Origin of the sequence: Saccharopolyspora mangrovi, from assembly GCF_035320975.1 — a bacterium.
Taxonomy (GTDB): domain Bacteria; phylum Actinomycetota; class Actinomycetes; order Mycobacteriales; family Pseudonocardiaceae; genus Saccharopolyspora; species Saccharopolyspora mangrovi.
On record NZ_JAWLNX010000004.1, the window covers coordinates 118,178 to 335,755 of the forward strand.

Here is a 217,578-nt window from a genome sequence, read left to right on the forward strand (position 1 = left end):
TACTGACCATGACCGCCGCGGAGTTCGACATCGGCCGCGGCTACCGGCTGAACCCGCAGGTCGCGTTGCGCCCCGAGCCCTTCGGGGCGCTCGCGTACCACTTCGGGAACCGGAAGCTGTCGTTCCTGAAAGTGCCCGAACTGGTGGAACTCGTCCGCGAACTCGGTGAGCACGCCAGCGTCGAAGACGCGCTGGCGAGCGTTCCCGAACAACGCCGCCCGCAGTTCCGCAAAGCACTGGCCTCCCTCGCAGACTCCGAGATGATCCTCCCCCAGAGTTGAAGAGGTCGATCACCTTGCTTGGCGGTGCCAGTGGCGGAACCTGAGGCGGTCCTCCTGCTCCGGGCGCGCCGACTCATGTATGCCAATACACCACGTCGACGCGTCCTCACAGGAGAACCACCTCAGAACCCGCGGCGGTGCCGGCTGAGTCCCACACCTGAGACGGCGGCTTCGCCGCGTTGAAGAGAACTTGCCATCCAATGCAGACGACGATGTCCCGTTGGAAGTGAGCCGAGATGACCACCACCGCACCGGTTCCCGCGTTGGTCGAGCAGTTCAAGGGCGGTCTGGACGCCCCGATCTGCCTGACCTGGGAATGGACCTACGCCTGCAACCTCGCCTGCGAGCACTGCCTGTCCTCTTCGGGCAGACGTGACCCGAACGAGCTGTCCACCGCCGAGATGAAGGCGGTCATCGACGAGCTGCAACGCATGCAGGTCTTCTACGTCAACGTCGGCGGCGGTGAACCCACCGTGCGCCCCGACTTCTGGGAACTCCTCGACTACGCCATCGACCACCAGGTCGGCGTGAAGTTCTCCACCAACGGTCTGCGCATCGATCCCGAACGCGCGCGCCGGCTGGCCGCCACCGACTACGTCGACGTGCAGATCTCCCTCGACGGCGCCACCCGCGAGGTCAACGACGCCGTGCGCGGGCCCGGCTCGTTCGACATGGCGATGCGCGCGCTGGAGAACCTCTCCGCGGCCGGCATGCGCGACTTCAAGATCTCGGTCGTGATGACCAGCCAGAACGTCGACCAGCTCGACGACTTCAAGGCCATCTCCGACCGCTTCGGCGCGCAGCTGCGCATCACCCGGCTGCGGCCCTCCGGGCGCGGCGCCGACGTGTGGGACGAGCTGCACCCCTCCGACGCGCAGCAGCGGCAGATCTACGACTGGCTGGTCGCCCACGGCGACCAAGTGCTCACCGGCGACTCGTTCTTCCACCTCAACGCGCTGGGGTCGACCCCGCTGCCGGGGCTGAACCTGTGCGGCGCGGGGCGGGTGGTGTGCCTGATCGACCCCGTCGGCGACGTCTACGCGTGCCCGTTCGCCATCCACGACGTGTTCAAGGGCGGGAACGTCCGCGACGAGGGCGGTTTCGCCCGCGTGTGGCGGGAGTCGGAGCTGTTCAACGACCTCCGGCAGCCGCAGTCGGCGGGCGCGTGCACCTCCTGCTCGCAGTACGACGCCTGCCAGGGCGGTTGCATGGCGGCGAAGTTCTTCACCGGGCTGCCGCTGGACGGGCCGGATCCCGAGTGCGTGAAGGGCCACGGCCGGTCCGCGCTGTCCATCGTGGACAAGAGTGAGCTGCCGAAGGCGACGCAGGACCACTCGCGGTCCTCGCGGCGCAAGGTGGGGCTGGGCATGCCGGCCGTCCCAGCGAAGCCGTGCGACTCGTCTCCGCTGGTGAGTGAGCTGTGAAGCTCGTCGACCCGGTCCGGCTCGGCCGGTCCTCAGCCCCTTCGCGGGTCCTGTTCGGACCGCACGAGACCAACCTCGGGCGTGAGCGGGACATCTCGGACCGGCACGTCGCCTACTACGCGGCCCGGGCCGCGGGTGGTGCCGGCGTGCTGGTCACCGAGATCGCGAGCGCGCACGACTCGGACTGGCCGTACGAGCGGGCCCCGCTGGCGTCGCGCTGCGGTCCCGGGTGGGCGGCCGTGGCCGAGGCCTGCCGTCCCCACGGGACGGTGGTGCTGGCCGGGCTCGGCCACTCGGGTTCGCAGGGCTCGTCGGCGTTCTCGCAGCGCGTGCTGTGGGCGCCCTCGCGGGTGGCCGACGTGGCCAGCCGCGAGATGCCGATGGAACTGGAGCAGGACGAGATCGACTCGCTGGTCGCCGGTTTCGCCGCCGCGTCGCGTGAGGCGGTGCGCAGCGGCCTGCACGGGGTGGAGCTCAACGCCGGGCAGTTCTCGCTGCTGCGGCAGTTCCTGTCCGGGCTGACCAACCAGCGCGGCGACGGCTACGGCACCGACCGCACCCGCCTGCTGCGCGAAGTCCTGGCCGCGGTGCGCGAAGCGGTCGGCGACGGCGTGCTCGGGCTGCGGCTGTCCTGCGACGAACTCGCCCCCTGGGCGGGGATCACGCCGGAGGCGGCGGCCGGGATCGTCGAGTCGATCCGCGAGGACGTCGACTACCTGGCCGTCGTGCGCGGGTCGGCGATGGGCACTTCCGCGACACGGCCCGACCTGCACACCGAACCCGGTTTCAACATCGACCTCTGCCGCGCGATCCGCGAGTCCGCCGCGGGTGCACCGGTCGTCCTCCAAGGCAGCGTCGTCGACCCGGGCCAGGCCCAACGGGCCCTCGACGACGGCGTCGCCGACCTCGTCGAGATGACCCGCGCGCAGATCGCCGACCCCGACGTCGTCGCCAAGACCCGCAGCGGCACCCCGGCCCGCCCCTGCGTGCTGTGCAACCAGAAGTGCCAGGTCCGAGACAACCGCAACCCCATCATCACCTGCATCGTCAACCCCTCCGCCGGTCACGAACCCGACGAGATCCCGATTTCAATGGAAGTTGGGAGTCGGATCTCAATGGAAATCGGGGACCTGAGTTCCATGGAAATCGGGTCCCGGGTTTCCACTGGAGTCGGGGACCCGAGTTCCGTGGGAGTCCGGTCTCGGAGCGGGGTTCGGGGTGGTTCGGAGCCGGTGTTGGTGGTGGGGGGTGGTCCTGCGGGGTTGGAGGCGGCTCGAGTTCTGGCTTCCCGGGGGCGGGCGGTGACCCTCGTCGAGCGGGAGGAACAGCTCGGGGGGATGGTTCGGCGGGCTGCCGAGGTCGCGGGCCGGGGGCGTGTGTGGCAGGCGATCGAGTGGCTGGAGGCGGAGGTCCGCCGGCTCGGAGTCGAGGTGCGGCTCGGGGTCGAGGCCGGGCCTGCGGAGCTGGCCGGGCGCGAGGTCGTGGTGGCCACCGGGTCGGTGCCCGGGCCGTGGGGGTTCAAGGTCGAGGGAGGTGCGGTGCTCGACGTCGTCGAGGCCTTGAGCGCTGACGTTTCCGCTGGTCCGGTGGTGGTGCACGACCCCGTCGGCGATCACGTCGGAGTCGGGGTGGCCGAGCTGCTGGCCGCGCGCGGCGTGGAGTCCGCGATCGTGACGCAAGATCAGGTCGTGGGCACCCAACTCGCGCTGACCGGCGACCTCGCCGACGCCAACGCACGGCTGCAGCGCGCCGGGGTGGCGCTGGAGAAGCGCTCGCTGCTGCGCGAAGTCCACCCCGACCACGTCGTGCTCGAAGACGTCCACACCGCCGAAACCCGCGAACGCCCCGCGGCCGTCGTCGTCCACTGCGGACACCGGCTGCCGGATGAGACCCTGGAGGGGACGCGGATCGGTGACTGCGTGGCACCGCGCACGATCCACGAGGCGATCCTGGAAGGCCGCCGGGCGGCAGGAGGTCTGCGATGAGCCGCTACCTGTTCTCCCCGCTGCGGCTGGGGCCGGTGACGGTGCGCAACCGCATCGTGTTCTCCGCGCACCTGACCAACTACGCGCGCGACGGTCACCCGACCGAGCAGCACGCCGCCTACTACGCGGCGCGCGCCGAGGGCGGCGCCGGGTTGGTCATCACCGAGGAGCACTCCACGCACCCGACCGACTGGCCCTACGAGAAGCTCATCCACGGCTTCGACCCGTCGGTGATCGCCGGCTACCGCCGCATCACCGAGGCCGTGCACGCCCACGGAACCCCGATCTTCGCGCAGCTCAACCACAACGGCGGACAGGCGTCCTCGATGTACTCGCGGCTGCCGGTGTGGGCGCCCTCGGCGGTGCCCGACCCGATGTTCCGCGAAGTGCCCAAGGCCATCGACACCCGCGAGATCGCCGAGGTCGTCGCCGGGTACGGCACCGTGGCCGCGCACTGCGCCGAAGGCGACTTCGACGGGGTGGAGCTGCAGTGCTCGCACTCGTCGATCGTGCGCGGGTTCCTGTCCCCGGCCACCAACAAGCGCACCGACGACTACGGCGGATCGCTGGCCGGACGGGCCCGCATCCTGCTGGAGATCATCGACGCGGTCCGCGAGTCCATCGGCCCGGACCGGGCGCTGGGCGTGCGGATCTGCGGCGACGAGCTCATCGAGGGCGGCACCACCATCGACGAGGCCGTCGAGGTCGCCAAGATGGTCGAGGCCACCGGGAAGGTCGACTACATCAACACATCGATCGGCGTGGCCACCTCGACGCTGTACATGATCGAGGCGTCGATGGCGATCCCGCCGGGCTACGCGCTGTTCATCTCCAACGCCATCCGCCAGGCGGTGGACCTGCCGGTCGTCGGCGTCGGCCGCATCAAGGACCCGCTGCAGGCCGAACGCGCCCTGGAGGAGGGCCACTGCGACCTGGTCGGCGTGGTGCGCGGGCAGATCGCCGACGCCGACTTCGCCGCCAAGGCCCGCTCCGGGCACGCCACCGACATCCGCACCTGCCTGTCCTGCAACCAGGAGTGCGTCGGCCGGATGGGCCTCAACCGCTGGCTCGGCTGCATCGAGAACCCGCGCACCGGGAGGGAATCCGTCGCGCTGCCGATGCCGCGCAGGCGCGGCCGGGTCTTGGTGGTCGGCGGCGGCCCGGCCGGTCTGCAGGCCGCTGCCACCGCCGCCGAGCGCGGCCACCACGTCACCCTCTTCGAGCGCGCACCCGAGACCGGTGGTCAGGTCGCGCAGGCCGCGAGCGTGCCGGGGCGGGCCGAGTTCCTCGACGTGGTCCGGAACCTGCGCGCCGAGTGCGAGCGCCACGGGGTCGACGTCAAGACCGGGATCGAGGCCACCGCGCAGCTGCTGCGCGAGGAGCACCCCGACGCCGTGGTGCTGGCCACCGGTGCCCGCCCGCAAGCGCCCTGGTGGGCCGGGGACCTGGAGCGCGTGGTCGACGTCCGCGACGTGCTCGCCGGGGACGCCGCCCCCGAGGGCGAGGTGCTGATCGTCGACGAGCTCGGCTTCCACCAGGCCGCCTCGGTCGCCGAACTGCTGGCCGACCGGGGGTGCCGGGTGCAGATCAGCACCCCGGGCATGGTCGTCTGCCAGGACCTCGGCGTCACGCTGGACATGGAGACCTTCAGCATCCGCGCCCACGCCAAGGGGATCGGGCAGCGCACCGACGAGGTCGTCATGGCCGCCTCCGCGGACGGCGAGCGCGTGTCGCTGCAGATCCTCAAGCACACCACCGGCGAGACCGGCGAGCACACCTTCGACTGGGTGGTGTGCGCGGTGCACCAGAGCCCGGTCGACGAGTTGTGGCACGAGCTGCGCGACGCGCCGTTCCCGGTGCACCGCGCGGGCGACTGCCTGGCACCGCGCCGCGCGCACGCGGCCGTGATCGAGGGACATCGAGTGGCGGTGGGACTTTGACTGTTCCCACGCCTAGAGGCGGGGTTTTCCCGTCCGGCTCGCGCCGGATGGTTCCTGCTTCGTAGCCGACTGCTGAAGGGAGGGCCCTTGCAGACTTACACCAGCTCCACAGGCTTCGCCGGGGTTGTCCCCGGCTACCGCTCGACCAGCGGCAAGGATGTTCTTCGCGGCGTTGATGTCCCGGTCGTGCCGGGTGCCGCATCCGGGGCATTTCCAGTGCCGGACGGAGAGCTTCAGTTCAGGCAGCAGGTGTCCGCAGTGGGAGCAGGTTTTCGACGAGGGGTACCAGCGGTCGATCACCACGACCCGCTTACCGGCGCGTTCGGCCTTGTACTCCAGCTGACGCCGGAACTCACCGAGCGCCGCATCCATCACGGCACGGTTGAGCCCGGCTTTGGCGCGCACGTTGCGACCCGGCTCATCCACGGTTCCGCGCGCCGAGGCGGCCATGCCTGCAACGTTGAGGTTTTCGATCGCGATCAGATCGTTTTCACGGACCAGGCAAGTGCTGGTGCGGTGCCGGAAGTCGGCACGAGCCGTGCGGATCTTGCGGTGTGCCCGCGCGACCTTGGCCTTGGCCTTGCGTCGGTTCGCCGAGCCGCGCTGCTTGCGCGCCATACGCCGTTGGTAGCGAGCAAGGTTGCGGGCTTTGCGATCCAGATGACGCGGGTTGGCGATCTTCTCGCCGGTGGACAGGGTGGCGAAGTCCTTCACCCCGAGGTCCACACCTACCGCGCGGCCGGTTGGTTCGGCGGGTTGGGGGTCGTCGGTGCCCACGGCGAAGGTCACGTACCAACGCCCGTCAGGATCACGCGACACGATGACCATCGTCGGGTTCAGCGTGGCCAGAATTTCGGTGTTCCAGGACCACAGGAATTCAAGCGGCGTGGTGTGCTTCGCCAGCGTCAACTTGCCCTCACGCAGCCGGAATGCGCTGCGCGTGTAGTGCGCCGACTGGCGACCGTTGCGGGACTTGAATCTCGGGTACTTCGCGCGCCCGGCGACGAAGTTCTGGTAAGCGGTGTGCTGGTGCCGAAGCGTCTGCTGCAACGGCACGCTCGACACCTCGGACAGGTCTTCTGTCTTCTTCCGGGCAGTCAGCGCAGCGTCGGTCTCCTTGTACGAGGTCTTGACGCCATGCGCGTGATAAGCGCGATGCCGCTGGTCAAGGGTCTTGCTCCATACCAGGCGCACACACCCGAACGTGCGGCCAGCTGGGCTGCCTGCTCGGTGGTCGGGTAGGCCCGCACCTTGTACGCCATCCTCACAACATCAAATTTACGCGATCACTCGTCACGAGTAAGGAAACGACTATGCAGGTAACCGCTGGGCGCGTCGACACCGAGGTAGCTGCGCTTCCTCCCCGTTCCGAAGGACGGGGCATCCACGCTACGGAGATCCGGTGAACGCACTGCCCGAGAGGCTCGCGATCGTCGTCGTCCGCGACGGCGCACTGCCCGCCGGTGCCGACGAGACCGCCGCCGAAGCCGGGGGAGCGGTGCTGCTCACCGGCACCGGCACGGCCCGCGCGGCCAAGGAGCTCACCGCCGCCCGCGCGACCTGGACCGTCGAATCCGCGCAGGTCACGCCGGGTTCGCTGGCTGCGACGCTGGCGCCGCTGCTCGACGACGTGCGGGTCGTGCTGCTGCCGGCCTCGCCCGACGGGCGCGACCTGGCGCCCCGCCTGGCGTTCGACACCGGCAGGCCGCTGCACGCGGGAGCCGTCCGCTGCGGAACCGACACCGCCGATCTGTCCAGAGTGGACGATGCCCTGGAGCTGCGGGTCCGCTTCACCGGGCCGGTGATCGTCACGCTGGCACCCGGTGTGCGCGGCGTCGGCCACCCGATCCCAGCGCCGGAACCCGCGGAACTCCGCGTCGCACCCGTCGAGGTGCTCGACGCCGAACAGGTCGAGGTCCGCGCCCCCGAACCGGAGACCGTCGAGCTCACCGAAGCCCGGCGCATCCTCGGCGGCGGCGCCGGACTCGTGCGGCCCGGCGAGGACGGTGCCGCCGTGCTGCGCACGCTCACCGAGGTCGCCGCTTGGCTCGGCGCCTCTGCCGGTGCCACCCGGGTGGTCACCGACGCGGGCTGGGCCGGGCACGACCGGCAGATCGGCACCACCGGCGTCGTCGTCGACCCCGACCTCTACGTCGCCTTCGGCATCTCCGGCGCCACCCAGCACACCGGTGGCCTGGGGCGACCGGAGCACGTGGTCAGCATCAACACCGACCCGCACTGCCCGATGACCGCGATGGCCGACCTCGGCATCATCGCCGACGCCCCCGAAGTCCTGCGCGAACTCGACCGCCGGAGACGAGATGCCTGAAGTCGACGCCGTGGTGGTCGGCGCCGGTCCCGCCGGATCGGCCGCCGCACTCGAACTCGCCCGCGCCGGGCGCAGCGTCATCCTGCTCGAACGCGGGCCGTTCCCCGGCGCCAAGAACGTCTACGGCGGAGTGGTCTACGCCCGGGTCCTGGACGAGGTGCTGCCCGAGTGGTGGCGCGAGGTGCCGGTGCAGCGCTGGGTGACCCGCCGCAGCACCATGATGCTCACCGAGAACCAAGCGCTCACCGTTGACTTCCGCACCGAGGACTGGGGCAGCGCCCCCTACAACGGCATGACCACCTTCCGCGCGGACTTCGACTCGTGGCTGGCGGGCAAGGCCGTCGACGCCGGTGCGCGGCTGGTCACCTCCACGGTGGCCACCGACGTGCTGCGGGAGGACGGCCGCGTCGTCGGGGTGCGCACCGACCGGCCCGACGGCGACATCCGGGCGCGCGTGGTCATCGCCGCCGACGGCGTCAACTCCTTCCTCGCCAAGCAGGCCGGGCTGCTGCCCACGACCGATCCCGAGCACCAGACGCTCGGGGTCAAGGAGACCCTGGCGCTGCCGCGCAAGACCATCGAGGAGCGCTTCCAGCTCAGCGGAGACCACGGCGCCGACTTCGAAATCCTCGGCTGCACGGGGGAAATCGCGGGCGGCGGGTTCCTCTACACCAACCGCGACACCGTCAGCGTCGGAGTCGTCCTGTCGCTGACCGGGCTCGCGAAGTCCGGGCGGCGGCCGGAGGACGTGGTCGCCGACCTCAAGGCCCATCCGGCGATCGCGCCCTACCTGCGGGGTGCCGAGCTCAAGGAGTACTCCGCGCACCTCATCCCGGAAGGCGGCTATCGCAGCATGCCACCGCTGTCCACCCCGGGCATGCTCGTCACCGGGGACGCGGCGGCGATGTGCCTGGCGGCCGGGATCTGGCTCGAAGGCGTCAACTTCGCCATCGGCTCCGGCCTCGCCGCGGGACGCACCGCCGCCGAAGCCGTCGAGAGCGGAGGCGGCCTCGACGGCTACCGGGAACGGCTGGAGGGCAACTTCGTGCTCACCGACCACAAGCGGCTGCAGCGCGCACCCGGGCTGGTGCTGTCCGAGCGGGTGCAGCAGCTGTACCCGAAGCTGCTGTGCGACTTCGCCCAGGGCGTGTTCACCGTCGGAAACCCGGCGCCGAAACCCGGACTGGGCGAGCTCTTCCGCGCCACCGCCGCCCGGCACGGAGTCCGGTTGCGGCAGTTGGCGGCGGACGCCTGGACCGGTCTGCGGACCTTCGGCTGAGGAGGCGGTCATGTACCGAGACATGTCGTTCGAGGACCGGATGGGCACGGTCGACTTCGACGTCGGCGAGCGGGCGCACATCACCGTCGACACCGAGGTCTGCCGCTCCTGCACCACCAAGGCGTGCGTGTCGGCGTGCCCGGCCAAGCTGTTCGTGCCCACCGGCGACGGCGGCATCCTGTTCAACTACGAGCAGTGCTTCGAATGCGGCACCTGCTACCAGATCTGCAACAACGAGGGCGCCATCAGCTGGACCTATCCCGACGGCGGTCACGGCGTCGTGTTCCGGAAGGGGTGAGGACGTGCGCATCGCAGTGGCGCTGAGCCGGTCCTGGCAGCGGGTCGAGGTCGACCCGCTCACCGGCGCGCTCAGCGGCGGGCACCGGGGTGAAACCCCTGCCGAGCACACCGCCCTGGAACACGCGCTGCGGCTGGCCGAGCGGACCGGTGGCGGCGTGCACGTCATCACCGCGGGACCGGCCGACGCCGAGGAAGGGCTGCGGGAAGCGCTCGCGGCCGGGGCGGACCGGGCGACCCGCATCGACCTCGACGCCCCGCTGGACCCGAACGCGTTGGCGCACAACGGATCCGCCGCAGCAGCACTGGCGGCCTCGGTCGCGGGCGCCGACCTGGTGCTGTGCGGCGACCGCTCCGGCGACGGCGGTACCGGCGCCACACCGGCCTTCCTCGCCGCCCACCTGCGCGCGGCCCAGGCGCTCGGCGTGGTGCACCTGGAGCTCGAGGGCGATCGGCTGCTGGCCCACCGCCGCCTCGACGGCGGCGCCCGCGAGGTCCTGCGGCTGCCCAGTCCGGCCGTGGTCTCCGTCGAGGGCGGCCTGCGGCTGCGCCGCGCCGCGCTCCCGGCGGTGCTGGCCGCGCAGGACGCCGAGATCGACGTGGTGCCGTGGACCCCGGGAGCCCCCGGCGACGTCGCCGGCGCCCGCGCCCGGCGCCCGCGAGCGCGCGAGTACCCGCCGCCCAGCGGTGAGAGCGCCCACCAGCGGGTGCTGGAGCTGACCGGTGCGCTGGTCGACCGCACACCGCCGACCGTCATCGGCCCGCTCGACGCCGCCGGAGCGGCCGACGAGCTGCTGGCCTACCTGCAACGCCACGGGTACCGGTCGTGAGCCGCGTCGCGATCGTCACCGGTGCCGCCAGGGGAGTGGGCGCCGCCGTCGTGCGGCAGCTGGCGAGCGAGAGCTGGAGCGTCGTCGCGCTGGACGTGTGCGCCGACCTGCCCGGCGTGCCCTACTCGCTCGGCACCCGCGACGAGCTGCGACAGCTCGCCGAAGAACATCCCGGTTCGGTGCGCGAGGTGGTCGCCGACGTCCGCGACACCGCCGCGATCGGCGAGGCCGTGCAGGTCGCCGAGGCCGAGTTCGGCGGGCTCGACGCCGCCGTCGGCGCGGCCGCGGTGATGGCCGGTGGGACACCGCTGTGGGAGACCACCGACGGCGAGCTCGACCTGCTCTTCGACATCGACGTCCGGGGTGTGGCCAACCTGGCCCGCGCCGCCGTCCCCGCGATGCTGCGCCGCCCGACGCCCCGCTCGGGCCGCTTCGTCGCGCTGGCCTCCGCCGCCGCGCACCGGGGCCTGTACCACCTCGCCGGCTACAACGCGGCCAAGCACGCCGTCGTGGGGCTGATCCGCGGGCTGGCCACCGACCTGCGCGGAACCGGCATCAACGCCACCGCCGTCTCGCCGGGATCGACCCGCACCGACATGCTCACCGCCACCGCCCGCTACTACGACCTCGACGACGTCGAGGAGTTCGCGAGCCACCAGGTCGTCGAGCGCCTGCTGGAACCCGAGGAGGTCGCGGCCGCCGTGTGCTGGCTGTGCGACGAGCGCGCCTCGGCGATCACCGGCACCGTCGTCCACGCGGACGGAGGTTTCACGGTTTGAAACTCGTGGCCGATCCGAGCCTGCAGCGCTGGGAGGACGGGCGGACCGTCGCCGGCGGCTCCCCGTACCGCATCGTGCGGCTCACCGCGCGCGGCGCCGAACTCCTCGACGACTGGCTCGCCGGAAAGCCCGTGACCAGCGGTCATTCGCTCGCGCAGCGGCTGGTGCGGACCGGGGTGGTGCACCCCGAGCACGAGACCGCGAGCCTGCGGCCCGAGGACGTCACGGTCGTCATCCCCGTCCACGGCGAACTCCCCGCCGAGCTGCTCGACGCGCTGGAGGGGCTGCGCGTCATCGTCGTCGACGACGGCTCCCCGGCACCGGTCCCGGGCGCCGCCGTCCGGCACGACACCGCGCGCGGCCCGGGCGCCGCCCGCAACTCCGGCTGGCGGCTCGCCGACACCCCGCTGGTGGCCTTCCTGGACGCCGACACCGTTCCGACTCCCGGCTGGCTGGACCCGCTCCTGCGGCACTTCGAGACCCCCGGCGTCGTCGCAGCGGCACCGAGAGTCCGCAGCAAGCGGGGAGAGTCGGCGCTGGAGCGCTACGAGCGGACCTGCTCGCCACTGGACCTCGGCCCGCAGGCCGGGCCGGTGCTGCCCGGCAGCCGCATCAGCTACGTGCCCACCGCCGCGCTGCTCATCCGCGCCGAAACACTCGCCGAACTGGGCGGTTTCGACGAGTCGATGCGCTTCGGCGAGGACGTCGACCTCATCTGGCGGCTCACCGCCGAGCACCAGGCCCGGTACGAACCGGCCGCGATCGTCGAACACGCCCCGCGCCCCAGCTGGCCCGCCCTGCTGCGGCAGCGCTACGGCTACGGCTGCTCCGCCGGACCGCTGGGCAGCCGCCACGGCGAGCACGTCGCACCGGTGCGGATCTCGCTGTGGAGCGCGCTCACCTGGCTGCTGATCGCCCTCGGCCGCCCCCGGCTCGCCCTGGCCGTCACCGGCGCCGCGACCGTCCTGCTCGTCCGCAAGCTCGGCGCCCTCGGCGTCCCCGCCCGCGAGTCGATCAACCTGGCCGTTCGCGGAAACATCGGCGCGGCAAGGCTCCTCGCGGAATCCGTCGGGCGGGCGTGGGCGCCGCTGGCGATCCCGCCGCTGCTGCTGAGCAAGCGCGGACGCCTCGTGCTCGCCTTCGTCGCCGCCCGCCACCTCACCGAGCAGCGCGAACTCGACCCGCTCCGGCACACCCTCGCCCGCGTCGCCGAGGACGCCGCCTACGGCTGCGGAGTGCTGCGCGGTGCCCTGCGGGAGCGCAGCACCACCGCCCTGCGGCCGGTGCTCACCGACCGGGGCGGGCGCAGCAGCGTCCCGGTCAACGGGGACCCGGCGTGAACCTCGGCGAAACGACCTGGCCCGAGCTGCGCGAGCCCCGGCTGCTCGCGGTCCCGGTCGGCGCCACCGAGCAGCACGGCCCGCACCTGCCGTGCACCGTGGACACCGACATCGCCGTCGCCCTGTGCGAGCGACTCGCCGAGCACCGTCCCGTCGTGATCGCGCCCGCAGTCGCCTACGGCTCCAGCGGCGAGCACGCCGCGTTCCCCGGAACCCTGTCCATCGGCCGGTCGGCGACCGAACTGCTGCTCACCGAACTCGGCCGTTCCGCCGACGCCTTCGCCGGGATCGTGCTCGTCTCCTGCCACGGCGGCAACGCGGTGCCGGTGCGCAACGCGGTGCGCACCCTGCGATCGGAAGGCCGCCGGGTGCTGGCCTGGTCCCCGACCGGCCCCGCCGACGACAGCCACGCCGGGCGCACCGAGACCTCGGTGATGCTCGCCCTGCGGCCGCACACCGTCCACCTCGACCGGGTCGAGCCCGGCAACACCGAACCGCTGCCCGCGCTCCTCGACCGGCTGCGCACCGGCGGCACCGCCGCCGTCAGCGACAACGGCGTCCTCGGTGATCCGCGCGGAGCCAGCGGAGCCGAAGGTCGCCGCGTCCTCGGCACCTGGACCGACGACCTGCTCACCACCGTCGACTCCTGGGGCTGAACGCCGCGCAGGTGCCCAGCGGAGATCTCCCGGCAAAAGCGGGAAAACGCCCCTCTATAGTCGATCACGCGGACCCGCCCACCGGTGCGCAGGGCGCGAGAACACTTGTCTGGAAGGACCCGTTGGGTTGAGCGTGACGAAAGACGTCGTCGAACAGGAGTTAGTCGAGACGACGCGTGGCATCCCCGCCGCTCGGTGGCGGGTGGACCGGATCGCCCTCTGGGCGGTTCCGCTGCTGGCGATGGTGGCCGGCCTGGGATTCGTGCTGGTGAACGTCCACTACAACGGCGGTCACTACATCCCGCCGCTGGACGACGCCTACATCCACGCCCAGTACGGCAAGCAGATCGGGCAGGGCGAGTTCCTGCAGTACAACGACGGCGACCCGATCAGCACCGGCGCCAGCAGCCTGCTCTACGTCCTGGTGCTGGGAGCGTTCTACTTCCTCGGCGTGCACGGCGGCCTGCTGTTGCCCGCCGCCGTCCTGTTCGGAGTCGTCTGCCACGCGCTCACCGCCGGTGGCGTAGTGCTGCTCGGCCGCCGCGTCGCCGGCCCCGTCGCGGGCGTCTGGGCGGGTGGGCTCGTCGCGCTCAGCGGGCCGCTGCTGTGGGGCGCCTCCAGCGGCATGGAGGTCTCGATCACCTCGTTGCTGCTGGTGGCGACGCTGCTGGCGCTGGTGCGCGAGGCGCCGCGCGGCGTCTTCAAGACCACCCCGGTGCTGGTCGCGCTCGCCGCGCTGTGCAGGCTGGAAGCGCTGGTGTTCCTGCTGCTCGTGCCACCGCTGATGATGCACGTCAGCCTGCGCCGCGCCCGGAACCTGCCCGCCAAGATCGGCTCGATGGCCTGGTCCGCGCTGCCGTTCGTCGTGATCGCCGCGCAACTACTGTTCTACCTGGTCACCACCGGCCACACCTCGCCGAACGGTTCGCAGGCCAAGTCGCACCTGAGCATGCCGAACCTGAGCCTGGGCGAGCTGGCGGGCAAGACCGCGGACAACTTCTCGGCGTTCATGGAGATCCTGGCCGGGCTCAACCGGCAGGACTTCGCCTTCCCCGGTGCGCTGGCGCTGGCCGCGCTCGGCGTGGCGGTGCTGGTGCGCGACGGCGGCCCGCGCCGCTGGGTCGGCTGGACGATCGGCGTCGGCACGCTGCTGGCGCTCGGCGCCATCTCCACGATGGGAACCGCGCTGTGGCAGCAGGTCCGCTACCTGCAGCCGTTCCTGCCGCTGTTCGTGCTCGCCGCGGTGATCGGCCTGGTCGAGGTCGGCAAGCGGCTGCGCTTGGGCGACAAGACCCCGGTGGCTCTGCTGGCGGTGGCCGCGCTGTTCACGGCCCTGTCGGTGCCGACCTGGGTGCACAACGCGGTGCAGGACTCCGGCGGCATCCGGGAGCGGGTCGTGGCCCTGGCCGCCTGGACCAAGGGCCACCTGCCGGAGGGCGCGCGGCTGGGCGTGCACGACGTCGGCGCCGCGGCCTACCTCGGCGGGCACCCGACGGTCGACCTCGTCGGGCTGACCACCAACGGTCTGGCCAAGCCCGCGCTGCACGGCATGGGCGCGCTGTACGAGGAGCTGCGGGCGATGTCGCCCGACGACCGCCCGGACTACATCGCCATCTACGACCGGATGCCCAACGGGGTGCAGCTGGAACACCTCGCCGACGCGGGAGTCCTCGGCGCGCCGGTCCTGTCGCTGCCGGTGATGACGGTCTACAAGGCCGACTGGAGCCTCATCGACACCGGTGACGTGCCGATCCGGCCGGTCAACGGCACCATCCGCGACCACGTCGACGTCGGGTCGATGACCTCCGAGGCCGAGCACGACCACGAGGTGCACACCGCCCGTGCCGGGTTCCAGCCGATGACGGAGGCCCGCACGCTCGAAACCGGTGGTCACGAGGTCGTCGACAGCGCCCGGCACATCGTCGGCGAGGAGGAGTTCACCCTGCACGGCCTGGTGCCGGGCCAGGAGGTCCGGCTGATCGCCCGGCACGACTCCTCGGGCCCCAAACCGGGCCTGTACACGGGAGCGCGGGACGTGCGGGTGTTCGCCGACGACACCGACCTGGGCAAGCACTGGCTCAAGCCGGACCAGAAGGGCTGGTCGGAGACCGTCATCACGATCCCCGCCCACCTGGTGACCGGCACCGAGCTGACCATCCGGTTGGCGGCGATGAACTCCTTCGGCCCCTCCCCGGACTACAAGGCGTTCGGCTACTGGGCCGTGCAGTGAGGCCGTGACCTGGGGCCGGGCGTGGTTGACACACCGCGCCCGGCCTCTGTGTACTCGGTGGCGATGGACGAGCGGATGGCGGTGGGGGCGCGGACCAGCCTGCCCGAGTGGCCTGATTCCGTGGCCGTTGACCCGAGCGGCGCGCGGTTCGCGATCATCGGGGTCGGGGACGCGGCCGCGGAGATCGCGCGGGGCTGGGCGAGCTCCCTCGATCGTCCTGTGTGGACGTTCCACGCCGACCGCGCAGCGGACGCCTTCGACGCGCTGGACGCGCAGGTGCGGCAGGCTCGGGTCGGGTGGCGGTTGATGCTGGCCGGGCCGGAGGCCGACGTGCTGGCGCTGCGGTCGCGGGCGATCTCGGGTGGCGCCGTGGACGAGGAGATCCGGTGCCAGGTCACCTCGCGGGAGCGAGTCGTGGTGCACTGCGCGCACTGCGCCGCCGAGACGGCGGTGACGGCGTCGGCGGGGGAGCGCGCCACGTGCTCGGGGTGCGGGCAGCCGTTGCACATCTACTCCCACGTGTCCCGGTATCGGGGCGCCTACCTGGGGTTCCGCGCCGATGTGGAGGCGTTCCGGTGAGCCTGCCCGAGCGGGTCCGGCGGTTCCCGTGGCCGCTGGAAGGCGACCACTACCGCTACGGCGTCAACGTCGAACCCGCGCCGCGCGCGCACCGGACGGCGGCCGGCGAGTGGGGCGGCACCGTCCTCGACTTCCCCTCCACCTACGAGGCCGAACTGGCCGAGCGCGCGGCGATCCTGGACCGCGACCCCGGCAGGCACGTCGAGCTCGGGCACATGCGGGTGGCGTCGTGGGACGCGCTGCTGCACCTGCTGACCGAGGCCGCGGCCACCGACCCGGCGATGACGCTGACCGGCTGCGGCGACCGCGAATTCCACTGGGAGAACACCAGGCTGGGTGTCACGCGGCGGTTCCGGTTCGGCGACGAGGAATCGCTGGGCGAGCCGCCGCTGCGGTTCGCCGCCTCGCAGGTGCAGGACGACATCGTGCTGCTCGACGAGCGCGAGGGGCGCCTGTTCGCCGACGCGGGGGTGGTGACCTTCGCGTCGAACTGGTCGATCCGGTTCGTGCTGGGCATGTCGTTCACCGAGCTGCACGGGCCGGTCCCGCGCGACTTCGCCGACGGTGCGATCCCGCGCGCCGAGCAGTTCCTGCTCGGCCTGCAGCCCGGCGACCGCTACCGGCGGCTGAACTGGAGCTCCACCGTCGGGCACCGGCTGGACGCCTCGCTGGAGACCTACGACGAGTGGGGAGCCGAGCGCGGCGGCATCGACGACATCGGCGAGACCCTGCACCTGCGGGTGGAGGTGCAGCACCTGATCCGGCTGCCGATGTCGGGCTCGATCATGTTCCTGATCCGCACCCACCTGCTGCCGATGCGGGAGCTGGTGCTGGTGGAGGCCTGGCGGGAGCAGTTCGCGGCCGTGCTGGCAGAACTCCCCGACGAGATGGCCGACTACAAGGGCTACGGCGAGATCCGGCCCGAGCTGCTCGACTGGTTGCGCCGATGAACCGGCTCACCGTCGCCGACACCCGCCTCATCGGCGATGACGTCCGGCGCATCCGGCTGGTCGGCGAGCTCCGCCCGTACGCGCCCGGCAGCCACGTCGAGGTGCTGTGCGGGCGCGACGGACGAGGACGGCCGCGCTGGAACTCCTACTCGCTCACCGGCGACGGGTTCCAGCCGGAGCACTACGAGATCTCCGTGCGCCTCGGCTCCGGCGGTTCGCGGTGGATGCACCGGCTGCGGCCCGGCGACGTCGTCGAAACCGGCCACCCCAGAAGCGGTTTCGCTCCGGTGCTCACCGCACGCCACCACCTGCTCGTCGCCGCGGGGATCGGTGTCACGCCGATCCTGTCGCACTTCAGGGCCGCCGAGCTCTGGCAGCGCTCGGTCGAGGTGCACTACGTCTCCCGCGACGGCGCCCACGCCGATGACCTGCGCGGCCACATCACCGGCTCGCGCGACGAGTTCTGGCGCGCGCTCGACCTCACCGACCAGCCGCTGGGCACGCACCTCTACCTCTGCGGCCCGAAGTCCTTCATGGACGAGGTCACCACCCGCGCCCGCGAAGCGGGCTGGCCCCGAACCCGGATCCACGCCGAGCACTTCGGCGCCGCCCCGGCCACCGGCGGCCCCTTCACCGCGCAGCTGCGCCGATCGGGCACGACGTTGGCGGTGCAGGAGGACGACACCCTCCTGGACGCGCTCGAAGCGGCGGGCGTGGAAGTCTCCAGCCGCTGCCGCAAGGGAGTCTGCGGCGAATGCGTCACCCCCATCACCGCAGGCGACCCGCTCCACCACGACCTCTACCTCTCCGAGGCCCAGCGCACCACCCACATCACCCCGTGCGTCTCCCGAGCCCGCGGCACCCTCGAACTCGACCTCTGAACCGCCCGCTCAGCCCCTCACCCACCCAGGTGGTCACCGCGATTTCGATGGAAATCAGAAACCCGATTTCCATTGAAATCGGAACTCCGACTTCCGTTGAAATCGGGTCACCCGGGGGGCGAGGTGGGGTCGTCAGCGGGTTTTCCAGGCGTTCTCGCGGAGGAGGCGCAGGCCGTTGAGGGCGACCAGGACGGTGGAGCCCTCGTGGCCCGCCACGCCGAGGGGGAGCGGCAGGTGCCCGACGAGGTCCCAGGTGGCCAGGACCGCGATGAAGGTGCCCGCGATGACGAGGTTGGCGGTGACGACGCGGCGGGCCCGGCGGGAGAGCTCGATGACGGCCGGGATCGCGTTGAGGTCGTCGCGGACGATGATCGCGTCCGCGGTCTGCAGGGTGAGGTCCGAGGCCGCGCCACCCATCGCGATGCCGGCGTGCGCGGTGGCCATCGCCGGAGCGTCGTTGATGCCGTCGCCGACGAACGCGACCCGGTGACCGCTGCTCCGCATCCCCTCGACCTCGTCGAGCTTGTGGTCCGGCAGCAGCCCGGCGCGGACGTCGGTGATGCCGACGTGCTCGGCGAGCCGCCCCGCCCCGGCGGCGGTGTCCCCGGTGAGCAGCACGGGATCGCTGGTCAGCGCCCGGGTGGCCGCGACGGCCTCGGCCGCCTCCGGGCGCGGCTGGTCGGTGATGGCCAGCAACCCGACCGGTTCGCCGTCGCGCCGGACCAGAACCGGTGTGCAGCCGGGCTGGACCTCGAACTCCGCGGGTGCGGCGCCGATGTCGACGCGGTGGCCGGCCACCTTCGCGGTGACGCCGCGGCCCGGCAACGCGGAGAAGTCGTCCACCGGCGGAAGCGACAGCTCCTCCCGCTCGGCCGCGCGGACCACCGCCGCGGCCAGCGGGTGCTCGCTGGGGCGCTCGGCCGCCGCTGCCAGCCGCAGCAGCTCCTCCCGCGACAGCGCCGGTTCCAGGACGCGGACCTCGGCGACCTCCGGGGTCCCGCGGGTGAGCGTGCCGGTCTTGTCGAAGGCGACCTTGGTGGTGGTGCCCAGCCGCTCCATCACCACGGCGGACTTGACCAGCACGCCGTGCCTGCCCGCGTTGGCGATCGCGGCCAGCAGCGGCGGCATCGTCGCCAGCACCACCGCGCACGGCGAGGCGACGATCATGAACGTCATCGCCCGCAGCAGCGATTCCCGCAGGTCGGCGCCGAACAGCAGCGGAATCGCGAACAGCGCCACCGTGGCGGCGACCATGCCGATCGAGTACCGCTGCTCCACCTTCTCGATGAACAGCTGGGTGCGGGCCTTGGTCCGCCCGGCCTCCTCGACCAGCGCCGCGATGCGCGCGACCACCGAGTCCTCCGCGCGCCGCCCGACCCACACGCGCAGCGACCCGGTGCCGTTGAGGGTGCCCGCGAACACCTCGGACCCGGCGGAGACGTCCACCGGCAGCGGCTCACCGGTGATGGTCGCCTGGTCCACGTCGCTGGCCCCGGACAGCACGGTGCCGTCGGCCGGGATCCGTTCGCCGGGCCGGATCAGCACCTCGTCGCCGACCTCCAGCTCGGCGGCGGGCCGCACCTGCTCGACGCCGTCGGAGGTGACGACCGTGGCGGTGTCGGGGGCGAGGTTGAGCAAGCCCCGCACCGAGTCCTCGGTGCGGGCGGTGGCCAGCGCCTCCAGCGCGCCGGAGGTCGCGAAGATGACGATGAGCAGCGCGCCGTCGGTGATCTCGCCGATGGAGGCCGCGCCGATCGCGGCCAGCACCATCAGCAGGTCCACGTCGAGGGTCTTCTCCCGCAGCGCCTGCAGCCCGGCCAGCGCCGGTTCCCAGCCGCCGGTGACGTAGCAGGCCAGGTAGAGCGCCCACCAGGACCACTCCGGGCCGCCCGCGAGCTGCAGGGCGAGGCCGGCCAGGAACAGCCCGAGCGCGGCGGCGGCCCACCGCATCTCGGGCAGCGCGAACAACCGGGTCCGCGCGGGCGGTGCGAGACGTGGGGGCGCGGTGGTGGACGTGGCCACGGGTGGAACCTCCGCAGAGCTGAGCTTGACCCGCACAGCAGAACACATGAACATGCTTTCATGCAAATGCGGGTCTAGACTGCAGCGCATGGGACACGGGGTTGACCGGGAGGCGACCAGGCTCGACGCGGAGTCGGCCGCGCACGTGGCGAACACGCTGCAGGCGCTGGCGACCCCGAGCCGGTTGCTCATCCTCACCGAGCTGCGGCAGGGGCCGCGCCCGGTCACCGAGCTCGCCGAAGCCGTCGGCATGGAGCAGTCCGCCGTGTCCCACCAGCTGCGGCTGCTGCGCAACCTCGGCCTGGTCGTCGGCGCCCGCTCGGGCCGCAGCATCGTCTACAGCCTCTACGACAACCACGTCGCCCAACTGCTCGACGAGGCCGTCTACCACAGCGAACACCTGCGGCTCGGCCTCGTCGACCGCTCCGGGACGGTCAGCTGACGCGCAGGCCCAGCGAGGCCAGCCGCATCCCGGCGAGCTGCGAGATGACCTCCGGTTCACCGCTGCGCCAGGCGGAGGCCGGTTCGGTGCCGATCCGCGCGAGCTGCTGGTGGGGGAGTTCGGTGAGCGCGCGCAGCGCCAGCAGGTCCGGTCCCTGGGCGCGCATCGCCACGGCCTCACCGGCCGCGTGGGCGTAGCGGAACCGCCGGGGTGACCACACCGCGAGCACTGGGATCAGCGAGACCGCCACGATCACGACGGCGACGCCGGTCGCGGCCAGCCCGATCACCTCCAGCAGGCGCGCGCCCGCGTCGACGAGCACGTCACCGGCCGAACCGCCGCGCACCAGCGCGCCCGCCAGGTCGTCGCCGACGAACGGGACGCCCGACGCGCTGTGCGCGGCGTCGGTGAAGGTGGTGCGGAGCCCGCCGCCCGCCTCGATCATCCGATGGCCGGGAGCACGCAGCTCCAGCACCGCGGACCGGGCCAGCTCGGCGAGCCAGGCGAACCCGGCGATCCAGGTGAGTGCGATGAGGTCGAACAACAGCTGTCCCGCCAGGCGGATCGGGCGTTCGGCGTAGAAGCGCATGCGCGCTTCCTACCAGAGGTGCGCAACCCCGTCGATCATCCGATGTGGACGAACAACATCCAGCCGCAGCAACGGGTTTCACCCGTGCGTCTTGCGCCACGCGGAGACGTGCTCGACGCTGCGTGTGGGAACCCTGGTGCGGGCGAAATCGACTGCGGTGACGCCGATCCGGTCGTGCCGGGCTTCGCCCACATGCGCGCCAGCCCCGCCTCGGACAGGTCGATGCCGTGCACCGGCACGCCGCGCTCGCTCAGCGGCAGCGCCACCCGTCCGGTGCCGGTGCCGAGCTCCAGCGCGGCACCGGCACCGGCGAGTCCGGCGAGGAACTCCCCCGCGGGCCCGAGAACCGCGGGGGAGTGCATGTCCGCTTCGGCGGAGTCGTACTCCGCCGCGACGCTCTCGCCGAAATGGTTCACAACCACGCGGAAACCATGACACCGCCGGACTGCGGGCCGCCACCGAATTTCTCGTCGGGAGCACCCGATCGGCCGCGTTGACATCACTGCGACGAGGGCGAAATGCCCCGTTCGGTCTTGTTGAATCAGTGCCTGAAATCAACATGAGGGGCGTTCGATGGCGTTGGATTTCGTGCTCACTCGGCGGCAGATGGTCGCGCTCGCGGCGGCCTACTCCACCGTCCAGACGGTGGAGCTGCTGCTCAACGGGCGTTCGCTGGGGGAGCGCAGCTTCGACCGCAAGATCACCACCGACGGCCGCGAGTACCTGGAGACCACCGAGCCGACCGGCGACGACAAGACCGTCACGGGCGGCCCGTTCCCCGGCAGCTACACCAGTCCCCACGGCAGCGCTGGCAAGCTGCACCTGACCTGGGAGGTGCCGTTCGAACCGGGTGAGCTGGTGGCGGTGGCCAAGCGGGGCGGCGCCGAGGTCGCCCGGGACGTGCTGCGCACCGCGGGCGAGGCGACCGAGGTGCGGTTGAGCCGGGAGGACGTCGGCGCGCTGTCGTTCGTCACCGCCGGGGTCGTCGACCCGGCCGGGGTCCCGGTGCCCTCCGCCGAGCACGAGCTGACCTTCACCGTCACCGGCGGCGACCTGCTCGGCACCGACAACGGGAAGCAGGACAGCGCCGAGAACTACCGGTCGGCGACGCGGAAGGCCTTCGGCGGCAAGGCGTTGGCGATCGTTCCCAGCGGAGCCGACGTGCGCGCGGCGATGGCGGCTCCGGCCCGGCCGAGCCAGACCACTGTGGACGCGAGCTACTCCGGTTCGGCGGAGGCCGTGCCCGCCAACATGATCGACGGCGATCCCGCGACGGCCTGGTCGAACCACTACGTCAAGGAGGCCACCGGGCTGCTGCCGGCGATCAGCGCCGCGCACGCGCGCGACTGGGTCTCGATCAGCTGGCCGGAGCCCCGCGCCGTCGAGGCGGTCGAGCTGACCTTCAGCGTCGACGCCGCGCACGCGGTGCCCGCCTCGATCGAGGTGAGCCGCTGGGACGGCACCCGCTTCGTCCCGGTGCGCGGCCAGCAGGGCGACCCCGCCGCCACGACCCGGATCACCTTCGAACCGGTCACCACCGACCGGCTTCGCATCGATGTGACCAGCGCTCAACCCGGTGCCGAGAACGGGTTCCTCGGCATCGGCGAGCTACGCGTCTAGTTCCGGCGGCTGCTCGGTGTGCCGGAGCGAGAGCCCGGTCCCCCAGCAGTTGGGGCACAACCGCTGAGCGGTGGTGAACTCGGGCAGGGAGGTCTCCCCGCCGCGCCGCACGTGCACGGCCGAGACCTCCCCCTGGCCACCGCAGTTCCGGCACCGCTCGCGCGGCAGCTGCTCGGCCGGCGCGGCCCGCACGTGCTCGACGACCTGCTGGCGCAGTGCGCGCAGCTGCGCGGGCTCCTCCTCGGGGTCCACGTGCCTGCCGAGCAGGTCGGTCTCGGCCAACGCCGCCTCGAAGGCGCGCAGCAGCTGTTCCACCTCGCCGCCGAGGGCGTCCTGCGCGCTCATCGCGCGCTCCGCCGGGGCGTCGTGGCGAGGCGTCGTCGTTGCGGTGTGGGTGTCATGGAGCCATCCGAATTCTTCCGCGGTGCCCCGGATTCGCGATCGTCCGGGACGGCGGGCAAGCATCGCAGAGCGTCCCGGCGTGAAATAGGATCGAATTCACATCGATGAATACGATTTGAGTACGCCCCAATCACGTGGGGATAACCTTGCGGGCCTGGTAAACGGGTAGTTGCGCTCGCTAAACGGTGCCGTGGCCAGGTCATGGACCTATCCGCATCGAATTCGCGTTATCCGAAGCGAGCACGTCCACATCGGACATTGAAACCCCTGGTAGACAGGTTGCGCGGGCTTGGATGAACGCCCTTAGGCGGATAGTTGAATTCCGCTTTCTGGTCCCGGAGTGGGGCTGGGCGGGACCCCTGGGGGGATTGGGGCCCGCCCAGCATTCAGCGAGGACCGACGAGGGGGAATGCCGGTGGCCTCGCAATGCAGCGGCGTCGGGGATTGGGGGCTGCGCCGCTACTAAGGATCATAGTAGATGTGAATCCCGTTGCCGGTCAACGGGCTTGCGAATGGCGGTCGGTCCTCAATGGATCCGAACACGTCGGCGAATCCGAAGTCCATTCACATAGAGCGCGCGACGTGCGGATCCGGACGTACGATGAGCCCCGGGGAGGAGGGGCCATGCGTTATCTGGGTGAGCTCGAAGCCGCGGTGATGCAGGTTTTGTGGGAAGCGGTGGAGCCGGTCAAGGTCCGAGAGGTGCTGGAGCAGCTCGACACCGGCCGTTCGCTGGCTTACACGACGGTGCTGACGGTGCTCGACAACCTGCACCGCAAGGGCTGGGTGCAGCGGGAGATGGACGGCCGGGCGTACCGGTACCGGCCGACGCGCACCCGGGAGGAAGCCGCGGCGCGGATGCTGCACCAGGTGCTCGACGTCTCGGGGGATCCGGAGGTGGTGCTGACGCACTTCGCCACCGCGATCAGCGACGCGCACGCGGAAGTTCTGCGCACGGCGTTGCGCGAGCGCGGCTGATCAGGGCTTGCGGGCGACGCCGCCGAGGATGAGGCGCTCCACCAGCGAGGTTTCGCGAATCCGGGGACCGTCCGGCCACCAGTCGTTGAGCTCGACGAGGCCAGGTTCGACGAGCTCCAGTCCCGCGAAGAACTCGGTGATCTCCTCGCGCGTGCGGTAGCGGCCGGAGCCCATCGAGGACTCGCGCCAGCGCTGTTCGAGCTCGCGAGCCATCCGGTGGCCCTCGGGCAGTTCCTCGCCGGGGTCCCACCAGTGCGAGATCGCCACGTACGAGCCGGGCGGCAGCGCGTCGACGTAGCGCTTCATGAACCGGGCGGGGTCGTCCTCGTCGTCGATGTGGTGCAGCGTCGCGCACTGGATCAGCACCAGCGGCCGCTGGAAGTCCAGCCGCGCCACCTGCGGCGCCGCCAGCAGCCCGGCCGGGTCGCGCAGGTCCGCGGTGGCGAAGTGGGTGCGGTCGTTCTCCTCCATCAGCGCCCGGCCGTAAGCGGCGACCGTCGCGTCGTTGTCGACGTAGACGACGGTGGAGTCGGGGTTGTGGCGCTGGGCGATCTCGTGGGTGTTCTCCGCGGTCGGCAATCCGGAACCGACGTCGAGGAACTGGTCGATGCCGACCTCGAAACCGGCGAGGTGCCGCACGACCCGGTTCAACCAGCGGCGGATCGACTTGGCGACCTCGTCGCCCTGGGGAGCCACGGCCTGGATCGTCTCGTAGACCTCGCGGTCGACCGCGAAGTTGTCCTTGCCGCCCAGGAACAGGTCGTACACGCGCGCGATGCTCGCCTTGCTGGTGTCAATGCCCGCCGCCGCCCCGACGTCGGCGGCCTCGGCTTCGAAATCCATCGTGCCGCGCTCCCCGTGGAGTTGATCACGTTTCGGGGGAGTGTAGCGGTGTTCATCCCATCGCGGGACCCGGATCGCCCAGCCGCTCCGCGCCGCCCGCTCAGGGAAGGCGCCGCAGGGCTTCCCGGGTGAGGTCGGAGAGGGCGGGGTAGCCGTCGACGGCCATGATGAGGTCCGCTTCGGCCAGGAGGCTGCGCAGGACGTGGACGACGCCGTCCACGCCGCCGAGGGCGAGGCCGTAGGCGTAGGGGCGGCCGATGCCGACCGCCGTGGCACCCAGCGCGAGCGCCTTGATGGCGTCGGCGCCGCTGCGCACGCCCGAGTCGAACAGCACCGGCATGCCCTCGGCCGCGTCGACCACCTCGGGCAGCACCTCCAGCGCGGGCAGCCCGCCGTCGGCCTGGCGCCCGCCGTGGGTGGAGCAGTAGATGCCGTCCACGCCGCCGTCCCTGGCGCGGCGCGCGTCGTCGGGGTGGCAGATGCCCTTGACGATCAGCGGCAGATCGGTCAGCGACCGCAACCACGGAAGATCGTTCCAGGTCAGCGGGTTTCCGAAGGTGGAGACCCAGCGCAGCACGGCGGCGCCCGGGTCCTCCTCGGGACTCTTGTCCAGGCCAGCGCGGAACACCGGGTCGGTGTAGTAGTTGCTCAGGCAGTGCCCGCGCAGCTGCGGGAAGTTCGAGGTCGCCAGGTCGCGCGGCCGCCAGCCGGGGATCCAGGTGTCGAGCGTGACGACGATGCCCTTGTAACCGGCCTTCTCGGCCCGCCGAACCAGGCTTTCGGCCAGATCGCGGTCTTTCGGCGTGTAGAGCTGGAAGAAGCCCGGCGTGTCGCCGAATTCGCCCGCCACGTCCTCCAGCGGGTCCGACGACAGCGTGGAGGCCACCATCGGCACCCCGCTGCGCGCCGCCGCGCGGGCGGTGGCCAGGTCGCCGTGCCCGTCCTGGCCGCAGATGCCGAGCACGCCGATCGGAGCCATGAACACCGGTGACGGCAGCGTCAACCCGAACAGGTCCACCTCGAGGTTTCGCTCGGTGGCGCCGACGAACATGCGCGGCACGAGCCCCCAGCGCTCGAACGCGGCGACGTTGGCGCGCTGCGTGCGCTCGGCACCCGCACCGCCGTGCACGTAGGACCAGACCGAGGGCGACATGGCCGCTTTCGCGCGTTCCTCCAGCTCCTCGAACTCCATCGGCAGGTCGGGCAGCACCCCGCTCAGGCCGTTGAGGTAGATCTCCAGCTGGTAGTCGCCGTACGCCATGCTCACCCTCCAGTGGGTCGGATCCGCCCGGAATCTAACCGACCGGAGCCCATCCGGCGAAGCGCTCGTCGACCTCTTCCGGCCGCAAGCCGAAGTCCGCCAGCGAATACCGGTGCGCGGGCTTGGCGTGACCTGCGGTGCTCTCGGCGAGCCCCCGCATCGCCGCGGCCGCGTCCTCGCTCAGCGGCAGGCCGAAGTGCTCGTAGATCCGCGCCACCACGCCGATCGGGTCGGCGACGAAGTCCTCGTAGCGCACGTCGAAGAACCGGTCCGGGTCGTGCCGGGCTCGCGCGGCGGTGAACTCCGCCAGCCCGCGCGACCACAGCTCCAGCTGGTCGCGGCCGATGGTCTCGCCGTGGAAGGTCTGCGACCACTCGTGGGTGGCGTGCGCGGCCAGGCTGCACACCGAGGCGATCGCGGTGCGCGGATCGCGATGGGTCTGGATCACCAGCGCGTCCGGGTAGGCCTCGAACAGCGCGTCCAGCGCGAACAGGTGGCTCGGGTTCTTCAGCACCCAGCGCCGGTCGCGGTCCGGCAGCCCGATCAGCTGCAGGTTGCGCTTGTGCCGGGCGTAGGCCGACGTCCAGTCCTGGCGGGCCAGCCAGCGCGAGTAGGTCGGCAGGTGCGCCAGGCACTCGTAGGAGATCGAGCGCATCGACTGCCGCAGCAGCTGCCAGCACTCCTCGACCTGCTCGGCGGACATGTAGTGCACGCCCATGAACTCCGGGTGCTCCACGTGGTGCTGGGTGTAGCCCTGCTGGATGCCCTGGAAGACCGGGTCGTCCTCCCACGTCGAGCGCGGCGGGCGCGGCTGCGGGACCTCGGTCAGCCACAGCTCCAGGCCCTGGTTGCCGGGGTCGGCGGTGAGCAGCCGGTGCAGCGCCGTGGTCCCGGTGCGCGGCAGCCCGGTGACGAAGATCGGTCGTTTGACGGCCACCTCGGCGTGCTGCGGGTGCTGCTTCCACGCGGCCTCGCTGAGCAGCCGCGCGGTCAGCGCGCCGCGCAGGAACGCGCGCTTGACCTTGTTGCCCAGCGGCGTCAGGCCCGCGTCCCGCTCGTAGGACTCCAGCAGCACCCCGAGACCGTCGGTGTAGTCGTCGGTCCCGAAGTCGTCGAGGCCGACCAGGCGGGTGGCCGAGGCGTGCAGGTCTCCGACGGTGCCGACGTTCTCGCGCCCGATGGTCATCAGCGGCTCCTCAGTGGTGGTATTCGCCTGCGTTGACGTCGAGGCACTGCCCGGTGACGATTCGCGACAGGTCGGAGATCAGGAACAGGCCGGCGTCGGCGATCTCGTCCGGTTCCGGGAGTTTCCGCAGGTCCGTGGTGGCGGCGGTCTCCTGGTAGACCTGGTCGCGGGTGACGCCGCGCTGCTCGGCGAGGTGTCCCAGGTACCACTTCAGCGAGTCCGCCCAGATGTAGCCGGGGGCGATGGAGTTGACCCGCACGCCCTGCGGTCCGAGTTCGCTGGCCAGGCTCTGGGCCAGCGACAGCAGGCTGGACTTGGCCATCTTGTAGGCGCCGTAGTTGCGGCGGGAGTGCCGCAGCACGGCCGAGTTCACCATCAGCACCGCGCCGCGGGTCTCGGCCAGCGCCGGGGTGAACAGCCGGGTCAGCCGCAGCGCGGCGATCGAGGTGGTCTCGAATCCCTGCCGGATCGCGTCCAGGTCGGTGTCGGCGAGGTCGGCCAGCGGCGGGATCGCGAAGGCGTTGTTGATCAGCGCGTCCACCCGGCCGAAGTGCTCGACCGACCGGTTCGCCAGCGCGGCGCAGTCGTCGGCGTCGGTGATGTCGGTGGGCACCACCAGGGCTCGGCGGCCCAGTTCGGTGACCTCCTCGGCGACCGCCTCGAGCCGCTTCTCGGTGCGCGAGGCCAGCACCACGTCGGCACCGGCCTGCGCGCTGCGCAGCGCCAGAGACCGGCCCAGACCGGGGCCGATCCCCGAGACGACGACGACCTTGTCCTGCAGCAGTCCGTCCAACATCGGCATCAACCCAACATCCGGTTGTGCACGGCGGCCTGCCGTGCGGCGACCCGTTCCCGCCACTGCTCGGCGGTGACGCGCGCCTGCTCGTGGTGCGGCAGGCGTTCCGGCAGCTCGTCGAAGGGCACGACCTCGACCTGCGGGCCGTCCTCGGGTCCCAGGTCGCGGGAGAGGCGCTGCCAGCGGATCTGCATGTAGCCGTGCTGGTGCCCGGTCAGCTCGATCCAGTTGGCCAGGCCCGGATCGCGCTCGGCGAGCACGAAGCGGATCTTGCCGTCGGGGTCGGTGTGCGCCTGCTCGGCGGTGAGGCTGGTCTGGTGGTTGGTGTAGTCGGTGGAGACGTACCAGGGGCTGCCGAGCTGAAAGCCCTGGTACGGGGCCTCGGACCGGGGCACGGTGATGATCATCGCCTGGTCCTCGGAGAGCTCGAAGTGCCCTGCCGAGGAGAACTGCGTGGCCAGGCCGCCCGGGGTCGATCGCGGCTCGTTCATCGTGTTCACCGGCTGGTTCAGGTAGAACCACTCCGGGAACGCCAGGAACGTCCGCAGCCGGCTCAGCAGGATCTTGCCCGCCACCCCGTAGCGCTTGGTCAGCAGGTCCATCGTGCGCGGCGGGGGAGCGGTGCCGGCGGTGTCGGCGCGCCGGATCCGGATCGTGCCGCGCCGCTCGGAGTCCCAGTCGCTGTAGACCTCGCGCACCACCAGCATCGCCGAACCCGGCGCGAGGGTGAAGTAGTTCGGCCCCGCAGGCCCCGGGCCGAAGCGCACCTCGAAGTCGCCGTTGTCGTCGACGTCGATCCGCCGGTCGTCGAAGGCGGCCAAGCTGTCCGGCACGTCCACCGGCGAGTAGTCGCCGTTGAGGACCTGGAAGCTCAGATCCGTCGTGCTGCCGCGCTTCCCGGTCACCACGTACTCGGCGTCGTCGCGGATGTAGGAGTGGAAGTACAGCGCGTCCGGGTTGTCCAGGCCCATCTTCGTGTAGGGGCCTGTGGACTGGACGAAGTACGGGTGGTCGCGCTCGTAGGCCCAGGCGAGCATCAGCGAGGCCTGGACGCTGCCGGCGAGGTAGTCGTAACCCTCGATCAGGTCTTGCTCGGTGCGGATGTGCTTGGCCTCCCGGATGACCTTCTCCGCTTCCACGACGGCGTCGGCGAAAGGTTGCGTGAGCACGGCTGCTCCTTCGTAGAACGCGTTCTATGACCAGCGGTTCGCGGTGAGCTTGAAGTGGGGGAGGTCGTCGAAGGTGTGCATCAGCTCGTAGGTGCGGGTGTAGCCGGTCCTGCTGATGCGCCACTGGCCGTCGGGCTCGCGCCGGTAGGTGTCCTCGTAGAAGGCCGCGCCCTTGATGAAGGTCTTGAACTCGGTGGCGATGACGGTGTCCTCGAAGCTCCAGATGCCGGTCGCCTCGTCGCCGTCGATCTCGATCTCGGGCTGGCCCGCGGTGTGGGTGGTGATGATGCTCGGGCCGAGGTTCTCCCGCATGAACTTCAGGATCTCCTCGCGGCCGGAGAGGTTCAGCTTCGAGCCGGTCGCCTCGGTGCCGTACTCGGCCACGGCGTCCTCGGTGAGCGCGTCGGCGAGCACGTGCCACAGCTTCAGGTCCACAGCGCGCAGGTAGCGGTACTTCACGCGCTTGATCTCCTCCAGTGCGACCAGGTCCATGACGCCTCCTTGGTTCTTCCGAGGTTGGCTTCGAAGGGGTGTGGCCCAGCTTTCCGCGCAGCTTGACCGAGCGCAAGAACTTGTTCTACTTTTCTGTGAAACTTGTTCTAGGTCCGATTCCGATCGGAAGGGCGGGTCCCGGTGACCACCACCTACGAGCTGACCCACCTGCGCGGCCTGGAAGCCGAGGCGGTGCACGTGTTCCGCGAGGTCGCGGCCACGTTCGAACGGCCGGCGCTGCTGTTCTCCGGCGGCAAGGACTCCGCGGTGATGCTGCACGTGGCCACCAAGGCGTTCTGGCCCGCACCGCTGCCGTTCCCGGTCCTGCACGTCGACACCGGCCACAACTTCGACGAAGTCATCGAATTCCGGGATCGCACCGTCCGCCGCCTCGGCCTGCGGCTGCTGGTCGGCAGCGTGCAGGACGACATCGACGCCGGACGTGCCGTCGAACGACCCGGCGCCGGCCGAAACCGGTTGCAGACAGGGACGTTGCTGCGCAGCATCGCCGAGCACCGCTTCGACGCCGTCTTCGGCGGCGCCCGCCGCGACGAGGAGAAGGCGCGCGCCAAGGAGCGGGTGTTCAGCTTCCGCGACGAGTTCGGCCAGTGGGACCCGCGCAACCAGCGGCCCGAGCTCTGGCACCTCTACAACGGCAGGCACCGCCAGGGCGAGCACATCCGGGTCTTCCCGCTGTCGGACTGGACCGAGCTCGACATCTGGCAGTACGTGCTCGACGAGGGCATCGAGCTCCCGCCGATCTACTACGCCCACCGCCGCACCGTCTTCGAGCGCGACGGCATGCTGTTGGCCACCAACCCGCACCTGAGCCCGAGCGAGGACGAGCAGCCCCACGAGGCCACCGTCCGGTTCCGCACGGTGGGCGATGCGACCTGCACCGGCTGCGTGCCCTCCACCGCGCGCACCGCCGCGGACGTCGTCGCCGAGGTCGCCGCCGCCCGAGTCACCGAACGCGGCGCCACCCGCGCCGACGACCGCATCTCGGAAGCGGGCATGGAAGACCGCAAGCGCGAGGGATACTTCTAGACCGAGGGGCTTCGATGACGCAGTTGCTTCGCCTGGCCACCGCCGGGAGCGTCGACGACGGCAAGTCGACGTTGATCGGCCGACTGCTCCACGACTCCAAGGCCGTCCTCAGCGACCAGCTCGAGGCCGTCGAACGCGCCAGCCGCGGCGAGGACGGGCCCGATCTCGCGCTGCTCACCGACGGGCTGCGGGCCGAGCGCGAGCAGGGCATCACCATCGACGTCGCGCACCGCTACTTCGCCACGCCCCGGCGCAAGTTCATCATCGCCGACACGCCCGGGCACATCCAGTACACCCGCAACATGGTCACCGGAGCCTCCACCGCCGACCTCGCGCTGGTGCTCATCGACGCGCGCAAGGGCGTGCTCGAGCAGTCCCGCAGGCACGCGTTCCTGGCCAGCCTGCTCGGCATCCCGCACCTGGTGCTGTGCGTGAACAAGATGGACCTGGTGGACCACTCGCAGCAGCGGTTCGACGAGATCCGCGCCGAGTTCTCCTCGTTCGCGATGAAGCTCGACGCACCCGACCTGACGTTCATCCCGGTCTCGGCGCTGCGCGGCGACAACATCGTGCACCGCAGCGAGAACATGCCCTGGTACGAGGGGACCTCGCTGCTGCACCACCTGGAAGAGGTGCACGTCGCCTCGGACCGCAACCTCATCGACGTGCGGCTGCCGGTGCAGTACGTCATCCGCGACGGCGACTTCCGCGGATACGCCGGGACCGTCGCCGGCGGCGTGCTCAAACCCGGGGACGACGTCGTGGTGCTGCCCTCCGGCTTCACCAGCGGCATCGAGGAGATCTGGGGCCCGGGCGGCGAACCCGAGGAGGAGGCCTTCACCCCGCAGGCGGTGACCGTGCGGCTCACCGACGACCTGGACGTCGCGCGCGGCGACCTGATCTGCCGCCCGCAGAACCGCCCGCACACCGGCCAGGACGTCGACGCCCTCGTCTGCTGGCTCACCGAGCAGTCCACGTTGGAACCGGGTGCCCGCTACGCGGTCCAGCACACCACGCGCAGCACGCGCGCCCAGGTGCGGCAGCTGGACTACCGGCTCGACATCAACACCCTGCACCGCGACACCGGGGCGAAGTCGTTGTCGCTCAACGAGATCGGCCGGATCAGGCTGCGCACCCAGCAGCCGCTGCTGTTCGACGCCTACCGGCGCAACCGCACCACCGGCAGCTTCATCCTCGTCGACGAGGACACCAACAACACCGTCGCGGCGGGCATGATCACCGGACCGGACGTGGCCGAGTCCGCCGTGACGTGGGTGTCGACCGCCGTGCGCCGGGAGCAGCGGCGCACCCGGGGTGCGACGGTGTGGTTCACCGGGCTGTCGGGGTCCGGGAAGTCCAGCGTGGCCGTCGAGCTGGAGCGCAGGCTGGTCGCCGCGGGCCGGCCCGCGTACCTGCTCGACGGCGACAACCTGCGGCACGGGCTCAACGCCGACCTGGGCTTCAGCGCTGCGGACCGGGCCGAGAACGTGCGCCGGGTCGGCGAGGTCGCGCGGCTGTTCGCCGACGCGGGGACGGTGTCGATCGCCTCGCTGATCAGTCCGTACCGCGCCGATCGCGAGCGGGTTCGGCAGGTGCACCGGGAGGCCGGGCTGACCTTCGTGGAGATCTTCGTCGACACCCCGCTCGAAACCTGCGAGGCACGAGACCCCAAGGGCCTCTACGCCCGGGCGCGGGCGGGCGAGATCACCGGGTTCACCGGGGTCGACGACGCCTACGAGGCGCCGCGGGACCCGGATCTGGTGCTGCGGCCGGACATGGGCGACCCCGGTCAGATGGCCGCGATGATCGTGGACCTGCTCGACTGACCCCGCGAGCCAGTCGCGATTAATCAGAAGTCGATCTGCTCGCGGTACTTCTTCGCCAGTTCCTGCAGGTAGGCCACGGTGTCGTGGCGTTCCAGGGCGGCGCCGCGAAGCCGGTCCCAGGCGTCGTTGAACAGGTTGAAGTCGTCCTCGTCGTCCAGGTAGAGCCCGCCGGCGACGTGCTCGACGAACACGAAGTCCTTGGTGCCGTCGGAGAACCGCATGATGGTGAAGTCGTTGGGCACGTACGGCAGCCGCACGTCGAACGGCAGGATGTGCACGTAGGCCTTCGGGTACCGCGACTGCAGGTCCAGTAGGTGCTCCACCTGGTCCAGCGCGACCGAGGGGTTCGGACCGCCCGGCATCCGGTGGAAGGCGGCCTCGCTGAGCACGAACCGGTAGTAGGGCGGGCGCGGCAGGTCGAAGACCTGTTTGCGGTCCAGGCGGTTGCGCACCAGCGCGGTCACGTCGGTGGCGCGGTCCTCGGAGAACTGGGTGAGCATGAAGTGCTCGGACTGCAGCGGGCCGGGGATGCGCTCGCCGTGCCAGCTGAGGATCTCGGTGGCGGCCGGTTCGAGGTCGGTGAAGGTGCGGAACCACTGCGGCACCGCCGAGCGGTACCCGGCCCACTGGCCGCGCTGCCCGGAGCTGGAGCGTGCCAGCTCCAGCATCAGCTCGGACTCGGCCTTGCCGGTGTTGAACGCCTCCAGCATCTTCTGCAGCTCGGTGTTCTTGACCGCGACCGCGCCCGTCTCGATCTTGTTGATCTTGCCCTGGCTGCATCCCAGCAGCTCGGCGACGTATTGCTGGGTCATGCCCGCGGCCTGCCGCGCGCGGCGAATCTCGTTCCCGAGCTGCCTGCGTCGCGAAGTTACCGTGCTCGGCACTGGATCTCCGCTCGTATGCTCTGCCGTCACCACGTCTGACAAGCGCAAACGCGTCTGTCAAGAACAACACTGTAATGCACTCGGACGTGGTTGCGCGGCAAACGGGTCGCCGCTGGTGTCGGAACACCAGTGGCGATTAATCAAGAAACGGCTGTGAGCTGCGGTGATCTAGCCGAGGTCGAAGTTCCCCTCCCTGGCGCGGTGGAGGAATTTGTTCCAGCTGGTCGCGTCGAAGTTGAGCAGGACGTCTCCGGTGAGGCGCTTGCTGTCGCGGACGCCGACGCGGCCGGGAACGGTCAAGTTCACCTCGACGCAGTTTCCCCCGTTCGGTCCGCAGGCGGACGCCGAACCCCAGCCGGTGGTGCCGAAGACCGGGCTTGCCGTCGGTTCCGGGTGAAGCATCGTGGTGCATCCCTTCCGAATCACTCGACTCCGTCGCTCGGATGTGCCTACGATTAATCGTAGACGATCCGGGGAGGGATCATGCCACTGGAGACAGCCGGGAGCACCCGGGGGGAGAGATCCGGTCGCTCCGGAAGGGAGCACGTCTGGGTCTTGCATACCGCCTCACGAGTGACATTGCGGCAAGCACACGCGATTTCGCAGGCGGATTGGCAGGAGGGAAACCCGCGTGCCGCGTGCGGGCTCCCCTTGGAGCATGAGACGATCGAGAATATTCCCTCAGATGGGGCCTCACCGTGCGGCCGATGCCTGGCAGCGACCGCAGGGATCGTAGGACTGGAATCCATCTGAGCGACTGATCACCCGGATTGGGTTGATTCCGGCGAGCAGCCGGGCGATCCGGACCGCATCAGGCAAGGCGCGACTTACAGTACGGCGTCGGGAAACGGCAGCGAAGGAGAGTGCGGATGCATCCGTTCCATTGGGTTCCGGCCCTAGGGGAGCGTCACGCGAGCACCGATCCCCGGCCTTCAGGGGGTTATCCGGCCGGCAGCACCATCACCACGCTCTGCGACCGCCAGATGCGAGCGGAAGTGGGGGAGATGGCCTGGCTCTGGACCACTTGCCCGGCCTGCAACGCAGAAGCGCACCGCATGGTCGGCGGAGTGCGTCAAACCGCCAACGTCTAGCTCAAGCTTGAGCTTCCTTGGAGGCCCCGCCTTCGAGGGCAACGAGAGCCGTCCGGTGACGCGGGATTCGATCCGCGACATCGGTGAGCGGCTGGTAGCGGGAGGTTCCCGCTCGGGTGGACTTGGCGCGGTACATGGCCTTGTCCGCCGCGGTGATCAGCTGGTGCATCCGGTGCACCGGTAACACCGCCATCCCCGCGCTGGCCGTGCAGCGGATCGGCATCTCCGCCATGACCTCGGCGGAAGCGATTCCGGAGCACAGCTCCTCGGCCAGCGCCTCGGCGTTCCCGGTGGCATCACCGCTGCTGGGTTCGGCGCCGAGCAGCACCACGAACTCGTCCCCACCCAGCCGGGCCGCGCACGCCGCGTGCCCGGCTGTTTCATGGATCCGCTGCGCCACGGCGACCAGGACGCTGTCGCCGAACTCGTGGCCGTACATGTCGTTGGTCTGCTTCAGCCCGTCCAGGTCCAGCAGGATCATCGCGACGTGATCGCCGGGGCGGGCGGAGAGGCGCTGGTGGTCGAGCGCGCGGTGCAGTCCCGCGCGGTTGGCCAGGCCGGTCAGCGGATCGGTGTGCGCGGCGCGGTCGGCGACCGCGAGCCGGCGCTCCAGGTCGCGCCGCTTGCGCCGGGCGGCGATCAACTGCACGGCCAGCACCGCGCAGAGGGCTAACGCGCCGACGGCCACCAGCCCGCTCATCGCGAATCCCGATCCTGGGTGGAAGCCGGGCGAATCGGATGCGCGCGGCGGATCTGCCCTCGCCGCGACAAGCGGATCATGCCCTCGGCCTCCTCCCACGCGCCCCGGGTCCGTTTGCCGGACACCGGGTTCCCGCTGACGGATCAAGATCGGCACTCGACCTGCTGCTGCTACTGTCCCGGACGGACCTTGCAGATGCAAGAACGTTTGCAAGAACACTTGCAAGCACGGACGCGATTTCGCCCGAATGTAGGAGGCACCCATGCCGGAGATCGTGGCGACCGAGGCTCCGCGGTGGGCCGACCTGAGCTGGCGGTCGGACCTGCGCTGGCGGAAGAGCGCGCACAGCAACCCGAGCGGCAACTGCGTCGAGGTCGCTGAGCTGGAGCGCGGCCGCATCGCGGTGCGCAACTCCCGCTACGTCGAGGGACCCGTGCTGGTGTACACGCGCGAAGAAATCGCCGCTTTTCTCGAAGGGGTTAAAGAAGGCGACTTCGATGATCTAATCTGCTGACTGGCTTTGGCGGCGATCGGACGCCGCATTGCTCCCGACGGGGGTATCGACATGATGGGCATCGAGCCGGAGAGACAGGGCAGATCCAGCGGCAAGCGCGATGCGCAGCAGGGCGGGACCGCAGCAGGGCCGACCGTGCTGCGCATCGCGCTCGGCGGTCAGCTGCGCCGCCTGCGCGAGGAGCGGGGGATCAGCCGCGAGGCCGCAGGTGATGCCATCCGCGGGTCCCACGCCAAGATCAGCAGGTTGGAACTGGGACGGGTCAGCTTCCGGGAGCGCGATCTCAACGACCTGCTGACCCTCTACGGCGTGCAGGAACCCGATGAGCGCGCCGCGTTCCTCTCGCTGGCGCGGCAGGCCAACGAGCCCGGCTGGTGGCATCAGTACGGTGACCTGCTGCCGTCGTGGTTCGAGACCTACCTCGGGCTGGAGCAGGCCGCCGAGATCATCCGCACCTACGAGGCGCAGTTCGTGCCGGGCCTGCTGCAGACCCCCGACTACGCGCGCGCGGTCATCCTGCTGGGGCACGGGCAGGAACCGGCAGGCGAGGTCGATCGCCGGGTCGCGCTGCGGATGCGCCGCCAGGACATCCTCACCCGTCAGGACCCGCCGACGTTGTGGGCGGTCATCGACGAGGCCGCGCTGCGCCGTCCGATCGGCGGGGAGCGGATCATGCGCGGGCAGATCGAGCACCTGATCCGCATCGCCGAACTCCCGAACGTGACCGTGCAGCTGCTGCCCTACAGCGTCGGCGGGCACGCCGCGGCGGGCGGTCCGTTCACCATCGTGCGCTTCCCCGAGTCGGACCTGCCCGACGTCGTCTACCTGGAGCAGCTCACCAGCGCCCTGTACCTGGACAAGCGCCACGACCTGGACCAGTACCAAGCGGTGATGAACATGCTCAGCGTGCAGGCGGCCACACCCGAGGACACCCCGCAGCTGCTGCGCGAGTTGATGGACGAGTACTGACCCGAGGAATGCGCATGGACCAGCAAGGCAGCAAGCTCCCGGTCGAGATCGACACCACCGTCGCGCACGAGGCGCGGGTCTACGACTACTGGCTGGGCGGCAAGGACAACTTCGCGGCCGATCGGGCGCTGGGCGATGCGATCGCCGAGCACATCCCGACCATCAAGACGATGGCGCGGGCGAACCGGGCGTTCGTCGGACGCGCCGTGCGCTACCTGGTGCAGGAGTGCGGGATCCGGCAGTTCCTCGACATCGGCACCGGGATTCCCACCAGCGGCAACGTCCACGAGGTCGCGCAGCGCGCCGAACCGAGCAGCCGCGTGGTCTACGTCGACAACGACCCGATCGTCCTCGCGCACGCGCGCGCGTTGATGACCAGCGGCGATGAGGGCGCCACCAAGTTCATCTTCGCCGACCTGCACGATCCGGACTCGATCCTGTCCGACCCGGCGCTGACCGGAACCCTCGACCTGAGGCAGCCGACCGCGGTGATGCTGGTGGCGGTGCTGATGTACTTCCGGGAGAACGCCGAGGTGCAGCAGGTCCTCGGCAAGCTGATGGAGGCGGTCCCCGCCGGCAGCTACCTGACGATCACGCACCCCACCGCCGACTTCGACCCCGAGGCGATGGCCGGCGTGGTGGCTTCCGCCGAGCAGTCCGGGATCCCGTTCCAGCCGCGCGACCAGGCCGAGGTCGCGGCGCTCTTCGACGGCATGGACCTGGTCGAGCCCGGTGTCGCCCCGGTGCTGGCCTGGCGTCCGGACCCGGAGCCCGCCGAGATCACCAAGCTCCACCCGGAGCGCCAGGTCGACCCGCGCAGCGCCTACTACTGGGCGGCGATGGGCCGCAAGCGCTAACTCGCCTCGCGGTAGGCGGTCGGGCCGAGCTCGCGCGGCGGTGCCGGTTCGTCGGGCAGGTCGGTGTCGATCGCCTCCTCGCCGGGCAGGGCTCCTCTTCCCGGGTCCGGTTCGCCGGCGCGGTGGTCGTGCCGGATGACCAGCAGCAGCACCAGCGCCGCCACCAGCGGCAGGTGCGAGACGAGGCGCCCTGCCGAGACGACGCCGGTGATCAGGTCCTGGACGCTGACGAAGGTGAGCACGGCCAGGAACGCGCCCAGCACCGGCAGCATCCCGGCACCCGCCCGGACCCGCCAGGCCGCCCAGCCGAACCCGGCTCCCAGCGCGAGGTTCCACGCGGTGCTCTCGTGGAACAGGTGCCCGGCCATCGCTTCGTGCCCGCCGGTGCCCAGCAGCTGCAGCGCTCCCAGCGCGATCTGCACGACGGCGATCGCAGCGAGCAGCACCCGCGGCCAGCGCCGGGTGGCCGGAGCGGGAAGCGCGCGCAGCACGGACGCGGTCAGGTCGGGCGTGATCGGCACCGCCCGCACCCGCAACTCCCTGCTCAGCGCGACGGCGCGACCCTCCCAGGCCCGGCACTCACCGCACTCGGCGAGGTGCCGCTCCACCTCGGCCGCCGCCACCGGCGACTCCTCGCCGTCCACCCGGGCCGACAAGGCCTCCCGGCACACAGAACACTCCACACCACTACTGTCGCGCCCCACCCCCGGAAAGTTCCCACCGGGTCACCCGGACCCGACCCCGCCACCAGGGCGGACGGAATACCGCGGTAATCAGGACACCGAATACCGCGGTAATCGGGGCTGCGAATACCGCAGTTCTCCGCGTTCGGGTGTCGTCTTGCCGGGGTGAGGCCGGTCAGCCGGTTTCTTCGTCGGGGTGGGATCGGGTGGTGACCAGTTGGTCGCGGGCTCTGGCGACTCGGGAGCGGATGGTGCCGATCGGGCAGCCGGTGATCTGGGCGGCTTCGGCGTAGGGGAGGCCGAGGACCTGGGTGAGGACGAGGGCTTCGCGGCGCTGCGGGTCCAGGTCCTGCAGCAGCAGGTTGAGCTCGACGACGTTCTCGAAACCGGTGTCCGGCGAGGTCGGCTCGGTGGCCGGGGTGGCGTGGGTCGTGCGCGGTCGGGAGCGCTCGTAGCGGATCTGGTCGACGACCACGCGACGGGCGATGGTCAGCAACCAGGTGCGGGCCGAGGAGCGGGCGTTGAACCGGCGGACGCTGCGGAAGGCGCGCAGGAACGTCTCCTGCGCCAGGTCGTCGGCGAGGTGCGGGCCCGCCAGGTGCGCGACGAAGCGCCAGACGTCGTGCTGGCTCTCCCGGATGAAGGCCTCCATCGCGTGCGGGTCACCGCGACGCGCGTGCAGCGCCAGCTCGGTCAGCCGCGCGTTCGCGTCCTCGGAACGACTCATAGCCGGGCAGGCTAGTCGGCCGCGAGCGCGTTGCGATCAGCTGATCGACTTAGCGTGATCGGACGCACCGCCCCGGTGCTGGGTTTTCCCGGTGTTCGGGAAGTTTTCGCCGTTCGCGGCTCAGCGGTGGGAACCGGCGCCGTGGGCGAACCCGGCGGAGTCGCGGCCCCGCGCGGGCGCGGTCTGCGCCTCCAACCTCGGCAGGGCGCGGCGCAGGTCGTCGAGCAGCAGGTCGGCCAGGTCGTGGCTGAAACCGTTGCGCACTACGATCCGCAGCACCGCCAGATCCGTGCGGTTCGCCGGGAACGCGTAGGCCGGAACCAGCCAGCCGCTGGCGCGCAGAGCTGCGGAAACATCGAAAACGGAATAATCCCGGACGTCGTCGCGGAGCTTGAAGGCGAAGGCCGGGATGTGGCTGCCGTCGGTGAGCAGCTCGAACGGCCCGAGCTCGGCGATCTCGCGGGCCAGCCGCATCGCCACGTCGCGGCACTCCTGCTGCACCCGGCGGAATCCGTCGAAACCCAGCCGCAGGAACGTGAAGTACTGCGCGGCCACCTGCGCGCCCGGCCGGGAGAAGTTCAGCGCGAAGGTCGGCATCTCGCCGCCGAGGTAGTTCACCCGGAACACCAGCTCGTCGGGCAGCGCCTCGGGCGTGCGCCACACGACCCAGCCGACACCCGGGTAGACCAGCCCGTACTTGTGCCCGGAGGTGTTGATCGAGGCCACCCGGGGCAACCGGAAGTCCCACACCAGCTTCGGATCCAGGAACGGCGCGATCATCGCCCCGGACGCCCCGTCGACGTGCACCGGGACGTCGGGACCGCCGCGCGCGGCCAGCTCGTCGAGCGCGCGGCAGACCTCGGCGACCGGTTCGTAGGAGCCGTCGAAGGTCGAGCCCATGATGGTCACGACGCCGATGGTGTTCTCGTCCACCCGCCGCAGTGCCTCCTCGGCCGAGAGCGTGAAGCGCTCGCCCTCCATCGGCACGTAGCGCGGTTCCACCTCGAAGAAGTTCGCGAACTTCTCCCAGCAGATCTGCACGTTGCTGCCGAGCACGATGTTCGGCGTGCCGGTGCCGCGCCAGCGGCGCTTGAGCGCGAGGCCGGCGAGCATGCACGCCTCGGAGGACCCGGTGGTGGAGCAGCCGACGACGTGGTGCGGGTCGGGCGCGTGCCACAGCCCGGCGAGCATCCGCACGCAGCGGTCCTCCAGCGCCGCGGTGCGCGGGTACTCGTCCTTGTCGATCATGTTCTTGTCGAAGCACTCCGACATCAGCCGGGCGGCCTGCGGTTCCATCCAGGTCGACACGAAGGTCGCCAGGTTCAGCCGCGCGTTGCCGTCGAGCATCAGCTCGTCGTGCACGACCTGGTAGGCGACCTCGGGATCGGTTCCGCGGGCCGGGAAGTCGTAGGTCGGCACGTGCACGGGTTCGCGGGTGAAGATCGGGTTCACCGCGAGTTCGCTGCGGTGCGGGCGCGGGGTGTTGTCCGGATGCGTCAGCGGCACCAGCCCAGGTTGCCCGCCGGGAGGCGTAGCAGCAGCGCCGAACGTAACTCGATCAGGTGGCTGCGTGGGCCCGGCGCGGGTTCGGGCGAATGGTCGTGGTGCGGCGCAGCTCAGCGGGGACGCCGCAGTCCGGCGGCGGGGTCAGCATCGCCAGCGGCGCGTCCGGCGAGCCGGGCTCGGGCAGCGCGAGCATCGCGCGGATCGTCCACTCGGCGGTCGCGTGGTAGTGCCAGGACACGGTTCCCGGGGCGAACAGGTCGGCGTTCGGCGGCAGCGGCATCCGGTAGGCCGTCGCGTCGTCCTCGGCGTGCAAGATCAGGACGTCCGCGCAGGTCTTGCGGCGGTAGGCCAGACCGACGGCGTGCGGGGCGTCGCGCGGCCCGAAGACGTAGGACTCCCAGCCGTGTTGCCGCATCTCGTCGAGCAGAGCGTCGACCTCGGATCCGCTCACCTGCACCGCCCCCTCGCGGCCGTGTGTGCAACGCCGGCTGTGTCATTACCCGTTAGTAACGTTGTAGCACACTTAGTCGGCCACTTGGCGCGATTAGTCGAGTTTTCGCCCCGTCGTGGGTCGGTGCCTCCGCGCGATTCCTCGCAGTAGTCGTTCGGCAGTGGTGTGTTCGAGTCGCGCACGTCCTGCGGGCCGGGTCCCGGTGGCGACCCGGCCCGCGACCGGCTCACACCAGCTCGGGGCCGCCGTCTTCGCTGACCAGCTGGGCGATGACGTCGAACTCGTTGAACAGCGACCACTCCTCGACGATGCGGCCGTGCATCACGTAGAGCTGCGACATGCCCCAGAGGTGGGCGCGCCTGCCGGTGGGCTTGCCGTAGAGGCCGAAACCGCGGTGCGTGCCGGCGCCCGACCAGCGCACCGAGATGCTGTAGCCGTCGGTGTCGTTGCCCATCCAGTAGACCTCGTCGACCTGCACGCCCAGGTCGGGGAAGGTCGCCAGCAGGCCGCGCGCCATCGCGCGCACGTCCGACCGGCCGTAGCCGGTGCGGTTGGTGGTGCCGTGCCAGCGGACGTTCTCGGCGTAGACGCGGTCGACCGCGCTCAGGTCGCGCCGGTTGTAGATGTTGTGCCACAGCGCCCGCACTGTGCCTTCCACGTCGAAACCGGCCCCGTTGTCCGGTTCGGGCAGCGCGACCGGCTTGCGGCCACCGACCAGTCGCAGCGCCTCCGAGGAGGGGCGCTCCGAGACCGGGACGAGGCCGCCTTCGCGGGCGTAGGTGCGCGCTGCCTCGGCCACGTCGATGCCGAGCTGCTGGAGCTTGGCGGCGGTGTTGTAGAGGACCCACTCCTCGTAGATCTCGTTCTGCCACACCACGCAGTTGGCCATCACCCAGGTTTCGAGCTTGCGCCCGGTGGGCGGGCCCCAGCGCCAGGGGCCGGTGTGGTGGCCGATGTTGATGGCCCGGTGCGAGGTGACGAAACCTTCGGTGTCACTGCCCGCCCAGATCACGTCGTCGGCGTAGTGGCGGCAGTCCGGGAAGGCGTTGATGCTCTGCGTCGTGCCGTCGATCAGGCGCTCCACCCCGAACTTCACGCCGCTGTCGTCGTAGAGGCGGCAGCCCGGCGCGTAGGTGTCGTAGATGTAGCCGATGTCCTGGTCTTCCCAGATGCGGTGGGTGATCCGGACGATGTAGTCGACGATGTCGGTGTAGGTGTCCTCGAACCCCTCCATCGACTGGCGCCGTTCGCCGCCGTAGTTCACCCCGCCCAGGGTGGCGCCCGCGCCGGGGCGCACGGCGATGCTGAAGTCGCTCGGCATCGTGCGCTCGCCGGACTTCATGGTGCCGCCGGGGGAACCTGCGGGCTGCTCGGAAACCTCGGTCATCGTTCATCCCCTTCCCGGAGGCGCTCCAGCCGCAGCGTCGCGGTGGCCTTGTGCGCCGCCATGCCCTCGTAGTCGGAAATGGTCTCCACGGCCTCGGCCAGCAGCGGCGTCGCCTCCGGCGAAACCCGCTGGTAGGTCAGCGGTTTCAGGAACCGCGAGACCGACAGGCCCGCGCTGTGCCGGGCGCCGCCCGCGGTCGGCAGCACGTGATTGGTGCCGGCCATGCCCTTGTCGGAGTAGGCGACGGTGCTCCACGTGCCCAGGAAGATCGAGCCGTAGTTGCGCAGCGCGTCGTGGTAGTACTCGTCGTCGGCGGTCTGGATCTCCAGGTGCTCGGGAGCCAGGTCGTCCATCAGCGCCACGGCCGTCTCGCGGTCCTGCGCCCAGGTCACCGAGCCGAAGTCGCGCCAGGCCGGGCCCGCGATCTCGGCGGTCGACAGCGACGCGAGCTGCTTCTCGGCCTCCTCCACGACCGCCTCGCCGATCTGCCGGGAGGTGGTGACCAGCGCGGCGGGGGAGTTGACGCCGTGCTCGGCCTGGCCGAGCAGGTCGGCGGCCACCAGCTCCGGATCGGCGGTCTCGTCGGCGATCACCGCCACCTCGGACGGCCCGGCCAGCAGGTCGATGGCCACCCGGCCGAACAGCTGCCGCTTGGCCTCGGCGACGAAGGCGTTGCCCGCGCCGACGATCATGTCCACGGGTGCTTCGCCGAGCAGCCCGAACGACATCGCGGCGAGCGCCTGCACCCCGCCCAGCACGAACACCCGGTCCACGCCCGACAGGTGCGCGGAGTACACCACCGCCGGGTCGGCCTTGCCGTCCTTGCCGGGCGGCAGGCAGGCGACCACGGTCGGAACCCCAGCGGCCTTGGCCACGCCGACGGTCATGAACGCGCCCGCGGTCAGCGGGAACCGGCCCGCGGGCAGGTAGGCGCCGACGCTCTGCACCGGCACGTAGCGATAGCCGGTGGTCAGGCCGGGGGCGAGCTCGACCTCGCCGTCGGAGAGCCCGGCCCGCTGCAGCTCGGCGAAGCGGCGGGTGCGCTCCGCGCCGAGCTCCAGGGCCGCGCGGTGCTCGGGCGTGAGGGCATCACCCGAGGCCCGCACGGCCTCCGGGGTGAGCTCGGCGTCGGGCCGGTCCCAGCCGTCCAGGTCGCGCGCGTAGCGCAGCACCGCGTCGAAGCCGTCGCGCTCGATCTCGCCGAGCATCTCCGAGACGCGTTGCGCCACAACCGGATCCTGCTGGGCCGCAGGGGTGTCCGAGGGCGCTTTGAGGTGTTCGAACCGCCCGGCCTTCTCGCCGAGCAGCCGTGGGCTGAATCGCATGAGGCGAACGCTAAGCGGGTCTGGACCACAGGACAAGAGTGGAGTTTCTTGTACCAAGCATAGGGCAACCCTATGCGATCACGGTGCGCTAATCCGTATGCACATCCGGTGGTGATCCGCCCTGGCCCTCGCGCATCCTGGATTCATCCGTATGCATGTGGGGCTTGACACACGATTCGGGCGCTGCAACTCTCTTGCGAATCCCGCCGACTCGTCCCATCGAGAAGCAGGCATGCGCGGGCCAAGGAGCCCGCCCCGATCTCGGAGCAGCGTTTGTCGACCTCAACTCCCGTGCCCGAAAAGCAGGCACAGTCCCCAGCGCCGATGCGCAAGGCCGTCACGGCCGGCGTGATCGGAAACTTCGTCGAGCAGTTCGACTTCGGCATCTACGGTTACCTCGCACCGGTCATGGCACCGGTGTTCTTCCCGTCGCAGAACCCGGTCGTCGGGGTGCTGAGCACCTACGCGATCCTCGCCATCGGCACCATCATCCGACCGCTGGGCGGCATGATCCTCGGCCGCTGGGGCGACCGCTTCGGCCGCCGGTCCGTCCTGCTGTGGACGATCGCGTTGATGGGTCTGTGCACCGCCCTGATCGGTGTGCTGCCCACCTACCAGCAGGTCGGCGTGCTCGCGCCGCTGCTGCTGTTGCTGATGCGGATGGTGCAGGCGCTGATCTCCGGTGGTGAGTACGTCGGCGCCATCGCGTTCGTCGTGGAGTGGGCCGAACCGAAGCGGCGCGCCTACTACACCTCGTTCGTCTCGATCAGCGTGTTCGTCGGAATCCTCGGCGGCGCCGGGACTTCCGCGCTGACCGCCGTCATTTTCGACGACGCCGCGCTGCAGAGCTACGGTTGGCGCATCCCGTTCCTGCTGGCGCTGCCGCTGAGCCTGATCGGCCTGTGGGTGCGCAACCGCGTCGGCGAGACCCCGGAGTTCGTCAAGGCCACCGCCGACGGCTCCGACGTCGTCAAGGCGCCGCTGACCGAGGCCTTCAAGTCGCAGTGGCGCGAGATGCTGGTGTTCTGCGGCTCGTCGATCACCCTGGCGATCGTCTCCTACACCTGGGTCACCTACCTGCCGGAGTTCCTGTCGTCCCACGTCGGCCTGTCGCGCGCGGAAGCGCTGGGCTCCAACGCGATCTCGGTCGCGGTGATCATCCCGCTGCTGCCGCTGGCGGGTGCTCTCTCGGACCGGATCGGCCGGCGCCCGATGCTCATCACCGGGTACCTGTCGGCGCTGGTGCTGGTGCCGGTGGCCTTCGCGGTCGCGCAGGTCGGCACGTTCACCTCGGCGGTGATCGCGCAGCTGATCTACGTGATCCCGGAGTTCTTCCTCACCGGCATCGTCACCGTCTGCGTCGCGGAGATGTTCGCGACCAGGACCCGCTTCAGCGCGGGCGGCGTCGCCTACAACTGCTCGTTCGCGGTGTTCTCCGGCATCACGCCGTTCGTCTCGGCCTTGCTGGTGAGCACCTTCGGCACGATCTACGCGGTCTGGGGCTACCTCGCGATCGCAGCGGTCATCTCCCTGGTGGTCGTGGTGAAGTGGATGGAGGAGAGCTACCGGCTAGACCTCACCACCGGAAAACCGATGGAATAGCACGAAGCGCCACTCAATTTGCGTAGCGGTGCGGGTAGCGGAACCTCAGCGGTTCTCTGGGTCCGGGCGCCACTCCTGATGTATGCCAATTACACGGCGTCGCGGCGTCCTCCCCAGAGAACCGCTGAGAACCCGCGGCGGTGCGAGTTGCGGGGGTGGTCTTCACATCTCGCGGCTGCGCCGCTTGCGCGCAAGTCCGAGGTGTCTTCCCAACGAAGTTCACGTGCTGGCCCAGGAAGTCCCGCTGCTGAGCAGGGTTTCCTGGGCCAGTCGGGCGAGTTCCCTCGTGGCGGGGGACAGCGTCCGGTTGCGGCGGTGGATCAGGGCGATGGTGTCGTGCAGCGGCTCGGCGAACGGTGCGGTGTGCAGCTCGGCCGGGAAGCGGCGGCTGTCGACCACGGCGCGGGAGGCGATCGTGTCGCCGATGCCCTGGGCGGCCAGCCGCAGCGCTGATTCCACGTGCTCGACCTCGATCCCGGCGTCGAGCGCGACCCCGGCCAGCTGGGCGCGCTCGGCCAGTTGGCGGCGGGTCGGATCGGCCCAGCCGTAGCGGGCGTCGTAGAGGATCAGGGGCGCGGTCGTCAGGTCCTCCACGGCGACCGGCCGCCTGGTTCGCTCGGGATCGGGGCTGACGTAGAGGACCTCGTCGCGGGCCAGCGGCGTCACCGACAGCGCTTCGTCATCGATCGGCAGCACGACCAGGCCCGCCTCCAGGTCGCCGTCGCGGACCGCGGCCGCGGTCTCGGCCGAGTTCTGGCCCACCAGGCGCACTTTGACGTCGGGGTAGCGGTCGAGGAACTGCCGCACCAGGTCCGACAGCAGGTAGTAGTCGGCGTTGCGCAGCAGGCCGAAGGTGGCCGTGCCGCCGCTGAGCGAGTTCAGCGCGCGCACCGCCGCGCCGCCGTGGTCCACGGCCGCCAGCGCCTGCTCGGCGAAGGGGAGCAGTGCGCGCCCGGCCTCGGACAGCGTCAGCTTGCGGCTGCCGCGCACGAACAGCACGGCCCCGAGCTCCTCCTCGAGCCGCCGGACGAGCTCGGACACCGAGGGCTGGGCCATGTCGAGCTCGGCCGCCACCGCCGTGAAGGTGCCGAGCCGGTGCGCCAGCAGGAACGCGCGCAGCTGGTTGAGGGTCACGGGCCGCACTCTACGACACCGGCAGACGGTTGCCGTGACGCTATTGACAGGGCTGCGGACAACGGCTTTTATCGATACATACGTATTCACTGGAGGTGCTGATGTCTCAGGTCGAGGTGACCCGGCAGGAACTGGAGCGGCGGACGATCCGGCGATCGGACTTCGTCTCGTGCAACCAGGCGTTCATCGACTGCCGCACACCGGGTTCCGACCGGAAGGAGAACTACTCGATGATCGGGCCGGGGGTGACCCAAAGCCCGAACCAGGTGGTCAACCTGCGCGAGGCGCACGGCTACAACATCGGTGCCGCGGCGATGCCGCACGGCATCGTCAACAACCTGCACCTGCACTTCACCGCCGAGGTGTTCATCTGCTTCCGGGGCGAGTTCCTGCTGCGCTGGGGAGCCGATGGGCAGGAGGGCGAGCTGGTGCTGCGGGAGGGCGACATCGCCTCCATCCCGACCTGGATCTTCCGGGGCTTCACCAACATCGGGCCCGACGACGGCTGGCTGTTCACCTGCCTCGGCCACGACGACACCGGCGGCATCATCTGGGGGCCCAGCGTGCTGCGCGAGGCCGAGGGGCACGGGCTGTTCCTGACCGAGGACAACCGGCTCGTCGACACCGTCGCCGGCGACGACAAGCCCGAGGGGGCTGAGCTCAAGCGGCCGATGAACGCGGAGGACATCGCCGAGCTGCCCGCCTACCCGGTGGAGAAGATGCGCAAGCGCGTCGCCACCGCCGAGGACCTGGAGTGGTCGGCCCGCGCGCTGCTCGGCTCCGCGCTGCCGGGCGGAGCGGTCGAGCTGGCGCAGGTCATCGGCTACGGCATGACCGAGGACCGGATGCAGGAGCCGGTCATCCACAACCCGCACGGCCACAACATCTCCTGGCTGCGCGCGGCGCCCGGCGAGGGCATGCCGACCCACCGGCACGCGGGCACTCAGGTGCTGATGGTCAAGGACGGACGGTGGGAGGTCACCCTCAACCGGCAGGAGGAGATCTCGGTGGAGCTGGGGCCGTGGGACATGCTCTCGGTGCCGGCCGGGGCCTGGCGCCAGGTCCGCAACGTCTCCGACGAGACCGCCAGCATGCTGGTGATCAACAGCGGTGATGGTCGGGTCCGCCTCGAGTGGGACGACGAGGTCGTCAAGGCCGCGGCCGACGCCGGGGTGGGCGTGGACCACAACGGTTACCTGGCCCCGTTCCACCTCATCCCGCGACCGGTGGGCAAGTGACGCCGGTCGTGCTGGTGCCCGGCATGCTCTGCGATGCCGACCTGTGGTCGGACCTGCCGGAGCTACCGGGCGAGGTGGTGCGCGCGGAGATCACCGAACCCAGCGTCGGCGGCATGGCGGAGCAGGTGCTGTCCGCGGTGGACGGTGAGTTCGCCCTGGTGGGGCTGAGCCTCGGGGCGATCGTGGGGTTCGAGGTGCTGCGGCGCGCGCCGGAGCGGGTGAGCGCGTTCGGCGCGTTGTCGACCAACGCCGGGGCACCTCGGCCCGAACAACTCCGGACGTGGCAGCGGCAGGCCGCGGCCGACTTCGACGAGGTCGTGGCGGAGATCCTGCCCGCGATGTTCGCCGAGCCCCGGAGTCCGCTGCGGGAGCGGTTCCTGGGCATGGCGAAGCGGATCGGCCCCGAGGTCTTCCGCGCGCAACTGGCCGCGCAGGCCACGCGCACCGAGGCGTTCGACGCCATCGCCGGGTACCGGGGTCCGGTGCGGGTGCTCTGCGGTGACCGAGACGCGCTGTGCCCGACCGGTTTTCACGAGGACATCGCCGAGAGCGCGCCGCGCGGGCGGCTGCACGTGCTCTCCGGAGCAGGGCACCTGCTGCCGCTGGAACGACCTGCCGTGGTGGGCGCGCTCATCCGGCGACTACTGGAACGAGGAGAAGGATGACCACACCGCTCGCCGGGCGAACCGCCCTGGTCACCGGTGGCGGCAACGGCCTGGGACGCGCCATGTCCCGGGCGTTGTCGTCGGCCGGGGCCCGGGTCGTCGCCGTGGGCCGCAAGCGCGACACCCTCGACGAGACCCTGGACGGTCTCGACGGGCGTGCCGCGACCTGCGACGTCTCCGACCCCGACTCGGTGTCGGCGCTGGCCGCGGAGCTGGCGGGGGAGGAGATCTCGATCTTGGTCAACAACGCCGGGGTCGCCGGACCCGTCAAACCGCTGCTGGAGGTCGAACCCGCCGAGTGGGACGAGGTCTTCGACGTCAACGTGCGCGGCGTCTACCTGATGTGCCGCGCGTTCCTGCCGCAGATGGTCGAGCGCGGCAGCGGTGACGTCGTCAACGTCGCCTCGGTGTCCGGGAAGCGGCCGCTGCTGCGCCGAACTCCGTACTGCGCTTCGAAGACCGCGGTGATCGGGCTGACCACGACGCTGGCCGGCGAGGTCGGGCCGCACGGGGTGACGGTGAACTCGCTGTCGCCGGGGCCGGTCGAAGGCCCGCGCATGGCCCGCAACTTCCGGCTCGAAGCCGAACGCACCGGCACCACCGAGGCCGCCGCCGAGCAGGAGTTCGTCTCCCGCGCGCTGCTGCGGCGGATGGTGACCGAGCAGGAGGTCGGCCAGGCGCTGGTGGCGATGCTGCAGATGCGCGGGATGTGCGGCGCCGACATCGACCTCTCGGCCGGGATGGTGGCGCGATGACCACGCTGAAGCAACGGGTGCACGCGGGTGAGCGGCTGCACGGCGCGCTGCTGCGGCTGCCGTCGGAAACCCTGCTGGAGATGGCCGCCGTGGCCGGGCTCGACTACGCGGTCATCGACTGCGAGCACGGGCCCGCTGACCTGCTGAGCCTGCAGCAGCACCTGCAGATCGCCGCCGCCCACGACCTCCCGGTGCTGGTCAGGGTCGGGGAGCGGGAACCGGCCCTGGTGCTGCGGGTGCTCGACCTCGGCGCGCAGGGCGTGATCGTCCCGCACGTCGACACCCCTGAGCAGGCGCGCGAGGTGGTCGCCGCCGCGCACTACCCGCCGCTGGGCGAGCGCGGTTTCGCGACCTACAGCCGAGCCGGCCGCTTCGGCACCAACACCATCGCCGAGCACCTGGCCGCCGCCGAGCGCACCACGATGGTCATCCCGATGCTGGAAACCCCGCTGGCCTGCGAGAACACCGCCGACATCCTCGCGGTCCCCGGCGTCGACACCGTCCTGGTCGGCCCGGCGGACCTCTCGGTGGCGATGGGCAAGAGCGGACCGGCCGACCCGGCCGTGGCACAACGCCTGGCCCAGGTCGTGGAGGCCGCTGGTGGGCGACCGCTGATGACCATCGTCGGCTCGACCGAGCAGGGCGCCCAAGCCCCGCCGGGCATGGTCCTCCACAACCTCACCCACGTCCTGATGCAGCTGCTCCGGACCTTGAAACCCTGAGCAGCACAGGGATCGCGCCGCCCGTTCAGCGGGCGGCGTGGGTCCCGCGCAGCACGAGTTCGGGCGTGAACAGGGTGCGGCGGGGCTCGTCGTCCGGGTCGTCGATGCGCTGGACCAGCAGCCGGGCGGCCTCCTGGGCGAGCTCGGCCAGGTCGTAGTGCACGGTGGTGAGGTCGAACGCCTCCCACGCCGCCATCGGGATGTCGTCGAAGCCGATGAGCGCGAGGTCGTCGGGGATGCGCACGCCGTGGGCGCGGGCGGCGTTGAACGCGCCGATCGCGATCACGTCGTTCCCGCAGAACACCGCGGTGGGGCGGGTCGGTCCGGCGAGGAGCTCGGTGAGCGCCCGGTAGCCGGTGTCGAAGTCGAAGGGCCCGCGCCGCACGGCGTCCTCGGGCAGGCCGATGCCGGCCTCGGACAGTCCCAGCCGGAAGCCCATCTCGCGGTCGCGGCCGGTGGTGGTGTCCGCCGGGCCGCCGATGTGGGCGATGTCGTGGTGGCCGAGCTCGGCCAGCTGGCGGGCGACCAGCCTGCCGCCGAGCTCGTTGTCCACCACGGCGGCGTCGGCGGGTTGACCGCCGGCCTCGCGGTTGAGGAAGACGAACGGGAGCTCGCGTCGCTGCAGGTCATCGGGCAGCCGGGAGCCGACGGTCGCGGTCGCCAGCACGACGCCGTCGATCGAGCGGTCCAGCAGGCGCTGGCTGGCCACGGCGGTCTCGGACCGCTCGGTGAACAGCATCATCCGGTAGCCGTGCTGCTCCAGCTCGTCGTGCAGCGGGCCGATCAGGTGCGGGTAGAACGGGTTGGTCAGGTCGGTGACCACCACGCCGATGCGCTTGGTCATCCGGGTCGACAGGCTGCGACCGGTCTCGCTCGGCACGTAGTTGAGCGCATCGGCCGCGCGCTGGACGCGTTCCCTAGTAGCCTCCGAGACGCGCTGATCGCCGCGAAGCGCCCGCGACACGGTCGGCTGCGAAACACCCGCGAGGCGTGCCACGTCGCGACTGGTGATCAAGGCCCTTCTCCCCTCGGAGTAGCTGCATACGAATACTACTCCAGCGCGTTCCACGCTCCGCTGGGCCGTCGGGCGCGGACCAGGCGCCGGATGAATACGTATGGAGAACCGATTTCGCCGCTGCTGGTTCATTGGGTGGAACAGGTGTTGCTCGGGAGGGCGTGCGCCGTCACGACGTGAAACGTTTCAAGCAGGCGTGGGGAGGACGAGGGTGTCAGCTGGCAATGACGCGTCGGTGGTCGAGGTGCGCGCCGAGCACCACGAGAACCCGCTGGGCATCGGGGAATCGCGGCCGCGCCTGGGCTGGGAGGTCCGCGCCGAACCCGGCTGGGACCAGACCGCCTGCGAGATCGAGGTCGACGGCGTCGCTCATCGCGTGGAGTCGCGGGAATCGGTGCTGGTCGACTGGCCCGCCGAGCCGCTGCGCTCCCGGCAGCGCACCCGGGTGCGGGTCCGGGTCTTCTCCGGTGAACGGGCGTCGGCCTGGAGCCGGCCGCTGCACGTCGAGGCCGGACTGCTCGAACCCGCCGACTGGACCGCGCAGCTGATCGCACCGGCGAACCCGCAGCAGCGCCCGCCGCTGCTGCGCGGGGAGTTCACCCTCGACGGGGCCGTCGAGCGAGCGCGGTTGCACGTGACCTCGCACGGCGTTCACGAGCTGGAGCTCAACGGTTCCCGGCTCGGCGACGAGGTGCTGGCGCCCGGCTGGACCTCCTACCGGCACCGCCTGCGCTACCGCACCTTCGACCTCACCGACCTGCTGCGACCCGGCCGCAACGCGCTGGGCGCGTGGCTCGGCGACGGCTGGTTCGCGGGGAGGCTCGGCTTCGACGGCGGGTACCGCAACATCTACGGCGACCGGCTCGCGCTGCTCGCGCAGCTGGAGGTACCTCCGCCGACGGCACCACCCGGGTGTTCGGAACCGACGAGACCTGGCGGGCCGCAGCCGGACCCATCGTCTCCAGTGGACTCTACGAGGGCGAGCACCACGACGCCCGGGACGAGCTGCCCGGCTGGTCGGAGCCGGTTTCGACGACTCCGCCTGGGAACGTTGCGCTCCGTCCCGCACGCCCCGGCGCTGCTGGTGGCGCCCACCGGCCCGCCGGTGCGCTGCACCGAGGAGATCGCGCCGGTGGAGATCAGCGAGTCGCCGTCCGGGCGGGTGATCGTGGACTTCGGGCAGAACCTCGTCGGTCGCCTGCGCATCGGCGTCACCGGCGAACGCGGCAGCGAGATCACCCTGCGCCACGCCGAAGTCCTGCAGGACGGCGAGCTGTGCACCCGCCCGCTGCGGGGTGCGGCGGCGACCGATCGCTACGTGCTGCGCGGGGAGGGCCGCGAGACGTGGGAACCGCGCTTCACCTTCCACGGGTTCCGCTACGCCGAGGTCACCGGTGACGTCCGGCCCGACGAGATCGTCGCGCGGGTCTGCCACACCGACCTGCGGCGCACCGGCCGCTTCGCGTGCTCCGACGAGCTGCTGAACCGGCTGCACGACAACGTCGTCTGGAGCATGCGCGGGAACTTCCTGGACGTTCCCACCGACTGCCCGCAGCGCGACGAACGCCTCGGCTGGACCGGTGACCTCCAGGTCTTCGCCCCGACCGCCGCGTTCCTGCACGACGTCCGCGGGTTCCTCGTCTCCTGGCTGCGCGACCTGGCGGCCGACCAGTTCGACGACGAGCGCGGCATCCCGCCGGTGGCCAGCCCGGACATCCCGCTGCGCTTGCCCGAAGGGGCGCCCGAGGGCCGGATGCCGATGACCGGCTGGGGCGATGCGACCGTGATCGTGCCGTGGGTGCTGCACGAGCGCTACGGCGACCGGGGAGTGCTCGCCGAGCAGTACCCGAGCATGCGCGCCTGGATCGACGCGGTCGACGAGATCGCAGGTCCGGGCCGCATCTGGCGCCAACCGTTCCAGTTCGGCGACTGGCTGGACCCCAACGCCCCGCCGGAGAACCCGGGTCAGGCCATGACCTCCCCGGAACTGGTGGCCACCGCCTACTTCGCGCACAGCACCCGGCTGCTCGCCCGCACCGCCGGGCTCCTCGGCCGCACCGCGGACGCCGAGCGCTACGGCACCCTCGCCGAGGAGGTGCGCCGGGCGTTCTGCGACGAGTTCCGCACCGGGCCGGGCACCTTGAGCGAGCGGACCCAGGCCGCCTACGCGCTCGCGCTGCACTTCGACCTGCTCGACGCCGAGGAGCGCGACATCGCCGGCGCGCACCTCGCCGAGCTGGTCCGCGCGGGCGGTCACCGCATCGGCACCGGTTTCCTCGGCACCCCGGTGATCTGCGACGCGCTGACCTCGACCGGGCACCTCGACACCGCCTACGAGCTGCTCCAGCAGCGGGAGAGCCCGTCCTGGCTCCACCCGGTGACGATGGGTGCCACCACCGTCTGGGAGCGCTGGGACAGCATGCTGCCCGACGGCACGGTCAACCCCGGCGAGATGACCTCGTTCAACCACTACGCGCTCGGTGCGGTCGCCGACTGGCTGCAGCGCACCGTCGCCGGGCTTGCCCCGGGCTCGCCCGGTTACCGCCGGCTGCGCATCGCACCTCGCCCGGGCGGCGGTCTGACCTGGGCGCACGCCGCGCTGGACACGCCCTACGGGCACGCCGAGGTCGGTTGGACGCGGGACGGCGACCAGCTCACCGTCACCGTTGAGATCCCGCCCGGCACCCGCGCCGTCGTCGACCTGCCTGGCTCGTCGCCGTACGAGATCGGCTCCGGGCGGCACGAGACCACCACCTCGATCTGACCGGTTGCTCCGGTGGAGTGGTGTTCTGAGCGATCTGCCGACGATCACTCGATCGAGTGAGGGATCATCGTTCTCCGAACGCGAGCGCAGTGAGGAGTCTGATGGTCTTCGGGATCGTCCACCTGGTCGGCGTGGTGGCGACGGTGGTCATGAGCGTGCTGCTCTGGCAGCAGCGAGCCAGGCAGGGGCGCGCGTGGCCGTGGCTGATGGCCGGGCTGGTGGCGGCGGTGTTCTGGCCGCTAACGCTCTGGCTCGCCGTCGCCGCTTACTGGCACCGGCAGGGCGATTCGAAGCGGGCTCCGCTGATCGCGGGCGCCTGCGCGCTCGCCGCCGTGATCGCGCTGCTGGCCGTCGGCGGGCTCGGCGAGGCGGATCGGCGCGCGCAACCGGCCGGCCCGCAGGTGCTGCGGGAACCGAGCTCGCCGCCGCCGTTGGTGGTCACGCCCGAGCCCGTCATCGCCCCACCGCCTCCGCAGGTCCCGGCGCTGGTGCAGGAAGTCCTCGGTGACGACCGGGTGCTGATCCGGTTGGACGGCCAGCAACCGCAGGTCGTGCGCATCGCGGGCGTGCAGGCCCCGGTGGCGGGGGAGTGCTGGTCCGCCGAGTCGCGGGAGTTCGCCGAGCGGACCCTGCGGGGTGCGGCGGTCAAGGCCGTCTTCGGCGTCGGTTGGAGCAGCGGCCGCAGCCCCGAACCCGAGGTCTCGCTGCTGCTGCCGGACGGCGCCGAGTACTCCTCGCTGGCGCTGCAGCAGGGCGCGGCGCGGCTCTACCCGCAGTCGTTCCTGGCCGACGGGCTCACCTCCGAGCTCACCCAGGCCGAAGCGACCGCGAAGGCCGCGGGACGAGGGCTGTGGAGCGAGGGGTGCCGGCCAGTCGTCCAGCCCGCACCACCGGCGCCCGAGGTCGCGCTGCCCGCCTACTACGCGTCCTGCGCGGACGCCAGGGCCGCCGGGGTCGCACCGCTGCGGCGCGGCGACACTGGCTATTCGTCCAAACTGGACAGCGACGGTGACGGTGTGGCCTGCGAGTGACGCCGGCTGAACCGCAGGTTGCGGTCGCTGACCGGCAGGTGCCGCAGCACCAGCAGATCGTGGAAGTAGTCCATCCGCACCCGCCACGGCGACCTCGCGCCCGAGCGCGGGAACGCGTCGATGCCCCATGGACGTAGCCCGAGGTGAAGTTCTCGATCATCGGCAGCTGCCCCGGCCTGGTCTTGACCGGAACGCACTGGTCGTGGCCGTTGCGGCGCATCTGGTGCAGCAGGCGGACGACGAACTCGCCCACCAGATCGGCCTTGAGCGTCCAGCTGTGGTTGGTGTAGCCGAAGGTGAAGGCCAGGTTGGGGATGCCGGAGAGCATCGCCGACTTGTAGACCGTCGTCTCGCTCGGGGCGAGCTCGCGGCCGTCGACGGTGAAGGTGATGCCGCCGAAGGGGTGCAGCCGCAGTCCGGTGGCGGTGATGACGATGTCCGCGTCCAGCTCGGCTCCCGAGCGCAACCGGATCCCGGTCTCGGTGAACTCCTCGACGCGATCGGTCACCACCGAGGCGTTCCCGCTGCTCAGCGCCTCGAAGATGTCGCCGTCGGGAGTCAGGCACAGGCGCTGGTCCCACGGGTCGTAGCTCGGGTTGAAGTGCGTGTCGACGTCGAAGCCCGCCGGTAGCCGACCGGCCGCCGACCTGCGGATCGACTCGCGCATCAGCTTCGGGAACAGCCTGCAGGCCCAGTACATGCTCGAACCGAGCAGGATGTTCTTCCAGCGCACCAGCGCGTAGGTCGCGCGCCGGCCGAGAACGCCGCGCAGGTGGGTGATCAGCGGGTCCCGGCCGGGCATCGCCACGACGTAGCTGGGGGAGCGCTGCAGCATCGTGACGTGCTCGGCGTCCTCGGCCATCGCCGGGACCAGCGTGATCGCCTGGCGCCGCTACCGATCACCACGACCTTCTTGCCCGCGTGGTCGAGGTCCTCGGGCCAGTCCTGGGGGTGGACGAGGGTTCCGGTGAAGCGCTCGGTGCCCTGGAACTCGGGGTCGTGCGGCTGTTCGTAGTGGTAGTAGCCGGGGCAGAGGTGGAGGAACTTCGCGGTCAGCCGCACCTGCTGCCCGTCGTGCTCGGCCAGCACCGTCCAGCGGGCCTCGTCGCTGGACCACGAGGCGCTGATGACCCGGTGCCGGTAGCGGATGCGCCGGTCGATGCCCGCTTCGGCGGCCGTCGAGCGGATGTAGTCGCGGATCGCCTCGCCGCCTGCGAAGGACTGCGCCCCGGACCACGGGCGGAAGCGGTAGGCCAAGGTGAACATGTCGGAGTCCGACCGGACCCCGGGGTAGCGGAACAGGTCCCAGGTGCCGCCCGGCGCGTCCCGCGCCTCCAGGATCGCGTAGTCCATCCCGGGAAACGCCGTGTGGAGCTGGTGCGCGGCCCCGATCCCGGCCAGCCCGGCCCCCACGATCACCACGTCGAACTCGTCCCCCACGACGCCACCTCCCGCAGCGACGGGTCGTATTCATCAGGGCGAATCCTGCGGTTCTCGCCCCCGGGCCCTCGACGCTACTGCTGGGTCGGGGCGTCGGATACCGCGTGCCGGGTGGCGTTCGGGTGAGCGGCAGCGGGCGGGTGCTGGTCCACAGCGCCCATGATCTGCCCGGTCAGTTCGGACCGGAACCGCCCTCGGCCTCGACGTCGGGGAGCGGCAGCGGCATGTTCGGCGTGACCAGCCCGCCATCAACCGCCAGGACCTGGCCGGTGACGTAGGACGAGGCGGGGGAGGCGAGGTAGAGGATCGCCGCGGCGATGTCCTCGGGAACGCCGATGCGGCGCAGCGGCGTGTGGCCCTCCAGGGTCGCCTTCATCTCCGGATCGGCGGCGACGACCTCCAGCGCCTCGGTGAGGATCGCACCCGGGGCGACCGCGTTGACGCGGATGCGCGGGTTGAGGTCGGCGGCCATCATCCGCACCGCGTGGTCGAGCGAGGCCTTGGCGGCGCCGTAGGCGAGGTAGCCGCGCCCGACCAGGTGGCCGGTGCTGCTGGAGACCATCACGACGCTCGCCGCGTCCGACTTCACCAGGTGCGGCACGGCCTCGCGCACCAGCCGCACGCCGTGCACCACGTTGTTCTCGAAGGACTTCCGCAGCGCCTCGTCGTGGGTGCTGGTGAACGGCCGGGGCATCGACCCGCCGGTCACGCTCACCACGACGTCGATGCGTCCGAGCTCCTCGGCGACCCGGGCCACCGCGCCCGCGACGGCCTCGGCGTCCCCGGCGTCGGTCGGGACCGCCACCGCCCGTCGGCCCAGCTCGCGGGCCTGCTCGGCCACGGCCTCGAGCTGCTCGGGCGTCCGCGACAGCACCGCCACGTCGGCACCGGCCTCCGCCAGCGCCAGCGCCGTCGCGGCCCCGATCCCGCGTCCTGCCCCGGACACCAACGCGACCCGGCCGTCCAGCCGGAACATCGGCAACGTCGACAACCCCGCCTCCTCACCTCATCGACCACCCGGCTCCAGTGACCCCCGATTTCAATGGAACTCAGAACCGGGATCTCCATTGAAATCGGGCACCCGATTTCCATTGAAATCGTGACAAGCAAGTGCTTGGTAGGCTAGCGGCTCGGTTCGTCGATGACCAGACCACGCGGGGGGGGGGGGGGGGGGGGGGTGGTGTACGCCCCCCCGGGGGGCGGGGGGGGGGGCCCCGCCCCCCCCCCCCCCCCGCGTGGGTCCGGTCTGAGGTTGTCGTGGGTGGGGAGGTTTCAGCGGAAACTGGCGCGGAGGCGAGGTTTCGGCTGAGACCTCCCACCTCACCTCGTCAGGTGGGGGAGGACGAGGTCCCGGTAGCGGGTGGTCATGGTGGCGATGACCTGGTCGCCGGGGGAGTTCCAGATGTCGGCGTTGAAGATCTCGACCTCGACGTCACCGGAGTAGCCGGTGGCGTCGACCATGCCGGTGATGGCGGCGAAGTCGATGACGCCGTCGCCCATCATCCCCCGCGACAGCAGGGCGTCCTGCGCGATCGGCAGGTTGAAGTCGCACACCTGGTAGGAGGCGATGCGGTTCTCCCGCCCGGCGCGGGCGATGCCGTCGGTCAGCGCCGGGTCCCAGAAGACGTGGAAGGTGTCGACCACGACCGCGACCTCCTCCGCCGGGTGCGGAGCCGCCAGGTCCAGGGCCTGGCCCAGCGTCGAGATGACCGCGCGGTCGGCGCAGTACATCGGGTGCAGCGGCTCCAGGACGAGCCGGACGCCGTGGTCGCGGGCGAACGGCGCGAGGTCCGCGATCCGCTCGGCGACCCGCTCGCGGGCGCCCGCCAGATCCCGGTCGCCCTCCGGCAACCCGCCCACGACCAGGATCAACGCATCGGTCCCGAGGGTCGAGGCCTCCACGATCGCCGCGCGGTTGTCCTCCAGCGCCGCGCGGACGCCCGAGACGTCGGCGGCGGTGAGGAACCCGCCCCGGCACAGGCTCGACACCCGCAGCCCCGCGTCCCGGACGAGCTTGGCCGACTCGGCCAGCCCCTCCTCGGCGACGCGGTCCCGCCACAGGCCCACGGCGGGAAGCCCGGCGCGGGCGGCGCCGTCCACCGCCTCGCGCAACGTCCACTTCTTCGTCGTCGCGATGTTCAGCGACAGTCGTCCCAGATCGCTCACCGCTGCACTCCGCTCACCGCGAGGAACCCGCGCATCCGCTCTTCGGCCGCGGCCGGGTCGACCAGCAGCCCCGCCCGGTCGGCCAGCCGGAACACCTCGGCCAGGTGCGGCACCGAACGCCCCGCGTGCAGGCCGCCCGCCATCGAGAATCCCGGCTGGTGGCCGTTGAGCCAGGACAGGAACGCGATCCCGGTCTTGTAGTGGAAAGTCGGCTGCTCGAAGATGTGCCGCCCCAACGCCTTCGTGCTGTCCAAGATGGACTGCGCGGTCGCCGGGTCGTCGCGGTCCAGGGCCTGGACGGCCGCCGACGCCGCCGGGTAGATGGCGGCGAAGATGCCCAGCAGCGCGTCCGAGTGATCCCCGCCCGAGCCGACGATGAGGTCCGGGTAGTTGAAGTCGTCGCCGGTGTAGAGCTTCACGCCGTCGGGGAGTTCCCGCCGCAGCGCGACCTCGTGCTCGGCGTCGAGCAGCGAGACCTTCACGCCGTCGACCTTCTCCGGCCGGGCGCGGATGATCTCCAGGAACGTCTTCGTCGCCGTCGGGACGTCGTCGCTGCCCCAGTAGCCGCTCAGCCCCGGGTCGAACATCGGCCCGAGCCAGTGCAGGACGACCGGCTCGTCGGCCTCGGCCAGCAGCGTCCCGTAGACCGACGCGTAGTCCTCGGCCGAGCGGGCCGCCGCCGCCAGCGCGCGGGAGGCCATCAGGATCACCCGCGCGCCCGCCCCGGCCACGACCTCCACCTGCTCCCGGTACGCGTCGAGCACCTGCGGCAACGTCGGTGTCCCGGTGAGGTGGTCGGTTCCAGCGCCTGCCGCGATCGTGCCGCCGACCGAGCGGGCCTCGGCCGCCGAGCGCCGCACCAGCTCGGCGGCCTCCTGCCAGCCGACGCCCATGCCGCGCTGCGCGGTGTCCATCGCCTCGGCGACGCCGAGCCCGTAGGACCAGATCCGGTGCCGGTAGGCCAGCGTCGCGTCCCAGTCGATGTCCGCCGGTGCTCCCGGCACGTTCTCGCCGAGCACGCGCGGAACCACGTGCGCCGCCGCGAACGCGGTGCGGGACCGCAGCGGGCCGTCGGGTTTCGGCCACTCGCGCGGCGAACCCGTGCTGTGCTCGACCATCCGGCCGTCGGCCTGGGGGAGGAGGATCACGCCGTCACCTCGCCGATCTCGACGCGGCGGCCCTCGCGGGAGGACTCCAGGCCGGCTTCGGCCAGCCGCACACCGCGCGCGCCCGCGAGGAAGTCGTACGGGTGGTCGCCGTCGTCGCACAGGTGCCGCAGGAACTGCTCCCACTGCGCCTTGAAGCCGTTGTCGAACTCCTGGTTGTCGGGAACCGGCGACCACTGCTGCCGGAACGGCGTGGTCTCCACCAGGTCCGGGTTCCACACCGGCTTGGGCGTGTGCACCCGGTGCTGCGCGACGCACCGGTGCAGCCCGGCCACCGCGCTGCCGTGCGTGCCGTCGACGTGGAACTCCACCAGCTCGTCGCGGTGCACCCGCGTGGCCCAGGAGGAGTTGATCTGCGCGATGATCCCGCCGGAGAGCTCGAAGATGCCGTAGGCGGCGTCGTCGGCGGTGGCCGCGTAGGACTCGCCGCGCTCGTCCCAGCGCTCCGGGACGTGCGTGACGACCTTCGCCGTCACCGCCTCGACCTGGCCGAAGAGGTTCTCCAGCACGTAGTTCCAGTGCGGGAACATGTCGCTGACGATGCCACCGCCGTCCTCGGCGCGGTAGTTCCAGCTCGGCCGCTGCGCGGGCTGGAAGTCGCCCTCGAAGACCCAGTAGCCGAACTCGCCGCGCACCGACAGGATCCGGCCGAAGAAGCCCGACTCCACCAGCCGGCGCAGCTTCAGCAGTCCCGGAAGGTACAGCTTGTCGTGCACCACACCGGTTTTCACGCCCGCGTCGTGCGCCAGGCGGGCCAGCCGCAGCGACCCCTCGACGTCGTCGGCGATCGGCTTCTCGGTGTAGACGTGCTTGCCCGCGGCCAGCGCGCGGGTGATGGCGGGCTCGCGCACCGAGGTCAGCTGGGAGTCGAAGTACAGCTCGTCCGGCCCGGCCAGCACGGCCTCCAGGTCGGTGCTCCAGCGGTCGATGTCGTGGTTCTTGGCGATCTCGCGGAGCTTCTCCTCGTTGCGGCCCACGAGGATCGGGTCCGGCACCACGCGGGTGCCGTCGGAGAGCTCCACCCCGCCCTGCTCCCGGATGGCCAGGACCGACCGGACCAGGTGCTGCCGGTATCCCATTCGCCCGGTCACGCCGTTCATGATGACGCCCAGCCGTCGCTCGGCCATGCCGAACCTCCTTCTTTGGAAAGCGCTTACCAGAACCGTAGGCTGAACCGGGTGCCCGATGCAAGAGGGCTTCAGCGGGGCGGAGTGCTTTCTCGGACGATGACCTCGCCCTGGACCTTGCGGCGACGCGGTTTCACGGTGCGCTCGCCCAGCACGAGGTCCAGCGCCATGTGCCCCATCTCGGTCAGCGGCAACCGGACCGTGGTCAGCGCGGGGGTGACGTCGCGCAGCGTCGAGATGTCGTCGAACCCGGCCACCGCCAGGTCGCGCGGCACGTCCACGCCCCGCTCGCGGCAGGCCGCCATCGCGCCCATCGCCATCAGGTCGTTGATCGCGAACACGCAGTCCACCTCGGCACCGGAGTCCAGCAGCCGGTGCATCGCGCGGAAACCGCCGTCGCGGCTGAACTCGTCGGCCACCACGACCGGCTCGCGCGAGGGCCACCCGGCGATGAACCCGTCCCGGCGGTCCTTGGAGACCAGCAGGTCCTCCGGCCCGGCCAGGACCGCCGGCTTGCGGTAGCCGAGGGCGGCGATCTCGGCGGCCAGGTCCTGCGCGCCCTTGCGGTTGGCCACCACGACGGTGTCCACCTGCAGCTTCGGCTCGCTGATGGCCACCACGCGCCCACCCGAGGCGACGAAGGGCTCGATCTGCGCGGTCAGTTCCCGCAGGTGGGAGCGGTCGCTGGTGCGGCTGCCCGCCAGCACGATCGCGCGCCCGCGCTGCCGCCGCAGCGCGCCCAGCAGCTCCAGCTCGCGCTCCGGGCGACCGGCGGTGCTGCACAGCATGACCAGCAACCCCTGCTCCTCGGCGGCGTTGGCCAGGCCCGCCGCGATGGTGGAGAAGTAGGGGTCGGAGATGTCGTTGACCAGCAGCCCCACCAAGTCGGTGGAGCCGCGGGCCATCGACTGCGCCTGCGCGTTCGGCGAGTAGCCGAGCCGGGTGGCCGCCGCCAGCACGCGTTCGTGCAGTTCGGCGCGGACCACCCGGTCACTGCCGTTGAGCGCTCGCGACGCGGTCGCGAGCGAGACGCCCGCCTCCTTGGCGACGTCGGTGAGGGTCGCTGCTCGTGCCGCCACGACGCTCCTTGCTGGTGGGGAATGCGTATTCCCCAGGATAGCGCCCAGCGATCAGCGGGCTTCGGAGCGCAGCCGTTCGAACTCCTCGCGCGGCATCGGCACCGCGTCCTTCTCGCCCAGCACCTCCAGCGGGACGCGGTGGGTCTCCCGCGCCGACCAGGCCGCGATCGCGGCGATCACGTTGATGCCCAGGCACAACCCGCCGATGACCAGCGGGACGTTGGCCGACCCCGGGGGAGCGGCGAGGGTGAAGATGCTGGGCAGGAACGCGGTGATGGTCAGGCCGACGTTCTGCGCGATGGCGAAGCCGGTGACGCGGGTCCGCGCCGGGAACAGCTCCTGGTAGTACGCGGCGAAGGTGGCGTTGCAGATCTGGTAGAAGATCCCCCAGGTCAGGATGGCCAGCACGATGGTCAGCACCACGTCGCCCCGGCTGACCGACCACAGGTAGGCGAAGGACAGCAGCCCCGAACCCAGCGCGCCGACGATCATCAGCGGCCGGCGGCCGAAGCGGTCGGACAGGCTGGCGAACCAGGGGATGAACGGCAGCGCCACCAGGTTGGCCACCACCGGGATCCACAGGTAGACGGACTTGCTCATCTCGATGCCGTAGCCCGACTGCGTCGCGTAGGCGGCGCCGAACACCGACACCACCACGCCGATCACGTTGACCAGCGTCATGCAGATCGCCCGCAGCACGTCGGTGCCGCTCTCCCGCATGACCTGCACGAACGGTGCCCGCGTGGGCGTGTCCTCGGCCTTGGTGAAGACCTCGGTCTCCTCGACCCGGCGGCGGATCACGTAACCGGCGAAGACGACCACGGCGCTGAGCAGGAACGGGATCCGCCAGCCCCAGGAGTCGAAGGCCTGGTCCGAGAGCACCGCCGACAGCGGGAGGAACACGGCCGCGGCGATGATCTGGCCGGCTTGGGTGCCGTGCAGGCTGAAGCTGGTGTAGTAGCCGCGCCTGCCGAACGGCGCGTGCTCGGCGATCATGGCGCTGGCGCCGCTGAGCTCGCCGGCGACGGCGAAGCCCTGCACGAACCGCAGCAGCACCAGCAGGACCGGTGCCAGCAGCCCGGCCTGGTGGTAGGTGGGCAGCAGTGCGACGGCGAAGGTCGAGAAGCCCATCAGCAGCATGGCCAGGACCAGCACGTTCTTCCGGCCGTGCCGGTCGCCGTAGTGGCCGAAGAGGATCGCTCCGATGGGTCGGGCGACGTAGCCGACGGCGTAGGTTCCCAGCGAGGAGACCAGCGCGACCGTCGCGTTGCCCTCGGGGAAGAAGATGCTCGGGAAGACCAGCGCGGCGGCCTGGGCGTACACGAACCAGTCGTAGTACTCGAGTGCGCTGCCGATCCAGCCGCTGGCTGCTGCCTTCCGCGAATTGCTCCTGGAGTCGCTCGTGCGCTCCGTCGTGCGTGTTGCCACTAGTTGTCTCCTCGGCACTTCGTTGTCCCGATCGGCCCTGCAGGCGGGTAAGCGCTTTCCATCGAACAGTCTCGGTTCGTTCCGTGTCAACCTCTCGACGGCGTATTGGAATGCGCTTTCCGCATGGTTACGATGCGCTGCAGCCGAAGGACTTGCGAGGACCGATGAGCGTTCCGACCACTGTCGTGCTGGCAGGCGTGCACGGGCACGGCCGTTGGCACCTGCGAAACGTCGACGAGCTGCCGGACGTCCGGCTGGTCGGGATCTGCGATCCGCGACCGCCGGAGACCGACCTCGTCGTGCCGGTGGAACCGGACCTGTCCGCGTTGCTGGTGAAGACCCGCCCGGACGTGACGATCGTGTGCACCCCGATCCACACCCACGCGGCGCTGGCGCTGACCGCGGCGCGGGCGGGTTCGCACGTGCTGCTGGAGAAGCCGCCGACGCCGACGCTCGCGGAGTTCGACGAGCTCGCGGCGTCGCTGGCGACGACCGGGCGGGCGTGCCAGATCGGTTTCCAGAGCTTGGGTTCGCACGCGCTCGCCCACGTGCGGACGCTGGTCGCGGACGGGGTGATCGGGGAGCTGCGCGGGATCGGCGCGGGCGGTGCCTGGCAGCGCGACGCCGACTACTACGGCCGGGCCCGCTGGGCCGGGCGGCGCGTGCTGGACGGGGCTCCGGTGGTGGACGGCGCGCTGACCAACCCGTTCGCGCACGCCATCGCCAACGCCCTGGCCGTCGAAGGGGTTTCGGGCGACGAGGCGCCGCGCGAGCTGTCGGTGGAGCTGTACCGGGCGAACCCGATCGAGGCCGACGACACCTCGTGCCTGCGGCTGGTGACGGCCCGCGGCGTTCCGATCACGGTCGCGGTGACGCTGTGCGCGGACCGCGAGGTGGAGCCGTTCGTGGTGGTCCACGGCTCGCAGGGCCGGATCGTGCTGGAGTACCGCCGCAACCGCGTCCGGCTGGAGACCCCGGAACGGGTGGAGACCACCGAGCACTCGGCGACCGACCTGCTGGAGAACCTCATCGCCCACACCCGCTCCGGGGAGCCGCTGCTGGTCCCGCCGGAGGCGACGCGGCCGTTCATGCGGGTGCTGGAAGCGGTGCGCACTGCGCCCGACCCGCGCGAGATCCCGTGCGTCCACGACGCTTCGCGCGGGCTGCGCGTGATCCCAGGGGTGTCGGAAGACGTGGTGCTATCCGCTGAGTCGTTGCAGCTGTGGTCTGAGATGGAGGTGTCGTGGCTGACGAGGTGATCCGGATCGGCGACGTCGTGGTCGCCGAGCACCGCACCGGCGCAGAGCTGCCCGCTCGCCTGGGCCCGCGTCCGCACCTGCACCCGATCCGCACCCTCGGCGGGCGGGTCGTGACCGACACCTGCCCCGAGGACCACCCGTGGCACCTCGGGTTGTCGGTGGCGTTGCAGGACGTCGACGGCTGGAACTTCTGGGGCGGTCGCACCTACGTCCGCGACGCGGGCTACGTCGACCTCGACGACCACGGGCGCATCGAGAGCACGGCGCTGACCTGGTCGGACGTCGGTTTCGACGAGTCGCTGAGCTGGCGGAGCCCGTCGGAGGCGCTGCTGTTCGAGTCCCGCCGGGTGCGGGCCCGCGAGGCCGCTCGGGGCTGGCAGCTGGACGTGACCACGACCCTGACCAACTCGACCTCCCGCCCGCTGGCGCTGGGCAGCCCGGCGACCAACGGCCGCACCGGCGCCGGCTACGGAGGCCTGTTCTGGCGGCTCCCACCGGCCGCCGAGCCCCGGGTGTTCACCGCGGAGGCGTCGGGGGAGGAGGCGGTGCACGGGTCGTTCGCACCGTGGCTGGCCTGGTCGGACCGGAACTTCACGCTCGTGTTCGCCGGTGGCGACGACCCGTGGTTCGTGCGGGTCGACGGCTACCCCGGTGTCGGCCTGCAGCTCGCTGCCGTCGACCCGGTCCGGCTCGACGCCGGTGCCTCGTTGACCCGCGGCATGCGGGTGCTCATCGCCGACGGCGTGCTCAGCACGTCGGAAGCCGAGTCCTGGGCGCATTCCTGACGACGATCGGAGACCGGAGTTGTCCGCTGATTTCTCGCTGTCCCGGAGGCTCTTCCTCGGTGGTGTGTCCGCTGCGGCGGCGATGAGTGCGTTCCCGCCGGCATCGCACGCCCAGAACCGGGCGGCCGGTGTGCCGCTGCGCTGGCTGAACGGGACTCCCGGTGCGAGCACCGGCACGGCGTTCGGCGTGCCGTGGCCGAAGGCCGCGCTGCCGAAGGACACCCCGCTGACCCTGGTCGCGGACGGGAACCCGGTTCCGGTGCAGAGCTGGCCGCTGGCCCACTGGCCGGACGGTTCGGTGAAGTGGAGCGGTCACGCCGTCTCGGGCCGGGTTTCGGGCTCGAACTTCGAACTCCGCCCGGGTTCGCCCGCCGCACCGGGCGTTCCGGTGACCGCGCGCCGCGAGGGCGGTGCGGTCGTGCTGAGCAACGGCACCGTCGAGGTGCACGTGGCGACCAGCGGTCCCGTGGTGCTGCCGCAGATTCGGCGCGGCGCGCGCAGCACGGCCACCGGCGGAACCCTGGTGCTGGAGCTGCAGGACAAGCCGGAGGACTCGGATTCGCCTGCGCACCAGCAGTTCTCCGGCGTCGTCGACGCGGTCGAGATCGAGCGGTCCGGGCCGGTGCGCGCCGTGGTCAAGGTGACCGGCACCTACCGCTCCGGAGGCCGCTCGATCCTGCCGTGGACGCTGCGCGTCTACCTCGGCGAGGGCGACGAGTCGTTGCGGCTGGTGCACAGCTTCGTGTGGGACGCCGACGAGAACCGCGACTTCGTGCGGGGCTTGGGCTTGCGCGTGTCGGTGGCGATGATCGACGAGCCGCACGACCGCCACCTGCGCTTCGGCACCACCGAGGGCGGGGTGTGGGGTGAGCCGGTGCGGGTGCTCACCGGGTTGCGCCGCGATCCGGGAGAGGCCGTTCGCAGGGCCCAGTTCGAGGGCACCGCCACGCCGCCGGTCGAGCAGTGGGACGAGCGCGTCCGCAACGGGTACCGGGAACTGGCGCTGTGGAACGACTTCACGCTGTTCCAGGAATCACCGCGCCACTTCGCGGTGTGGAAGCGCACGAGCTCCCGCGGCTCGTGGCTCAAGCACGCGGGTCGCGGTGAGCGCGCGGCGGGGTTCGGCTACGTGGGAGGCGCCAGCGGCGGGCTCGGGTTCGGGATGCGGGACTTCTGGCAGCGCTTCCCGCGCTCCTTCGACGTCCGCGGTGCGGCGGGGGAGACGGCCGAGGTGACGCTGTGGTCGTACGCGCCGCAGGCCGCTGCGATGGACATGCGCACCTACGACACCGAGGCGCACGGGCTCGGCCTGGCCTACGAGGACGTGCAGGAGGACTTCGGCAGCCCGCATGGAATGATGCGGTCGACCGAGATGACCCTCTGGGCGCTGGAGTCGACCCCGGACCGCGACGCGGTCGCGGCGCTGTCCCGGACGCAGACCGATCCGCCGCAGCTGGTCGCCGACCCCCGGACCTATCACGCGGCAGGGGTTTTCGGCCGCTGGAGCCTGCCGGACCGCAGCACCCCGGCGCGGTCGGCGCTGGAGGACTCCATCGAGCGCGACGTCGAGTTCTACGCCGGTCAGGTCGAGCAGCGCGAGTGGTACGGGTTCTGGCACCACGGCGACGTGATGCACACCTACGACCCGGATCGGCACGAATGGCGTTACGACGTTGGCGGTTACGCGTGGGACAACGCCGAGCTCGGCACCGACGCGATGCTCTGGTACGTCTTCCTGCGCACCGGGGACGCCCGCACGTTCCGGCTGGCGGAGGCCATGACCAGGCACGTCGCCGAGGTCGACACCCACCACGCGGGAAGGTTCGCCGGTCTGGGCTCGCGGCACGCGGTGGTGCACTGGGGCGACGGCGCGAAGGAGGCCCGCGTCGCCGAGGCCTACACGAAGCGCTTCGCCCACTACCTGACCGCCGATGAGCTCCTGGGCGACGTCCTGCGCTCGTCGCTGCAGGCCGACGAGACGCTGCGCGAGATCGACCCGCTGCGCGCCGTCCTGCCCCCGCAGACCGAGGCCCCGGCGAGGCTGCGCATCGGCCCGGACTGGTACGCGCTGGTCAGCAACTGGATGACGGAGTGGGAGCGCACCGGCGACACCCGCTGGCGGGACCGCATCGTCACCGGCATGCGCGACATCGCCACCTTCCCGGCGGGGTTGTTCACCGGCGAAGCAGGTGGCGCGGTCGGGTTCGACCCGGCCACCGGGCACCTCACGAACTTCAACCGGGGCGACTTCGAGGGCAGCCGCAACCTCGGCATGGCGTTCCTCGGCGAGCAGATCCTCTGGGAAGTCCTCGACCTCGTCGACGTCCCGGAGTTCCGCCAGACCTACCTGGACTTCGCCCGCTACGGCCAGGCCGTCCCGGAGGAGAAGATCGCCCGCTACGGCCGCGACTTCGACGCCGGTCTGTTCCCGACCATCTACTCCAGGGTCTCGGCCTGGGCAGGAGAACAGCTCGACGACCCCGCCCTGCGCCACCGGGGCTGGCAGGAATTCCGCACCGACCCCCAAGGCCAACCCTGGCCCACCCCGACCCAGGTCGACGGCCCAGCGGTCCCGGCCCCCGTCGAGGAAATCCCAGCCCCGTCGGTGGCCACCAACGACGCGGCCCAACGCATCCTGGCCACCATCACCCTCCTCGCCGTAGCCCCCAACGAGGCCCCGTGATCCCGGCTTCGGGTGCGCGTTTCAGCGGGGCGCGCACCCGAAAGCGCAGGGGATCGGAAGGCGGGTTGTTAGGCTCGAGCACATGCGTGGTGCTGGCGACGAACTGAGCATTCGCGAACGGATCGCCTTCTACCGCCGACGTCGCGAACTGTCCCAGTCCGTTCTGGCGGGACTGGTCGGAAGGTCCGAGGACTGGCTGAGCAAGGTCGAACGCGGCGAGCGCCAGGTCAACCGCGTTGACGTGCTGGTCGAATTGGCGCGTCAACTTCGAGTGACCCTGAACGATCTGCTCGGCGAGCCAGTGCTGTTCGAAGACGGGGACAGCAATGACGACGTTCCAGCCGTACGCGATGCATTGATGTCTCCGCACCGGCTGTCTCTCAGTCTCTTTCCCGGGAAGTCCCTCACCGAATCCGTTTCGGTGGATCTAGCTGCGAAGAGGACCGAGGCTGCGTGGAACCAGTACCAGAGCGGTCGCATCGGTCATGTGATCAGCGTGTTGCCTCGGCTTCTCGGACAGGCGCGGTTGCTCGAAGCGCAGGCGAGGAACACCTCGCCCGAAGGGCGGAGGTCCTGCGCAGTCTCCGCTCGGATACATCACCTGGCTGCCACGACCCTGAGCAAGCTAGGCGAGGCAGAGCTCGCCTGGATCGCGGCTGAGCGTGCAATGCACGCAGCGGAAGACTCGGAAGATCCGCTCTCGCGGGCGTCGGCAGCGAGAGCGGCCACGCATGCGCTTCTCGCGTTGGGGAAGTTCGATGAGGCGCTGCACATCGGTCAGGCCGCGGCTCGGAGACAGGACGGAGCGGTCACGGAGGAACTGCTGCAGCAAGCCGAGACAGCGGCGGCGGGCCTCGGCCAGGACGCGAACCACTGGCAAACCGGATTCGGCCCGACCAACGTCGAGTTGCACCGGCTGGCCGCGTGGCTCGAGCTCGGCGATCCGACACGAGTTGTCGACAGCGGTCGACGGGTGATCCTGAGGAACCTCCCCGTCGAACGGCAGGCGACGCACGCGATCGACATGGCCCGGTCTTTCAGCATGCTCGCCAGAGACGATGAAGCACTTGGAGTTCTGCTCAAGGCAGAGGCGGACGCGCCGGAATTGGTTCGACACTCGTCGACCGTGCGTGAGGTCGTTCGCACGCTGTACCGACGTTCTCGCGTCAGCAACGGGAAATCGTCACCGTTGATGGCGTTGGCCGAGCGTTGTCGGGCAGTGCGATGAATCTGGGAACGCTCGGCCTGATCGGCTCAGCTGCCGGAGGGGTGGAGAAGCTCAGAACGCGGCTGGTGGAGCCTGCCATGGACCGAGGATGGCGCGTTGCCGTCACGCTCACCCCCACTGCCGGGACCTGGTTGGACGCCACCGGAGAGAGGCAGCGGATCGAACAGGCCACAGGACTTCCGTGCCGGGTGAACCCCCGCATGCCCGGGGAAACGAGCCCGCACCCGCCGATCGACTGCTACCTGGTCTGCCCGGCTTCGGCGAACACCGTCGCGAAACTGGCCCTGGGGCTCTCCGACAACCAAGCGCTGACCACGGTCTGCGAAGCGATCGGCGCGCGACAGGTTCCAGTCGTGGCGTTCCCTCGGATCAACGCGGCACACACCCGTCAACCTGCGTGGAACGGCCACATCGAAGCGTTGCACCGAGCCGGTGTGCACTTGTTGATGGACGACGACTACTGGCCGCTTCACGAGCCCCGTACCGCGCCGGGGAAGGACCTTCCTTGGAAGAAGATCCTCGACGCGCTCGAGAACATTACGAAGTTCGGCTCATCCGAAAGTGTCTGATCGCCCCGGACAACCTGTCCGGGCACCGGGTTCGATCCCGCGATCTCCTGGCGACGTTGCGCATTCGGCGCACGCGTTGCCAGGAAGGACTCGGATCTTGCTGATTCTTGTGGTTGTTCAGTCGTGGGGACAGTCGCGATGAACGAGATGCAGACGGAGTGTCGGGAGGCAAGCAAGTGGGAGCGTCACTTCTCGCCTCTCCTGCGCGGGCGCGACGGGGCTCGGGGTTTTCCGAGGTCACCGCCAGGTGGTGATGGTTCTTCTGACCGGGGTGGCTTCGGTGGTGGCGAAGAGGTGGGGTTTTCGGGTGCGGAGGTCTTCGATGTCGGTGAAGACCGCGCGGAGGTGGGTGCGCATGGTGGTGCGGGCGCGCTGCAGGTCGTGGGCTCGGACCGCGTCGAGGATGTCGACGTGCTGGTCGGCGTAGACCTGGGGCGGGCTCGACTCCAGGCCCAGGCGTCGGGCGCGGTCGAGGTGGCCCTTGGCGGAGACGACCGTGGGCCAGGCGCGTTCGTGGCCGGACAGGCGCAGCAGGCCGCGGTGGAACTCCTCGTCGAGGGCGAAGAACTCCTCGACGTCGATCTCCGGTGATCTCTGGCGGGTGAGGTTGTCCTCCAGCTCGGCCAGCAGGTGCGGGTCGGGGTCGGCCGGAACGTCCTCCAGCGCGGTGAGCTCGACGGATTCGCGCAGGAACTGGGCGTCGGCGACCCGCTGCGGGTCCACGCGGGAGACGAACGAGCCGATCTGCGGGAACACCTGGACCAGGCCCTCCTCGGCGAGCAGGATCAGCCCCTCGCGGACCGGGGTGCGGCTCACGCCCAGTGCTGCGGCCAGGTCCTTCTCCGACAGCCCCTCGCCGGGTTTGAGCTCCAGGGTCAGCACCTTGCGCCGCAGCGTCTCGTAGATGACGCGGCGGTTGGAGCGCTTCGCGGACTCGGTCACGCCCGCAAGATTAGACCAGGGTTGACCCCACTGATCGGTCAGTGCTTGTATACCAGCACTGCCACTTCAGTAGGGCGGGCGTGGAGCAAAGGAGCGCACGATGACGGACAGCACCCAGACGGCGGGTGTCGTGAGACGGTCGACTCGCGAGCTGAGCAAAGCCGCCGTGTCGGGTTGGCTGGGCACCGCGATGGAGTTCATGGACTTCCAGCTGTACTCGCTGGCAGCCGCCATCGTGTTCAACAAGATCTTCTTCCCCGACGTCAGCCCCGCGATCGGCCTGATCGCGGCGATGGCCACCTACGGCGTCGGCTACGTCGCGCGGCTGGTCGGAGCCTTCTACTTCGGGCGGATGGGCGACCGGATCGGTCGCAAGAAGGTCCTGTTCCTGACCATCACGATCATGGGCGCGTCCACGACGCTGATCGGCGTCCTGCCGCCGTACCAGACGATCGGCATCGCGGCGCCGATCCTGCTGGTGGCGCTGCGGCTGGTCCAAGGCTTCGGCGCGGGCGCCGAGATCGCCGGGGCGACGGTGATGCTCGTGGAGTACGCGCCGGTCAAGCGGCGCGGGCTGATCTCCTCGCTGGTGTCGCTGGGCACCAACTCCGGCACCCTGGCCGCGTCCGGGTTGTGGGCGTTGCTGCTGCTGGTGCTGTCCGAGGAGCAGGTCATCGCCTGGGGCTGGCGGCTGCCGTTCCTGCTGAGCTTCGTGCTGCTGCTGTTCGGCGTGTGGATGCGCTCGAACCTCAAGGAGAGCCCGGTCTTCGAGGAGAGCAAGGACGTCGTCCCGGAGAAGAAGAGCGCCATCGAGACCGGTCTCAAGCAGCGCAAGGGGCGGGCGTTCCTGCTCTCGCTCGGACTGCGCTTCGGCCAGGCCGGCAACTCCGGTCTCGTGCAGACCTTCCTCGTCGGCTACATCGCCTCGTCGCTGGCGATCAACCGGTCGGTGCCCACGAACGCCATCGTCTACGGATCGCTGCTGGGCTTCGCCACGATTCCGCTGGTGGGGCTGCTCGGCGACCGCTTCGGGCGGCGGCCCGTCTACCTCGGGCTGAGCCTGCTGACCGCGATCATCGCGGTGCCGATGATGGCCACCATCGCCAGCGGGAACACGGTGCTGCTGACGATCGCGATGGTGCTGGGCCTCAACATCGGCGTGCTCGGCCTGTTCGCGGTGGAGAGCGTGACGATGGCCGAGCTGTTCGGCTCGCGCACCCGCTTCACGCAGCTGGCCGTCGCCAAGGAGATCGGCGGCACGCTGGCCACCGCGATCGGACCGGTCATGGCGGCGAGCCTGACGGCCTGGACCCAGCACTGGTGGCCGATCGCCGCGATGCTCATCGTCTACTCGCTGATCACGTTCGTCTCCACCTGGGTGGCGCCGGAGACGCGTGGCCGCGACCTCGTGGGACCGGAGGACGCCCTGTGAAAGCCGTTGTCGTGCACGGAACCCGCGACGTCCGCGTCGACGAGGTGCCGGACCCGGTGCCCGGTGCCGGTGAGGTGCTGCTGGCGCTGGAGTGGGGTGGGATCTGCGGATCCGACATCTCCTACTGGCGCCACGGCGGCACCGGCACGGCCGTGCTGCGCCACCCGATGGTCCTCGGCCACGAGGTCGCCGGACGCGTGGCAGGGCTCGGACCTGGGGTGTCGGGCGTGGAGATCGGGCAGCCGGTGACAGTGCACCCGGCCGAGCTGGTCGGCGAGCACGCGTACCCGGAGGGGCGCAGCAACCTGCACCCGCAAGTGCGCTACTTCGGATCGGCGGCGTTCGACCCGCACACCGACGGCGGGTTCAGCGAGTTCCGGGCGGTTCCGGTGGGGCAGTTGCGGGCTCTGCCGGACGGGGTGTCCACGCAGCAGGGCGCGCTGGCCGAGCCGCTCGGCGTCGCGCTGCACGCGGTCAACCGGGCCGGATCCCTGCGCGGCAGAACGGTTCTGGTCAACGGCGCCGGTCCGATCGGGGCGCTCGTGGTCGCCGCCGCGAAGTACCGGGGTGCCTCCGCGGTGATCGCCGCGGACCTCGCGGCCGCGTCGCTGGAGATCGCCGAGCGGATGGGTGCGGACGAAATCCGCGACCTGTCAACGCAATCGCTGCCGGAGGACGTCGACGTCTCGTTCGAGGCCTCCGGCGCGCCCGCCGCGATCGGTCCGGTCCTGCGCGCCACCGCGCGCGGCGGCGCGGTCGTCCAGGTCGGCAACCTGCCCGGTGACGCCGTCCCGGCGGCGCTCGGCGACCTGGTGACCCGCGAGATCACCTGGATCGGCTCCTACCGGTTCGCCGACGAGATCACCGACGCCCTCGACGCCCTCCGCGACGGCCTCGACGTCACCCCGCTCATCACCCACACCTACCCGCTCTCCGAAGCGGCGCAGGCCCTCGAAACCGCGGCCGACCGCACCACCGGCAGCAGCAAGGTCCTCCTCCGCCTCGACACGTGACCCACCCTTCCCGATCACTGCGGTCTTCGGGACCCCGATTACCGCCGTATTCGGGACCCGGATTACGCCGGTTTTCGGGACCCGGATTACTGCGGTTTTCAGGACCCGGATTACCGCCGTATTCGGGTTCCTGATTACGGCGGTAATCCGGGTGACTGATCGCGGCCGTTGCGGGGAGTGGTTGTGGGTGGTCAGGTCAGGGTGGTGGCGGCGAGGAGTTCGTCGAGGTCCACGTGGCGGGCCGTGTCGACGAAGGCCTTGGCGAGGATGGGTTCCGGGTCGCGGTCGTGCAGGACCAGACCGATGGTCTTGCTGATCTGCGGCTCCTCAAGGGGGACCGCGCGCATGCCTTCGGGGACGCCGAAGCGCAGCAGCCAGGAGTGGGGCAGGACCGTGGCCCACGGGCCCTCGCGGACGTGGGCGTAGAGGGCGCTGATGGAGTTCGTCTCCACCGCGGGCTGCGGCCGGGCCTGGGCCTGGTCGAACACCGAGTTGAGGATGCGACGGTTCTGCATGTCCTCCGAGAGCAGGCACAGCGGGTGCTCGGCGGCCTCCGCCCAGGTCGCCGAGTCGCGCTCGGCCAGCTCGTCCTCGGCGGCCAGCAGCAGGTAGCGCTCGCGGTACAGCGGCACCGTGCGGACCCCGGTGAGCGGCTCGTTGTCGATGTAGGTCACGCCGACGTCCAGCCCGTACTGCGACAGCCCCCGCTGGATCTCGATCGAGGTCATCGAGCTCACCTGCACCCGCACCCGGGGTTGGTCCTGGCACAGCAGCGAGGTCAGGATCGGCACCACGCACAGCGCCGTCGGGATGCACCCGATGCGCAGCCGGCCGCTGAGCCCTTCCCGCATCGCCCCGACGTCCTCGATCAGCGCGTCCCGCTCCGCGAGGATGCGGTAGGCCCACTTCAGGATCCGCTCGCCCTCCGGGGTGAACCCGATGAACCGGTTGCCCCGCTGGATGATCTGGACGTGCAGCTCGGCTTCGAGCTTGCGGATCGCCGCCGACATCGCCGGCTGCGAGATGTAGCAGGCCTCGGCGGCGCGAGCGAAGTGCTTCTCGCGCGCGAGGGTGGTGAGGTACTCCAGTTGCCGCAGCAGCATGCGGGGCATGCTAGACCCGCGTTCACCGGTGGATGCACGGCTCTTCTGCGTGGCGGTGGCTCGGCCGCCGCAGCGCGCGAGCTGGCCGGACTACCGCGAGGCTGAAGCGCGCCCGCGGCGCACCGGCCGCGCGGAATCGTGGAAGTCGATGGAGAAGATCGGAGTCCGCGAGCAGAACTGTTCGTTCGGAGAGTTCCCCTCTTCCTTCCGCTGCAAGAAGATCAGCGGAACGCGCGGTGATTGCTGCAAGTGGATGGAATTCCTTGATTCCCCGCGCAGCCGCCTCCTAGTGTGACGTGAGTCACCGCCGGGTGGTTGATGACGCATGTCCGAATTGCGACGAGGAGGTCGTGATGGCCGGCTTGGTCACGCCGTTGGAAATCGCGTCGAAGACGCCTGGCGCAGATGCACTGACCACCACGTCGAGGGACGTCGAGCGGGCGTGGGAGGCGTTCGCGACCGGCGACGAGGTCACCTCCGCCGTGCGGCCGGAGATCCTGGCGTCCTGGTACCGGTGCCGCGACAAGTACGAAGTCGACCCCGCGCTCGACGTCGCCCCGCCCGCTCCCGGCCACCACGACCAGGGTCTGGACAACGACGTCATCTTCACCAAGCTGGGCGGGCTCGGTGCGCTCGCCGGACAGGACGTGGAGCTCGACGGGGGAGTCGTGGCGGTCACCGACGGGGCCGGGCGCATCCTCGGCACCTGGGGCGACCCGTCGGCCCGCAGGCGGGCGGAGCTGTCGAACATGGCTCCCTGGTCGTCCTGGTCCGAGCAGTGCACCGGGACCAACGGGATGGGCACGTCCTTCGAGGTCACCGGCCCGGTGACGGTGACAGGGGCCGAGCACTGGTGCGAGGGCTTCCACCAGTGGGCGTGCGCGGGCATCGCCATCCGCGACGTGGTGACCGGATCGGCCATCGCCTCGATCAACATCTCCCGCTGGGGCGCCAGGCTCTCCGATCAGGTCCCGGTGTGGCTGCAGAAGGCGGCCGCCGGCATCGAGCAGGACATCCACCGCAGGGCCGTCGGCGAGGCCGAGCTCGTCGTCACCGCGTTCAAGCGCGAGCGCACCGACAGCAGCGGCCCACTGGTCGCCCTCGACCGGGGCGGCCAGATCATCGCCGCCAACGACGTCGCCCTGTCGATGCTGCGCCTCCCGGCCGATGCGCCGGCCTCGCGCGGCGCCCTCGAACCGGGCGAGCGGTCCAGCCCGGAGATCCCGGAACTGGCCGACGTGGTGCGCTGGGCGTCCGGACGCGCCACCCGGAACCCTCAGTGGAGCGGGTACGCGCAGCTGGCCGTCGCCGAGGGCGCGATGCCCGTGACGCTGCGGCCGATCACCGCCGCCAACCACGTCGTCGGCATGCTCTGCGCGTTCGGCCTGCAGGAAGGCGAACCCTACGGTCGCGCGGCCGAAGGCGCCGCCGTGCCCATGCCGCCCCGGATCATCGGCATCCGCAACGATCGACTCGTGCTGCTGGCGCCGTCGGAGATCCGCTACGCCGAAGCCGACCGCAACACCGTCTGGCTCAGCACCGATCGCGGCAGGATCCTCGCCGCCACCAGGGGTTTGGACCACGTCGAGGAGGACCTGGCGCGGCACGGCTTCCGGCGCGTGCACCGCCGCTTCCTGGTCAACCTCCGCCGGGTCGCCGAGCTCGAACGCGGCACCAAGGGCGAGCTCTTCCTCATCACCGATCCCCGGGTGCCCGAGCTGGTCCCGGTGAGTCGCAGGCACGCTCCCGAGATCCGCCGGCTCCTGGGCTTCTGACCCACCGTTCGTGGCCGCGTCGGTGCCGTTCGTGTGGACTTCGGCGCCGCCGGTGGGTGATCGGTTGTCATCTCCTCGACCGATCGCTGAGGCTGTGAACTGCTGGAACGCGGATCGAGGAGGAACTCATGACCTGGGAGACACCCGAGTACACGGTGATCGACGTCTGCGCCGAAGTCACCGGCTACCACCACCGGGACTGACGGCCGACCGTGCTGATCCACTGCCTCGGAGTCGCGGCAGGTGGCGGGTACCCGCAGTGGAACTGCGCCTGCGCCGGATGCCGCCAGGCCCGCACGGCGCCGCAGCGCGCCTCGGCGCACGCGGGCCTGGCCGTTTCCGGAACCGGTGAGCGCTGGTACCTGCTCAACGCCACGCCCGACGTGCACCACCAGATCGCTGCCGACCCCAGCCTGCACCCCGGTCCCGGGGCGCGGGAAACACCGGTGGCAGGCGTGCTGCTCACCGACGCCGAGTTCGACCACACCATCGGACTGCTGGTGCTGCGGGAGGGCTCGTCGCTCGACGTCCACGGCACCGCGCCGGTGCTGTCCGCGCTCACCGAGCACTTCCCGGTGCGCGACCTGATCGCCGACTACGCCGACGTGCGGTGGCGGACGGTGCACATCGGCAAGCCCATCGACCTCGACGAACGGCTGCAGGTGACGGCCTTCGCCACCGGCGGCAAACCGCCCCGCTACGTGGGTCGCGGCGCCGGGCCCGGCGACTGGGAGACCGGTTACCTGCTGCACGACCCGGTCAGCGGCGGCACCGCCGTCTACGCGCCGACCGTGCCCCGCTGGGACGAGCAGTTCGCCGCGCAGGTCGCCGACGTCGACTGCGCGTTCGTCGACGGCACCTTCTGGACCGACGACGAGATGGCCCGGCAGGGCACCGGTGATCGGCCCGGCAGGTCGATGGGGCACATGCCGATCAGCGGCCCGGACGGATCGGCGCGGCACCTCGCCGCACTGCCCGCCCGGCGCAAGATCTACGTCCACGTCAACAACACCAACCCCATCCTCGACGAAAACTCCGCCGAGCGAGGAGAACTCGCGGAGCTGGGCATCGAGGTGGGACGTGCCGGTCTGGAGGTCGAACTGTGAGGCCTTGGTCGTCGGAGGAGTTCCAGGCGGAGCTGCGGGCGGTCGGCGAAGCGCGCTACCACCACCTGCACCCGTTCAACGAGCGGATGCACGCGGGAGACCTCACCGAGGAGGAGTTCCGCGGCTGGGTGCGCAACCGCTTCTACTACCAGATCAACCTGCCGATCAAGGACGCGTTCATCCTCACCAAGCTGCCCAGCGGTGCCGAGCGGCGGAAGTGGATCAAGCGCATCACCGACCACGACGGCACCGCTGACACCGAAGGCGGCATCGAGCGCTGGGTGCGGCTCGGCGAAGCCGTCGGCCTGACCCGCGAGGAGCTCCACGACACCCGCACCGTGCTGCCCGGGGTGCGCTTCGCCGTCGACGCCTACGTCGACTTCTGCCGGCACAAGCCGTGGCTGGAGGCGGTGGCCTCGGCCATGACCGAGTTGTTCGCGCCCGACCTGCTCAGCCGCCGCATCGTCGACGTCCAGAAGCACTACCCGTGGCTGGACTCGCGCGGCCTGGAGTACTTCCGCACCCGGCTCACCCAGCAGCCCGCCGACATCGAGCACCTGCTCCGCCTGGTGCTCACCCATGCCCAGACCCGGGAGCAGCAGGAGGCGTGCGTGCGCGCGCTGGAGTTCAAGTGCGACGTGCTCTGGACCCTGCTTGACTCGGTGCAACTGGCCTACGGCAAGGAGCGGTGATGGACGCCGGGAGCAGACCTCGCCTGGTGCCCAAGGCGATGCTCAAGCGCGACAAGGTCCGCGACGCGGACCTGCTGCTCCTGCCGGAACGCGTCGTGAAGCTCAACACCTCCGGGGCGGCGATCTTGCGGCTGTGCGACGGGAGCCGGACCGTGCAGGAGCTCGTCGAGCGGCTGGAGGAGGAGTTCGGTGCCACCGGGCTCACCGACGACGTGCTGACGTTCCTGCGCGACGCGCAGGACCAAGGATGGGTGGTTGCCGGATGAACCCCGCGCCCTACGGACTGCTCGCAGAGCTCACCCACCGGTGTCCGCTGCACTGCCTGTACTGCTCGAACCCGCTGGAACTGCGCGCGCGGGAGCAGGAGATCGGCACCGCCGACTGGTCGCGGGTGATCCGCGAAGCCGCTGACCTCGGCGTGGTGCAGGTGCACTTCTCCGGCGGGGAACCGCTGGTGCGCGGCGACCTCGCCGAGCTCGTCGCCGAAGCGCGCGGCTGCGAGCTCTACACCAACCTGATCACCAGCGGGCTCGGGCTCACCGCCGAGCGGGCGGAGTCGCTGGTGGCGGCCGGGCTCAACAGCGTGCAGCTGAGCATCCAAGGCGATACCGCCGAAGCCAGCGAGCTGGTGGCCGACACCAAGCGGTTCGACAAGAAGCGCGAGGCCGCGCGGATCATCGTCGACTCCGGGCTGCCGCTGAACATGAACGTCGTGCTGCACCGGCTCAACCTCGACCGGCTCGACGCCATCATCGACGTCTGCGAGTCGTGGGGAGCCGAACGGCTGGAACTGGCCAACACCCAGTACTACGGCTGGGGACTGCTCAACCGGGACCTGCTGCTGCCCGGCCGCGAACAGCTCGCCGCAGCGGAGGAGGTCTACCACCGGCGCAAGGCGGAGCTGGCCGGGCGGATGGAACTGCTGTGGATCCTGCCGGACTACTACGAGCAGTTCCCGAAACCCTGCATGGGCGGCTGGGCGCGCACCGCGCTCACCGTCGCGCCCGACGGCGCGGTGTACCCGTGCCCGGTCGCCGCCGACATCGACACCCTCGACTTCCCGTCGGCACTGGAGCACCCGCTGGACTGGATCTGGGCGAAGTCGCCCGCGTTCGAAGCCTTCCGCGGCACCGACTGGATGCCCGACCCGTGCCGCAGCTGCTCCCGCAAGGAGATCGACTTCGGGGGCTGCCGCTGCCAGGCCTTCGCCCTGACCGGAGACGCCGCCCGCACCGACCCGGTCTGCACGTACTCGCCGGACCACCACCTGATCGAGGAAGCGGTGAGCCGGGCCAACACCATTCCGACCCCGACCGGTGCGCCGACGCCCACCTACCGACGCCCGAAGACCCCGGCGCGCTGACCGAGTCGCCGCGATCACGAAATCGGGTCGGTGAGGTCTGAAACCGACTGAGTCTCAGCCTTGTTCAGAATCTGAAGGGTGCAAGGGCCGGGGTCATGCCATGCGGCCTATGTCGACGTGGACCACCACTTCGTCGCCGTGCACCTCCACCCGGTGCGTCCGGAGGGGTTCGGTGGCCGGCGGGCACAGGGGTTCTCCGCTGCGGACGTCGAAGCGGGACATGTGCATCGGGCACTCCAGCGACGTGCCGTCGAAGTGACCGTCGCTGAGCGGCGTGTAGGCGTGCGAGCAGACGTCGTCGATCGCGTAGAGCCGTCCGCCGATGTTGAACACCACGACCGGGGGCAGGGTGCGCAGCCGTCGCACGGCGCCGGGCGGGAACTCGTGGAGCCCGCACACTCGGACTCGATGCGTGGCCGGGGGCATCGATCCCACTCCTCTTCACCGGAGCCCGCGGATGACGGTGCCGCGAGGCCCTCAGCGATCCGGGCGGATCGCCGGGAGCCTCGCGGCACACCGTGCGGTTCGCGTCACGTGGTGGGAGCGGCCGTCAGTCCTCGGAGCGGTGCAGGTAGCCGGTGACCTCCGCGCAGACGTCGATCACGGTGTATTCAGGGGTTTCCCAAGTCATCGCATCTCCTCAGGTTCGGTTGCCGGAGGTGTTCCGGTGGCGGGAGACGGGGTGGTGACAATTCCCGAATTCGCCGTTGGAATCGAAGTTAGGCGCACCCGGAATGGACCGGCAAGCCGACCGGGACGAGTGCGCGCCAACCCCGCACGAGCGGCACGCGCGGCACAACCAGCGGCGCGACCTCCGCGACGATCACGGCGTGGCGCGGATGGGTGAAAATGCTGGTAGCACCCGGTTTCGCTGCGTTGACCAGTTCCGGGGAGCCGACGTGAAAATCGTCCGAGAATGCCCCCTGTCCAGCGAAGATGCGTCCAATGCGGTGACGGGGAGTGCACATCGATACTCCGCGCTTATCGCTGCATAAACGAGCGTGCGTTGAAGTCTGCGCGACGCGGGGCGACGGTGGAGCCAATCTACAACGGAGTGGAGACGCAGATGACGATAGCGGAACGGGTGCGCGGGGTCGTCGAAGCGCACCGGGGCGAGCGCGGGGCCCTGCTGCCCATCCTGCACCACATCCAAGAGGAGTTCGGCTGGATCGATCCCCAGGTCGTTCCGGTTCTGGCCGACGAGCTCAACCTCTCGCGGGCCGACGTCCACGGGGTCATCTCCTTCTACACCGACTTCCGCTCCGAACCCGCGGGAGCCGCCACCGTCAAGATCTGCCGCGCCGAGGCCTGCCAGTCGGTCGGCGCCGAACGGCTGGTGGCCGACGCGGAGCAGGTCTTCGGCGTCAAGGTCGGCCAGACCACGCCGGACCGCTCGGTGACCCTCGACCAGGTGTTCTGCCTGGGCAACTGCGCGCTCGGCCCGTCCGCGCAGATCAACGGTCGGTTGCACGGCCGGGTCGATCGCAGCCGGCTGGTCGAGATCCTCGCGGAGGGCAACGCATGATCACCGTCTACGTGCCCCAGGACTCGGCAGCCGTCTCGGTCGGCGCCAACGAGGTCGCGGCTGCGCTGCACCGCGAGGCGGGCGAGCCGATCCGGCTGGTGCGCAACGGATCTCGCGGCATGCTGTGGCTCGAACCGCTGGTCGAGGTCGAGACCGAGCGCGGCCGCATCGGCTACGGCCCGGTGACCCCCGGCCGCGTGCCGGAGCTGCTCGAAGCCGGGATGCTGCACGGCGCCGAGCACGAGCTGCGCCAGGGCGTGGTCGACGAGCTGCCGTGGATGCGCGACCAGCAGCGGTTGTGCTTCTCCCGCGTCGGCATCACCGACCCGGTGTCCGCATCGGACTACGAGGCGCACGGCGGCCTGCGCGGCCTGCGCGCGGCGCTGGCCAAGACGCCCGCCGAGGTCGTCGAGGAGGTCACCTCCTCCGGCCTGCGCGGCCGCGGCGGCGCGGGGTTCCCCGCCGGGATCAAGTGGAACACCGTCCTCGAGGCCGACGGGCCCGCGAAGTTCGTGTGCTGCAACGCCGACGAAGGCGACTCCGGCACCTTCGCCGACCGGATGCTCATGGAGGGCGACCCGTTCTGCCTCATCGAGGGCATGACCATCGCCGCCCACGCCGTCGGCGCCACCGAGGGCTACATCTACGTCCGCTCCGAGTACCCCGACGCCGTGCGCACGCTGCGCCGCGCCATCGACGCCGCCTACGCGGCAGGCTGGCTCGGCACCGGGGTGCTCGGTTCGGACCAGGAGTTCGACCTGTTCGTCCGGGTGGGCGCCGGCGCCTACATCTGCGGCGAGGAGACCTCCATGCTGGAGAGCCTGGAGGGCAAGCGCGGCATGGTCCGCTCCAAACCGCCGATCCCGGCGATCACCGGTCTGTTCGGCAAGCCCACCGCGGTCAACAACGTGCTCACCCTGGCCAGCGTCCCGGCGATCCTCGCCGACGGCGGACAGGCCTACGCCGAGCTGGGCGTGGAGCGCTCGCGCGGCACGCAGGTCTTCCAGCTGGCCGGCAACGTCGCCCGCGGCGGCGTGTTCGAATCGGCCTTCGGCATCACCATCGACCAGCTGGTCAACGGCTACGGCGGCGGGACCAGGTCGGGGCGCCCGGTGCGCGCGGTGCAGATCGGCGGCCCGCTGGGCTCCTACGTGCCGCCCGAGCAGTTCGACCTGCCGATGGACTACGAGGCGCTGGCCGCAGCGCAGGCGATGCTCGGCCACGGCGGCATCACCGTCTTCGACGACACGGTCGACATGGCGGCGATGGCGCGCTTCGCGTTCGAGTTCTGCGCCGAGGAGTCCTGCGGCAAGTGCACCCCGTGCCGGGTCGGCGCGGTCCGCGGCGTCGAGGTCGTCGACCGCATCGTCGGAGATCAGGACCGCGACGGCAACCTCGCGGTCCTCAACGACCTGTGCGAGCTGATGACCGACGGCTCGCTGTGCGCGATGGGCGGCCTCACCCCGAACCCGGTGCGCAGCGCGTTGGCGCACTTCCCCGAGGACTTCACGAAGGAGGCGAAGTAGGCGATGGGTCTGTTGAAGGAACCCGACTTCGGCACCCCGGCCAGAGCGGGGGAGGCCACCGTCACCGTCGAGATCGACGGCGTGCCGGTCACGGTGCCCGAGGGCACCTCGGTGATGCGCGCCGCCGCCGAGCGCGGCACCGACATCCCCAAGCTGTGCGCGACCGACAGCCTGGAGGCGTTCGGCTCGTGCCGGCTGTGCCTGGTGGAGATCGACGGCCGCAAGGGCACGCCGGCCTCGTGCACCACGCCGGTGGCCGAGGGCATGAAGGTCAGCACCCAGACGCCGAGGCTGGAGAAGCTGCGCCAGGGCGTCATGGAGCTCTACATCTCCGACCACCCGCTGGACTGCCTGACCTGCGCGGCCAACGGTGACTGCGAGCTGCAGGACATGTCCGGCGTGGTCGGGTTGCGCCAGGTCCGCTACGGCTACGAGGGCGCCAACCACCTCGACGCGCCCAAGGACACCAGCAACCCCTACTTCGACTTCGACGCCTCCAAGTGCATCGTGTGCTCCCGCTGCGTGCGCGCCTGCGACGAGGTGCAGGGCACCTTCGCGCTGACCATCGAGGGCCGCGGCTTCGACTCCAAGGTCGTCGCGGGCGCGGGTGATCCGTTCCTGGAGTCCGACTGCGTGTCCTGCGGCGCGTGCGTGCAGGCGTGCCCGACGGCCACGCTGCAGGAGAAGTCGGTGGTCGACCTCGGCATGCCGACCCGGTCGGTGCTGACCACCTGCGCCTACTGCGGGGTGGGCTGCTCGTTCAAGGCTGAGTTGCGCGGCGACGAGCTGGTGCGGATGGTGCCGTACAAGGACGGCGGCGCCAACGAGGGCCACTCCTGCGTCAAGGGCCGCTTCGCCTTCGGCTACGCCACCCACCCGGACCGGCAGCTCAAGCCGATGGTCCGGGAGCGCATCACCGACGAGTGGCGCGAAACCGACTGGGACACCGCGATCTCCCACATCGCCGAGAAGTTCCGCGACATCCAGGCGCGGCACGGTACCCACACCATCGGCGGCATCACCTCCTCGCGCTGCACCAACGAGGAGGTCTACGTGGTGCAGAAGATGGTGCGCGCGGCGTTCGGCAACAACAACGTCGACACCTGCGCGCGCGTCTGCCACTCGCCGACCGGCTACGGGCTCAAGCAGACCTTCGGGACCTCGGCGGGCACGCAGGACTTCCGGTCGGTGGCCGCCTCGGACGTGATCGTGGTGATCGGCGCGAACCCGACCGACGGGCACCCGGTGTTCGCCTCCCGGATGAAGCGCAGGCTGCGGGAGGGCGCGAAGCTGATCGTCATCGACCCGCGCCGGATCGACCTGGTGCGCAGCCCGCACGTCGAGGCCGCCCACCACCTGCAGCTCGCGCCGGGCACCAACGTGGCGATGGTCAACGCGCTGTCGCACGTGGTGGTCACCGAGGGGCTGGCCGACGAGTCGTTCGTGTCCTCGCGCTGCGAGGGCTTCGACGACTGGGCGGAGTTCATCGCGCGGCCGGAGAACAGCCCCGAGGCCGTCGAGTCGATCACCGGTGTGCCCGCCGAGCAGGTCCGCGAGGCCGCGCGGCTCTACGCCACCGGTGGCAACGGCGCGATCTACTACGGGCTGGGCGTCACCGAGCACAGCCAGGGCTCCACGATGGTGATGGGCATGGCCAACCTCGCGATGGTCACCGGCAACATCGGTCGTGACGGCGTGGGCGTGAACCCGTTGCGCGGGCAGAACAACGTGCAGGGCTCCTGCGACATGGGCTCGTTCCCGCACGAGCTGTCCGGTTACCGGCACGTCGCCGACGACGCGGTGCGCGAGGTGTTCGAGAAGCTCTGGGAGCGCCCGATCCTGGCCGAGCCGGGGCTGCGGATCCCGAACATGTTCGACGCCGCCGTCGACGGCACCTTCCGCGGCCTGTTCGTGCAGGGCGAGGACATCGCCCAGTCCGACCCCAACACCCAGCACGTCCAGGCCGCGCTGTCGGCGATGGAGCTCGTGGTGGTGCAGGACCTGTTCCTCAACGAGACCAGCAAGTTCGCGCACGTGTTCCTGCCGGGCACCTCGTTCCTGGAGAAGGACGGCACGTTCACCAACGCCGAGCGGCGCATCAACCGGGTCCGCCCGGTGATGGTCCCCCAGTGCGGCAAGGACGAGTGGCAGGTGGCCTGCGAGATCGCCCAGGCCATGGGCTACGACATGCACTACGACCACCCGCGCGAGATCATGGACGAGATCGCCTCGGTGACACCGACTTTCGCGGGCGTGTCGTTCGCCAAGCTCGACGAGCTGGGCAGCGTCCAGTGGCCGTGCAACGACAAGGCTCCCGAGGGCACGCCGATCATGCACGCCGAGGAGTTCGTGCGCGGCAAGGGCAAGTTCGTGCTCACCCCGTTCGTGGCCACCCGCGAGCGCAGCACCCGCAGGTACCCGCTGGTGCTGACCACGGGCCGCATCCTGTCGCAGTACAACGTCGGCGCGCAGACCCGGCGCACCGCCAACGTCGCCTGGCACCCGGAGGACGTGCTGGAGATCCACCCGCACGACGCCGAGGACCGCGGCATCTCCTCGGGTGATGTGGTCAACCTGTCCAGCCGGGTGGGCACCACGTCGCTGCGCGCGAAGATCTCCGACCGGATGCCGGTGGGCGTGGTGTACACGACCTTCCACCACCCGGTGACCGGGGCCAACGTGGTGACCACGGAGAACTCCGACTGGGCCACCAACTGCCCGGAGTACAAGGTCACCGCGGTCCAGGTGGCCCGCGAGACGAGCTCGGAGAAGGCCGACGCGGAGCAGCGGGAGGCGGTGTTGAGCGAGTCATGAGCACCGAGGTCTCGCCGCAGGTGCGGATGGCCAACGACATCGCCATCCAGTTCGCCCACCTCCCGTCGCGGCAAGCCGCGAGGGAGGTGGCCAACCACATCAAGATGTTCTGGGACCCGAGGATGCGCGCCGAGCTCGACCACCTCGCCGACTCCCCGCCCCAGGACCTCGACCCCCTGGCGCTGGCAGCGGCCCGCCTCCTCCGCAACACCAACACCACGACCTGAGCTGCCTCTCCTCCGGTGGGGCGCGTGGAACCCTGATTACCGCCGTAATCCGGTACCCGATTACGCCGGTACTCGGGGTTCATCGCAGGGCCTAGTCCCCTGGTGCTGGTAGCGGCCCGTCTCCTCCGCGACGCCAACGCCGTGTCCTGAGCTGTCTCTCCCTCTGCGGGGTGGGTGGGACCCTGATTACCGGCGTAATCCGGTGCCCGATTACGGCGGTAATCGGGGCTCATCGAACGTGGGGGCGATCGTGGGGGCGTGGGTTTGCTCGTGGGGGAGCGCGGGTAGGTCTCGGTCGTCCGAGACGTCCGTGACGGGAGGGACGCCATGCCGCAGAGCGCGTGGAACTCCAAGGAGGAGCGGCAGTACGAGCACATCAAGCAGGGCACCAAGAAGCGCGGTTCCAGCGAGGGCCGGGCTGAGGAGATCGCCGCCCGGACGGTGAACAAGGACCGGGCGCAGAAGGGCACCGCGTCGCAGCGCAGCAAGGTCTCCACCCAGGACATCCCGCCGCAGCGCCGCGGTGGCAAGCGCTCCGGGAACCGCCAGGGGCCCGGTGGCCGAACCAAGCAGCAGCTCTACGAGGACGCCAAGCGGCAGGGGATCGAAGGTCGCTCGAAGATGACCAAGGAGGAGCTGCAGAAGGCGCTCGCCCGGAGGTGAGGCGGGCGCCCGAGGCGTTTTCGTTCGGAAAGTAGAAGGGGTTCTCCGCATTCGTCGCGGAACCGCAGCGGAACCGGCCACGTCGGACCGGTGTGCAGGCGGCGACTCAGCGCAACGGAACCGGTCACGAGCCGAGAACCGTTGCGGGAGCGGAAATGTGGAGTTCACCGATGTTGACCGAACGGACCAGCGAGTTAGCCCGATTATCCGAATCCCTGGCCGACTGCGAGCGGGGCAGAGGCCGGGTCGTGCTCATCGGCGGAGGCCTGGCGACGGGCAAGACGGCGCTGCTGGAGGCGCTTGGCGACCTCGTCGGTGACCGGGCGACGCTGCTGCGGGCCGTCGGTTCCCGCGCCGAGCGGGACTTGCGGCTGGGGGTGGTGACCCAGCTGCTGGCCGGCGCCGAGCCGCGCGTGCGCGACCGCATCACAAGGCTCACCGACGCACCGCTGGACGTCCGCGCGCTGGAGGAGATCGGTGAACTGCTGCTCAGCGGCGAACACCCGCTGGTGCTGGCCGTCGACGACGTGCACTTCGCCGACCCCGCGTCCCAGCAGGTGCTGCTCTACCTGCACCGGCGGATCGCCTCGGCAAGGGTGCTGCTGGTGCTCACCGAGTGGGAGCGGCCGAACCTCGCCCGCGAGGCCCTGCACGCGGCGCTGGCCCGTCAGCCCGACCAGCGCATCGACCTGAAGCCGCTGTCACCCGGCGGCGTCGCCGAACTGATCGAGGACGACGGGGACCGCGCCACAACCGCTTTCGCCCTCACCGGGGGCAACCCGCTGCTGCTCAACGCGCTCGTCGAGGACGGGCTGGCGGTGGGGCCGAAGTTCCGCCGGGCGGTGCTGGACTGCCTCACCCGCTGGGACCCGGACTTCCTCGCCGTGGCGGAGGCGTCGACGATCCTCGGTGATTCGGCCACCCCGGCGCTGGTCGCCGAGCTGCTGTCGATGAGCCCCCGCGCCGTCGGCCCGGTGCTCGACGCGCTCGGCACCGCCGGGCTGGCGCGCGAGCACCGCCTGCGCCACCCGGATGTCCTGCTGGAGAGCCTCAAGCCGGACGAGTCCGCCAGGCTGCACGCGCGCGCCGCCGAGCTGCTGCACCGGCGCGGCGCCCCGGCAGTGGAGATCGCCCGCCACCTCACCGCCGCGGGCGAGGTCCCCGGCCGCTGGGCGATGCGCCCGCTGCGCTACGCCGCCGAGCAGTCGCTGGTGGACGACGCCGAACTCGCCGTCGGGTGCCTGGAGCTGGCGTTGCGGGCCTGCGAGGACGAGCGCGAGCGCGTCGAACTGCGCGCCGCCCTGATCCGCGCGGCCTGGCGGATCAACCCCTCCATCGCCGCCCGCCACCTCGGCCCGCTCGCCGACCGGCAGGACCTGCGCTGGCGCGAGGCGATCCCGGTGGTCCGGTTGCGGCTCTGGCAGGGCGACACCGCCGCCGAACTCCTGCGCACCACCCGCACGCACGGGAAACCCCACCCGCGGGCCGCCGCCGAACTGCGCATCGCCGCCGAGTGGATCCACGGCGGCCTGGCCGACGAGAGCCCGCTGGCCACTGACGAGACGTCCTGGGGGCGCACCTCGCACCTGATGGAGACATGGGCGAAGGGGAACCCCGGCGAAGCGCTGCGCGCCGCCGAGCACGTCCTGCAGAGCTGCGCCGGGGACGTCCTGCCCGAGGCCGCGTCGGCCGCGGTCCTGGCGCTGGACCACACCGGTCAGGTCGAACGCGCCCGGCACTGGTGCGAGGTCCTCACCGCTCAGGCCCGCAGGCAGGGCGCCACCACCACCCGTGCGCTGATCACCGCCGTGCGGGCGGACATGTCGTGGCGGCGCGGGGACCTGGTCGCGGCCGAAACCCAGGCCCAGGAGGCGATGCGGCTGCTGCACCCGCAGAGCTGGGGAGTGCTGGTCGGGCTGCCGCTGTCCACGCTGATCCTGGTCAACTCCGCGCTGGGCAGGCACGACGTGGCCACCGAGCTGCTCGCCCGTCCGGTGCCGGACGAGATGGCCGGCACCACCTTCGGCCTCCGCCACCTGCACGCCACCGGCAGGCACGGGCTCGCGACGGGACGCACCCTCGCTGCCCTGGACGCCTTCGAGCGCGTCGCCGCCCGGATGCGCCGCCCCGACCCGGCGCTGCCCACCACGGTCCCGTGGCGCAGCGACCTCGCCCAGACCTACCTGCTGCTGGGCCGGCGCAAGGAGGCCCGCGAACTCGTCGTCGAGCAGCTCAGCGGCGCTTCCGGTGGGTTGCGCGTCCGCGCGATCGCACTGCGGGTCCTGGCCGCCTGCAGCGATCCCCGCCAGCGCATCGCCGTGCTGCGCGAAGCCATCCAGCTGCTGGAGCGCTGCGGCGACCGGCTGGAGCTGGCCCGGTCGCTCGCCGACCTCAGCCAGGCCCACAGCGAACTCGGCCAGCTCAGCAACGCCCGCCTGGTGCTGCGCAAGGCGGACCAGATGGCCAAGGCCTGCCAGGCCGAGGTGCTGCCCCACCGGCTCCGCGATTCCCTCGACACCCGCCAGCAGTCCAAACCCGCCCGCGAGGGAACCCCGCTGCTCAGCGACGCCGAGCGCAAGGTCGCCGAACTCGCCGCCCGCGGTCAGACCAACCGGGAGATCGGCCGCCGCCTCTACATCACCGTCAGCACGGTCGAGCAGCACCTCACCCGCGTCTACCGCAAGCTCAACGTCCGCAAGCGCACCGAGCTCCCAGCGGAGCTCTCCCGCCTCAACGACGACGAGGAGCACCGGTCCGACCCGCCGCGGACGCCCGCGCCGACGAGCGGTTAGCGTCCGAAGTGGACATTGTCTTGCGCCTGCGTCCGACCGGGTGACCAGGGGATCCGCGTGACCGCCCGTGACAGGGCTCGTGCGACTTCGGCCATGTCGCAGTTCTGGTGTGACATTGACCGCGAGGGTGCGCGGTGCGACGATCCCAGGGACGACGTTGCCCACGACGAGCCGTGTCCCATCCCGTTCCGCTGAGTTCACGAGCTGATCCCCGCTTCGTGCGCTGAGGTCTCCACCTGCTCAGACCGTTCCCGGGAGTGCCGCTCGCGGTCGGCTGCTGCTCGGCGGGAACCAAGCCGTCCTTCCGAAGGGGGAGGAGCAGCAGTGGTTTTCCAGCTGGAGAAGGTCAACGAGGCGATCCGACGACGAGTTCCGCCGCTGACGTCATTGCCGCTGCCGCGGTCGGTGGACCGGCGGATCCTGGAAAAGCGCTGGCCCGTCACCGAACTCGCGCCCCCGCCGCCCGGCAGCGGGCTCAAGCCCGTCCTCGGCGACGCGGGGGCGCCGCTCATCGGCCACTCGCTGGACTTCATGCGCTACGGGCCGACGTTCGCGCTGCGCCGCTTCCAGCTCTTCGGGCCGGTGTCCTGGGCCTACTCGCTCGGCCAGCGCATGGTCACCCTCGGCGGCCCCGAAGCGACCTCGATCGCCCTGATCAACAAGGACAAGGCGTTCTCGCAGGGCGGCTGGCGGGCGCTCATCGACACGTTCTTCCACCGCGGCCTGATGCTGCTGGACTTCGACGAGCACATGTCCCACCGGCGGATCATGCAGCAGGCCTTCACCCGGCAGCGCCTCACCGGCTACGTCGACCAGATGGGCCCCACGCTGCGCGAAGGCGTCGGTTCCTGGGGCGAGCAGGACCGACCGCGGCTGTACTGGCTGCTCAAGCAGCTCACCCTGGACGTGGCCACCCGCGTGTTCATGGACCAGCGCAGCGGCCAGGACGCCGACCGCATCAACCGCGCCTTCGTCGACTCGGTGCGCGCGGCGACCGCGATCGTGCGCTACCCGGTTCCGGGAACCCGCTGGGCGGCGGGAGTGCACGGGCGCAAGCTGCTGGAGCGCTACTTCGCCGACAACATCGACCGCGCCCGCCGCTCGGAGGGCGACGACCTGTTCTCGGCGCTGTGCCACGCGCGCAGCGAAGACGGCGAGCGGTTCGGCGACGACGACGTCATCAACCACATGATCTTCCTGATGATGGCCGCGCACGACACCTCGACCATCACCAGCACGGCGGCGGCCTACTACCTGGCCAAGCACCCCGAGTGGCAGGAGCGGGCGCGCGCCGAATCCCTCGCGCTGGGTGACGACGTCCCCGACATCGAGGCGCTGGAGCGGCTCGAGACGCTGGACCTGGTGATCAAGGAGTCGTTGCGGCTGGTCGCGCCGGTGCCGTCGATGGTGCGCACGACCGTCCGCGACACCGAAGTCCTCGGCCACTACCTGCCGGCCGGGACGATGGTGGGGATCTCGCCGCTGCTCAACCACTACTCCACCGAGCACTGGACGAACCCGTTCGACTTCGACCCCGAGCGCTTCGCCGAGCCGCGCCGGGAGGACAAGTCCCACCGGTTCGCGTGGGTGCCCTTCGGCGGCGGCGCGCACAAGTGCATCGGCCTGCACTTCGGGACCTTGGAGGTGAAGGCGCTGCTGCACGAGATGCTGCGCGGCTACACCTGGACGGTGCCGCAGAACTACGAGGTGAGGTGGGACCACGTGTCGCTTCCTGTCCCGGTCGACGGGCTGCCGGTGCGGCTGCGCCGGAGGTGATCTCCGAGGCCGCCGGGTTCCGCACTCGATCTTCGTGAGGCAGCCTGAGCTCCTCGTCGTGCTGCTGGTCCTGGCCGGGGTCGCGGGGTGCGCACCGGTCTTCGGCTCAGCGTTCCAGGGCAGTTCTGATCACCCGAAGGAGGCGCCGAGGAGGGGCATCCTTCGGACGTCCTCGATGGTCAGCGCGGTGAGCCCGGCGAGGGCGCAGGTGGCGCGCATGGTCACCGCGTAGTCGAACCCCCCGGGCTCCACGTCCTCGCCCTGGAAGACGCCCGCCACCTCGAAGGCGGCGCGCAGGTCCTCGGGCAACTCGGCGAGGTCCTCGACCCCGAGGTCGTCGACGTTGATCCAGGCGACCTGCTCGCCGTCGACCGCGAAGGTCATGCTCGCGTCGGCGTTGATGGTGAAGACGCTGGTCGCGGCCGTGCGGCCGGACGCCGACAGGGCCTCGGTCTCCTCGTCGAAGGTGTGGCCCGAGTCGTCGTAGACGAACGTCCAGTCGCCGACCCGGCCCGCCAGCAGCGCCGCCGCCGTGCCCGGCTGGACGCCCAGCGCCGCGCCCGGCAGCGAGGTCCAGTCGTCGGGCTTGGAACCGGGCAGCTCGCACGGCTGGACGAGGTGCGGCTTGGCGCCGACGGCCTCCAGCGCCGCCTCGGGGTCGAGGCCGCGGACCACGTGCAGCACGTGGTTGGGGTCCGCGCAGGCGAGCTCGGTGATCCACTTCGGATCACCGTCGGCGTCCAAGGTGTTCGCCGGGAAAGCCGGTTCGGGCATGGGGTTCTCACTTCCGGTCGGGTGATCGTCATGCGGGGGAAGCCCCGCATGCACCACACGTCCCCGAGGCCGCTCCCGGATCACTCGGGGCGGTGACACGCCGCGATCCTGACTTGATTAGTTCAAGAAAATGCGGCAGGCTGCAGGGCGTGACGACGACTGCGGACTACGAGCGCATGCTGCGCGAGGCTGCCCTGCGCGTGACGCGGCCTCGGGTTGCCGTGCTGTCCGCAGTGCACGAGAACGCGCACGCCGACACCGATTCGATCATCGGTCTGGTCCGCCAGGGCCTGCCCAAGGTGTCGCACCAGGCCGTCTACGACGTCCTGCGCGCGCTCACCGTCGCCGGATTGGTCCGCCGCATCCAGCCGATGGGCTCCGTGGCCCGCTACGAGGCACGGGTCGGGGACAACCACCACCACGTCGTGTGCCGGTCGTGCGGCGAGATCCACGACGTCGACTGCTCAGTGGGGGCCGCGCCGTGCCTGACGGCGTCGGACACCCACGGCTTCGTCATAGACGAGGCCGAGGTCATCTACTGGGGGTTCTGCGCATCGTGTGCCCCCGAATCCGCTGAAGAACCGCACTGAATTCCGGAAGGATTCCCGTGTCTGACAGCCCTGACACCCAAGAGACGAACGAAACCGGTGGTTGCCCGGTCGCGCACGGGGGCCTCACTCACCCCACCCAGGGTGACGCCAACCGCGACTGGTGGCCGAACCGGCTCAACCTGAAGATCCTGGCCAAGCAGCACCCGAACAAGAACCCGTTCGGGGAGGACTTCGACTACACCGCCGAGTTCCAGAAGCTGGACCTGGCGGAGGTCAAGAAGGACATCCAGGACGTCCTGACCAACTCGCAGGACTGGTGGCCGGCGGACTTCGGCAACTACGGCCCGCTGATGATCCGCATGGCGTGGCACTCGGCCGGTACCTACCGCATCAGCGACGGCCGCGGCGGCGCCGGCGGCGGTCAGCAGCGGTTCGCCCCGCTGAACTCCTGGCCGGACAACGTCAGCCTGGACAAGGCCCGCCGCCTGCTGTGGCCCGTCAAGCAGAAGTACGGCCGCAAGCTGTCCTGGGCCGACCTGATGGTCCTGACCGGCAACGTCGCGCTCGAGTCGATGGGCTTCAAGACCTTCGGCTTCGGCGGCGGCCGCGTCGACGAGTGGGAGCCCGAGGACGACGTCTACTGGGGTGCCGAGACGACCTGGCTGGGCAGCGACAAGCGCATCTCGACCGAGAGCGGCGACCGCGAGCTGGAGCGTCCGCTGGGCGCCACCCACATGGGTCTGATCTACGTCAACCCGGAGGGCCCGGAGGGTCAGCCCGACCCGGTGGCCGCCGCGCGCGACATCCGCGAGACCTTCGGCCGGATGGCGATGAACGACGAGGAGACCGTCGCCCTCATCGCCGGTGGTCACACCTTCGGCAAGACCCACGGTGCCGCCCCCGACTCCAACCTCGAGGCCGAGCCGGAGGGCGCGGGCCTGGAGCTGCAGGGCCTGGGCTGGAAGAACAACCACGGCACCGGCAAGGGCGCCGACACGATCACCAGCGGTCTGGAGGTCACCTGGACCTCCACGCCCACCAAGTGGACCACGAACTTCCTGTGGAACCTCTTCAGCTTCGAGTGGGAGGTCTACCAGGGACCGGGCGGTGCCTGGCAGTGGCGTCCGAAGGGCGGCGCGGGTGAGGGCACGGTGCCCGACGCCCACGACCCGTCCAAGCGGATCGCGCCGAACATGCTGACCACGGACCTGGCGCTGCGCTACGACCCGATCTACGAGCCGATCGCGCGTCGCTTCATGGAGAACCCGGACCAGTTCGCCGACGCCTTCGCCCGCGCCTGGTTCAAGCTGACCCACCGCGACATGGGTCCGAAGTCGCTCTACCTCGGACCGGAGGTCCCCGAGGAAGACCTGATCTGGCAGGACCCGCTGCCGGCCAACGACAACGACGAGCTGTCCGCCGAGGACGTCAAGGCCCTCAAGGCCAAGATCCTCGAGACCGGCCTGACCGTCTCGCAGCTGGTGTCCACGGCCTGGGCCTCGGCCTCCACCTTCCGCGGCAGCGACAAGCGGGGCGGCGCCAACGGTGCCCGCATCCGCCTGGAGCCGCAGCGCAACTGGGAGGTCAACAACCCGGACCAGCTGGCCACCGTGCTCTCCGCCCTGGAGGGCGTGCAGCAGTCCTTCGGCAAGAAGGTCTCGCTGGCCGACCTGATCGTGCTCGGCGGTTCCGCCGCCATCGAGAAGGCCGCCGCCGACGCCGGTTCCAGCATCGAGGTGCCCTTCGCCCAGGGTCGCGTCGACGCCGGTGAGCAGCACACCGACTCCGACTCGTTCGACGCCCTGGAGCCGGTCGCCGACGGCTTCCGCAACTACGCGAGCAAGGCCGCGGAGCTGCCCGCCGAGTACAACCTGATCGACCGGGCCAACCTGCTCACCCTGAGCGCCCCGGAGATGACGGTGCTGGTCGGTGGCCTTCGGGTGCTGGGCGCGAACTACGACGGGTCGAACTACGGCGTGTTCACGGACAAGCCGGGCGTGCTGACCAACGACTTCTTCGTGAACCTGCTCGACATGGCCTACACGTGGCGGTCCACTTCGGACGACAAGTCCACCTACGAGGCGACCGACGCCTCCGGTGAGGTCGTCTGGGCCGGCACCCGCGCCGACCTGGTCTTCGGATCGAACTCCGAGCTGCGCGTCATCGCCGAGGTCTACGCCTCGGCCGACAGCAAGGAGAAGTTCCTCCAGGACTTCGTCAACGCCTGGGTCAAGGTCATGAACCTCGACCGCTACGACCTGGTCTGATCCTCAGATGAGTGTCTGTGGTCGCTTTGGTCGGCGGTGCGGGTAGCGGAACCTCAGCGGTCCTCTGGCTCCGGGATCCGCAACTGATGTATGACCAATACACGGCGTTGCGGCTGTCCTCACCAGAGAACCGCTGAGAACCCCCGGCGGTGCGGGCTGAGTCCCACACCTGAAGCGGCGGCTCGCGCCGCCACGAGAAGCGATCACTCAACCGATGGGACCCCGTCCGTCATGGGCGGGGTCCCATCGCGTTGCGGGGTCACTTCTTCTTGCGGGTGACCCAGATGGTGATGGTGGCTCGGACGACGACCTCGTCGTTCTTGTCGTGGACGTTGACCGGGACGTCGACCTCCTGGCCCTCGTCGCCGAACTCCGGGATCGACTCCAGCTCCGCGACGGCGCGCATCCCGGTCTCGGCCTTGGCGAGGTACTCGACCTGCATCTTCTTCGGCAGCCAGCGGTGCGAGGTGGGCACGGTGGCCTCGGCGACCATGCCCATCGCGACCTCGGCGAGGTTGCACGCGGCGATCGCGTGGTAGGTGCCGATGTGGTTGTGCACGCCCCACCACTTCGGCGAGGTGACCACTGAGCGACCGGGCGCCATCTCCCGGACGGTGGGCAGCACGGTCCGGAAGTACGGCGCCTTGAGGCTCACACCCAGCGAGAACAGGGCGCGGCCGCCGAAGGTGCCGGACAGCTTGTTCCAGAGCGCGAAGGTCGGGTTCTGAGAGCTCATGACCCGAGAGGCTATATTACTCGCCGGTAACCTCCGGGGCGTGGTGCTCCAACTCACTCAGCCCAGGAAGCGCCGCGCGAGCTTCGCGGCGCCCTTGAGCAGGCTGGCGCCCTCTCCCGGCGGCGGAGGCGGGGCGAGTGGTCGGTCACCCGGGCGCGGCGCGGTGCCCGCGAACTGCATGGCCCGGTACGGCCAGTTCCGCTCGGTGTTCCACTGGCTGACCACGAGGTGCAGGTCGTCGAGCGTGGAGCCGGGGACGATGTAGCCGCCGTAGAGCTGCGCGACGTGACCCGCGCCGTGGTCCTCGCAGCCCCACGCGCAGCCGTGCAGCACCGTGCCCCGGACCGCCTCGTAGAGGTTCGCGGTCGGCCCGTCCAGGTTGAGCACGTCCATCCGGTAGTCACCCGCGTTGAAAAGCGCCAGCAGCCAGCGATTCTCGACCCGGCGCAGGCACAGCTCGCCATAGGCGCCGGTGAGCGCGATCGTCGGCGGGTTGTGCCACGCCCACTGGCCGTCGCGGAAGCCCCAGCCCTGCCACGCGTTCGGGTCGGTGATCCGATCAGCGGGCACCCGCTGCAGGATCAGGCCCTTGTCGCGCTGGAAACCGGTGGAGAAGGCGTAGACGAAGCCGTCGTCGCCGAGCTCCCAGGTCAGCATCTGGAACAGCCCGCCGTGCGCGTCTCCCGACCAGGTGGCGCCGGTGTGCTGCCAGGTCTCGCCGTTGTCGGTGGAGCGGTGGATCTCGGTCCAGTGCACGTTGCCGAGCCCCTGGCACACCATGACGTGCAGGAACATCTCGCCGCCGAGGGTGATCAGGTCGGTGGGCAGCACGGTGCTGACCGGGCGCCCGTCGATGACCGAATCGTGCTGGTACGGCAGCGCCTGGTCGGCGTAGTCGCTGCGCGGGCCCAGCGAACCCGTCCACCGGATGCCGCTGCGCGCGCTGGCGGCGTCGCCGAAGACCACCACTGGTGAGCGCCACCCGGGGCCGCCGACCCCGGCGCGGTCGAAGGTGTCGCCGAACACCGCCACCAGCCTGCCGTCCGGTGCGATCGCGGTGACCCCCAGGTCGGTGCCGCCGATGCCCAGGTGGTCGGTGATTCCCGGCCCGGTGAGGTCCTTGACCTTGCGCAACGCGCCGTCCCTTCTCGTCGGGTTCGTCCTCACCCCGACGGTACGTGCCGCGGCGGCGCGGGGTGGCGGATGATCACGCAAGGCCGGCTGGAGGGGGTGGGGCCGGGTTTCGGCCCCACCCGCCGCTTCAGCGGTGCTTGACCCGGGTGACCAGGATGGTCGAGCCGAGCTCGCCGCCGCAGTCGACGACGACCGGGCCCGCGCCGTGGCCGATGCCGTGGCGCAGCTTGGCCTTCGCCTCGAACCGGTCGGGTCCGGCGTCGATGATCGTGACGTCTTCGAGCACCTGGTTCTCGGTGAGACCCGCGTAGACGGCCTGCAGCCCGGTGCCGCCGCCGCAGTGCCCGGTGATGGTCACCTCCTGGTTCGGTTCGGTCACGGGATTGGGCGTCACCTGGACGACGGCACGCCCGCCTCGCGGCGGGGCGACGTCGCTGTCCGGTGTGTCGGTCAAAGAATCTCCTTCGATGGCAACCGATTTCGCGGACCGAAGCGATCCGCGTCACTCAACACTGGACCGCGAGCCATCGGCGGACATCGGGATCAACCCTGACGATCACCCCGAACCGAGCCCGTCAGGGCTGTTCGGCGAGGTCCCGGTAGAGGTCGGGGCGGCGTTCGGCGAGCTGGGTGTTGACCTGCCTGGCGGCGGTGGTCGCCGACGGGTCGACCGCGGCGAAGAGGAGTTCCTCGCCGCTACCCGCGCGGGCGAGCTCGGTGCCGTCCGGGGCGATCAGGCACGTCTTGCCGAGGTAGCTCAGCTCGTCCTCGCGGCCGCAGCGGTCGACGTAGGCGACGTGGATCTGGTTCTCGTAAGCGCGTGCCGGGACCAGGGTTTCGGCGACGGCGTCCTCCGGCGGCAGCAGCGCGGTTGGCACCACCAGGAACTCGGTTCCGGCCAGCGCGTGGGCGCGGGCCGGTTCCGGGAACTCGATGTCGTAGCAGATCAGCAGGCCGATCCGGACGTCGTCGAAGGTCGCCTGCACGACCGGGAGCGAACCCGGCCGGAAGTGCGCCTGCTCCATCGCGCCGTAGAGGTGCGTCTTGCGGTAGGCCGCCAGCAGGTCGCCCGCGGGGGAGACCAGGAACGCCGTGTTGTAGACGTCCTCGCCGTCCCGCTCGGGGTGGCCGTAGACGATCGCGATCCCGCGCTCGGCGGCGATGCCGCGCACGCGCTGACCGACCGGTCCGTCGGCGGGCTCGGCCAGCCGCTGGATGTCGGCGCCGATGTTGTAGCCCGGCACCGACATCTCCGGGCACACCAGCAGCCGGGCGCCCCCGGCTGCCGCGCGGCGCGCGATCTCGTCGAGGCGCGCCAGCGCCTCCTGCGGGGTGTGGCGTTCGAACGGACCCTGGTCCAGTGCGACGGTGAGCATCAATCCGACAGACTAGAGCGTCGCCGCCCGCAATCGAAGCGCACCAGCAGTCCGACCAGCATCCACGCGCCGAACGCCACCCGCGCCGCCGCGCCCGGGCCGCGAGGAGACCGGTGATCGTTGCGGAGAATTCGGAGCGTCCTTTCGAACGTTGCGGGTTCCGGGAATACCGGACATCGCGCGGTCCAGGATCGGGCCTGCTCCGCATGGGAGTTCCAGGCGGAAAATCGATACCGGTTCCGCCGAGCGGTGCTCAAGAATTCCCGGTTTCACCGAAAGGCGATCGCCCTGGTGGGTGGTCGCGATAGCTTTGCGAAACCCGATTTCCCGCTGATTTCGAGGGTTCAAACTGCAGTGTCATGCTCTTTAGCCCGAACGAGTGAGATCAACCCGGAATGCCGAATGGTCGTAGCGGAGCGCTGTGGAGCAGAGCAGCGGGATGCCCCGGATGAATCAGCCGCGGTACTGCGCGTGCCGAACGCGCACCAACGTTGGGGTACGGCGTCGGCGGAGTCGATCCGCTGCGCTTCGCGGGCCGATAGCATGGAATTCTCGTTGCACCATTCTCGCCGGAGCGGGTGGTTACGGAGGGGGTCCGGAATGCCTCGCTTGTGGGAGGCCGACCCAGCGGCATCGTTCAGCAGACGTCTCGGCAAATCGGCTTTGGAACTCGGTGAAACCGACAACGATCCGACCTGCCCGGACATCTGGGAGCTCGACAACGGTGATGTCGCGGTGATCGGCCGGGATTTGACGAGCGCGTACGAAGGACGATTACCGCCGGGCGTCGACGTGGGCGAGGACGAACGCCTGGTCGTCATTCCCGGAAGCATGATGAGGTCTGCGAAGGTGGATATCCCCGATGAGTGAGATGATCGCGGAGATCTCGGGTGAGCGGCTCACGCTCGACGAGTACGTCCGGGATTTCAACGAGAGGTTCTGGAGCCCCGGCAACACCGGTGGCTGGAAGCTCGAACGCAGGCAGACCTTCCGGCAACCCGAAAGCGCCAGCTGGAGCGCATTCGCCGAGGGTGACTGGGAGCGCGCGCTGCAGCTCATCGAGGACCGGCGCCCGGAGATGCGCGACTACTACCGCAAGATCGCCGAGCACGGGTTCGAGGTGCACCGGCTCCGCGTGATCGAGGAACCGCTGAGCCCCTACCTGATCTGGGAGCTGAACTCGCTGCGCCTGCGCGCGGAGTTCGGCGACTGGATCAGGGTGCTCGACGCGGACCGGCTGGCGGCGCTGGAGGAGGGCGGACCGCTGCCGGAGCTGTTCGTGATCGGACCGGACACCGTCTACGAGGTCCTCTACGACGAGGACGGAATCGCGGTGGGCGCGACCAGATCGGTAGGTCGTTCGCAGGCGAAGAAGGCGATTCGGTTCATCCGGTCCATGTACGAGCAGGGCGAGCGGCTCGCCGACTTCTACGACCGCGAAGTGGCCGGCCTGAGACCGCCGGGAGCGATGTGACCGGCTGAGCACCGCAGGACGGGAACGGACGTGATGCGCGAGCAGGACCGGGACACGTCGCGGAACGAGCTCTCCGGTGCGGCCGGCGAAGTGGTGCAGGCCGGGAACGTCAGCGGCGGCATCCACTTCCACGGCTGGGGACCGGTCGACGGCAGCGTTCCCCGGCAACTTCCCGCCGACGCGCGCGGTTTCGTCAACCGGCGGGAAGAACTGCGCCGCCTCGACGTCATCGTCGACGACGAGTCCGGCGCCCCCTGCGTGCTGGTGGGCACCGCAGGCGTCGGCAAGACCTCGCTGGCCGTGCACTGGGCGCACCGGATGGCCCACCGGTTCCCCGACGGGCAGCTCTACGTCAACCTGCACGGGTACGACCCGGGCCCGCCGGTCACCCCGGCGGCGGTGCTGGACCGGTTCCTGCGGACGCTGGGCGTCGCGCCCGAGGCGATCCCGCCCGACGTGGAGTCCAGAGCGGCGCTGCACCGGTCGCTGCTGGCCGATCGCCGGATGCTGATCGTGCTGGACAACGCGGCGACGGTCAGCCAGGTCAGGCCGCTGCTGCCCGGCGCCGGGTCCTGCTTGGTGCTGGTCACGAGCCGCAGCAGGCTGTCTGGTCTGGTGGCCCGGGACGGGGCCTATCGTGTGGCCCTGGACGTTCTGCCCCAAGATGAGGCCGTGGACTTGCTTCGGGTACTCGCCGACGGGCACCGGCTGCAGGACGACGCCGACGAACTCGTGGAGCTGGCGCAGCTGTGCGCGCGGCTGCCGCTGGCCCTGCGCATCGCCGCCGAGCGCGCGGTCAGCCGCCCGACCATGCCGCTGCGCGACCTCATCGCCGAACTGCGCGACGAGTCGGCCCTGTGGGACGCGCTCACGGCAGGGGACGACGACGAATCGGACGCCGTGCGCACGGTGTTCGCCTGGTCCTACCGCGCGCTCTCGCCCGAGGCGAGCAGGCTCTTCCGGTTGCTGGGGCTGCATCCCGGGCGGGACTTCAGCTCGGCCGCGGCGGCCGCGCTGGCCGACCGGCCGCTGAGCCGGACGCGCAGGCTGCTGGACGACCTGGTCGGCGCGCACCTGCTGGAACAGCCGCAACCCGACCGGTACCGCTTCCACGACCTGCTGCGCGCCTACGCCACCGACCAGGCGCGCGCCGAGGAGACCGCCGAGACGGCCGAGGCCGCGCTGCGCCGGATCCTCACCTGGTACTCGCGGGCCGCGGACCAGGTCGTCGCCTCGGTCGTGCCGTCCTTCCGGCGTCCCGAACCGGTCTATGCCCCGCCGGACGTTCCGGAGTTCGACACCCACGCGGAGGCGGTGGACTGGTTCGAGCGCGAACGCAGGAATCTGGTCGACGCGACGAGGGTGGCCGACGAGGCCGCGATGCACGACCTCGCCTGGATTCTTCCGGAACTGCTCCGTGCCGTGTTCGCGGTCCGGAACGAGTTCGACGACTGGTTCGAGACCAGCACGATCGGGCTCGGCGCCGCGCGCCAGCTCCAGGACCGCCACGCCGAGGCGGGGATGCTGGAGGGCCTCGGCAAGGCCCACACGCAGTCCGGCCATCCCGCCGAGGGCATCCGGTACCAGTCCGCCGCGCTGGAGATCCGGCGCGAGCTGGGGGACCGCCGCGGGGAGCTGAGCTCCACGAACGCGATCGCGATGGCCCACTTCCGGGGCCGGAACCTCGCCGAGGCCGCAACCGGGTTCGAGCGGGCCCGCGAGATCGCGCGCGAGCTCGACGACGAGAACTGGATCGCGATCTCGACCAACAACATCGCCAACGTCCACCTAGGACTGGAGCAGTTCGACGAGGCGAGCGCGCTGCTCCGGCAGGCCCTGGAGATCTACCGGCGACTCGGCAACCACGGCGGTGAAGGCGATGCGCTGCGAGGGCTCAGCTGCGCGCATCGCGGGTCCGGCCGGCCGGAGCAGGCGCGCGAGCACGTCGAAGCCGCCTTGGCGATCGCCCACCGGTACGAGAACCACGCGTGGGAGGCGTTCTGGCTGCTCGAGCTGGGTCGGGTGCAGGTCCAGCTCGGCCGGCTCCCCGAGGCGCTGGAGTCCTACCAGCGGGCCGCGTCGAAGCAGCGACGGCTCGCCGACCGCGCGCGGGAAGCCGAAGCCCTGGACGAGACCGGCGAGGTCTACCGGAGGCTGGAGCGCCCGGAGGAAGCGGTGAGCTTCTACAAGGTCGCGCTGGCGACCTTCCGGGACCTCGGGGACCGCTGGCGCACCGCGCTCGTCCTCGACCACTTCGGCGAAGCCCTCAGCGCTGCGGGTGCTCCCACCGAAGCCCGCGCCCGCTGGCGCGAGGCCATCACGTTGCTGCGGGAGTTCACCGATCCGCCGGCCCGGCGCGTGCTCGCCCGCCTGGAGTCCGCGACCTCCTGAGGCTTCCGCGGAGTTCTGGCTGGTGGCGGGTAGGGTCGGGGTTTTCGGGAGAGGTGGCGCTGTGGGTGTGCGGTTCGAGGAGCTCGACTGGCGGGAGACGCCGATCGGGGCGATCAGCCTGCGGCGGCGCCGGGATCCGGTGCTCGACGTGGACGTGTTCGAGGTCAAGCTCGACGACGAGTACCTGATGTCGAGCCTGTTCACCGTCGCCGAGGTCGAACTGGCCAGGCTCGGCCTGGCCGCCCTGCCGGGATCGGACCTCGACGTCGTGGTGGGCGGTCTGGGCCTGGGCTGCACCGCGCGGGCGGCGCTGCAGGACCCGCGGGTGCGGTCGCTGCTGGTGGTGGAAGGGCTCGGCGAGGTCATCGACTGGCACGAGCGCGGCCTGCTCCCGCTGGCCCCCGAGCTCACCGGCGATCCGCGAAACAGGTTCCTGCACGGGGATTTCTTCGCGCTCGCCGGATCGGACGCGGGCTTCGACGAGGGGCGCCGGTTCCACGCGATCCTGCTCGACATCGACCACTCGCCGCAGAACGTGCTCGACAGCGGGCACGCCGACTTCTACACGCCCGACGGCCTGCGGAAGATGGCCGCGCACCTGCACCCGGGCGGGGTCTTCGCGCTGTGGTCCGACGACCCGCCGGAGGACGGGTTCACCCGAACCCTCGGTGAGGTCTTCGACGACGTCAGCGCCCACGTGGTCAGCTTCGACAACCACTACACCGGGGGCACGTCCGCCAACACCGTCTACGTCGGTGCGTCCACCTAGGACCGTTGGTGGAAATTCAGCGTCCTCGCAGCGAAACCGCTCAGCACCAGTGGCGGGGCGACTCGCAACAGCGGCTGCACCGCACTCATGAGCAGCGCCTAGGACTCGGCCGCCGCCTTGATGCGGCGCAGCGTTTCCAGCATTCCGGCTTCGAGCTCGTCGGCGTGCTCGGATTCGCCGCCGAGCGCGAGGGCGGCGAACGCGGTGCTGATCTTCGGCAGCTTCCGGGTGAGGACCCGGTGCTCGACCAGCCGGCTTCCCGAGTCGGTCGGTGCCAGCTCGAAGGTCCAGCGGGCACCGCTGGTCGTGGTGTCCCAGGCCAGCCGCCGCTGCGGTTCGAAGACCGTCACTACGTTGCGGGTCGGCCAGATCACGACCTTGCGCCGGTTCACGCCCAGGTACCACTGCCCCTCGCGGAACCCACCGGGCTTGAGCGGGAGCATTGCCACCAACTCGGGGCTGGCGTCCGCGTGCGTGCGGGTTCGCGTCAGCAGCTCCCAGACGCGTTCCGGCGGCGCGTCTATGGTGACCTCCGCTCGCATGTCCCGCTCCACGTCAGCCATGCTGCGCCCACCTTCGCTCCGGTTCGCAGGTCGGGGGCACGCTAAGCGATGCCGGCGGTTCGGGACAAGGCCGCGGTGCGCGGTCTGGTGCCGTGGCCCGCGCAGTTCCACAACGGGCGTGCGGGTTCGCGCGGTCCGTCGGTCAGCGCATGTGCAGGCCTCCGTTGATGTCCCAGCAGGCGCCGGTGACCGAGTGGGCTCCCGGGGAGGCGAGCAGGGCGACCACGTCGGCGACGAACGCCGGGTCGCCGAGGCGGCCCACCGGGATGGTGCGCTGGAACGCCCCCAGGTTCTGCTCGCCGACGATGTCGCGGACCATCGGGGAGTCCTGCGGGCCCGGGGAGACGGCGTTGACCGTGACGCCCCGGGCGGCGAGCTCGCGGGCGAAGACCTTCGTGGCCGACATGACCGCGCCCTTCGACGACGCGTAGTGGCCGCCCGTGGCCGTGCCGCCGTTCTGCCCGGCCAGGGACGCCACGTTCACGATCCGGCCGTAGCCCTGCTCGGCCATGTGGGTGCCGAAGACCTGGCAGGCGTGGAAGGTGCCGGTGAAGTTGACGGCCATGACCGCGTCGAGCTCCTCCGGGGTGATCTCGAACAGCGGCTTCGCCTGCGTGCGGGCCGCGTTGTTGACCAGCACCCGCACCGGCCCGAAGTCGGCGAGCACAGCGTCCAGGAGTCCGGCCAGCGCCTCGCGGTCGGCGACGTCGGCGGTGTAGCCGCGTGCGGTCCCACCACCGGGGTCCAGCGCGGTGGCCAGCTCGCGAGCACCGGTGCCGTCGACGTCGGCGATCGCCACGGCGTGCCCGTCGGCGTGCAGCCGCCTGGCGATGGCCGCGCCCAGCCCGCCCGCGCCCCCGGTGACGACGGCGGTCACAGCAGGAATCCCGCCGCCGGCACCGCGTCCTCGCTGTTGACCAGGCGGATCACCTTGCGGGCGATGGTGTCCTCGGCTCCTAGCCGGACCGTGTAGTCGACGTCGGCCGCCCACAGGTCGTGCTTGCCGCGCTTGTAGGCGACCAGCACCTGCGCGGCGCGCACCGACACCTCGGTGTCGGTGACCGCGGTGGGCACGAAGCGGGAGACGGTGCGGACCGTGGTCGCCGAGTCGACGGCGGCGATCGCGTAGCCCTCGGTCATCCGGTTCACCCGCAGCCGACGCATCCGCCGGTCGTCGTAGACCATGTTGAGGACGTCGTCGAACTGCTCGGCATCGTGGTCGATCGGGATGACGTAGACGCCGTCGTCGGCGTAGAGGCCTTGCCAGGTGGCGTAGTCCTTGCGGTCGAGCAGGTCGGCCTCCCGCCACACCAGCTCGATCGCGCGCGACACGCGCACGTCGCCGAGCGCCGCCGGGGTCTGCAGGTCAGTCATCGCACATCATCCGCTTCCACTTCTCGTAGGCGGCGCGCATGCCGGTCTCGTCGGTGACGTGGGAGGTCGGCCAGCCCTGCAGGGACGGCTTCTCGCGCCCCAAGCCGCGGTTGACCATGATCGGCATCTCCGGGGCCGCGGCGGTGCCGCGCTGCACGCGGTCCCAGCCCTCGGCGTCGTCGGGCGTGCCGAAGCCGAACGGGCCCTGGAAGTGCTCGTGCGCGCGCAGCCGCTCGCGGTTGACCGGACCGGTGATCTCCGGCGGCCCGTCCGGGCCGATCGCGATGTGCTCGATCTCGGTCTCGCCCACGCTGATCGGGCGCAGCACCCGGAAGAACGAGATCGACATCGACACGTTCGGGAACAGGTTGAGGTTGAACCCGGTCCCGTGCATCGCGCGCACCAGCCGCCGGATCTCGGCCTGGTCGACCCCGGCCGACTCCAGCTGGGAGATCAGGTCGTTGAAGCGGTCCTGGAGCTTCTCCGAACCGTCGTCGGCGTCGAGGTCGGAGTGCTCGGGCACCATCTGCATCACCGAGTGCCCGTTGCCGAGGTCGTGCGTGATGGCCTCGGGATCGGTCATGAAGCTCATCATGTCGGCCGTCTCGGCGTCCACGGAAGCCATCCAGGACCGGTGCACGATCGGGAAGTGGTAGCCGTCGGTGGTGTTCTCCAGCTGGATCTTCCAGTTCCCGCTGAACCGGAACCGGTGCGTGCCCAGCACTTTCACGGGATACCCGCCGCCCTGCTTCATGAACCGGTCGATCCAGGTCCGCGCGTCGCCCAGGAACTCGGCCAGCGGCTCGGCGTCCTCGGCGAACGTCGCGAAGACCATGCCGCCGTAGGACTCGGTGCGCAGCTGCTTGAGCCCCATGCCGCTGCGGTCCATCACCCCGGCGTAGCCGTCCGGGTAGGGCAGGCCGCGCAGCGAGCCGTCCAGGCCGTAGGACCAGGCGTGGTAGGGGCAGGTGAAACCGTTGGCACGACCCGTCTTCCGCTCGCACACGCTGGCGCCGCGGTGGCGGCAGCGGTTGAGCATCGTGCGCAGGACGCCCTGCCGGTCCCGGGTGACGATGACCGGTTGCCTGCCGACGTGGGTGGACTTGAAGGTGCCCGGCCCGGGCAGTTCGCTGTCGTGGGCGACCCACACCCAGGTGCGCTCGAAGATCCGGGCCATCTCCAGCTCGAAGATCTCCGGGTCGGTGTAGATCCGCCCGGCGACCCGGTCCGGCGCGACGAGGTCGGCGGGCGCGAGGTCGTGGACGTTGTTCGCGGTGATCTCGGCGGTCATCGGGTCACCTCAGTACTCGCGCGGCGTGAGAGCCCGGCCGATCCGGGCCTCGATCTTGGCGTACTTCCACAACTTCCAGTCGGACTGTCCCACCTGGACGGTCCGGAAGAGGTTGCAGGCGGCTTTGACGGTCTCCTGGGTGTCGACGTCGGCCAGCAGGTAGCAGGTCCACGGCCACGAGTCGGAGGGCCCGACCAGGTGGCTGTCGTCGTCGATGTCACCGATGAAGTCCACGCCGGGCAGCGCCTTGATGCCGTCCATCATCTCGACGAAGGCGGTCCACACCTCACCGGCGCTGACCCCGTCGCGGGGCAGGTCGAAGAAGTTCTGGTTGATGCCGATGCAGAACAGCACGCGCAGCGGGGCGGTGGTCATGGCAGCTCCTGTGGTGAGATCAGCGGAAACCCGGAACCGTCGGAGGCCGCCCCAGCAGCACGGCTCCGGCGGCGTCGTACATCGAGGGCATCAGGAACGCGTGCAGCGCGGGCACCTGCGAGTCCTGGCGCATCCGCTGCAGCGGGTGTGAGTTGTCGATGGTCGAGGTGCCGGAGAACCCGCACACCTCGTGCACCACCTGGGCGGCGGTGGCCGCCAGGTGGGTGGCCGAGAGCCGGATCAACGCGTTCTGCTCATCGGTGACCTCGTGGCCGGCGGCGACCGACTCCCAGACCTCCTCGGCGACCTCGTAGTAGAACGCCCGCGCCGACCGCATCGAGGCCACGACCTGCGCGTACCCGGTGCGGTAGTAGGCCCGGTCGGCCAGCGGCGGTGCCCCGGTGACCCCGGTGCGAGAACCCGCCCGAGAGGCGAAGTCCAGCGCCGCCCGCGCCACGCCCAGGCCCACGGCGGCGTGCACCTGCGCCTGGTAGCCGATGACGGGGTAGTGGTAGAGCGGTTCGTCCACGCACGCCCCGCCGCCCCGGATGAACGTCCACTCGCGCGGCACCTCCACGTCGTCGACCACGACGTCGAACGAACCCGATGCCCGCATGCCCGTGACGTCCCAGTCCGGCACGATCTCGACCTGCTCGGGCCGCAGCATCGCCGCGCGCGGCCGGTTGTCGCCGTCGGCGTCACCGGGGATGCCGACGCTGAGCACGTCGGCGGCCATGCAGCCGCTGGCGAACCGCCACCGGCCCTTGATCCGGTAGCCGCTCTCGGTCGGGGTGACCGGGTTGACCGGGAACATCGCGCCGCCGTAGACCACGTCGGGGCCGGCCGCGTACAGCTCGGCCTGGGTCTCGACCGGCAGGCACGCCAGGTAGGTCCCGGCCGAGCCGAAACCCGCCACCCAGCCGGTCGACCCGTCCACGGCCGAGATCCGCTCGACCCGGCGCAGGAACTCCGGTGGCGGCATCGGCTCGCCGCCGAACCTCGCCGGGGTCGAGGCGCGGAACAGGCCCAGCTCCTTGAGCCTGCCGACGAAGTCGGGAGTGACGTAGGACTGCGCGTGGAACTCCTCGCGGCGCTCGGCGAGCTCGGCCAGCGCGGCCTCCCACGACGCGTCGCCGGTGAATTCCTGGGGCATGGCACGCTCCTCGTGTCCGGTTGCGGTTCGACGCTAAGCAGCGGCAACGCGGTGCGACATCGGGATTGCCCAGGCACCCGGTAGGGGAATCCTTCAGCCGCGGTGGCGGAACGACCTATCCGCGCACCGGCCACCGGGATCTAGCCTGGCCCAATGGTGGTCGACCCGCAGGCGCCCGAACTGGTGGATTCCGACTTCGTCGCGATGATGCACGCCTCCCACCTGTGCGTGCTGATCCACGACGCGGCCACCAAGAACATCCTGTGGGCCAACCCGGCGGCGTGCGCGCTGCTGGAGTGGAACGTCGCCGAGCTGCGGCCGCTCAAGGCCAACCACATGAGCAGCTCCGCGCAGCAGTACGACCGGGTCATCGGCCGCGCGTGGCTGCAGGACGCGGTCGAGAAGGGCATGAGCCGCATCGAGTGGCACTACCGGTCCAGGTCGGGCCGGGTCATCCCCACCGACGCGATCGCGGTGCGCGTCGAACTGGCCCAGGGACCTGCGGTGATGGTGCAGTTCCGGGACGTGGAGCGGGAGCAGCGGGTCGAGCGCGAGCTGCGCCAGACCACCTCCTACGTCGACGCGCTGGCGCGGCACACCTCCACGGTCGCGTTCATGCTCGACTCGGCGGGCGCGATCCGGTTCGCCACCGACACCGCCCTCGCGCATCTCGGCCTGTCGGGTGACACGGAACCACCGGTCGGGCGACTGCTGGAGTCCTACGCCCGGCTGCGCCGCGACGGCAGCGCCATCACCTGGGCGGACGCCTCCGCCGCGGCCGACCCGGTGGCACCGGTGCGGCTGGAGGTCCCGGGCACCGAGCCGGTGACGTTGGAAGGCGGCCTGGAGCGGCTGCGCGACGTCGACGCGTACCTGATGATCCTGCACGACGTCTCCACCCGGGTGCGCGGCGAGGAGCGGCGCGAGCTGGAGTTGCGCCACGAGAACTACCTGGCCCGCTACAACGCGATGGGCGACATGGCGATGGCCATCGCCCACGAGCTCGGCCAGCCGCTGGCCGCCGCAGCCAACTTCATCGCCGGGGTCCACGCCCGCGCTCAGGCGCTGGAGTCCTCCGGGCAGGTCCCGGCGGGCACCACCGGGCAGCTGGCGTACGGGCTGGACAGCGCGAACCGCCAGATCGACCGGGTCTCAGCGATCGTCAGCGCGCTGCGGTCGTTCGTCGGCCACCTCGAGCACGTCGAGCAGGTGGCCGACCTCAACGCGATCATCGACGAGTGCCTCTACTTCGTGCGGCTGCGCGCCGCGGCGGCCGGCGTGGAGGTCGAGGTGCGGTTGAGCGAGCAGCCGGTCCCGGTGCGCTGCGAACGCGTGCTGACCGGCCAGGTCGTGCTCAACCTGTGCTTCAACGCCATCGACGAGATGGCCGAGGCCGACTCCGAGCAGCGGCGGATCGAGATCGTCACCGAAACCCGGCCCGAGGGCGGCGCGGTCACCGTCGCCGACCGGGGCCGGGGCGTGCGCGAGGACCCGTTCGCCGAGTCCTTCACCAGCAAGGAGCACGGCAGCGGCATCGGCCTTGCCCTGAGCTACCGCATCATCAACCGCCAGCACGGTGCCATCTGGTGCCGGCCCCGAGACGGCGGTGGCTCGGTCTTCGGCTTCTCGCTGCCGCCGGAGTAGGGGAAAACTTCAGGTCGCGGCGGGGAAATCTCGATACCGACCGGGTTCGAGCAACCGTAGTTTCGGTGGTGGAGTCGGCCGGGAGGAGGGACCGTGGCAGACCTGACGCCCGCACAGCGGGAGTTCCGCGCGGCGATGGCGAACCTCTCGGCCGGGGTCAACATCGTCACCACGGACGGGCCGCGCGGTCGCGCCGGCATCACGGTCAGCGCCGCCTGCTCGGTCACCGACGAGCCGCCGACGATGCTGGTGTGCGTGCACCGCGCCAGCAGCGCCCACGACGTGCTGGTCGGCAACGAGCGGGTGTGCGTCAACGTCCTGGGCTCCGGCCAGCAGGAGCTGGCGCTGCGCTTCGCGGGAGCGACCGGGCTGCCGATGCGCGAGCGGTTCACCGGCGAGGTCTGCGACTTCGCGGAGGTGCCGGTGCTGCGCGACGCGGCCGCCTCGATCATCGGGCACCTGGGCCAGGTGCGCGCGCAGGGCTCGCACTCGGTGATGTTCGTCGAGGTCGAGCGGGTGATCACGCGTTCGGGAAGCGGTGCTCTGGTGTACTTCCAGCGGGAGTTCCACAGCCTTGCGGGAGCGAATCGTGGATGACCGGAACATGACGCTGACCTGCTACAACGACACCCACGGCTACGGCTGGCGGCACGTGGACCTGTTCGTGCACGACGCCGGGGGCCGCGAGGTCGAGTGGGTGCACTGGCTGGTCGACGAGGACGGCCCGGACGCCGCCGACGCCGCCACCGCCGAGGTGGAACCGCTGCTGCGCCGCACCTCCCCGTGGCGGCGCGGCGTCAGCGCCACCGGCATGGACTACTGGGTCGCCGACGCCGCGTGGGAGCAGCCGTGAACCTGTGGCACCCGTGGTCGTTGCGCGAGCTGGTCAACGACCTGACCGCCGGCCGCACCACCCCGGCCGAGGCGCTGGAGCGCAGTCGCAGCAGGATCGCCGACACCGATCCGGTCCTGCGGGCGTGGGTCGAGCACCTGCCCGAACCCGCCGCCGCTGCGGGCCCTCTGGGCGGGGTGCCGCTCGGGGTCAAGGACATCATCGACGTCGCGGGCGCACCGACCCGCTGCGGTTCGCAGCTGCGCGCCCACGCGCGCCCGGCGAGCGACGACGCCGCGATCGTGCGGGCGTGGCGGCGAGCCGGTGCCGTTCCGATCGGCAAGACCGTGACCACGGAGTTCGCGTTCTTCTCGCCCGGGCCCACCCGCAACCCGGCCGATCCCGAACGCACCCCGGGCGGGTCCTCCAGCGGTTCGGCGGCAGCCGTGGCGTCCGGGCAGGTGCCGCTGGCGCTCGGTTCGCAGACCGCCGGCTCGGTCACCCGGCCCGCCTCCTACTGCGGCGTCGCGTCCCTGGTGCTCAGCCACGGCCGGTACCCGACCGACGGCGTGGTCGGCCTGGCGCCGAGCCTGGACTCGCACGGCTTCTGCACCGCCACGGCCGCCGACCTCGCCCTGGCCTGGTCGGCGCTGTCCGGCACCCCGGAAGCGGCTCCGAACCGCGCACCCCGGCTGCTGCGCTGGAACGCGTCCGCCCTGGGCGCGAGCAATGCGATGGGCGCGGCGCTGGAGGCGACCTGCGGGTGCCTCGCCGACCGGGGCGCGGTGATCAGCACCTTCCCGGACGAGGGGCTCATCGCCGAACTCGCCGAAGCCCACCCGGTGGTCATGGCCTGGGAGGCGGCGCGCGAGCGCGCCGAGGAGCTCGCCGCGGCCGACCGGATCAGCGACCACCTCGCGACCCTGCTGCGCACCGGTGCCGCCACCTCCGAGGCCGACCACCGCGCGGCCCGGCAGGTCGTCACCGAGGCGCACCGGCGCCTGGAGCAGCTCGCGTGCGACGCCATCATCGGACCGGCAGCCCCGGGTCCCGCACCGCGCGGACTCGACGCGACCGGCGACCCGATCATGAGCCGTCCCTGGCAGGCGCTCGGCCTGCCCGCGGCCACCGTCCCCGGCCGGCGCGACGACACCGGAATGCCGCTGGGAATCCAGCTCATCGGCTCCCGCAACGGCGAAATCGCCCTGCTCGCCGCAGCTCGGGCAATCGGCTAGACCTCGACGGAGTGCTGGAGGATGTCCCGGACGAGAGTCCCCAGGCTCTCGGATTCCGTCTTGGCCTTGATCCGGGCGCGGTGCACGTCAACGGTTTTCACGCTCGTCCCCAGGTCGCGCGCGATGAGCTGGCTGGACAGCCCGTCCACGACCAGCCGCAGCACCTCCCGCTCGCGCGGGGTCAGCGACGCGACCCGCTCGCGCACCCGCAGCCGCTCGGCGTGGGCGGTGAAGCACTGCTCGGCCTCGCGCAACTGGTCCTGCACCACCTCGAGCATGCGCTGCGGCTCGTAGGGCTTCTCCAGGAAGTCCACCGCGCCCAGCCGCATCGCGCGCACCGACATCGGGATGTCGCCGTGCGCCGAGCAGAAGATCACCGGCGCCGGGTACTCGCGCTCGGACAGCTCCTCCTGCAGCTGGAACCCGCTCAGGCCGGGCATCCGGACGTCGACGATGACCACACCGGGCTCGGCCGGGTCGAACTCGTCGAGGAACCCGGTGGCGTCCGGGTAGGTGAGGGCTTGAACGCCGACCGTCTGCAGCAGGAAGACCAGCGACTGCCGGTGCGCCTCGTCGTCGTCGACGATGTGCACCACCGGAGCGGAAAGCGTCGTCGTCATCGTTCCTCCAGGCGAACCAGGGGAAAGCCCAAGACTAGGCGCGCGGAACGGCGCCGGATAGCTCCGTTCTCGTTAAGAACCCGTGGCGGGGCGCAGCAGCACCGACCGCGACGGGTGGTCGGAGGCGAACCGGTCCGGCAGGGGAGCGACGAACACGTTCTCGGTGCGGGTGCGGGTGATCCGCCAGCCCTCGGGTTCCCGCCGGAAGGCGTTGTTGAGCCTGCTGGACCGCAGCACGCCGCTGCCGTCGGCGAACAGCCACGGCTGCACGTGGATCCACAGCCCGGTCGCCTCGTCGCCGTCCACGCGGATCTGCTCGGAGGTCAGGTAGTGGGCGTTGAGCAGCAGCGCCGGTTGCCGGTCCGGGCTCCAGAACCGCTCGAAGTGCGCTCGGATCTCCGCGTGCCCCTCGGCGCGGCCGAACTGCCCGTCGTAGTGCTCGCCCACGCCCTCCCAGACCGCGTCCGGGGTGTAGAGCTCCATGATCAGGTCGATGCGCTCGGCGTCGTCGCGCACCCCGAACTCCGGGCACGGGGTGTCGCACAGGAACATGTAGCGCGCCTGGATCCGGCGGATCTCCGCTTCGGCCTCCAGCACCTCGATCCGCCTGGTCAGCGCGGCGATCGTCGGCTCGGTCATGCGGCTCCTCCCGTGCGTGCGGGCGCGGTTTCGGGCAGGGCGAGCAGGCACAGCAGCGACACCAGCAGGCCGGCGGCGATGTACCAGCCGACCGAGGCCGAGCTGCCGGTGATCGCGATCAGCCGGTTGGCGATCATCGGTGCCAGTCCGCCGCCGAGCACGCTGCCGATCTGGAACGCCAGACCGACCCCGGACTGCCGCTGCTCGGCGGTGAACAGCTCCGAGAAGTAGGTCAGCAGCGGACCGAACAGGAACCCGCCGAGGGTGAACCCGATGATCACCGCCAGGCCCACCGCCAGCGGTGTTCCGACGTCGCTGATCCGGAACATCACCAGCGCGTACACCAGGGCGCTCGCGGCTCCGGAGATCATCACCGGTTTGCGCCCGAGCCGGTCGGACAGCCAGCAGGCCAGCACGATCGTGACCGCGTGGCACAGCAGCCCGATCACGCTGCCCAGCACGATCGGCTGCCGCGGCAGCGCCAGGCCCTGCGGTGCGGCGGCCGTGGCGTAGGAGAGCATGAACGTCGCGAGGATGAACATGTTGGCGTTCAGGCCCAGGTTCACGCCCGCCGCCAGCAGCAGCCGCTTCCAGTCCCGCCGGAACACCGCCAGGAACGGGACCTTCCGGCTCCGCGGGAGCGCGACGAACTCCGGGGTTTCGTCGATGCCGCGACGCGCCCACACGCCCAGCACCAGCACGACGCCACCGACCAGGAACGGCAACCGCCAGCCCCAGTCGATCACGGCCTGCATCGGCAGCAGCAGGACCAGCGAGAACGCCAGGTTCGCCAGCAGCTGCCCGATCGGCGAGCCCAGCGCGGCGAACGAGCCGTACAGCCCCCGGCGGTGGTCCGGTGCGTGCTCCACGGCCAGCACCGCCGCGCCGCCGATCTCCCCGCCGCGCGCCAGACCGTGGAACGTGCGCAGCACGATCAGCAGCAGCGGCGCGGTGATCCCGATCGCCAGGTACGACGGCAGCACGCCCATCAGCAGCGTCGACGAGCCCATCACCACGAACGTCAGCAGCAGCGAGAACCGCCGCCCCCACCGGTCGCCGATCCAGCCGAACAGCAACGCCCCGAGCGGGGTGAACAGGAATCCGACGGCGAAGGTCGCCAATCCCAGGAACGCGCCGAACCACTCGTCGCTGCTGATGAAGAAGATCTGCCCGAACACCAGGGCCGCGGCGGTGCCGTAGATGGCGAAGTCGTAGAACTCCAGGGTGGAGCCCACCCCGCTGGCCAGGCCGATCCGGCCTACCCCGGTGCGCGAGGCGCTGTTCTCGCTGAGCACAGGCATGGCGAGTCCTGTCGGTGGAGGAGGCGGAACTCGGCGTCCGCGCTGTGCCGATCAACGCTAGGGAGGTCCTCGACCGGTCGCCATTGGTGATTTCCCGGCCGGGGGCTGAAGGATTCCCCTACCGCGCCGCCGCGAGCCTGGTTCCGTCCCGAGTTCGGATCCGGAATGTCGGTTGTGCGCGGTACCGTCGCGCCATGCGCCGGGAATGGGCCGAACGGGGGAAAGCGGAGATGCCGGACGTCGCCGTCGAGGCGGCGTGCTTCATCGCGAGCCGCGCCTGCGAACCCATCACGCTCGCCGACGTCGCCGACCACGTCGGCTACAGCCCGTTCCACCTCGCCCGCGCGTTCGAGCGGGCGCACGGCCAGCCGCCCGGGAGGTTCCTGGCCGCGCACCGGTTCCAGCGCGCGAAGCGCCTGCTGCTGGAGACCGACGAACGCGTCAGCGACATCTGCTGCGAGGTCGGGTTCAGCTCGGTGGGCACCTTCACCCGCCGGTTCACCACCGACATCGGCCTGTCGCCGGTGAGCTTCCGCAGGCTGCCCGACCTGCTCAGCGACGCCCCGCCCCGCCCGGTGCTGGTGGCCGGCACCGCCGCCACCGGCGGCGCGGTCACCGGATCGGTCCGCCTCAGCCCCGCCGCTCGCATCGCCCTCGGTGGCGCACCGGCGATCTACGTGGGCCTGTTCCCGCGGCGCGCCCCGCGCGGCGTGCCCGTCGTCGGCGCGCTGCTGGACGAGCGGGATCGCTTCGAGCTCACCGGCGTCCCACCGGGCACCTACTGGCTGCTGGCGACGGCCTTCGCCGCGCGAGCCGAGCTCGACCAGCAGCTCGTGCCCGGCTGGAACGTCGTCGGCGGCTCGCCCACCCCGGTGCGCATCAGTCCCGCGCGGCCACCCGAGGACCGCGAGATCACCCTGCAGATCGTGCCGCCGTGGTCGGCTCCGGTGCTGGTCGCGCTGCCGCCGCTGGCCTCGCCGATTGCGCAAGATCGGAGAAGACAACCCGTCGCAGCGGGCCTACGTTGAGCTCGACACCAGTCTTGACCAGCGCAGGGAGCCCACTCATGAGTCGTGTCCGAGTCCTCGTCGGCACCCGCAAGGGAGCGTTCATCCTCACCGCCGACGGCACCCGCGAATCGTGGGAGGTGGACGGGCCCCACTTCGGCGGCTGGGAGCTCTACCACCTCAAAGCCTCGAAGGTCGATCCCGACCGCTTGTTCGCCTCCCAGTCGATGGGCTGGTTCGGGCAGCAGATCCAGCGCTCCGACGACGGCGGGCGCAGCTGGCAGCCGGTCGACAACCACTTCTCCTACGACGGAACCCCCGGCACGCACCTCTGGTACGACGGGACGCCCCGGCCGTGGGAGTTCACCCGCGTGTGGCACCTGGAACCCTCGGCCACCGACCCGGACACCGTCTACGCCGGGGTGGAGGACGCCGCGTTCTTCCGCAGCACCGACGCCGGCCGCAGCTGGCACGAGCTGCCCGCCCTGCGCGAGCACGAGTCCGCGCCGAACTGGCAGCCCGGTGCGGGCGGCATGTGCCTGCACACGATCATCCAGGCGCCCAACAACCCGGACCGCTTCTACATCGCGATCTCGGCGGCGGGCGCCTTCCGCACCGACGACGGCGGCAAGTCCTGGCGCCCCATCAACCACGGCCTGCACTCGGGCCAGATCCCGGACCCGGACGCCGACGTCGGCCACTGCGTGCACCGCCTGGCCCTGCACCGCGACCGGCCCGACGTGCTGTTCATGCAGAAGCACTGGGACGTGATGCGCAGCGACGACGCCGGTGAGTCCTGGTACGAGATCAGCGGGGACCTCCCCACCGACTTCGGCTTCCCGATCGACGTGCACGCCCACGAGCCCGACACCGTCTACGTGGTGCCGATCCACAGCGACGAGCAGCACTACCCGCCGGAGGGCAAGCTGCGCGTCTACCGCAGCCGCGTCGGCGGCAACGAGTGGGAACCGCTGAGCAAGGGCTTGCCGCAGGAGAACTGCTACGTCAACGTGCTGCGCGACGCGATGGCCGTGGACGACCTCGACGACTGCGGCATCTACTTCGGCACCACCGGCGGCGACGTCTACGTCTCGCCCGATTCCGGTGACACGTGGCGCCCCATCGTCAACAACCTGCCCTCGGTCCTGTCGGTGGAGGTGCAAACGCTGCCATGATCCGGATCCTGCTTCCCGCGCACCTGCGCACCCTGGCCAAGATCCCCGAGCACGAGGTGGTCGTCGAGGTCGCCGGTGTCCCGACGCAGCGGCTCGTGCTCGACGCCCTGGAAGACCGCTACCCGGCGCTGCGCGGCACGGTGCGCGATCACGACACCAAGAAGCGGCGCGCGTTCATCAGGTTCTTCGCCTGCGAGCAGGACCTGTCCAACGAAGGCCTCGACGATCCCCTCCCGGAGGAGGTCGCGGTCGGCAAGGAGCCCTACATGATCATCGGCGCGATGGCCGGCGGATGATCGCTAGGGTGGTGGAATGCTGGTTCACCACCTGGATTGTGGTCCGATGCGGCCCTTCGGCGGTCGGTTGATCGACGGTGAGGGGTCGGTGCTGCGCCGGGCCAGGATGGTCTGCCACTGCTTGCTCGTCGAGACCGGGCGCGGACTGGTGCTGGTCGACAGCGGATTCGGCAGCGCGGACTCCGACCCGTCGACGACCTCGCTGCCGAAGGCGTTCCGGATGCTGATGAGCCCGCAGCTGGACCCGGCCATGACCGCGCTCGCGCAGGTGCGGGCGCTGGGGTTCGACCCGGCCGACGTGCGCCACATCGTGCTCACCCACCTCGACCTCGACCACGCGGGCGGCCTGCGGGACTTCCCGCAGGCCAAGGTGCACGTCCACGGGCCCGAACTGCGGGCGGCCACAACGGTTCCCGACATGCGCTACCGCACGGGCCAGTGGGCGCACGGTCCGGACTGGGCCACCTACGACAGCCCGTCCGGGCAGGACTGGTTCGGCTTCGAAGCGGTGCGCGACCTCGACGGGCTCCCCGAGGACGTCCTGCTGGTGCCGCTCGGCGGTCACACCACCGGCCACGTCGGCGTCGCGGTCAACACCGGCGCGAGGTGGCTGCTGCACGCCGGTGACGCGTTCTTCGCGAGCGGCGAGCTCGCCCAGCCTCCGCACTGCCCGCCCGCGCTGCGCGCGTTCCAGCGCAGGATGGCCGTGGACGACCAGGCGCGCCTGCACAACCAGAGCAGGCTCCGCGAGCTCGCGGCCGGCTCCGACGAGATCGACATCTTCGCCGCCCACGACCCCGTCGGCCTCGACCGCCACGTGCGCGGCGTCTGCTGACACCGGGCCGCGCCCCGGGAATTGGTTTGACCGCTCCAGTTCCGGACCGCAGACTGGGGCGCGGTCTGGATCGATGCTGGGGGTTCTGTGGCGGTCGAAACGCGCGCCCGTTCCGGCGTGTTGCGTGCGCGCAACGCTGTCGCGATCGTGTTCGCGCTCAACGGTTTTGCGATGGCCAGCTGGATGTCGCGGATCCCGGAGGCGCGCGACGCGCTGTCGGTGACGCCGGGGGAGCTGGGCAGGATGCTGCTGGCGATCTCGGCGGGCTCGCTGCTGGCGCTGCCGCTGTCCGGGACGGCGGTGCACCGGTTCGGGGCGCGGGCGGTCATCACCGGTGGAGCCGTGGTCACCGCAGCCGGTTTGGCGCTGTCCGGAACCGGTTCCGGGGTGTTCGGCAGCGTGTGGGTCACCGCGGCGGGCCTGTTCGCGTTCGGGCTGGGCACGGGCTTGTGGGACGTGTCGATGAACATCGACGGTGCCGCCGTGGAGCGCGAGATCGGCCGCACGATCATGCCGCGCTTCCACGCCGGGTTCAGCTTCGGCACGGTCATCGGCGCCGGTGTCGGCGCGGCCTGCGCGGGGTTGGGCGTGCCGGTCGTCGTGCACCTGATCGCGGCGGCGGTCCTGGTGGCCGTGGGACCGGCTCTCGCAGCCCCGTCCCTGCTGCCCGCGCACGACGGCGAGGAGGAGAAGTCCTCTTCCGGCGCCGTCCTGCGCGCGTGGGCCGAACCCCGAACCCTGCTGGTGGGACTCATGGTCCTGGCGATGGCGCTCACCGAGGGCACCGCGAACGACTGGCTGGGCGTGGCGTTGGTCGACGGCTACGACCTCCCGCCGTGGCTGGGCGCGGCCGGGTTCGCCGTCTTCCTCAGCGCGATGACCGCCGGCCGCATGGTCGGCACGATCCTGCTCGACCGCTTCGGCCGCACCAAGGTCCTCTGGTCGACGATGGCCACCGCCGCTGTCGGAGTGCTGCTGGTCGTCCACGGGACCTGGCTGCCGCTGGTGTTCCTCGGCGCCGCGATCTGGGGGCTCGGAGCGTCGCTCGGGTTCCCGGTCGGCATGAGCGCCGCCGCCGACGACCCCACCCGAGCGGCGGCTCGCGTCAGCGTCGTCTCCACGATCGGCTACACGGCCTTCCTCGCGGGCCCGCCGCTCCTCGGCTACCTCGCCGACCACGTCGGCACCCTTCACGCCCTCCTGCTGGTGGCGGTCCTCCTCATCCCCTCCGCCCTGGCGGTCCCGGCGGCGAGACCCGCCTCCAGCTGAACTCGGCTCTCGCGCTCAGGCCTGGACTTCGGTGCGGTCGCCGCCCCACAGCGTGTGGTAGGTGCCTTCGCGATCGGTGCGGTGGTAGGTGTGGGCGCCGAAGTAGTCGCGCTGGCCCTGCGTGAGCGAGGCGGGGAGGCGTTCGGCGCGCAGCGCGTCGTAGTAGGAGAGCGCAGCGGCGAAACCCGGTGCGGGAACGCCCTGTTCGGTGGCGGCGACGAGCACCGCCCGCCAGTCGTCCTGGGCTTCGGCGATCTCCGCGGCGAACTCCTCGTCGGCGAGCAGGCTCGGCAGGTCCGGCCGCGCGTCGTAGGCGGCGCGGATGCGGTCCAGGAACGCCGCGCGGATGATGCAACCGCCGCGCCAGATCGCGGCGATCGCGCCGAGGTCCACGTCCCAGCCGTACTCGGCGCTGCCCGCGGCGATCTCGTGGAACCCCTGCGTGTAGGACACGATCTTCGACGCGTACAGCGCTTGCTCGACCTTGTCGGCGAACGCCGCCGCCTCGGTCGGGCCCAGCGCCTGCGGCACCGGGCCGGCGAGGTCGCGGGACGCCCGGCGCAGCGCGGTGTGACCCGACAGCGAGCGGGCGAACACCGCCTCGGCGATGCCCGACACCGGAACGCCCAGTTCCAGCGCCAGTTGCACGGTCCAGCGCCCGGTGCCCTTCTGCTCGGCCTGGTCGGCCACCACGTCGACGAACGGCCGTCCCGTCGCAGCGTCCACGTGGGACAGGACTTCGGCGGTGATCTCGATCAGGTACGAGTCCAGCCGCCCGGTGTTCCAGGCGCGGAAGATCCCGGCGATCTCCTCGGGAGAACGGCCACCGACGTCGCGCAGCAGCTGGTAGGCCTCGCCGATGAGCTGCATGTCGGCGTACTCGATGCCGTTGTGCACCATCTTCACGAAGTGCCCTGCGCCGTCCGCGCCGACGTGCGTGACGCACGGCGCTCCGTCGGCGGCATCGGCGGCGATCTTCTCCAGCATCGGGCCGAGCGAGTCGTAGGACTCCGCCGAGCCGCCCGGCATGATGCTCGGCCCGCGAAGCGCTCCCTCCTCACCGCCGGAGATGCCGGTGCCGACGAAGTGGATGCCCTGCTCGCGCAGCTCCTGCTCACGGCGGCGGGTGTCGGAGAAGTGCGCGTTGCCGCCGTCGACGATCATGTCGCCGCTCTCCAGCAGCGGGGCGAACTCGCGGATCACCGCGTCCGTGGGGTCACCGGCCTTGACCATGATCACCAGTCGCCGCGGTCGTTCCAGCGCGGCGACGAACTCCTCGGCGGACTCGGTCGGCACGAACGTGCCTTCCTGCCCGAACTCCTCGACGAGTTCGCGGGTGCGCGACGGGGTGCGGTTGTGCAGCGCGACCGCGTAGCCGTTGCGTGCGAAGTTGCGCGCCAGGTTGCGGCCCATGACCGCCAGCCCGCTGACGCCGATCTGCGCCGATGTGCTCATGCCTGCTCCCGAGTCGACTCCGGTGACCCGTCCGATTCTCGGCCGGGGTTCACCGGCTCGCAGCGAGCTGCGGGGCGTCGAGCGGGCGCAGCAGCGAGGACCTGCCGTCGTGCCAGGCGCCCAGCAGGTGATCCGCGAGCCTGCCTTCCAGGAGTTCGGTGACCTGGACGCCGAAGACGACGTCGGCGGCCAGCTGCGGTTCGCGCTCCAGCAGGTCGCCGATGACGTCGCGGCGCATGACCTGCTCGTGCACGGCGTCGGCCTCGACGTGCTCGGTGAAGAAGTGCACGCACTCGGGCGCGGCGCCCAACCGTTCCAGCGCCGCGGCGAGGCGGTGCGCGCTGGGCGCGGTGGTGATCTCGGCGGCGGCGAAGTGACCGACCAGCGCACCGCGCAACCCCCGGTGCAGGCCCAGCATCGACATCAGGTTGACGATGGTGATTTGCGGCGCGGGCACGACGTCCAGGTAGTGCAGGTAGTCGGAGGACAGCCCGGCGCCGTCCAGCAGGTCGGCGAACAGCCGGGCGTGGACGCGGTCGCCGCGCCCGCCGCCGAACTCGTCGAACTCCACCGCCACCAGCGCCGCCTTCGCCTGACCTTGCAGGCGCGGGATCACCCACGCGTGCGGATCGGCTTCCTTGAGGTGGTAGATCGAGCGGTGCGCGAAGTACTCCCGCATCTGCCACCACTCGCCGCGGTCGCGCAGGTGGTGCGAGACGCCGCTGCCGGGCACCGCTTCCACCAGCAACCCGTCGAGCACTCCGGCCACGTCGTCGGAAGCGGGGATCTCCGCGCGCAGCGCGTCCAGGAAGATCCGCTCGAACTCCGCCCGCAGCGCGAGCAGTCCCGGGTCCCACTCCCAGTCGGGGGAGACGTCGTCGAAGCCGCGGTAGTGCAGCTCGTAGCAGGTGTGCAGGGCGAGCGCGAGATCGTCGCCGAACGGGTCGTGGCCGTGGGCCGTCGCGGGTGGTGGAACCGGGGCGGCCCGCGACAGCGCGGCGTTGACGGCGGCGGACAGCGGGCCTCGCGGCTCGGGCAACGTGGTCATCGAGCTCTCTTTCATCGGGGACGGACCTGGAGCGCGGCGAGCAGACCTCCCCGGGAGGCCGCCGCGCGTTGCCTGCGGGCACCGGTGCCGCAGTGCAGCAGCCCGGCGACGAGCTTGCGCACCGCGGCCAGATCGCGGGTCTCCTCCAGAGCGGGAGCCGCCCACCGGACCATGCCGTGCACCAGTTCGGCAGCGGGCACCCGGTGCCGCGCCACCAGGTCGACGCCCGCGCCGTCGAGGCCGTGGCGCGCGGCGGTCCACACCGCCGCCTGTGCGAGCCGTTCGTCGATCTTCGGCGCCTCGCGCCCTGCGTCCAGCTCGCGTTGCGCGGTGCGCACCAGGGCGCGGGACAACGCCGCCTGCAGCATCGCCTCGCCGACGTTGGTGGCGGCGTCGGCCACCCGCAGTTCCACGGTCGGCAGGTGGGGTGACGGCCGAGCCAGCCAGAAGGTCATGGCCTCGTCGACGAGCACGCCGCAGTCGACCAGGCGCGCGACCTGGCGGTCGTGGTCGGCGGCCGAGGCGAAGCGGGGCGGGATCCCCGAGCCGGGGAAGCGGGACTGCTGCACCATGCGCCAGCTCGCGTAGCCGGTGTCCGCACCGAGGTGGAACGGCGAGTTCGCCGACATCGCCAGCAGCGACGGCAACCACCGGTGCAGGTGGTTGACCACGGCGACCGCCGTCTCCCGGTCGGGCACGCCGACGTGCACGTGACAGCCGCAGGCCTGGTAATCGGTGATCACCGCCCGGTAGGTGTCGGCGATCAGCGCGAAGCGCGGGCCCGGTGAGACCGGGCTCGGGGCACCTGGCAGCGGAGGAGTGCCGGAGGTGATCAGCGCGAGCCCTTCGGCCTGCGCGGCGCGCGCCATCCGGTCGCGCCCCGAGCGCAACTGCTCGCTCAGCTGCGCCAGCGTGCTGCAGATACCGGTGGTGGCCTCGGTCTGCGCGGTCAGCAGTTCGGGGTGGACGTTCAGCTGCGGGTCGCCGTCGGCGACCCCGGCCAGCACCGCCGGGCCTCGTCCTTCCGGCGCACCGGTCTGCGGGACGACCACGAGGAACTCCTCTTCGACGCCGAAGGTCAGCGCCGGATCGGGAGCGTGTTCGATCGTCGGTGCGGAGTGCTCGATCGCGGGAGTGTTCACCGGCTCGCTCCTCCCCGTGGCGGCGATCGCCCTTGCACGGCTTGCTTTCCCAGGTGAGGGCGCGGGCAAACCTCCAGGTTCGCGGTTTGTGGAAGTCCTCCGCAGGAAACCTGTGTGGGCATGAGATTGCTTCGGACTTCGGCCGTCTACCGGCCGCAGGGCGACACCTGGTTGCTCGCGCGGGCTTTGGGTGATGCCGGGCTCAACCCGGGCAGCCGGGTGCTCGACGTGGGCACCGGCACGGGTGCCCTCGCGCTGACGGCCGCGCAGGCCGGTGCGCGCCAGGTGACGGCCGTGGACGTGTCGGTGTCCGCGGTCGTGGTGGCCGGGGTCAACGCGTGGCTGCGCCGCTTGCCGGTGCGCGTCGCACCGGGCGATGCGCTGGAGCGCGACTACCGGGAGCCCTTCGACGTCGTGCTGGCCAACCCACCTTACGTGCCCGCCGCCCGGTCGGGACCACCGCGCGGCGCGGCGCGGGCGTGGGACGCCGGCCACGACGGCCGGGCGATCATCGAGCGCCTGTGCTCCCGCATGGCGGAGCTCCTGGCGCCCGGTGGGATGTTGCTGATGGTCCAGTCCGATCTGGCTGATGCGGAGGCGACGCTGGCGCGCCTGCGCGAGGAGGGGATGAAAGCCGCCGTGGTGGAGCGTCAACGGCAGCCCTTCGGCCCGGTTCTCGCGCAGCGCGCGGCCGTGCTGGAGGAGCGCGGGCTGATCCGGCGCGGGCAGCGCTCGGAGGAGTTGGTGGTGATCCGTGCCGACCGACCGCGCTGACCGCAGGCGGGTCACCATCGTCCCGGGCGGGCCGATCCTGGTGGAAGGACCGGTCCGCTTGGTGCTGGCGGACGGCACCGCAGTGGACTCCGACCGGTTCGCCGTCGCCATCTGCGCCTGCCGCCGCAGCCAGAAGTACCCGTTCTGCGACACCAGCCACCGCCGGAAGGTCCGCGAGAGCTGACGGTCACCCACTCGATCCCGGTGGGGACTTCGTCGGCAGCGGGCGGACGGCCGGGCCCTCCAGCACGGCGCCGTCGACCGAGAAGCGCGACCCGTGGCACGGGCAGTCCCAGGTGGCCTCGGCCCCGTTGAACCGCAGCAGGCAGCCGAGGTGGGTGCAGCGCAGCGAAACGCAGTGCAGCGCCCCGTCTTCGTCGCGGTAGACGCCGGTGCGCTCGGTCCCGCTGCGCACGACCGTCGCGCTGCCCGGCTTCAGCTGCGTCACGTCCAGCCCTCGCGAGGGGGAGAGGCGGTCGGCGACGAAGTCGACCCCGGCCCCCAGGTTGTGCCACGCCAGCCGCGGCCACGAGCCCGGCGACAGCCGCCACGGCGACAGCGCTTCGGCCCAGGGGTTGTCGCGTTCGGACAGCAGGTCGGCCAGGACCATCCCGGCGAAGGTGCCGCCGGTGAGCCCCCACTTCATGAACCCGGTCGCGACGAAGAGCCGGGACGAGCCCGGCAGGTAGCGGCCCACCATCGGAAACCGATCGTGCGGAACGAGGTCCTGCGCCGACCAGCGGTGCGTGACCTCCTCGACCGGCCAGTGCTCGCGGGCGAAGGCCTCCAGCCGCGAGTAGCGCTCGGCGCCGACGCCGGCCTGGCCCGACTCGTGGCCCTCGCCGCAGACCACGAGGTGATCGCCGTGCGAGCGCAGCGACCGCGTGGGCTGCCCCGCGGTGATCGACAGTCCCCGCGGTGGCTCCTCGCGGAGCCGCGCGGCGATGCAGTAGGAGCGCTGGACCTGCAGCATCGCGAAGAACAGGCCGCGGTCCCACACCGGGGCGTGCGTGGCGACCACGACGCGGTCGGCTTCCAGCTCACCGCCGTCGGTGGTGATCCGGCACGGCGTGCCCTCGGACAGGCGCAACGCCCTGGACCGTTCGAACACGGCGCAGCCGTCGCCGTCGACGCGTGCGGCGAGCCGGTGCGCGTGGTGGACCGGGTCGAACTCGATCTGGTCGTCGAGCCGGGCCGCGCCGGTGACCGGGAACGGGAGTTCGCCCAACGCGTCGGCCGCCACCGCAAGCCCGGCTTCCCGCGCCGCCTCGACCTCCTCCTCCACGGCCCGCAGGCCTTCGTCGTCCACGGCGAAGGTGTGGGCGGTCCTGCGCCGGAGATCCGACGGATCACCGAGCTCGGCGATCTTCTCCACCGCAGCGGTGCTCGCGTCGGCGTAGACCTGCGCGGCCTCGGTTCCCCGGTGCTGCCGAATCGTGGTGCACATCGTCGACTGCAGCGCGGTCGCCTTCGCCGTGTTGTTGCCCGTCGCGCCCGAAGCGACCCGGTCGGCCTCGATCACCGCGACCGCCGCTCCTTCGCCCTTGAGCAGCAGCGCCGTGGTCAGCCCTGCGATGCCGCCGCCGATCACCGCGACGTCGAACGAACGCCTCCCGCGCAGCGGTGGGTACTCGCCGCGCTGCTCCTGCAGCCATGGGGAACTCATGTGCCAGGCCCCTTCCGCTCGGCACCTGCCGTCACGCGGTTTGCTTTCCCCACCGCACACCCCCTGAAACCGGCGCGAGTTTTGCGATCAGGGTTCGGGGGTATGCCGTGGTCTCCCGACGATTGAGAGGGAGTTGCACTATGTCTGCACTGGACAAGGCCCGCAACAAGGTCGAGGAGACCGTGGGCAAGGCCAAGGAGAAGCTCGGTAGCGCTACCGGCGACCGCAGGACCGAGGCCGAGGGCAAGACCGAGCAGGCCAAGGGCAACATCAAGCAGGCCGGTGAGAACGCGAAGGACGCCCTGCGCCGGGACAAGTGATCTGACACGTTCCCGGAAGTCCGCGCGACTCAACCGGTTTCCCTCGGCGGGGGCCGTTGAACAGCCCCCGCCGAGCCGTGCGTCCCTAGGAGGCTCCTGATGCAGGAGCAGGACTTTCCGCTGCCGGACTACGACCAGTTGTCGACGGGTTCGCTGCAGCACATGATCCGCTCGCTCGGCCGCGACGAGCTCACCCGCGTGCTGGACTACGAGCAGGAGCACAACAACCGCCCGCAGGTCGTCGAACTCATGAACCAGCGGCTCGAAGAGCTGCGCCGCGGCGCCGAACCGGCTCCAGGCGAGCACCGTGCCGAACCCGCCGAGGCGCAGGACTCGGCCGCAGGCTCCCCGGTGACTCCGTCGGGCTCCCCGCAGCCGATGCATCCCCCGCGGCACGGCAACCAGGAGCAGCCCGGCAAACCCAAGGGCGAGCGGTCCCGCTGAGGGCGGTGACCTCAGGCGCTCGTCTTGAGCTTCTTCATGATCAGGTGCGAGTCGACCCTGGCGACCGCTCGGAGGGCCATCAGCTTGGTGGTGAGGAAGGTTTCGAAGGTGGCCGAGTCCTCGACGGCGACGCGGATCAGGTAGTCGGGGCGGCCGAAGAGCCGGTGGATCTCGACGACCTCGTCGTAGCCGGTGATGGCGCGTTCGAGCTCCTCGACGGTCTGCAGGTCGTTGATGCTGATCTCGACCGAGACCATCACCTCGAAGCCGCGCCCCGCAGCGGCCGGGTCGATCCGGGCGCGGTAGCCGGCGATGACCCCGTCGGCTTCCAGGCGCTTGACCCTGCGCAGGCACGGGGCAGGGGTGAGCCCCACCCGCTGGGCGAGCTCGACGTTGGTCAACCTGCCGTCCTGGCTGAGCTGCTCGACTATTGCGCGATCGAGGGCATCCATCGCCATTCCATTGCTCTCAATCCGGGAATCCTGGTGTTCTGAGCAACCACATTACTCTTATCGCGACCTAAAATTGCAGATATGCCTGCTGTTCTGGTCGACGAGACCACCGTCCCCGCGCGCGCCGACTTCCGGGCCGCCTTGCGGGATTCGAGCTCCGTGGGGCTGGCGATGATCCCGCTCGGCCTCGCCTTCGGGCTGCTCGTGGTGCACGCCGGGCTCGACTGGTGGTGGGCGACCGCGTTCACCGCGCTGATCTACGCGGGCTCGCTGGAGTTCCTGCTGATCGGGCTCGTGGTGGCGGCCGCGCCGCTGGCGCAGGTCGCGGTGACGGCGCTGCTGGTCAACTTCCGGCACGTGTTCTACGCGCTGTCGTTCCCGCTGCACCGGGTGCGCAGCCGAATCGGCAAGGTGTACAGCACCTACGCGCTCACCGACGAGGTCTACGCGCTGTCCACCGGACCCGCTGCGCGGGAGTGGAGCGGCAGGCGGATTCTGTGGCTGCAGGTGCTGCTGCAGTTCTACTGGGTCGCGGGCGGAACGATGGGTGCGCTGTTCGGCGCGCTGGTGCCGTTCCGGCTCGACGGGCTCGACTTCGCGCTCACCGCGCTGTTCGTGGTGCTGGCCATCGACGCCTACCGGGCGCGGCGCGGGATCCCCGTTCCGGCGCTGGCGATGGTCTGCGCGCTGGTGAGCGCGCTGCTGTTCCCCGACCAGATGCTGCCGGTCGCGCTCGGGCTGTTCACCGCCTGCCTGCTGGCGAGCCGAATCTCGTTGCGGAAGAAGACCTCTGATGCCTGATCCGATCCACATCGCCGGCGCCGTGGTCGTGTCCGCCGCCATCACCTGGGCGCTGCGCGCGTTGCCGTTCGCCGCGCTCGCGCCGCTGCGCACCAGCGCGACCGTGCACTTCCTCGGTGCGCGGATGCCGGTCGGCGTCATGGTGATCCTCGCCGCCTACACCCTGCGCGACACCGAGGCCGCCGCCGTCGCGCCGACAGCCCTGTCGCTGGCGGCGACCATCGGGCTGCACCTGTGGAAGCGGAACCCGGTGCTGAGCATCTTCGGCGGAACCGCCGCGCACGTGCTGCTGACCAGCGTGGTTTTCGCCCAGCCCGGGTAGTCTCAGCCCTGGTGCTCGCGGTAGGCGGCGACGAGCTGGGTCTCGGCGGCGTCGAAGTACGCGTCGAGCTTGGCCGCGGCCTCCTCGCGCTGCCCGTCGGTGAGCAGGTCGGCGATCTCGCGGTTGAGGCCCAGGTAAGGCGCGTGGAACTGCTCGGGCCGCGACATCACGTGGAAGGCCAGGCGCAGCTCGGCCAGCAGCTGTCGCATCGTCTCGTTCACCCGCGGGCTGCCGGCCAGCGCCGCCAGCGCCTCGTGGAAGCGCATGTTGGCCGTACCGACGTCCCACCAGCGCTGTTCGGCCGCAGCGCGTTCGCCGTCGCCGACCGCGCGGTCGACCGCGGGGACCAGGCCGGGGTTCTCGCCGCGGCGCACCGCGCTGGTCTCCAGCAGGCGGCGGATCCGGTAGAGGTCGATCACGTCGTCGGCGGAGAGCACCCGGACGAACACGCCGCGGTGGAACTCGTGCACCAGCAGCCGTTCGTGGACCAGCAGCCGGAACGCCTCGCGCAGCGTGTTGCGGGAGACCGCGAGCGCCTTGCCCGCGCTCTCCTCGGAAAGCCGGGTGCCGGGGGAGAGGGCGCCGTCGATGATCCGCTGGCGCAACACGTCGGCGACCCGTTCGGCGGTGCTCGTGCGGTCCAGCAGCGCCCGGTCGGCCGCCAGCAGGTCCGCCCACGGATCGGTCGCGGTCAATCCGGCTCCCGGTGCAGTAGGTGCAGGTGATCAACAGTTTAGCGGGAAAGTTTCCATCAGGGGATTGCGGGATTGTTGAACAATTCTCTATCTTGTTCCGAACCACAGCAACCGCGGGATCGGAGTGCCATGACCGAGACGAGCACACCCCGGCAGAACGGTTCGAAGGGCAGACGCAGCACCCTGCTGGGCGCGGTGTTCCTGATGGCCACCAGCGCCATCGGGCCCGGCTTCATCACCCAGACCACCCAGTTCACCGTTCAGCTCGGCGCCGCGTTCGCCTTCGCGATCCTGGTGTCGATCCTGGTCGACATCGCCGTTCAGCTGAACGTCTGGCGCGTCATCGGCGTCTCCGGCATGCGCGCCCAGGACCTGGGCAACAAGGTCCTGCCCGGCCTCGGCTACGTGATGGCCGCGCTGGTGGTCTTCGGTGGGCTGGTGTTCAACGTCGGCAACATCGCGGGCACCTCGCTGGGCCTGGACGCGCTGTTCGGGCTCGACGCCAAGATCGGCGGCGCGCTGTCCGCGGTGATCGCCATCGGCATCTTCCTGAGCAAGCGCGCCGGAGTGGCGGTGGACCGCATCGTGGTCGTGCTCGGCGTCGTGATGATCGCGCTGACCGCCTTCGTCGCGTTCTCCTCCGCACCACCCGTCGGGCAGGCGCTGGCGCAGGCCGTGTGGCCGGACGAGGTCGACTTCCTGGCCATCACCACGCTCATCGGCGGCACCGTCGGCGGCTACATCACCTATGCGGGCGCGCACCGGCTGGTCGACGCCGGAGTGACCGGCCCGGACCAGGTCGTCGACGTCAGCCGCAGCTCGGTGGTGTCGCTGCTGGTCACCGGCGTGATGCGGCTCGTGCTGTTCCTCGCCGTGCTGGGCGTGGTCACCGGCGGCGTCGCGCTCAGCTCCGGCAACCCGACCGCGGAGGCCTTCCAGCACGCGGCCGGAGAGGTCGGGCTGCGGCTGTTCGGCATGATCCTCTGGGCGGCGAGCATCACCTCGGTCGTCGGCGCCGCCTACACCTCGGTGTCGTTCCTGGTCACCTTCTCCCGGTCGCTGGAGAAGGCGCGGAACTGGCTGGTCGTGGCGTTCGTGGCGATCTCCGCGCTGGTGTTCGTGCTGCTGAAGCAGGCACCCAGCACACTGCTGGTGCTGGCCGGTGCGCTCAACGGGCTCATCCTGCCGGTCGGCTTCGGCGTGCTGATGTTCGTGGCCGCGCGGCGCGGCGACCTGCTCGGCGGCTACCGCTACCCGCGCTGGCTGCTGGTGGTCGGGGCGGCCGCGTGGCTGCTGACGGTGTACCTGGGCATCAACTCGCTGAGCGGCATCGTGGCGTTGTGGAAGTGAGGGTGACGGTGGATCTCAACGCGGACCTGGCCGAGGGGTTCGGCCGCTGGGAACTCGGCGACGACGAGGCGCTGCTGGGCGTGGTGACCAGCGCCAACGTCGCCTGCGGATTCCACGCCGGCGACGCATCGGTGATCCGCTCCGCAGTCCAGCAGGCCGCTGAGCGGGGCGTGGCGGTGGGTGCGCAGGTCAGCTACCGGGACCTGGCCGGCTTCGGCCGGCGGTTCATCGACGTGCCGCCGCGCGAGCTCACCGACGACGTGATCTACCAGATCGGCGCGCTCGCCGGGTTCGCCCGCGTCGCCGGAACCGAGGTCCGCTACGTCAAACCGCACGGCGCGCTCTACAACGCGATCGTGCACCACGTCGAGCAGGCCGCCGCCGTGGTGGAGGCCGTCCGGGCCTACGACCCGTCGCTGGCGGTGCTCGGCCTGCCCGGTTCGCAGTGGCTCGATCGGGCCGAGCAGGCCGGGCTGCGGACCTTCCGCGAGGCCTTCGCCGACCGCGCCTACACCCCCGAGGCGACGTTGGTGTCGCGGCGCGAACCCGGCGCGGTGCTGCACGATCCCGAGGAGATCGCCCAGCGCTGCCTGAAACTCGCCGCGGGCGAGCCGATCCGGGCCGTCGACGGCAGCGAGATCCAGGTCCGGGCCGACTCGATCTGCGTGCACGGGGACAGCCCCGGTGCGGTCGCCATCGCGCAGGCCGTGCGCGATCGGCTCACCGCCGCCGGGGTCGAGCTGCGGCCCTTCGCGGCAGGAGGCAGCTGATGCGCTTCCTGCCGTGCGCCGACTCGGGACTGCTGGTCGAACTCGCCGACCTGCAGCAGGTGCACGCGCTCTACGCCGCGCTCGCCGACGCTCCGCCCGAGGGCGTCACCGATCTGGTCCCGGCGGCGAGAACGCTGCTGCTGCAACTCGATCCGCAGCGCGCCGACGTCCGCGCGATCGAGGAGGCGGTGCGGGCGGCCGAACCTCGCCAGGGCCTGCGCGACGAGAGCGAGGAGCTGGAGGTGCCGGTGGTCTACGACGGCGCCGACCTCGCCGAGGTCGCGCGGCTGACCGGGCTCACCGAGCGCGAGGTCGTCGAGGCGCACACCGGCGCGCGCTGGAAGGTCGCGTTCGGCGGGTTCGCACCGGGATTCGGCTACCTGACCGGCGGACCGGAGGACCTGGTGGTGCCGCGCCGGACGGAGTCGCGCACGGCCGTGCCGGCCGGAGCGGTCGGGCTGGCCGGCGCCTTCAGCGGCATCTACCCGCGCGAATCGCCCGGCGGCTGGCAACTCATCGGGCGCACCGACCTGCAGATCTGGAACATCGACCGCGACCCGCCCGCCCTGTTGCGACCTGGCGTGCGGGTGCGGTTCCGGGAGATCGGATGAGCGTGGAAGTCCTGGCCACCGGCCCCCTGGCCACCGTTCAAGACCTCGGAAGGCCTGGCCTGGCGGGAATCGGCGTGGGCACCTCGGGTGCCGCCGACACCCCCTCGCTGCGGCTGGCGAACCGGTTGGTCGGCAACGACGAGGACGCCGCCGCCATCGAGATCACCCTCGGCGGGCTCGCCCTGCGCGCGACCCGCGACCTGACGGTGGCGCTCACCGGAGCACCATGTCCGGTCACAGTGGACGGTCGCGGCGCCGCGCCGAACGCGGTGCTGCGGGTTCGGCGGGGAGCCGAACTGCGGCTGGGCGTTCCGGCGGTGGGGCTGCGCAGCTACCTCGCGGTGCGCGGCGGCATCGACGTCGAACCCGTGCTCGGCTCGCGCTCCACCGACGTGCTCTCCGGGATCGGACCCGAACCCCTGCAGCCGGGGGCGGTGCTGCCGGTGGGGGCAGCGCCGGCGCGGTTCCCGGTCGTGGACCTCGCGCCCGTCGCCGGGCCGTCCGAGGAGGTCGTGCTGCGGGTGCGGTCGGGGCCCCGGGACGACTGGTTCACCTCAGAAGCGCTGAAGACGCTGGTCAGCGCGCCGTACGAGGTGACCGCCGAGAGCAACCGGGTCGGAATGCGCCTCGACGGTCCGGTGCTGGAGCGCAACCGCACCGAGGAACTCCCCAGCGAAGGCATGGTCACCGGGTCGCTCCAGGTGCCGCCGGTGGGCACGCCGACGCTGTTCCTGGCCGACCACCCCGTCACCGGCGGGTACCCGGTGATCGGCGTGGTGCCTGCCGCCGACGTGGCCAAGGCCGCGCAGGCGCGACCAGGCCAGCACGTCCACTTCCGCTACGTCTGATCCCGGAGGATTCCGCGATGTCGAAGGACATGTCGCCCGAGCAGGCCCGCGCGGCGTTCCGCGCCGGGCTGCGAGCACCGACCTCGGGGTTCAGCGCGGGGTGGACGCAGGCGAACCTGATCTCGCTGCCGCGCGAGCACGCCTACGACTTCCTGCTGTTCGCGCAGCGCAACCCCAAGTCCTGCCCGGTGCTGGACGTGACCGAGCCGGGCGAGACCAGCGCGTCGATCTTCCGCGGCGACCTGCGCACCGACCTGCCCGCCTACACCGTCTACCGCGACGGCGAGCTGGTCGACGAGCGGGCCGACGTGGTGGACCTGTGGCGCGACGACCTGGTCAACTTCCTGATCGGCTGCAGCTTCACCTTCGAGGCCGCGCTGCTGGAGGCCGGTGTCCCGGTCCGGCACGTCGAAACCGGCGGCAACGTGCCGATGTACCGGACCTCCCAGCAGTGCCGCCCGGCCGGGAGGCTGGCCGGGCCGATGGTGGTCTCGATGCGGCCCGTCCCGGCCGAACTGGTGGCCACCGCGGTGCGCGTGACCTCCCGGTATCCGGCGGTGCACGGCGCTCCGGTGCACATCGGCGCCCCGGAGGCCCTCGGCATCGCCGACCTCGCCACCCCGGACTTCGGCGAGGCCGTGGAGATCCGGCCCGGTGAGGTCCCGGTCTTCTGGGCCTGCGGAGTCACCCCGCAGGCCGCGGTGATGCACTCCAGGCCGCCGTTCGCCATCGGCCACGCCCCCGGTCACATGGCCATCACCGACGCCAGGGACGGCGACTACCAGGTCCCCTGACCCCGCGACCTGGTGCGATCCTGGTCATGATTGCGACATGGACGCCGGGTGCGCTGCTTACCGTGGGAACGTGACTTTTCGTGTTCCGCTTCAGGTCCGCAGCTACGAGCTCGACGCGCTCGGCCACGTCAACCACGCCGTGTACCACCAGTACGGCGAGGTGGCGCGGGTCGCCGGGTTCCAGGCGGCCGGGTGCGACTGGGACGCTCTGGTCGCCCGGAGGATGGCGCCGGTGCTGCTGAGCACCACGGTGAACTTCCGGCGCGAGCTGCGCGCCGACGAGCACGTCGAGGCCTCCTGCGAAGCCAAGTTCGGTTCCGGGAAGTCCTTCCACCTCGACACGGTCATCACCAAGGCCGACGGCACGATCTCCGCCGACATCACCTGCGTGCTGGGCCTGATGGACCTCGAAGCCCGCAAGCTCGTGGCCGATCCCAAGAGCGTCCTGGAGTCCTTCGGCTTCGACGCCGAGATCCTCGCCCCCGGGTCCTGAGCTCAGCGCTCGGCGGTCGCCGCCTCGCTCCGGCCCGGGAGCTCGAAGTCCCGGATCCGGTCGGCGGCGTCCGCGGCCTCGCGGTCGAGCCGCCGCCAGTCGTCGTAGGGTTCGGCCTGTTCTCGCAGCGGGGCGAGATTCTTCAGCAGGATGCGGGTCTTCGTGTCGGTGCTCATCGCTCGGCTTCCGTCGGCGGGGTGTCTCCCCACCTGCTTGATCGCTTCGCGATGTTCGGGGATTAGCCGGAAGTAAGGCAGGCCACGCCGGAGATCACCTAGTCACCGACGTGATCTCCACGGTGCCCCCGCTGCCCGGGATCATCGTGACGTTGCGGTGCACCGGGCGTTCCGGGGCGGAGGTGACCGCCCGCAGGTCGGCGCGGCGGGCGATCTCCCCGGTGAGGATGCGCATCTCCGCCATCGCCAGCGTCGCGCCGAGGCATCGCCGGTCGCCGCCGCCGAACGGGATCCACGTGTTGGAGCCGGGTTTGACGCCGACGAACCGTTCCGGGTCGAAGGTGAACGGATCGGCGTAGAGGTCGTCGCGGTGGTGCAGCGACAGGACCCCGACGAGCACCCGGGTGCCCTCCGGAACGACCCGGTCACCGAACCGCCAGTCCGCCATGACCCGCCTGCCCAGCAGCGGGATCACCGGCCGCACCCGCATGGCCTCGTGGATCGTCGCCTCGACGTAACCGCCGTCGTCCGCGCCGCGGGCCGCGTCGCGGAGCCTGCCGTAGGACTCCGTGTGGCGCACCAACCGCTCGAACGCCCAGCCGATGGAGTTCGCGGTCGTCTCGTGCCCGGCCAGCACCAGCGTGAGCAGCTCGTTGCGCAGCTCGAGATCGGTGAGCTCGGCGCCGTCCTCGTCGCGGGTGTCGAGCAGCAGCGACAGGATGTCGTGCCGCTCGCCCGGCACGTGCGCGGCGCGGCGTTCGGCGATCACCGCCATGACCGCGCGGTCGAGGTGCGCCAGCCCCCACTTCTGCACCCCCACCGGCTGCGTCCTGCGCATTGACACCAGCTCGCTGACCCGCGCGAGCGGGCTGACCGACAGCGCCAGCATCTGCCGCAGCCGCGTGCGCAGCAGCTGCTCGGCCTCACCGGAGCGGTAGTCGATGCCGAAGACACCGGACATGATCACGTCGAGGGTGACCTTCTGGGCGGAGTCGGCCAGCCGGACCCGGGAACCCGCTCGCCAGCTGTCGATCTCCCGATCGGTGGCCTCCCGGATCTGCTCCTGGTAGTGGGCGATGGCCTTGCCGTGGAACGGCGGCATGAGCAGCTTGCGCTTCCGGCGGTGCGGCTCACCGGTCACGGTCAGCACCGAGTCGCCGACGATCGGGCGCAGCTGCGACTGCCCGGCCGTGGAGGGCGCCAGCGCGGGGCCGGCGGTGAACAGGGACTTCACGTGGTCGGGGTGCGAGATGATGGTCAGCGGCCGCTTCTCCAGCAGGGTGGTGATGCCGAAGATGTCGCCGTGCCGCCGGGAGCCCTCGAACAGCATCCGGCCCTGGTCGCGCGCGAACCGCAGGGTTTGCAGCAACGGCCCCGACCCGTGCAGCGGTGGCGGCGGACCCGGCTCCTCGGTCGGCCCCGCGGGCGAGGGCAGGAGTTCACGGGAGCCGGACGGCGTCGCGTTCTCCCACCAGCGTCCGCGGCGCTGCGCGGTGGAAGTGGCGGTCGAGGTCGTCATGGCAGCAACGGTATCCGGCGGGTGACCCCGCCCACATCGTCCTGCGGGCCCGGTTCCACCTCCTACCTGAGGAGGAGGCCGCGGTGATTCCGGTGCTCCGCGCGGCGTTCTAGGCTGGCCCGGATGAAGGGCCTGATCCGCTACGCGCACAGCCGGGCCGCGGCGCTGCCGTTCGGCTACCCGCCGGCCGTGGTGCTGCCGGGGCACGCGTGCCTGGTGGTGGTCGCGGCGGTGGCGGTCGCGCAGCGGCTGGCCGCCGAGGTCGTCGACTGGACGCTAACCGGTGGGCTGCTCGCGATCTTCCCGGTGGTGTACCTGCTGGTCGGCATGCCCATCCCGGACGGCGGGCGGCCGATCGGCGTGGCCGCGTGCGCGCTCCTGGGCACCTCGGTGCTGCTGGTGCACCCGGTGGCCAACGACCTCGCACCGCTGACCCTGGTGGTGATGCTCGCCGAGTGCGCGGCCGTCACCTCGCTCCGGGTGAGCCTGACGACCGCGGCCCTGGCGGCGCTGATCCCGACGGTGGCCGCCGCGGTGGGGCACCTCGGCTACGGCCTGCCGTTCTACCTGGTGGCGGTCGCGCTCGGCTGGGCGACCGGGTTCATCATCCGCACCCAGCTGCGGTTGTTCGAGCAGGAGCGCCAGGTGCAGGCGGAACGGGCGGTGCAGGCCGCCGACGACGAGCGCCGCCGCATCGCCCGCGAGGTGCACGACGTCGTGGCCCACTCGCTGAGCATCACGCTGCTGCACCTCACCGGTGCCAGGCGCGCGTTGCAGGAGGACCGCGACGTCGACGACGCCGTCGAGGCGCTCACCGACGCCGAGCGCCTCGGCCGCCAGGCCATCGCCGACATCCGCCGCACGGTGGGCCTGTTGGACTCGGAACCGGCGAAAGTCCGCCCGGAACCCGGCATCGGAGACATCGACGAGGTCGTCTCCGACGTGGTGCGCGCCGGGGTCCCGGTGACCTACCGGGTCGACGGCGATCCTCGTTCCGCCTCCGCCGCAACGGGTCTCGCGCTCTAGCGGATCGCCCGCGAGTCGCTGGCCAACGTCGTGAAGCACTCGCCGGGAACCACGGCCGAGGTGCGGCTGGTCATCGGCGACGGCGTGGTCCTGACCGTCGGGAACCGGCTGCCCGGAACGACCGGGGGAGCCGGAACGGGCAACGGCATCGCCGGGATGCGCCAGCGCGCCGAACTGCTGGGCGGCCGGCTGGAAGCCGGTCCCGTCGGCGGCCAGTGGGTGGTGCGCGCCGAGTTCGCGCCCGACGAGGTGACGGCGGTCCCGGGGGAGGCCCGATGATCAAGGTGCTGCTGGTCGACGACCAGGAGCTGGTTCGCTCCGGACTGCGGCGGATCCTGCGCCGCAAGGACGGTTTCGCCGTCGTCGGGGAGTGCGCCGACGGCGCGGAGGTCGAGGCCGCCGCGGCGGCCGAGCGGCCCGACGTGGTCGTGATGGACCTGCGGATGAAGCACGTCGACGGCATCGAGGCCACCCGCCGGTTGCAGGCCACCGCCGATCCGCCGCCGGTGCTCGTGCTGACCACCTTCGACGACGACCAGCTGCTCTCGGGTGCGCTGCGCGCGGGCGCGAGCGGTTTCCTGCTCAAGGACTCACCAGCCGAGGACGTCATCCGAGGGGTCCGGTCGCTGGCGGCGGGCGAGGCCTGCCTGGACCCCGCGGTCACCGGGCGCGTGCTCAACGCCTACCGCTCGGCCGCCCCGCCCCCGGAGGCCGCCGCCGACGAGCTCACCTCTCGCGAGCACGACGTGCTCGCCCTCATCGGGCGCGGCCTGTCCAACGGCGAAATCGCCTCGGAGCTCGGGATTTCCGAGGTGACCGTGAAGAGCCACGTCGGCCACATCTTCGTCAAGCTCGGCCTGCGAGATCGCGCGGCGGCCATCGTGTACGCCTTCGACCACCGCATCGTCACACCGAAGTAGCCGTCAGCGGCTTCGGCGCCGCAGTCCCTCGTGCGGCTGACGAGGGACTGCGCCGGTCATAGGGAGCGATGTCGGTGCCACCCCCAGAAGCCCCGGGTGCGGCGGGAACGCCGTGACGACGCCCCGGCCCGGTGGACAAGCGGTTTTCGACGTGGGGATGACCCGCTGCGCAGACCGTCACGGTGTGCGAAACCAGGACGCGGCGCGGTCCCGGAACTCCTCGCGGGTGAGCGCCCCGGCGCCCTCGGGCAGCGCGGCGAGCACCGGCGCACCGGTGAGCCGGGGGAGTTCGGTGAGGTTGCACCGCTCGGCCAGGCCGAGCGCCCGGGGCATGGAGCCGAGCACCAGCCCGGCGGGTTCGAGACCGCGCGCCCGCAGCGCCTCGACGGTGAGTTCGGTGTGGTTGAGCGTGCCCAGCCCGATCCTGGTGACGACGTGGACCCGCACGCGGTGGTCGCGGGCCAGGTCGGCGGCGAGGCCGGGCAGCGTGCCGCCCGCGGTGTCGAGGCGCACCAGGGCACCGCCCGCCCCTTCGACGATCACCACCTCGTGGTGGCGTGCGAGTTCGCGGATGCGGGCCGCGTGCTCGCCGATCGCGGGGATGGCGACCCGGCGCAACCGGGCGGCGGTGTCCGGGGCGAGCGGGTCCGCGAGCCGGGTGAACTGCGCGACCTCGCAGCCGGTGAGGCGGGCGACGACGTCGACATCGGTCTCGTCGGAGCCGGTCTGGGCCGGTTTGACCACGGCGACGTCCGGCCCGTGGTGAACGGCCAGCGCCGCCGTGGCGATGGTCTTGCCGACCCCGGTGTCGGTTCCGGTGACGAAGACGATCACGGCGTCCCCCGGTGCTGCTCGACGACGCGGGCCAGCTGCTCGACCGCGCGTGCCCATTGGTCGTCGGTGATCCCGGCCTGGGTGGTGATCCGCAGCCGGGACACCCCGTCGGGAACCGACGGTGGCCGGAAGCAGCCGATCCGGATCCCGGCCTCGCGCGCGGCGGCCTGCGCCGCGAGCGCCACCTGCGGAGACGGCATCGGCACCGACAGCACCGCCCCCGCGGACCTGGCGACCCGGAGCCGGTCGGCGAGCTGGGAGGCGCGCCGGTGGACCTGTTGCGGGAGGTCAGGCCGGTCGCGCAGCAGGTGCAGCGCTGCCCGGGCGGCTGCGGTGGGAGCCGGGGCCAGGGCGGTGTCGTAGATGAACGGGCGCGCGCGGTTGATCAGGTGGTCGATCAACGCATCCGAGCCGAGGACCGCCCCACCCATCGCGCCTAGCGACTTCGACAACGTCGCCGTCATGACCACCTGCGGGGCCTCGCCCAGCCCGGCCACCAGCCCTCGGCCGCCGTCACCGACGACGCCCAGCCCGTGCGCCTCGTCGACCAGCAGCAGCGCGTCGTGCTCGGCGCAGACCTCGGCCAGCTCGGGCAGCGGCGCGGCGTCGCCCAGCACCGAGTAGACCGACTCGGTCAGCACGATCGCCCGCCGCCCGCCGGCCTGCGCCAGGGCCGACCGCACCGCGTCGACGTCGTTGTGCGCCACGACTTCGATCCTCGCGCGCGAGAGCCGCGCCGCGTCGATCAGCGATGCGTGCACGTGCGCGTCCGAGACGATCAGCGCGTCCCGGTCGGCCAGCGCGGTCACCGCGGAGAGGTTCGCGTGGTACCCGGTGGACAGCACGAGCGCCGAGTCCCGGCCGGTGAACCCCGCGAGCTCGGCCTCCAACTCGCCGTGCAGCGTCGTCGTGCCGCTGACCAGCCGCGACGCACCCGAACCGGCGCCCCACGCCATGGCCGCGTCGGAGGCGGCGGCGCGCACGACGGGGTGCGTGCTCAACCCCAGGTAGTCGTTGCTCGCGAGGTCGACGACGTCCTCGCTCGCCGAACGCGGCCGCAGCGTGCGCTGCAGGCCCGCCCGCTCGCGCGAACACCGCTGCTCGGCCAGCCACTCCGCCCAGCTCATCCGGCCTCCACTGCGGCGGCGATGCCCGCGCACAGCGTCGCGACGTCGGCGTCGTCGGACACGTACGGGGGCATGGTGTAGATCAAGTCCCGGAACGGGCGCAGCCACGCGCCTTCGGCCAGCGCGGCCTCGGTCGCCTTGGCCACGTCCACCGGGTGGTCCAGGCGCACGACGCCGACCGCGCCCAGCACCCGCACCTCCGCCGCGTCGATGTCGTGCAGTGCCTGCAGGCCCGCGTTGATCCGCCGGACGTCGTGCTCCCACCGGCCGGTGGCCAGCAGGTCGAGGCTCGCCGAGGCGACGGAGCAGGCCAGCGGATTGCCCATGAACGTCGGGCCGTGCATGAGCACGCCTGAATCGCTGCCGGAGATCCCGCGCGCCACCTCGCCGGTGCACAGCGTCGCCGCCAGCGTCAGGTAGCCGCCGGTCAGCGCCTTGCCCAGGCACAGCACGTCCGGGGCGACGCCGGCGGCCTCGGAGGCGAAGAGCGTTCCGGTGCGGCCGAACCCGGTGGCGATCTCGTCGAAGACCAGCACCAGCCCGTGTTCGTCGGCGACTTCCCGGAACACCCGCAGGCATTCGGCGGGGTAGGGGTGCATCCCACCGGCGCCCTGCAGCAGCGGTTCGACGATCAGCCCGGCCAGCCGGTCGGCGTGCTCGGCCGCCAGCGCCCGGAACCCCGCCGCCCAGGTCTCGACGTCACCGCCCAGCGGAGGTGGCTGATCGCCGAAGACCTGCTCCGGCAGCACCGTCGACCACATCGAGTGCATGCCGCCGTCGGGATCGCACACGCTCATGCAGTCGAACGTGTCGCCGTGGTAGCCGCCGCGAACGGTGAGGAACCGCGTGCGGTCCGGTCGCCCGGCGCCGCGCTGGTACTGCAGCGCCATCTTCATCGCGACCTCGACGCTCACCGAGCCGGAATCGGCGAGGAAGACGCGGTCGAGCCCGTCGGGGGTGAGTTCGACCAGGCGCCTGGCCAGCTCGATCGCCGGCTCGTGGGTGAGGCCGCCGAACATCACGTGCGAGAACCGCTCGGCCTGCCGGTGCAGCGCTCGGTCGAGGACGGGGTGGCGGTAGCCGTGGATCGCCGACCACCACGACGCCATCCCGTCTACGACGTCGCCGGTGCCGTCGATGCTGATCCGGCTCCCGGACGCGCCGGTGACCAGGCGGGTCGGGGCCGGGTCGAGCATCGAGGTGTAGGGGTGCCACAGGTGCTCGCGGTCGAAGGCGAGCTGGTCGGAGGCGTCCATCAGGCGTTGGGCAGGACGTCGGTTCCCGCTCCGCGGCGCCGGATCGCGGGGTCGGCGGGGCGTTGCGCGATCTCCTCGTCGGAGCCGAGCACGACGAAGCCGCTGTCGCGGATCATCGCCAGGTCCGCCTCCGCTTCCTGCCCCTCGGAGGTGAGGTAGTCGCCGAGGAAGATCGAGTTGGCGACCTGCAAGGCGACCGGCTGCAACGTGCGCAGGTGCATCTCCCGGCCACCGGCGATGCGGATCTCGCGGTCCGGGCAGACGAACCGCGCCATCGCCAGGATCTTCACGCAGCGGGCGGGGGAGAGCTCCCAGGTGTTCTCGAACGGGGTTCCGTCGAAGGGCATCAGGAAGTTCACCGGGATGGAGTCCGACTCCAGCTCCTTGAGCGCGAACAGCGCCTCCACCAGTTGCTCGTCGGTCTCACCCAGGCCCGCGATCAAACCCGAACACGGCGACAGGCCAGCGGTTTTGGCCTTGTCCACGGTGTCCACGCGGTCGGCGTAGGTGTGGGTCTGGACGATGTTGTCGTGGTGGCTCTCGGCGGTGTTGATGTTGTGGTTGTAGGCGTCCACACCGGCGTCCTTGAGCCGTTCGGCCTGGCCGTCGGACAGCAACCCCAGGCACGCGCACACCTCGACGTCGGGGTGCTCGGACTTCAGCGCGCCGACCATCTCGGTGACCTTGTCGATGTCCCGGTTGGACGGGCCGCGCCCGGACGAGACCATGCACACCCGGCTCGCCCCGCCCTTGAGCCCGGCGCCCGCCTGGCGCAGCGTCTCGTCCTTGGACAGCCACGAGTACTTCAGGATCGGTGCGCTGGAGCCGAGCGCCTGCGAGCAGTAGTTGCAGTTCTCCGGGCACAACCCGGACTTCAGGTTGACCAGGTAGTTGACCTTCACGGTGTTGCCGAAGTGCGCCCGCCGCAGCTTGCTCGCCGCCGCCACGACGGACATCAGCTCGGCGTCGTCCGCGCGCAGCACGGCGAGCGCGTCCTCGGACGTGGCCGGTCGTCCGGCCAGGACCGCGTCGGCGAGCTGATCGAAGGTGGGGCCCATGCCATCTCCCGGGGTCGACCTGAACAGTGTTCACCTGAACATCGTTCAGGCTAAACTGGGGGCGTCGATCGGTCAACGGGAGGTTTGGGGTGCGCTACCACCGCAGCGACGTCGTGGCTCGGGCCATCGAGGTGCTCGACGAGTACGGGCTGGAATCGCTCACGATGCGCCGGCTCGCCTCCGAGCTCGGCGTGCAGCCCAGCGCGCTGTACCACCACGTCCCCAACAAGCAGTCGCTGCTGGCCGCGGTCGCCGACGAGATCCTGCGGCGCGGGAGCAGGCCCCGCCGCGCCGAGCGCTGGGACCGCAGGGCGATCGAGATCTGCGCCGAGCTGCGCGACGCGATGCTCGCCTACCGGGACGGCGCCGAGGTCGTCGTCGCCGCCCACACCTTCGGTCTCGGCGCCCGCGAGCCCGCGGCAGCGCTGCGCTCCGCCCTCGCCGACGGGGGCCTGCCCGAGGACCTCGTCGACGTCGGCACCCGAGCGATCCTGCACCTGGTCTTCGGTCACACCGTCGAGGAGCAGACCGCGATGCAGGCCGCCAGCGCCGGGGCCATCGACCGGAACCCGGGCGCCGAAGCCGATTTCGAGCAGAGCCTGGAGCTGCTCCTCGACGGGCTCCGCGCCCGGGTCTCGGCGAGCTGAACGCCCGCGCCGCCTCGGTGGTGGGCGTCGTTGCGCTCAGCGGTGGCCGGTCTCGCCGACGAGGGCCTGCTCAGGCCGTCCAGCTGCCGGGCGCGCGACCTGATCGACGCTCGGTCACTCGCCGACCGTGCCGTACTCGGGCCGCCCCGCGGTTCGGTAGGTCTGGATGGTGACGCCCTTCGGCGTGGACCGGCATTCGGCGAGTTCGAGCTCCAGGTCGACGCCCCGGTCGGCGAAGAGCCGCATCCCCTGGCCGACGATCACCGGGAAGGTGAGCAGGTTGAGCTCGTCGACCAGGTCGTTGTCCAGCAAGAACCGCACCAGGGTGGCGCTGCCGTGGACCTGCAGCTCCCGGCCCTGCTGAGACTTGAGGTCTCGGATCGCCCCCGCGACGTCGCCGGTGAGCACGGTGGTGCCGGACCACTCCGGGTCGGTCAGGGTCGTGGACGGCACGTACTTCGGGAGGGCGTTGAGCTGGCTCGCGATCGGGTCGTCGGGGTCGAGCACCCTCGGCCAGTACCCGGCGAAGATGTCGTAGGTGCGCCGCCCCAGCAGGAACGCGTCCACCCGCTGGAACGTCGCGTGCATGAACTGCCCCGTCTCGTCGTCGGCCAGCGGAGCGAGCCAGCCACCGCGCTGGAACCCGCCGCTGCGGTCCTCGTCCGGCGCGCCGGGCCCCTGCATCACTCCGTCAACCGAGACGAACGTCGTCACCGTCAGCTTCATCGCGCAGTCCTCTCCAGTAGTCGTTCACCGGTGTGGACTCGCGGGCGCCGCGAAGCTCATCGGTCAGTCGCGGCGCGGCCTGCGGTGCAGGAGGCGGAAGCGCGACCACTGGGTCTCCGCGGCTTCGATGGAGCTGCGAGTGCGTTCGGGATCTACTGTGGAGAGTTGCGCGGCGATCGCCTGCGCCACCGCGAGGCCCGGAGCCAGCGAGGGGAAGAACGCGACGCCCTCAGCGGGGATCAGCACGACCTCTTCCGCCGCTGCGGTCAGGGCGGGGCTGGCCGCGTCGGTGAGGACGAAGACCCGCGCGCCCCGCTCGTGGGCTTCCTCGGCCGCGATCACCGTGCTCTGGTAGAGCCGCCAGAAGCTGATCGCGATCAGAACGTCGCCGGGCTCGATCCGGGAGATCGCGTTGGCCAGCTCGGCGTCGTCGTGCACCACCGTCGCGTCGTAGCCCGCCAGTTGCACGTTGTGCCGGAGCGCCGATCCCACCGAGTAGTAGCTGCCGTTGGCCACGATCAGCACCCGTCCGGCCCGGGCGATCGCCTCGGCGATGGTGCGCAGCAGCTGCTCGTCCAGGCGGCGGTTGAGCACGGCCAGCGACTCCAGGTCGCGGCGCAGCGACGCTCCGCCCAGTTCACCCTCGGTCTGCTGCGCGGCGGCCACCTCCGGTGCGCTCAGCGATGACAGGTACCGCGCCCGCAACTCCTGCTGGAGGTCGGACCACCCGCTGAAGCCCAGGATCTGCGCGGTCCGGCTGACCGTGGCGACGTTGACCCCGGCGAGCTCGGCCGCCTCGGCCGCCGAGCTGTAGGAGGCCCGCCGGGGCTGGGTGAGCAGCACCTGCAGCACCGCGGCGCCCTTGCTCCGCAACCCGCGTTCCGGCACCCGCCCGCGCAGCCAGGCCTCGAAGCCGTCGGGCTCGCCGTCGGTGGTCATGCGGCTCCTCTCGACGCGCACAGCTTAACGAGCTCAAAACGCAACGGGTATTGCAGTTTGCAATAACTGCACTATATGTTGCTGGACACTTCGCTCGGTGCTGCGACTCACCTGGAGGCACCTCGTGTCCCTGTTAGCCCGACTCGACCGGCTTCCGCTGAGCCGGCCGCACTACCTCCTGCTGCTGCTCGGCGGGCTCGGCTACACCTTCGACGGCATGGACTCGGCCGTGGTGGCCTTCCTGCTGCCGAGCGTGCAGGACGAATGGGGTCTGACCAACGCCCAGCTCGGCCTGATCGGCTCCGCCACGCCCTTCGGCTTCCTCTTCGGCGCCACCTGCGCGGGGCTGCTCGGCGACCGCATCGGTCGCAAGAAGGTCATGATGTGGGCGCTGGCCGTCTACGCGCTGTTCTCGATCGTCGGCGCCCTGTCGCCCAACTACGAGATCTTCGTCGGCGCCCGCGTGCTCGCCGGGTTCGGCGCCGGTGCCGAGAGCGCGATCATCGCGCCGTTCCTGGCCGAATTCGTCCCCGCCGCCCGGCGCGGCTGGTTCGTCGGTGCGCTCGCCGGGTTCTTCTCCTTCGGCTTCGTCGCCGCCGCGCTGCTCGGCCGCTTCGTCGTGCAGCCGGTGCCCGAGGGCTGGCGATGGGCCCAGGTCATCACCGCGCTGCCCATCGTGATGCTGCTGTGGTGGCGCCGGTCGCTGCCGGAATCACCCCGGTACCTGCTGGCCAGCGGACGAACGGCCGAGGCCGAGGACGTCGTCGTCGACCTGGAGGAGAAGGTCCGGGCCGCGACGGGCGCCCCGCTGCCGCCGATCCCCGAGGCCGCGGTCGAAAAGCCCGCGGAGGCGCGCAAGGTCGGGCTCCTCTCCGCGCTGAAGTACCTGTGGAGCGGGTCGATGGCTCGGCGCACCGCGATCACCTGGCTGATCTGGTTCGTCATCACCTTCTCCTACTACGGCTTCTTCACCTGGATCCCGACCTTGCTGGTGCAGCAGGGCATCACGGTCACCAAGAGCTTCGAGTTCTCGATCATCATCTACCTCGCGCAGGTGCCCGGGTACTTCTCGGCGGCCTGGCTCGGCGAGTCCCTGGACCGCAAGAACACCATCGCGCTCTACCTCGCCGGCGCCGCCGGCAGCGCGTTCTGGATGAGCCAGATGACCGACCCGATCCTGATCACCACCTCGGCGGCGGTGCTGTCGTTCTTCCTCAACGGCACCTACGCGGCCGTGTACTCCTACACCCCAGAGGTGTTCCCGACCTGGATCCGGGCCTCCGGCACCGGCCTGTCCAGCGCGTTCGGCCGGGTCGGCAGCATCATCGCGCCCTCGGTGATCGGCCTGTCGGCCGCATCGCTGGGATTCGCCGGAGTCTTCGGCCTCACCACGGCGGTGCTGGCCGTCGGCGTCGTGTGCACCCTCGCGTTCGGGCTGTCCACCGCGGGCCGGTCGCTGGAGGACCTCAACGAGACCGGCGGAGCGAAGGCGGTGACCCGATGAATCTGTCCGAAGTGGAGGATCGCGTCCGCGAGGACGTCGGTGCCCGGCTGTTCACCGCGCTCGCCTGGTTGCCCGGCCGCCGCGTCCTGCACCGCGCGCACAGCAGTCATCCCGAGCAGTACCCGGTGGGCGGGGAGAAGTCCGTCGAGGTCGCCGCCGGGTGGCTGGACCGCTGCATCACCGCGCAGCTGCCCTACTTCGGTCCCGACGAGGCCTCGGTGCGCGAGGTCTTCGCCGACCACCGGCTCATCGCCGAACTCGGCTGCGGATCGGTGATCAACGTTCCGGTGGTGGACCGGACCGGCACCTTGGGCGTGCTCAACCTGCTCGACGCACCCGGCGCCTACCGGGAGTCGCAGGTGCGGCGGGCTGAAGAGCTGGCCGTGCTGGCCGTGCCCGCGCTGCGCGAACTCGTCCAGCGCATCGACGACATCGAGGAGGAACCCACACCGTGACCACCCTGCTGCTGCGCTCCGGCACGCTGCTCGACGTCGACACCGGCGAGTGCGGCGAAGGCGACCTGCTGTGCGCCGACGGCCGCATCGTCGAGACCGGTCGCGGCCTGAGAGCACCGGACGGTGCGCGCGTAGTGGACCTCGCCGATGCGACCGTGCTGCCCGGGCTGATCGACGCTCACGTGCACGTCACCGCGGCCACCGCCGACCTCGGAGCGCTGCCCTCCTGGTCGCCGTCCTACGCCACCGCGCACGCCGCCCGGATCATGGGCGGCATGCTCGACCGCGGGTTCACCACGGTGCGCGACGCGTCGGGCGCCGATTTCGGCCTCGCCGACGCCCAGTCCGAAGGCCTCATCCGCGGGCCTCGGCTCGCCTTCTGCGGGAAGGCGCTGAGCCAGACCGGAGGTCACGGCGACAGTCGTCCGCGCGGCACCCGCGTGCACGACGGGCACCAGTGCTGCGCCGGACTCGGCCGCATCGCCGACGGCGTCGACGCCGTCCGGGCCGCCGCCCGCGACGAGCTCCGCAAGGGCGCCCACCACATCAAGGTGATGGCCGGGGGAGGCGTCGCCTCGCCCACCGACCGCATCGACTCCACGCAGTACTCGATGGACGAACTGCACGCCATCGTGCAGGAGGCCGAAGCGGCCAACCGCTACGTCGCCGCGCACGCCTACACCGCGCGTTCGGTCAGCCGCTCGCTGCGCGCCGGGATTCGCTCCATCGAGCACGGCAACCTCATCGACGAGTCCAACGTGGCCGAATTCCTCGAGCACGACGCGTTCCTGGTGCCCACCCTGGTGACCTACTGGGCTCTCAAGACCGAAGGACGCGAGTTCGGGTTGCCCGAGGACAGCTGGCGCAAGGTCGACGAGGTGCTCGGCGCCGGTCTCGCCGCGCTGGAGACCGCTGACCGGGGCGGTGTGAAGATCGCCTACGGCACCGACCTGCTCGGCGGCATGCACCGACACCAGAACGAGGAGTTCCGGATCCGCAGCGAGGTCCAGAAGCCCCTGGACGTGATCCGCTCGGCGACCAGCACCGCGGCCGAACTGCTCGGCATGTCCGGTGAGATCGGCACCCTCCGCGAAGGGGCCCGCGCGGACCTCGTCGTCGTCGACGGCGACCCGCTGACCGACGTCGCCGCGCTCGCCGACCCCGAGCGCATCCGGCACGTCGTCCAGGGCGGCGAGATCGTCTGAGGCGGGGACAATGACGATGTGATCGCCTCGGCGCCCGGGGCACCGGTGGAGGTCCCGCCTGCCGTCCGCGAGATCGCGGGCGGCAGGCCGATCCGAGCGGTGTGGCGCAACGAGCTCGGCGGACTGACGTTCCGGGTCGGAGCCGACTCCCGCGCGCTGTTCGTGAAGTGGTCGCCCGTCGAACTGCCGCTGGGCCCAGAGGTGGAACGGCTGCGCTGGTCCGCGAGCCACGCGGCGGTTCCCCGGGTGCTCGACCGAGGTGCGGACGAGGCCGGCGAGTGGATGGTCACCGCCGGCCTGCCGGGCCTGTCCGCGGTCGACGACCGGTGGCTCGCCGATCCTGGAACAGCCGTGCGCGCCATCGGTTCCGGGCTTCGGGCCCTGCACGAGGCGCTGCCGGTGCCCGACTGCCCCTTCGACTGGTCCGTCGAGCGGAGGCTGGCCTCCGCCCGGGAGCGTTCCGCCGAACCAATCGGTCCGGCGGAACGGCCACCCGGGTTGGAGCACGTCACCAGCGTCCGGGAGGCGCTGCGCGTTCTCGCCGACATCCCGCCCGCGGACCGGGTGGTCGTCTGCCACGGCGACGCCTGCGCTCCCAACACGCTCATCGGTGACGACGGCCGGTGCGTCGGCCACGTCGACCTCGGCAGTCTCGGAGTGGCCGACCGCTGGGCCGATCTCGCCGTCGCGACCTGGGCCACCCGCTGGAACTACGGGCCCGGTTGGGAGGAATCGCTGCTGGACGCCTACGGCGTCGATCCCGATCCCGACCGGACCGCCTACTACCGCCTCCTGTGGGCGGTCAGCGACTGACCACCTCGCCGGTCAGCCGAAGTTCGGCAGGACGAGGAGCACCCAGAGGGCCAGTGGGGCCGCCGCGACGATGACGCCTCCGTAGATGAGGAGCTGCCGGAAGAAGGCGTCCTTGTCGACGTCCTTGGCGTTGGCCAGCACGATCGCGCCGTTGGTGGAGAACGGGCTGACGTCGACGACCGTGGCCGCCACCGCGAAGGCCGTGATCATGCCGATCGGTCCCACGCTGCCCGTCTGCAGGAACGGCACCGCCAGCGGGATGAGCGCCCCCATGATGCCCACCGACGAGGCGAACGCCGAGACGATCGCGCCGATGTAGCACAGCAGCAGCGCCGCCAGCAGCGGAACACCGATGCCCGCCACCGAGTGGCCCACGTAGTCGATCGTGCCCATCTTCTCCAGCACGCCGACGTAGGTGAGCACGCCGCAGATCAGCAGCACGGTCGGCCAGGCGACCTCGCCCGGTGCGGCCTTGCCCGTCTTCGGTGAGAGCACGCTGAGCACCACGGCGACGCTCATCGCCATCAGGCCCACGTCGAGGCCGAAACCGAGCGTGGTGACCACCAGGACCGCCAGGCCGGCGAGGGTCAGCACCCGGTCGCGGTTGAGCTTGAGCTCCTCCTCCGGTTCGTCCGCGGGAACCTCGTCGCTCCCGCCCGAACCGGTCGCGATGAGCCGCCGGGCTTCGGTCCCGCGGCGCAGCCGCAGCCCGCCGAAGACCACGAACACCACGCCCGCGATGATCGCGTTGGCGGCGAAGCTGCCCAGGAACAGGGCGACCGGGCTGCCCGGCAGGCCGCTGTTGGCGACGACCTCGTTGACGATGCTGCCGTAGATGCTGATCGGGGAGAACCCGCCCGCCTGCGTGCCGTGCACGACCATCGCGCCCATCAGCAGCGGGTTGATCCGGTAGCGCGCGGCCAGGTTCAGCGCGATGGGTGCCACGATCGCCACCGCCGCCGGGCTGACCGCGCCGATCGCGGTCAGCACGGCGCCGATCCCGAACATCACCCACGGGATCAGCGCGATCCGGCCACCGACCAGCCGGACCGCGCGTTGCACGACCCAGTCGGTCGTGCCGTTCGCCCTGGCTATCGCGAACAGGAACGTCACGCCCACCAGGACCACGAACAGGTCCCCGGGGAAGCCGTCGAAGATGTCGTCTTCGGACAACCCGCCGAAGACCGTGGCGACCAGGAACGCGGCTGCGAAGCACAGCACGCCCATGTTCACCGACAACGTCGTGGCGATGACGAACGCGGCGACCAGCACCAGGATCGATATGACTTCGGGCGGCACCTTTGCCTCCTTGCCTGCGCGGCCCGCGCGCCACGAGGGGTGTGGTGCGCGGCACAGTGGCTCACTGGCTCAGCCACTTTCCGTGAATCGCGGGCTGAAGTCAATACCGAACTGGCCAACTGGCTCAGCCAGTTCTGGGCGTCCTGGTGCTCGGCTCAGCGCGGCGGTGCGTCAGCGCCAGCCGAGTTCGGGGGCCACGTGGCGGAGGACGCTGTCGATGACGTGGGCGTTGTAATCGACACCGAGCTGGTTGGGGACCGTGAGCAGGAGGGTGTCGGCTGCGGCGATCGCCTCGTCCTCCGCCAGCTGCTTGACCAGCACGTCGGGTTCGGCGGCGTAGGACCGGCCGAAGATCGCGCGGGTGTTCGCGTCGATGTGGCCGATCTTGTCCTCGGTGTTGCTCTCGTCGCCGAAGTACATGTCGTCGAGGTCGTTGACGATGGCGAAGATGCTGCGGCTCACCGACACCCGCGGCTCGCGCTCGTGCCCCTCGGCGCGCCACGCCTCCCGGAAGGCCTCGATCTGCTTGCGCTGCTGGACGTGCAGCGGCTCACCGCTCTCGTCGTCCTTGAGGGTGGAGCTCTGCAGGTTCATCCCCAGCTTCGCCGCCCACCGGGCGGTCGCGTTGGAACTCGAACCCCACCAGATCCGATCCCGCAGCCCCGGCGAGTGGGGTTCGACGCGCAGCAGGCCGGGCGGGTTCGGGAACATCGGACGCGGGTTGGGCTGGGCGAACCCGTCGCCCTTGAGGACCTGGAGCAGCACCTCGGTGTGGGTGCGGGCCATGTCGGCGTCGGTCTGCCCCTCCGGCGGCTGGTAACCGAAGTAGCGCCAGCCGTCGATGACCTGCTCCGGAGACCCGCGGCTGATGCCCAGCTGCAGCCTGCCGTCGGAGATGAGGTCGGCCGAACCCGCGTCCTCGGCCATGTAGAGCGGGTTCTCGTAGCGCATGTCGATCACACCGGTGCCGATCTCGATGTGACTGGTCCGGGCGCCGATCGCCGCCAGCAGCGGGAACGGCGACGCGTACTGCTGGGCGAAGTGGTGCACGCGGAAGTAGGCGCCGTCGGCTCCGAGCTCTTCCGCCGCCACCGAGAGGTCGACGGCCTGGTGCAACGCGTCGGACGCGGTGCGCGTCTGCGAGTGCGGCGAGGCCGACCAGTGTCCGAATGACAGGAACCCGATCTTCTTCACCCCGGGTTCAACGCCCGCGAACCGGATTTGTTTCCCGGGTGCGAGGCATCACGCCCCGTTCGAAGGGGCGCATCAGCAGCTTGTGCGCTGGCTTCTCGACCAGCTTCGTGAGCAGCCAGCCGAGCAGGGTGCCGGTGGCCAGCATCGCCAGGGTCTGGGTCACGGTGTCGACACCGGCGTCCTGCAGCTTGCGCAGCACGATGTAGCCGATCGCCTGGTGCATCAGGAAGGTGCCGTAGGAGACACCGGCGAACCAGCTGATCGCGCGCCGCGCCAGCGGTGGCATCGCCATGTCCGGTGCGCGGGCCACCAGCGCGATCAGGCACATGCCGATGGCCACGGCGACCGATGATCCGGTGTCGGCGAGCAGGCCCTCCGGGGTGCGGGTGTAGTTGTGCACCTCCTGCGCCGCCATGCACAGCCCCAGCAGGGCCGCGAAGTGCGCGGTGCTCAGGCGCTTGACCGACCACAACCAGATCGCCACGCCCGCGACGAACAGGTGCCAGCGGTGCATGCCGATCCCGTCGACCACCGTCCGGTAGGCCTCGACGGGGTCGTCGATGCGGATCGGCCACTGCGCCAGCGGTAGCAGCACCGCGGTCCACAGCACGATCAGGATCCGCCGGCCGTGCCCCCATCGGCTGCGGTACAGCAACGCGGCGACGGTGAACCCCATCAGCTGCAGCGGCACCGTCCAGTGCGAGCCGTCGATGAACGGGTAGAACTGCGGCTTCCAGTGCCACAGCATCAGCAGGTTCGCCCGCAGGTCCTCGGGCAGCGGGTAGAACCACCCCTCGATCGGGAAGGCCCGCAGCACGAAGTAGCTGACCACCACGGCGGCCAGGAACGAGGGCAGCAGCCGGGCCACGCGACCCCACCAGTAGCGCAGCATCGACCCGCGGCGGATCGTCACGCACGCGAAGTAGGCGGAGACGACCAGCAGCAGGCTCGCCCCGACCTGGTACGGGAACTCGAAGGCCCGCGGCTCCAGCTCGGGGTGGAGGAAGACGCTCAGGCTCGTGGAGTGGTACAGCATCACCAGCACCACGCAGCCGGCCCGAACAAGATCCCAGCTGATCTTCCGGCGGCTCCGCTCGCCGCCGGCACCGGGTGTCGTCACGCTCGTCGCTCTTCCTCTGCAGCTGTTACCCGAGCCAGCCTCACCCACGAGGGTGGTGTTCCGCCATCGGGGCTGACACCCATTCCTGGTGCGCACCGACCCGTATGGGTGTTCGATCGGCGAGCGGTGGTCGAATGAGGTTGTCAGGAGGTGCGGGACGTGTCCTTGTTCTGGCGGGTGTTCCTGCTCAACGCCGCCGTGCTCACCGCTGCCACGGCGCTGCTGGTGCTCAGCCCGGCCACCGTGTCCACGCCGGTGCTGCCCGCTGAGGGGTTGATCCTGGTCGCCGGGCTGGCCGCGATGCTGGTGGCCAACGCGGTGCTGCTGCGCATCGGGTTCCTGCCGTTGCGGCGGTTGACCCGCGCGATGACCACCATCGATCTGCTGCGGCCGGGCTCGCGCCCGCCGGTGTCCGGGCACGGAGGGATCGCGGACCTGATCAAGGCGTTCAACTCGATGCTCGACCGGCTGGAGATCGAGCGCGCCACCAGCAACGCCCGCGCGCTGTCCGCCCAGGAGGACGAGCGCCGCCGCATCGCCCGCGAGCTCCACGACGAGGTCGGCCAGAGCCTGACCGCGGTGCTGCTGGAGCTCCGGCGGGTCGCCGACGAGGCGCCTGACTCCGTGGCCACCGCGCTGCACCAGGTCCAGGAGACCACCCGCGACAGCCTCGACGAGATCCGCCGGATCGCCCGGCGGCTGCGCCCGGGAGTGCTGGAGGAACTGGGCCTGGCCAGCGCGTTGAAGTCGCTCACCGGCGAGGTCCGCGGGATCGCCGCGCGGTGCCGGATCGATGGCGAGCTCCCCGAGCTCGGCGACGAGGTCGAGCTCGTCATCTACCGGGTCGCGCAGGAGAGCATCACCAACGCGGTCCGGCACTCGGGTGCGACTCGCATCGAACTGCTGGTGTCGGTCGACGACTCGGTGGTCCGGTTGCGGGTGCGCGACAACGGCGCGGGAACCGGCGCCGCCCCCGAGGGGGCCGGCATCCGCGGGATGCGCGAGCGCGCGCTGCTGGCCGGTGCCGTGCTCGCGGTCGAAGCCCCGCCGGACGGGGGGACGCAAGTCAGCCTCGACGTGCCGATCCACAACGGAGGCCGGTGATGACCCGGACCCGGATCCTGCTCGCCGACGACCACGTGCTCGTCCGGCGCGGAGTCAGGCTCATCCTCGACAACGAACCCGACCTCACCGTGGTCGCCGAGGCCGGTGACGGAGCGGAGGCGATCGAGCTCGCCCGCTCCGAGACACCGGATCTGGCGATCCTGGACATCGCGATGCCCCGGCTGACCGGGTTGCAGGCGGCGCGCCAGCTCACCCGGCTGCGGCCGGACCTGCGCATCCTGATCTTGACGATGTACGACAACGAGCAGTACCTGTTCGAGGCCCTCAAGTCCGGGGCCTCCGGGTACGTGCTCAAGTCCGTCGCCGACCGCGACCTGGTCGAGGCGTGCCGCGCGGCGATGCGCGGCGAACCCTTCCTGTACCCGGGCGCGGTGACCGCGCTGATCCGCAGCTACCTCGACCGGGCGGGCCAGGGCGAGCAGGTTCCGGACCGCGCCATCACCGACCGGGAGGAGGAGATCTTGAAGCTCGTCGCGGAGGGGCACTCCTCCAAGGAGATCGCCGACTTGCTCGTCATCAGCATCAAGACGGTGGAACGCCACCGCTCCAACCTCATGGCGAAGCTCGGCATGCGGGACCGCCTCGAACTCACCCGCTACGCGATCAGGGCCGGTTTGATCGAACCCTGAAGCTGAATCCGCTTCGAACCAGGGGACGCGGTTCGGGAACGGCGTGCGGCGACACGGGGTTGGACGCGGTGCCACCCCGAACTGACCAATGTGGCTAGCTCGTCCGGGCTAAACAGCGAGGTCGCCTCACGGTGTGAACGGCGGTTTCGCAGCCATGCGGTATGACCGGAGAATCGGGATTCCGCATGAGAGCAGAGGCCAGAAACCGTGACGACACGACCGAAGGTCTTCACCGTCTACCTCCTGATGGCCTGCCGCTTCGGCGCGGCGGCCAGCAGGGCCGCCATTCGCTCCTCCGGAGCCAAGGCAGTGCACCGGGAGAAGAGCTGAAGTTCATTCATTCACAAGGGTTTCAGTCCGCTCGCGCCGCTTTGGCGTAGCGGTCGGCGAGCTGAGCGCAGGCGACCTCGAGCTCCGGCGGCCCGAGCACCTCCAGGTCCGCGTCGTACTTGCCGAGTTCGGCCGCCAACGACCGCCAGGACCACGAACCGAGGGAGAGCTTGCATCGGCCATCGGTCAGTTCCTCGACCACCCCGTCGTAGGTGTAGCGCGAGACCGTGGCCGCAGGCAGGTCGAGGATGACTTCACCCTGGCACGGCCAGGTTTCCGAGCCCTGGAACCGGTTTCGGACGAATGCCGTCACCTCGCCGCCCGGCAGCTCGCGCGGGATGAAGCGCGGCCCGGTGGGGATGCGCGGGGTGATGCGGTCGGCGCGGAAGGTGCGCCAGTCGTCCCGGTCGAGGTCCCACGCGATGAGGTACCAGCGCCCACCCCAGGTGATCAGGTGGTGCGGCTGCGTCCGGCGCGCGACGGACGAGCCCTCGTAGTCGAAGCGGAGTTCCTCCCGCGAGTGCACCGCGCTGCTCAACGCCATCAGCACATCGCTGTCGACGCGTTGAGCCGTGCTGCGTTCGACCGCCGTGACCTGCAGCGCGTCGATCCGGTGGCGCAGCCGGGACGGCATGACCTGGCGGACGGTGGTCAGGGCGCGGTGGGCCGCCTCCTCGATGCCCGCACCGGCGGTGGTGGCGATGCGCAGCGCGATGGCCAGCGCCACCGCTTGTTCGTCGTCGAACAGCAGCGGCGGCAGGTTGCTGCCCGCCTCCAACCGGTACCCGCCGTCGGGTCCCTTGACGGTCGCGATCGGGTAGCCCAGCTCCCGCAGCCGGTCGACGTCGCGGCGGACCGTCCGGTCGCTGACCTCCAGGCGTTCGGCCAGCACGGAGCCCGGCCAGTCCCGCCGGGCCTGCAACAGGGACAGCAACGCCAGAAGCCGAGCCGAAGTTTTCCGCATGAACTCCATAGTGCCCGCATTAGCGGACACAACCTGACCGCTACTGGTGGCAACCTGCACTCATGACTACGACGGAGAACGCACTCGACATCGAAAAGCGCGACCTGCTCGCCGAGCTCGCGACCGTGCGCGCACAACTCCTCAACACCGTGCGGGGGCTCAGCGACGAACAGCTGGGCGAACGCCCGACCAAGAGCGAGCTGTGCCTGGGAGGCATCGTCAAGCACGTCGCCAGCACCGAGCACGCGTGGCTGCGGTTCGTGCTCGAAGGCTCCTCGGCCATGTCCTTCGCGCTGCCCGACGGCGTCACCTGGGCCGACATCGAGGCGGGCACCGCGCGCGAGTACCCGCAGTGGATGGTCGACCGGCTCAACGACTTCCAGATGCTGCCCGGCGACACCCTCGACAACATCGTGGGGCGCTACCAGCAGGTGGCCGCGCGCACCGAGGAGATCGTCACCGCGCTGCCCGACCTGCTGACCTCCCACGCGGTGCCCGAGGCTCCCTGGAACGAACCCGGTACCGAGCTCAGCGCGCGCCGCGTGCTGCTGCACGTGATCTCCGAGACGGCGCAGCACGCCGGGCACGCGGACATCATCCGCGAGTCCATCGACGGCCAGACGACCACCTGAGCGGCATGGCGGTTCTCGACAACCGGGCGCTCAACCGAGCGAGCCTGGCCCGCCAGTTCCTGCTGCGCCCGACCGACCTCGCACCTCGGGACGTCGTCGCGCACCTGTGCGGCATGCAAGCCCAGGAACCGCAGGAACCGTTCGTCGGCCTCTGGTCCCGGCTGCGCGCGTTCGACCCGGCCGAGCTCTCGGACCTGCTGAGCAGGCGGCGGGTGGTGCGGACCCACCTGATGCGCCGCACCATCCACCTGATGGCCGCCGAGGACGTGCTGTCCTGGCGTTCGCGCCACGACAAGATGCTGCTGCGACGGGTTCTCGGGGTCTACCGGAGCGAGCTGGACGAGGTCGATCTCGACGAGCTCGCGGAGGCCGGCCGGGAGGTGCTGGCCGGGGACGAGCCGCACTCGCAGGCCGAGCTCGCGAAGGCGCTCGCGCACCGCTGGCCCGGCCGGAGCCCGCGCGCGCTGGGGGAGGCGCTGGTGGGGGCGCTGATCCCGATGGTGCAGGTGCCGCCGCGCGGGCTGTGGCGGACCGGGGGTGCGGCCCGCTACCTGCCGGTGTCCTCCTGGCTGGGCCGCGAGGTCGATCCCGAGTCCCCGGACGACGAGGCCGGTCAGGAGTTGGTGCGTCGCTACCTCGCGGCGTACGGGCCGGCCGCCACCGCTGACATCCGTGCTTGGTCGGGACTGGCGGCGCTGCCCGGCGCGGTCAAGGCGGTGCGCGACGAGCTCGTGTCCTTCCGCGACGAGCGCGGGCGCGAGCTGCTGGACCTGCCGGGCGCGCCGCGCCCCGATCCGGACGAGCCCGCTCCGGTGCGCTTCCTGCCCGCGTTCGACAACGCCATCCTCGGCTACGACGATCGCAGCCGGATCGTCGACCTTGAACACCGCGGTCTGTCGGTGGCCGGTGAACGCGTCGTGCTGGTGGACGGACGTGTCGCCGGAACCTGGAAGTTCGCCGAGGAGGCGGTGAGCGTCACGCCGTTGCGCCCGCTGTCACCCCGGGAACGCGCGGACCTGGTCGAGCAGGGCGGCGAGGTGGCGATGTTCCTCTCCGGCGGCACGAGCGACCGCGCGGACGTGATCTAGTGGTGGCGTCGCGATCGATCGGTGTGCACAGTGGAGGCCATGCTGTTCCGCGTACCCACGCCCTCTGACGTAGTCGGCCTCGCGAAGTCCACGGTGGGCTGGGCCACCGAATCGGCCACCGCCGTGGCCACCGCTCCGGCTCGTGTTCTCGGCCTCATCGGTGACGCGGAGAAGCTGGTCGGCCGAATCTCGATCGTGGTGGACCAGGTCGAGGAGGTAATCCAGCGGGCCAACAACACGGTTCTGGAAGCGGAGGACACGATCCAGGACGCGCGAGCGGTCGCGGTCTCGGCGGCACCGGTCGTGGCCGACGCCGGTCGGGTCTCCGCGCTGGCCGAAGCGGTCGTCGGGCGCGCCAGCGGCGTGTGCGACGACGCCGCCAAAACCGTTGAGGAAGCCCGGCGCACGTCCGCTGGAGCCGATGAACTGCTCGCCGTCTACGCGCCGACGGCGAAGAAGGCCGCACCGCTGCTGGACCGGTTCGTCGACGAGCTCTCCGAAGCCGAGGTCGACGCCGCGATCCGGCTGGTCGACGAATTGCCGCAGCTCACCGAGCACGTCCTCACCGACATCCTGCCGATCCTGCGCACCCTCGACCGCGTCGGCCCGGAGATCCACGAGCTGCTGGAGGTCACCTACGACGTCCGCCGGGCGATCGCGGGCATCCCCGGGTTCCAGTTCTTCCGCCGTCGCGGGGAGGACAAGGTCGACGAGGAGGACTCGAAACCGCAGCCGGTCGCCAGCCGGGACTGATCGCCGGCGGATCGCTCGCATCAGCTCTCGGGTTCCTCCGCAGGTACCGGGTTCTCCGCGGGGACTGCCGGTACCGCTGCGGTCATCTCGGCCGCCGCGCACGGCACCATCGGCTGCGCCATCGTCGCGGCGACCGGGGCGATCGCCGCGGTGGCAGCCGACAGTTCCGACATCTCCGACAGTTCCGCGCCCGGGGTGGTGCGGACGCTCCACACCACGGTGCCCTCGCTGTTGCGCAGCTCGATGCCGTCGTCGTCGACGGCGAGGGTGGCGCCCGGGTCGCCGTCGGTGCCCGTGGACCACACGACCCGGCCGCGCCGGTCGTAGAGGACGAGATCGCCGCCGTCCAGGAGCTTGCAGCGACCCGTACCGCGGCCCTCGTTGCTGTAGAGCACCAGGTTCCCGTCGTCCTGGTGGGTCAGTCTCGTGGCCGGTCGCGTAGTCGCCCGGCTCGTAGTCCGGCACGTCCTCCGGGTCGTGGTCGCCGTCGTCATCGTCTTCGTCGGTCAGGATGAAGAAGTCCGTGACGAAGCAGGCGATCTCACCGTCGGCGTTGCGACCGACCCAGGTCGGGTAGTGCCCGTCTCCGCCGCCGGAGTGGCACACGACGACCACCGTGCGGTCCTCGTCGTCGGTGAACCGCCCGATCTCGTTGTCGCCGTCTTCTTCGAGGCGCTCCAGGACGCGGTCGACGTAGTCCTCGTCGTCGCAGTACGAGAGGTTCCCCTCGTCGACGAATCCCCCGGTCCCGCCGTCGACCGGGTAGCTGAAGAACGAGTCCCCGTCCAGTGTCGAGGCGTCCTGCCCCTCGATGACCGCCATCTCCCACGTGGCGACCGGCTCGTCGCGGACCGCGATCTTGATCACGGCCACGGTCTGGTACCAGCTCGGTTGGTCCGGTTCGCCGAAGCGGGCCTCGGCGAGCACCACCGGGTAGGTGCCGGGCGGGACTTCCTGCACGAACGCCCCGTTCTCGGACGAGCCGAACATGAACGGCTCGCCCGCATGGACCTTGCCGGTGGGACATCCACAGCGAGGTTTCCCGGTGCAGCCGGACGGTGGCGCCTTCGCCGTTGCGCAGGGTGTGGCGTGAACCGTCGACGAAGATCGTGTCGAAGTCGGGGGCGGGGATCGGCATGGGGGCTCTTCCGTTGCGGGGACGGGTCAACACGTGGCGCGAGCCGTTTTCGGTTCGGTCCACACGCGAGATGAGGGTCGCTGCTGCGGTGGCCGCGCGGGGGGGGTGGGGACCCGCGGCGGCCCCCGCGGGGCCACCCGGCCCCGCCATTGCCCCCCTGCAGTTGTCAAACAGCAAGCGCCGCAGGCGCGTTGGGGCACTCGACCGGTGGCCGGTGGTCATCCGGTGCTGGGCGGTGGGCCTCGCGATCCGGTGGGTTCGTCCGGACTCTGCCGGGTCAGGTGTGTCGGGTTGGGCGAAAGCAGTCCTGCCGAGCGCATCTGGAACCTCCTGTCGGCCACTGTGGACGGTCCTGCGGAGTGGGGCGAGCTGGGGAGCGCGGGGTTCATGGCTGTCGAACTCATGTGCTAAATGATGGCATGGCTGCGCTCGAAAATGCGAGCGAAATCGAGTCGCTAGATGGGGTGGTCGAGTTGATCACTCAGCGAAAGCGATTGATGTGAAACCCATTTCAGTCGCCCACTGAGGGGTGACGCGCTTCGGGTGGCAGCAGGGCCGGGTACCAGATGTCGGTGAGCGTCACCGCTGGATCGGTGTCGGCGGTGTCCAGAGTGCCCTGCACGGCCCAGCGGGTGAAGAATCGCTCCAGCTGCGTCACCAGCAGGCCGACGCGGAGCCTTGCCTCGTCGCGGCGGTCCTCGCCCCACCGCTGCAGGTGCCGGGGCATCGCCGCGGGCAGCTCGGCCACGGCCTCGGCCGCGATCGGCCGGAACGAGGGTTCCAGGGTCACGGCCTCGTCCCACACCGGCAGGATGTCCCGGTTCTTCTCGAACCAGTCCACGGCGCGGCGCAACCACTCGGTGAACTCGGCGCGCGAACCGGTGGCCAGCACCGCGTCCAGCTCGGCGTAGACCGAAACCGCGCGTTGCTGCGCCGTTTCGGCGCCGATCCGCCGCAGGACGTCGGGTTTCCCGCTGAAGTGCAGGTAGAAGGTGGCGCGACTGCACCCGACATCGGTGGTGATGTCGTCGATGGTGACCGCCGCGTAGCCGCGTTCGACGAACTGCCGTCGCGCCGCCTCCAGCAGCGCGGTGCGAGTCCGCTGCTTCTGCTGCTGGCGCAGGGTGGGGCGCTGGGCGTCGGTCACGAGACCGACCATACCGCTGAACACTCACTAGACACTGCGTCAGTGAAATGGCAGAGTCGATCGGCGATCGCATCGCGACGAGGAGGTTGCCGATGAGTTCCGATCCGGTGGTCTGCATCATCGGTGCCGGTTGCTCCGGTTTCACCACGGCCAAGCGGTTGCGCGACGCCGGAGTTCGCTACGACTGCTTCGAGGAGTCCGACGACGTCGGCGGGAACTGGTACTTCGACAACCCCAACGGCCGCTCGGCCTGTTACGAGTCGCTGCACATCGACACCTCGACCACCCGCCTGCAGTTCGAGGACTTCCCGGCGACCGAGGACTGGCCGGACTTCCCGCATCACACCCTGATCTACCAGTACTTCCGGGACTACGTCGAGCACTTCGGCCTGCGCGAGACCATCACCTTCAACACCCGGGTCGATGCGGCCCAGCGCACCGCGGACGGGCGCTGGGAGGTCCGGCTGAGCAGCGGCGAGACGCGCGAGTACGACGCCCTGGTGGTCGCCAACGGCCACCACTGGGACCCGCGAACCCCGCAGTACCCGGGCGAGTTCGACGGAACGATGCTGCACAGCCACTCCTACCGCAGCCCGTTCTCCCCGGTGGACATGCGCGGCAAGCGGGTCGTGGTGGTGGGCATGGGCAACTCCGCGCTGGACATCGCCTCGGAGCTCTCGCACCGCTCCATCGCCGAGCACGTCTGGGTCTCGGCACGTCGCGGGGTGTGGGTGCTGCCGAAGTACCGGGGCGGCAAGCCGGCCGACAAGCTGATGATGCCGCCGTGGATGCCCAAGCCGCTGGCCCTGCGCCTGGCGCGCAAGGCCATCAAGAGCAACGTCGGCGCGATGCGGGACTACGGTCTGCCCGAACCCGACCACGAGCCGCTGTCGGCGCACCCGTCGGTGAGCATCGACTTCCTGGCCAAGGCCGGCTCCGGCGACCTGACCTGCGTTCCCGGCATCGAGCGGCTGGACGGTTCGGCGGTCCGCTGCACCGACGGGACCCGGATCGAAGCCGACGTGATCGTGTTCGCCACCGGCTACAACATGAGCTTCCCGTTCTTCGGCGACCCGGAGCTGCAGCCCGACAGCGAGCACCGGTTCCCGCTGTTCAAGCGGATCTTCAAGCCCGGTGTCGACAACCTCTACTTCGCCGGGCTCGCGCAGGCGTCGCCGACGATCGTCAACCTCGCCGAGCAGCAGAGCAAGCTCATCGCAGCGCACCTGACCGGTGAGTACCGGCTGCCCGGCGCGGCGGAGATGCGCCGGATCATGGCGCACGACGAGCGAAAGCACCTGCGGCAGTTCTACGACTCACCCCGGCATACCATCCAACTCGACTTCGCCCGATACGTCCGCGACCTCCACCGCGAGGTCGCCGCCGGCAGGAAGCGAGCCACTCGATGAACGGCCACTGCACGCCCCGCTTCGCGCCGCTGCGCGACCTGCTGGAACGCCGGCTCAGCGAGGGGGTGGAGCGCGGGGTCTCGATCTGCGTGGTGCAGGACGGCGAGACGGTGGTCGACATCTGGGGCGGCGAAGCCCGGGAGGGCACCCCGTGGGAGCGCGACACGCTGGTCAACACGTTCTCGGTGACCAAGACGATGCTCGCGCTCGTCGCGCTCGGCCTCGCCGACTCCGGTGATCTCGACCTGGACGCCCCGGTGGCCCGCTACTGGCCCGAGTTCGCCGCGGAGGGCAAGTCGCAGGTGCTGGTCAGGCACGTTCTCGGGCACACCAGCGGGCTTCCGGGCTGGGACGAGAAGATGACGGTCGCCGACCTCTACGACACGCGCAGGGCCGCGGCGCTGCTGGCCGCGCAGAAGCCGTGGTTCGAGCCGGGGGAGGGCTCGGGCTACCAGGCGATCAGCCACGGCCACCTGGTCGGCGAGCTCGTGCAGCGGGCGGCCGGGCGCTCCGCCGGAACCGTGCTGCGCACCGACTTCGCCGAACCGCTGGGTGCCGATTACTGGCTCGGCGCACCGGAGTCGGTGGACCCGCGGGTGGCGGTGCTCAAGTCGCCGCCGCACGCTCCCGAGCTCGCCGAATTCGGTCAGCGGGCGCTGCTCAACCCGCTGTTCTCGATGAAGGTGACCACCACGCGGGAGTTCCTCGGCGCCGAACTGGGAGGGTTCAACGGCCAGGGCAACGCGCGCTCGGTCGCGCGCCTGCAATCGGTGGTCTCGCACGGCGGCACGATCGACGGCCGGCGCTACCTCTCGCCGGAGGTGATCGAGCGGATCTTCGAGGTCCAATCCGATGCGCCGGACCGGGTTCTGGGCCACCGCATCCCGTTCGGCATGGGCTACGCGCTGCCGACCCCGGAGCTCATGCCCACGCCGTCCGGGCGGATCTGCTGGTGGGTCGGGCACGGGGGCGCGGTGGTGGTCAACGACCTGGACCGGCGGATGACCGTGGCGTACACGATGAACAAGATGGCCGCCGAGCTCGTCGGGGCCGCCAAGACCCGCGACTACGTGCGCACCACCTACGAGTGCCTGTCGTCCTGAGTGCAGGACGGTGCCGGCGACCCGCGAGGCCGCCGGCGCCGCGGTCGATCAGGCTCCGAAACCCTTGAAGATGGTGGTGAACTCGAAGGGCTGCTGCTCGATGCTGCTGCAGGTCGGCGACACCGCGCCGCCCGGGCAACCGCCGTTGTCGCGGCCGGCCGACCAGAACGACAGCAGGCCGATCCCGTTGGCGTTGGCCCAGTCCAGCAGCTGGCGCGCGTGGTCCTGGGTGAAGATGTTGCCGTTGAAGTTGCGGCCGATCATCGGCGTCACGCCCAGCCGGGCCTTGAGGTCGGCGTCGCTGAGGTTCGGCCAGATCTCCTTCATCTGCCGCAGCGTGCTCTCGGCGGCCGCGATGACCGCCTCACCCCACGGCTTGCTGGAGCCGAACTCCATCGCCATCGGGTTGACCAGCACGTCGACGCCGTGGGCGGCTGCGCTCTGCAGCACCTGCAGCGAGTAGGGGTCCAGGCCGGTGTCGTCGGCCTGCACCCGCAGCGTGTAGCTGACCTTCGTGCCGCGCTCGGCCTGCAGCTTGGCCAGCGCCTCGTTGACGACGTCGTGCGGGATGGTCGCCTCGACGTCGACGTCGAGGTGGTTGGCGCCGGTCGCGTCGAGGATCGCCTTGTAGGCGCCCAGCAGCTCGTCGGCGGTGCCGCAGACGCTCTCCAGGTACGGGCCCATCGCGCCGCCGGTGGCGACGATGACGTCGCCGCCCATGCCGCGCAGCTCGTCGATCTGGCCCTTGATGGCCGGGTCGTCGACCGCCCGCTCGCCGCCCCACATCGGGGTGCAGCCGGCGGCGCTGCCGAGCACGAACGCGAGTGTGAAGTGCTGCTGCCCGGTGGCCTTGGCGACCTCGGCCAGGGTGGGCTCGTCCTGCATCACGTCGATGTAGGGCGCGGTCTTGATCTCGGCCGGGGCCTGTTGGGCGAGGGCGGAGCCCGCGGCCAGCGGCAGCATCGAGCCGGCCACGAGGGCGGTGACGAGCTTTCGGGGGATTCGCATGGTGATACTCCGGGGGATCACTGGAACTCGGCGATGATCTTGGTGAACTCGTAGGGCTGCTGCTCGACGCTGCTGCACTTGCCGTCGGTCCAGCCGCCGGGCTGCGTGCAGACGCGGTCGCGGTTGAGCGCCCAGTAGGAGAGCCGGCCGATCTGCTTCTGCTCGGCGTAGTCCAGCAGCGCGCGGAAGGTGTCCGGGGTGAACAGCTCCGAGGGCTGATCGGTGTGACCGTTCATGAGGATCACGCCGGTGCGCGCGTAGGCGGCGGCGTCGTCGAACTCGGGGTGCAGCTCGCGCAGCTGCTCGTGGAACGCCTCGGCGACCGAGATGGCGCTGTTGGCCATGTCCTGACCGGGGCCGCCGTAGTCGAAGTCCATGATCTTGAACAGGTCGATCTCGGCGCCCATGTCCTTGGCGCGCTGGATCTCGGCCTTGCCCGCCTCGTTGAGCCCGACGGTGGTCATCGGCAGCGTCAGCGTGACGTGCAGGTCGGGGTTGCGCTCCTTGAGCATCTTGATGGCTTCGAAGCGCTTGGTCTCGGTGGGTACGTCGCCGAGGTCGTCGCCCTCGATGTCGAGGTCGATGTGCGTCAGCTCGTACTTGTCGATGACCTGCTGGTAGGCGTCGGCCAGCGCGGTGGCGTCGGCGCAGGCGGTGGCCAGCTCGATGCCGTTGTAGCCGCCGAAGGACACCGAGATGTTGCCGCCCGCGGCGCGCACCGCGTCGGCCTTGGCCTTCACGGCGGTGTCGGTGGCGACCTCCTGTCCGATCTTGCCGTCCCAGGTGGGGGTGCAGGAGTCGGTGGAGGGCGCCAGGGCGAAGGCGAAGATGTAGTCCTTCTGCCCATGCCTAGCTCGTGACCTGCGGGAACCCTGCTGATCATGCCGCTGACCTGCGTGGCTAGTAGCCCAACGAACCCCATCGGAGCCCATCGGTTTTCACCGTCGTGCGGACTGAATGCGGACTGAGAAGGATCACTAGAGATCAGAAAGGCCCAGCCGTTGATCCGGCCGGGCCGACAGTCGTGCCCCAGGTAGCGCGGGCGAGCATCACTCGGATCACTCGGTCACATCGTCGCGCTCTTCTTGTATTTCGATCAAGCGCCGCTCGTTGGCGGACGCCTGGCTGCCGATCCGCTTGACGACCGATCGAAGAATGTCGATCTCGTCGAACCGTTTCTGGATCTGATCGGCTAACTCCGTGTTGGTCTCGGCCATCTCGTCCTGAAGCCGATCGATGCGGAGTTGGATCTCAGTTGCCACGTGATGGTGAATGTTTTCGTTGAGAACCCAGATCCACAGCACCACGATCAGCACGAGAAGCGGGCCATCCCACTGGTCGGTGAACATGGCGGGGTGGATGGACCCCAGGAGGTAAGCAATCGTGCAGATGATCGCCGCGACGGTGAGTACCGAGCGGCGAGATCTATTGGTCATTGCGGGCCGCCAGAACTAGGTGCAATTGGTTAGCTTCTTGACTCCATTTTGTGCTGGCCCCGGACTATGTCGCATCACCCTTCCGGGTGCCGTTCGCCCTCGGACGCCAGATCCTGCATGGCACGCGCGGTGATCTCCATAACCAACCCCCGCCCGTACTCGCGCCCCATCGTGAGCAACAGGCTGTAGAGCGCGTCCTCGACGCGTGCCTTGTCCTGCGCGGCGCTGACCGCCCGGCGGATCGGCGGCAGGTGCTCGCCGGTTTCCCGCGCGGCGGCGGGTTGATCATAAAGTGGCTGGCGGCCAACAAGAACATCGTCGACCAGCGTGCCTGGTTGAAACATGAGCGCCGTTTCAAGATTCCGCAGGGTCCGGGCGGACACTCGGTTCTTCTTGGAGCGTTCCAGCTCGAAGACCGTCTGGTGAGTGGGCCCGCCGCGCGCGCTGATGTCCTTGCGGTTGAGGCCCAGCTCGGTTCGTCGAACCTCGATCGCACGTGCTAGCAGTTCAGGACCAGACTCTCCGCTCGGGGAGTGGTACCTGGTCAGGTCGATCATAGACACTGTCTAGATCCTACTCAGTTGTCCGAGTGGCGTTACCTAAAAGTCAAGGGTAGCAGATCAAAGACGCGATTTGATGCAACTAGGCGCTCTTAGGTGCATTAGGAAGTGGTCATAAAGTGTCCGTATCCGCTTTGAACTGGGAAAACATCCCGACACTCACGATCTAACCCGCGCCCAATATGGGACTAAGGTCCTTTGCTTTCCACGTTGTAGGCGCCTAGTTTTAGTGGCATGACCTACAACACACCTAGGACGACAACTCGCAGGCAGCAGCTCACCAACGGTTCGGCCCTCAAGATCGCAAGATTCCGGCGCGGGCTGGGCGTAAGCGACGTGGTCGCCAAGCTTGAAACCGATTTTCACCTCCCGGTGAGCGCGGCGCACCTGCGCAATATCGAAAGTGGGACCCGGAACGCCTCCCCCCGGCTGCTCTACGCGCTGGCCCAGCTGTACAAGGCCGAGGTCGATCATTTCCTGCTGATGAGGGCGGAGACATGATCACGTGCACCGCCGAGCGCTCCGCCGCGCTGGTGGACGTCCACCTGGGCCGCGTGGTTTTCCACAACGGCATCCGCTCGTCCGCCATCGGCTACGCCCGGCGCGGGTTCCTGAAGATGTCCGCCGAGTGGAACCGCGCCCTGCACGAGCTGTGGCTGGTCGACGCCATCGACATCGACGGCGCACTACTCGATCTCAACGGCCAAGAAGTCAGCCTGACCAACAGGGGTCTCCTGTTGCTGGAGAAGTGGGATGCGGGTGATCCGTGATGGCCGCCAAGACCGACGCAGCAAAGGCGCTGCGGAACCACGCCGAGTTCCTGGTCCGCGAGTGGGCGAGGAAGCAGCCGGTAACCGACGCGGCCACCTTCAAGTCGAGCTACATGGATCTCATGCAGCGCGTGGACAACTGCTATGAGCTGGCCGACCAGCTCGAAGCGGAGGTGTGGCGGTCATGATCTGCGGAAGTCCCATCGTGGCAAGGCGTTACGCCTTCGAATGGCTTGAGCAACACCACCTGAACATCGCCGAGCGGGAGCAGCTGGCGCGCGAGTACGCCGCGCAGGCCGAGCGCTTCCCCGGCGGGGACCACCAAGGCGTCGTGCACGCACCCGACATCGAGGACTTCTGGAGCAATCATGCCCCGGCTGATCTCTGGTGACAGCTACCACTACTACCGCCGCACCACGCACGCGTCGCAACCGGCGCGGCCGGACTCCGAGGAGTTCGCCAAGTGCCCCGCCTGTGGGCAGAGAGCCCGACTCCTGCCCGCAGGTGGTTTCACCAGGCACCGGGACGCGCCGGTAGGCAAGCCCTACGCCTGGTGCTACGGACCCGAGGGGCTGACTGCCCAGTAACGAGGGGCGGGAGCGCGCTAGCGGCAGATCGGGCGCGGTTCTAACCATTCCCGCCCCTGGCCCCTTCTTGCTTGGAATGCCCACTGATCAAAGGAGTTCGCCATGCCGTGGATCAAGAAGACGCTAGAGCACTACTGCGACAAGCCGGAGTTCCTGCACGAAGAGGGCTGCGACATCGGCAAGGGCAGCGTGTGGCGCTGTCCCACGTGCGGTGCGGAGTGGGTGGTGCGGGCCGACAACCCGAATGCGCCCCGCCACCGGAAGCTCGTGCGGGCCGACCGTGGCTGACGCCTTCGACGTCCCCGCCGACCCGCTGCCCACGGTGGACCAGATCCCCCGCGATCGGTACGACCGGCCGAAGGTGGTCCCCCCGGGCGGGGACAAGCCCACGCCCTACACCCGGTGCACCACGTTCGTTGACTGCCTTGAGGACAAGTACAACCTCACGCAGTGGGAAAAGCGGATGGTGGCCGTCGGGCTCGCCGACCCGGGCAACGCCCACCTGCTGCTGGCCGTCGTCTCGCACGCCGAGGACAAGAACCAGCTCAACCGCATCTGCAACGAGGCCAAGGACTCGGCCAAGGCCGGAGCCAAGGCCACCACCGGTACCGCACTGCACGCGCTCACCGAGCGGTACGACCGGGGCCTGCCGCTTCCGGCGCTCCCGGAGTCGGCGCAGCGGGACATTGACGCCTACGTCCGGGCCACGCGCGAGCTGGAGCACGTGGCGATTGAGCAGTTCGTGGTGAACGACGAGCTGAAGGTGGGGGGCACGCCCGACCGGGTGTCGGCCTACCGGGGCGAGCTGTACATCCTCGACGTCAAGACCGGGAACGTCGACTTCGGCGCAATGAAGATCGCAATGCAGCTGGCGATGTACAGCCGGTCGACGCCCTACGACTTCAGCGTCAACGCACGCACCCCGTGGCCCGCCGACGTCAACCAGGACTGGGGGATCGTCGCGCACCTGCCAGCGGGCAAGGGCTACTGCGAACTGCGGTGGATCGACCTCCGCAAGGGATGGGACGCGGTCCTGGTGGCCAACTCCGTGCGCGAGTGGCGCAAGGAGCGGTCCTGGTACCGGCCGTACGAGGCGCAGCCCGCACGGGACTACCTCGCCGAGATCGAAGAAGCGAACAACGTAGATGCGCTCTACGCCCTGTACTCCGAGGCGCAGGTCGACGGCCACGCCACCCCTGAACTGAAAGCCCGCTGCGCGCAGCGAAAGAAGGAGCTGCAGTGACCAAGCAAATCCAGCTCGAAGACATCAGCGACGAGTTCCTACGGCACACGCAGGCGCACGTGCTACTCGACCCGGTGCTGTGGCAGGCGATGAATCTCAACGAGTCGAACCCCGAGGTTGCCGGGAAGGCGATGGTGGTAGCGACACTGCGCGCCGCGATGTCGGGTGCACCGGGGCCGGACACCTTCCAGATGTTGGCCGAGCGGATTCAGCGGATGTTCGGCATGGATGACGGACCGACACCGTAGTTGACCACCCAAGGTACCCACGCGTGTAAACGCATTGAATGCAAGTGGGGCTGCGGTGCAGAGGTTGACACATTCCTCGACGAGCTAGGGCTCCGCCGCTATCTCGATATTGAAAACCTGCCCATAACGATAGATCTCAACGCTCCCGAATGGCGCTACCGCGTATGGGAGTGGCGGGACAAGCCGCTCGGATGGTGCCTGTTGATGTTCAACCGGCACCGCACCTGGCGGCCACTCAGAGCCGAGCACTTCTGTGCTGGAACACCGAAAACAAGGAGAACCAATAGCGATGCCTGCACCGACTGATCGGGATTTCGTGAACCTGTCGCGGCAGCAGTTCGAGAGCCTGAAGCTCGGCGATCGACTCGTCCGATGCGGACCCCCGGAACTGGCCGAGAGGTACACCTTGGTCGAAAAGGGCGATGACTTCTACACGCTGTGGGACCACCGCATGCGTACCGGGGGCGAGTTCCCGCAGTGGTGGGTCGCCCAAAACCTCCTGATGGAAACCGAGGAAGAGGAGAACGATCATGGCAACTGAGCCTTGGGACGACGACGCATTCGATCCGCCAGGGGCGGGCTCGCTGTTCGTCAACGCTGACAACGAGGGCCGACTGCTGCTGATCACCCCGAACGAGTACGACCCGAACTTCACCACGAAGGCGGGCACCGGCCCGGCGGTGCGCGGGGACGTGGTCGTGCTCGACGGCCCGGACGCCCCGGTGGAGTACGAAAACTCGCTGCTGTTCGGGAAGGTCTTCACCGGTCAGCTGCGGAAGAACTGCGGTACCGGCAAGCCCAACCTCGGGCGGTTCGGCCTGGGCGAGAAGAAGCCCGGCCAGAACGCACCGTGGCAGCTGGCCACGCCCACCGAAGAGGACAAGAAGCTCGCCCGGAAGTACCTGGCGAGCAAGGAAGAAACGCCGTTCTGACGCCATGAGCGACTACCTCACGACCGAGGAGCTTGCCGCGCTCACGCGGACGTCGCGCAAGACGGTCTTGCGCTGGCGGCACATCGGGTTCGGGCCGCGTGGATTCAGGATCGGCAACCGCGTTCTGTACGCGCGGTCTGAGGTGGACGCATGGCTGAAGGAGCTGGAGGAGGCGGGCGAATGAGCTACCCGAAGAGTTGCCCAACCATCCTGTGCTACACGCACAACGCCCGCCTCCGTAAGGCTCTGACCGAGGTGCTGTCCCCGGCGGTGGTGACCTTCTCCGAGGACAAGGCCCCACCAGCCAAGGCCAACGCGGTGGTCACGACCGGCGCGCTGACCCTCAAGTTGGAGCGGTTCGCCTCCCAGCTGGGGTGCTTCCCCGTGATCCTGCCGGAGGGCGGGGAATGGCTCTGGCACGAGGTCAACACCAACCGCACCATGTCGGTGCTCGTCGGCGCCGACATGGTGAAGGTCCGGCTATGAGCTGGCCCGGCTACCGAACCGGCAGCGTTGTGCACATCGAACGGCGCACCCGAGCCTGCCCCACCTGCGGGCGGAAGGTGCCTAAGTCCAAGTCGTTTCGGGCGTGGGTCCAAGCGGGGAGCACGGCCTACGAAACCGAATTGAAGTTGCGGGCGGAGGCGGCCATGTGGGTGCCAGCGGCGTGCGAGTACGTCTGCCGACCGTGCGAGAGGAACCAAGCATGAACCTCGACGACGCCGAGCGGATCGCGGCGGGGATCTTGAGAGAAACGATCCTCGACAAGGTGCAGCTCTACCACACGCAAACCGTGATGCAGGTCAATCCCGCTGTGAACCAACAGGATGCGGTGCTGGTCCACACGGCAATGGAGAAGATCGCCCTCGATCTGGTGGCGACGCTCTGACATGGAAACCGAGTGCGAGCGCTGCGCGCGCATCTACATCGAACACGACGACGAGGCAGACGTCTTCATCTGCCAGTGCTGCAGATGGGAGGCGATGACATGACCACGTTCGACCGCGAGGCAGTCGAGGGCCTGATGCACAAGCAGTGGGCCGAGATGGTCCGCAACGTGCACACGCAGGTGGTCCAGCGGGAGCGCGAGAACCACGACACGGACGGCTGTCCGGTGTGCAAGGAGGAGCCGTGCTGATCACGAAATGCTCGAAGCTGCGCACCGTGTCGTGGCTGACGGGCAGGGCAACCTACCCCGCCGACCACCGGAGCGTGGAGGTCCAGCCCATCCGCGTGGACCACAAGATGATCGGCTTTCGCTTGCGGATTAAGAGCTTCTGGCTCGGAGTGTTCTACCTGTAGGAGCGGCAATGGTGTTCATCTTCTGGGCCTGGTTCGTGATCGCGGTACTCGCCGCGCTCGCCTTCGCCTTCGGCCCGGTGATCTACGAGCTGGCCGAGAAGGCGTTTGCCCACCTGTACGACGACGACGAGGACTGAGGGCACAGACCGCCCTTTCCCCCCCATCAGAAATTCAAGGAGTGATCATGGATCAGGAAGTCAAGGAGCGCTGGATCTCGGCGCTGGAGTCCGGCCAGTACGAGCCGGGGTTCGGCGCCCTGCGCAAGGTCGTGGACGGCCGGGAGACGCACTGCTGCCTCGGGGTGCTGGCCGATCTGCTGGACCCGGAGGGCTGGGGGAACCGAGGCTCGTACGGCCAAATCTTTCACCGCTGCGACAACTCGATGTGGATCGATGACGCGCTCGCCGAGTCGATCGAACTGGATCGGTCGGATCAAGAGTACCTGGCCAGTCTCAACGACGGCGTAGGCGAGCCGCCTGGGCGCACGCCCGGCTACGACCGCGTCATCCCCTACATCAAGGAGCACCTGTGATGGACGAGGGCATCAAGAACCACTGGATCGAGGCCCTGGAGTCGGGCCGGTACAGGCCAGGGACGGGCGCACTACGCGAAACCAGGGCGGACGGCGGCGATAGCTTCTGCTGCCTCGGGGTGCTAGCCGACCTGATCAAGCCGGAGGCCTGGCGTGGCAAGTGCGACGACCAGCTCGGCTCGTCCCTGTGGCGGCACGGCGAGACGGACACCTTCTCGGGGCTGGGCCTGCTGCGGCAGGACATCGGCGAGTCCGTGGGCCTCGACCTCGTGCAGCAGAAGAGACTCGCGGAGCTGAACGACGCGGCCGACCCGCCCAGCTACGAGGCCGTCGTGAGCTACATCAAGGAGCACCTGTGACCCTCCACTACTGGTCGACCTGCGGCACCTGCGGCGAGGCCATGAAGGTCTACAAGGGCGGCGAGGAACAGCTGGCACACCCGCGCTGCGAGGAGCGCCCGAACTACACCCAACGGTTGCTCCGGAAGTTCGTGGCAGCCGCCTCCGACTCGCACCATGATCGGGCCGGCAAGATCGCCGCGGAGATCGAGGAGCTGGACGCGCGAGCGCCCCGGCTGCTCGAAGCCGCACTGGCCTACGCCGAATGGGACTGGCCGGTGTTCCCGTGCCAGACCGGCGGGAAGACCCCGCTGACGGCCAACGGGTTCAAGGACGCCACCACCGACCCCGCCACAATCCGCCAGTGGTGGGTCAGGTGGCCCACGGCCAACGTCGGACTCGCCACCGGGCACCGCTTCGACGTCATCGACATTGACCGACCCGATGGAACCTGGAGCTGGGACGCACTGCGCGACAGCGACTCCGTGCCGCCCATACACGGGGTCGCCACCACGCAGGCCAGCGGAACGCACCTGTACATCGAGCCCACCGGCGACGGCAACCTCACGAAGGTGCGCCCCGGCATCGACTACCGGGGCATCGGTGGCTACGTCGTCGCCCCACCCTCGGTTGGCGAGAAGGGCGCCTACCGCTGGGCGGTGCGTCCCAGCCCAACCATCAAGCGCCGCAAGGCGAGAAGGTGAACCGCCATGTACGACACGAACGACATCAACGTCTACGTCGGTAACCACGTGCTGTTCACCGATGGCCCGCTCGGGGAGCTGACGATCCGCGAGGGCGTCGTGCGCAAGACCAGCACGACGATGGTGTGGGTTGAGCCCACCGACGGGGCGGACACGGCGGAGGTCGTGCTGCTCCGCAGGAACGCGGTGAAGACATGATGTTCATCCCGCGCAACATCGCTCCGCCCCCGGACCGCTTCTCGCCTCTCGGGCAGCTATGCGAGGCGACCGGCGCACTGAACGTCAAGCGCAACGCGGTACTCGCGGTGCTCATGCGCGATCAAGCGTCGCTGGAGGAGCTACTGGGGACGCTGCACCTGCTGCTGTCGGCGGTGCGCGAGGACTGGCGGCACGTCCACGAGTTGCGCAAGGCGCACGCCGACGAACACCAGCCCCAGGGCGCCCTCGAAAGGGCAGCCCTGGAGATGGCGCAACTACTACTGGACTTCATCGAGCGAGAGAAGGGCACCCGTGAGCAAGGGCGACAAGAAGATGACGATGGATGAGCGCAAGGACAGAGAGGCGGCGGTCGCGGCACAGCTGGCCCTCGGGTGGCGCCTGGTGCTGCGCTGCACTCCGCGCGGTGGCGGGGCTTTCGTAATGGAGCGGGGGCAGCGATGAACAAGAAGGAGTGGAGGGACCGCGCCGGACGCGAGGCAGCCCGCGCCGACCGCGAGGCAGACCAGGGGCTGACGTCGCTCGCGAACGCGCTCTACTGGAAGCAGCGCGCCACCGAGGCCGAGGCCGAACGGGACCAGCTGGCCGACCGCGTCCAGGTGGCCGAGGAGTCCCTTGAAGCCGCCCAAGACTCGGACGACTTCTATGAAGATCTCGTGGCCGCCGAGACCCGCGCCGCGTCGTGGTGGGAGGCGGCGAAGGAATGGTGCCGCAGCTTCAACCAGTCGTGGGAGCTGGTGAACAGCCTCACCGACGACAACACGGGGCTTCTGGAGCAGCTGGCCCGCGCGGAGCACGCCAAGGAGCGCTCAGCCCAGCTCGACAAGCACCTCTCCGCCGCGCTGAGCCGTGAGGCGAAGCTGAAGGACCAGCTGAAGGAGGCTGAGGCGTACCCGACCGTCGATGCCTACGAGAACGTGTGTGCCGCGCGAACAAGGTGGCAAGAGCGCGCCGAGAAGGCCGAGGCCCGCGCCGAGAGCCTGCGGGCCGACCTTGACGCCGCGCTCGATGTTGGCAAGGAGGCGGACAAGCGGCTCGCGCGTCTTCAGCTCGCGATCCTGGACAAGCTAGGCGACCTCATCAATGGGGCCGCTTGCGATGACGACTACATCCGCGCGGTGGAACTTCACAGCGGGCGGGGGTTGCTGCGTGAGGCTGCGGAGTGGCAGGGCCGCGCTAAGAAGGCCGAGGCCGACCTTGCCGCTGCCGAGGACGAGCACGCCCGGCTGATCCAGGAGCGCGACGCGGCGGAAAACCTCAGGGCTCACTGGAAGCGGTGCGCCGAGTCGGCCGAGCTCGGGGCCGCTAACCGTGCCCCGGGTGGCGTCCTGGTGCCGCTGCGTGATCTGGACGAGATGACCGAGGCCCGCGACTACTGGAAAGAGCGCGCCGAGAAGGCCGAAGCCGACCTGCGGGAGAGCGAAATCGTGGTGCGCGTTCTTCGCTGCCGGGCAGAGGGGGCGGAGAGGCGCCTCGCGGAAACGTCGGCTGAACGAAACGAGTGGAAGTCGTGGGCTCTTGGTGGCCTGGCGACGAGTCTGCAACAAGCGCGCGACGGAGACGTGCGCGACGCCGACGCGGTCGAGGACGAGATCGACGCCGCCAAGGTCGCCGAGGCACTGAAGACTCCCGACGACACGGTGCCGTTCGGGCGACGCACGATCCCCGACACGGTCTGGGCCAAGCCTGACCGCAGCGAGATCGGCAGCCTCCGCAGCGAGGTCTCCGACCTCCGCGACGAGGTCGCCCACATCGACGGTGTGCTCACGCAGCTCGCCGAGGGATTCCAGCAGGCAGTGACGGGGGAGGGGTCGGAGTGAGGGTCAGGATTCAGGTCGAGTTCGAGGGCTACGAGTACGAGTTCGAGCGCGAAAGGCTCTTGGAGAGCACCGACGTCAAGGTCAACCGTCTTCAGGCACGGATGCTCGTGAACGAGGTCGTAGAGGACATCAAAGCCGCACTTAGGAACGAACGATGACCGACCTTGACATCTACATCATCATCCTGGCGCTGGCGTGCGCTGGGGCCGGACTGCTCTTCGGCTACATCATCTGGGGGAAGCCATGAGCGGCCCGTACGTCGTTCCGCACGGACCGGATGAACCGTGCACCTGCTCCGGATGCTGGGCCTGCGGCGGGCACGTCGTCGGCTGCACCTGCGACATCGATTGGGACAAGCTGTATGGACACGACTGAGCTTGAAGCCTCGATCCGGGAAGCGCTGTACCGGGAGGTCAATTTCTACGGACACGGCACCCGAGCTGACAGGGCTTTACGTCACGTACTGAACCTGCACTACCCGATGCCTGGCTTGAAGGAGTTCTGTAACGAATGCGTCGCTGAGGAGCCTCCGAACGAGACGCGCGGAGCGTGGCCGTGCAACACCATTAAGGCCATCGCCGAGGTTCTGGAGGTGCCCCTTGACGAGCGACCTTGACGCCCGAATCCGGGATGAGATCAACGCAATGGGTGGCAGTACAAGCGACCTCGCAGCTGGGTACTTCGGCGACGCGCTGATCGCCGTGCTGGACCTGCACGAGCCACAAGGCAATGACAGCGGCGAACCGTGGTGCCTCGTCTGCGAGGACGGCGACGGATACGGCGGGATATACGGCGGGCCCGAAGAGGCTCCCTACCCCTGCGACACCGTGCGTGCCATCGCGCGCGAGCTGGGGGTGTCCGATGGCTGACCTCGACGCCCGCATCCGGGAGCGCCTGGACGGACCCGAGTTGACATCTGACCCCGCCAACCCGCACCAGGTCATCGCAGATCTGGAAGGCGTGATCGACGAGTACGTGGCGGCTGTCCGCGCCGTGCTGGGTGTGCACCGACCCAGCGAATACACCGGCATCTGCGAGGAATGCGGCACCGGCATGACCCACAACCTGATCCCGTACCACCTGCGAAAGCCCTGCCCCACCGTGCGTGCCATCGCGCGAGAGCTGGGGGTGGGGGATGAGTGAGCTACTCGATCTCGGCAAGTACTGCTATCACAGCGGTTGCCGTGTGTGCGGGCATCCCGCCTGGCCGTACTGGGACGCCGACCGTAAGGCGATCATCTGGAAGCACCGGCGCCGGAACTTCCCCTGTCGGGAGGCTCGCGAGAACAACATGACCTTGGGGCTCGCAGAAACGATCACATGGGCCTCCAGAGGGGAACGGAGAGCCACCGATGACTGAACACACCTGCTCCGGCTGCCCCGCCACGTGGAAGAGCGTGAACCGCTGCCACTGCTCGGGCTGTCACCGGACTTTCAGCGGGCTTGGGCTGTTCGACCGGCACCGCCGCTACAGCAAGTGCGTCGACCCCGCCACCGTCAGGACCGAGAACGGCGAGCCCGTGATGGTCCTGCGCGGCGGCATGTGGGGCGGGCCGGAGATCCTGGAGGAGGACAAGTGGTGGAAGTGACGGAATGCTCGCGTCCCCGCTGTGCCGACCCGGTGCGATGGGGCGGGATGTGCGCGCACCACTACCGCAAGGTGCAGGAGCGCGGCCTCCGGCGGCGGGTGGACGCCCAGCCCGTCATCGAGCACGTGCGGGCGCTGGAGGCGCTGGGCTGGCGCCGAAACGCGTTGTCGCGGCGGCTGGGGCTGCACCGCGCCACGGTACACAAGATGTCCACGGGCGACTACGACACGGTCAGGCAAGCGGTCTACGCGACGGTGCTGGCGGTGCCGCTGAAGCCCCCGCCGCCATCGCGGGTGCACCGCATCGGGTTCGCCCGCCGCGCGCAGGCCCTCGCCTGTCTGGGGTGGACGTTTAAACAGCTTGAGGCGCGGGCGGGCTGGCATCCGGGGCGGATCTGGTCGGCGATGCTGCCCGGTCGCAACGGCGGCGAGTACATCCCGCGCGAGTGGCACCTGGAGATGTGCGCGCTGTACGACCAGCTGTCGATGACCAAGCCTGTGCCCGGCGTGGACGACCACGGGCGGACGATCAACCAGCGCAAGTCGGCGGCGCTGCGCAACGGGTGGGTACCGCCGCTCGACTGGGACGACGACGAGATCGACAACCCGGAGGCGAAGCCGTTCGGCTCGCCCCTGCTGATCGCGCGGAAGGAAGAGCGACGCCAGCACGACTACGACCGATACCACCACGGCATCAAGCGGCTGGTGGACGGTGCCCCCACCCGTAAGCACCTCCGGCAGCTACGGGACTGCGGGTGGAGCAACGCCGAGATAGTCGAACGTGCCGACATCCCACGGGAAACGATCAGGAACATCCTGTACCGGTCCACGCAGGTCAACCGCGAGGCGGCGGCGAGAATTCTGGCCCTGGACCCCTGGCAGCTCGAAGTGGGGGCCTAGTGAGCAGAGAAGACCACTGGTTCTGGAAGGCGGCGGGGCAACAGCCCTACACGCCCAGCCTCGCCCCCGAGCCGGGCGTCCCGGTGGCGCGCAACGACGACCCCGGGGCGCGCCTGTGGGTGTCGGCGATGCTGCGAGCCACCTGTGACGAGATGGCGGGCACGCATGAGGGCGAGCGCAACGACGTGCTCAACCGCAAGGCGTACCGGCTGGGCACGTTCGTGGCCGGTGGGTACTTGGAATACGACTGCGCGTGGGACGCGCTCTACGATGCCGCGCTCGGTTCCGGGCTCGGTGCGTCGGAGATCGTGCGGACGATGCGCAACGGCTTCCGGGACGCCGAGAAGGAACCGGCCGTGCTGCAGCTCGCCCCACAGGCCGAGGTGCCCGACGCCGAGGTGCTGGAGGTGGAGGAGGAGAAGGCCGAGGAGCTGCGGCTCCGCTTCGTGCGCGGCGGTGAGTTCCTATTCGACTCGCCGGTGGAGCTGGACGCCCTGTGGGGCGAAGAGCAGCAGGTGATGTGGGCGGCGGGCGAGGCGCTGCTGTTCTTCGGCCCGCCCGGCGTCGGCAAGACCACCCTCGCGCAGCAACTCGCGCTGGCCCGCTGCGGGCTGCTTGACCGGGAGCTGCTGGGCCTGCCCGTCAAGGCGACCGGGTCCAAGGTGCTCTACCTCGCGATGGACCGGCCCCGACAGATCGCCAGATCGATGCGCCGGATGGTCTCGCCGGCTGATCGACTTCTCCTCGATGAGCGGCTGGTGGTGTGGAAGGGCCCGCCGCCCGGAGACGTCGCCGAACACCCCGCCCTCTTCAGGTGGTTGGCGGAGCAGGCCGGAGCGGACACGATCGTCGTCGACTCCATCAAGGACGCGGCGGTGGGCCTGGTGGAGTCCAAGTCGGCCGGGCACTACAACCGCGCCCGACAAACAGCCTTGGCCGCTGGCATCGAGGTACTGGAGATCGCCCACCCGCGTAAGCGAGGGGGAGGGGAGCACCGGGGCGCGGGCTCCATCGACGACATCCACGGCGGTATGGAGCTCGGCGCGGGCGTCGGCTCGGCGGTCTACGTCGACGGCGAGCCCGGGGATCTAGTCGTCTGGCTGCGGCATCGTAAGAAGCCCGCCGAGGAGGTCGGCCCGATGCAGCTGCTACACGACCACGACACTGGCCGGACGACCATCTATCAGCGCGTGACGGTGCTGGACGTGCTGCGCTCGGAGCCTGCCACTTGGTTCAGCCCGATGGACATCGCACGGCGGCTCGAAGAGGTTGACAAGCCGACCGAGGCGCAGAAGCAGGCCGTCCGGCGGGACCTGAATTCTCTGGTCGACCGAGAGCTCGCCACCTGGCAAGAGTCCGGCGAGGAGCGCTACAGGCAGAAGCGATACCGGCTCGCGGAGCCTGCCCCGGGACCGGACTTCGGCCCGCCCCAAGCTCTATGGAACGACGATTGATGGGCTCCACTGGGCCACAACGGGGCTCGGTGGGCTGTTTCGAGTACCACCACACGTGGGTGCCCATGAGGTCCATTGGGGCTCGATGGGCTCTACATGGGCTTGCGAGGGGGGGTCCACAAATGGACCCCCCATAAAGGGGGGTCCATATAGGTGGGGTTGGACACCCCCCTGGCGGCGATCATGGAGGTTCAGAGATGAGTTGCAGGGACGAGTACGACGCCACTTTCGCGAAGGAGCTCAGCGAAACTCTCGCGATCAACGAGAAGTACAACCTGGCCAAGCTGCACATCGACAAGCTTCTGGATGACCTGTGGGTAGTGATCAAGGAAAGGGACGACTTGATCGACGAGCGGGACCGGTTGGTGGCGAGGCTTGGGCTATGCACCGAGTGCGGAGGCGAGGCCGCGTGAGCCGGACACCTGCCGAGGCCGGGCGGTACGCCTCGAACAAGGGCAAGCAAGCCGAGCGATTCGTTGCGGCCTACTTCAGGAGCCGTGGGTGGGGCGAGGCCGAGCGGTACGGGTCCACCGGGTGGCGCAACGCCGTCCGCGAGAGCCCCGACGTCGGAGACATCAAGGGCGTGCACCCGCTGGTGGTGCAGGTGAAGTACTACGCGGAGGAGCCATCCGACGCGCAGGTAGCCCAGTGGCTGGGCGAGGCCGAGGCGCAGCGGGTGGCCGCTGGCGGCAAGGTCGCGGTGCTCGTCGTGCGCAGGAAGGGCAAGGCCGACCCTGCGCTGTGGTGGGCGTGGCTTCGAGCCGACGTCTTCGAGCGGCTGACGGGTGGCGAGTTCTGGCCTGCGGGCGAGCTTGGCCTCACCGATGTGGTGACCAGTGACCTGCTCGCCTATCCGGTGCGGCTGCGACTCGATCACTGCCTTTCGATGTTGCACAACTCTGGCTACGGGAGGCCCTGATGGGCGAGACCGCACCAGAGCGCGCTACGCGCATTTTTCAGGCCATCAAAGCCCCTACCCCTAGTCAGTACCGGCAGGCGGTCCTTCAGGCGCTCTGTGGCGGTTCCCATCACCAGGAAAGGGCATTGCTGCTCGACATGCTCGGGCTGCTGGACGTGGCTAGGCAGATGCAAGCGGAACGGAGCCCAGGTGAGTGATGAGCAGCAGGTGAAGCGGCCGATCGGCTCGGAGCTGGACGAGCTGGGCGTGCGGTGCGAGCTGGGCGAGAACGACCGCATCGTTGACGCGCTGGTTCTGCTGCGGGTGCAGAGCCTGGAGGACGGCGAGAGCTCGCTTCGCATCGAGGTCAACCCGGAGATCGACTTTTTGGTGCGCAGGGGCATGTTCGAGGTCGCCTACGACTTCGAGCACGCGGCCATCGGTGAGATCTTGGGAGAGGACGACGACGACTGATGAGCGATCAAGTCTGTGAGGCCCCTGACTGTGATCGACCGGCGGGCGGGTACTTCCTATGCCGCCCGTGCTGCGAGTCCCTGAGCGACGACCTGAGCGGCGTGAACGAGCTGCTGGGCGAGCTTGAGGTGACGCTCACGCGGCAGCACCGGTTCGGAGACCAGTCGGGGGGCACTTCGCGAAGCGCCACGAAGCCCCTGCCGTTCCACACGCGAGCCTCGAAGGCACTGGAGGCGCTGCGGCACGCGATCGGCTTGGCCGTGTACGACGTTGGGTGTCCGTTGTCCCGAATGGGGTTCTCTACGGCTCATTGCGCCGAGTGGTTGCGCGAGAATCTGGACGCGCTGCGTGTAAACGAGCTTGCGGGTGAGGTGTATGAGAGCATCCGCGCCGCGATCGACGACGGTTGGCGGGCCGTAGATCATCCGCCTAGGCAGTGGTACGCGGGAGCCTGCGCGTGCGGTACCGATCTGTACGGACAGCCCTCACGGGCGGTCGTGAAGTGCGGAAAATGTGGTGCCGAGTACGAGGGCGCCAAGAGGCGGGAAGAGTTGCGCGCCTTGCTGCCCGACCAGCTGGCCCCTGCTGCCGACATCGCACGGGGTCTATCGGCCCTAGGCGAGGAGCTTTCGCTCAACCGGATCACGCAGTGGGCGAGGCGCGGGAAGCTCACGCCGAAGTCGCCCCATCCCAATGATCCTCGAAAACGACCCCGATACCGGGTGGGAGACGTGCAAGACCTGCTGCGGGGAGACCGTGGTTAAACGCGAGCGCGACCACTCGTCTGTCATGCTCGATCGCTGGTAGCAGAGGTGTCTTCTTAGCGAGGGTGGGCGCCATGCGCAAACCTGATTTGATCTGGGCCACGTACCTTGTGGCCGTAGCCCTCGGATTCACAGTTCTGGAGCGCCAGGCGCTCCGCAATCCTCAGCACGGCCACACGCTCACGGCCACCACACGCCGCTGGTTGGGCCTGCATCCCGTTCAGCCTTGGCGCTCGGCGGGCTATGTGGGTTTCGCCGGTTCCGTGGCTGGCGGTACGGGCTGGTTGATCTACCACATTCTCATCGAGGGAAGCGACATTCGTGGAGACCAAGAGGTGTAGGGATTGTGGCGAGGTCAAGCCATTGACCGACTACTACCTCACCTCTCGTGGCCCCCGTGGCGGCGGTCGGCGCTATCCCGCGAGCTACTGCCGCCGATGCCATGCCACGCGCAACGTCCGCAACGCCCGAGCACGCAGACACGGGTTCGCCTCCGCCGAGGAGATGGACTCTGCGCTTAAAGACGCGAGCTGCGAGATCTGCGACAGACCGGTTGAAGGCCGAGAGGCGCATTTCGATCACGACCATGAGACGAACCTGCGCCGAGATGTCCTGTGCTGTTCGTGCAACCTGATGCTCGGCCATGCTCACGACAACATTCACGTACTGCGCGCAGGAGCGAGGTACATCCTGCGGCATAGGAAACGTGCGGAGCGTGCACGTGGCAGAGAAGCGCCGTGATACCAACCTCGCCCGAAAGCTGCGGCTCAAGATTCGAGGGCAGCGGGACCCTTGCTGGTTGTGCGGGCGAGATATCGACTACGAGCTTGAGTTCCCACACCCTCACTCGTTCACGGTGGATCACATAGTGCCCGTGTCCAAGGGGGGAGCGGAGTACGACCCGGAGAACCTGCGGGCGGCGCACTATCGGTGCAACCAGCGCAAAGGGGACAGGCTAGTACCTGTGAGACCTACGCGTATCGAGTTCGATACCTCGCGTAAGTGGTAGTTGATATTAAGATATAGACTTAAGATCAAGATACTAAGTCCACTTAGGATAGTAAGTATACTAAGGATCATAAGGCTACTAATGATCATAAGGATCATAGTGATCTTAAGGATCATAGTGATCTTAAGGGCACTAAGGATCTTAAGGGTATTAAGGCTACTAAGGCTACTAAGGATCTTAAGGCTAATAAGGATCTTAAGGCTACTAAGGATCTTAAGGCTACTAAGGATCTTAAGGCTAATAAGGATCTTAAGCATACTAATGATCATAAGTATATTAAGGATCTTAAGCATACTAATGATCATAAGTATACTAATGATCTTAATCATAATAGTGATCTTAAGTCTACTAATGATCTTAATCATAATAGTGATCTTAAGTCTACTAATGATCTTAAGTCTATTAGTGATCTTAAGTGCACTAACGATCATAAGGATCTTAAGCACAATGGTTCTCATGTGGGTGGTACCCCACGTACACATGTGGACACCCATTCACAGGTGAGAACATGGGCATCATTCCATGACATGGGCACGTGGAACCATCAGGTATGGGTACTGCGTAATGGGATATTAAGGGTAATAGGGATAGTAAGGGCATTAGGGATATTAAGGCTCTTAGGGATATTAAGGCTCTTAGGGATATTAAGGGTCTTAGGTATATTAAGGGTACTAAGGGTCTTAGGGATACTAAGGGCGCTAAGGGTTATAGGGATACTAAGGGATATAGGGCTAGTAGGGCTAGTAGGGATACTAAGGGATATAGGGCTAGTAGGGATACTAAGGACCTTTAGGGATACTGGGGATACTAAGGACCTTGGGGATACTTAGATGGTTCATTGGGTTGTCGGCTGTGCCGGTGCATGTAGTGATCCATCTGGGGTTGGTGGTCTTAAGGGGCTCAAGCGAGGGGCCCCTCTGGGGAGTAGGTACCTGCGGGGTCCCCTGCTGCAGTAGGTGCCGGGGGAGTAGCCAAGCAGGGGGTATGGACATGTGGGGGGATAGGCGCGGGTACGGGGGGCACCTTGCCGTCGAAGATCGCTGAGGGGCTTCGAGAGCGGGGGATTCCGATCTTTTCTCTCCCTGGAGTGATTCAAGTCTTGCATTTCCGCAGGTCAGAGGCCCAATTTGGAGGTCAAAAATGGCAGTATCGGCACAGCGCGCCAGCGTGACCTCCACGGCGGTCTGACGTGGACTGGAGCCACCTGGTGGCCATCGCTGGCTCCGGCGGAGTCGGGATGGCCATTGACCGCCTGTTCATGCGCCGCAAGACCAACGCCGACACCGCCAACTCCTGGTCCGATGTCTATTCGGAGCTGATCAAAGACTTGCGCAACGAAGTGCAGGAGTTGCGTGCTGAAAACAAAGAGTTGCGCGGCGATAACCAAGAGATCCGAGTCCGAATCCGAGAGTTGGAAAGCGAAGTCGCGTCGCTTCGAGCGCGGGAAATGGGACAGTAAATGAGCCATGAAGCGGTGAAGTGGCGGGCGCATTGGCGCCTCGAAAAGTACCTCAATGACGAGGAGTTCGCGGCCGGGAATGCGTACGAGGTGATCGACCGCGAGGGCAACCTGCTCGTGATCGGTGGCGCCTCCGCCCTGTGGCAGCGGCTCATTGGCACGGGCGTGACGGCGTTCGACAACACCAACGCGCATCTGGGCGTGGGAGATTCGACTACGGCGGCAGCTGACAGCCAGACGGACCTACAGGCGGCCTCGAACAAGTTGCGCAAGGCGATGGACGCCACCTATCCGCAGCACACGGACTCGACCTCTGCAGCGGGCGCGAAGAGCATCACCTACCGCTCGACCTACGCCTCTGGTGACGCGAACTTCGCCTGGCAGGAATGGGGCCTGTTCAACGCCTCTTCGACTGGTCGGATGCTGAACCGCAAGGTTGAATCGCTCGGCACGAAGGCCAGCGGCTCCACCTGGACGCTGACCGTCACGCTCTCACTGGCGTAATCCGTGGCCGCTCCGGTTGTCGCGGCGCGGGCTACCGGGCGCACCACTACGACGAACACCACCAGCCACGCCATCACGCTGCCTACGGGCATCACGGCGGGGGACCTGCTGCTGGCGGTGTTCGCGTCGGACGGCAACCCCACGTGCACGGCACCGGGGGACTGGACCAAGCTCGGGCAGGCTGGCGACGGTAGCGGCGTCTGCGTAGGTGCCGTCTTCTGGAAGGTGGCCGCAGGCAGCGACACGCTCACCGTCACGACGTCTTCGACTGAGCAGTCGTCGCATGTCACGCTCCGGGTCACGGGCGCGGGCACGCCGACCGGCTCGTCGGTGGGTGGTTCGTCGTCCAACTCGGACCCGCCGAACCACGTATCGCCCCGCACTGGGGAAGACCACCTGTGGGTGGCCACCCGGCAGGGCGACTCGACCACGGTGGCGACGGTGGCTCCCACGGGATACACGGATCTGCAAACCATCGCGGCGGCGGGCACTGGTGGCGCATCAACCAACACGGCTGAGAAGTCCACGACAGCTGACGAGACCGAGGACCCCGGCACGTTCACCTCTGGCAACGACCAGTGGGTGAGCTGGACGGTGGCGGTTCCCCCGCCGGACTCGGGGGACGCCAGCAAGACCGGTTCCGACTCTGCCGCGCTGACGGACTCGGGCGCACTGGAGGCGTCCGCTCCGGTGGCGGACTCGGGCTCGGTCGCAGATTCGGGCCGTATCGACTTGTCGGCGGCGGACTCGTCGTCTCTGGCGGACGCCTCCACGGTCGGCTTGGCGGTTTCCGATGCTTCCGCGCTCGCGGATGCCTCCGTCCTGGCTGCGAATCTGCCGGTTTCGGACCCGGCAACGCTCGCGGACACCTCCACGGTGGGCCAGACGGCCTCGGACTCGGCCTCTGCGGGCGATTCAGCGGCCTTGTCGGCGACCTCGGGCGTCACGGACTCGGTTTCGATGGCCGAGCAGGTCAGCGCCGAAGCGGCGGTTCCGGCAGCGGATTTGGCCGCCGTGATCGACTCCGCGGCGGTCGAAGTAGCGATTTCGGCCTCTGAAAGCACCATTTTGGGCGATTCGACCGCCCTTGGTGCCCTTCTGACGGGCTCTGAGGGTGTCGGACTGGCCGATTCGGGCTCCGTGGGTCAATCGGGCTCGGATTTGGCCGTTTCGGACGCGATGAGCGTGTCTGAGGCGGCGAATTTGACCAGCGAGCTCTCATTGACGGATTCGGCGGCCGTTTCGGACGCCCCGACGGTCTTTGCGGCGCTTGAACGCTCTGATTCGGCCAATTTCGGCGATCTGGCGACAATCGCGGCTCTTCTGGCCTCTGGCGACCCGATTTTGCTCAATGAGGCCGTTTCGCTGGCTACGGGCGGGGTTTTCCGCCGTTTGGCCGGTTCAGCGGCGATTTCGGGCCGTTTGACGGGCTCGGCGGCCGTTTCTGGACGCCTGAGCGGGTCTGTGGACCAGTTGACGGGCTCGGCGGCGGTCTCAGGCCGGGCGACGGGCTTGAGCGGCACAGCGGGCCGGTTGGTGGGCTCGGCGGCCATCTCGGGCCGGTTGGCGGGATCGGCGCAGGCAGATCGGGTTGGCGGCTCGGTTGACTACTTCTAGGAGGCGATTGCAGTGCCCGCGAGTACAAACCTGAGCCTCTTCGAGGGCAACACCGACACGATCACGCTTGCCATCACCAAGGCCGTGGACTCCACGGCCGAAAACCTGACCAGCAAGGTGGTCGAGGTCTACTTCAAGCCGTCCGCGTCCACTGCGGATACCGATCCATCGGTGACGAAGCTCGTCAGCCCCACCGACGTCACGATCACTGACGCGGCCGGTGGGCTGGCTCAGTTCACGGTGCCCGCGCCTGTGGTGGCAAGTCCCGGGTCGACCTTCTGGCGTTGCGATGTCGTGTCGGGCGCGAACCGGCGGACCTCGATGTACGGCTCGGTGACGACGGAGAACCTGTGATGTCTTCCGACGACGAACAGCTCTACACCGTGGTCGCGCGAGGCAAGCGTCTCGAAGCGCTGGAGGCATACCGCGACGCGCTGGCGGCCGAAATGGAGCGGCTGCGGTTCTCGCAGTCGGCGAACGAGGCGGCCGGGCGCGACTTCTCCATCATGGGCAAGGAACTTCGACAGGTCATGGCCGAGATCGACGAGATCGGCGGCGTGGCCGAGGGCGATCTGCTCGATGAGCTCTCCAAGAGGCGCAGTGAGCGACGCTCCGGAGCTTAGGGGCGCCCAAGTCCCACGGGTGCACTGCGCACCGCCGTACGCGTCCACTACCGGGCCGGAAGCGGTCGACCTGTGCCGCCTGGCGGGGCTTGAGCTGGACGAGTGGCAGCAACTCGTGCTGCGGGACTCGCTCGGCGAGCGCGACGACGGCCGGTGGTCAGCGTTCGAGGTTGGGCTGATCGTGCCCCGGCAGAACGGCAAGTCGTTGTTGCTGCAGGCGCGGGCGCTGGCGGGCCTGTTCCTGCTCGACGAGCAGCTGATCCTCTTCTCCGCGCACGAGTTCAAGACCGCGCAGGAGCAGTTCCGCAACATCCGCCGGATCATCGAGGACACGCCGACCCTGCGCAAGCGCGTGGCACCCCGTGGAATCCGCACCTCGCACGGCGAGGAAGGAATCGAGCTCAAGGACGGTCGGAGGTTGAGGTTCGTGGCGCGCTCGACCGGCTCGGGGCGTGGCTTCTCGGCGGACCTGGTCATCCTCGATGAGGCGTACAACCTGCCTGAAGAGGCTATGGCCGCACTGCTGCCCACGTTGTCGTCCCGCCCCGACCCGCAAGTCTGGTATGCGAGTTCGGCGGGGATGGAGGAGTCGAGCTGGCTCCGCAAGATCCGCAAGAAGGGCACGGCCGGAAGCTCCAAGCGGCTGGCCTACTTCGAGTGGAGCGCGCAGACCGAGGCGAAGGACTACGAGCGGGCCTTGGATGACCGCGAGGAGTGGGCGAGGGCCAACCCCGCGCTCGGAATCCGTATCCGCGAGGAGTTCATCGAGTCCGAGCTTGACGCGATGGGCGGAATGGAGTTCGCCCGCGAGCGGCTGGGCATCTGGTACGACGAAGAGGCCGATGTCGTGATCCGCCAGCGGGATTGGGCGGCCGTGGCCGACGCTGGCACTGAGCCGGGCGAGGACTCGAATCTCGTCTTCGGCGTGGACGTGTCGCTGAACCGCTCGCATGGCGCGATCGCGGTAGCGGGCGCACGCGAGGACGGCCTGATTCACACGGAGCTGGTCGACTACCGCGAGGGCACGCAGTGGATTGTGCCGCGACTGGTGGAGCTGATCGAGAAGCACAACCCGGCGGCGGTCCTGATTGATCCGACCGGCCCGGCTGGCGGGCTGCTGTCCATCCTGGCCGAAGACGGGATCGAGCCGAGGACGGCGAAGGGCGGCAAGGAGATCCTTCGCCTGCTGACCGGGCGTGACGGCGCGCAAGCGTGCGGCGCGTTCTATGACCTGGTCGTGAACGGCGAGCTTCGGCACCGCGACCAGAAGCCCGTAAATGACGCTGTGTCGGGCGCGAAACAGCGCCCCATGTCCGACGCGTGGGTGTGGCACCGCAAGGAATCCAGGTTCGATGTGGCCCCGCTGGTGGCGGAAACGCTGGCGGTGCAGGGCTTCGTGCTCTACGGCATACCCGAACCGACACCCACACCAATGATCGCTTGGGTCTGAGGAAGGCGAGGAGAACGTGGCTGCTGCAATCGCGCTTGCCGTGCTGCTGGTGCTGGCTGCCGTGCTGGCCGCGTACGGCGCGTTCCTGGTCGCCGGTCTGGGCTGGGCTCTGATCGCGACCGGCGTGCTGGTGGCCCTGTTCGCGCTGATGTTCCTCGCCGAGTGGGGTGAGCCTAAGTGACCCTGTTTAAACGGCTTGCGGGGCTCGGCAAGAAGGGCTTCTCGCAGCCGAACTTCTGGGAGGCGGGCGACGAGAGCTCGCTCCCGTTCCTGTCGAGCGCGTTGCATGGCAACGAGGAGCCGATCGGCAACAACTTCGAAGCCTACGTTCAGGGCGCCTACAAACAGAACGGCGTGATCTTCGCCTGCATTCAGGCGCGGCAGATGGCCTTCAGTGAAGGCCGATTCGCGATGTGCAAGAACGACAAGGACGGTCGGCCCGGGGCACTGCGCTACGGCCCGGAGCTGGAGCTGCTGGAGCGCCCGTGGCCGGGCGGCACGCAGGGCGAGTTGCTGTCCCGCATGGAGCAGGACGTCTCGCTCGCGGGCAACTTCTACGCGACGGTGGTCGACGACGCGGGCCGCGTGGGCCGACGGGCCATCGGTCCCAGTAGGCGAGTGGTCCGGCTTCGGCCCGACTGGGTGACCATCGTCATCGGGTCCAAGAAGGACCCGAACGGCGCGCATCCGTGGGACATCGACAACAAGGTGATCGCCTACGAGTACAACCCGCCCGTTAACGGCATGACGACCGGTGTGCTTCAGGAGCTTCAGCGTGATCACGCTGTTCTGCTGCTGCCCGAGGATGTCTGCCACTACTCGCCGATTCCGGACCCCGCCATGCGCTACCGGGGCATGTCGTGGCTGACCCCGGTTGTCGAGGAGGTCAGGGCCGATCGCGCGGCTACCAAGCACAAGCTCAAGTTCTTCGAGCTGGGTGGCTCCCCGAAGACGGCGGTCTCGCTCGACAAGGAGATCACGGCCGAGGACTTCAAGAAGTTCGTAGAGCTGTTCAAGGAGCAGCACCAGGGCGTGGACAACGCGTACAGGACCATGTTCCTCGCGGGCGGCGCGAACGTGTCCACCGTGGGCGCGGACCTGCGACAGCTGGACTTCAAGGTCACGCAGGGCGCAGGCGAGACGAGAATCGCTGCGGCCTCGGGCGTTCCCCCGATCATCGTCGGGCTCTCCGAGGGCCTGGCGTCGGCGACCTACTCCAACTACGGGCAGGCTCGAAGGCGCTTCGCCGATAACACGGTTCGGCCACTGTGGCGCTCTGCTGGCGTGGCGCTGGAGCGGCTGGTGCAGCTCGGCGAGGGCGAGCACCTGCGGATCGATGACAGGGATATCGCGTTCCTACGCGAGGACCTGATTGACCGGGCCGAGATCCAGCAGAAGCAAGCGATTCAGATCAGGCAGCTGGTCGACGGCGGTTTCGACCCGGACTCGGTTGTCCGGGCCGTCGTCAAGTACGACCTGTCCGAGCTGGAGCACACGGGCCTGATGTCCGTGCAGTTGCTCCCGCCTGGCCTGGGAACGATCGACCCAATCACGGGCGAGCCGATGGCTCCGGACCCGGCGATGACACAGGCGCTGAACGGTCCGACTCCACCGCAGGGCGGCAGTAGTGGAATCTCGGGCTCGCCTAAGCCGAGCGCGGCCGTCGGTGGTTCCACGGGCAACGCGGCGAAGTCCGACAAGGAGATTCCGGGAGGCCGGACCAATGGCAATGGAAACTAAGGCCCTCGGGCACGTCGAGGTCAAGGATGGTGATCGCGGCGTCGTCGAGGCCGTGTTCAGCAAGTTCAACGTCCGGGACCTGGACGGGGACGTCACCCTGAAGGAAGCGTTCATCCCCGAGTCGCGCGTGAAGATCAGTTCCTACAACCACGGTTCGTGGGAGTCGGGGCAGCTGCCGGTCGGGGTGGGCACCATCGAGGTCCGGGACGACTGCGCGGTCCTCAAGGGCAAGTTCTTCATGAACACCTCGGCCGGGCGGGAAACCTTCGAGGCCGTCAAGGGCCTGGGCGACCTGGCGGAATGGTCCTACGGGTTCGTGGTCGCTGATGCGGAGTTCGAGGAGTTCGAAGGCAAACACTCGCGGATCTTGAAGAAGGTCAACGTGTTTGAGATTTCCCCGGTCTTGAAGGGCGCGGGGATTGGTACGGGCACCCTGGACATCAAGTCGGCGGGTGCCAGTTTCACCGGGCAGTGCGAGCAGGTCTTGACCGAGCTTGAATCACTGACCGGACGCGGCGCGGAAATCTTGGTGAAGCGACGCGAAGAAGGCAAGGGATTGGGCGGGGAATCTCGCGAGCTTCTAACGAAGATCGACGGGGAGCTGGAGACCCTGAAGGGTCTTCTCTTTGAGCCCGCACCCGAGCCTGAGTCGGATGAAGAGGAAGCGGACGACGAATACAAGCAGGAGTTCATTCGGGAACACCTGCGGCACATCGCTTCTCAACACGGGCTCGCGTAAGCAGCCAAGACACTAAGGATCAAGACATGTCAGATTTTCCCGCGCTGCGGGACGTCGAAGGGCGCCTCGAAGCGAAGAACAAGGACCTGGCTCTCCTCTTCGAGGAGGCTGGCCCCGAGTACGACATGAAGAAGGTTTCGAGCTTCTCTGACCCGCTCAAGACGGCGCGGTCGCTGAAGGAAGAGATCGACGCCCTGGGCCAGGAGCGGGACGACCTGCTGGCGGTCAAGAAGGCCGCTGACTACTCTCGTTCGCTGTCGTCCCGCGAGGGCGAGCAGGAAGAGAAGCAGCGGAGCGAGAAGGCCGAGTACAAGTCGCTGGGCGAGTCCTTCATGGACTCAATCGCGGTCAAGGGCAAGATGGGTCCGGTCGGCCCGACGGCACACCTGGACGTCGACTTTAAGTCGCTGTTCGACACCGTGACCGGTTGGACCCCGGAGACCACCCGTACCGGCAAGGTCGTGGACTTCGCTACCAGGCCCGTGCAGGTCACCGATATTTTCCCGACCGGCTCGACCCAGCAGCAGGCCGTTGTCTACATGGAAGAGACGACGTTCACCAACGCTGCGGCGGAAACGGCGGAGGCCGGGACCTTCCCCGAGGCGGCCTTGGGCCTGATCGAGAAGTCCAGCCCGGTCCGCAAGACCGCCGTCTGGCTTCCGATCACTGATGAGCAGCTGGAGGACGAGGAGCACGCTCGCGGGTACGTGAACCGGCGCTTGCCGTTCATGCTCAAGCAGCGCTTGGACGGCCAGCTTCTTAACGGCAACGGCACCGCCCCGAACCTGCGTGGCGTGCTGAACGTGGTGGGTATCCAGACGCACGCCAAGGGCGCCGACCCGATCCCGGATGCTGTGCGCAAGGCGATGACCAAGGTGCGGGTCACCGGTCGCGCCATGCCGGACAACATCGTCATGCACTCCAACGACTGGCAGGAAGTTCGTCTGCTGCGTACCGCCGATGGCATTTACATCTGGGGTTCGCCGAGCGAGACGGGCGAGGCCCGCATGTGGGGCCTGCCGGTCGTCGAGAACGACGTGATCGTTGAGGGGACCGCTCTGGTCGGCGACTTCGGGAACTACTCGGAGCTGACCTCTCGCCGTGGGATCGACGTGCAGATCACCAACTCGCACGCCGACTTCTTCATCAACGGCAAGCAGGCGGTTCGTGCCGACGTGCGTTGCGCGCTGGTCGTCTACCGGCCTACCGCGTTCTGCACCGTTACCGGCATCTGAGACGAGGCGTAGGCACGGACGGAGGGTTCAACCCTCCGCTTGTGCCAGTCTCCCCAGCTCCCAGTGAGGTAGGGATCAATGGCAACCCCAAAGAAGCCTGCGGCCAAGAAGCCCCCGGCGAAGCCCCCGGCCAAGCCTGCGGGCAAGCCCCCGGCGAAGGGCAAGCCTGCGGGCAAGCCCCCGGCCAAGGGTAAGCCTCCGGCGAAGGCCGCCACCAAGAAGCCTGCGGCTAAGAAGCCTGCGGCTAAGGCGGCATCGCAGGACAGCAAGGTCAAGCGCGCGGCACGGCGCTCTGCGGAGCACCCCGCTAACCGCGAGACCAAGAAGGGCTACGACCGCAAGGACTACAACGAGTATCAGGCCGAGTATCAGCAGAATCTCTCTTCCTCGCAGAAGAAGGATCGATACAAGTCCCAGCAGAAGTACAAGGAAAAGAACATTAGGGCGTGATGATCTGATGGGTTACATCGAAGGTGCTCGGAAGCGCCCGTTCTTGAAGGCCGGTGTTCCGGCCGGGGGCGACTTTGCCGGTGAAGCGGACAAGGGCGATCTCCTTTCTGACACCACCAACGGCAAGCTCTACGTCAACACCGGCACCCTCGCGGCTCCGGTGTGGACGCTAGTGGGTAGCCAGCTCTGATGTCGAACAACCGCATCTACCGCACGTCTGAGGGTCGTCACGTTCGCGAGGGCGACCCCCAGGCTGTGTACCTCGCGTACGGCGAGGGCGACGAGGTTCCGGCCAAGGTCCGGCGAGAGCTGGAGCAGCCGAAGCCGAAGCCTCCAAAGTCCAAGTCCTGACGGGATAACACATGGCTGTTCTAGATGTTCTGACCCTGAGCGAGGCGAAGACCTCGCTGAATATCCGGGACGCCGTCACTCAGAACGACGTCGAGCTGGCCGGTTTCATCACTGCGGCGTCGAAGCGGCTCGACTGGTTGATCGGTCCCGTCGTGCGCCGGCAGTTGATCTCCGAGCTTCATAGCGGCGGCGGCGAGCACGTGTTCCTGAAGTTCTACCCGGTGTTCTCAGTCCAGACCGTCACGGAGTTCAAGCGCGACGAGGCGGCGGGGCTGGTGCTAGCGGCTGAAACGAACCTCTCGCGGCCGGACGAGGCATACCAGACTCACCAGTACGCCACAGGCGGCGGGCTGCTGGCCGACAGGATCTCGCGCCGCAGTAGCGCGGGCACGTTCTCGAACCGGCGGGCGCGTTGGGCACCGGGCGAGGAGAACGTCGAAGTGTCCTACACGGCGGGCCGGTTCGACGTCACGGCCAACGTCGAGCCGCTTTACAAGCAAGGCGCCGCTTTGATCCTTCAGAACATGTGGCGTGGGCAGCAGGACTCGACCGGCGGGCTCGGCGAGTTCGACGTGCCGCAGAACAACTTCCCGCGCTGGGCCGTCCCGCGCGCGGTGGTGCAGCTCTTCCAAGACGAGATTCAGCAACCGAAGAGGTTGGTCGCGTGAGCGTTGGTACCACGCTGGTTCAGTTCAAGTCCGCGCTTGTCTCGAAGCTCACCGCCCGGCCTGGGCTGGCGGGCGTCCAGATCTCCTACGGGTTCCCCGATGAGGCGATCGAAGCCGAGGCGATTTGGCTTCAGGACGCCAACTCCACCGACAGTATCCCCACCTTCAAGACCGGCCCGGTCCGCGTCGAGGAGGTCTACACGGTGGTCGTGGCGTGCCAGGTGCTGAAGTCGGACGGCTCGACACAGGAGGAAGCCGACACACGTGCCGTAGCCATCCTGTCCGAGGTGCAGCAGGCACTCGCGGTCGAGCCGCGATTGATCGACGAAATTCTCTACGCCCAACTCGCGGGCTGGAAGCACAGCACGGGCGTGTTGCCGACCGGCAACGGTCACGGTTCCCGGTTTGACGTGCAGGTGCAGGTGCGGGCGCGTCTGCACCCGTAAATCGATTCGAGGAGTTTCACCAATGCTGGTCGTCTACAACGGACGGTTCCAAGCCGTCGAGGTCCCCGAGGTTGGTGGCGTGGTGCTCACGCGTGGCGAGCCGAAGGACATCGCAGACACGCCGAAGTCGAGGCAGCTGCTTGAGCAGCCTGACTTCGCGCTGGTGGAGGAGAAGCCGGAAGGCGCCGAGTCCACCTCCCGAAAGAAGAGGTCGGCGAAGTCCGACGCTGAAGAGAAGGAAGGCGAGTAATGGCAATTTACTCGGGACTTTCGGCGCAGATCGGTTTCGCCGAAGAGGTCACCTACGGAACGTATGTCGCGCCGACGCGCTTCTATGAGTTCCTGTCCGAGGACGTCTCAAAGGAGATCGAGCGCGTGGAGTCCGAGGCCCTACGCGCGGGCACCCGAACGCTGCGTTCCGACCGCTGGACCCCCGGCAAAATCAACGTTGAGGGCGATGTCGAGCTGGAGCTGATGACCAAGGGTGCTGGGCTGATGCTCAAGCACATGATGGGCGGGGTCGCGACCACTCAGCCGGACGCGGTCAACTCGCCGACGGTCTACAAGCACACCTTCACCCCCGACGAGGTCCCGACCGGGCTCACCTGCCAGGTTGGCCGAACCTCCATTGATGGCGTGACTCGGCCGTTCTCCTATGTGGGCTGCGTCATCTCCGAGTGGGAGATGGAGGCAGCGGTCGATGACCCGGTGTCGCTGACCGTGTCGCTGCTGGGCCGCGACGAGGACACCGCGCAGACGCTCGCGACCGCGAGCTACCCGGCTAACAACAAGCTGTACACGTTCATCCACGGGTCGTTGACGATCGACGGAACCCCGTTGGACGTCAAGGAATTCAGCCTCTCCGGCGAGAACGGCCTTGACGACGACCGGTACTTCCTCGGTTCGCAGCTGCGCAAGAAGCCGGTCCAGGCCGAATTGCTGAACTTCGAGGGCGAGGTCTCCACCGAGTTCAACAACCTGACCCTCTACAACAAGTTCCTCCAGGGCCAGGAGGCGGCGCTTGTGCTGACCTTCGACTCGGGCGTGGTGATCGAGGACGCGCTGACGTACAAGTTCGTCATCACCGCGAACGTCCGGTTCGACGGCGAGACACCCACCGTCAACGGTCCCGAGGTGCTGGAGCAGAGCATCGCCTTCAAGTGCATCGACTCGGGCACCGGGCCGGGCTCGGCGATCAAGTTCGAGCTGTTCACCGACGAGGCGACTCCGTAAGTCATGCCTCGATCTTGGCGGCTCGATTGGGATTGGAATTCCCGATATCCGTATGCGCAACGGCGCATCGAGCAAGCCGCTGAACGTGGCCTGAAGGAGGCCGCCGACAAGGCGGTCTCCGAGGCTGATGTCCCTGTCCGGTCCGGGGCGTTGAAACGCTCCGGCCGGGCGGACGTCGCTTTCCCCGTGGCGGTAGTGAGTTTCGGCGCCACCGGCCATTCGGAGCGGGGGCGCGATACCCGCCACTACGCCATCCCGAACCACGAGAGCTTTCGCTACAAGCATCCTCGGGGTGGCACGCCCAAGTTCCTGACCCGGCAGTTACATCCGGGAACCGAGTTGCTGGAAACCATTGCCCGCCATATCCGGCGGGTTGTTGATCGAGGCTAGAGGAGCCCACCTAATGCCTACTGCACGACAGAACGCGGCGGCACAGTTCGACGTGTCGGCCTACCTGAAGACCAAGCTCGTGAGCAAGGAGTCCCTGAACTTCTTCGGCGTAGATGTCCCGGTGCCCACGGACACTCCGCTCGGGGTGACCTTGCAGGCGCAGGAAGCGCAGCGGAACCCGGAGGCGGTGTCGGAGCAGAACGTTCTCGACCTGCTGGGCGGCATCATCGGTGAGGACAAGGCCGAGGAGATCAAGGAAGTGAACGCGGGCGTGCGCGCCTGCGGGGCACTGCTGCTCTGGGCGTACCGCAACGCCTCCGGCGATGAGTGCACCTTCCCCGAGGCGTTCGAGGAGTACGAAGAGAACGAACGTGCTTCTCGCGAGGCCGCCGAAGCGGAGGACGGCGAGGGAAAAGCGACGGCGGTTCCGAAGGCGAACCGGGCGACTCGCCGCGCCTCCGACCGCGCGACGCAGAGTGGGAAAAATACCGGAAGCACTGGTCGAAAGTAATCGCGGACTTCCGCAGGGAGTACGGCTATGACCCAGATGATCTCTGGGGCATGCCAACTCAGTGGTTCAAGTGGTATCTGAGCGGACTGAGTAACGAGTCTCAGTTCAAACAGGCCATCGGTGAGAAGTCGAAGCGCCAAGATAGGAAGGGGAGACGCCGATAATGGCTATGTCTGTCGGCACCCTGTTGGGTCAGCTTCGGCTTGACAACGATCACTATTTGCGCGGGTTGCGGACGACTGAGACCGCAACCCGCGCTTCGGCGCGCAGTAGCGCGGGCGAGGTCGAGAAAGCTTCGAAGCGCGTTGAGACCGCCCGGACGAAAGAGCTCGACGCGGCGGGCAAGGTCCGCACTGAGGAGTCGAGGCTCGATGAGCTGCGTAGGCGCTCCGGCGTAACGTCGGACCGGCTAGCGACGGCCGAGGAGCGGTTGGCGAAAGCGCGGCGAGATTACGCCGTTGCCACCCGCGACTCGCTGCGTGCGGTTGATGATCAGAGCCGCGCCGTCGTCCGACTGAACGAAGCGCTGACCACTGCCGCGCGTCCGCGCACGGCCAAGGTGAACGTGGCCCTCGACGCGCGCGCAGTGGAGCAGGCGCGGATCGCGGTCGATCGCGCTGCAGCGGCACGGACGGCGACGATCAATGCGCAGGCGGATCAGACTTCAGCGGTAGCGGCAGGCCGAACCCTGGACGAGGCCGCGCGCGCCCGCCAGGCGCGGATCGACGCGGCAGTGCAGGGCGAGGCGGCGGCCAACGCCCGGCTGGCCGAGGTGGCGCGCGACCGGCTGTCGCGCATCAATGTCAACGCCGAGACGGCGGCGGCTGAAAGCGCGCTGAACTTCGTGGCGCGCGGCCGTGCGTCAAGCGTGGACGCGCAGGCGCAGACGGCAGCGGCTGAGGGCGCGCTGAACTTCACGGCCCGGAATCGTGGTACGACGATCGCGGCGAACGCGGATACGTTCGCGGCCGAGACGGCGCTGAACACGACTGCCCGCAACCGCGCTACGACTATCAACGCGCACGCTGACACGCTGGCGGCTGAGACGGCGTTGAACGCCACGGCTCGCAATCGGACTTCGACGATCAACGCGAACCCCGACGTGTTGGCGGCAGAGGGCGCGTTGAACTTCACGGCTCGTAACCGCGCTACGACCATCAGCGCTAACGCTGACGTGTTCGCCGCAGAGGGCGCGTTGAACTTCACGGCTCGTAACCGCGCTTCCACGATTGCCGCTAACGCTGACGTGTTCGCTGCCGAGGCGGCGTTGAACTTCACGGCCCGCAACCGCTCCACGGTGATGGACGCGAGCGCCAACACACTGGCAGCCGAGGCGCAGTTGAACTTCACGGCACGCGCCCGCCAGGCCGTGATCAACGCGAACGTTGATGGCGCTTCTGCCGCTGCCGCTGACGCTCACATCAACTGGGTGGCGCGGCATCGTTCGTCGACGATCAACGTTGACGCCGACACGATGATGGCCCACATCAAGATTGCGCTTGTTCAGGTTCAGCTCTTTGCAACGCAGGTAGCGGCGACGGCTATGGGTGTGGCGGCGACAGCTTCGTTCGGCGCTATGGCTGTCGCTGCCGCCCTGGTCGTTGCTGCGATTGTTGCGATCGTGGCTGTTCTCGCGGTTCTGGCGGCTGGAATTATTGCGGCTGGGGCGGCGGCAGCGATATTCGGCATCGCCCTTGTTGGAGCCTTGAAGGACGCCAAGGAACACGGCGGGCAGCTGCAAGTTGCCGTCGATAGGATTAAGGCTGCGTGGGATGGCTTCATTGCCGCGATCCGCCCTGACATTCTCGCCCTGGTCAACAGGAGCGTTGATCTGATCGTTCTCGGGTTGAGAGCGATGGAACCGATCGTGCGGGCTGTCGCGGGCGTATTCGGCGGCTGGCTCGATAAGATCAAGACCAGTATGGAGACCGGCTCGGTCAAGCGTTTCTTCGACTGGATCGAGGGCGACGGCGTCCGGTTCCTTGGGATTCTTGGCGAAGCTGCGGGACGCGTATTTGGCAGCATCACGGACTCGCTTAGTAACCTGACGGGTCCGGGTGGTCCAGCCGAGAAGATGTTCAACTGGGTAGTCGACATGATCAAGCAGTTTGTTGACTGGATTGGTACTGCTGACGACCAAAACACCTCGCTCGGTCGGCTGTTCCAGAACGTTGAAGACTCCATGCCGGGCATCAACAAGCTGTTTGGACCAGAGGGATTCACTGGTTTCCTGAACGGCTGTGCTGACGCAGCAAACGCTCTCGTCCACGCGATCGACAGGATTGTTGGCGCCGTCAACGGAGTTAAGGACGCGTTTCACTGGGTTGAGATGAACACCCCGGCCTGGCTTGGCGCTGGTCTGTCGCCTTACGAAAAGGGTCCGCCCGGCGGCGGAGGCGGCGGCGGCGGAGGCGGCGGCGGAGGCGGCGGAGGTCGTCCCCCTGCCCCGGTCGCGCGCGTCGGGGGTCCGCTAGGCCGCGCTATGGGCGCGGGGCAGTACCTGTCCACTAGCGGCTTGAAGTTGAATTACCCGGTCGGCGGCTCCCCCACTTACGGGCCTCCGCTCGCGGGTTTCCAGATCCGCCGTGGCGGGAACAACCAGAACCGGGTCGCCCCCACAGCAGGCCCCGGATCTGTCAATGAGCAGGGTTGGAAGGTCTTTTACCACAAGGACATCGGGTACAACAAGAACGGTATTCACCCTGACCTGCTGAGGCAGGTCGGCGTACCAATCGGAGGCTCGGGCAACAAGGAATACGATAAACGGTTCTACGGCCAGAATTTCGCCCAGGGCGGTATCGCACGCTACGCGGCTGGCGGCTGGCGGGACCAGGCGAAGTCTGAAGGACTTCGGCCCATGTCCGGGTCGGGCGCCAAGGTAGTCCCGCCCAACACGTGGCGTGCGATCGGCGGTCGAGCCCGCAACGACGAGGCGTTTATCCCGATCAACCGGAGCAGTCGATCGAAGGCCCTGTTGTCGATGACGGCTCAGAACATGGGCTTTGGCCTCTCGAAGATGGCCACGGGCGGCATCATGCCGGTCACTGAGGACTCGCCGATTGCCACGAGGGCGACACCGAACCAGATCCGCGTGGTTGGCGACCGCACGACCGGCCGAGAGGCGTTCATCCCGGTTGACGGCAGCCGCCGATCTGCATCGGTACTCGATAGCACCGCGCGCAAGATGGGCTTCAGCCTGACCGCGATGGCCAAGGGCGGGTTGCTCGGCGACGAGGCTGCCGCCGCAGCTGGCGGGAAGGCGACGCAAGCGGCGAGTGGCGGCAGTGCGCTGCCGATCGACCCCGAGGCGATCAAGTTGTTGCAGGCTGCCCTGCAGCAGCTGAAGGTGTCGCTGGATGCGGTCGGCGTCTCGCTCGACACGTCGAACCTGTCCTTCCAACAGCTGGGTACGACGCTGGGCACGATGAACACGACGCTGTCGGCCTCGGGCACGCAGTGGACGAACCTCGGGACCACGGTCGGCACGGCTGCCACTGCCATGCAAACCCACCTGGGCGCGATGACTACCGGGCTGAACACGGCGGGAACAGCCTCTTCGCTGGCGACCTCGGGTATGTCGACGCAGTGGTCCGGGCTGGGCGGCACGGTTGGCTTGGTGTCCTCGGGCATGGGTGCCCAGATGGGCGGGGTGGCTACAAGCGCGGGCGGGATGGCGCTCGGGGTTGGTGGCGCGGCGAACGCGACGGCTGCGAACTGGGGCGGCTTGGCGGGCGCGGTCGGCTTGGGTGCGGGCTCGATGCAGGGTTCGATGGCCGGGGTTGCCGGTACGGCCGGGGGAATGGCTCTCGGGTTCGGCGGCGCTACCGGGAACATGGGCTTCAACTGGGGCGGGCTCACCAACACGGTCGCGCTCGGCGGCGGGTTCATGCAGGGCGCGATGGCTGGCGTGGCGGGCACGGCTGGGGGAATGGCTCTCGGCTTCGGTGGCGCGACCGGCAACATGGCCGCGAACTGGGGTGGCCTCGGGGCTTCCCTGGCTGGTGGTTCGGCCTTCATGCAGGGGACGATGGCTGGCGTGGCGGGATCGGCCGGGCTCATGGCTGGCGGGTTCGGTGGTGCCACGAACGCGATGGGCGCGCTGTGGAACGGGTTCGTCGGCACACTGCTCGGCGGGGCCGGTGTGGCGCAGGCTGCGATGCCGCCGGTGGCGGGCTCGGCGGGCGCGATGGCTGCCGGGTTCGGTGGCGCGACGGGCGCTATGGGTGGCGCGTGGAACGGGTTCGTCGGCGGCTTCCAGGGTGGCGCGGGCGCGGTCAACGCGGCGATGCCTCCGGTGGTCGGCTCGGCGTTTGGGATGTCGGCCGGGTTCAACGCCGCCGTGGCGGGCATGGGCGCGGGCTGGGGCGGGTTCGTCGGCGGGTTCAACGCCGAGTCGAACGCGCTGGCCGGGCGCATGAGCGTCGTCAACAACGACACGGCGTTCATGGGCGCTCACTGGGGTGCTACGTCGGCCGGGATGACGAACGCGTGGTCTGGGCACTCCGGGGCGTTCCACTCCATCTCCGACGCCGTCAGCGGCCGGATGGTGCGCCACAACGCCGAGGTCGGCGGGATGGGTGTGCACTTCGGGGCGACGACGGACTTCATGGGCGCCCGCTGGCAGGGATTCTCGGATCACTTCGAGGGCCAGCGTGTACGTGGCTCCGGCAACATCGCGTTGCTGGGTGCCGAGTTCGGCGGCTTGGGTGCGCATTGGGGCGCCACGACTGACTTCATGGGCGCCCGCTGGCAGGGCTTCGGCGACCACGTGCGCGGCGTGTATGACGGGCGGCTGCTGCCGACGTTCAACGACCTGCGGAACCTACTGGGCGAGACCGAAAGGTCATTCGCGGTCACAGTGGACAACATTGCCCGCATTTGGGATGGGATCAAGCCCGCGACCGCTCGCCCCGTCAACTTCATGATCTCGGAGGTCTACAACAAGGGCGTGGTCGGGGCCTGGAACAAAGTGGCCGTCGACTTCCTGAAGCAGCCCGCCTTGGCCGGTCACGCGAACATCGCGGAGAACGCCAGGGGCGGCATCATCCCCGGCTACACCCCGGGCCGTGATACGCAGCTGTCGTGGGTCTCCGGCGGTGAGGCCATCATGCGTCCGGAGTGGACGCGGGCGATGGGCCCGGGCTACATCAACGAAGCCAACGAGGCCGCCCGGCAGGGTGGCGTGCGCGGCGTCCAGCGGATGACCCCCGGCGGTGGCGGCGGGTACGGCAGCTCACCGGGTGGCCGGTCGCCCAAGTACATGCGCATGGAGGACCCCGACGTCCCCGCCATGACACCGGATCTCGCTCAGGGACTGGGCCGGGTCCCGTCCAATATGCCGCTCCCGGCGTTCCGGTTCGGCGGGTACGGGCAGGTTGCCCCGCACGTCGCCGCTGCCGGTGACGAGATCCAGAAACTCTTCGGCGAGTTCGAGGTGGGTGGTTTCCGCGCTGGTCCGCCCGACCACGGCACCGGTCACGCGTTGGACTTCATGACCTACGCGGACAAGGGCAAGGGCGATCGCATCGTTGATCACCTGATGAAGAACTCGGCCCGGATGGGTGTCAAGTATCTGATCTGGCAGCAGAAGATCAACGACCAGCGCAACAGCAAGGGCTGGGAGCAGATGGAAGATAGGGGTTCGATCACTCAGAACCACTTCGACCACGTGCACGCCAGCTTCACCGGCGACGGACGTAGTGGGCCGATGAGCGGGGGCATGGTGGGCATGCCCGCCTTTGACCCCAGAGAAATGGTCCGCAGGTGGTGGGTGGAGGAGAACACCAAGGGGTTTATGGGTACCGCCAGGGAGCTTCCCGGCAAGCACGGCGACTCTCCTTTCGCCAAGGCTGTTGGCGAGCCGCTGGCAAAGAAGAAGCAGGAGATCGGTATCCCGTGGGTCGAGCACCACGCCGATGCGATCGTTCCGCACATCATGCCCTGGATCATGTCGCAGATGGGCGGGATGCACGGAATGGGTGTCGCCAACACGATGCCCGTCGAGAACTGGCGCCCGCTCGTTGAAATGGCGCTGCGGTACCTGCGTCTGCCGCTGGAATGGGCCAACGTCACGCTGAACCAGATCCGCACCGAGTCGGGCGGTAACCCCAACGCGGTGAACAACTGGGACAGCAACGCGAAACGCGGCACGCCGTCGGGTGGTCTGCTCCAGACGATCGCTCCCACCTTCGCGGCGAACCGAGACCCCGCGCTGGCCAACAACATGTTTGATCCTTTTGCCAACATTGTCGCGAGCATGCGCTACGCCATGCGGCGGTACGGCTCTCTGCCTGCGGCCTACCGAGGCGTCGGTTACGACTCGGGTGGCTGGATGGAACCGGGCATGACGTCGACCGTCAACAAGACCGGCAAGCCTGAAGCTGTGCTGACCGATTCCCAGTGGGATGCGGTGAAGAGCGGCGGTTTGGGATCGAAGAACTTCTACTTCACCATCAACAACCCAGCGAATGAGGAAGTTGATTTGCGTGAGCAGATGCGGCGTGCGGAACTCCTGGCGGGCCTGTGATTAGGAGAGTGGCGTAATGCCTACCACCATCGTCACGGAGCGCTTCTACATCTCCAACGACGCATACGCTGGGACCACCCCCAGCTACAAGGGAACGTGGGACAGCACCGCTACACCGTTGGGTCCTCGCAACCTCGCCACGACTCCCTCGGGCACGTACACCAGCTCGGCGCTTAGCCCTGCATCGACGGCGGCGGACTACGACTACGTCATGGGCCGCTGGATTCACACCTTCAGCGCAAACGCCGACCTGGAGGGCACTGTCGATTGGGTTTTCGGGTTGGCCGAGTCCAACACGTCCATGAACGCCGTGCACCATGTGCACATCTGGGTGTCGCAGGGCGCAACGGACACGGTGCGGGGGACGCTGCTGGCCGATTCGGTGGGCGCCACAGAGTTCCCCTCCCCGGCGCTCACCGGTCAGACCGACGGCCCGAAGACCCTGACTCCTGTCACGGTTATGGCCGGAGACCGGCTGATCGTTGAGGTCGGGGCACGGATCAGCAGCGACAGCACGGCCTACACGCTGCACATGGCGCGGGGCGGGACGGGCACCCCTGATCTCACCAACGGCAGTACCTCGGTTTCCACCCAGCCCAGCTGGATCGAGTTCGACTGGATCGTCCCGCTCGTGGTGGACGAGGCGATTTCGTGGATCGACGCGGACGGCGTTGGAACGGTCCTTGGTGTCTCGTGGGGTGTGGCGGGCCGGTTCATGCCTCCCGTGAAATTCGAGGAGGAGGAGATCCCCGGCTTGGCGGGGTCGGTCGTTCGATCAGTGCGGCACGAGGCGAGAGAGTTCGTGCTGCCGATCTGGATTGATGATTCCGCGCTGGGGCCGGTAACCACCGAGGAAGAACTGCGTATCGCGATGCGGCAGATCGTCGCGAAGATGGATCCGACACGTGGGGCTGGCAAAATCCGCGTGACGTCCCCGGTGGGGGACCAGCGGGAGATCTCGTGCTACTACCGGGACGGCTTGGCGATAGACGAGTCACTTGGCGATAACACGGGCCTGCTGGCCCAGAAAGCCGCCGTGGTGTTTCGGGCGTTCGACCCTTACTGGACTGCGGTGTCCGATGTGGTCCTGGACTTCACGGTGGGCGAGGTCCCGAACTTCTTCCCCGCGTTCGTCGACCCCAGCGCCGTCATTGACCTCACCTCTTCGGAGGTGCTGGCCGACACAACCATCAATAACGAGGGCGATGTTCTCGCGTGGCCGGTGTGGAACCTGACCGGACCAGGCCAGGAGATCGTGCTCCGCAACGAAACCACCGGCAAGAAGCTGGAGTTGTCGAACAACTCCGGGCTGGTGCTGGGCCTGGGCGAGACGATAACCATCGACACGCGGCCGGGTAGGAAGCTCATCACGAAGAACAACGTCCTGCCGGAGCAAGAGAACCTGTTTCCCTACGTCTCCGACGACTCCTCGCTGTGGCCACTGGAGCGCGGCGCGAACAAGGTCCGGCTTGAGATGACTGGTTCCACGGAGGATTCTCTGTTGCAGCTGAACTACAAGCCTCGGTATCTGTCGCCGTGACGGCCTGGAAGATCTACGTTCGCGATCTGAACTACAAGCGGATCGGCGAAGTCTCCGACTTCCAGAAGCTTGAGGCGATCCTGAAGTTCAACGACGTGGGCACCTGGATTCTCGACATCAACCAGGCGAGCCGTGAAGCGCTGATGCTGACCGTGCCTGGTCACGGCATTCAGATCATCAACGACGACACGGGCGACCAGCTGATGTCCGGCCCCGTTGCAGGCCGCCACTTCGCGAGCAAGGACGGCAAAGAGACGATCACCGTCTCAGGCGTGGATGACAACTACTGGCTGAAGGCTCGCTTATCGCATCCTTCCCCGGCGGAGTCGTTCCCGCCTTATGAGGTGCAGGCCAACCACGCTGTGACCGGGCAGTGTTCCACGGTGCTGCGTACGTACGTGTCGGCGAACCTCGGGACAGCCGCCAACTCAGAACGCAAGATCGCCAACGTCACGCTGCCAACTGATCCGCTTCTCGGGGCCACCGTGAAGGGCAGCGTGCGGTGGACCAACCTTCTTGAGGACCTGCAAGAGCTAGCCACCGTCGGCCGAAACAACTCCGGCGACATCGGGTTCCGGCTCACTCAGGTGGGTACCAACCTGGAGTTCCAGGTGTACCAGACGTCGGACAAGACAACGACCGCGAAGTTCTCCCGCGAGCTGGGCAACCTGGCGGGCTACGAGTTCGACACGACAGCGCCGGAGACGACCTACGTCTACGTGGCCGGGCAGGGCGAGGGTACCGCGCGAACCATCAAGGAAGGCCAGAACTCCGGGGAGCGGCTGACGTGGGGCAGGCGCGAGGAGTTCGCCGACCGCCGCGACACCAACGACGACACGGAGCTTGGCCAGAAGGTCACCGAGGTTTTGGAAGAACATCACGAGAAAACGGGTCTCGTGATCCACCCGATCGACACGGAGCAGCTGAGGTTCGGAGTCGACTACGGGATGGGCGACAAAGTTTCGGTGGCCGTGTTCGAAACCTTGAAGGAACAGCTTCCCGACGCTGTCGCGAAACAGATCCGGGTGTCCGCGAACTTCGAGGGCGCCGTGGTGAAGGACGTGATCCGGCAGGTGAAAGTGACGCTCACGCCCGAGAAATCTCGGGTTGAGCCGGTGGTCGGCACGGAGAACGCCGAGCACCCGGACGCAATGAGGTTGGCGCGGGAGTTCCGTCGTCTGAGGATGCGGACGTTGAATATGGAGACAATCTGATGGCCATAACACTCGACGAATACTCCCCTTTTGACGCTGGGCCAGGCTCGAACGTCACCGAGGGGCAGTGGCGCAAGTTCATGCGCAACGTGCTCTCCGGTGGCGACGGGGTTCTGCGCGGCCTGAAGGACGAGTTCCACGTCTACGCCGACTCGACCGGTATGCAGGTCAAAGTCAAGACTGGCGAGTGCTGGATTCAGGGCGCGTGGGGGCACAACGCTTCGGAGAAGATCCTGCCGATTGCGACGGCCCCGGGCACGAACTCGCGCAAGGACCGCGTGATCCTGCGCAACGACTTCGTGAACAACCGGATCGAGCTGGACGTCCTGACGGGGACGGCGGCGGCATCTCCGGTCGCACCGACGATGACCCGGAACTCGTCGATGCACGAGACTAGCTTGGCGGTCGTGACGGTGGGGACTTCGGTAGTCACGATCGCTGCGGGCAACGTCACGATCGGTGCCGAGCGGGAACGGTCCAGCCCCTACGCCCGATACCGGCGCGCCTCGGGCCTGCAGACGATTGCCACTTCTACGGCAACGAACGTCCAGTTCCCCACGCCAGTGTTCGAGGACTACGCGGTGACAGCCAGCGGCACGAACAACAGCGTTTTCACCCTGAACCGGGCGGGAATCTGGCACGTGGACGTCTCGATCTCGTGGAACACTGAGGCCGCGAACTTCGGTGGTATCCGCAAGGTTAGTATCTCCGACGGTGTTAACCCGCTGATCGCCTACGAGGCGCAGGCTTGCCCCGGCCCTACGGCGGCGCAGGGCGCGGCAGTCATCAACTCCTGCGCTATTCAACGGGAGTGGCCAGCGGGTCAGCAGCTCGTGATTCGCGCGATTCAACTGTCGCCTGGTTCCAAGGACATCGAGGGCAGCGACTCGAACGCCACACCTACCAAGGTGTGCTTCGCTTGGATGGGCTACTGACATGGCCGCGACCCTCGACGGGATCGCCGCGCTCGCGGTCGACACGGTGTTTCAGTCTCGCGTGAAGGCGGCTCTCGCCCGTTGCGCGGCAGCGATCGCCAAAGAGTCGATGGACGCCGACACGCCTACGCCGCTGGACAAGGCCCGCCGCGACCTGGCCGTTGACGTGATCGAGAACCTGGACGGCTTCGTTCCCCGGTTCGCCTGGTTGGTGGCGCAGATACCAGCCGTGGAATCCGGCATCGATGACGCTGCCCTAATCCTGGCGGTGCGTGGCGTCTGGAATCACCTCGCCCGTCTACCGATGTGAGGACGTGAGCTCGTGATTTTCGGCATGGACGTCAGCCGGTGGAACGGCGGTGACGTCGACTTCCACCGAGCCCGCCGCGAGGGTATCGAGTTCGCGATCCTGCGTTCTTGGGACCGCGACGCCAACGAGGTCGACCGGACGTTCCACCGCAACCTCCGGGTGGCGCGGGACGCCGGGATGATCGTGGCCGCCTACCACTTCATCGTCCCGTGGGAAGACGGTTGGACCAACGCGGACCACGTGCTACGCCACGTGCCCGCCGAGCTGCCGGTCATTCTCGATGTAGAGAAGGACAAGAGCGGACGAGGCACATCGATTGGGTTGGCCCGAGACGTAGCCCACCGGCTCCGCGCATCTGGCCGCCGACTTCCCCTTGCCTATGTGCCCCGCTGGTATTGGAAGGAAATCGGTCTACCGGACCTGCGGGGCCTGGGCGACCACGGCCTCTGGGCTTCGCAATACGCCACCCGGACTTACGGCACACCGGCGGAGATCTACCCGCATCTGAACCCCAAAGACGGAGGCGGCTGGGACCCGTACGGCGGTTGCCCGGTTCGAATCCTCCAGTTCACCGACGACTCGACCATTGCCGGGCAAGCACCCCGCGACGCCAACGCCTTCCTGGGCACCAGGGAAGAGCTCGCGCAGCTTCTAGGAGAGGACGACATGTACGACGCTGAATACGCCGAGAAGATGGCGCTCATCGAGAGTCAGTTCACGACACCGTGGCCGTCCTTCGTCCAAGACGGCGGGGACCACGAGTGGGGCACCTACCTCTTTGCCACGGACCACGACAGCTTCCGCAACTGGGAGAAGGCGGCCGGAGTGCTCGGCAAGCTTCAAGCTACCCGCGTCGAACAGGCCAGTGGCGCTGAGTTCGACCGCGAGGCATACCTGGCGCGGGTGAAGGAAAGCTCCAAGCAGAAGGCCGCCGCCGAGGTCTACGAGGTGAACGTGGAGATCGGCCGCGAGGAGACCGCGTGAGCTTCGCCGACGATGTTGCTCACGCACTCCGCGCTCGCGGTGTGTTCGTGCACTTCGCCAGCGGCTACAACAGCCGGGGCAACGGCTCCGTCTGGAACGGTCCGCAGGGCGGGATCATGCACCACACCGCGTCCGCCTACGCCAACGCTCTGCCCGGAACGGGCATTTACAACGTGCTGGTGAACGGCCACTCCACCCTGTCGGGACCACTGTGTAACTCGGCGGGCAACGAGGATGGCTCGGTCACCATCATCTCTGCCGGTCCGGCGAACCATGCCGGTGCGTCCGGGGGTAGCTGGGCACGTCCGTTCCCGGACACCCGCGACTTCAACCGAATGGTGTGGGGCCACGAGATCTGCTACCCCGGCGTGTCCCCAATGCGTCCGGCACAGTGGAACACGATGGTCATCTTGGGCCAGGTGCTGTGCCAGCTGCTCAACCGTGGGCCTGAGTGGATTCGCGGGCACTACGAAACGTCGGTCACCGGCAAGTGGGACCCCGGATTCGCCGAAGGCCGTTGGATCGACATGAACGAGGTACGGCGCCAGATCGCCGAAGGAGGAGACGACATGTTTGACGACGCCGCCAAGCGGAGGGTGGACAACATCCTGTTTCGGCTTGCCGGGACCAGCGACCTCAATGAGATCCGCAGGCTGCGAGGCTTCCCCGGTTTCCCGAGCTGGGTGAACCCTGCGCACAAGTTGACTCCCGTCAACAGCACCCGGTTCGCGCACAAGAACACCGTGATCACGGGTGGCCTGTTGAACCAGATGGACGCCGAAGCGAACCGGATCGTCAAAGAACTGGCCGACCAGAACGGTGAAGACCGTGACGCTCTGCTGGCCGACACCGAAGCTGCGGCCTTGGAGGGTGTGGCCGAGGGAGTTGCCGAAGCTCAGGTGCGGTGGTCGGTCAAGATCAAGGGCAAGGCTCCTTCGCCCGAGCCGGAGCCGGAGCCGCCGCAGCCCACTTGAAGAGGGCGCAGCCACGCCTACTTCACGTCGTGGGGCATCTACGGCACCCCGTCCTACGGAGCCAAGGAGGTGCACACCACGGGCAGCGCGGCGAGGCTGGACCAGATGATCTACGCACACGCCGACATCAACGACGGCCGGTGCGTCCTCGGTGACCCGTGGGCCGACGTGCAACAGCCTTACTCCGCCGCCCGGTCGGTGGATGGTGTGGCCGACGGTGTCGGACTCAAGGGGCACGTGAACCAGCTGCGCAAGCTCAAGAAGCTACACCCGCGCTTGAGCGTGCTGGTCTCTATCGGCGGCCCCGGCCGCGAGGGCAAGTTCTCGGCGGTGGCCGCCACCGACGCATCGCGGAAGACGTTCGTGTCCTCGGTGGTCAACCTGTGGCTGCGCGGCAACGTCCCCGACCTGCCCACCGGAGCGGCGGCGGGAGTGTTCACGGGCGTAGAAATCGACTGGGAGTTCCCGCAGGCGGGGGACAAGGCCAACCTGTCGGCGCTGCTGGCGGAGTTCCGGCGGCAGTTCGACGCGCTGGAGGCCGAGACCGGACAGCACTACCAGCTGACCGCGTGGGTGCCCGCCAACGAACAGTCGGCGGTGCACTGGGACAACGCCGCGCTGCACCTGTTCGATCACATCGTGGTGCAGGGCTACGACCTGCACGGCTCGTGGGAGAACAAGAGCAACTTCTCCTCCGCGCTGGACACCACCGACGTGCGGCAAACGTGGTTCACGTGTGCCCGCGCCGTGAAGTGCTGGCGGGACAAGGGCGTACCGGCGAACCAGCTAATCCTCGGGGTGCCGTTCTACGGCCACTCCTGGACCAACGTCGGGCCGACCAACGACGGGTTGTGGCAGGCGGCCACCCCGAGCAACACCGTCGTGTACCGGGTGGCCAAGGCCAAGCCGGGCGGGGTGTTCCGCAAGCCCGGCATGGGCGCGTGGAAGTACGACAGCGTGGGCAGGGTCTTCTACTCCTTCGACGACGCTGCGGTGATGGCGGAGAAGGCCGCTTGGGTCAAGGCTCAGGCCCTCTTGGGCATGGCCGCGTGGGAGCTGACCGGGGACGCCGATGGCGAGCTGCTGGCGGCGTACAGGAAGGGATTGGAATGATCACGAAGGCTCTGGTGCGTCCGCTCGCCGAGCGGGCAGTGGCGACTGGACTGGTCGTGTTTGTCGGAGCCGCTGGCGGTGATGCGCTGTACCTGCTGAACCTGGACTGGTGGCAGACCGGCGCGTCGGTGCTGGGCGCGGCCGTGCTGTCGGCAGCCCAAGGGCTGATCGCAGCTACGGGCGTCGTCGGCGACAAGGGAAGTCCGTCGCTGGTCAAGGAGTAACCCCGAGCGTGGCGCGCCCTGTGGGCGGGTGCGCCACATGAGAAGGCCCCCACCGGTCGAGCTGGACTCCCGGCGGGGGCCTTTTCTTTTGTTGAAACCGCAGGCTATCCCTCCTCGAACTCGCCCTTGAGCAGTGAATTGCAGCGCGAGCAGGTGGGGAAGTTGATCCAGTCGATCTCACTCGGTTGGGCCAAAGCGACGAACTGCCCGCACACCGTGACGGCTGAGGGGGTGCCGTCCCAGCGCACACCACGAAACGCGTGGCGGGTGCCGCCCGGTATGTCCTCATTGGGCACCGGTAGCCAGTAATGCCGTTCCGCCTGCTCTGTCCGCATCCCCGACCCCCGTCGCGCTGTTACTCATCATGACGTCATGATGACCTTGCGTGAGGGAACGTAGCGGTTGGACATCAGCGGCGCAAGGGGGCACGATGTCCGGACGACACGATGACCCGTGATGGAGTAACTAGCGGTGAGCGCAGGAGTGGCGAAGTACCGGCAGGTTGCCGACCAGCTCAAGGCCGATATCGCGTCTGGCGAATACGGTCCCGGAGCGCAGCTGCCGACGGAGCCGGAGCTCGGGGAACGGTTCGGTGTCTCTCGTACAACCGTGCGAGAAGCCATCGGCACCTTGAGTGACGAGGGTTTGGTGACCATCGAGCACGGGCGGGGCGTGTTCGTCACCCCGCCGAAGGTGGTCAAGAGACTCGACTCCCGCGACCGGCTGTCTCGCGCGCGACGCCAGGAGAACAAGGGCGCGTTCCTCGCCGAAGCCGACAAGCAGGGCTTCACGCCGTCATCCAGTGTGCGTATCGCGTTCGAGCCCGCGCAGGACTTCGGCGAGGTGCTGGGCATCGACCCCGAAGACGAGGTGTGCGTGCGTGACCGTGTGCAGCGCGCCGATGGCAAGCCGGTGCAGCTGGCCGTGTCGCGGCTGCCGCGCGAGATCACTCGGGGAACCGTGCTCGAAGAGGTGACCACCGGCCCGGGTGGCGCGTACGCCCGGATCGAGGAGATGGGCTACGAGCTGACCCACTTCGAGGAGATCGTGGGCGGCGGTATGGCGACGGCCGCTGAACGAGCGATGCTCGGCGAGCAGGTGCGGGCGGTGCTGCGGGTCCGCCGGATCGCCTACGCGGGCGAGAAGGCCGTCGAGGTCAACGACATGGTGATGCCCGCCGATCAATACGAGCTGCGGTATTCGTTCCCAGCGGACTGACCCCGAGACACGCGAACGCCCCCGCTACTGGCGGGGGCGTTTTGCTGTCGAAGGTCAGAGCCACAACCACAGCGCGATGCCCAAGGCGACCGCCGAAGCGACGAGGCAGAGGACCGAGAAGGCAAGCAAGCTGACCATGACCCGCTCGGCGGTCGTGTACTTGGTCATTAGTCCCCGCCCTCCTCGCTGTTGTAGCGGGCCACCCAAGCGTCAACGTCGCGATCAGCGAACGGGAGATCGAAGGCGGTCCGCATCCGGCCGAGGAGGTCGGTAGCTTCCGGGACGCCTGCGCGGTCGGCTTCGGCGCGGAAGATCTCGTAAGCGACATCGTCCTTCTCGTCGGTCCAGTCGCGGATGCTCATGCTCATGGGTCCATCATCCTCTCGGTTGGGGGCGGGACCGAGGTCCCGCCCGGTGGGTCACGGCTGCAGCTCGTCGCCCTCGGGGCAGCGGGGCAAGCCCACTTCGAGCCACTTGGCGGTGGTGCGGACGGTGTACCCGCAGGTGGGGCAGGTCAGCTTGCGCATCCGCGTGCCCTGCGTGCGCGGGCCGGAGTGCACGCGGGGCGTGGGCTGGCCCGCTGGCACCTTAGCGGGCGTCTTCACCGGCACGGGGTGCAGCGCGCCGTGCGGGTAGTCGCCGAGCGCGTCGGCGAGGCACATGAATTCGGCGGCGAGTTCGACGCTGGCGGCGGTCGCGGTCATCGGGCCTTGCAGGCCCAGCCGGGTGGCGGCTTCGGCGAACCTGCCCCGGTGGCCGGACTCTAGATCATCCGCGGCATGGATCAGCTCGTGAAGCAGGACATCCAGGACGCGGGCGGTGTCGGCCAGCTCCGGCGAGATGAAGATGTGCGAGGCGCCGTCTTCGCTGGCGGTGGACTTCCAGCACTGGCCGAGGATCTTCGAGGACTCGCGCTTGGCGCCGTAGCCGAAGCCGACGCTGACGTGGATCTTCTCAGGCAGTGGCAGGCCGACCTCTACGAAGCGGGGGCGTAGGGACTCGATCGCGTCTTCGAGCCAGAGCTCGCGGGTGCGGGTGTTGCCGTTGGCGGTGGTCATCTGGATCAGTCCTTCGAGGGATTGCCCCCGGCGGACCGGGGGCGGGGGATCATTCGTCGTCGGTCCACGGCTGCGAGGTGCGGCCAATACAGGTGTCAAGGTGTCCGGGTCCGCGTGTGGAGATCCACGTTTCAGTGATCTTGTAGTCAAGTCCCGCGTAGATCCCGTTCCGTGGCGTGTTGTGCCAGTGCTGACGCTTCACGATCACCGTGTAGTAATCGTGGCTGCGGCTCGATCCGTTCGGGGCGATGCTGTCGCTTTCCGAGTAGGTGCGGCGGATTTCCGTCTGCGTCTGGTCGAAGCTGCCCATTTCGATCACTCCTTGAAGTAGCGCTTGGCGAGGGCGAGGGCGGCGGATTGCCACATGGCCGACATGATCTGGTCTCCAGCGGTGGCGGCGGTGCGCGCTTCCTGCTCGTAGTCGGCGATCATTTCGTGAACCCGATCGACGGTGAGAAGCGGTGGCTGGACGTGAAGCTGGGTCATTCTGATCACCCCTGGAAACCTTGTAGCCTTAGTCTACAAGGTTTAAACGAGTGATCGCCATAGGGAATTCCATGATTCTTTCTGCGCGCAAAAAGGCCCGGCCGATAAGGGCCGGGCCTTGAGTGATTTCGATCTAGACGCCGTTGCCAGCAGCCATGAGCATGAACAATGCCACCCACCAGAATCCGCCGATCGCACCGAGGATCATTCCGGTGAGCGACTTAACGCGGACTTCGTGGTCCTGCGACCTGCGGCCATCCTGCCCGTAGATGAACGCCAGAATGCCGAAAATGATATTGACCAGGGGTAGCCAGAAGAGGCAGATGGCCAGGATGCCCATCGTCAGCGCCTTCTGCCCGTCCGGTGCGTTACGGACGTAGACGACCTTGTCCGGCTCGGCGGGTGTACTCATGATCTATTCCTTTCGTGGGCGTCCCCCGAAAGCACCCTGCCCCGGCCGGTTCGATTCCCATTGCCTGATCTCGGCTTCGCGTTCGGGAAGCCATCCCGGCGTGTCGCCGATCAATGCATCAGGTTCCGGAAAATCTTCGTAGCGCCTACGCCAGGCATTCACCGTGTGAGTCTGGACGCCAAACCAACCGGCGATATCGGCGCTGCCGAGATAGCGGATCACCACGTGGGCTCCTGTTCAATACAACTTCCAAGGTGCGCGCACCCGGGGGCGCTGTCAAGGAAGGGTACAAGGTTTTCCTGGCGGCCTATACTGGGAAGACACGTTTACACGTTCCCTCGCTCACTAGGGACGAATCATGGCTTCGATCAAGAAGCGGCTTCGCGACCGGAATGATCCCGAGAAGGGGTACGTCTGGCGCGCCCGTGTCTACATCAACGGCAAGGAGTACGTCGCCCACCGGGACCGCAAGACTGACGCGGAGGGCTGGGTCGACGAGATGAAGGCCGCTCATACCATCGGCCGGTTCGTCGACCCCCGCTCCGGGAAGATCCCATTCAAGACCTACGCGGAGCAGTGGCGGGCGAGCATGGGTCACGCGCCGCTCAGTGAGCAGGCCGTTGAAGGCATCTTGCGCAACCACGTGTACCCGGCCATCGGGCATCTACCGATCGGGAGCGTCCGGCACTCCGCGCTGCAGGCGATGGTGACTGGCTGGGGCAAGCACCTCGGGGCGCGCAGCATCAACACGGCGTGGGAGCACGTCAAGGCGGTGTTCCTCGCCGCCAAGCGCGACCGGGTCGTCGCCGAGCTGCCAACTGAGGGCGTCAAGATCCCATCGGTTCCGCACCGCGAGGTGGAGATCCCGCCTCTGGCGGCGCTGGACGTCCTGCGGAAGAACCTGCCCGAGGAGTACCGCGTCGTGGTGGATCTCGTTGTCGGCTCGGGCCTGCGTCCGGGCGAGGTGTTCGGCCTGGAGATCGGCGCGCGCGGGCTGGACTCGCTCGGGCGCCGCGTCAACGTCTGCCAGCAGCGCATCGACGAGCCGCGCAAGGCGCCCTACCTCGCGCCGCTGAAGACCGACGCGTCCGAGCGGGTGGTCCCGCTGGCACAAGTGACGGTCGACGCGCTCGCCGCGCACCTGGCCCAGCACCCCGCAACCACGCTCGCGGTGTGGGACCACGCCGACCGGCGCAGGCCGGTCAAGCGCGAGGCGACGGTGCTGTTCGCTCGCGAGGATCAGCTCATGGATGGATCGAAGTGGTCCCGCCTGTGGCGCCCGGCGGCGAAGGCGGCGGGGCTGAACCCGGCTACCGGGCTGCACGTGCTCCGGCACCTCTACGCCTCACTGCTGATCCGGCACAACGAGTCCGTGAAGACCGTCCAGCACCGTCTCGGGCACGCGAAGGCCACGACCACCCTCGACACGTACGGGCACCTGTGGGACGACGCGGACGACACGACCCGTGCGGCCATCACCGAGGCGCTGACGGGCGTGTCCACGAGCGGTGACATCGGGGCAGTGTCATCGACCGTGAACACGACGACTCTGCGGCGTGCGGACTGAAAGCGGACTGAGAAGATCGATAAGGTCTGTTCGTGCAGGTCAGAGCGTTTTGGTTCTAGATGTAGTCCTTCTGCCCGCTGGCCTGGATCGCCTCGGTGATGTCCTGCGGTTCGTTGTCCAGCGGCATGTAGTACGGCGCGGCTCTGAGCTCACCGGGTGCGGCCTGCGCGCTCAGCGCGCCCGCGATCGGCAGCATCAGCAGTCCGGCCGCCAGCGCGGCCCATCGGATCGGTTTCCTGGTCAAAGGGTGCTCCCCTCGTGACGACCCGGCCGGTTCGGTCGGGTCGTGAATCGATCCGGAAGCGCGGCGCGCTCGGCCCCGGATTTCCACTGCGGAGATCTCCGCTACCGGCGCGGCAGAACGTATGTGCACCAGGCCACGCAGTCAATGGGTCTAGACCACTTTGGCGGGACTACGCAACGACTCTCGGCCAACGCGCGGTACCCGCGGCGTCCTCGTGCAGCACCGGGTTCGGCCGGACGCCGCGCCAAGTCGCTCCGGGCGCTCGCGGTGTTAGCGGATTCGGGCCGTGCGAAGGATCACGATCTGCGGGCGGTCGTCCATACCTGGACGGACGCTTGCCACTTCGCGGATTCTTCCTGGGCACAGGCCGATCGAGAGCACTTCGCCCGGTTCCGGGCGGCCCTGGAGAACGGATCTAGGGTGACCGCCCACTGCCGCAATTCCCACTCGAAGGAGTGATCGGCCTCCATGTCGAACGCCAACCCAGCTCCGCGGCGCACCGCGCTGCTGGCCGCCGCCGCGCTGTCCACCGTGGTGCTCGGCAGCACCCCGGCCACGGCCCAGCCCGAGTCCGGTGAGGCGTCGCAGGCGGCGCAGAAGCTGCGCGACCTGTCCCGGCAGGCCGAGGTGCTCACCGAGGACTACAAGAAGGCGCAGGACGACCACACCGCCAAGCGCCGCGACCTCGACCGGTTCAACGCCGAAGCGCAGCAGGCCGACCGCGTCGCGGGCGAGGCGCACGTGCAGGAGGAGCAGCTGCGCGGCAAGGTCGACCGGCTCAGCAACGCCTCCTACAAGGGTTCGCAGATGAACTCGATCGCGGCGGTGCTCAACAGCGAGACCCCGGACGCGTTCCTGGACCGCGCCTCCACGCTGGACCTGATGGCGCAGCACAACGCCGAAGCCGTGCACGCCTACGCCGAAGCGACCCACCGGGCCGAGGGCGCCCGCAAGCAGGCGTGGGACGCGCGCGCCGGTGCCGCCAAGGCCGAGGCCGACGCCGCGCGGCTGGAAGGCGACATCGCCGGTCGCAAGCAGGAGATGGACGCGCAGGTCGCCAAGGTCAAGCAGCAGTACAGCCAGCTCAGCGAGAAGGACAAGGACGCGCTGTCCGGCGTGAAGAGCGCCGTCGGTCAGCTCGCCGGTTCCGGTGCGGCGATCAAGGCGGTCAACGCCGCACTGGGCAAGCAGGGCTCGCCGTACGTCTTCGGCGCCAAGGGACCTGACGAGTTCGACTGCTCCGGGCTGGTGCAGTGGGCCTACAAGCAGGCCGGTGTCGACCTGCCGGGCTCGACGCGCTCGCAGGTGTCGGTCGGTCGTTCGGTGTCGCAGTCGGAGATGAAGCCCGGCGACATCGTCTTCTTCTACAGCTCCGCCAGCCACGACGGCATCTACATCGGCAACGGCAAGATCGTGCACGCCCCCACCGAGGGCCAGGACGTCATGGTCGAAGAGGTCGAGTACATGGGCGAGGTCCACTCGGTGCGCCGCGTCGCCGGCTGACCGGTTGCGCGTCCCGTGTGGTGTTCTCACCGGTCGGCTCCGGATCGAAACGCCCTCCGCTACAGTGCGTGCTGATCTGATCACTGAAAGCCGATTCCCTGGTCCCTTTCTCGCGTGCACTGGGGGTTCCGGGCGAGGCGGAGAAGGTAGGGAGAACGGATGTTAAGCAGGATCGCGATGGTGTCGGTGACCGCGGCGGCCACCGTGCTGCCGCTGAGCGCGACCAGCGCCTCGGCCGAACCGGCACCGGCGCCGCAGCTCGTGCCGGGGACGCCGTGCACGGCAACCGCGCACGCGTGCGTGAGCCTGTCGCGCAACCGCGCGTGGCTGATCCGCGCGGGCGAGGTCTACTACGGCGAGGCCTCGGCGCTCGGCGGCCGTCCGGAATCGCCCACGCCGACCGGCACGTTCCACGTCACGTGGAAGAACAAGGACCACCACAGCAAGGAGTTCAACGCGCCGATGCCGAACTCGGTGTTCTTCACCGACACCGGTGTCGCGTTCCACCAGGGCAGCCTCAGCGAGCGCTCCGCCGGCTGCGTCCACCTGTCGAAGAAGTCCTCCGAGGTCTTCTTCAACAAGCTCCAGCCCGGTGACGAGGTCCAGGTCGTGCCGTGACCAGCAGCCCGGAGTAGGGCCCGTGACTCCTGCTCTCGAGCAGGGTCACGGGCCCTCTTCTCGCTCCCCCGGGTCGCGGGGGAGCGCGTCGTCGAGGGTTTTCGCCCACTGGGCGACGATGTTCTTGCGGCGCGGTGAGTCGTCGGTGAGGACGTCGGCGAGCCCCAGCCCCCGGGCCATGTCGAGGGTCGCTTGGACCAGGCGCCGGGTGGTGGGGTCGGTGTCGTCGGCGCCGAGCATCTCGATCGCCACCTGGTGGACGGTGCGGCCGAACTTGGCTTCCAGCGGGACGATTCGCTCGCGCAGCGCCGGGTCGGCGGCGGCTGCCGTCCAGACCTGGAGCGCTGCTTTGAACAGGTCGCCGGTGAAGTAGTCGACGACCCGCGTGACGGCGGCTTCGGTGCGGCCGGGTCCCTCGGGGAACCGGGTGCTCTCCGCGCGGATCTCGGCCATCCGCGCGTCGAACATGTGCTCCAGGGCGGCGGTGATGAGGTCTTCGCGAGCCGGGAAGTGGTGCTGCGCCGCGCCTCGCGACACACCCGCCCGCTGCGCGGCGGCCGTGACCGTCGTCGCGTCCCAGCCCTGGGTCGCGAGGCAGTCGATGGTGGCCTCCAGCAGGCGCTGCCGCGTCGCTCGGCTGCGATCCTGCTTCGGCTCGCGCGACGTCATCGGCGTGCTCCCCCTCAGTACGATTTCGGCAGGCCCAGGCTGTGCTGGGCCACGTAGTTGAGGATCATTTCACGGCTGACCGGGGCCACCCGGGCGATGCGGGCGGCGCCGAGCATCGCGGCCAGGCCGTGCTCGGAGGTGAGGCCCGACCCGCCGTGGGTCTGGATGGCGCGGTCGAGGGCGGCGATGCTGGCCTCGGCGGCGGCGTACTTGGCCATGTTCGCCGTTTCGGCGGCCTCCATGTCCTGGCCGGCGTCGTAGAGCGTGGCGGCCTTCTGCATCATCACCTTGGCCAGCTCCACCTCGATCTTGTGCTGGGCCAGCGGGTGGGCGATGCCCTGGTGCGCGCCGATCGGCGTCTTCCACACCTGCCGCTGGTTGGCGTACTCGACGGCCCTGCCCAAGGCGTAGCGGCCCATGCCGGTGGCCAGCGCCGCGCCGAGGATGCGTTCCGGGTTCAGCCCGGAGAACAGCTGCATCAGCGCCGCGTCCTCCTCGCCGACGAGCGCCTCGGCCGGGAGCCGGACGTCGTCGAGGAACAGCGTGAACTGCCGGTCCGGGGCGATGATGTCCATCTCCATCGGCTGCGCCACGAAGTTCGGCGTGCCGGTGGGCACGACGAACAGCGCGGGCTTGAGCTTTCCGGTGCGGGCGTCCTCGGTGCGCGCGACGACGAGCACCGCATCGGCCTGGTCGACGCCGGAGATGAACACCTTCTGGCCCTGCAGGATCCAGTCCGCGCCGTCGCGGCGGGCGGTGGTGGTGATGTGGTGCGAGTTCGAGCCCGCGTCGGGCTCGGTGATGGCGAAGACCATCGTGGTGCTCGCGTCGGCGAGACCGGGCAGCCAGCGCTGCTTCTGCTCCGCGGTGCCGTACTTGCTGATGATCGTGCCGCAGATGGCGGGGGAGACCACGACCAGCAGCAGCCCGGCGCCCTCGGCGGCGAGTTCTTCCTGCACCAGCGCGAGTTCGTAGATGCCGGCGCCGCCTCCGCCGTACTCCTCGGGGATGTTGACGCCGAGGAAGCCGAGCCTGCCCGCCTCCTCCCAGAGCTCGGTGAGCGGTTCGTGCTCGCGGGCCTTGGGCAGCACGTAGTCGACGTGGTTGTAGCGCTGGGCGAGCTTGGCGACGGAGGCGCGCAGTTCCTTCTGCTCGTCGGTCTCGATGAAGCTCATGCCTTCTCCTCGGCGGGGGTGTCGACCACGGCCAGCACGGTTCCCACCTCGACCTGCTGCCCTGCTATCACGTTGAGCTCGGTGAGCACCCCGTCGGCGGGGGCGGCCACGGTGTGCTCCATCTTCATCGCCTCCAGCCACAGGATCGGCTGGCCCGAGGTGACCTGGTCGCCGGGTGCGGCGGCGAGCCGGATGACCTTGCCCGGCATCGGCGCCAGCAGCGAGCCCTCGGTGAGGCGTTCGGCGGGGTCGGTGAAGCGGGGTTGGCGCACCAGCGCGACCGGTCCGAGCGGGGAGTCCACGTGGACGTGCTCGCCGTAGCGGGCGACGTCGAAGGTCCTGCGGACCGGGCCGTGCTCGCCGGGAACGTCGAGGACGACGCGGGTCGGCGTCGCCTCCACCAGCGCGAGCCCGGGGTGGTCGGCGACCTCGACACCGGTGCGCTTGGCGAGGTAGGACACCTCGATCTCGCGGTCGCCGCAGGTGTAGGTCTTGGTCTGCGGCACCGACGGCAGGTTCCGCCAGCCGGACGGGATGCGGGCGTTGACCGCTGCGGTGAGCCGGTTCTCGGCGGCGGAGGCCATCGCGGCGGCGACGGCGGCGAGGTCGGCGGTGTCGTCGGTGGCCAGCGGCCGGGCGAGGTCGGCGAGCCCGTGCCGGTCGAAGAACGCGGTGTCGGTGTCGCCGGCCAGGAACGCGGGGTGCCGCAGGACCCGCACCAGCAGGTCGCGGTTGGTGACCAGGCCGTGGATCTTCGCCCGCGACAGGCTCGCGGCCAGCACACGCGCGGCCTCGTCCCGGGTTTCGCCGCAGGCGATGACCTTGGCCAGCATCGGGTCGTAGTGGATGCTCACCGCGTCGCCGTCGGCGAAACCGGAGTCCAGCCGGATGCCCGGAGTGCGCAGGACCGCGAACTGGGCCGCGGTGTCCGGGAATTCGATGCGCCGCAGGGTGCCGCTCTGCGGCCGCCAGTCGTGCGCGGGGTCCTCGGCGTAGAGCCGGACCTCGATCGAATGCCCGTGAGCGGCGGGCGGTTCGGCGGGCAGGGCGTGACCGTCGGCGATCTGCAGCTGCAGCCGCACCAGGTCGGTGCCGGTGGTGTTCTCGGTGACCGGGTGCTCCACCTGCAGGCGGGTGTTCATCTCCAGGAAGAAGAACTCGCCCTTCTCGTCGGCCAGGAACTCGACGGTGCCCGCGCCTTCGTAGCCGATCGCCGACGCCGCGAGCCGCGCCGCCTCGAACAACCGCTCCCGCATGCCCGGGGTGCGTTCGACCAGCGGAGAAGGCGCTTCCTCGACGACCTTCTGGTGCCTGCGCTGGATCGAGCACTCGCGCTCGCCGAGCGCCCACACGGTGCCGTGCTGGTCGGCGAGGACCTGCACCTCGATGTGCCGGCCGGTTTCCAGGTAGCGCTCGCAGAACACCGTCGGATCGCCGAAGGCGGACTCGGCCTCGCGGCGCGCGGCCTCGAGCTGCTCCGGTAGTTCGGCGAGGGAACGCACCACCCGCATGCCGCGGCCGCCGCCCCCGGCGGAGGCCTTGACCAGCACCGGGAGGTCGGATTCGGTGACGGTCTGCGGGTCGAGCTCGGACAGCACCGGCACTCCGGCGTCGGCCATCAGCGCCTTGGCCTCGACCTTGGATCCCATCGACTCGATGGCCTTGACCGGCGGGCCCACCCAGCGCAGTCCGGCGTCGGAGACGGCCTGCGCGAACGCGGCGTTCTCCGACAGGAACCCGTACCCGGGGTGCACGGCGTCGGCGCCCGCCGAGCGGGCCGCCTGCACGAGCTGGTCGATCTGCAGGTACGTCTCGCCGGGGGTGTCGCCGGGCAGCCGGATCGCCACGTAGGCCTCGGCGGCGTGCGGTGCGGCGGCGTCGGTGTCGGAGAACACGGCGGTGGTGGACAGGCCCATGCGGCGCGCGGTCGCGAAGACGCGCCGGGCGATCTCACCGCGGTTGGCGACCAGGACATTGGTGATCATCGCGTGGGACCTCACATCCGGAATACGCCGAAGCCCTCGGCGCCTTCGATCGGGGCGTTGTGGATCGCCGACAGGCACATCCCCAGCACCGTGCGGGTGTCGCGCGGGTCGATGACGCCGTCGTCGTAGAGCCGCCCGGACAGGAACATCGGCAGCGATTCGGCTTCGATCTGGTTCTCCACCGCTTCCCGCATCGCGGCGTCCCCGGCTTCGTCGAACGGCTGGCCCTTGGCCTCGGCGGCGGCGCGGCTGACGATCGAGATGACCCCGGCCAGCTGCGCGGGCCCCATCACCGCGGACTTCGCGCTGGGCCAGGAGAACAGGAACCGCGGGTCGTAGGCCCTGCCGCACATGCCGTAGTGCCCGGCGCCGTAGGAGGCGCCCATCAGCAGCGAGATGTGCGGGACCTTGCTGTTGGACACCGCGTTGATCATCATCGCGCCGTGCTTGATGATGCCGCCCTGCTCGTACTCGGCACCCACCATGTAGCCGGTGGTGTTGTGCAGGAACAGCAGCGGGGTTTCGGCGCGGTTGGCCAGCTGGATGAACTGGGTGGCCTTCTGCGACTCCTCGGAGAACAGCACGCCGCGCGCGTTGGCGAGGATGCCGATCGGGTAGCCGTGCAGCTCTGCCCACCCGGTGACCAGGCTGGAGCCGTAGCGCGGCTTGAACTCGTCGAAGTCGGACCCGTCGACGACGCGGGCGATCACCTCGCGCGGGTCGAACGGCACCTTCAGGTCCGCGGGCACCACGCCCAGCAACTCGTCGGCCGAGTGCAGCGGTTCTCGCACCTCCGCACGCGGTGCCGGGCCCTTCTTGCGCCAGTTCAGGCGTTTCACGATCGAGCGGCCGATGCGCAGCGCGTCGGGCTCGTCCACCGCGAAGTGGTCGGCCAGGCCTGACACGCTCGCGTGCATGTCCGCGCCACCCAGCGACTCGTCGTCGGCGTCTTCGCCGGTGGCCATCTTCACCAGCGGCGGGCCGCCCAGGAACACCTTCGAGCGCTCCTTGACCATCACCGTGTGATCCGACATCCCCGGGATGTAGGCGCCACCGGCCGTGGAGTTGCCGAAGACCAGCGCGATCGTGGGGATTCCCTGCGCGGACAGCCGCGTGAGGTCGCGGAACAGCGCCCCGCCGGGGATGAAGACCTCCTTCTGCGTCGGCAGGTCCGCACCGCCCGACTCCACCAGCGAGATCACCGGGAGCCGGTTGCGCTCCACGATCTCGTTGGCGCGCAGCGACTTGCGCAGCGTCCACGGGTTGGAGG

Annotated in this window: 249 protein-coding genes and 5 pseudogenes (2 of these 254 only partly in view); 169 read left to right on the top strand and 85 right to left on the bottom strand. The window is 69.5% G+C overall.

Annotation, left to right across the window (positions count from 1 at the left end; all coding sequences use genetic code 11):
* From mftA to R4I43_RS07270, 5 genes are all read left to right on the top strand, one after another.
* Positions 1–6, top strand: the 3' end of a protein-coding gene (mftA, locus tag R4I43_RS07250) for a mycofactocin precursor MftA (RefSeq protein ID WP_324264757.1). It extends 99 nt beyond the left edge of the window; 6 of the gene's 105 nt are visible here — the last part of the coding sequence; the start codon falls outside the window, past its left edge; the stop codon is at positions 4–6.
* Between the two features lie 2 nt (positions 7–8).
* Positions 9–281, top strand: a complete 273-nt coding sequence (mftB, locus tag R4I43_RS07255) for a mycofactocin biosynthesis chaperone MftB (RefSeq protein WP_324264758.1) — start codon at positions 9–11, stop codon at positions 279–281.
* 236 nt (positions 282–517) lie between these two features.
* On the top strand, positions 518–1,705 hold the full coding sequence (gene mftC / locus R4I43_RS07260; protein ID WP_324264759.1) for a mycofactocin radical SAM maturase: 1,188 nt from the start codon (positions 518–520) through the stop codon (positions 1,703–1,705).
* On the top strand, positions 1,702–3,690 hold the full coding sequence (locus tag R4I43_RS07265; RefSeq protein WP_324264760.1) for an oxidoreductase: 1,989 nt from the start codon (positions 1,702–1,704) through the stop codon (positions 3,688–3,690). Before mftC ends, R4I43_RS07265 begins: the two co-directional genes overlap by 4 nt.
* Positions 3,687–5,630, top strand: coding sequence for a mycofactocin system FadH/OYE family oxidoreductase 2 (locus R4I43_RS07270; protein ID WP_324264761.1), 1,944 nt, complete (start codon positions 3,687–3,689; stop codon positions 5,628–5,630). The genes R4I43_RS07265 and R4I43_RS07270 overlap by 4 nt, the downstream gene beginning before the upstream one ends.
* Before the next feature lie 12 nt (positions 5,631–5,642).
* Here the strand turns inward: R4I43_RS07270 and R4I43_RS07275 are convergent, their stop codons facing one another.
* Both R4I43_RS07275 and R4I43_RS34275 read right to left on the bottom strand, forming a co-directional pair.
* On the bottom strand, positions 5,643–6,824 hold the full coding sequence (locus tag R4I43_RS07275; RefSeq protein ID WP_324264762.1) for an RNA-guided endonuclease InsQ/TnpB family protein: 1,182 nt from the start codon (positions 6,822–6,824) through the stop codon (positions 5,643–5,645).
* Positions 6,825–6,892 (bottom strand): annotated as a pseudogene (locus R4I43_RS34275) (helix-turn-helix domain-containing protein); the annotation flags it as partial.
* 140 nt (positions 6,893–7,032) lie between these two features.
* Here R4I43_RS34275 and R4I43_RS07280 point away from each other — a divergent pair.
* The 11 genes from R4I43_RS07280 to R4I43_RS07330 all read left to right on the top strand — a co-directional run bounded on the left by R4I43_RS07280 (position 7,033) and on the right by R4I43_RS07330 (position 17,780).
* Complete coding sequence (locus R4I43_RS07280; protein ID WP_324264763.1) at positions 7,033–7,959, top strand: mycofactocin-associated electron transfer flavoprotein alpha subunit; 927 nt, start codon at positions 7,033–7,035, stop codon at positions 7,957–7,959.
* A complete protein-coding gene (locus R4I43_RS07285) occupies positions 7,952–9,238 on the top strand; it encodes an FAD-dependent oxidoreductase (protein WP_324264764.1) in 1,287 nt (428 codons plus the stop codon). The genes R4I43_RS07280 and R4I43_RS07285 overlap by 8 nt, the downstream gene beginning before the upstream one ends.
* Before the next feature lie 10 nt (positions 9,239–9,248).
* A complete protein-coding gene (locus tag R4I43_RS07290) occupies positions 9,249–9,536 on the top strand; it encodes a ferredoxin family protein (RefSeq protein WP_324264765.1) in 288 nt (95 codons plus the stop codon).
* Positions 9,537–9,540: 4 nt separating this feature from the next.
* On the top strand, positions 9,541–10,365 hold the full coding sequence (locus R4I43_RS07295; RefSeq protein WP_324264766.1) for a mycofactocin-associated electron transfer flavoprotein beta subunit: 825 nt from the start codon (positions 9,541–9,543) through the stop codon (positions 10,363–10,365).
* Positions 10,362–11,144 carry a mycofactocin-coupled SDR family oxidoreductase gene (locus R4I43_RS07300; protein ID WP_324264767.1) on the top strand — a complete coding sequence of 261 codons (783 nt, stop codon included), beginning with the start codon at positions 10,362–10,364 and terminating at the stop codon, positions 11,142–11,144. The genes R4I43_RS07295 and R4I43_RS07300 overlap by 4 nt, the downstream gene beginning before the upstream one ends.
* Positions 11,145–11,149: 5 nt before the next feature.
* Positions 11,150–12,484, top strand: a complete 1,335-nt coding sequence (gene mftF, locus R4I43_RS07305) for a mycofactocin biosynthesis glycosyltransferase MftF (protein WP_324264768.1) — start codon at positions 11,150–11,152, stop codon at positions 12,482–12,484.
* On the top strand, positions 12,481–13,140 hold the full coding sequence (mftE, locus tag R4I43_RS07310; RefSeq protein WP_324264769.1) for a mycofactocin biosynthesis peptidyl-dipeptidase MftE: 660 nt from the start codon (positions 12,481–12,483) through the stop codon (positions 13,138–13,140). Before mftF ends, mftE begins: the two co-directional genes overlap by 4 nt.
* 127 nt (positions 13,141–13,267) lie before the next feature.
* Entirely contained in the window at positions 13,268–15,370 is a 2,103-nt protein-coding gene (locus R4I43_RS07315; protein WP_324264770.1) for a hypothetical protein, read from the top strand.
* A gap of 21 nt (positions 15,371–15,391) precedes the next feature.
* Complete coding sequence (locus R4I43_RS07320; RefSeq protein ID WP_324264771.1) at positions 15,392–15,949, top strand: dimethylamine monooxygenase subunit DmmA family protein; 558 nt, start codon at positions 15,392–15,394, stop codon at positions 15,947–15,949.
* Positions 15,946–16,899 (top strand): heme-dependent oxidative N-demethylase family protein, encoded by a 954-nt coding sequence (locus R4I43_RS07325; protein ID WP_324264772.1) that lies wholly within the window; start codon positions 15,946–15,948, stop codon positions 16,897–16,899. Before R4I43_RS07320 ends, R4I43_RS07325 begins: the two co-directional genes overlap by 4 nt.
* Positions 16,896–17,780 (top strand): PDR/VanB family oxidoreductase, encoded by an 885-nt coding sequence (locus tag R4I43_RS07330; RefSeq protein WP_324264773.1) that lies wholly within the window; start codon positions 16,896–16,898, stop codon positions 17,778–17,780. The genes R4I43_RS07325 and R4I43_RS07330 overlap by 4 nt, the downstream gene beginning before the upstream one ends.
* Positions 17,781–17,912: 132 nt before the next feature.
* Here the strand turns inward: R4I43_RS07330 and R4I43_RS07335 are convergent, their stop codons facing one another.
* The gene (locus tag R4I43_RS07335) at positions 17,913–19,730 is read right to left on the bottom strand and encodes a heavy metal translocating P-type ATPase (RefSeq protein WP_324265027.1); all 1,818 of its coding nucleotides are present in this window, start codon (positions 19,728–19,730) and stop codon (positions 17,913–17,915) included.
* A gap of 160 nt (positions 19,731–19,890) precedes the next feature.
* On the opposite strand from R4I43_RS07335, the gene R4I43_RS07340 reads away from it, so the two are divergent.
* Positions 19,891–20,244, top strand: coding sequence for an ArsR/SmtB family transcription factor (locus R4I43_RS07340; RefSeq protein WP_324264774.1), 354 nt, complete (start codon positions 19,891–19,893; stop codon positions 20,242–20,244).
* Here R4I43_RS07340 and R4I43_RS07345 read toward each other — a convergent pair.
* Both R4I43_RS07345 and R4I43_RS07350 read right to left on the bottom strand, forming a co-directional pair.
* Positions 20,237–20,833 (bottom strand): hypothetical protein, encoded by a 597-nt coding sequence (locus R4I43_RS07345; protein WP_324264775.1) that lies wholly within the window; start codon positions 20,831–20,833, stop codon positions 20,237–20,239. The two genes, R4I43_RS07340 and R4I43_RS07345, sit on opposite strands and share 8 nt — an antisense overlap.
* A gap of 35 nt (positions 20,834–20,868) precedes the next feature.
* On the bottom strand, positions 20,869–21,255 hold the full coding sequence (locus tag R4I43_RS07350; protein WP_324264776.1) for a class I SAM-dependent methyltransferase: 387 nt from the start codon (positions 21,253–21,255) through the stop codon (positions 20,869–20,871).
* Positions 21,256–21,406: 151 nt separating this feature from the next.
* On the opposite strand from R4I43_RS07350, the gene R4I43_RS07355 reads away from it, so the two are divergent.
* Positions 21,407–22,453 carry a DUF4982 domain-containing protein gene (locus R4I43_RS07355; RefSeq protein ID WP_324264777.1) on the top strand — a complete coding sequence of 349 codons (1,047 nt, stop codon included), beginning with the start codon at positions 21,407–21,409 and terminating at the stop codon, positions 22,451–22,453.
* Here R4I43_RS07355 and R4I43_RS07360 read toward each other — a convergent pair.
* A complete protein-coding gene (locus R4I43_RS07360) occupies positions 22,442–22,798 on the bottom strand; it encodes a hypothetical protein (RefSeq protein WP_324264778.1) in 357 nt (118 codons plus the stop codon). The two genes, R4I43_RS07355 and R4I43_RS07360, sit on opposite strands and share 12 nt — an antisense overlap.
* 681 nt (positions 22,799–23,479) lie before the next feature.
* Between R4I43_RS07360 and R4I43_RS07365 the strand changes: the two genes are divergently transcribed.
* The gene (locus R4I43_RS07365; RefSeq protein WP_324264779.1) at positions 23,480–23,833 is read left to right on the top strand and encodes a BlaI/MecI/CopY family transcriptional regulator; all 354 of its coding nucleotides are present in this window, start codon (positions 23,480–23,482) and stop codon (positions 23,831–23,833) included.
* On the opposite strand, the gene R4I43_RS07370 is transcribed toward R4I43_RS07365, so the two are convergent.
* The 6 genes from R4I43_RS07370 to R4I43_RS07395 all read right to left on the bottom strand — a co-directional run bounded on the left by R4I43_RS07370 (position 23,834) and on the right by R4I43_RS07395 (position 29,580).
* A complete protein-coding gene (locus tag R4I43_RS07370) occupies positions 23,834–24,676 on the bottom strand; it encodes an SAM-dependent methyltransferase (RefSeq protein WP_324264780.1) in 843 nt (280 codons plus the stop codon).
* A 100-nt stretch (positions 24,677–24,776) separates the two neighbouring features.
* Positions 24,777–25,937, bottom strand: coding sequence for a lactate 2-monooxygenase (locus R4I43_RS07375; RefSeq protein ID WP_324264781.1), 1,161 nt, complete (start codon positions 25,935–25,937; stop codon positions 24,777–24,779).
* A gap of 34 nt (positions 25,938–25,971) precedes the next feature.
* Complete coding sequence (locus R4I43_RS07380; RefSeq protein ID WP_324264782.1) at positions 25,972–27,123, bottom strand: sulfotransferase family protein; 1,152 nt, start codon at positions 27,121–27,123, stop codon at positions 25,972–25,974.
* A gap of 10 nt (positions 27,124–27,133) precedes the next feature.
* A complete protein-coding gene (locus R4I43_RS07385; protein WP_407691216.1) occupies positions 27,134–27,919 on the bottom strand; it encodes an SDR family oxidoreductase in 786 nt (261 codons plus the stop codon).
* Positions 27,920–27,924: 5 nt separating this feature from the next.
* Positions 27,925–29,088, bottom strand: a complete 1,164-nt coding sequence (locus R4I43_RS07390; RefSeq protein WP_324264783.1) for a hypothetical protein — start codon at positions 29,086–29,088, stop codon at positions 27,925–27,927.
* A 24-nt stretch (positions 29,089–29,112) separates the two neighbouring features.
* Complete coding sequence (locus R4I43_RS07395; RefSeq protein ID WP_324264784.1) at positions 29,113–29,580, bottom strand: nuclear transport factor 2 family protein; 468 nt, start codon at positions 29,578–29,580, stop codon at positions 29,113–29,115.
* A gap of 141 nt (positions 29,581–29,721) precedes the next feature.
* Here R4I43_RS07395 and cysD point away from each other — a divergent pair, with 141 nt between their 5' ends.
* Together cysD and cysC are read left to right on the top strand one after the other, a co-directional pair.
* Complete coding sequence (gene cysD, locus R4I43_RS07400) at positions 29,722–30,627, top strand: sulfate adenylyltransferase subunit CysD (RefSeq protein ID WP_324264785.1); 906 nt, start codon at positions 29,722–29,724, stop codon at positions 30,625–30,627.
* A 14-nt stretch (positions 30,628–30,641) separates the two neighbouring features.
* The gene (gene cysC, locus R4I43_RS07405; protein WP_324264786.1) at positions 30,642–32,453 is read left to right on the top strand and encodes an adenylyl-sulfate kinase; all 1,812 of its coding nucleotides are present in this window, start codon (positions 30,642–30,644) and stop codon (positions 32,451–32,453) included.
* A 23-nt stretch (positions 32,454–32,476) separates the two neighbouring features.
* Here cysC and R4I43_RS07410 read toward each other — a convergent pair whose 3' ends face one another.
* Both R4I43_RS07410 and R4I43_RS07415 read right to left on the bottom strand, forming a co-directional pair.
* Entirely contained in the window at positions 32,477–33,337 is an 861-nt protein-coding gene (locus R4I43_RS07410) for a helix-turn-helix domain-containing protein (protein WP_324264787.1), read from the bottom strand.
* Positions 33,338–33,505: 168 nt separating this feature from the next.
* Positions 33,506–33,739 (bottom strand): DUF397 domain-containing protein, encoded by a 234-nt coding sequence (locus tag R4I43_RS07415; protein WP_324264788.1) that lies wholly within the window; start codon positions 33,737–33,739, stop codon positions 33,506–33,508.
* A gap of 467 nt (positions 33,740–34,206) precedes the next feature.
* Between R4I43_RS07415 and R4I43_RS07420 the strand changes: the two genes are divergently transcribed.
* Positions 34,207–34,428 carry a zinc finger protein gene (locus tag R4I43_RS07420; protein WP_324264789.1) on the top strand — a complete coding sequence of 74 codons (222 nt, stop codon included), beginning with the start codon at positions 34,207–34,209 and terminating at the stop codon, positions 34,426–34,428.
* 1 nt (position 34,429) lies between these two features.
* On the opposite strand, the gene R4I43_RS07425 is transcribed toward R4I43_RS07420, so the two are convergent.
* Positions 34,430–35,128, bottom strand: coding sequence for a GGDEF domain-containing protein (locus R4I43_RS07425; RefSeq protein ID WP_324264790.1), 699 nt, complete (start codon positions 35,126–35,128; stop codon positions 34,430–34,432).
* Positions 35,129–35,390: 262 nt separating this feature from the next.
* On the opposite strand from R4I43_RS07425, the gene R4I43_RS07430 reads away from it, so the two are divergent.
* The 3 genes from R4I43_RS07430 to R4I43_RS07440 are packed head-to-tail and all read left to right on the top strand — an operon-like array spanning position 35,391 to position 37,468.
* Positions 35,391–35,642 (top strand): DUF397 domain-containing protein, encoded by a 252-nt coding sequence (locus R4I43_RS07430; RefSeq protein WP_324264791.1) that lies wholly within the window; start codon positions 35,391–35,393, stop codon positions 35,640–35,642.
* A 51-nt stretch (positions 35,643–35,693) separates the two neighbouring features.
* Positions 35,694–36,611, top strand: coding sequence for a helix-turn-helix domain-containing protein (locus R4I43_RS07435; protein WP_324264792.1), 918 nt, complete (start codon positions 35,694–35,696; stop codon positions 36,609–36,611).
* Positions 36,612–36,625: 14 nt separating this feature from the next.
* The gene (locus R4I43_RS07440) at positions 36,626–37,468 is read left to right on the top strand and encodes an SAM-dependent methyltransferase (protein WP_324264793.1); all 843 of its coding nucleotides are present in this window, start codon (positions 36,626–36,628) and stop codon (positions 37,466–37,468) included.
* Here the strand turns inward: R4I43_RS07440 and R4I43_RS07445 are convergent.
* The 6 genes from R4I43_RS07445 to hisD all read right to left on the bottom strand — a co-directional run bounded on the left by R4I43_RS07445 (position 37,465) and on the right by hisD (position 43,547).
* Positions 37,465–38,151, bottom strand: coding sequence for a zf-HC2 domain-containing protein (locus R4I43_RS07445; protein ID WP_324264794.1), 687 nt, complete (start codon positions 38,149–38,151; stop codon positions 37,465–37,467). The two genes, R4I43_RS07440 and R4I43_RS07445, sit on opposite strands and share 4 nt — an antisense overlap.
* Before the next feature lie 175 nt (positions 38,152–38,326).
* The gene (locus tag R4I43_RS07450; RefSeq protein WP_324264795.1) at positions 38,327–38,878 is read right to left on the bottom strand and encodes a sigma-70 family RNA polymerase sigma factor; all 552 of its coding nucleotides are present in this window, start codon (positions 38,876–38,878) and stop codon (positions 38,327–38,329) included.
* 120 nt (positions 38,879–38,998) lie between these two features.
* The gene (locus R4I43_RS07455) at positions 38,999–40,384 is read right to left on the bottom strand and encodes a glutamate decarboxylase (protein WP_324264796.1); all 1,386 of its coding nucleotides are present in this window, start codon (positions 40,382–40,384) and stop codon (positions 38,999–39,001) included.
* A 52-nt stretch (positions 40,385–40,436) separates the two neighbouring features.
* A complete protein-coding gene (locus tag R4I43_RS07460) occupies positions 40,437–40,835 on the bottom strand; it encodes a hypothetical protein (RefSeq protein WP_324264797.1) in 399 nt (132 codons plus the stop codon).
* A 226-nt stretch (positions 40,836–41,061) separates the two neighbouring features.
* Positions 41,062–42,222: an ester cyclase gene (locus tag R4I43_RS07465; protein WP_324264798.1), complete on the bottom strand. Its 1,161-nt coding sequence runs from the start codon at positions 42,220–42,222 to the stop codon at positions 41,062–41,064.
* Positions 42,219–43,547, bottom strand: a complete 1,329-nt coding sequence (gene hisD, locus R4I43_RS07470) for a histidinol dehydrogenase (protein WP_324264799.1) — start codon at positions 43,545–43,547, stop codon at positions 42,219–42,221. The genes R4I43_RS07465 and hisD overlap by 4 nt, the downstream gene beginning before the upstream one ends.
* Before the next feature lie 324 nt (positions 43,548–43,871).
* On the opposite strand from hisD, the gene R4I43_RS07475 reads away from it, so the two are divergent.
* Complete coding sequence (locus tag R4I43_RS07475; protein ID WP_324264800.1) at positions 43,872–45,149, top strand: MFS transporter; 1,278 nt, start codon at positions 43,872–43,874, stop codon at positions 45,147–45,149.
* Positions 45,150–45,368: 219 nt separating this feature from the next.
* On the opposite strand, the gene R4I43_RS07480 is transcribed toward R4I43_RS07475, so the two are convergent.
* On the bottom strand, positions 45,369–46,283 hold the full coding sequence (locus tag R4I43_RS07480; RefSeq protein ID WP_324264801.1) for a LysR family transcriptional regulator: 915 nt from the start codon (positions 46,281–46,283) through the stop codon (positions 45,369–45,371).
* A 101-nt stretch (positions 46,284–46,384) separates the two neighbouring features.
* Between R4I43_RS07480 and R4I43_RS07485 the strand changes: the two genes are divergently transcribed.
* From R4I43_RS07485 to R4I43_RS07500, 4 genes are read left to right on the top strand one after another with little or no spacing between them, the layout of a single operon-like run.
* Positions 46,385–47,521, top strand: a complete 1,137-nt coding sequence (locus R4I43_RS07485; RefSeq protein WP_324264802.1) for a cupin domain-containing protein — start codon at positions 46,385–46,387, stop codon at positions 47,519–47,521.
* Positions 47,518–48,186, top strand: a complete 669-nt coding sequence (locus tag R4I43_RS07490) for an alpha/beta fold hydrolase (protein WP_324264803.1) — start codon at positions 47,518–47,520, stop codon at positions 48,184–48,186. The genes R4I43_RS07485 and R4I43_RS07490 overlap by 4 nt, the downstream gene beginning before the upstream one ends.
* Positions 48,183–48,941: an SDR family NAD(P)-dependent oxidoreductase gene (locus tag R4I43_RS07495; protein ID WP_324264804.1), complete on the top strand. Its 759-nt coding sequence runs from the start codon at positions 48,183–48,185 to the stop codon at positions 48,939–48,941. Before R4I43_RS07490 ends, R4I43_RS07495 begins: the two co-directional genes overlap by 4 nt.
* Positions 48,938–49,663, top strand: coding sequence for an HpcH/HpaI aldolase family protein (locus tag R4I43_RS07500; RefSeq protein ID WP_324264805.1), 726 nt, complete (start codon positions 48,938–48,940; stop codon positions 49,661–49,663). Before R4I43_RS07495 ends, R4I43_RS07500 begins: the two co-directional genes overlap by 4 nt.
* A gap of 25 nt (positions 49,664–49,688) precedes the next feature.
* On the opposite strand, the gene R4I43_RS07505 is transcribed toward R4I43_RS07500, so the two are convergent.
* Entirely contained in the window at positions 49,689–50,678 is a 990-nt protein-coding gene (locus R4I43_RS07505) for a LacI family DNA-binding transcriptional regulator (protein ID WP_324264806.1), read from the bottom strand.
* A gap of 100 nt (positions 50,679–50,778) precedes the next feature.
* Here R4I43_RS07505 and R4I43_RS07510 point away from each other — a divergent pair.
* From R4I43_RS07510 to R4I43_RS07535, 6 genes and pseudogenes are all read left to right on the top strand, one after another.
* Positions 50,779–51,555 (top strand): annotated as a pseudogene (locus R4I43_RS07510) (alpha-L-rhamnosidase N-terminal domain-containing protein); the annotation flags it as partial.
* A gap of 35 nt (positions 51,556–51,590) precedes the next feature.
* Positions 51,591–51,644: pseudogene (locus R4I43_RS07515) on the top strand (hypothetical protein); the annotation flags it as partial.
* On the top strand, positions 51,643–53,442 hold the full coding sequence (locus R4I43_RS07520) for a family 78 glycoside hydrolase catalytic domain (RefSeq protein ID WP_456115121.1): 1,800 nt from the start codon (positions 51,643–51,645) through the stop codon (positions 53,440–53,442). The pseudogene R4I43_RS07515 and the gene R4I43_RS07520, both read left to right, overlap by 2 nt.
* 101 nt (positions 53,443–53,543) lie before the next feature.
* On the top strand, positions 53,544–54,473 hold the full coding sequence (locus tag R4I43_RS07525; RefSeq protein WP_324264807.1) for a thermonuclease family protein: 930 nt from the start codon (positions 53,544–53,546) through the stop codon (positions 54,471–54,473).
* Positions 54,474–54,907: 434 nt separating this feature from the next.
* Positions 54,908–55,063 carry a hypothetical protein gene (locus tag R4I43_RS07530; RefSeq protein ID WP_324264808.1) on the top strand — a complete coding sequence of 52 codons (156 nt, stop codon included), beginning with the start codon at positions 54,908–54,910 and terminating at the stop codon, positions 55,061–55,063.
* A 15-nt stretch (positions 55,064–55,078) separates the two neighbouring features.
* Complete coding sequence (locus R4I43_RS07535; protein WP_324264809.1) at positions 55,079–55,216, top strand: hypothetical protein; 138 nt, start codon at positions 55,079–55,081, stop codon at positions 55,214–55,216.
* A 37-nt stretch (positions 55,217–55,253) separates the two neighbouring features.
* Here the strand turns inward: R4I43_RS07535 and R4I43_RS07540 are convergent, their stop codons facing one another.
* The 7 genes from R4I43_RS07540 to R4I43_RS07570 all read right to left on the bottom strand — a co-directional run bounded on the left by R4I43_RS07540 (position 55,254) and on the right by R4I43_RS07570 (position 62,879).
* Positions 55,254–55,913, bottom strand: coding sequence for a flavin-containing monooxygenase (locus R4I43_RS07540; RefSeq protein ID WP_324264810.1), 660 nt, complete (start codon positions 55,911–55,913; stop codon positions 55,254–55,256).
* 172 nt (positions 55,914–56,085) lie between these two features.
* Positions 56,086–56,904, bottom strand: coding sequence for an SDR family oxidoreductase (locus R4I43_RS07545; RefSeq protein WP_324264811.1), 819 nt, complete (start codon positions 56,902–56,904; stop codon positions 56,086–56,088).
* A gap of 329 nt (positions 56,905–57,233) precedes the next feature.
* Entirely contained in the window at positions 57,234–58,070 is an 837-nt protein-coding gene (locus R4I43_RS07550) for a sugar phosphate isomerase/epimerase family protein (protein ID WP_324265030.1), read from the bottom strand.
* Between the two features lie 5 nt (positions 58,071–58,075).
* Positions 58,076–59,227, bottom strand: coding sequence for a dihydrodipicolinate synthase family protein (locus R4I43_RS07555; RefSeq protein WP_324264812.1), 1,152 nt, complete (start codon positions 59,225–59,227; stop codon positions 58,076–58,078).
* Positions 59,224–60,372, bottom strand: coding sequence for a Gfo/Idh/MocA family protein (locus R4I43_RS07560; RefSeq protein WP_324264813.1), 1,149 nt, complete (start codon positions 60,370–60,372; stop codon positions 59,224–59,226). The genes R4I43_RS07555 and R4I43_RS07560 overlap by 4 nt, the downstream gene beginning before the upstream one ends.
* Positions 60,373–60,443: 71 nt before the next feature.
* Positions 60,444–61,451, bottom strand: a complete 1,008-nt coding sequence (locus R4I43_RS07565; protein WP_324264814.1) for a LacI family DNA-binding transcriptional regulator — start codon at positions 61,449–61,451, stop codon at positions 60,444–60,446.
* A 51-nt stretch (positions 61,452–61,502) separates the two neighbouring features.
* Complete coding sequence (locus R4I43_RS07570; RefSeq protein WP_324264815.1) at positions 61,503–62,879, bottom strand: MFS transporter; 1,377 nt, start codon at positions 62,877–62,879, stop codon at positions 61,503–61,505.
* A 164-nt stretch (positions 62,880–63,043) separates the two neighbouring features.
* Here R4I43_RS07570 and R4I43_RS07575 point away from each other — a divergent pair, with 164 nt between their 5' ends.
* From R4I43_RS07575 to R4I43_RS07595, 5 genes are all read left to right on the top strand, one after another.
* Positions 63,044–64,138: a Gfo/Idh/MocA family protein gene (locus R4I43_RS07575; protein WP_324264816.1), complete on the top strand. Its 1,095-nt coding sequence runs from the start codon at positions 63,044–63,046 to the stop codon at positions 64,136–64,138.
* Positions 64,123–64,923: a DUF6807 domain-containing protein gene (locus R4I43_RS07580; RefSeq protein ID WP_324264817.1), complete on the top strand. Its 801-nt coding sequence runs from the start codon at positions 64,123–64,125 to the stop codon at positions 64,921–64,923. Before R4I43_RS07575 ends, R4I43_RS07580 begins: the two co-directional genes overlap by 16 nt.
* Positions 64,924–64,942: 19 nt before the next feature.
* The gene (locus R4I43_RS07585) at positions 64,943–67,606 is read left to right on the top strand and encodes an exo-rhamnogalacturonan lyase family protein (RefSeq protein ID WP_324264818.1); all 2,664 of its coding nucleotides are present in this window, start codon (positions 64,943–64,945) and stop codon (positions 67,604–67,606) included.
* 82 nt (positions 67,607–67,688) lie between these two features.
* Positions 67,689–68,834, top strand: coding sequence for a helix-turn-helix domain-containing protein (locus R4I43_RS07590; RefSeq protein ID WP_324264819.1), 1,146 nt, complete (start codon positions 67,689–67,691; stop codon positions 68,832–68,834).
* Positions 68,831–69,403 (top strand): flavoprotein, encoded by a 573-nt coding sequence (locus R4I43_RS07595; RefSeq protein WP_324264820.1) that lies wholly within the window; start codon positions 68,831–68,833, stop codon positions 69,401–69,403. Before R4I43_RS07590 ends, R4I43_RS07595 begins: the two co-directional genes overlap by 4 nt.
* Positions 69,404–69,640: 237 nt before the next feature.
* On the opposite strand, the gene R4I43_RS07600 is transcribed toward R4I43_RS07595, so the two are convergent.
* Positions 69,641–70,345: a GntR family transcriptional regulator gene (locus R4I43_RS07600; RefSeq protein WP_324264821.1), complete on the bottom strand. Its 705-nt coding sequence runs from the start codon at positions 70,343–70,345 to the stop codon at positions 69,641–69,643.
* A 100-nt stretch (positions 70,346–70,445) separates the two neighbouring features.
* Between R4I43_RS07600 and R4I43_RS07605 the strand changes: the two genes are divergently transcribed.
* Positions 70,446–71,777 carry an MFS transporter gene (locus tag R4I43_RS07605; protein WP_324264822.1) on the top strand — a complete coding sequence of 444 codons (1,332 nt, stop codon included), beginning with the start codon at positions 70,446–70,448 and terminating at the stop codon, positions 71,775–71,777.
* Positions 71,774–72,790, top strand: coding sequence for an L-idonate 5-dehydrogenase (locus R4I43_RS07610; protein ID WP_324264823.1), 1,017 nt, complete (start codon positions 71,774–71,776; stop codon positions 72,788–72,790). The genes R4I43_RS07605 and R4I43_RS07610 overlap by 4 nt, the downstream gene beginning before the upstream one ends.
* 191 nt (positions 72,791–72,981) lie before the next feature.
* On the opposite strand, the gene R4I43_RS07615 is transcribed toward R4I43_RS07610, so the two are convergent.
* Positions 72,982–73,893: a LysR family transcriptional regulator gene (locus R4I43_RS07615; RefSeq protein ID WP_324264824.1), complete on the bottom strand. Its 912-nt coding sequence runs from the start codon at positions 73,891–73,893 to the stop codon at positions 72,982–72,984.
* A 7-nt stretch (positions 73,894–73,900) separates the two neighbouring features.
* Here R4I43_RS07615 and R4I43_RS07620 point away from each other — a divergent pair, with 7 nt between their 5' ends.
* From R4I43_RS07620 to pqqE, 7 genes are all read left to right on the top strand, one after another.
* The gene (locus tag R4I43_RS07620) at positions 73,901–74,188 is read left to right on the top strand and encodes a hypothetical protein (RefSeq protein ID WP_324264825.1); all 288 of its coding nucleotides are present in this window, start codon (positions 73,901–73,903) and stop codon (positions 74,186–74,188) included.
* A 58-nt stretch (positions 74,189–74,246) separates the two neighbouring features.
* Positions 74,247–75,668: a DNA-binding protein gene (locus R4I43_RS07625; RefSeq protein WP_324264826.1), complete on the top strand. Its 1,422-nt coding sequence runs from the start codon at positions 74,247–74,249 to the stop codon at positions 75,666–75,668.
* 128 nt (positions 75,669–75,796) lie between these two features.
* Positions 75,797–75,871 carry a pyrroloquinoline quinone precursor peptide PqqA gene (gene pqqA / locus R4I43_RS34280; RefSeq protein ID WP_407691217.1) on the top strand — a complete coding sequence of 25 codons (75 nt, stop codon included), beginning with the start codon at positions 75,797–75,799 and terminating at the stop codon, positions 75,869–75,871.
* 9 nt (positions 75,872–75,880) lie between these two features.
* A complete protein-coding gene (pqqB, locus tag R4I43_RS07630) occupies positions 75,881–76,774 on the top strand; it encodes a pyrroloquinoline quinone biosynthesis protein PqqB (RefSeq protein WP_324264827.1) in 894 nt (297 codons plus the stop codon).
* Complete coding sequence (gene pqqC / locus R4I43_RS07635; protein ID WP_324264828.1) at positions 76,771–77,466, top strand: pyrroloquinoline-quinone synthase PqqC; 696 nt, start codon at positions 76,771–76,773, stop codon at positions 77,464–77,466. The genes pqqB and pqqC overlap by 4 nt, the downstream gene beginning before the upstream one ends.
* Positions 77,466–77,732: a pyrroloquinoline quinone biosynthesis peptide chaperone PqqD gene (gene pqqD / locus R4I43_RS07640; protein WP_324264829.1), complete on the top strand. Its 267-nt coding sequence runs from the start codon at positions 77,466–77,468 to the stop codon at positions 77,730–77,732. The genes pqqC and pqqD overlap by 1 nt, the downstream gene beginning before the upstream one ends.
* Positions 77,729–78,829, top strand: a complete 1,101-nt coding sequence (gene pqqE, locus R4I43_RS07645; RefSeq protein ID WP_324264830.1) for a pyrroloquinoline quinone biosynthesis protein PqqE — start codon at positions 77,729–77,731, stop codon at positions 78,827–78,829. Before pqqD ends, pqqE begins: the two co-directional genes overlap by 4 nt.
* 93 nt (positions 78,830–78,922) lie before the next feature.
* Here the strand turns inward: pqqE and R4I43_RS07650 are convergent, their stop codons facing one another.
* Both R4I43_RS07650 and pqqA (R4I43_RS34285) read right to left on the bottom strand, forming a co-directional pair.
* Positions 78,923–79,255 (bottom strand): bifunctional 3-phenylpropionate/cinnamic acid dioxygenase ferredoxin subunit, encoded by a 333-nt coding sequence (locus tag R4I43_RS07650; RefSeq protein WP_324264831.1) that lies wholly within the window; start codon positions 79,253–79,255, stop codon positions 78,923–78,925.
* Between the two features lie 124 nt (positions 79,256–79,379).
* Positions 79,380–79,460 carry a pyrroloquinoline quinone precursor peptide PqqA gene (pqqA, locus tag R4I43_RS34285; RefSeq protein WP_125089744.1) on the bottom strand — a complete coding sequence of 27 codons (81 nt, stop codon included), beginning with the start codon at positions 79,458–79,460 and terminating at the stop codon, positions 79,380–79,382.
* 435 nt (positions 79,461–79,895) lie between these two features.
* Here pqqA (R4I43_RS34285) and R4I43_RS07655 point away from each other — a divergent pair, with 435 nt between their 5' ends.
* From R4I43_RS07655 to R4I43_RS07685, 7 genes are all read left to right on the top strand, one after another.
* Complete coding sequence (locus R4I43_RS07655; RefSeq protein WP_324264832.1) at positions 79,896–80,354, top strand: NAD(P)H-dependent oxidoreductase subunit E; 459 nt, start codon at positions 79,896–79,898, stop codon at positions 80,352–80,354.
* Positions 80,351–81,880, top strand: coding sequence for a formate dehydrogenase beta subunit (locus R4I43_RS07660; RefSeq protein ID WP_324264833.1), 1,530 nt, complete (start codon positions 80,351–80,353; stop codon positions 81,878–81,880). The genes R4I43_RS07655 and R4I43_RS07660 overlap by 4 nt, the downstream gene beginning before the upstream one ends.
* Positions 81,881–81,883: 3 nt before the next feature.
* Positions 81,884–84,694: a formate dehydrogenase subunit alpha gene (fdhF, locus tag R4I43_RS07665; protein WP_324264834.1), complete on the top strand. Its 2,811-nt coding sequence runs from the start codon at positions 81,884–81,886 to the stop codon at positions 84,692–84,694.
* Positions 84,691–84,921, top strand: a complete 231-nt coding sequence (locus R4I43_RS07670) for a formate dehydrogenase subunit delta (RefSeq protein ID WP_324264835.1) — start codon at positions 84,691–84,693, stop codon at positions 84,919–84,921. Before fdhF ends, R4I43_RS07670 begins: the two co-directional genes overlap by 4 nt.
* A 327-nt stretch (positions 84,922–85,248) precedes the next feature.
* A complete protein-coding gene (locus R4I43_RS07675; protein ID WP_324264836.1) occupies positions 85,249–85,584 on the top strand; it encodes a plasmid stabilization protein in 336 nt (111 codons plus the stop codon).
* A gap of 170 nt (positions 85,585–85,754) precedes the next feature.
* Entirely contained in the window at positions 85,755–88,376 is a 2,622-nt protein-coding gene (locus R4I43_RS07680) for a LuxR C-terminal-related transcriptional regulator (RefSeq protein ID WP_324264837.1), read from the top strand.
* A 324-nt stretch (positions 88,377–88,700) separates the two neighbouring features.
* Positions 88,701–90,152 carry a cytochrome P450 gene (locus tag R4I43_RS07685; protein WP_324264838.1) on the top strand — a complete coding sequence of 484 codons (1,452 nt, stop codon included), beginning with the start codon at positions 88,701–88,703 and terminating at the stop codon, positions 90,150–90,152.
* 129 nt (positions 90,153–90,281) lie between these two features.
* Here R4I43_RS07685 and R4I43_RS07690 read toward each other — a convergent pair whose 3' ends face one another.
* Entirely contained in the window at positions 90,282–90,926 is a 645-nt protein-coding gene (locus R4I43_RS07690; protein ID WP_324264839.1) for a DUF6461 domain-containing protein, read from the bottom strand.
* A 176-nt stretch (positions 90,927–91,102) separates the two neighbouring features.
* Here R4I43_RS07690 and R4I43_RS07695 point away from each other — a divergent pair, with 176 nt between their 5' ends.
* Together R4I43_RS07695 and katG are read left to right on the top strand one after the other, a co-directional pair.
* Positions 91,103–91,516: a Fur family transcriptional regulator gene (locus tag R4I43_RS07695; protein ID WP_324265031.1), complete on the top strand. Its 414-nt coding sequence runs from the start codon at positions 91,103–91,105 to the stop codon at positions 91,514–91,516.
* 17 nt (positions 91,517–91,533) lie between these two features.
* A complete protein-coding gene (gene katG, locus R4I43_RS07700) occupies positions 91,534–93,744 on the top strand; it encodes a catalase/peroxidase HPI (protein WP_324264840.1) in 2,211 nt (736 codons plus the stop codon).
* 259 nt (positions 93,745–94,003) lie between these two features.
* Here the strand turns inward: katG and R4I43_RS07705 are convergent, their stop codons facing one another.
* The 4 genes from R4I43_RS07705 to R4I43_RS07720 form a co-directional block, all read right to left on the bottom strand.
* Complete coding sequence (locus R4I43_RS07705) at positions 94,004–94,480, bottom strand: hotdog fold domain-containing protein (protein WP_324264841.1); 477 nt, start codon at positions 94,478–94,480, stop codon at positions 94,004–94,006.
* 57 nt (positions 94,481–94,537) lie between these two features.
* Positions 94,538–95,614, bottom strand: a complete 1,077-nt coding sequence (locus R4I43_RS07710; RefSeq protein ID WP_324264842.1) for a DUF4185 domain-containing protein — start codon at positions 95,612–95,614, stop codon at positions 94,538–94,540.
* A gap of 127 nt (positions 95,615–95,741) precedes the next feature.
* The gene (locus R4I43_RS07715) at positions 95,742–96,068 is read right to left on the bottom strand and encodes a hypothetical protein (RefSeq protein WP_324264843.1); all 327 of its coding nucleotides are present in this window, start codon (positions 96,066–96,068) and stop codon (positions 95,742–95,744) included.
* A 121-nt stretch (positions 96,069–96,189) separates the two neighbouring features.
* Positions 96,190–96,990, bottom strand: a complete 801-nt coding sequence (locus tag R4I43_RS07720; protein ID WP_324264844.1) for a carbon-nitrogen hydrolase family protein — start codon at positions 96,988–96,990, stop codon at positions 96,190–96,192.
* Between the two features lie 600 nt (positions 96,991–97,590).
* Here R4I43_RS07720 and R4I43_RS07725 point away from each other — a divergent pair.
* From R4I43_RS07725 to R4I43_RS07740, 4 genes are all read left to right on the top strand, one after another.
* A complete protein-coding gene (locus tag R4I43_RS07725; protein WP_324264845.1) occupies positions 97,591–97,860 on the top strand; it encodes a hypothetical protein in 270 nt (89 codons plus the stop codon).
* Positions 97,853–98,464 (top strand): DUF6879 family protein, encoded by a 612-nt coding sequence (locus R4I43_RS07730; protein WP_324264846.1) that lies wholly within the window; start codon positions 97,853–97,855, stop codon positions 98,462–98,464. The genes R4I43_RS07725 and R4I43_RS07730 overlap by 8 nt, the downstream gene beginning before the upstream one ends.
* A gap of 33 nt (positions 98,465–98,497) precedes the next feature.
* Complete coding sequence (locus R4I43_RS07735) at positions 98,498–100,855, top strand: ATP-binding protein (protein WP_324264847.1); 2,358 nt, start codon at positions 98,498–98,500, stop codon at positions 100,853–100,855.
* A gap of 61 nt (positions 100,856–100,916) precedes the next feature.
* Positions 100,917–101,624, top strand: a complete 708-nt coding sequence (locus tag R4I43_RS07740; protein ID WP_324264848.1) for a polyamine aminopropyltransferase — start codon at positions 100,917–100,919, stop codon at positions 101,622–101,624.
* 98 nt (positions 101,625–101,722) lie between these two features.
* On the opposite strand, the gene R4I43_RS07745 is transcribed toward R4I43_RS07740, so the two are convergent.
* The 6 genes from R4I43_RS07745 to R4I43_RS07770 form a co-directional block, all read right to left on the bottom strand.
* Entirely contained in the window at positions 101,723–102,187 is a 465-nt protein-coding gene (locus tag R4I43_RS07745; protein WP_324264849.1) for an SRPBCC family protein, read from the bottom strand.
* A 142-nt stretch (positions 102,188–102,329) separates the two neighbouring features.
* Positions 102,330–103,064, bottom strand: a complete 735-nt coding sequence (locus R4I43_RS07750) for an SDR family NAD(P)-dependent oxidoreductase (protein WP_456115120.1) — start codon at positions 103,062–103,064, stop codon at positions 102,330–102,332.
* Positions 103,061–103,561 (bottom strand): aromatic-ring-hydroxylating dioxygenase subunit beta, encoded by a 501-nt coding sequence (locus tag R4I43_RS07755; protein WP_324264850.1) that lies wholly within the window; start codon positions 103,559–103,561, stop codon positions 103,061–103,063. Before R4I43_RS07755 ends, R4I43_RS07750 begins: the two co-directional genes overlap by 4 nt.
* Positions 103,554–104,852 (bottom strand): aromatic ring-hydroxylating oxygenase subunit alpha, encoded by a 1,299-nt coding sequence (locus R4I43_RS07760; RefSeq protein ID WP_324264851.1) that lies wholly within the window; start codon positions 104,850–104,852, stop codon positions 103,554–103,556. Before R4I43_RS07760 ends, R4I43_RS07755 begins: the two co-directional genes overlap by 8 nt.
* Before the next feature lie 9 nt (positions 104,853–104,861).
* Positions 104,862–105,227, bottom strand: coding sequence for a hypothetical protein (locus R4I43_RS07765; protein WP_324264852.1), 366 nt, complete (start codon positions 105,225–105,227; stop codon positions 104,862–104,864).
* Between the two features lie 19 nt (positions 105,228–105,246).
* Positions 105,247–106,380, bottom strand: a complete 1,134-nt coding sequence (locus R4I43_RS07770) for an acyl-CoA dehydrogenase family protein (protein WP_324264853.1) — start codon at positions 106,378–106,380, stop codon at positions 105,247–105,249.
* A gap of 153 nt (positions 106,381–106,533) precedes the next feature.
* On the opposite strand from R4I43_RS07770, the gene R4I43_RS07775 reads away from it, so the two are divergent.
* The 4 genes from R4I43_RS07775 (at position 106,534) to R4I43_RS07790 (ending at position 110,091) form a co-directional block, all read left to right on the top strand.
* Entirely contained in the window at positions 106,534–108,024 is a 1,491-nt protein-coding gene (locus R4I43_RS07775) for a PAS domain-containing sensor histidine kinase (RefSeq protein WP_324264854.1), read from the top strand.
* A 93-nt stretch (positions 108,025–108,117) separates the two neighbouring features.
* Positions 108,118–108,621, top strand: coding sequence for a flavin reductase (locus tag R4I43_RS07780; RefSeq protein ID WP_324264855.1), 504 nt, complete (start codon positions 108,118–108,120; stop codon positions 108,619–108,621).
* Positions 108,614–108,877, top strand: coding sequence for a hypothetical protein (locus R4I43_RS07785; RefSeq protein ID WP_324264856.1), 264 nt, complete (start codon positions 108,614–108,616; stop codon positions 108,875–108,877). Before R4I43_RS07780 ends, R4I43_RS07785 begins: the two co-directional genes overlap by 8 nt.
* A complete protein-coding gene (locus R4I43_RS07790) occupies positions 108,874–110,091 on the top strand; it encodes an amidase (RefSeq protein ID WP_324264857.1) in 1,218 nt (405 codons plus the stop codon). The genes R4I43_RS07785 and R4I43_RS07790 overlap by 4 nt, the downstream gene beginning before the upstream one ends.
* Here the strand turns inward: R4I43_RS07790 and R4I43_RS07795 are convergent.
* The 3 genes from R4I43_RS07795 to R4I43_RS07805 form a co-directional block, all read right to left on the bottom strand.
* Positions 110,088–110,711: a response regulator transcription factor gene (locus R4I43_RS07795; protein ID WP_324264858.1), complete on the bottom strand. Its 624-nt coding sequence runs from the start codon at positions 110,709–110,711 to the stop codon at positions 110,088–110,090. The two genes, R4I43_RS07790 and R4I43_RS07795, sit on opposite strands and share 4 nt — an antisense overlap.
* Before the next feature lie 72 nt (positions 110,712–110,783).
* Positions 110,784–111,350: a nuclear transport factor 2 family protein gene (locus tag R4I43_RS07800; RefSeq protein ID WP_324264859.1), complete on the bottom strand. Its 567-nt coding sequence runs from the start codon at positions 111,348–111,350 to the stop codon at positions 110,784–110,786.
* On the bottom strand, positions 111,347–112,651 hold the full coding sequence (locus R4I43_RS07805) for an MFS transporter (RefSeq protein WP_324264860.1): 1,305 nt from the start codon (positions 112,649–112,651) through the stop codon (positions 111,347–111,349). The genes R4I43_RS07800 and R4I43_RS07805 overlap by 4 nt, the downstream gene beginning before the upstream one ends.
* A gap of 194 nt (positions 112,652–112,845) precedes the next feature.
* Here R4I43_RS07805 and R4I43_RS07810 point away from each other — a divergent pair, with 194 nt between their 5' ends.
* The 5 genes from R4I43_RS07810 to R4I43_RS07830 all read left to right on the top strand — a co-directional run bounded on the left by R4I43_RS07810 (position 112,846) and on the right by R4I43_RS07830 (position 117,233).
* Complete coding sequence (locus tag R4I43_RS07810) at positions 112,846–113,679, top strand: helix-turn-helix transcriptional regulator (protein ID WP_324264861.1); 834 nt, start codon at positions 112,846–112,848, stop codon at positions 113,677–113,679.
* A gap of 38 nt (positions 113,680–113,717) precedes the next feature.
* Positions 113,718–114,833 (top strand): WD40/YVTN/BNR-like repeat-containing protein, encoded by a 1,116-nt coding sequence (locus tag R4I43_RS07815; protein ID WP_324264862.1) that lies wholly within the window; start codon positions 113,718–113,720, stop codon positions 114,831–114,833.
* Positions 114,830–115,129 carry a MoaD/ThiS family protein gene (locus R4I43_RS07820; RefSeq protein ID WP_324264863.1) on the top strand — a complete coding sequence of 100 codons (300 nt, stop codon included), beginning with the start codon at positions 114,830–114,832 and terminating at the stop codon, positions 115,127–115,129. The genes R4I43_RS07815 and R4I43_RS07820 overlap by 4 nt, the downstream gene beginning before the upstream one ends.
* Before the next feature lie 16 nt (positions 115,130–115,145).
* Positions 115,146–115,964: an MBL fold metallo-hydrolase gene (locus R4I43_RS07825; protein WP_324264864.1), complete on the top strand. Its 819-nt coding sequence runs from the start codon at positions 115,146–115,148 to the stop codon at positions 115,962–115,964.
* An 87-nt stretch (positions 115,965–116,051) separates the two neighbouring features.
* The gene (locus R4I43_RS07830) at positions 116,052–117,233 is read left to right on the top strand and encodes an MFS transporter (RefSeq protein WP_324264865.1); all 1,182 of its coding nucleotides are present in this window, start codon (positions 116,052–116,054) and stop codon (positions 117,231–117,233) included.
* 15 nt (positions 117,234–117,248) lie between these two features.
* Here R4I43_RS07830 and gndA read toward each other — a convergent pair whose 3' ends face one another.
* The 3 genes from gndA to R4I43_RS07845 are packed head-to-tail and all read right to left on the bottom strand — an operon-like array spanning position 117,249 to position 120,878.
* Complete coding sequence (gene gndA, locus R4I43_RS07835) at positions 117,249–118,688, bottom strand: NADP-dependent phosphogluconate dehydrogenase (RefSeq protein WP_324264866.1); 1,440 nt, start codon at positions 118,686–118,688, stop codon at positions 117,249–117,251.
* 49 nt (positions 118,689–118,737) lie between these two features.
* Entirely contained in the window at positions 118,738–119,736 is a 999-nt protein-coding gene (locus R4I43_RS07840) for an iron-containing redox enzyme family protein (RefSeq protein ID WP_324264867.1), read from the bottom strand.
* A gap of 11 nt (positions 119,737–119,747) precedes the next feature.
* Entirely contained in the window at positions 119,748–120,878 is a 1,131-nt protein-coding gene (locus R4I43_RS07845; protein ID WP_324264868.1) for a carboxylate-amine ligase, read from the bottom strand.
* A 120-nt stretch (positions 120,879–120,998) separates the two neighbouring features.
* Here R4I43_RS07845 and R4I43_RS07850 point away from each other — a divergent pair, with 120 nt between their 5' ends.
* Both R4I43_RS07850 and R4I43_RS07855 read left to right on the top strand, forming a co-directional pair.
* Positions 120,999–121,652: a HemK2/MTQ2 family protein methyltransferase gene (locus tag R4I43_RS07850; RefSeq protein ID WP_324264869.1), complete on the top strand. Its 654-nt coding sequence runs from the start codon at positions 120,999–121,001 to the stop codon at positions 121,650–121,652.
* The gene (locus R4I43_RS07855) at positions 121,633–121,836 is read left to right on the top strand and encodes a CDGSH iron-sulfur domain-containing protein (protein ID WP_324264870.1); all 204 of its coding nucleotides are present in this window, start codon (positions 121,633–121,635) and stop codon (positions 121,834–121,836) included. The genes R4I43_RS07850 and R4I43_RS07855 overlap by 20 nt, the downstream gene beginning before the upstream one ends.
* 3 nt (positions 121,837–121,839) lie before the next feature.
* On the opposite strand, the gene R4I43_RS07860 is transcribed toward R4I43_RS07855, so the two are convergent.
* Positions 121,840–123,318 (bottom strand): FAD-dependent oxidoreductase, encoded by a 1,479-nt coding sequence (locus R4I43_RS07860; protein WP_324264871.1) that lies wholly within the window; start codon positions 123,316–123,318, stop codon positions 121,840–121,842.
* A 140-nt stretch (positions 123,319–123,458) separates the two neighbouring features.
* Here R4I43_RS07860 and R4I43_RS07865 point away from each other — a divergent pair, with 140 nt between their 5' ends.
* Complete coding sequence (locus tag R4I43_RS07865) at positions 123,459–123,638, top strand: CsbD family protein (RefSeq protein WP_324264872.1); 180 nt, start codon at positions 123,459–123,461, stop codon at positions 123,636–123,638.
* 99 nt (positions 123,639–123,737) lie between these two features.
* Positions 123,738–124,082, top strand: coding sequence for a hypothetical protein (locus R4I43_RS07870; protein ID WP_324264873.1), 345 nt, complete (start codon positions 123,738–123,740; stop codon positions 124,080–124,082).
* 11 nt (positions 124,083–124,093) lie between these two features.
* On the opposite strand, the gene R4I43_RS07875 is transcribed toward R4I43_RS07870, so the two are convergent.
* Entirely contained in the window at positions 124,094–124,534 is a 441-nt protein-coding gene (locus R4I43_RS07875; RefSeq protein ID WP_324264874.1) for an Lrp/AsnC family transcriptional regulator, read from the bottom strand.
* A gap of 81 nt (positions 124,535–124,615) precedes the next feature.
* Between R4I43_RS07875 and R4I43_RS07880 the strand changes: the two genes are divergently transcribed.
* Together R4I43_RS07880 and R4I43_RS07885 are read left to right on the top strand one after the other, a co-directional pair.
* Positions 124,616–125,335: an AzlC family ABC transporter permease gene (locus R4I43_RS07880; RefSeq protein ID WP_324264875.1), complete on the top strand. Its 720-nt coding sequence runs from the start codon at positions 124,616–124,618 to the stop codon at positions 125,333–125,335.
* On the top strand, positions 125,328–125,657 hold the full coding sequence (locus tag R4I43_RS07885; RefSeq protein ID WP_324264876.1) for a branched-chain amino acid transporter permease: 330 nt from the start codon (positions 125,328–125,330) through the stop codon (positions 125,655–125,657). The genes R4I43_RS07880 and R4I43_RS07885 overlap by 8 nt, the downstream gene beginning before the upstream one ends.
* Positions 125,658–125,659: 2 nt before the next feature.
* Here the strand turns inward: R4I43_RS07885 and R4I43_RS07890 are convergent, their stop codons facing one another.
* Complete coding sequence (locus R4I43_RS07890; protein ID WP_324264877.1) at positions 125,660–126,352, bottom strand: GntR family transcriptional regulator; 693 nt, start codon at positions 126,350–126,352, stop codon at positions 125,660–125,662.
* 129 nt (positions 126,353–126,481) lie between these two features.
* Here R4I43_RS07890 and R4I43_RS07895 point away from each other — a divergent pair, with 129 nt between their 5' ends.
* From R4I43_RS07895 to R4I43_RS07920, 6 genes are all read left to right on the top strand, one after another.
* Positions 126,482–127,702 carry an NRAMP family divalent metal transporter gene (locus R4I43_RS07895; RefSeq protein WP_324264878.1) on the top strand — a complete coding sequence of 407 codons (1,221 nt, stop codon included), beginning with the start codon at positions 126,482–126,484 and terminating at the stop codon, positions 127,700–127,702.
* 8 nt (positions 127,703–127,710) lie between these two features.
* Complete coding sequence (locus tag R4I43_RS07900) at positions 127,711–128,472, top strand: LamB/YcsF family protein (protein ID WP_324265033.1); 762 nt, start codon at positions 127,711–127,713, stop codon at positions 128,470–128,472.
* Positions 128,472–129,083, top strand: coding sequence for a 5-oxoprolinase subunit PxpB (gene pxpB, locus R4I43_RS07905; protein WP_324264879.1), 612 nt, complete (start codon positions 128,472–128,474; stop codon positions 129,081–129,083). Before R4I43_RS07900 ends, pxpB begins: the two co-directional genes overlap by 1 nt.
* Complete coding sequence (locus R4I43_RS07910; RefSeq protein WP_324264880.1) at positions 129,080–129,931, top strand: 5-oxoprolinase subunit C family protein; 852 nt, start codon at positions 129,080–129,082, stop codon at positions 129,929–129,931. Before pxpB ends, R4I43_RS07910 begins: the two co-directional genes overlap by 4 nt.
* 29 nt (positions 129,932–129,960) lie before the next feature.
* Positions 129,961–130,725, top strand: coding sequence for a putative hydro-lyase (locus R4I43_RS07915; RefSeq protein WP_324265034.1), 765 nt, complete (start codon positions 129,961–129,963; stop codon positions 130,723–130,725).
* A 70-nt stretch (positions 130,726–130,795) separates the two neighbouring features.
* A complete protein-coding gene (locus R4I43_RS07920) occupies positions 130,796–131,218 on the top strand; it encodes an acyl-CoA thioesterase (protein WP_407691214.1) in 423 nt (140 codons plus the stop codon).
* 2 nt (positions 131,219–131,220) lie between these two features.
* Here the strand turns inward: R4I43_RS07920 and R4I43_RS07925 are convergent, their stop codons facing one another.
* Both R4I43_RS07925 and R4I43_RS07930 read right to left on the bottom strand, forming a co-directional pair.
* Positions 131,221–131,394, bottom strand: a complete 174-nt coding sequence (locus R4I43_RS07925; RefSeq protein WP_324264882.1) for a hypothetical protein — start codon at positions 131,392–131,394, stop codon at positions 131,221–131,223.
* A 94-nt stretch (positions 131,395–131,488) separates the two neighbouring features.
* Entirely contained in the window at positions 131,489–132,913 is a 1,425-nt protein-coding gene (locus tag R4I43_RS07930) for a cytochrome P450 (RefSeq protein ID WP_324264883.1), read from the bottom strand.
* A 123-nt stretch (positions 132,914–133,036) separates the two neighbouring features.
* On the opposite strand from R4I43_RS07930, the gene R4I43_RS07935 reads away from it, so the two are divergent.
* Genes R4I43_RS07935 through R4I43_RS07945 form a run of 3 tightly spaced genes read left to right on the top strand, consistent with a single transcriptional unit; the run spans position 133,037 to position 134,859 of the window.
* Complete coding sequence (locus R4I43_RS07935) at positions 133,037–133,939, top strand: sensor histidine kinase (protein WP_324264884.1); 903 nt, start codon at positions 133,037–133,039, stop codon at positions 133,937–133,939.
* 30 nt (positions 133,940–133,969) lie between these two features.
* A complete protein-coding gene (locus R4I43_RS07940) occupies positions 133,970–134,218 on the top strand; it encodes an ATP-binding protein (RefSeq protein ID WP_324264885.1) in 249 nt (82 codons plus the stop codon).
* Positions 134,215–134,859: a response regulator transcription factor gene (locus R4I43_RS07945; RefSeq protein WP_324264886.1), complete on the top strand. Its 645-nt coding sequence runs from the start codon at positions 134,215–134,217 to the stop codon at positions 134,857–134,859. The genes R4I43_RS07940 and R4I43_RS07945 overlap by 4 nt, the downstream gene beginning before the upstream one ends.
* A 177-nt stretch (positions 134,860–135,036) precedes the next feature.
* Here the strand turns inward: R4I43_RS07945 and bioD are convergent, their stop codons facing one another.
* From bioD to bioB, 4 genes are read right to left on the bottom strand one after another with little or no spacing between them, the layout of a single operon-like run.
* On the bottom strand, positions 135,037–135,693 hold the full coding sequence (bioD, locus tag R4I43_RS07950) for a dethiobiotin synthase (protein WP_324264887.1): 657 nt from the start codon (positions 135,691–135,693) through the stop codon (positions 135,037–135,039).
* A complete protein-coding gene (locus tag R4I43_RS07955) occupies positions 135,690–136,820 on the bottom strand; it encodes an 8-amino-7-oxononanoate synthase (RefSeq protein WP_324264888.1) in 1,131 nt (376 codons plus the stop codon). Before R4I43_RS07955 ends, bioD begins: the two co-directional genes overlap by 4 nt.
* A complete protein-coding gene (locus R4I43_RS07960) occupies positions 136,817–138,076 on the bottom strand; it encodes an adenosylmethionine--8-amino-7-oxononanoate transaminase (protein WP_324264889.1) in 1,260 nt (419 codons plus the stop codon). The genes R4I43_RS07955 and R4I43_RS07960 overlap by 4 nt, the downstream gene beginning before the upstream one ends.
* Positions 138,076–139,134: a biotin synthase BioB gene (bioB, locus tag R4I43_RS07965; protein ID WP_324264890.1), complete on the bottom strand. Its 1,059-nt coding sequence runs from the start codon at positions 139,132–139,134 to the stop codon at positions 138,076–138,078. Before bioB ends, R4I43_RS07960 begins: the two co-directional genes overlap by 1 nt.
* A gap of 89 nt (positions 139,135–139,223) precedes the next feature.
* Here bioB and R4I43_RS07970 point away from each other — a divergent pair, with 89 nt between their 5' ends.
* Entirely contained in the window at positions 139,224–139,781 is a 558-nt protein-coding gene (locus R4I43_RS07970; RefSeq protein ID WP_324264891.1) for a TetR family transcriptional regulator, read from the top strand.
* A gap of 114 nt (positions 139,782–139,895) precedes the next feature.
* Here the strand turns inward: R4I43_RS07970 and R4I43_RS07975 are convergent, their stop codons facing one another.
* Complete coding sequence (locus R4I43_RS07975) at positions 139,896–140,507, bottom strand: dihydrofolate reductase family protein (protein WP_324264892.1); 612 nt, start codon at positions 140,505–140,507, stop codon at positions 139,896–139,898.
* Positions 140,508–140,570: 63 nt separating this feature from the next.
* Positions 140,571–141,446: a MurR/RpiR family transcriptional regulator gene (locus R4I43_RS07980; RefSeq protein WP_324264893.1), complete on the bottom strand. Its 876-nt coding sequence runs from the start codon at positions 141,444–141,446 to the stop codon at positions 140,571–140,573.
* Positions 141,447–141,570: 124 nt separating this feature from the next.
* Here R4I43_RS07980 and R4I43_RS07985 point away from each other — a divergent pair, with 124 nt between their 5' ends.
* Genes R4I43_RS07985 through R4I43_RS08000 form a run of 4 tightly spaced genes read left to right on the top strand, consistent with a single transcriptional unit; the run spans position 141,571 to position 145,423 of the window.
* Positions 141,571–142,950 carry an MFS transporter gene (locus R4I43_RS07985; protein WP_324264894.1) on the top strand — a complete coding sequence of 460 codons (1,380 nt, stop codon included), beginning with the start codon at positions 141,571–141,573 and terminating at the stop codon, positions 142,948–142,950.
* Positions 142,947–143,405 (top strand): GAF domain-containing protein, encoded by a 459-nt coding sequence (locus tag R4I43_RS07990; protein ID WP_324264895.1) that lies wholly within the window; start codon positions 142,947–142,949, stop codon positions 143,403–143,405. Before R4I43_RS07985 ends, R4I43_RS07990 begins: the two co-directional genes overlap by 4 nt.
* Complete coding sequence (locus tag R4I43_RS07995; RefSeq protein ID WP_324264896.1) at positions 143,402–144,610, top strand: metal-dependent hydrolase family protein; 1,209 nt, start codon at positions 143,402–143,404, stop codon at positions 144,608–144,610. The genes R4I43_RS07990 and R4I43_RS07995 overlap by 4 nt, the downstream gene beginning before the upstream one ends.
* Before the next feature lie 18 nt (positions 144,611–144,628).
* Positions 144,629–145,423 carry an aminoglycoside 3'-phosphotransferase gene (locus R4I43_RS08000; RefSeq protein ID WP_324264897.1) on the top strand — a complete coding sequence of 265 codons (795 nt, stop codon included), beginning with the start codon at positions 144,629–144,631 and terminating at the stop codon, positions 145,421–145,423.
* 12 nt (positions 145,424–145,435) lie between these two features.
* Here R4I43_RS08000 and R4I43_RS08005 read toward each other — a convergent pair whose 3' ends face one another.
* The 3 genes from R4I43_RS08005 to R4I43_RS08015 all read right to left on the bottom strand — a co-directional run bounded on the left by R4I43_RS08005 (position 145,436) and on the right by R4I43_RS08015 (position 149,036).
* On the bottom strand, positions 145,436–146,722 hold the full coding sequence (locus tag R4I43_RS08005) for an SLC13 family permease (RefSeq protein WP_324264898.1): 1,287 nt from the start codon (positions 146,720–146,722) through the stop codon (positions 145,436–145,438).
* A gap of 171 nt (positions 146,723–146,893) precedes the next feature.
* Positions 146,894–147,916 (bottom strand): LLM class flavin-dependent oxidoreductase, encoded by a 1,023-nt coding sequence (locus R4I43_RS08010; protein ID WP_324264899.1) that lies wholly within the window; start codon positions 147,914–147,916, stop codon positions 146,894–146,896.
* A 7-nt stretch (positions 147,917–147,923) separates the two neighbouring features.
* Positions 147,924–149,036, bottom strand: a complete 1,113-nt coding sequence (locus R4I43_RS08015; protein WP_324264900.1) for an acyltransferase family protein — start codon at positions 149,034–149,036, stop codon at positions 147,924–147,926.
* 159 nt (positions 149,037–149,195) lie between these two features.
* Here R4I43_RS08015 and R4I43_RS08020 point away from each other — a divergent pair, with 159 nt between their 5' ends.
* The 3 genes from R4I43_RS08020 (at position 149,196) to R4I43_RS08030 (ending at position 151,120) form a co-directional block, all read left to right on the top strand.
* A complete protein-coding gene (locus tag R4I43_RS08020; RefSeq protein ID WP_324264901.1) occupies positions 149,196–150,140 on the top strand; it encodes a HAMP domain-containing sensor histidine kinase in 945 nt (314 codons plus the stop codon).
* Positions 150,140–150,790, top strand: coding sequence for a response regulator transcription factor (locus R4I43_RS08025; RefSeq protein ID WP_324264902.1), 651 nt, complete (start codon positions 150,140–150,142; stop codon positions 150,788–150,790). Before R4I43_RS08020 ends, R4I43_RS08025 begins: the two co-directional genes overlap by 1 nt.
* 207 nt (positions 150,791–150,997) lie before the next feature.
* Positions 150,998–151,120: a hypothetical protein gene (locus R4I43_RS08030; RefSeq protein WP_324264903.1), complete on the top strand. Its 123-nt coding sequence runs from the start codon at positions 150,998–151,000 to the stop codon at positions 151,118–151,120.
* A 22-nt stretch (positions 151,121–151,142) separates the two neighbouring features.
* On the opposite strand, the gene R4I43_RS08035 is transcribed toward R4I43_RS08030, so the two are convergent.
* Complete coding sequence (locus R4I43_RS08035) at positions 151,143–152,084, bottom strand: helix-turn-helix transcriptional regulator (protein WP_324264904.1); 942 nt, start codon at positions 152,082–152,084, stop codon at positions 151,143–151,145.
* Positions 152,085–152,146: 62 nt separating this feature from the next.
* Here R4I43_RS08035 and R4I43_RS08040 point away from each other — a divergent pair, with 62 nt between their 5' ends.
* From R4I43_RS08040 to R4I43_RS08050, 3 genes are read left to right on the top strand one after another with little or no spacing between them, the layout of a single operon-like run.
* Positions 152,147–152,716 carry a DinB family protein gene (locus tag R4I43_RS08040; protein WP_324264905.1) on the top strand — a complete coding sequence of 190 codons (570 nt, stop codon included), beginning with the start codon at positions 152,147–152,149 and terminating at the stop codon, positions 152,714–152,716.
* Between the two features lie 5 nt (positions 152,717–152,721).
* The gene (locus tag R4I43_RS08045) at positions 152,722–153,804 is read left to right on the top strand and encodes a winged helix DNA-binding domain-containing protein (protein ID WP_324264906.1); all 1,083 of its coding nucleotides are present in this window, start codon (positions 152,722–152,724) and stop codon (positions 153,802–153,804) included.
* Positions 153,805–153,843: 39 nt separating this feature from the next.
* Positions 153,844–154,557, top strand: coding sequence for a hypothetical protein (locus R4I43_RS08050; protein WP_324264907.1), 714 nt, complete (start codon positions 153,844–153,846; stop codon positions 154,555–154,557).
* Between the two features lie 20 nt (positions 154,558–154,577).
* On the opposite strand, the gene R4I43_RS08055 is transcribed toward R4I43_RS08050, so the two are convergent.
* The 3 genes and pseudogenes from R4I43_RS08055 to R4I43_RS08065 form a co-directional block, all read right to left on the bottom strand.
* Entirely contained in the window at positions 154,578–154,952 is a 375-nt protein-coding gene (locus tag R4I43_RS08055; RefSeq protein ID WP_324264908.1) for a hypothetical protein, read from the bottom strand.
* Between the two features lie 187 nt (positions 154,953–155,139).
* A pseudogene (locus R4I43_RS34290) lies at positions 155,140–155,547 on the bottom strand (DUF4241 domain-containing protein); the annotation flags it as partial.
* A 659-nt stretch (positions 155,548–156,206) separates the two neighbouring features.
* Positions 156,207–156,842: a TetR/AcrR family transcriptional regulator gene (locus R4I43_RS08065; protein ID WP_324264910.1), complete on the bottom strand. Its 636-nt coding sequence runs from the start codon at positions 156,840–156,842 to the stop codon at positions 156,207–156,209.
* Between the two features lie 92 nt (positions 156,843–156,934).
* On the opposite strand from R4I43_RS08065, the gene R4I43_RS08070 reads away from it, so the two are divergent.
* Together R4I43_RS08070 and R4I43_RS08075 are read left to right on the top strand one after the other, a co-directional pair.
* Positions 156,935–158,251 (top strand): flavin-containing monooxygenase, encoded by a 1,317-nt coding sequence (locus tag R4I43_RS08070; protein WP_324264911.1) that lies wholly within the window; start codon positions 156,935–156,937, stop codon positions 158,249–158,251.
* Positions 158,248–159,354 carry a serine hydrolase domain-containing protein gene (locus R4I43_RS08075; protein WP_324264912.1) on the top strand — a complete coding sequence of 369 codons (1,107 nt, stop codon included), beginning with the start codon at positions 158,248–158,250 and terminating at the stop codon, positions 159,352–159,354. The genes R4I43_RS08070 and R4I43_RS08075 overlap by 4 nt, the downstream gene beginning before the upstream one ends.
* A gap of 48 nt (positions 159,355–159,402) precedes the next feature.
* On the opposite strand, the gene R4I43_RS08080 is transcribed toward R4I43_RS08075, so the two are convergent.
* The 4 genes from R4I43_RS08080 to R4I43_RS08095 form a co-directional block, all read right to left on the bottom strand.
* Positions 159,403–160,362, bottom strand: coding sequence for a chitinase (locus R4I43_RS08080; RefSeq protein ID WP_324264913.1), 960 nt, complete (start codon positions 160,360–160,362; stop codon positions 159,403–159,405).
* A 17-nt stretch (positions 160,363–160,379) separates the two neighbouring features.
* Positions 160,380–161,294, bottom strand: coding sequence for a chitinase (locus R4I43_RS08085; RefSeq protein WP_324264914.1), 915 nt, complete (start codon positions 161,292–161,294; stop codon positions 160,380–160,382).
* 126 nt (positions 161,295–161,420) lie between these two features.
* A complete protein-coding gene (locus R4I43_RS08090) occupies positions 161,421–161,711 on the bottom strand; it encodes a hypothetical protein (RefSeq protein ID WP_324264915.1) in 291 nt (96 codons plus the stop codon).
* Positions 161,712–161,872: 161 nt separating this feature from the next.
* The gene (locus R4I43_RS08095) at positions 161,873–162,355 is read right to left on the bottom strand and encodes a hypothetical protein (protein ID WP_324264916.1); all 483 of its coding nucleotides are present in this window, start codon (positions 162,353–162,355) and stop codon (positions 161,873–161,875) included.
* Between the two features lie 237 nt (positions 162,356–162,592).
* Here R4I43_RS08095 and R4I43_RS08100 point away from each other — a divergent pair, with 237 nt between their 5' ends.
* The 65 genes and pseudogenes from R4I43_RS08100 to R4I43_RS08415 all read left to right on the top strand — a co-directional run bounded on the left by R4I43_RS08100 (position 162,593) and on the right by R4I43_RS08415 (position 205,373).
* A complete protein-coding gene (locus R4I43_RS08100) occupies positions 162,593–162,859 on the top strand; it encodes a helix-turn-helix domain-containing protein (RefSeq protein WP_324264917.1) in 267 nt (88 codons plus the stop codon).
* Positions 162,856–163,128, top strand: a complete 273-nt coding sequence (locus R4I43_RS08105; protein WP_324264918.1) for a hypothetical protein — start codon at positions 162,856–162,858, stop codon at positions 163,126–163,128. The genes R4I43_RS08100 and R4I43_RS08105 overlap by 4 nt, the downstream gene beginning before the upstream one ends.
* Positions 163,128–163,316, top strand: a complete 189-nt coding sequence (locus tag R4I43_RS08110) for a hypothetical protein (RefSeq protein WP_324264919.1) — start codon at positions 163,128–163,130, stop codon at positions 163,314–163,316. Before R4I43_RS08105 ends, R4I43_RS08110 begins: the two co-directional genes overlap by 1 nt.
* Positions 163,317–163,333: 17 nt before the next feature.
* Entirely contained in the window at positions 163,334–163,519 is a 186-nt protein-coding gene (locus tag R4I43_RS08115; RefSeq protein WP_324264920.1) for a hypothetical protein, read from the top strand.
* The gene (locus tag R4I43_RS08120) at positions 163,497–163,715 is read left to right on the top strand and encodes a hypothetical protein (RefSeq protein WP_324264921.1); all 219 of its coding nucleotides are present in this window, start codon (positions 163,497–163,499) and stop codon (positions 163,713–163,715) included. The genes R4I43_RS08115 and R4I43_RS08120 overlap by 23 nt, the downstream gene beginning before the upstream one ends.
* A gap of 102 nt (positions 163,716–163,817) precedes the next feature.
* Positions 163,818–164,003: a hypothetical protein gene (locus tag R4I43_RS08125; protein ID WP_324264922.1), complete on the top strand. Its 186-nt coding sequence runs from the start codon at positions 163,818–163,820 to the stop codon at positions 164,001–164,003.
* A complete protein-coding gene (locus R4I43_RS08130) occupies positions 163,996–164,958 on the top strand; it encodes a PD-(D/E)XK nuclease family protein (RefSeq protein WP_324264923.1) in 963 nt (320 codons plus the stop codon). The genes R4I43_RS08125 and R4I43_RS08130 overlap by 8 nt, the downstream gene beginning before the upstream one ends.
* Complete coding sequence (locus tag R4I43_RS08135; RefSeq protein ID WP_324264924.1) at positions 164,955–165,206, top strand: hypothetical protein; 252 nt, start codon at positions 164,955–164,957, stop codon at positions 165,204–165,206. Before R4I43_RS08130 ends, R4I43_RS08135 begins: the two co-directional genes overlap by 4 nt.
* Positions 165,207–165,495: 289 nt before the next feature.
* Positions 165,496–165,747, top strand: coding sequence for a hypothetical protein (locus tag R4I43_RS08140; protein ID WP_324264925.1), 252 nt, complete (start codon positions 165,496–165,498; stop codon positions 165,745–165,747).
* Positions 165,737–166,138 (top strand): hypothetical protein, encoded by a 402-nt coding sequence (locus R4I43_RS08145; protein WP_324264926.1) that lies wholly within the window; start codon positions 165,737–165,739, stop codon positions 166,136–166,138. Before R4I43_RS08140 ends, R4I43_RS08145 begins: the two co-directional genes overlap by 11 nt.
* Positions 166,139–166,142: 4 nt before the next feature.
* A complete protein-coding gene (locus R4I43_RS08150; protein ID WP_324264927.1) occupies positions 166,143–166,322 on the top strand; it encodes a helix-turn-helix transcriptional regulator in 180 nt (59 codons plus the stop codon).
* Positions 166,319–166,624, top strand: coding sequence for a hypothetical protein (locus tag R4I43_RS08155; protein ID WP_324264928.1), 306 nt, complete (start codon positions 166,319–166,321; stop codon positions 166,622–166,624). Before R4I43_RS08150 ends, R4I43_RS08155 begins: the two co-directional genes overlap by 4 nt.
* Positions 166,625–166,844: 220 nt before the next feature.
* The gene (locus R4I43_RS08160; RefSeq protein ID WP_324264929.1) at positions 166,845–167,027 is read left to right on the top strand and encodes a hypothetical protein; all 183 of its coding nucleotides are present in this window, start codon (positions 166,845–166,847) and stop codon (positions 167,025–167,027) included.
* A gap of 99 nt (positions 167,028–167,126) precedes the next feature.
* Positions 167,127–167,276 (top strand): hypothetical protein, encoded by a 150-nt coding sequence (locus R4I43_RS08165; RefSeq protein WP_324264930.1) that lies wholly within the window; start codon positions 167,127–167,129, stop codon positions 167,274–167,276.
* Positions 167,270–167,440 (top strand): hypothetical protein, encoded by a 171-nt coding sequence (locus tag R4I43_RS08170; RefSeq protein WP_324264931.1) that lies wholly within the window; start codon positions 167,270–167,272, stop codon positions 167,438–167,440. The genes R4I43_RS08165 and R4I43_RS08170 overlap by 7 nt, the downstream gene beginning before the upstream one ends.
* Before the next feature lie 8 nt (positions 167,441–167,448).
* A complete protein-coding gene (locus R4I43_RS08175; RefSeq protein WP_324264932.1) occupies positions 167,449–167,577 on the top strand; it encodes a hypothetical protein in 129 nt (42 codons plus the stop codon).
* A gap of 47 nt (positions 167,578–167,624) precedes the next feature.
* On the top strand, positions 167,625–167,972 hold the full coding sequence (locus R4I43_RS08180; RefSeq protein ID WP_324264933.1) for a hypothetical protein: 348 nt from the start codon (positions 167,625–167,627) through the stop codon (positions 167,970–167,972).
* Positions 167,972–168,331, top strand: a complete 360-nt coding sequence (locus R4I43_RS08185) for a hypothetical protein (protein WP_324264934.1) — start codon at positions 167,972–167,974, stop codon at positions 168,329–168,331. The genes R4I43_RS08180 and R4I43_RS08185 overlap by 1 nt, the downstream gene beginning before the upstream one ends.
* Positions 168,328–169,014, top strand: a complete 687-nt coding sequence (locus R4I43_RS08190) for a bifunctional DNA primase/polymerase (RefSeq protein ID WP_324264935.1) — start codon at positions 168,328–168,330, stop codon at positions 169,012–169,014. Before R4I43_RS08185 ends, R4I43_RS08190 begins: the two co-directional genes overlap by 4 nt.
* A gap of 6 nt (positions 169,015–169,020) precedes the next feature.
* Positions 169,021–169,212, top strand: a complete 192-nt coding sequence (locus R4I43_RS08195; protein ID WP_324264936.1) for a hypothetical protein — start codon at positions 169,021–169,023, stop codon at positions 169,210–169,212.
* The gene (locus R4I43_RS08200; protein WP_324264937.1) at positions 169,209–169,559 is read left to right on the top strand and encodes a hypothetical protein; all 351 of its coding nucleotides are present in this window, start codon (positions 169,209–169,211) and stop codon (positions 169,557–169,559) included. The genes R4I43_RS08195 and R4I43_RS08200 overlap by 4 nt, the downstream gene beginning before the upstream one ends.
* Before the next feature lie 111 nt (positions 169,560–169,670).
* Positions 169,671–171,050, top strand: coding sequence for a coiled-coil domain-containing protein (locus tag R4I43_RS08205; protein ID WP_324264938.1), 1,380 nt, complete (start codon positions 169,671–169,673; stop codon positions 171,048–171,050).
* Positions 171,047–171,208 (top strand): hypothetical protein, encoded by a 162-nt coding sequence (locus R4I43_RS08210; RefSeq protein WP_324264939.1) that lies wholly within the window; start codon positions 171,047–171,049, stop codon positions 171,206–171,208. The genes R4I43_RS08205 and R4I43_RS08210 overlap by 4 nt, the downstream gene beginning before the upstream one ends.
* Positions 171,209–171,411: 203 nt before the next feature.
* Positions 171,412–171,666 (top strand): hypothetical protein, encoded by a 255-nt coding sequence (locus R4I43_RS08215; RefSeq protein ID WP_324264940.1) that lies wholly within the window; start codon positions 171,412–171,414, stop codon positions 171,664–171,666.
* A gap of 28 nt (positions 171,667–171,694) precedes the next feature.
* On the top strand, positions 171,695–171,919 hold the full coding sequence (locus R4I43_RS08220) for a hypothetical protein (RefSeq protein WP_324264941.1): 225 nt from the start codon (positions 171,695–171,697) through the stop codon (positions 171,917–171,919).
* Complete coding sequence (locus R4I43_RS08225; RefSeq protein ID WP_324264942.1) at positions 171,912–172,193, top strand: hypothetical protein; 282 nt, start codon at positions 171,912–171,914, stop codon at positions 172,191–172,193. Before R4I43_RS08220 ends, R4I43_RS08225 begins: the two co-directional genes overlap by 8 nt.
* 209 nt (positions 172,194–172,402) lie before the next feature.
* Complete coding sequence (locus R4I43_RS08230) at positions 172,403–172,639, top strand: FDXHR family putative zinc-binding protein (RefSeq protein WP_324264943.1); 237 nt, start codon at positions 172,403–172,405, stop codon at positions 172,637–172,639.
* The gene (locus tag R4I43_RS08235) at positions 172,627–173,538 is read left to right on the top strand and encodes a hypothetical protein (RefSeq protein WP_324264944.1); all 912 of its coding nucleotides are present in this window, start codon (positions 172,627–172,629) and stop codon (positions 173,536–173,538) included. The genes R4I43_RS08230 and R4I43_RS08235 overlap by 13 nt, the downstream gene beginning before the upstream one ends.
* Positions 173,538–174,992 (top strand): AAA family ATPase, encoded by a 1,455-nt coding sequence (locus tag R4I43_RS08240; RefSeq protein WP_324264945.1) that lies wholly within the window; start codon positions 173,538–173,540, stop codon positions 174,990–174,992. Before R4I43_RS08235 ends, R4I43_RS08240 begins: the two co-directional genes overlap by 1 nt.
* 197 nt (positions 174,993–175,189) lie before the next feature.
* The gene (locus R4I43_RS08245) at positions 175,190–175,405 is read left to right on the top strand and encodes a hypothetical protein (protein ID WP_324264946.1); all 216 of its coding nucleotides are present in this window, start codon (positions 175,190–175,192) and stop codon (positions 175,403–175,405) included.
* Positions 175,402–175,911 carry a hypothetical protein gene (locus tag R4I43_RS08250; RefSeq protein ID WP_324264947.1) on the top strand — a complete coding sequence of 170 codons (510 nt, stop codon included), beginning with the start codon at positions 175,402–175,404 and terminating at the stop codon, positions 175,909–175,911. The genes R4I43_RS08245 and R4I43_RS08250 overlap by 4 nt, the downstream gene beginning before the upstream one ends.
* Positions 175,912–176,100: 189 nt before the next feature.
* Positions 176,101–176,364, top strand: coding sequence for a hypothetical protein (locus R4I43_RS08255; protein ID WP_324264948.1), 264 nt, complete (start codon positions 176,101–176,103; stop codon positions 176,362–176,364).
* Between the two features lie 101 nt (positions 176,365–176,465).
* Positions 176,466–177,128: a hypothetical protein gene (locus tag R4I43_RS08260; RefSeq protein ID WP_324264949.1), complete on the top strand. Its 663-nt coding sequence runs from the start codon at positions 176,466–176,468 to the stop codon at positions 177,126–177,128.
* A gap of 74 nt (positions 177,129–177,202) precedes the next feature.
* On the top strand, positions 177,203–177,469 hold the full coding sequence (locus tag R4I43_RS08265; protein ID WP_324264950.1) for a hypothetical protein: 267 nt from the start codon (positions 177,203–177,205) through the stop codon (positions 177,467–177,469).
* Positions 177,470–177,632: 163 nt separating this feature from the next.
* Positions 177,633–177,869 carry an endonuclease domain-containing protein gene (locus R4I43_RS34295; RefSeq protein WP_407691218.1) on the top strand — a complete coding sequence of 79 codons (237 nt, stop codon included), beginning with the start codon at positions 177,633–177,635 and terminating at the stop codon, positions 177,867–177,869.
* Positions 177,772–178,137: an HNH endonuclease gene (locus R4I43_RS08270; protein WP_324264951.1), complete on the top strand. Its 366-nt coding sequence runs from the start codon at positions 177,772–177,774 to the stop codon at positions 178,135–178,137. The genes R4I43_RS34295 and R4I43_RS08270 overlap by 98 nt, the downstream gene beginning before the upstream one ends.
* Before the next feature lie 527 nt (positions 178,138–178,664).
* Positions 178,665–178,967: a hypothetical protein gene (locus tag R4I43_RS08275; protein WP_324264952.1), complete on the top strand. Its 303-nt coding sequence runs from the start codon at positions 178,665–178,667 to the stop codon at positions 178,965–178,967.
* A gap of 377 nt (positions 178,968–179,344) precedes the next feature.
* Entirely contained in the window at positions 179,345–179,596 is a 252-nt protein-coding gene (locus R4I43_RS08280; protein ID WP_324264953.1) for a hypothetical protein, read from the top strand.
* Entirely contained in the window at positions 179,597–180,100 is a 504-nt protein-coding gene (locus R4I43_RS08285) for a hypothetical protein (RefSeq protein ID WP_324264954.1), read from the top strand.
* Positions 180,101–180,103: 3 nt separating this feature from the next.
* Positions 180,104–181,717, top strand: coding sequence for a hypothetical protein (locus tag R4I43_RS08290; protein ID WP_324264955.1), 1,614 nt, complete (start codon positions 180,104–180,106; stop codon positions 181,715–181,717).
* Positions 181,718–181,729: 12 nt separating this feature from the next.
* Entirely contained in the window at positions 181,730–182,071 is a 342-nt protein-coding gene (locus R4I43_RS08295) for a hypothetical protein (RefSeq protein WP_324264956.1), read from the top strand.
* Positions 182,071–182,340 (top strand): hypothetical protein, encoded by a 270-nt coding sequence (locus tag R4I43_RS08300; RefSeq protein ID WP_324264957.1) that lies wholly within the window; start codon positions 182,071–182,073, stop codon positions 182,338–182,340. The genes R4I43_RS08295 and R4I43_RS08300 overlap by 1 nt, the downstream gene beginning before the upstream one ends.
* A gap of 19 nt (positions 182,341–182,359) precedes the next feature.
* A complete protein-coding gene (locus R4I43_RS08305; RefSeq protein WP_324264958.1) occupies positions 182,360–183,790 on the top strand; it encodes a hypothetical protein in 1,431 nt (476 codons plus the stop codon).
* A gap of 16 nt (positions 183,791–183,806) precedes the next feature.
* Positions 183,807–183,971, top strand: coding sequence for a hypothetical protein (locus R4I43_RS08310; RefSeq protein WP_324264959.1), 165 nt, complete (start codon positions 183,807–183,809; stop codon positions 183,969–183,971).
* A complete protein-coding gene (locus tag R4I43_RS08315; protein ID WP_324264960.1) occupies positions 183,968–185,530 on the top strand; it encodes a phage portal protein in 1,563 nt (520 codons plus the stop codon). The genes R4I43_RS08310 and R4I43_RS08315 overlap by 4 nt, the downstream gene beginning before the upstream one ends.
* The gene (locus R4I43_RS08320) at positions 185,514–186,269 is read left to right on the top strand and encodes an HK97 family phage prohead protease (RefSeq protein ID WP_324264961.1); all 756 of its coding nucleotides are present in this window, start codon (positions 185,514–185,516) and stop codon (positions 186,267–186,269) included. The genes R4I43_RS08315 and R4I43_RS08320 overlap by 17 nt, the downstream gene beginning before the upstream one ends.
* Before the next feature lie 26 nt (positions 186,270–186,295).
* Positions 186,296–187,504, top strand: coding sequence for a phage major capsid protein (locus R4I43_RS08325; RefSeq protein WP_324264962.1), 1,209 nt, complete (start codon positions 186,296–186,298; stop codon positions 187,502–187,504).
* Between the two features lie 78 nt (positions 187,505–187,582).
* Positions 187,583–187,954 carry a hypothetical protein gene (locus tag R4I43_RS08330; RefSeq protein ID WP_324264963.1) on the top strand — a complete coding sequence of 124 codons (372 nt, stop codon included), beginning with the start codon at positions 187,583–187,585 and terminating at the stop codon, positions 187,952–187,954.
* Between the two features lie 7 nt (positions 187,955–187,961).
* Entirely contained in the window at positions 187,962–188,144 is a 183-nt protein-coding gene (locus R4I43_RS08335; RefSeq protein ID WP_324264964.1) for a hypothetical protein, read from the top strand.
* The gene (locus R4I43_RS08340; RefSeq protein WP_324264965.1) at positions 188,144–188,305 is read left to right on the top strand and encodes a hypothetical protein; all 162 of its coding nucleotides are present in this window, start codon (positions 188,144–188,146) and stop codon (positions 188,303–188,305) included. The genes R4I43_RS08335 and R4I43_RS08340 overlap by 1 nt, the downstream gene beginning before the upstream one ends.
* 11 nt (positions 188,306–188,316) lie before the next feature.
* The gene (locus R4I43_RS08345) at positions 188,317–188,973 is read left to right on the top strand and encodes a hypothetical protein (protein WP_324264966.1); all 657 of its coding nucleotides are present in this window, start codon (positions 188,317–188,319) and stop codon (positions 188,971–188,973) included.
* Complete coding sequence (locus R4I43_RS08350) at positions 188,970–189,419, top strand: hypothetical protein (RefSeq protein WP_324264967.1); 450 nt, start codon at positions 188,970–188,972, stop codon at positions 189,417–189,419. Before R4I43_RS08345 ends, R4I43_RS08350 begins: the two co-directional genes overlap by 4 nt.
* Positions 189,420–189,441: 22 nt before the next feature.
* A complete protein-coding gene (locus tag R4I43_RS08355) occupies positions 189,442–189,669 on the top strand; it encodes a hypothetical protein (RefSeq protein WP_324264968.1) in 228 nt (75 codons plus the stop codon).
* Positions 189,669–190,652 carry a phage tail tube protein gene (locus R4I43_RS08360; protein ID WP_324264969.1) on the top strand — a complete coding sequence of 328 codons (984 nt, stop codon included), beginning with the start codon at positions 189,669–189,671 and terminating at the stop codon, positions 190,650–190,652. The genes R4I43_RS08355 and R4I43_RS08360 overlap by 1 nt, the downstream gene beginning before the upstream one ends.
* A 3-nt stretch (positions 190,653–190,655) precedes the next feature.
* Positions 190,656–191,042, top strand: a complete 387-nt coding sequence (locus R4I43_RS08365; RefSeq protein ID WP_324264970.1) for a hypothetical protein — start codon at positions 190,656–190,658, stop codon at positions 191,040–191,042.
* 13 nt (positions 191,043–191,055) lie between these two features.
* Positions 191,056–191,553 carry a hypothetical protein gene (locus tag R4I43_RS08370; RefSeq protein WP_324264971.1) on the top strand — a complete coding sequence of 166 codons (498 nt, stop codon included), beginning with the start codon at positions 191,056–191,058 and terminating at the stop codon, positions 191,551–191,553.
* Positions 191,554–191,722: 169 nt separating this feature from the next.
* A complete protein-coding gene (locus R4I43_RS08375) occupies positions 191,723–198,079 on the top strand; it encodes a hypothetical protein (RefSeq protein ID WP_324264972.1) in 6,357 nt (2,118 codons plus the stop codon).
* A 16-nt stretch (positions 198,080–198,095) separates the two neighbouring features.
* Positions 198,096–199,619, top strand: coding sequence for a phage tail family protein (locus R4I43_RS08380; RefSeq protein ID WP_324264973.1), 1,524 nt, complete (start codon positions 198,096–198,098; stop codon positions 199,617–199,619).
* On the top strand, positions 199,616–200,833 hold the full coding sequence (locus R4I43_RS08385; RefSeq protein WP_324264974.1) for a siphovirus ReqiPepy6 Gp37-like family protein: 1,218 nt from the start codon (positions 199,616–199,618) through the stop codon (positions 200,831–200,833). Before R4I43_RS08380 ends, R4I43_RS08385 begins: the two co-directional genes overlap by 4 nt.
* Complete coding sequence (locus R4I43_RS08390) at positions 200,833–201,768, top strand: hypothetical protein (RefSeq protein ID WP_324264975.1); 936 nt, start codon at positions 200,833–200,835, stop codon at positions 201,766–201,768. The genes R4I43_RS08385 and R4I43_RS08390 overlap by 1 nt, the downstream gene beginning before the upstream one ends.
* A gap of 1 nt (position 201,769) precedes the next feature.
* Entirely contained in the window at positions 201,770–202,078 is a 309-nt protein-coding gene (locus R4I43_RS08395; protein WP_324264976.1) for a hypothetical protein, read from the top strand.
* Positions 202,079–202,090: 12 nt separating this feature from the next.
* The gene (locus tag R4I43_RS08400) at positions 202,091–203,062 is read left to right on the top strand and encodes a glycoside hydrolase family 25 protein (protein WP_324264977.1); all 972 of its coding nucleotides are present in this window, start codon (positions 202,091–202,093) and stop codon (positions 203,060–203,062) included.
* A complete protein-coding gene (locus R4I43_RS08405) occupies positions 203,059–204,036 on the top strand; it encodes a peptidoglycan recognition protein family protein (RefSeq protein ID WP_324264978.1) in 978 nt (325 codons plus the stop codon). Before R4I43_RS08400 ends, R4I43_RS08405 begins: the two co-directional genes overlap by 4 nt.
* Positions 204,037–204,063: 27 nt before the next feature.
* Positions 204,064–205,149 (top strand): annotated as a pseudogene (locus R4I43_RS08410) (glycoside hydrolase family 18 protein); the annotation flags it as partial.
* Positions 205,146–205,373 (top strand): holin, encoded by a 228-nt coding sequence (locus R4I43_RS08415; RefSeq protein WP_324264979.1) that lies wholly within the window; start codon positions 205,146–205,148, stop codon positions 205,371–205,373. The pseudogene R4I43_RS08410 and the gene R4I43_RS08415, both read left to right, overlap by 4 nt.
* Positions 205,374–205,477: 104 nt before the next feature.
* Here R4I43_RS08415 and R4I43_RS08420 read toward each other — a convergent pair whose 3' ends face one another.
* Positions 205,478–205,708, bottom strand: a complete 231-nt coding sequence (locus R4I43_RS08420) for a hypothetical protein (protein ID WP_324264980.1) — start codon at positions 205,706–205,708, stop codon at positions 205,478–205,480.
* 148 nt (positions 205,709–205,856) lie between these two features.
* On the opposite strand from R4I43_RS08420, the gene R4I43_RS08425 reads away from it, so the two are divergent.
* The gene (locus tag R4I43_RS08425; RefSeq protein ID WP_324264981.1) at positions 205,857–206,591 is read left to right on the top strand and encodes a GntR family transcriptional regulator; all 735 of its coding nucleotides are present in this window, start codon (positions 205,857–205,859) and stop codon (positions 206,589–206,591) included.
* Between the two features lie 167 nt (positions 206,592–206,758).
* Here R4I43_RS08425 and R4I43_RS08430 read toward each other — a convergent pair whose 3' ends face one another.
* The 6 genes from R4I43_RS08430 to R4I43_RS08455 all read right to left on the bottom strand — a co-directional run bounded on the left by R4I43_RS08430 (position 206,759) and on the right by R4I43_RS08455 (position 208,772).
* A complete protein-coding gene (locus R4I43_RS08430; RefSeq protein ID WP_324264982.1) occupies positions 206,759–206,959 on the bottom strand; it encodes a hypothetical protein in 201 nt (66 codons plus the stop codon).
* 51 nt (positions 206,960–207,010) lie between these two features.
* Positions 207,011–207,649: a hypothetical protein gene (locus R4I43_RS08435; protein ID WP_324264983.1), complete on the bottom strand. Its 639-nt coding sequence runs from the start codon at positions 207,647–207,649 to the stop codon at positions 207,011–207,013.
* A gap of 49 nt (positions 207,650–207,698) precedes the next feature.
* On the bottom strand, positions 207,699–207,959 hold the full coding sequence (locus tag R4I43_RS08440) for a hypothetical protein (protein ID WP_324264984.1): 261 nt from the start codon (positions 207,957–207,959) through the stop codon (positions 207,699–207,701).
* A 5-nt stretch (positions 207,960–207,964) separates the two neighbouring features.
* Positions 207,965–208,135, bottom strand: a complete 171-nt coding sequence (locus R4I43_RS08445; RefSeq protein WP_324264985.1) for a hypothetical protein — start codon at positions 208,133–208,135, stop codon at positions 207,965–207,967.
* Positions 208,136–208,268: 133 nt separating this feature from the next.
* Positions 208,269–208,547, bottom strand: coding sequence for a hypothetical protein (locus R4I43_RS08450; protein WP_324264986.1), 279 nt, complete (start codon positions 208,545–208,547; stop codon positions 208,269–208,271).
* Positions 208,548–208,550: 3 nt separating this feature from the next.
* On the bottom strand, positions 208,551–208,772 hold the full coding sequence (locus R4I43_RS08455) for a hypothetical protein (RefSeq protein WP_324264987.1): 222 nt from the start codon (positions 208,770–208,772) through the stop codon (positions 208,551–208,553).
* A gap of 133 nt (positions 208,773–208,905) precedes the next feature.
* Here R4I43_RS08455 and R4I43_RS08460 point away from each other — a divergent pair, with 133 nt between their 5' ends.
* Entirely contained in the window at positions 208,906–210,114 is a 1,209-nt protein-coding gene (locus R4I43_RS08460; protein ID WP_324264988.1) for a tyrosine-type recombinase/integrase, read from the top strand.
* 55 nt (positions 210,115–210,169) lie between these two features.
* Here the strand turns inward: R4I43_RS08460 and R4I43_RS08465 are convergent, their stop codons facing one another.
* The gene (locus tag R4I43_RS08465) at positions 210,170–210,358 is read right to left on the bottom strand and encodes a hypothetical protein (protein ID WP_324264989.1); all 189 of its coding nucleotides are present in this window, start codon (positions 210,356–210,358) and stop codon (positions 210,170–210,172) included.
* A 468-nt stretch (positions 210,359–210,826) separates the two neighbouring features.
* Here R4I43_RS08465 and R4I43_RS08470 point away from each other — a divergent pair, with 468 nt between their 5' ends.
* Positions 210,827–211,861 carry a C40 family peptidase gene (locus R4I43_RS08470; RefSeq protein ID WP_324264990.1) on the top strand — a complete coding sequence of 345 codons (1,035 nt, stop codon included), beginning with the start codon at positions 210,827–210,829 and terminating at the stop codon, positions 211,859–211,861.
* A 159-nt stretch (positions 211,862–212,020) separates the two neighbouring features.
* The gene (locus tag R4I43_RS08475) at positions 212,021–212,479 is read left to right on the top strand and encodes a L,D-transpeptidase (RefSeq protein WP_324264991.1); all 459 of its coding nucleotides are present in this window, start codon (positions 212,021–212,023) and stop codon (positions 212,477–212,479) included.
* Positions 212,480–212,524: 45 nt separating this feature from the next.
* Here R4I43_RS08475 and R4I43_RS08480 read toward each other — a convergent pair whose 3' ends face one another.
* The 4 genes in view from R4I43_RS08480 to R4I43_RS08495 are tightly spaced (at most 14 nt apart) and all read right to left on the bottom strand, a layout consistent with a single transcriptional unit that may run on beyond the window.
* Positions 212,525–213,148 (bottom strand): TetR/AcrR family transcriptional regulator, encoded by a 624-nt coding sequence (locus R4I43_RS08480; protein ID WP_324264992.1) that lies wholly within the window; start codon positions 213,146–213,148, stop codon positions 212,525–212,527.
* A gap of 14 nt (positions 213,149–213,162) precedes the next feature.
* On the bottom strand, positions 213,163–214,323 hold the full coding sequence (locus tag R4I43_RS08485) for an acyl-CoA dehydrogenase family protein (protein ID WP_324264993.1): 1,161 nt from the start codon (positions 214,321–214,323) through the stop codon (positions 213,163–213,165).
* Positions 214,320–216,308: an acetyl/propionyl/methylcrotonyl-CoA carboxylase subunit alpha gene (locus R4I43_RS08490; RefSeq protein WP_324264994.1), complete on the bottom strand. Its 1,989-nt coding sequence runs from the start codon at positions 216,306–216,308 to the stop codon at positions 214,320–214,322. Before R4I43_RS08490 ends, R4I43_RS08485 begins: the two co-directional genes overlap by 4 nt.
* An 11-nt stretch (positions 216,309–216,319) precedes the next feature.
* A protein-coding gene (locus tag R4I43_RS08495) for an acyl-CoA carboxylase subunit beta (protein ID WP_324264995.1) crosses the window boundary here: on the bottom strand, positions 216,320–217,578 show its 3' portion. The gene runs 340 nt beyond the window's last position; 1,259 of the gene's 1,599 nt are visible here — the last part of the coding sequence; its start codon lies off the right edge, out of view; the stop codon is at positions 216,320–216,322.

Excerpts from the sequence above, each read along its gene's own strand:
- R4I43_RS07485 (WP_324264802.1), top strand. The coding sequence starts at position 46,385 with ATGTCTCAGGTCGAGGTGACCCGGCAGGAACTGGAGCGGCGGACGATC.
- R4I43_RS08205 (WP_324264938.1), top strand. The coding sequence starts at position 169,671 with ATGAACAAGAAGGAGTGGAGGGACCGCGCCGGACGCGAGGCAGCCCGC.
- R4I43_RS07620 (WP_324264825.1), top strand. The coding sequence starts at position 73,901 with ATGCTAGACCCGCGTTCACCGGTGGATGCACGGCTCTTCTGCGTGGCG.
- R4I43_RS07675 (WP_324264836.1), top strand. The coding sequence starts at position 85,249 with ATGCCGCAGAGCGCGTGGAACTCCAAGGAGGAGCGGCAGTACGAGCAC.
- R4I43_RS08360 (WP_324264969.1), top strand. The coding sequence starts at position 189,669 with ATGGCAATTTACTCGGGACTTTCGGCGCAGATCGGTTTCGCCGAAGAG.
- R4I43_RS08460 (WP_324264988.1), top strand. The coding sequence starts at position 208,906 with ATGGCTTCGATCAAGAAGCGGCTTCGCGACCGGAATGATCCCGAGAAG.
- R4I43_RS07930 (WP_324264883.1), bottom strand. The coding sequence starts at position 132,913 with ATGACGACCTCGACCGCCACTTCCACCGCGCAGCGCCGCGGACGCTGG.
- R4I43_RS08090 (WP_324264915.1), bottom strand. The coding sequence starts at position 161,711 with ATGTTCACCGACCAGTGGGATGGCCCGCTTCTCGTGCTGATCGTGGTG.
- R4I43_RS08480 (WP_324264992.1), bottom strand. The coding sequence starts at position 213,148 with ATGACGTCGCGCGAGCCGAAGCAGGATCGCAGCCGAGCGACGCGGCAG.
- R4I43_RS07370 (WP_324264780.1), bottom strand. The coding sequence starts at position 24,676 with ATGGATTTCGAAGCCGAGGCCGCCGACGTCGGGGCGGCGGCGGGCATT.
- R4I43_RS07660 (WP_324264833.1), top strand. The coding sequence starts at position 80,351 with ATGATCACCGTCTACGTGCCCCAGGACTCGGCAGCCGTCTCGGTCGGC.
- R4I43_RS07465 (WP_324264798.1), bottom strand. The coding sequence starts at position 42,222 with ATGACCGAGGTTTCCGAGCAGCCCGCAGGTTCCCCCGGCGGCACCATG.
- R4I43_RS08075 (WP_324264912.1), top strand. The coding sequence starts at position 158,248 with ATGAACGGCCACTGCACGCCCCGCTTCGCGCCGCTGCGCGACCTGCTG.
- R4I43_RS07450 (WP_324264795.1), bottom strand. The coding sequence starts at position 38,878 with ATGAGTCGTTCCGAGGACGCGAACGCGCGGCTGACCGAGCTGGCGCTG.
- R4I43_RS07885 (WP_324264876.1), top strand. The coding sequence starts at position 125,328 with ATGCCTGATCCGATCCACATCGCCGGCGCCGTGGTCGTGTCCGCCGCC.
- R4I43_RS07340 (WP_324264774.1), top strand. The coding sequence starts at position 19,891 with ATGGGACACGGGGTTGACCGGGAGGCGACCAGGCTCGACGCGGAGTCG.
- R4I43_RS08045 (WP_324264906.1), top strand. The coding sequence starts at position 152,722 with ATGGCGGTTCTCGACAACCGGGCGCTCAACCGAGCGAGCCTGGCCCGC.
- R4I43_RS07360 (WP_324264778.1), bottom strand. The coding sequence starts at position 22,798 with ATGAGCGCGCAGGACGCCCTCGGCGGCGAGGTGGAACAGCTGCTGCGC.
- R4I43_RS08345 (WP_324264966.1), top strand. The coding sequence starts at position 188,317 with ATGGCTGTTCTAGATGTTCTGACCCTGAGCGAGGCGAAGACCTCGCTG.
- R4I43_RS07910 (WP_324264880.1), top strand. The coding sequence starts at position 129,080 with ATGAGCGTGGAAGTCCTGGCCACCGGCCCCCTGGCCACCGTTCAAGAC.
- R4I43_RS08275 (WP_324264952.1), top strand. The coding sequence starts at position 178,665 with ATGGGCACGTGGAACCATCAGGTATGGGTACTGCGTAATGGGATATTA.
- R4I43_RS07335 (WP_324265027.1), bottom strand. The coding sequence starts at position 19,730 with ATGCGGTGGGCCGCCGCCGCGCTCGGGCTGTTCCTGGCCGGCCTCGCC.
- R4I43_RS07595 (WP_324264820.1), top strand. The coding sequence starts at position 68,831 with ATGAATCTGGGAACGCTCGGCCTGATCGGCTCAGCTGCCGGAGGGGTG.
- R4I43_RS08160 (WP_324264929.1), top strand. The coding sequence starts at position 166,845 with ATGAACCTCGACGACGCCGAGCGGATCGCGGCGGGGATCTTGAGAGAA.
- R4I43_RS07670 (WP_324264835.1), top strand. The coding sequence starts at position 84,691 with ATGAGCACCGAGGTCTCGCCGCAGGTGCGGATGGCCAACGACATCGCC.
- R4I43_RS08125 (WP_324264922.1), top strand. The coding sequence starts at position 163,818 with ATGCCGTGGATCAAGAAGACGCTAGAGCACTACTGCGACAAGCCGGAG.
- R4I43_RS08420 (WP_324264980.1), bottom strand. The coding sequence starts at position 205,708 with ATGCGGACAGAGCAGGCGGAACGGCATTACTGGCTACCGGTGCCCAAT.
- R4I43_RS08110 (WP_324264919.1), top strand. The coding sequence starts at position 163,128 with ATGGCCGCCAAGACCGACGCAGCAAAGGCGCTGCGGAACCACGCCGAG.
- R4I43_RS07860 (WP_324264871.1), bottom strand. The coding sequence starts at position 123,318 with ATGAGTTCCCCATGGCTGCAGGAGCAGCGCGGCGAGTACCCACCGCTG.
- R4I43_RS08335 (WP_324264964.1), top strand. The coding sequence starts at position 187,962 with ATGGGTTACATCGAAGGTGCTCGGAAGCGCCCGTTCTTGAAGGCCGGT.
- R4I43_RS08095 (WP_324264916.1), bottom strand. The coding sequence starts at position 162,355 with ATGATCGACCTGACCAGGTACCACTCCCCGAGCGGAGAGTCTGGTCCT.
- gndA (WP_324264866.1), bottom strand. The coding sequence starts at position 118,688 with ATGAGCACATCGGCGCAGATCGGCGTCAGCGGGCTGGCGGTCATGGGC.
- pqqD (WP_324264829.1), top strand. The coding sequence starts at position 77,466 with ATGGACGCCGGGAGCAGACCTCGCCTGGTGCCCAAGGCGATGCTCAAG.
- R4I43_RS08120 (WP_324264921.1), top strand. The coding sequence starts at position 163,497 with ATGCCCCGGCTGATCTCTGGTGACAGCTACCACTACTACCGCCGCACC.
- R4I43_RS07290 (WP_324264765.1), top strand. The coding sequence starts at position 9,249 with ATGTACCGAGACATGTCGTTCGAGGACCGGATGGGCACGGTCGACTTC.
- cysC (WP_324264786.1), top strand. The coding sequence starts at position 30,642 with ATGACGCAGTTGCTTCGCCTGGCCACCGCCGGGAGCGTCGACGACGGC.
- mftC (WP_324264759.1), top strand. The coding sequence starts at position 518 with ATGACCACCACCGCACCGGTTCCCGCGTTGGTCGAGCAGTTCAAGGGC.
- R4I43_RS08430 (WP_324264982.1), bottom strand. The coding sequence starts at position 206,959 with ATGAGCATGAGCATCCGCGACTGGACCGACGAGAAGGACGATGTCGCT.
- R4I43_RS07615 (WP_324264824.1), bottom strand. The coding sequence starts at position 73,893 with ATGCTGCTGCGGCAACTGGAGTACCTCACCACCCTCGCGCGCGAGAAG.
- R4I43_RS08390 (WP_324264975.1), top strand. The coding sequence starts at position 200,833 with ATGGCCATAACACTCGACGAATACTCCCCTTTTGACGCTGGGCCAGGC.
- R4I43_RS07810 (WP_324264861.1), top strand. The coding sequence starts at position 112,846 with ATGCGCCGGGAATGGGCCGAACGGGGGAAAGCGGAGATGCCGGACGTC.
- R4I43_RS08325 (WP_324264962.1), top strand. The coding sequence starts at position 186,296 with ATGTCAGATTTTCCCGCGCTGCGGGACGTCGAAGGGCGCCTCGAAGCG.
- R4I43_RS07745 (WP_324264849.1), bottom strand. The coding sequence starts at position 102,187 with ATGGCTGACGTGGAGCGGGACATGCGAGCGGAGGTCACCATAGACGCG.
- R4I43_RS08320 (WP_324264961.1), top strand. The coding sequence starts at position 185,514 with ATGGCAATGGAAACTAAGGCCCTCGGGCACGTCGAGGTCAAGGATGGT.
- R4I43_RS08155 (WP_324264928.1), top strand. The coding sequence starts at position 166,319 with ATGAGCTACCCGAAGAGTTGCCCAACCATCCTGTGCTACACGCACAAC.
- R4I43_RS08415 (WP_324264979.1), top strand. The coding sequence starts at position 205,146 with ATGATCACGAAGGCTCTGGTGCGTCCGCTCGCCGAGCGGGCAGTGGCG.
- R4I43_RS07575 (WP_324264816.1), top strand. The coding sequence starts at position 63,044 with ATGAGCGTTCCGACCACTGTCGTGCTGGCAGGCGTGCACGGGCACGGC.
- R4I43_RS08105 (WP_324264918.1), top strand. The coding sequence starts at position 162,856 with ATGATCACGTGCACCGCCGAGCGCTCCGCCGCGCTGGTGGACGTCCAC.
- R4I43_RS08145 (WP_324264926.1), top strand. The coding sequence starts at position 165,737 with ATGGCAACTGAGCCTTGGGACGACGACGCATTCGATCCGCCAGGGGCG.
- R4I43_RS07430 (WP_324264791.1), top strand. The coding sequence starts at position 35,391 with ATGCCGGAGATCGTGGCGACCGAGGCTCCGCGGTGGGCCGACCTGAGC.
- R4I43_RS08175 (WP_324264932.1), top strand. The coding sequence starts at position 167,449 with ATGGTGTTCATCTTCTGGGCCTGGTTCGTGATCGCGGTACTCGCCGCG.
- R4I43_RS08140 (WP_324264925.1), top strand. The coding sequence starts at position 165,496 with ATGCCTGCACCGACTGATCGGGATTTCGTGAACCTGTCGCGGCAGCAG.
- R4I43_RS08270 (WP_324264951.1), top strand. The coding sequence starts at position 177,772 with ATGCTCACGACAACATTCACGTACTGCGCGCAGGAGCGAGGTACATCC.
- R4I43_RS07725 (WP_324264845.1), top strand. The coding sequence starts at position 97,591 with ATGCCTCGCTTGTGGGAGGCCGACCCAGCGGCATCGTTCAGCAGACGT.
- R4I43_RS08100 (WP_324264917.1), top strand. The coding sequence starts at position 162,593 with ATGACCTACAACACACCTAGGACGACAACTCGCAGGCAGCAGCTCACC.
- R4I43_RS07270 (WP_324264761.1), top strand. The coding sequence starts at position 3,687 with ATGAGCCGCTACCTGTTCTCCCCGCTGCGGCTGGGGCCGGTGACGGTG.
- R4I43_RS07840 (WP_324264867.1), bottom strand. The coding sequence starts at position 119,736 with ATGACCACGTTGCCCGAGCCGCGAGGCCCGCTGTCCGCCGCCGTCAAC.
- R4I43_RS07795 (WP_324264858.1), bottom strand. The coding sequence starts at position 110,711 with ATGACGACGACGCTTTCCGCTCCGGTGGTGCACATCGTCGACGACGAC.
- R4I43_RS07735 (WP_324264847.1), top strand. The coding sequence starts at position 98,498 with ATGCGCGAGCAGGACCGGGACACGTCGCGGAACGAGCTCTCCGGTGCG.
- R4I43_RS07805 (WP_324264860.1), bottom strand. The coding sequence starts at position 112,651 with ATGCCTGTGCTCAGCGAGAACAGCGCCTCGCGCACCGGGGTAGGCCGG.
- R4I43_RS07925 (WP_324264882.1), bottom strand. The coding sequence starts at position 131,394 with ATGAGCACCGACACGAAGACCCGCATCCTGCTGAAGAATCTCGCCCCG.
- R4I43_RS07330 (WP_324264773.1), top strand. The coding sequence starts at position 16,896 with ATGAACCGGCTCACCGTCGCCGACACCCGCCTCATCGGCGATGACGTC.
- R4I43_RS08180 (WP_324264933.1), top strand. The coding sequence starts at position 167,625 with ATGGATCAGGAAGTCAAGGAGCGCTGGATCTCGGCGCTGGAGTCCGGC.
- R4I43_RS08475 (WP_324264991.1), top strand. The coding sequence starts at position 212,021 with ATGTTAAGCAGGATCGCGATGGTGTCGGTGACCGCGGCGGCCACCGTG.
- R4I43_RS08070 (WP_324264911.1), top strand. The coding sequence starts at position 156,935 with ATGAGTTCCGATCCGGTGGTCTGCATCATCGGTGCCGGTTGCTCCGGT.
- R4I43_RS08195 (WP_324264936.1), top strand. The coding sequence starts at position 169,021 with ATGTACGACACGAACGACATCAACGTCTACGTCGGTAACCACGTGCTG.
- R4I43_RS08265 (WP_324264950.1), top strand. The coding sequence starts at position 177,203 with ATGCGCAAACCTGATTTGATCTGGGCCACGTACCTTGTGGCCGTAGCC.
- R4I43_RS07880 (WP_324264875.1), top strand. The coding sequence starts at position 124,616 with ATGCCTGCTGTTCTGGTCGACGAGACCACCGTCCCCGCGCGCGCCGAC.
- R4I43_RS08445 (WP_324264985.1), bottom strand. The coding sequence starts at position 208,135 with ATGACCCAGCTTCACGTCCAGCCACCGCTTCTCACCGTCGATCGGGTT.
- R4I43_RS08050 (WP_324264907.1), top strand. The coding sequence starts at position 153,844 with ATGCTGTTCCGCGTACCCACGCCCTCTGACGTAGTCGGCCTCGCGAAG.
- R4I43_RS07440 (WP_324264793.1), top strand. The coding sequence starts at position 36,626 with ATGGACCAGCAAGGCAGCAAGCTCCCGGTCGAGATCGACACCACCGTC.
- R4I43_RS07385 (WP_407691216.1), bottom strand. The coding sequence starts at position 27,919 with ATGTTGGACGGACTGCTGCAGGACAAGGTCGTCGTCGTCTCGGGGATC.
- R4I43_RS08440 (WP_324264984.1), bottom strand. The coding sequence starts at position 207,959 with ATGGGCAGCTTCGACCAGACGCAGACGGAAATCCGCCGCACCTACTCG.
- R4I43_RS08490 (WP_324264994.1), bottom strand. The coding sequence starts at position 216,308 with ATGATCACCAATGTCCTGGTCGCCAACCGCGGTGAGATCGCCCGGCGC.
- R4I43_RS08300 (WP_324264957.1), top strand. The coding sequence starts at position 182,071 with ATGTCTTCCGACGACGAACAGCTCTACACCGTGGTCGCGCGAGGCAAG.
- R4I43_RS07955 (WP_324264888.1), bottom strand. The coding sequence starts at position 136,820 with ATGAGCTGGGCGGAGTGGCTGGCCGAGCAGCGGTGTTCGCGCGAGCGG.
- R4I43_RS07650 (WP_324264831.1), bottom strand. The coding sequence starts at position 79,255 with ATGCCCCCGGCCACGCATCGAGTCCGAGTGTGCGGGCTCCACGAGTTC.
- R4I43_RS08395 (WP_324264976.1), top strand. The coding sequence starts at position 201,770 with ATGGCCGCGACCCTCGACGGGATCGCCGCGCTCGCGGTCGACACGGTG.
- R4I43_RS08215 (WP_324264940.1), top strand. The coding sequence starts at position 171,412 with ATGGACACGACTGAGCTTGAAGCCTCGATCCGGGAAGCGCTGTACCGG.
- R4I43_RS08040 (WP_324264905.1), top strand. The coding sequence starts at position 152,147 with ATGACTACGACGGAGAACGCACTCGACATCGAAAAGCGCGACCTGCTC.
- R4I43_RS07365 (WP_324264779.1), top strand. The coding sequence starts at position 23,480 with ATGCGTTATCTGGGTGAGCTCGAAGCCGCGGTGATGCAGGTTTTGTGG.
- R4I43_RS08200 (WP_324264937.1), top strand. The coding sequence starts at position 169,209 with ATGATGTTCATCCCGCGCAACATCGCTCCGCCCCCGGACCGCTTCTCG.
- R4I43_RS08220 (WP_324264941.1), top strand. The coding sequence starts at position 171,695 with ATGGGTGGCAGTACAAGCGACCTCGCAGCTGGGTACTTCGGCGACGCG.
- R4I43_RS07345 (WP_324264775.1), bottom strand. The coding sequence starts at position 20,833 with ATGCGCTTCTACGCCGAACGCCCGATCCGCCTGGCGGGACAGCTGTTG.
- R4I43_RS07945 (WP_324264886.1), top strand. The coding sequence starts at position 134,215 with ATGATCAAGGTGCTGCTGGTCGACGACCAGGAGCTGGTTCGCTCCGGA.
- R4I43_RS07760 (WP_324264851.1), bottom strand. The coding sequence starts at position 104,852 with ATGACCGCCGAGATCACCGCGAACAACGTCCACGACCTCGCGCCCGCC.
- R4I43_RS08185 (WP_324264934.1), top strand. The coding sequence starts at position 167,972 with ATGGACGAGGGCATCAAGAACCACTGGATCGAGGCCCTGGAGTCGGGC.
- R4I43_RS08435 (WP_324264983.1), bottom strand. The coding sequence starts at position 207,649 with ATGACCACCGCCAACGGCAACACCCGCACCCGCGAGCTCTGGCTCGAA.
- R4I43_RS07865 (WP_324264872.1), top strand. The coding sequence starts at position 123,459 with ATGTCTGCACTGGACAAGGCCCGCAACAAGGTCGAGGAGACCGTGGGC.
- R4I43_RS08230 (WP_324264943.1), top strand. The coding sequence starts at position 172,403 with ATGACTGAACACACCTGCTCCGGCTGCCCCGCCACGTGGAAGAGCGTG.
- pxpB (WP_324264879.1), top strand. The coding sequence starts at position 128,472 with ATGCGCTTCCTGCCGTGCGCCGACTCGGGACTGCTGGTCGAACTCGCC.
- R4I43_RS08025 (WP_324264902.1), top strand. The coding sequence starts at position 150,140 with ATGACCCGGACCCGGATCCTGCTCGCCGACGACCACGTGCTCGTCCGG.
- R4I43_RS07680 (WP_324264837.1), top strand. The coding sequence starts at position 85,755 with ATGTTGACCGAACGGACCAGCGAGTTAGCCCGATTATCCGAATCCCTG.
- R4I43_RS07420 (WP_324264789.1), top strand. The coding sequence starts at position 34,207 with ATGCATCCGTTCCATTGGGTTCCGGCCCTAGGGGAGCGTCACGCGAGC.
- R4I43_RS07765 (WP_324264852.1), bottom strand. The coding sequence starts at position 105,227 with ATGACCACCGCCCCGCTGCGCGTGCTGTTCTGCATCGGCATCAACCAG.
- R4I43_RS07895 (WP_324264878.1), top strand. The coding sequence starts at position 126,482 with ATGACCGAGACGAGCACACCCCGGCAGAACGGTTCGAAGGGCAGACGC.
- R4I43_RS07625 (WP_324264826.1), top strand. The coding sequence starts at position 74,247 with ATGGCCGGCTTGGTCACGCCGTTGGAAATCGCGTCGAAGACGCCTGGC.
- R4I43_RS07375 (WP_324264781.1), bottom strand. The coding sequence starts at position 25,937 with ATGGCGTACGGCGACTACCAGCTGGAGATCTACCTCAACGGCCTGAGC.
- R4I43_RS07870 (WP_324264873.1), top strand. The coding sequence starts at position 123,738 with ATGCAGGAGCAGGACTTTCCGCTGCCGGACTACGACCAGTTGTCGACG.
- R4I43_RS08450 (WP_324264986.1), bottom strand. The coding sequence starts at position 208,547 with ATGAGTACACCCGCCGAGCCGGACAAGGTCGTCTACGTCCGTAACGCA.
- pqqA (WP_125089744.1), bottom strand. The coding sequence starts at position 79,460 with ATGACTTGGGAAACCCCTGAATACACCGTGATCGACGTCTGCGCGGAG.
- R4I43_RS07800 (WP_324264859.1), bottom strand. The coding sequence starts at position 111,350 with ATGACCGAGCCGACGATCGCCGCGCTGACCAGGCGGATCGAGGTGCTG.
- hisD (WP_324264799.1), bottom strand. The coding sequence starts at position 43,547 with ATGCGATTCAGCCCACGGCTGCTCGGCGAGAAGGCCGGGCGGTTCGAA.
- R4I43_RS08035 (WP_324264904.1), bottom strand. The coding sequence starts at position 152,084 with ATGCGGAAAACTTCGGCTCGGCTTCTGGCGTTGCTGTCCCTGTTGCAG.
- R4I43_RS07435 (WP_324264792.1), top strand. The coding sequence starts at position 35,694 with ATGATGGGCATCGAGCCGGAGAGACAGGGCAGATCCAGCGGCAAGCGC.
- R4I43_RS07525 (WP_324264807.1), top strand. The coding sequence starts at position 53,544 with ATGGTCTTCGGGATCGTCCACCTGGTCGGCGTGGTGGCGACGGTGGTC.
- R4I43_RS07475 (WP_324264800.1), top strand. The coding sequence starts at position 43,872 with ATGCGCAAGGCCGTCACGGCCGGCGTGATCGGAAACTTCGTCGAGCAG.
- R4I43_RS07530 (WP_324264808.1), top strand. The coding sequence starts at position 54,908 with ATGTCCGCGTCCAGCTCGGCTCCCGAGCGCAACCGGATCCCGGTCTCG.
- bioB (WP_324264890.1), bottom strand. The coding sequence starts at position 139,134 with ATGGGCCCCACCTTCGATCAGCTCGCCGACGCGGTCCTGGCCGGACGA.
- R4I43_RS08225 (WP_324264942.1), top strand. The coding sequence starts at position 171,912 with ATGGCTGACCTCGACGCCCGCATCCGGGAGCGCCTGGACGGACCCGAG.
- R4I43_RS08470 (WP_324264990.1), top strand. The coding sequence starts at position 210,827 with ATGTCGAACGCCAACCCAGCTCCGCGGCGCACCGCGCTGCTGGCCGCC.
- R4I43_RS07850 (WP_324264869.1), top strand. The coding sequence starts at position 120,999 with ATGAGATTGCTTCGGACTTCGGCCGTCTACCGGCCGCAGGGCGACACC.
- R4I43_RS07425 (WP_324264790.1), bottom strand. The coding sequence starts at position 35,128 with ATGAGCGGGCTGGTGGCCGTCGGCGCGTTAGCCCTCTGCGCGGTGCTG.
- R4I43_RS08340 (WP_324264965.1), top strand. The coding sequence starts at position 188,144 with ATGTCGAACAACCGCATCTACCGCACGTCTGAGGGTCGTCACGTTCGC.
- R4I43_RS07560 (WP_324264813.1), bottom strand. The coding sequence starts at position 60,372 with ATGGCCGAGCGACGGCTGGGCGTCATCATGAACGGCGTGACCGGGCGA.
- R4I43_RS07755 (WP_324264850.1), bottom strand. The coding sequence starts at position 103,561 with ATGACTGACCTGCAGACCCCGGCGGCGCTCGGCGACGTGCGCGTGTCG.
- R4I43_RS07415 (WP_324264788.1), bottom strand. The coding sequence starts at position 33,739 with ATGCTTCACCCGGAACCGACGGCAAGCCCGGTCTTCGGCACCACCGGC.
- mftB (WP_324264758.1), top strand. The coding sequence starts at position 9 with ATGACCGCCGCGGAGTTCGACATCGGCCGCGGCTACCGGCTGAACCCG.
- R4I43_RS07380 (WP_324264782.1), bottom strand. The coding sequence starts at position 27,123 with ATGACCATCGGGCGCGAGAACGTCGGCACCGTCGGAGACCTGCACGCC.
- R4I43_RS08485 (WP_324264993.1), bottom strand. The coding sequence starts at position 214,323 with ATGAGCTTCATCGAGACCGACGAGCAGAAGGAACTGCGCGCCTCCGTC.
- R4I43_RS08080 (WP_324264913.1), bottom strand. The coding sequence starts at position 160,362 with ATGCGAATCCCCCGAAAGCTCGTCACCGCCCTCGTGGCCGGCTCGATG.
- R4I43_RS07590 (WP_324264819.1), top strand. The coding sequence starts at position 67,689 with ATGCGTGGTGCTGGCGACGAACTGAGCATTCGCGAACGGATCGCCTTC.
- R4I43_RS07770 (WP_324264853.1), bottom strand. The coding sequence starts at position 106,380 with ATGCCCCAGGAATTCACCGGCGACGCGTCGTGGGAGGCCGCGCTGGCC.
- R4I43_RS08150 (WP_324264927.1), top strand. The coding sequence starts at position 166,143 with ATGAGCGACTACCTCACGACCGAGGAGCTTGCCGCGCTCACGCGGACG.
- R4I43_RS07285 (WP_324264764.1), top strand. The coding sequence starts at position 7,952 with ATGCCTGAAGTCGACGCCGTGGTGGTCGGCGCCGGTCCCGCCGGATCG.
- R4I43_RS08085 (WP_324264914.1), bottom strand. The coding sequence starts at position 161,294 with ATGGGCTCCGATGGGGTTCGTTGGGCTACTAGCCACGCAGGTCAGCGG.
- R4I43_RS07980 (WP_324264893.1), bottom strand. The coding sequence starts at position 141,446 with ATGACCACCGACGGCGAGCCCGACGGCTTCGAGGCCTGGCTGCGCGGG.
- R4I43_RS08365 (WP_324264970.1), top strand. The coding sequence starts at position 190,656 with ATGCCTCGATCTTGGCGGCTCGATTGGGATTGGAATTCCCGATATCCG.
- R4I43_RS08330 (WP_324264963.1), top strand. The coding sequence starts at position 187,583 with ATGGCAACCCCAAAGAAGCCTGCGGCCAAGAAGCCCCCGGCGAAGCCC.
- R4I43_RS07730 (WP_324264846.1), top strand. The coding sequence starts at position 97,853 with ATGAGTGAGATGATCGCGGAGATCTCGGGTGAGCGGCTCACGCTCGAC.
- R4I43_RS07990 (WP_324264895.1), top strand. The coding sequence starts at position 142,947 with ATGAATCTGTCCGAAGTGGAGGATCGCGTCCGCGAGGACGTCGGTGCC.
- pqqE (WP_324264830.1), top strand. The coding sequence starts at position 77,729 with ATGAACCCCGCGCCCTACGGACTGCTCGCAGAGCTCACCCACCGGTGT.
- R4I43_RS08285 (WP_324264954.1), top strand. The coding sequence starts at position 179,597 with ATGAGCCATGAAGCGGTGAAGTGGCGGGCGCATTGGCGCCTCGAAAAG.
- R4I43_RS07395 (WP_324264784.1), bottom strand. The coding sequence starts at position 29,580 with ATGGACCTGGTCGCACTGGAGGAGATCAAGCGCGTGAAGTACCGCTAC.
- R4I43_RS08370 (WP_324264971.1), top strand. The coding sequence starts at position 191,056 with ATGCCTACTGCACGACAGAACGCGGCGGCACAGTTCGACGTGTCGGCC.
- R4I43_RS07975 (WP_324264892.1), bottom strand. The coding sequence starts at position 140,507 with ATGAAGCTGACGGTGACGACGTTCGTCTCGGTTGACGGAGTGATGCAG.
- R4I43_RS07705 (WP_324264841.1), bottom strand. The coding sequence starts at position 94,480 with ATGAGCTCTCAGAACCCGACCTTCGCGCTCTGGAACAAGCTGTCCGGC.
- R4I43_RS07655 (WP_324264832.1), top strand. The coding sequence starts at position 79,896 with ATGACGATAGCGGAACGGGTGCGCGGGGTCGTCGAAGCGCACCGGGGC.
- R4I43_RS07690 (WP_324264839.1), bottom strand. The coding sequence starts at position 90,926 with ATGCCCGAACCGGCTTTCCCGGCGAACACCTTGGACGCCGACGGTGAT.
- fdhF (WP_324264834.1), top strand. The coding sequence starts at position 81,884 with ATGGGTCTGTTGAAGGAACCCGACTTCGGCACCCCGGCCAGAGCGGGG.
- R4I43_RS08380 (WP_324264973.1), top strand. The coding sequence starts at position 198,096 with ATGCCTACCACCATCGTCACGGAGCGCTTCTACATCTCCAACGACGCA.
- R4I43_RS07605 (WP_324264822.1), top strand. The coding sequence starts at position 70,446 with ATGACGGACAGCACCCAGACGGCGGGTGTCGTGAGACGGTCGACTCGC.
- R4I43_RS08355 (WP_324264968.1), top strand. The coding sequence starts at position 189,442 with ATGCTGGTCGTCTACAACGGACGGTTCCAAGCCGTCGAGGTCCCCGAG.
- R4I43_RS07355 (WP_324264777.1), top strand. The coding sequence starts at position 21,407 with ATGGCGTTGGATTTCGTGCTCACTCGGCGGCAGATGGTCGCGCTCGCG.
- R4I43_RS07960 (WP_324264889.1), bottom strand. The coding sequence starts at position 138,076 with ATGGACGCCTCCGACCAGCTCGCCTTCGACCGCGAGCACCTGTGGCAC.
- R4I43_RS07775 (WP_324264854.1), top strand. The coding sequence starts at position 106,534 with ATGGTGGTCGACCCGCAGGCGCCCGAACTGGTGGATTCCGACTTCGTC.
- R4I43_RS07695 (WP_324265031.1), top strand. The coding sequence starts at position 91,103 with ATGCTGCGCGAGGCTGCCCTGCGCGTGACGCGGCCTCGGGTTGCCGTG.
- R4I43_RS07720 (WP_324264844.1), bottom strand. The coding sequence starts at position 96,990 with ATGCTCACCGTCGCACTGGACCAGGGTCCGTTCGAACGCCACACCCCG.
- R4I43_RS07915 (WP_324265034.1), top strand. The coding sequence starts at position 129,961 with ATGTCGCCCGAGCAGGCCCGCGCGGCGTTCCGCGCCGGGCTGCGAGCA.
- R4I43_RS07820 (WP_324264863.1), top strand. The coding sequence starts at position 114,830 with ATGATCCGGATCCTGCTTCCCGCGCACCTGCGCACCCTGGCCAAGATC.
- R4I43_RS07815 (WP_324264862.1), top strand. The coding sequence starts at position 113,718 with ATGAGTCGTGTCCGAGTCCTCGTCGGCACCCGCAAGGGAGCGTTCATC.
- R4I43_RS08245 (WP_324264946.1), top strand. The coding sequence starts at position 175,190 with ATGAGTTGCAGGGACGAGTACGACGCCACTTTCGCGAAGGAGCTCAGC.
- R4I43_RS08375 (WP_324264972.1), top strand. The coding sequence starts at position 191,723 with ATGTCTGTCGGCACCCTGTTGGGTCAGCTTCGGCTTGACAACGATCAC.
- R4I43_RS07935 (WP_324264884.1), top strand. The coding sequence starts at position 133,037 with ATGAAGGGCCTGATCCGCTACGCGCACAGCCGGGCCGCGGCGCTGCCG.
- R4I43_RS07500 (WP_324264805.1), top strand. The coding sequence starts at position 48,938 with ATGACCACGCTGAAGCAACGGGTGCACGCGGGTGAGCGGCTGCACGGC.
- R4I43_RS34295 (WP_407691218.1), top strand. The coding sequence starts at position 177,633 with ATGGACTCTGCGCTTAAAGACGCGAGCTGCGAGATCTGCGACAGACCG.
- R4I43_RS07875 (WP_324264874.1), bottom strand. The coding sequence starts at position 124,534 with ATGGATGCCCTCGATCGCGCAATAGTCGAGCAGCTCAGCCAGGACGGC.
- R4I43_RS07825 (WP_324264864.1), top strand. The coding sequence starts at position 115,146 with ATGCTGGTTCACCACCTGGATTGTGGTCCGATGCGGCCCTTCGGCGGT.
- R4I43_RS08165 (WP_324264930.1), top strand. The coding sequence starts at position 167,127 with ATGACCACGTTCGACCGCGAGGCAGTCGAGGGCCTGATGCACAAGCAG.
- R4I43_RS07495 (WP_324264804.1), top strand. The coding sequence starts at position 48,183 with ATGACCACACCGCTCGCCGGGCGAACCGCCCTGGTCACCGGTGGCGGC.